This window comes from Streptomyces ferrugineus, assembly GCF_015160855.1.
Classification (GTDB): Bacteria; Actinomycetota; Actinomycetes; order Streptomycetales; family Streptomycetaceae; genus Streptomyces; species Streptomyces ferrugineus.
In genome coordinates, this window is record NZ_CP063373.1 from 3411808 (window position 1) to 3642493 (window position 230686).

General features: G+C 71.2%; 198 protein-coding genes, 3 rRNA genes, 6 pseudogenes and 1 riboswitch (2 of these 208 running past the window's edge). Of the genes and pseudogenes, 129 read left to right on the top strand and 78 right to left on the bottom strand.

All coding sequences use genetic code 11. The annotated features are described in order from the left end of the window. Positions 1-139, top strand: the final stretch of a protein-coding gene (locus tag IM697_RS15615) for an Rv3169 family protein (RefSeq protein WP_194049724.1). The gene continues 902 nt to the left of window position 1, outside the view; only the last 139 of its 1041 coding nucleotides appear in the window; the start codon falls outside the window, past its left edge; its stop codon occupies positions 137-139. A 10-nt stretch (positions 140-149) separates the two neighbouring features. Beyond that, the gene (locus IM697_RS15620) at positions 150-1262 is read left to right on the top strand and encodes a phosphotransferase family protein (RefSeq protein WP_194048287.1); all 1113 of its coding nucleotides are present in this window, start codon (positions 150-152) and stop codon (positions 1260-1262) included. Between the two features lie 12 nt (positions 1263-1274). On the opposite strand, the gene IM697_RS15625 is transcribed toward IM697_RS15620, so the two are convergent. Then, positions 1275-1712, bottom strand: a complete 438-nt coding sequence (locus IM697_RS15625) for a hypothetical protein (protein ID WP_194048288.1) — start codon at positions 1710-1712, stop codon at positions 1275-1277. A gap of 268 nt (positions 1713-1980) precedes the next feature. Here IM697_RS15625 and IM697_RS15630 point away from each other — a divergent pair, with 268 nt between their 5' ends. From IM697_RS15630 to fxsA, 4 genes are all read left to right on the top strand, one after another. Next, complete coding sequence (locus IM697_RS15630) at positions 1981-2421, top strand: Lrp/AsnC family transcriptional regulator (RefSeq protein WP_016434164.1); 441 nt, start codon at positions 1981-1983, stop codon at positions 2419-2421. A gap of 58 nt (positions 2422-2479) precedes the next feature. Further along, the gene (locus tag IM697_RS15635) at positions 2480-4093 is read left to right on the top strand and encodes an amidohydrolase (protein ID WP_194048289.1); all 1614 of its coding nucleotides are present in this window, start codon (positions 2480-2482) and stop codon (positions 4091-4093) included. A gap of 558 nt (positions 4094-4651) precedes the next feature. Then, on the top strand, positions 4652-5476 hold the full coding sequence (locus IM697_RS15640; protein WP_194048290.1) for a polyprenol monophosphomannose synthase: 825 nt from the start codon (positions 4652-4654) through the stop codon (positions 5474-5476). A 71-nt stretch (positions 5477-5547) separates the two neighbouring features. Beyond that, positions 5548-6111: an FxsA family membrane protein gene (gene fxsA, locus IM697_RS15645; RefSeq protein ID WP_194048291.1), complete on the top strand. Its 564-nt coding sequence runs from the start codon at positions 5548-5550 to the stop codon at positions 6109-6111. Positions 6112-6243: 132 nt separating this feature from the next. Here the strand turns inward: fxsA and IM697_RS15650 are convergent, their stop codons facing one another. From IM697_RS15650 to yczE, 4 genes are all read right to left on the bottom strand, one after another. Next, a complete protein-coding gene (locus IM697_RS15650) occupies positions 6244-6618 on the bottom strand; it encodes an RNA polymerase-binding protein RbpA (RefSeq protein WP_003977404.1) in 375 nt (124 codons plus the stop codon). Positions 6619-6896: 278 nt separating this feature from the next. Further along, entirely contained in the window at positions 6897-8255 is a 1359-nt protein-coding gene (locus tag IM697_RS15655) for an MFS transporter (protein WP_194048292.1), read from the bottom strand. A 57-nt stretch (positions 8256-8312) separates the two neighbouring features. After that, a complete protein-coding gene (locus IM697_RS15660) occupies positions 8313-9083 on the bottom strand; it encodes a glycerophosphodiester phosphodiesterase family protein (protein WP_194048293.1) in 771 nt (256 codons plus the stop codon). Then, entirely contained in the window at positions 9080-9796 is a 717-nt protein-coding gene (gene yczE / locus IM697_RS15665) for a membrane protein YczE (RefSeq protein WP_194048294.1), read from the bottom strand. The genes IM697_RS15660 and yczE overlap by 4 nt, the downstream gene beginning before the upstream one ends. 63 nt (positions 9797-9859) lie before the next feature. On the opposite strand from yczE, the gene IM697_RS15670 reads away from it, so the two are divergent. Continuing rightward, positions 9860-11359 (top strand): SCO1417 family PLP biosynthesis transcription factor, encoded by a 1500-nt coding sequence (locus tag IM697_RS15670; RefSeq protein ID WP_194048295.1) that lies wholly within the window; start codon positions 9860-9862, stop codon positions 11357-11359. 62 nt (positions 11360-11421) lie between these two features. Beyond that, positions 11422-11532 (top strand): annotated as a pseudogene (locus IM697_RS44620) (DNA-binding response regulator); the annotation flags it as partial. A 101-nt stretch (positions 11533-11633) separates the two neighbouring features. Here IM697_RS44620 and IM697_RS15675 read toward each other — a convergent pair. Both IM697_RS15675 and IM697_RS15680 read right to left on the bottom strand, forming a co-directional pair. Continuing rightward, the gene (locus tag IM697_RS15675) at positions 11634-13274 is read right to left on the bottom strand and encodes a hypothetical protein (protein WP_194048296.1); all 1641 of its coding nucleotides are present in this window, start codon (positions 13272-13274) and stop codon (positions 11634-11636) included. A 40-nt stretch (positions 13275-13314) separates the two neighbouring features. Continuing rightward, the gene (locus IM697_RS15680) at positions 13315-13509 is read right to left on the bottom strand and encodes a hypothetical protein (protein WP_004002760.1); all 195 of its coding nucleotides are present in this window, start codon (positions 13507-13509) and stop codon (positions 13315-13317) included. 316 nt (positions 13510-13825) lie between these two features. On the opposite strand from IM697_RS15680, the gene IM697_RS15685 reads away from it, so the two are divergent. The 5 genes from IM697_RS15685 to IM697_RS15705 all read left to right on the top strand — a co-directional run bounded on the left by IM697_RS15685 (position 13826) and on the right by IM697_RS15705 (position 19372). Next, positions 13826-14218 carry an ankyrin repeat domain-containing protein gene (locus tag IM697_RS15685; RefSeq protein WP_194048297.1) on the top strand — a complete coding sequence of 131 codons (393 nt, stop codon included), beginning with the start codon at positions 13826-13828 and terminating at the stop codon, positions 14216-14218. A 300-nt stretch (positions 14219-14518) separates the two neighbouring features. Continuing rightward, positions 14519-15937 carry a HEAT repeat domain-containing protein gene (locus IM697_RS15690; RefSeq protein ID WP_194048298.1) on the top strand — a complete coding sequence of 473 codons (1419 nt, stop codon included), beginning with the start codon at positions 14519-14521 and terminating at the stop codon, positions 15935-15937. A 185-nt stretch (positions 15938-16122) separates the two neighbouring features. After that, complete coding sequence (locus IM697_RS15695; RefSeq protein WP_194048299.1) at positions 16123-17253, top strand: glycosyltransferase family 4 protein; 1131 nt, start codon at positions 16123-16125, stop codon at positions 17251-17253. After that, the gene (locus tag IM697_RS15700) at positions 17250-18410 is read left to right on the top strand and encodes a glycosyltransferase (RefSeq protein ID WP_194048300.1); all 1161 of its coding nucleotides are present in this window, start codon (positions 17250-17252) and stop codon (positions 18408-18410) included. Before IM697_RS15695 ends, IM697_RS15700 begins: the two co-directional genes overlap by 4 nt. After that, positions 18407-19372, top strand: coding sequence for an SGNH/GDSL hydrolase family protein (locus IM697_RS15705; RefSeq protein ID WP_194048301.1), 966 nt, complete (start codon positions 18407-18409; stop codon positions 19370-19372). Before IM697_RS15700 ends, IM697_RS15705 begins: the two co-directional genes overlap by 4 nt. 12 nt (positions 19373-19384) lie before the next feature. Here the strand turns inward: IM697_RS15705 and IM697_RS15710 are convergent, their stop codons facing one another. The 5 genes from IM697_RS15710 to IM697_RS15730 are packed head-to-tail and all read right to left on the bottom strand — an operon-like array spanning position 19385 to position 23819. Then, positions 19385-20254: a 5-oxoprolinase subunit C family protein gene (locus IM697_RS15710; RefSeq protein ID WP_194048302.1), complete on the bottom strand. Its 870-nt coding sequence runs from the start codon at positions 20252-20254 to the stop codon at positions 19385-19387. Next, positions 20251-20868, bottom strand: a complete 618-nt coding sequence (locus tag IM697_RS15715; RefSeq protein WP_194048303.1) for a 5-oxoprolinase subunit B family protein — start codon at positions 20866-20868, stop codon at positions 20251-20253. Before IM697_RS15715 ends, IM697_RS15710 begins: the two co-directional genes overlap by 4 nt. Beyond that, on the bottom strand, positions 20865-21623 hold the full coding sequence (locus IM697_RS15720; protein WP_194048304.1) for a LamB/YcsF family protein: 759 nt from the start codon (positions 21621-21623) through the stop codon (positions 20865-20867). Before IM697_RS15720 ends, IM697_RS15715 begins: the two co-directional genes overlap by 4 nt. 28 nt (positions 21624-21651) lie before the next feature. Continuing rightward, positions 21652-22530 (bottom strand): putative hydro-lyase, encoded by an 879-nt coding sequence (locus IM697_RS15725; RefSeq protein ID WP_228044691.1) that lies wholly within the window; start codon positions 22528-22530, stop codon positions 21652-21654. Next, positions 22527-23819 carry an MFS transporter gene (locus IM697_RS15730; RefSeq protein WP_194048305.1) on the bottom strand — a complete coding sequence of 431 codons (1293 nt, stop codon included), beginning with the start codon at positions 23817-23819 and terminating at the stop codon, positions 22527-22529. The genes IM697_RS15725 and IM697_RS15730 overlap by 4 nt, the downstream gene beginning before the upstream one ends. 133 nt (positions 23820-23952) lie before the next feature. Here IM697_RS15730 and IM697_RS15735 point away from each other — a divergent pair, with 133 nt between their 5' ends. The 4 genes from IM697_RS15735 (at position 23953) to IM697_RS15750 (ending at position 31960) form a co-directional block, all read left to right on the top strand. Further along, a complete protein-coding gene (locus IM697_RS15735) occupies positions 23953-24645 on the top strand; it encodes a GntR family transcriptional regulator (RefSeq protein WP_194048306.1) in 693 nt (230 codons plus the stop codon). A gap of 82 nt (positions 24646-24727) precedes the next feature. Continuing rightward, on the top strand, positions 24728-26254 hold the full coding sequence (locus IM697_RS15740; RefSeq protein ID WP_194048307.1) for a hypothetical protein: 1527 nt from the start codon (positions 24728-24730) through the stop codon (positions 26252-26254). Between the two features lie 109 nt (positions 26255-26363). Beyond that, positions 26364-27245, top strand: coding sequence for a hypothetical protein (locus tag IM697_RS15745; protein WP_194048308.1), 882 nt, complete (start codon positions 26364-26366; stop codon positions 27243-27245). A 65-nt stretch (positions 27246-27310) separates the two neighbouring features. Further along, complete coding sequence (locus IM697_RS15750) at positions 27311-31960, top strand: hypothetical protein (RefSeq protein ID WP_194048309.1); 4650 nt, start codon at positions 27311-27313, stop codon at positions 31958-31960. A gap of 84 nt (positions 31961-32044) precedes the next feature. On the opposite strand, the gene IM697_RS15755 is transcribed toward IM697_RS15750, so the two are convergent. Further along, positions 32045-32695, bottom strand: a complete 651-nt coding sequence (locus IM697_RS15755; protein ID WP_194048310.1) for a hypothetical protein — start codon at positions 32693-32695, stop codon at positions 32045-32047. 422 nt (positions 32696-33117) lie between these two features. Here IM697_RS15755 and IM697_RS15760 point away from each other — a divergent pair, with 422 nt between their 5' ends. Genes IM697_RS15760 through IM697_RS15780 form a run of 5 tightly spaced genes read left to right on the top strand, consistent with a single transcriptional unit; the run spans position 33118 to position 41067 of the window. Further along, positions 33118-35967 carry a nitrate- and nitrite sensing domain-containing protein gene (locus tag IM697_RS15760; protein ID WP_194048311.1) on the top strand — a complete coding sequence of 950 codons (2850 nt, stop codon included), beginning with the start codon at positions 33118-33120 and terminating at the stop codon, positions 35965-35967. Then, positions 35964-36401 carry a roadblock/LC7 domain-containing protein gene (locus tag IM697_RS15765; protein ID WP_194048312.1) on the top strand — a complete coding sequence of 146 codons (438 nt, stop codon included), beginning with the start codon at positions 35964-35966 and terminating at the stop codon, positions 36399-36401. Before IM697_RS15760 ends, IM697_RS15765 begins: the two co-directional genes overlap by 4 nt. A 9-nt stretch (positions 36402-36410) precedes the next feature. Beyond that, complete coding sequence (locus IM697_RS15770; protein WP_194048313.1) at positions 36411-36806, top strand: DUF742 domain-containing protein; 396 nt, start codon at positions 36411-36413, stop codon at positions 36804-36806. 24 nt (positions 36807-36830) lie between these two features. Further along, on the top strand, positions 36831-40481 hold the full coding sequence (locus IM697_RS15775) for a hydantoinase B/oxoprolinase family protein (RefSeq protein WP_194048314.1): 3651 nt from the start codon (positions 36831-36833) through the stop codon (positions 40479-40481). Beyond that, positions 40462-41067: a GTP-binding protein gene (locus IM697_RS15780; RefSeq protein WP_194048315.1), complete on the top strand. Its 606-nt coding sequence runs from the start codon at positions 40462-40464 to the stop codon at positions 41065-41067. Before IM697_RS15775 ends, IM697_RS15780 begins: the two co-directional genes overlap by 20 nt. Before the next feature lie 121 nt (positions 41068-41188). Here the strand turns inward: IM697_RS15780 and glpK are convergent, their stop codons facing one another. The 5 genes from glpK to IM697_RS15805 all read right to left on the bottom strand — a co-directional run bounded on the left by glpK (position 41189) and on the right by IM697_RS15805 (position 47286). Continuing rightward, positions 41189-42700, bottom strand: a complete 1512-nt coding sequence (gene glpK, locus IM697_RS15785; protein ID WP_194048316.1) for a glycerol kinase GlpK — start codon at positions 42698-42700, stop codon at positions 41189-41191. A gap of 22 nt (positions 42701-42722) precedes the next feature. Further along, positions 42723-43448 (bottom strand): MIP/aquaporin family protein, encoded by a 726-nt coding sequence (locus tag IM697_RS15790; RefSeq protein WP_194048317.1) that lies wholly within the window; start codon positions 43446-43448, stop codon positions 42723-42725. 480 nt (positions 43449-43928) lie between these two features. Continuing rightward, positions 43929-45575 carry a GGDEF domain-containing protein gene (locus IM697_RS15795; RefSeq protein ID WP_194048318.1) on the bottom strand — a complete coding sequence of 549 codons (1647 nt, stop codon included), beginning with the start codon at positions 45573-45575 and terminating at the stop codon, positions 43929-43931. Positions 45576-45673: 98 nt separating this feature from the next. After that, positions 45674-46864: a lipid-transfer protein gene (locus tag IM697_RS15800; RefSeq protein WP_194048319.1), complete on the bottom strand. Its 1191-nt coding sequence runs from the start codon at positions 46862-46864 to the stop codon at positions 45674-45676. Next, positions 46861-47286, bottom strand: a complete 426-nt coding sequence (locus tag IM697_RS15805) for a Zn-ribbon domain-containing OB-fold protein (protein ID WP_194049726.1) — start codon at positions 47284-47286, stop codon at positions 46861-46863. The genes IM697_RS15800 and IM697_RS15805 overlap by 4 nt, the downstream gene beginning before the upstream one ends. A 176-nt stretch (positions 47287-47462) precedes the next feature. Here IM697_RS15805 and IM697_RS15810 point away from each other — a divergent pair, with 176 nt between their 5' ends. Beyond that, positions 47463-47999, top strand: a complete 537-nt coding sequence (locus tag IM697_RS15810; RefSeq protein WP_194048320.1) for an NUDIX domain-containing protein — start codon at positions 47463-47465, stop codon at positions 47997-47999. Between the two features lie 3 nt (positions 48000-48002). Here the strand turns inward: IM697_RS15810 and IM697_RS15815 are convergent, their stop codons facing one another. Then, positions 48003-50369 (bottom strand): glycoside hydrolase family 31 protein, encoded by a 2367-nt coding sequence (locus tag IM697_RS15815; RefSeq protein ID WP_194048321.1) that lies wholly within the window; start codon positions 50367-50369, stop codon positions 48003-48005. Positions 50370-50581: 212 nt separating this feature from the next. Between IM697_RS15815 and IM697_RS15820 the strand changes: the two genes are divergently transcribed. Both IM697_RS15820 and IM697_RS15825 read left to right on the top strand, forming a co-directional pair. Next, positions 50582-52549, top strand: coding sequence for an acetoacetate--CoA ligase (locus tag IM697_RS15820; protein ID WP_194048322.1), 1968 nt, complete (start codon positions 50582-50584; stop codon positions 52547-52549). Between the two features lie 136 nt (positions 52550-52685). Further along, on the top strand, positions 52686-53579 hold the full coding sequence (locus tag IM697_RS15825) for a hypothetical protein (protein ID WP_194048323.1): 894 nt from the start codon (positions 52686-52688) through the stop codon (positions 53577-53579). 69 nt (positions 53580-53648) lie between these two features. Here the strand turns inward: IM697_RS15825 and ptsP are convergent, their stop codons facing one another. Continuing rightward, positions 53649-55319, bottom strand: coding sequence for a phosphoenolpyruvate--protein phosphotransferase (gene ptsP, locus IM697_RS15830; protein WP_194048324.1), 1671 nt, complete (start codon positions 55317-55319; stop codon positions 53649-53651). A gap of 82 nt (positions 55320-55401) precedes the next feature. Continuing rightward, on the bottom strand, positions 55402-55851 hold the full coding sequence (locus tag IM697_RS15835) for a PTS sugar transporter subunit IIA (RefSeq protein WP_194048325.1): 450 nt from the start codon (positions 55849-55851) through the stop codon (positions 55402-55404). Between the two features lie 528 nt (positions 55852-56379). Here IM697_RS15835 and IM697_RS15840 point away from each other — a divergent pair. The 13 genes from IM697_RS15840 to IM697_RS15900 all read left to right on the top strand — a co-directional run bounded on the left by IM697_RS15840 (position 56380) and on the right by IM697_RS15900 (position 71761). After that, positions 56380-57906: ribosomal RNA gene (locus tag IM697_RS15840) — 16S ribosomal RNA — on the top strand. Positions 57907-58184: 278 nt separating this feature from the next. Then, positions 58185-61306: ribosomal RNA gene (locus tag IM697_RS15845) — 23S ribosomal RNA — on the top strand. A 72-nt stretch (positions 61307-61378) separates the two neighbouring features. Beyond that, positions 61379-61495 (top strand): 5S ribosomal RNA (gene rrf / locus IM697_RS15850). The 16S, 23S and 5S rRNA genes sit together here, the layout of an rRNA operon. 111 nt (positions 61496-61606) lie before the next feature. After that, a complete protein-coding gene (clsA, locus tag IM697_RS15855) occupies positions 61607-62215 on the top strand; it encodes a cardiolipin synthase ClsA (RefSeq protein WP_194048326.1) in 609 nt (202 codons plus the stop codon). Positions 62216-62329: 114 nt separating this feature from the next. Continuing rightward, positions 62330-64825 carry a mannose-1-phosphate guanyltransferase gene (locus tag IM697_RS15860; RefSeq protein ID WP_194048327.1) on the top strand — a complete coding sequence of 832 codons (2496 nt, stop codon included), beginning with the start codon at positions 62330-62332 and terminating at the stop codon, positions 64823-64825. A gap of 99 nt (positions 64826-64924) precedes the next feature. Further along, positions 64925-65839, top strand: coding sequence for a DUF881 domain-containing protein (locus IM697_RS15865; protein WP_194048328.1), 915 nt, complete (start codon positions 64925-64927; stop codon positions 65837-65839). Next, positions 65836-66168 (top strand): small basic family protein, encoded by a 333-nt coding sequence (locus tag IM697_RS15870; protein ID WP_003988855.1) that lies wholly within the window; start codon positions 65836-65838, stop codon positions 66166-66168. The genes IM697_RS15865 and IM697_RS15870 overlap by 4 nt, the downstream gene beginning before the upstream one ends. Positions 66169-66173: 5 nt before the next feature. Further along, entirely contained in the window at positions 66174-67025 is an 852-nt protein-coding gene (locus IM697_RS15875) for a DUF881 domain-containing protein (RefSeq protein WP_194048329.1), read from the top strand. Between the two features lie 61 nt (positions 67026-67086). Next, positions 67087-67992, top strand: a complete 906-nt coding sequence (locus IM697_RS15880; RefSeq protein ID WP_194048330.1) for an FHA domain-containing protein — start codon at positions 67087-67089, stop codon at positions 67990-67992. A gap of 41 nt (positions 67993-68033) precedes the next feature. Next, positions 68034-68771 carry a transcriptional regulator FtsR gene (gene ftsR, locus IM697_RS15885; RefSeq protein WP_194048331.1) on the top strand — a complete coding sequence of 246 codons (738 nt, stop codon included), beginning with the start codon at positions 68034-68036 and terminating at the stop codon, positions 68769-68771. An 85-nt stretch (positions 68772-68856) separates the two neighbouring features. After that, positions 68857-69330, top strand: a complete 474-nt coding sequence (locus tag IM697_RS15890) for a bifunctional nuclease family protein (protein ID WP_004002801.1) — start codon at positions 68857-68859, stop codon at positions 69328-69330. Between the two features lie 266 nt (positions 69331-69596). Further along, positions 69597-70256: a MerR family transcriptional regulator gene (locus IM697_RS15895; RefSeq protein WP_194048332.1), complete on the top strand. Its 660-nt coding sequence runs from the start codon at positions 69597-69599 to the stop codon at positions 70254-70256. A 59-nt stretch (positions 70257-70315) separates the two neighbouring features. Next, the gene (locus tag IM697_RS15900) at positions 70316-71761 is read left to right on the top strand and encodes a DNA polymerase IV (RefSeq protein WP_194048333.1); all 1446 of its coding nucleotides are present in this window, start codon (positions 70316-70318) and stop codon (positions 71759-71761) included. Between the two features lie 209 nt (positions 71762-71970). On the opposite strand, the gene IM697_RS15905 is transcribed toward IM697_RS15900, so the two are convergent. Next, positions 71971-72378: a PRC-barrel domain-containing protein gene (locus tag IM697_RS15905; protein ID WP_194048334.1), complete on the bottom strand. Its 408-nt coding sequence runs from the start codon at positions 72376-72378 to the stop codon at positions 71971-71973. Between the two features lie 114 nt (positions 72379-72492). Next, positions 72493-72588, top strand: a riboswitch (glycine riboswitch). 176 nt (positions 72589-72764) lie between these two features. Here IM697_RS15905 and gcvP point away from each other — a divergent pair. After that, positions 72765-75650, top strand: a complete 2886-nt coding sequence (gene gcvP / locus IM697_RS15910; protein WP_194048335.1) for an aminomethyl-transferring glycine dehydrogenase — start codon at positions 72765-72767, stop codon at positions 75648-75650. A gap of 89 nt (positions 75651-75739) precedes the next feature. On the opposite strand, the gene IM697_RS15915 is transcribed toward gcvP, so the two are convergent. The 3 genes from IM697_RS15915 to IM697_RS15925 all read right to left on the bottom strand — a co-directional run bounded on the left by IM697_RS15915 (position 75740) and on the right by IM697_RS15925 (position 76976). Further along, positions 75740-76159: a TOBE domain-containing protein gene (locus IM697_RS15915; RefSeq protein ID WP_194048336.1), complete on the bottom strand. Its 420-nt coding sequence runs from the start codon at positions 76157-76159 to the stop codon at positions 75740-75742. Positions 76160-76234: 75 nt separating this feature from the next. Further along, entirely contained in the window at positions 76235-76402 is a 168-nt protein-coding gene (locus IM697_RS15920) for a hypothetical protein (RefSeq protein ID WP_194048337.1), read from the bottom strand. A gap of 52 nt (positions 76403-76454) precedes the next feature. After that, positions 76455-76976 carry a hypothetical protein gene (locus IM697_RS15925; protein WP_194048338.1) on the bottom strand — a complete coding sequence of 174 codons (522 nt, stop codon included), beginning with the start codon at positions 76974-76976 and terminating at the stop codon, positions 76455-76457. Between the two features lie 346 nt (positions 76977-77322). On the opposite strand from IM697_RS15925, the gene IM697_RS15930 reads away from it, so the two are divergent. From IM697_RS15930 to IM697_RS15955, 6 genes are all read left to right on the top strand, one after another. Further along, entirely contained in the window at positions 77323-77718 is a 396-nt protein-coding gene (locus IM697_RS15930) for an SAV_915 family protein (RefSeq protein WP_194048339.1), read from the top strand. Next, positions 77715-79049: a diaminopimelate decarboxylase gene (gene lysA, locus IM697_RS15935; protein ID WP_194048340.1), complete on the top strand. Its 1335-nt coding sequence runs from the start codon at positions 77715-77717 to the stop codon at positions 79047-79049. The genes IM697_RS15930 and lysA overlap by 4 nt, the downstream gene beginning before the upstream one ends. Before the next feature lie 507 nt (positions 79050-79556). Further along, positions 79557-80852, top strand: coding sequence for an extracellular solute-binding protein (locus IM697_RS15940; protein ID WP_194049727.1), 1296 nt, complete (start codon positions 79557-79559; stop codon positions 80850-80852). Between the two features lie 6 nt (positions 80853-80858). Next, positions 80859-81863 (top strand): carbohydrate ABC transporter permease, encoded by a 1005-nt coding sequence (locus IM697_RS15945; RefSeq protein ID WP_194048341.1) that lies wholly within the window; start codon positions 80859-80861, stop codon positions 81861-81863. Positions 81864-81949: 86 nt separating this feature from the next. Then, positions 81950-82714: a carbohydrate ABC transporter permease gene (locus IM697_RS15950; protein WP_228044952.1), complete on the top strand. Its 765-nt coding sequence runs from the start codon at positions 81950-81952 to the stop codon at positions 82712-82714. A gap of 56 nt (positions 82715-82770) precedes the next feature. Then, the gene (locus tag IM697_RS15955) at positions 82771-83805 is read left to right on the top strand and encodes an endo-1,4-beta-xylanase (protein ID WP_194048342.1); all 1035 of its coding nucleotides are present in this window, start codon (positions 82771-82773) and stop codon (positions 83803-83805) included. Between the two features lie 199 nt (positions 83806-84004). Here IM697_RS15955 and IM697_RS15960 read toward each other — a convergent pair whose 3' ends face one another. After that, on the bottom strand, positions 84005-84211 hold the full coding sequence (locus tag IM697_RS15960) for a DUF5999 family protein (RefSeq protein ID WP_194048343.1): 207 nt from the start codon (positions 84209-84211) through the stop codon (positions 84005-84007). A gap of 496 nt (positions 84212-84707) precedes the next feature. Continuing rightward, positions 84708-85310 (bottom strand): hypothetical protein, encoded by a 603-nt coding sequence (locus tag IM697_RS15965; RefSeq protein WP_194048344.1) that lies wholly within the window; start codon positions 85308-85310, stop codon positions 84708-84710. Positions 85311-85862: 552 nt separating this feature from the next. On the opposite strand from IM697_RS15965, the gene IM697_RS15970 reads away from it, so the two are divergent. Further along, positions 85863-87380 carry a glutamate-cysteine ligase family protein gene (locus tag IM697_RS15970; RefSeq protein ID WP_194048345.1) on the top strand — a complete coding sequence of 506 codons (1518 nt, stop codon included), beginning with the start codon at positions 85863-85865 and terminating at the stop codon, positions 87378-87380. A 337-nt stretch (positions 87381-87717) separates the two neighbouring features. Here the strand turns inward: IM697_RS15970 and IM697_RS15975 are convergent, their stop codons facing one another. The 3 genes from IM697_RS15975 to IM697_RS15985 form a co-directional block, all read right to left on the bottom strand. Next, positions 87718-88911 carry an RNA polymerase sigma factor gene (locus IM697_RS15975; RefSeq protein WP_194048346.1) on the bottom strand — a complete coding sequence of 398 codons (1194 nt, stop codon included), beginning with the start codon at positions 88909-88911 and terminating at the stop codon, positions 87718-87720. Continuing rightward, entirely contained in the window at positions 88904-89326 is a 423-nt protein-coding gene (locus IM697_RS15980) for a YciI family protein (protein WP_194049729.1), read from the bottom strand. The genes IM697_RS15975 and IM697_RS15980 overlap by 8 nt, the downstream gene beginning before the upstream one ends. 121 nt (positions 89327-89447) lie before the next feature. After that, positions 89448-91220, bottom strand: coding sequence for a substrate-binding and VWA domain-containing protein (locus IM697_RS15985; RefSeq protein ID WP_194048347.1), 1773 nt, complete (start codon positions 91218-91220; stop codon positions 89448-89450). 194 nt (positions 91221-91414) lie between these two features. Between IM697_RS15985 and IM697_RS15990 the strand changes: the two genes are divergently transcribed. Then, entirely contained in the window at positions 91415-92215 is an 801-nt protein-coding gene (locus tag IM697_RS15990; RefSeq protein ID WP_194048348.1) for a CPBP family intramembrane glutamic endopeptidase, read from the top strand. A gap of 87 nt (positions 92216-92302) precedes the next feature. Here IM697_RS15990 and IM697_RS15995 read toward each other — a convergent pair whose 3' ends face one another. Continuing rightward, positions 92303-93112 (bottom strand): PhzF family phenazine biosynthesis protein, encoded by an 810-nt coding sequence (locus tag IM697_RS15995; protein WP_194048349.1) that lies wholly within the window; start codon positions 93110-93112, stop codon positions 92303-92305. Between the two features lie 175 nt (positions 93113-93287). Here IM697_RS15995 and IM697_RS16000 point away from each other — a divergent pair, with 175 nt between their 5' ends. The 3 genes and pseudogenes from IM697_RS16000 (at position 93288) to IM697_RS16010 (ending at position 96087) form a co-directional block, all read left to right on the top strand. Continuing rightward, positions 93288-94079, top strand: a complete 792-nt coding sequence (locus IM697_RS16000; protein ID WP_194048350.1) for a methyltransferase domain-containing protein — start codon at positions 93288-93290, stop codon at positions 94077-94079. Positions 94080-94658: 579 nt separating this feature from the next. Further along, positions 94659-94961 (top strand): annotated as a pseudogene (locus IM697_RS16005) (acyl-CoA dehydrogenase family protein); the annotation flags it as partial. A gap of 502 nt (positions 94962-95463) precedes the next feature. Next, positions 95464-96087: a PadR family transcriptional regulator gene (locus tag IM697_RS16010; RefSeq protein ID WP_194048351.1), complete on the top strand. Its 624-nt coding sequence runs from the start codon at positions 95464-95466 to the stop codon at positions 96085-96087. Positions 96088-96157: 70 nt separating this feature from the next. On the opposite strand, the gene IM697_RS16015 is transcribed toward IM697_RS16010, so the two are convergent. Both IM697_RS16015 and IM697_RS16020 read right to left on the bottom strand, forming a co-directional pair. Continuing rightward, a complete protein-coding gene (locus tag IM697_RS16015; RefSeq protein WP_194048352.1) occupies positions 96158-96589 on the bottom strand; it encodes a type II toxin-antitoxin system Rv0910 family toxin in 432 nt (143 codons plus the stop codon). 126 nt (positions 96590-96715) lie between these two features. Further along, positions 96716-96883 (bottom strand): hypothetical protein, encoded by a 168-nt coding sequence (locus IM697_RS16020; protein ID WP_194048353.1) that lies wholly within the window; start codon positions 96881-96883, stop codon positions 96716-96718. 239 nt (positions 96884-97122) lie between these two features. Between IM697_RS16020 and IM697_RS16025 the strand changes: the two genes are divergently transcribed. From IM697_RS16025 to IM697_RS16035, 3 genes are all read left to right on the top strand, one after another. After that, positions 97123-97683 (top strand): Clp protease N-terminal domain-containing protein, encoded by a 561-nt coding sequence (locus tag IM697_RS16025; protein ID WP_194048354.1) that lies wholly within the window; start codon positions 97123-97125, stop codon positions 97681-97683. Between the two features lie 143 nt (positions 97684-97826). After that, positions 97827-98831: an EamA family transporter gene (locus tag IM697_RS16030; RefSeq protein ID WP_194048355.1), complete on the top strand. Its 1005-nt coding sequence runs from the start codon at positions 97827-97829 to the stop codon at positions 98829-98831. A gap of 177 nt (positions 98832-99008) precedes the next feature. Further along, positions 99009-99965 (top strand): DMT family transporter, encoded by a 957-nt coding sequence (locus IM697_RS16035; RefSeq protein WP_194048356.1) that lies wholly within the window; start codon positions 99009-99011, stop codon positions 99963-99965. 52 nt (positions 99966-100017) lie between these two features. Here the strand turns inward: IM697_RS16035 and IM697_RS16040 are convergent, their stop codons facing one another. Both IM697_RS16040 and IM697_RS16045 read right to left on the bottom strand, forming a co-directional pair. Then, positions 100018-100650, bottom strand: coding sequence for an FMN-binding negative transcriptional regulator (locus IM697_RS16040; protein ID WP_194048357.1), 633 nt, complete (start codon positions 100648-100650; stop codon positions 100018-100020). Next, positions 100650-101333, bottom strand: a complete 684-nt coding sequence (locus tag IM697_RS16045; protein ID WP_194048358.1) for a pyridoxamine 5'-phosphate oxidase family protein — start codon at positions 101331-101333, stop codon at positions 100650-100652. The genes IM697_RS16040 and IM697_RS16045 overlap by 1 nt, the downstream gene beginning before the upstream one ends. A 35-nt stretch (positions 101334-101368) precedes the next feature. Here IM697_RS16045 and IM697_RS16050 point away from each other — a divergent pair, with 35 nt between their 5' ends. Continuing rightward, positions 101369-102700, top strand: a complete 1332-nt coding sequence (locus IM697_RS16050; RefSeq protein WP_194049730.1) for an aminotransferase class I/II-fold pyridoxal phosphate-dependent enzyme — start codon at positions 101369-101371, stop codon at positions 102698-102700. A gap of 6 nt (positions 102701-102706) precedes the next feature. Here the strand turns inward: IM697_RS16050 and IM697_RS16055 are convergent, their stop codons facing one another. Continuing rightward, positions 102707-103732, bottom strand: a complete 1026-nt coding sequence (locus IM697_RS16055; protein WP_194048359.1) for a DMT family transporter — start codon at positions 103730-103732, stop codon at positions 102707-102709. Positions 103733-103770: 38 nt separating this feature from the next. Between IM697_RS16055 and IM697_RS16060 the strand changes: the two genes are divergently transcribed. Continuing rightward, positions 103771-104673 (top strand): LysR family transcriptional regulator, encoded by a 903-nt coding sequence (locus tag IM697_RS16060; RefSeq protein WP_194048360.1) that lies wholly within the window; start codon positions 103771-103773, stop codon positions 104671-104673. A 30-nt stretch (positions 104674-104703) separates the two neighbouring features. On the opposite strand, the gene IM697_RS16065 is transcribed toward IM697_RS16060, so the two are convergent. Further along, on the bottom strand, positions 104704-105171 hold the full coding sequence (locus IM697_RS16065; protein ID WP_194048361.1) for a pyridoxamine 5'-phosphate oxidase family protein: 468 nt from the start codon (positions 105169-105171) through the stop codon (positions 104704-104706). Between the two features lie 182 nt (positions 105172-105353). Here IM697_RS16065 and IM697_RS16070 point away from each other — a divergent pair, with 182 nt between their 5' ends. Beyond that, complete coding sequence (locus IM697_RS16070) at positions 105354-106004, top strand: cysteine hydrolase family protein (protein WP_194048362.1); 651 nt, start codon at positions 105354-105356, stop codon at positions 106002-106004. On the opposite strand, the gene IM697_RS16075 is transcribed toward IM697_RS16070, so the two are convergent. Next, entirely contained in the window at positions 105991-106482 is a 492-nt protein-coding gene (locus tag IM697_RS16075; protein ID WP_194048363.1) for a Rieske (2Fe-2S) protein, read from the bottom strand. The two genes, IM697_RS16070 and IM697_RS16075, sit on opposite strands and share 14 nt — an antisense overlap. Before the next feature lie 220 nt (positions 106483-106702). Here IM697_RS16075 and IM697_RS16080 point away from each other — a divergent pair, with 220 nt between their 5' ends. The 7 genes from IM697_RS16080 to IM697_RS16110 all read left to right on the top strand — a co-directional run bounded on the left by IM697_RS16080 (position 106703) and on the right by IM697_RS16110 (position 113734). After that, positions 106703-107467, top strand: coding sequence for a HipA family kinase (locus IM697_RS16080; RefSeq protein ID WP_194048364.1), 765 nt, complete (start codon positions 106703-106705; stop codon positions 107465-107467). Further along, positions 107464-107916, top strand: coding sequence for a DUF3037 domain-containing protein (locus IM697_RS16085; protein ID WP_194048365.1), 453 nt, complete (start codon positions 107464-107466; stop codon positions 107914-107916). Before IM697_RS16080 ends, IM697_RS16085 begins: the two co-directional genes overlap by 4 nt. A gap of 113 nt (positions 107917-108029) precedes the next feature. Next, positions 108030-108791 (top strand): 3-oxoacyl-ACP reductase FabG, encoded by a 762-nt coding sequence (gene fabG, locus IM697_RS16090; RefSeq protein WP_194048366.1) that lies wholly within the window; start codon positions 108030-108032, stop codon positions 108789-108791. Between the two features lie 19 nt (positions 108792-108810). Further along, entirely contained in the window at positions 108811-109572 is a 762-nt protein-coding gene (locus tag IM697_RS16095; RefSeq protein WP_194048367.1) for an SDR family oxidoreductase, read from the top strand. Between the two features lie 203 nt (positions 109573-109775). Next, complete coding sequence (locus IM697_RS16100; protein WP_194048368.1) at positions 109776-111356, top strand: ABC transporter substrate-binding protein; 1581 nt, start codon at positions 109776-109778, stop codon at positions 111354-111356. Positions 111357-111475: 119 nt separating this feature from the next. After that, on the top strand, positions 111476-112159 hold the full coding sequence (locus IM697_RS16105) for a uracil-DNA glycosylase (protein ID WP_194048369.1): 684 nt from the start codon (positions 111476-111478) through the stop codon (positions 112157-112159). A 1119-nt stretch (positions 112160-113278) separates the two neighbouring features. Then, positions 113279-113734, top strand: a complete 456-nt coding sequence (locus IM697_RS16110) for a hypothetical protein (RefSeq protein WP_194048370.1) — start codon at positions 113279-113281, stop codon at positions 113732-113734. A 20-nt stretch (positions 113735-113754) separates the two neighbouring features. On the opposite strand, the gene IM697_RS16115 is transcribed toward IM697_RS16110, so the two are convergent. The 3 genes from IM697_RS16115 to IM697_RS16125 all read right to left on the bottom strand — a co-directional run bounded on the left by IM697_RS16115 (position 113755) and on the right by IM697_RS16125 (position 115540). Beyond that, a complete protein-coding gene (locus IM697_RS16115) occupies positions 113755-114240 on the bottom strand; it encodes a hypothetical protein (RefSeq protein WP_194048371.1) in 486 nt (161 codons plus the stop codon). A gap of 112 nt (positions 114241-114352) precedes the next feature. Then, complete coding sequence (locus IM697_RS16120) at positions 114353-114865, bottom strand: DinB family protein (RefSeq protein WP_194048372.1); 513 nt, start codon at positions 114863-114865, stop codon at positions 114353-114355. 84 nt (positions 114866-114949) lie between these two features. After that, entirely contained in the window at positions 114950-115540 is a 591-nt protein-coding gene (locus IM697_RS16125; protein WP_194048373.1) for a TetR/AcrR family transcriptional regulator, read from the bottom strand. Positions 115541-115626: 86 nt separating this feature from the next. Between IM697_RS16125 and IM697_RS16130 the strand changes: the two genes are divergently transcribed. Together IM697_RS16130 and IM697_RS16135 are read left to right on the top strand one after the other, a co-directional pair. Continuing rightward, positions 115627-116853: an FAD-dependent monooxygenase gene (locus IM697_RS16130; RefSeq protein ID WP_194048374.1), complete on the top strand. Its 1227-nt coding sequence runs from the start codon at positions 115627-115629 to the stop codon at positions 116851-116853. Continuing rightward, positions 116825-117730 carry a Gfo/Idh/MocA family protein gene (locus IM697_RS16135; RefSeq protein WP_194048375.1) on the top strand — a complete coding sequence of 302 codons (906 nt, stop codon included), beginning with the start codon at positions 116825-116827 and terminating at the stop codon, positions 117728-117730. Before IM697_RS16130 ends, IM697_RS16135 begins: the two co-directional genes overlap by 29 nt. Here the strand turns inward: IM697_RS16135 and lnt are convergent. The 4 genes from lnt to IM697_RS16155 all read right to left on the bottom strand — a co-directional run bounded on the left by lnt (position 117654) and on the right by IM697_RS16155 (position 121557). Then, entirely contained in the window at positions 117654-119237 is a 1584-nt protein-coding gene (gene lnt, locus IM697_RS16140) for an apolipoprotein N-acyltransferase (RefSeq protein ID WP_194048376.1), read from the bottom strand. The two genes, IM697_RS16135 and lnt, sit on opposite strands and share 77 nt — an antisense overlap. Positions 119238-119308: 71 nt before the next feature. Beyond that, positions 119309-119794 (bottom strand): nuclear transport factor 2 family protein, encoded by a 486-nt coding sequence (locus IM697_RS16145; protein ID WP_194048377.1) that lies wholly within the window; start codon positions 119792-119794, stop codon positions 119309-119311. 579 nt (positions 119795-120373) lie between these two features. After that, positions 120374-120553, bottom strand: a complete 180-nt coding sequence (locus IM697_RS16150; protein ID WP_078504336.1) for a hypothetical protein — start codon at positions 120551-120553, stop codon at positions 120374-120376. A gap of 128 nt (positions 120554-120681) precedes the next feature. Beyond that, on the bottom strand, positions 120682-121557 hold the full coding sequence (locus IM697_RS16155) for an undecaprenyl-diphosphate phosphatase (RefSeq protein ID WP_194048378.1): 876 nt from the start codon (positions 121555-121557) through the stop codon (positions 120682-120684). Positions 121558-121835: 278 nt separating this feature from the next. Between IM697_RS16155 and IM697_RS16160 the strand changes: the two genes are divergently transcribed. Continuing rightward, the gene (locus IM697_RS16160; protein WP_194048379.1) at positions 121836-122987 is read left to right on the top strand and encodes a Gfo/Idh/MocA family protein; all 1152 of its coding nucleotides are present in this window, start codon (positions 121836-121838) and stop codon (positions 122985-122987) included. Continuing rightward, on the top strand, positions 122984-123913 hold the full coding sequence (locus tag IM697_RS16165; protein ID WP_194048380.1) for a DUF6807 domain-containing protein: 930 nt from the start codon (positions 122984-122986) through the stop codon (positions 123911-123913). The genes IM697_RS16160 and IM697_RS16165 overlap by 4 nt, the downstream gene beginning before the upstream one ends. Before the next feature lie 38 nt (positions 123914-123951). Here IM697_RS16165 and IM697_RS16170 read toward each other — a convergent pair whose 3' ends face one another. Beyond that, positions 123952-124422: a winged helix-turn-helix transcriptional regulator gene (locus tag IM697_RS16170; protein ID WP_194048381.1), complete on the bottom strand. Its 471-nt coding sequence runs from the start codon at positions 124420-124422 to the stop codon at positions 123952-123954. A 154-nt stretch (positions 124423-124576) separates the two neighbouring features. Here IM697_RS16170 and IM697_RS16175 point away from each other — a divergent pair, with 154 nt between their 5' ends. Then, positions 124577-125752: a thiolase family protein gene (locus IM697_RS16175; RefSeq protein WP_194048382.1), complete on the top strand. Its 1176-nt coding sequence runs from the start codon at positions 124577-124579 to the stop codon at positions 125750-125752. A gap of 62 nt (positions 125753-125814) precedes the next feature. Here IM697_RS16175 and IM697_RS16180 read toward each other — a convergent pair whose 3' ends face one another. Next, entirely contained in the window at positions 125815-126591 is a 777-nt protein-coding gene (locus IM697_RS16180; RefSeq protein ID WP_194048383.1) for a TVP38/TMEM64 family protein, read from the bottom strand. A 49-nt stretch (positions 126592-126640) separates the two neighbouring features. On the opposite strand from IM697_RS16180, the gene IM697_RS16185 reads away from it, so the two are divergent. From IM697_RS16185 to IM697_RS16195, 3 genes are all read left to right on the top strand, one after another. After that, on the top strand, positions 126641-127363 hold the full coding sequence (locus IM697_RS16185) for a DNA alkylation repair protein (RefSeq protein ID WP_194048384.1): 723 nt from the start codon (positions 126641-126643) through the stop codon (positions 127361-127363). Between the two features lie 264 nt (positions 127364-127627). Further along, complete coding sequence (gene tuf, locus IM697_RS16190; protein ID WP_194048385.1) at positions 127628-128797, top strand: elongation factor Tu; 1170 nt, start codon at positions 127628-127630, stop codon at positions 128795-128797. A gap of 98 nt (positions 128798-128895) precedes the next feature. Next, positions 128896-129741, top strand: a complete 846-nt coding sequence (locus IM697_RS16195) for a spermidine synthase (RefSeq protein ID WP_194048386.1) — start codon at positions 128896-128898, stop codon at positions 129739-129741. Between the two features lie 68 nt (positions 129742-129809). Here the strand turns inward: IM697_RS16195 and IM697_RS16200 are convergent, their stop codons facing one another. Beyond that, positions 129810-131123 (bottom strand): MFS transporter, encoded by a 1314-nt coding sequence (locus IM697_RS16200; protein ID WP_194048387.1) that lies wholly within the window; start codon positions 131121-131123, stop codon positions 129810-129812. A gap of 156 nt (positions 131124-131279) precedes the next feature. Here IM697_RS16200 and IM697_RS16205 point away from each other — a divergent pair, with 156 nt between their 5' ends. Next, positions 131280-131717, top strand: a complete 438-nt coding sequence (locus IM697_RS16205) for a DUF4442 domain-containing protein (protein WP_194049731.1) — start codon at positions 131280-131282, stop codon at positions 131715-131717. Between the two features lie 83 nt (positions 131718-131800). On the opposite strand, the pseudogene IM697_RS16210 reads toward IM697_RS16205, so the two are convergent. After that, positions 131801-132541: pseudogene (locus tag IM697_RS16210) on the bottom strand (UTP--glucose-1-phosphate uridylyltransferase); the annotation flags it as partial. Positions 132542-132969: 428 nt separating this feature from the next. Here IM697_RS16210 and IM697_RS16215 point away from each other — a divergent pair. From IM697_RS16215 to IM697_RS16225, 3 genes are all read left to right on the top strand, one after another. After that, positions 132970-134832, top strand: a complete 1863-nt coding sequence (locus tag IM697_RS16215; RefSeq protein WP_228044694.1) for an RICIN domain-containing protein — start codon at positions 132970-132972, stop codon at positions 134830-134832. 52 nt (positions 134833-134884) lie between these two features. Then, complete coding sequence (locus tag IM697_RS16220) at positions 134885-136444, top strand: carboxylesterase/lipase family protein (RefSeq protein WP_228044696.1); 1560 nt, start codon at positions 134885-134887, stop codon at positions 136442-136444. A 72-nt stretch (positions 136445-136516) separates the two neighbouring features. Beyond that, on the top strand, positions 136517-137161 hold the full coding sequence (locus IM697_RS16225) for a DedA family protein (protein WP_194048389.1): 645 nt from the start codon (positions 136517-136519) through the stop codon (positions 137159-137161). Positions 137162-137182: 21 nt separating this feature from the next. On the opposite strand, the gene IM697_RS16230 is transcribed toward IM697_RS16225, so the two are convergent. Further along, the gene (locus IM697_RS16230) at positions 137183-137713 is read right to left on the bottom strand and encodes a gamma carbonic anhydrase family protein (protein ID WP_194048390.1); all 531 of its coding nucleotides are present in this window, start codon (positions 137711-137713) and stop codon (positions 137183-137185) included. A 109-nt stretch (positions 137714-137822) separates the two neighbouring features. Here IM697_RS16230 and IM697_RS16235 point away from each other — a divergent pair, with 109 nt between their 5' ends. Further along, positions 137823-138620 carry an acyltransferase gene (locus tag IM697_RS16235; protein WP_194048391.1) on the top strand — a complete coding sequence of 266 codons (798 nt, stop codon included), beginning with the start codon at positions 137823-137825 and terminating at the stop codon, positions 138618-138620. A 1-nt stretch (position 138621) separates the two neighbouring features. Here the strand turns inward: IM697_RS16235 and IM697_RS16240 are convergent, their stop codons facing one another. Beyond that, on the bottom strand, positions 138622-139482 hold the full coding sequence (locus IM697_RS16240) for a DMT family transporter (protein ID WP_194048392.1): 861 nt from the start codon (positions 139480-139482) through the stop codon (positions 138622-138624). Positions 139483-139599: 117 nt separating this feature from the next. Here IM697_RS16240 and IM697_RS16245 point away from each other — a divergent pair, with 117 nt between their 5' ends. Continuing rightward, positions 139600-140172 carry an XRE family transcriptional regulator gene (locus IM697_RS16245; protein ID WP_194048393.1) on the top strand — a complete coding sequence of 191 codons (573 nt, stop codon included), beginning with the start codon at positions 139600-139602 and terminating at the stop codon, positions 140170-140172. Between the two features lie 20 nt (positions 140173-140192). Further along, positions 140193-140750 carry a YbaK/EbsC family protein gene (locus tag IM697_RS16250; protein WP_194048394.1) on the top strand — a complete coding sequence of 186 codons (558 nt, stop codon included), beginning with the start codon at positions 140193-140195 and terminating at the stop codon, positions 140748-140750. 162 nt (positions 140751-140912) lie between these two features. On the opposite strand, the gene IM697_RS16255 is transcribed toward IM697_RS16250, so the two are convergent. Next, positions 140913-141953: a cation diffusion facilitator family transporter gene (locus IM697_RS16255; RefSeq protein ID WP_194048395.1), complete on the bottom strand. Its 1041-nt coding sequence runs from the start codon at positions 141951-141953 to the stop codon at positions 140913-140915. Positions 141954-142014: 61 nt separating this feature from the next. Here IM697_RS16255 and IM697_RS16260 point away from each other — a divergent pair, with 61 nt between their 5' ends. Further along, positions 142015-142374 (top strand): ArsR/SmtB family transcription factor, encoded by a 360-nt coding sequence (locus IM697_RS16260; protein ID WP_194048396.1) that lies wholly within the window; start codon positions 142015-142017, stop codon positions 142372-142374. A 15-nt stretch (positions 142375-142389) separates the two neighbouring features. Here IM697_RS16260 and IM697_RS16265 read toward each other — a convergent pair whose 3' ends face one another. Together IM697_RS16265 and IM697_RS16270 are read right to left on the bottom strand one after the other, a co-directional pair. Further along, positions 142390-143613 carry a 4-hydroxybenzoate 3-monooxygenase gene (locus tag IM697_RS16265; protein WP_194048397.1) on the bottom strand — a complete coding sequence of 408 codons (1224 nt, stop codon included), beginning with the start codon at positions 143611-143613 and terminating at the stop codon, positions 142390-142392. Between the two features lie 73 nt (positions 143614-143686). Continuing rightward, positions 143687-144094: a CoA-binding protein gene (locus IM697_RS16270; RefSeq protein WP_194048398.1), complete on the bottom strand. Its 408-nt coding sequence runs from the start codon at positions 144092-144094 to the stop codon at positions 143687-143689. A 269-nt stretch (positions 144095-144363) separates the two neighbouring features. On the opposite strand from IM697_RS16270, the gene IM697_RS16275 reads away from it, so the two are divergent. Further along, positions 144364-146664, top strand: coding sequence for an FdhF/YdeP family oxidoreductase (locus IM697_RS16275; protein ID WP_194048399.1), 2301 nt, complete (start codon positions 144364-144366; stop codon positions 146662-146664). A 43-nt stretch (positions 146665-146707) separates the two neighbouring features. Here the strand turns inward: IM697_RS16275 and IM697_RS16280 are convergent. Together IM697_RS16280 and IM697_RS16285 are read right to left on the bottom strand one after the other, a co-directional pair. Continuing rightward, positions 146708-147206: pseudogene (locus IM697_RS16280) on the bottom strand (chorismate-binding protein); the annotation flags it as partial. 201 nt (positions 147207-147407) lie between these two features. After that, the gene (locus IM697_RS16285; protein ID WP_194048400.1) at positions 147408-149141 is read right to left on the bottom strand and encodes a BCCT family transporter; all 1734 of its coding nucleotides are present in this window, start codon (positions 149139-149141) and stop codon (positions 147408-147410) included. A 408-nt stretch (positions 149142-149549) separates the two neighbouring features. Here IM697_RS16285 and IM697_RS16290 point away from each other — a divergent pair, with 408 nt between their 5' ends. The 5 genes from IM697_RS16290 to IM697_RS16310 all read left to right on the top strand — a co-directional run bounded on the left by IM697_RS16290 (position 149550) and on the right by IM697_RS16310 (position 154265). Beyond that, complete coding sequence (locus IM697_RS16290; RefSeq protein WP_194048401.1) at positions 149550-150635, top strand: S-(hydroxymethyl)mycothiol dehydrogenase; 1086 nt, start codon at positions 149550-149552, stop codon at positions 150633-150635. Further along, the gene (locus IM697_RS16295) at positions 150635-151264 is read left to right on the top strand and encodes an MBL fold metallo-hydrolase (RefSeq protein ID WP_194048402.1); all 630 of its coding nucleotides are present in this window, start codon (positions 150635-150637) and stop codon (positions 151262-151264) included. Before IM697_RS16290 ends, IM697_RS16295 begins: the two co-directional genes overlap by 1 nt. A 217-nt stretch (positions 151265-151481) precedes the next feature. Continuing rightward, complete coding sequence (locus IM697_RS16300; protein WP_194048403.1) at positions 151482-151844, top strand: bifunctional 3-phenylpropionate/cinnamic acid dioxygenase ferredoxin subunit; 363 nt, start codon at positions 151482-151484, stop codon at positions 151842-151844. Then, complete coding sequence (locus IM697_RS16305) at positions 151841-153004, top strand: NAD(P)/FAD-dependent oxidoreductase (protein WP_194048404.1); 1164 nt, start codon at positions 151841-151843, stop codon at positions 153002-153004. Before IM697_RS16300 ends, IM697_RS16305 begins: the two co-directional genes overlap by 4 nt. Before the next feature lie 130 nt (positions 153005-153134). Continuing rightward, a complete protein-coding gene (locus tag IM697_RS16310) occupies positions 153135-154265 on the top strand; it encodes an aromatic ring-hydroxylating oxygenase subunit alpha (protein ID WP_194048405.1) in 1131 nt (376 codons plus the stop codon). A 12-nt stretch (positions 154266-154277) separates the two neighbouring features. Here the strand turns inward: IM697_RS16310 and IM697_RS16315 are convergent, their stop codons facing one another. Beyond that, a complete protein-coding gene (locus IM697_RS16315; protein ID WP_194049734.1) occupies positions 154278-155024 on the bottom strand; it encodes an IclR family transcriptional regulator in 747 nt (248 codons plus the stop codon). Positions 155025-155225: 201 nt separating this feature from the next. Between IM697_RS16315 and betA the strand changes: the two genes are divergently transcribed. From betA to IM697_RS16355, 8 genes are all read left to right on the top strand, one after another. Beyond that, complete coding sequence (betA, locus tag IM697_RS16320; protein ID WP_194048406.1) at positions 155226-156899, top strand: choline dehydrogenase; 1674 nt, start codon at positions 155226-155228, stop codon at positions 156897-156899. Then, positions 156900-157736, top strand: coding sequence for a methylenetetrahydrofolate reductase (locus tag IM697_RS16325; protein ID WP_194048407.1), 837 nt, complete (start codon positions 156900-156902; stop codon positions 157734-157736). It abuts the gene before it with no gap. Between the two features lie 12 nt (positions 157737-157748). Beyond that, on the top strand, positions 157749-158588 hold the full coding sequence (locus tag IM697_RS16330; protein ID WP_194048408.1) for an alpha/beta fold hydrolase: 840 nt from the start codon (positions 157749-157751) through the stop codon (positions 158586-158588). Positions 158589-159023: 435 nt separating this feature from the next. Beyond that, the gene (locus IM697_RS16335) at positions 159024-160493 is read left to right on the top strand and encodes an aldehyde dehydrogenase family protein (protein WP_194048409.1); all 1470 of its coding nucleotides are present in this window, start codon (positions 159024-159026) and stop codon (positions 160491-160493) included. Between the two features lie 20 nt (positions 160494-160513). Then, entirely contained in the window at positions 160514-161599 is a 1086-nt protein-coding gene (locus tag IM697_RS16340) for a quaternary amine ABC transporter ATP-binding protein (RefSeq protein WP_194048410.1), read from the top strand. After that, entirely contained in the window at positions 161599-163602 is a 2004-nt protein-coding gene (locus IM697_RS16345) for an ABC transporter permease (RefSeq protein WP_194048411.1), read from the top strand. The genes IM697_RS16340 and IM697_RS16345 overlap by 1 nt, the downstream gene beginning before the upstream one ends. 13 nt (positions 163603-163615) lie before the next feature. Further along, complete coding sequence (locus IM697_RS16350) at positions 163616-164584, top strand: ABC transporter substrate-binding protein (protein ID WP_194048412.1); 969 nt, start codon at positions 163616-163618, stop codon at positions 164582-164584. 230 nt (positions 164585-164814) lie between these two features. Beyond that, positions 164815-165486: a GntR family transcriptional regulator gene (locus IM697_RS16355; protein ID WP_194048413.1), complete on the top strand. Its 672-nt coding sequence runs from the start codon at positions 164815-164817 to the stop codon at positions 165484-165486. 880 nt (positions 165487-166366) lie between these two features. Here IM697_RS16355 and IM697_RS16360 read toward each other — a convergent pair. From IM697_RS16360 to IM697_RS16375, 4 genes and pseudogenes are all read right to left on the bottom strand, one after another. Then, positions 166367-168538 (bottom strand): annotated as a pseudogene (locus tag IM697_RS16360) ((Fe-S)-binding protein); the annotation flags it as partial. Positions 168539-168720: 182 nt separating this feature from the next. Further along, positions 168721-169707, bottom strand: coding sequence for an electron transfer flavoprotein subunit alpha/FixB family protein (locus tag IM697_RS16365; protein ID WP_194048415.1), 987 nt, complete (start codon positions 169705-169707; stop codon positions 168721-168723). After that, positions 169704-170474 (bottom strand): electron transfer flavoprotein subunit beta/FixA family protein, encoded by a 771-nt coding sequence (locus IM697_RS16370; RefSeq protein ID WP_194048416.1) that lies wholly within the window; start codon positions 170472-170474, stop codon positions 169704-169706. The genes IM697_RS16365 and IM697_RS16370 overlap by 4 nt, the downstream gene beginning before the upstream one ends. A gap of 49 nt (positions 170475-170523) precedes the next feature. Then, positions 170524-173028, bottom strand: coding sequence for a GcvT family protein (locus IM697_RS16375; RefSeq protein WP_194048417.1), 2505 nt, complete (start codon positions 173026-173028; stop codon positions 170524-170526). Positions 173029-173241: 213 nt separating this feature from the next. Between IM697_RS16375 and IM697_RS16380 the strand changes: the two genes are divergently transcribed. Together IM697_RS16380 and IM697_RS16385 are read left to right on the top strand one after the other, a co-directional pair. Beyond that, entirely contained in the window at positions 173242-174102 is an 861-nt protein-coding gene (locus IM697_RS16380) for a bifunctional methylenetetrahydrofolate dehydrogenase/methenyltetrahydrofolate cyclohydrolase (protein WP_194048418.1), read from the top strand. Between the two features lie 250 nt (positions 174103-174352). Further along, the gene (locus IM697_RS16385; RefSeq protein ID WP_407699654.1) at positions 174353-174565 is read left to right on the top strand and encodes a dihydropteroate synthase; all 213 of its coding nucleotides are present in this window, start codon (positions 174353-174355) and stop codon (positions 174563-174565) included. Here IM697_RS16385 and IM697_RS16390 read toward each other — a convergent pair. Together IM697_RS16390 and purU are read right to left on the bottom strand one after the other, a co-directional pair. Next, positions 174537-175334, bottom strand: a complete 798-nt coding sequence (locus IM697_RS16390; RefSeq protein WP_194048419.1) for an IclR family transcriptional regulator — start codon at positions 175332-175334, stop codon at positions 174537-174539. The genes IM697_RS16385 and IM697_RS16390 overlap by 29 nt on opposite strands. A gap of 79 nt (positions 175335-175413) precedes the next feature. Continuing rightward, a complete protein-coding gene (gene purU / locus IM697_RS16395; protein WP_194048420.1) occupies positions 175414-176286 on the bottom strand; it encodes a formyltetrahydrofolate deformylase in 873 nt (290 codons plus the stop codon). A gap of 343 nt (positions 176287-176629) precedes the next feature. Between purU and IM697_RS16400 the strand changes: the two genes are divergently transcribed. From IM697_RS16400 to IM697_RS16485, 18 genes and pseudogenes are all read left to right on the top strand, one after another. Then, a complete protein-coding gene (locus IM697_RS16400; RefSeq protein WP_194048421.1) occupies positions 176630-177715 on the top strand; it encodes an S-(hydroxymethyl)mycothiol dehydrogenase in 1086 nt (361 codons plus the stop codon). Between the two features lie 21 nt (positions 177716-177736). Continuing rightward, positions 177737-178254, top strand: a pseudogene (locus IM697_RS16405) (MBL fold metallo-hydrolase); the annotation flags it as partial. Positions 178255-178315: 61 nt separating this feature from the next. Next, the gene (solA, locus tag IM697_RS16410; RefSeq protein WP_194048423.1) at positions 178316-179464 is read left to right on the top strand and encodes an N-methyl-L-tryptophan oxidase; all 1149 of its coding nucleotides are present in this window, start codon (positions 178316-178318) and stop codon (positions 179462-179464) included. A 30-nt stretch (positions 179465-179494) separates the two neighbouring features. Beyond that, positions 179495-180628, top strand: coding sequence for an aromatic ring-hydroxylating oxygenase subunit alpha (locus tag IM697_RS16415; protein ID WP_194048424.1), 1134 nt, complete (start codon positions 179495-179497; stop codon positions 180626-180628). Positions 180629-180756: 128 nt separating this feature from the next. Next, the gene (locus IM697_RS16420) at positions 180757-183483 is read left to right on the top strand and encodes a SpoIIE family protein phosphatase (protein ID WP_194048425.1); all 2727 of its coding nucleotides are present in this window, start codon (positions 180757-180759) and stop codon (positions 183481-183483) included. Between the two features lie 141 nt (positions 183484-183624). Beyond that, the gene (locus IM697_RS16425; RefSeq protein WP_194048426.1) at positions 183625-184806 is read left to right on the top strand and encodes an NAD(P)/FAD-dependent oxidoreductase; all 1182 of its coding nucleotides are present in this window, start codon (positions 183625-183627) and stop codon (positions 184804-184806) included. After that, the gene (gene gcvH / locus IM697_RS16430) at positions 184803-185240 is read left to right on the top strand and encodes a glycine cleavage system protein GcvH (protein ID WP_194048427.1); all 438 of its coding nucleotides are present in this window, start codon (positions 184803-184805) and stop codon (positions 185238-185240) included. Before IM697_RS16425 ends, gcvH begins: the two co-directional genes overlap by 4 nt. Next, positions 185237-186493 carry a serine hydroxymethyltransferase gene (gene glyA / locus IM697_RS16435; protein WP_194048428.1) on the top strand — a complete coding sequence of 419 codons (1257 nt, stop codon included), beginning with the start codon at positions 185237-185239 and terminating at the stop codon, positions 186491-186493. Before gcvH ends, glyA begins: the two co-directional genes overlap by 4 nt. A 68-nt stretch (positions 186494-186561) precedes the next feature. Next, the gene (locus IM697_RS16440; RefSeq protein WP_194048429.1) at positions 186562-187944 is read left to right on the top strand and encodes an L-serine ammonia-lyase; all 1383 of its coding nucleotides are present in this window, start codon (positions 186562-186564) and stop codon (positions 187942-187944) included. A gap of 19 nt (positions 187945-187963) precedes the next feature. Next, the gene (fdhD, locus tag IM697_RS16445) at positions 187964-188824 is read left to right on the top strand and encodes a formate dehydrogenase accessory sulfurtransferase FdhD (protein WP_194048430.1); all 861 of its coding nucleotides are present in this window, start codon (positions 187964-187966) and stop codon (positions 188822-188824) included. Next, positions 188821-190194: a D-inositol-3-phosphate glycosyltransferase gene (mshA, locus tag IM697_RS16450; protein WP_194048431.1), complete on the top strand. Its 1374-nt coding sequence runs from the start codon at positions 188821-188823 to the stop codon at positions 190192-190194. The genes fdhD and mshA overlap by 4 nt, the downstream gene beginning before the upstream one ends. A gap of 188 nt (positions 190195-190382) precedes the next feature. Next, the gene (locus IM697_RS16455; RefSeq protein ID WP_194048432.1) at positions 190383-191141 is read left to right on the top strand and encodes a hypothetical protein; all 759 of its coding nucleotides are present in this window, start codon (positions 190383-190385) and stop codon (positions 191139-191141) included. Then, entirely contained in the window at positions 191138-191680 is a 543-nt protein-coding gene (locus tag IM697_RS16460) for a SixA phosphatase family protein (RefSeq protein ID WP_194048433.1), read from the top strand. Before IM697_RS16455 ends, IM697_RS16460 begins: the two co-directional genes overlap by 4 nt. A gap of 43 nt (positions 191681-191723) precedes the next feature. Next, positions 191724-192350, top strand: coding sequence for a YigZ family protein (locus tag IM697_RS16465; RefSeq protein WP_194048434.1), 627 nt, complete (start codon positions 191724-191726; stop codon positions 192348-192350). Positions 192351-192401: 51 nt separating this feature from the next. Then, positions 192402-193556: an FUSC family protein gene (locus IM697_RS16470; RefSeq protein ID WP_407699630.1), complete on the top strand. Its 1155-nt coding sequence runs from the start codon at positions 192402-192404 to the stop codon at positions 193554-193556. A 20-nt stretch (positions 193557-193576) separates the two neighbouring features. Then, entirely contained in the window at positions 193577-194317 is a 741-nt protein-coding gene (locus IM697_RS16475; protein WP_194048436.1) for a VOC family protein, read from the top strand. Positions 194318-194455: 138 nt separating this feature from the next. Next, positions 194456-195619 (top strand): exonuclease SbcCD subunit D, encoded by a 1164-nt coding sequence (locus IM697_RS16480; protein ID WP_194048437.1) that lies wholly within the window; start codon positions 194456-194458, stop codon positions 195617-195619. Next, a complete protein-coding gene (locus tag IM697_RS16485) occupies positions 195616-198702 on the top strand; it encodes an AAA family ATPase (RefSeq protein ID WP_194048438.1) in 3087 nt (1028 codons plus the stop codon). Before IM697_RS16480 ends, IM697_RS16485 begins: the two co-directional genes overlap by 4 nt. Before the next feature lie 45 nt (positions 198703-198747). Here IM697_RS16485 and IM697_RS16490 read toward each other — a convergent pair whose 3' ends face one another. From IM697_RS16490 to IM697_RS16500, 3 genes are all read right to left on the bottom strand, one after another. After that, entirely contained in the window at positions 198748-199119 is a 372-nt protein-coding gene (locus IM697_RS16490) for a hypothetical protein (protein WP_194048439.1), read from the bottom strand. Between the two features lie 125 nt (positions 199120-199244). Then, on the bottom strand, positions 199245-200324 hold the full coding sequence (locus IM697_RS16495; protein ID WP_194048440.1) for an endonuclease/exonuclease/phosphatase family protein: 1080 nt from the start codon (positions 200322-200324) through the stop codon (positions 199245-199247). A 23-nt stretch (positions 200325-200347) separates the two neighbouring features. After that, complete coding sequence (locus IM697_RS16500) at positions 200348-200809, bottom strand: M15 family metallopeptidase domain-containing protein (RefSeq protein WP_194049736.1); 462 nt, start codon at positions 200807-200809, stop codon at positions 200348-200350. 87 nt (positions 200810-200896) lie between these two features. Here IM697_RS16500 and IM697_RS16505 point away from each other — a divergent pair, with 87 nt between their 5' ends. Both IM697_RS16505 and IM697_RS16510 read left to right on the top strand, forming a co-directional pair. Then, the gene (locus tag IM697_RS16505) at positions 200897-201616 is read left to right on the top strand and encodes a response regulator transcription factor (RefSeq protein ID WP_194048441.1); all 720 of its coding nucleotides are present in this window, start codon (positions 200897-200899) and stop codon (positions 201614-201616) included. Beyond that, entirely contained in the window at positions 201609-202718 is a 1110-nt protein-coding gene (locus IM697_RS16510; protein WP_194048442.1) for a sensor histidine kinase, read from the top strand. Before IM697_RS16505 ends, IM697_RS16510 begins: the two co-directional genes overlap by 8 nt. On the opposite strand, the gene IM697_RS16515 is transcribed toward IM697_RS16510, so the two are convergent. Beyond that, positions 202712-203158: an Lrp/AsnC family transcriptional regulator gene (locus IM697_RS16515; protein WP_194048443.1), complete on the bottom strand. Its 447-nt coding sequence runs from the start codon at positions 203156-203158 to the stop codon at positions 202712-202714. The two genes, IM697_RS16510 and IM697_RS16515, sit on opposite strands and share 7 nt — an antisense overlap. 94 nt (positions 203159-203252) lie before the next feature. Here IM697_RS16515 and IM697_RS16520 point away from each other — a divergent pair, with 94 nt between their 5' ends. The 3 genes from IM697_RS16520 to IM697_RS16530 all read left to right on the top strand — a co-directional run bounded on the left by IM697_RS16520 (position 203253) and on the right by IM697_RS16530 (position 205265). Beyond that, a complete protein-coding gene (locus IM697_RS16520) occupies positions 203253-203777 on the top strand; it encodes a rhodanese-like domain-containing protein (RefSeq protein WP_194048444.1) in 525 nt (174 codons plus the stop codon). A gap of 57 nt (positions 203778-203834) precedes the next feature. After that, positions 203835-204350 (top strand): immunity 21 family protein, encoded by a 516-nt coding sequence (locus tag IM697_RS16525; protein ID WP_194048445.1) that lies wholly within the window; start codon positions 203835-203837, stop codon positions 204348-204350. Positions 204351-204431: 81 nt separating this feature from the next. Further along, entirely contained in the window at positions 204432-205265 is an 834-nt protein-coding gene (locus IM697_RS16530) for an SDR family oxidoreductase (RefSeq protein ID WP_194048446.1), read from the top strand. On the opposite strand, the gene IM697_RS16535 is transcribed toward IM697_RS16530, so the two are convergent. Further along, the gene (locus tag IM697_RS16535; RefSeq protein WP_194048447.1) at positions 205266-206954 is read right to left on the bottom strand and encodes a DUF885 domain-containing protein; all 1689 of its coding nucleotides are present in this window, start codon (positions 206952-206954) and stop codon (positions 205266-205268) included. A 33-nt stretch (positions 206955-206987) separates the two neighbouring features. Next, positions 206988-207479: an Lrp/AsnC family transcriptional regulator gene (locus tag IM697_RS16540; protein ID WP_194048448.1), complete on the bottom strand. Its 492-nt coding sequence runs from the start codon at positions 207477-207479 to the stop codon at positions 206988-206990. A gap of 59 nt (positions 207480-207538) precedes the next feature. On the opposite strand from IM697_RS16540, the gene IM697_RS16545 reads away from it, so the two are divergent. Beyond that, the gene (locus IM697_RS16545; protein WP_194048449.1) at positions 207539-208768 is read left to right on the top strand and encodes a trans-sulfuration enzyme family protein; all 1230 of its coding nucleotides are present in this window, start codon (positions 207539-207541) and stop codon (positions 208766-208768) included. Positions 208769-208780: 12 nt separating this feature from the next. Here IM697_RS16545 and IM697_RS16550 read toward each other — a convergent pair whose 3' ends face one another. The 5 genes from IM697_RS16550 to pdxR all read right to left on the bottom strand — a co-directional run bounded on the left by IM697_RS16550 (position 208781) and on the right by pdxR (position 217703). Further along, positions 208781-210196, bottom strand: coding sequence for a GNAT family N-acetyltransferase (locus IM697_RS16550; protein WP_228044700.1), 1416 nt, complete (start codon positions 210194-210196; stop codon positions 208781-208783). Between the two features lie 143 nt (positions 210197-210339). Next, positions 210340-213000, bottom strand: coding sequence for a DUF7825 domain-containing protein (locus tag IM697_RS16555; protein WP_194048451.1), 2661 nt, complete (start codon positions 212998-213000; stop codon positions 210340-210342). Beyond that, positions 212997-214397 carry an SWIM zinc finger family protein gene (locus tag IM697_RS16560; RefSeq protein WP_194048452.1) on the bottom strand — a complete coding sequence of 467 codons (1401 nt, stop codon included), beginning with the start codon at positions 214395-214397 and terminating at the stop codon, positions 212997-212999. The genes IM697_RS16555 and IM697_RS16560 overlap by 4 nt, the downstream gene beginning before the upstream one ends. A gap of 152 nt (positions 214398-214549) precedes the next feature. Next, positions 214550-216124 (bottom strand): alkaline phosphatase D family protein, encoded by a 1575-nt coding sequence (locus IM697_RS16565; protein WP_194048453.1) that lies wholly within the window; start codon positions 216122-216124, stop codon positions 214550-214552. 130 nt (positions 216125-216254) lie between these two features. Next, entirely contained in the window at positions 216255-217703 is a 1449-nt protein-coding gene (pdxR, locus tag IM697_RS16570; RefSeq protein ID WP_194048454.1) for a MocR-like pyridoxine biosynthesis transcription factor PdxR, read from the bottom strand. A 47-nt stretch (positions 217704-217750) separates the two neighbouring features. Between pdxR and IM697_RS16575 the strand changes: the two genes are divergently transcribed. From IM697_RS16575 to IM697_RS16615, 9 genes are all read left to right on the top strand, one after another. Beyond that, on the top strand, positions 217751-218668 hold the full coding sequence (locus tag IM697_RS16575; protein ID WP_194048455.1) for a DMT family transporter: 918 nt from the start codon (positions 217751-217753) through the stop codon (positions 218666-218668). A 64-nt stretch (positions 218669-218732) separates the two neighbouring features. Further along, positions 218733-219227: a hypothetical protein gene (locus tag IM697_RS16580; RefSeq protein ID WP_194048456.1), complete on the top strand. Its 495-nt coding sequence runs from the start codon at positions 218733-218735 to the stop codon at positions 219225-219227. Further along, the gene (locus IM697_RS16585) at positions 219211-220173 is read left to right on the top strand and encodes a bifunctional lysylphosphatidylglycerol flippase/synthetase MprF (RefSeq protein ID WP_194048457.1); all 963 of its coding nucleotides are present in this window, start codon (positions 219211-219213) and stop codon (positions 220171-220173) included. The genes IM697_RS16580 and IM697_RS16585 overlap by 17 nt, the downstream gene beginning before the upstream one ends. A 108-nt stretch (positions 220174-220281) precedes the next feature. Beyond that, on the top strand, positions 220282-221415 hold the full coding sequence (locus IM697_RS16590; protein ID WP_194048458.1) for an acyl-CoA dehydrogenase family protein: 1134 nt from the start codon (positions 220282-220284) through the stop codon (positions 221413-221415). A gap of 56 nt (positions 221416-221471) precedes the next feature. Beyond that, the gene (locus tag IM697_RS16595; RefSeq protein ID WP_194048459.1) at positions 221472-222599 is read left to right on the top strand and encodes an SDR family oxidoreductase; all 1128 of its coding nucleotides are present in this window, start codon (positions 221472-221474) and stop codon (positions 222597-222599) included. Further along, entirely contained in the window at positions 222596-223906 is a 1311-nt protein-coding gene (locus IM697_RS16600) for an aspartate aminotransferase family protein (protein WP_407699631.1), read from the top strand. The genes IM697_RS16595 and IM697_RS16600 overlap by 4 nt, the downstream gene beginning before the upstream one ends. A gap of 62 nt (positions 223907-223968) precedes the next feature. After that, positions 223969-224433 (top strand): type II toxin-antitoxin system RatA family toxin, encoded by a 465-nt coding sequence (locus IM697_RS16605; protein WP_194048460.1) that lies wholly within the window; start codon positions 223969-223971, stop codon positions 224431-224433. Beyond that, positions 224405-224968: a flavin reductase family protein gene (locus IM697_RS16610; RefSeq protein ID WP_194048461.1), complete on the top strand. Its 564-nt coding sequence runs from the start codon at positions 224405-224407 to the stop codon at positions 224966-224968. The genes IM697_RS16605 and IM697_RS16610 overlap by 29 nt, the downstream gene beginning before the upstream one ends. Next, positions 224965-226287, top strand: coding sequence for an NAD(P)/FAD-dependent oxidoreductase (locus IM697_RS16615; RefSeq protein WP_194048462.1), 1323 nt, complete (start codon positions 224965-224967; stop codon positions 226285-226287). The genes IM697_RS16610 and IM697_RS16615 overlap by 4 nt, the downstream gene beginning before the upstream one ends. 154 nt (positions 226288-226441) lie before the next feature. On the opposite strand, the gene IM697_RS16620 is transcribed toward IM697_RS16615, so the two are convergent. Further along, positions 226442-226627 carry a hypothetical protein gene (locus tag IM697_RS16620; protein WP_194048463.1) on the bottom strand — a complete coding sequence of 62 codons (186 nt, stop codon included), beginning with the start codon at positions 226625-226627 and terminating at the stop codon, positions 226442-226444. Between the two features lie 106 nt (positions 226628-226733). Here IM697_RS16620 and IM697_RS16625 point away from each other — a divergent pair, with 106 nt between their 5' ends. Next, positions 226734-227978, top strand: a complete 1245-nt coding sequence (locus IM697_RS16625) for a wax ester/triacylglycerol synthase domain-containing protein (protein ID WP_194048464.1) — start codon at positions 226734-226736, stop codon at positions 227976-227978. A 70-nt stretch (positions 227979-228048) separates the two neighbouring features. On the opposite strand, the gene IM697_RS16630 is transcribed toward IM697_RS16625, so the two are convergent. The 3 genes from IM697_RS16630 to IM697_RS16640 all read right to left on the bottom strand — a co-directional run. Beyond that, positions 228049-228939 carry an SAM-dependent methyltransferase gene (locus IM697_RS16630; protein WP_194048465.1) on the bottom strand — a complete coding sequence of 297 codons (891 nt, stop codon included), beginning with the start codon at positions 228937-228939 and terminating at the stop codon, positions 228049-228051. A 44-nt stretch (positions 228940-228983) separates the two neighbouring features. Beyond that, positions 228984-230516 (bottom strand): ABC1 kinase family protein, encoded by a 1533-nt coding sequence (locus IM697_RS16635; RefSeq protein WP_194048466.1) that lies wholly within the window; start codon positions 230514-230516, stop codon positions 228984-228986. Positions 230517-230652: 136 nt separating this feature from the next. Next, positions 230653-230686, bottom strand: partial view of a hypothetical protein gene (locus IM697_RS16640; RefSeq protein ID WP_194048467.1) — the 3' portion only. 554 nt of this gene lie beyond the right edge of the window; the window shows 34 of its 588 coding nt (coding positions 555-588); the start codon falls outside the window, past its right edge — the gene reads right to left on this strand; the stop codon is at positions 230653-230655.

Here is a 230686-nt window from a genome sequence, read left to right on the forward strand (position 1 = left end):
CCTGGCCGCGTACGGCGTCACCGACCACGCGGCCCGCTTCCGCCTGGACGGGCGGACCGGCCACGGCATCTTCGAGCACGGCTCGTTCGGGCGGCACGACCCGAGCGGCTTCACGGACTTCAAGTCGGTCGCACCGTAGGGGGTTCGAGATGGCAGCGACGGCACCCCGCCCGCGCACCACCACCCGCGATCCGCAGGAGATCACCCGTCGCCTCACCGCCTGGCTCGGCAGCCGGCTGCCCGGCGCGAAGGCGGTCGACGTCACCGTCCCCGAGTCGAACGGCCTGTCCAGCGAGACCCTGCTCTTCACCGTCGAGCACCCCGAACCGCCCGTACGCGCCTGCGCGTTGCGGCTCGCGGCGGATCCGGCGGCGTACACCGTCTTCCCGGTGTACGACATGCCGCGCCAGTACCGGACGATGCGGCTGGTCGCCGAGCGGTCCGACGTCCCCGTGCCGAAGGTGCTGTGGCTGGAGGAGGACCCCGGCCCGCTGGGGGCGCCCTTCTTCGTCATGGAGCGCGTCGAGGGGCGGGTGCCGCCGGACGTCATGCCGTACACCTACGAGGGCAACTGGCTGCACGCGGCGAGCGACGAGGAGCGTGCGGCGCTGGAGGCGGCGACGGTCGGGGTACTGGCCCGGCTGCACGACCAAGTGCTTTTGCGGGACGCGGATTTCCTTGCGCTTCCGGGCGAGGGTGACGCACTGCGGCGGCATGTCTCGGCCCAACGCGCGTACTACGAATGGGTGGTTCACGGACTCGCCCGTTCACCCCTGATCGAGGACGCGTTCGCACGGCTCGAGGAGCTCTGGCCGCGCGATCCGGGCACACCCGTGCTCAACTGGGGCGACGCGCGCATAGGGAACATCGTCTACGACGGTTTCGCGCCCGCGGCCGTCCTGGACTGGGAGATGGCGGCGCTCGCCCCGCGCGAGGTCGACCTCGGCTGGACCGTCTATCTGCACCGCTTCTTCCACGACCTGACGGTCGCCTTCGGGCAGCGCGGGCTGCCCGACTTCCTGCGCCGGGACCGGGTCGAGGCCCGCTATGCGGACCTCACCGGACACACCCCGCGTGACATGGACTTCTACACGCTGTACGCCGCCCTGCGGCACGCCGTCGTCATGCTGCGGATCGCCTACCGCCAGGTCCACTTCGGCGAAGTCGCCGTTCCGGCGGATCCGGACACACTGATCCTGCACCACGGCAGCCTGCGAGCCATGGTGCAGGGCAGCTACTGGGATCGAGCCACGCGCGCGTGAGGTCGCGTGCGCTCAGGCGGCGTGGCGCCGCATCACCGGGACCCTGATGGGGCGCGAGCCCGGGCCGCCGACGTGCGAGAAGGGCTGGGTCCGCCAGTCCAGCCCCTGAGGGAGCGTCAACAGCAGGGCGGTGTCCTGCTCCTGGGGCTCCAGTGACTCGTCCGCGGAGCGGGCCTCGGCGGCGCTGCGGCCCGTGCCGGCACAGACCGTGAGGCCGAACGGATTCCACGGCGAGGCGCACAGCGCGTGCTCCGGCAGGACGACCTCGTCCGCCAGCAGGGCGATGGGTTGCGCGCAGTCCGGGCAGACCACCCGGTACATCTCGAAGGTGTCGTACGCGTCGAGTTCGTCGTCCTCCAGGGCGTCGGGTTCGACGCCCTCCGGAGCGGGCTCGACGACCGGCTGCTGCCGCTTGGGTGCGGTACGACCAGGGCGCTTAAGACTCTGCATGGGCTTCTCCCCCTCGGGCTGGGCCGTGAAGGCACTGCGGCCTCGACCACAGCAAGCACTTCCCGCCCGGTCTCGGCGTTAATCACGGGAACATCACGGAGGCTGTTCGAGGGCTGTGGCCTTCGTCACATGCCGCCCGCAGGTGCCCGTCGCGGCCGTTTTGTCCCTCAGGCGGCTCACAGCCGGCCCCGCCCCACATCACAAACCGGGCATGACCTGGGCCGCTCAGGTATCCGAGGAGATCAGCCGCACTGTAGGTTCTTGCGCCATGGAGGAGCTGGACCGACAGATCGTGCAGCTGCTCGTCAAGGACGGGCGGATGAGCTACACCGACCTGGGCAAGGCCACCGGCCTGTCCACGTCGGCCGTGCACCAGCGGGTGCGGCGGCTGGAGCAGCGTGGCGTCATCCGCGGCTATGCCGCGGTCGTGGACCCCGAGGCGGTGGGGCTGCCCATGACCGCGTTCATCTCGGTCAAACCATTCGACCCCAGCGCGCCGGACGACATCGCGGACCGGCTGGCGGGGGTGCCCGAGATCGAGGCGTGCCACAGCGTGGCGGGGGACGAGAACTACATCCTCAAGGTGCGGGTGGCGACCCCCCACGAGCTGGAGGAGCTGCTGGCCCGGCTGCGCTCGCTGGCGGGGGTCTCCACTCGGACGACGGTGGTGTTGTCGACCCCGTACGAGGCGCGGCCGCCCAGGGTCTGATCGCCGTTGGGCGGCCCCCGGTCCGGAGGTTCGCGGGGGAGGCGCGAGACTGTTCCCCATGAGTGAGCCCACCGCCCAGCCGAAGACCGTCCTGCTCCGCCGCGGAGAAGTCCACAGTCCGGCCGATCCCTTCGCCACCGCGATGGTCGTCGAGCGCGGGCAGGTCGCCTGGGTCGGGTCCGAAGGGGCCGCCGACGCCTTCGCCGACGGTGTGGACGAGGTCCTCGACCTGGAGGGGGCGCTGGTCACGCCCGCGTTCACCGATGCGCATGTGCACACCACCGCAACGGGGCTCGCGCTGACCGGTCTCGATCTGTCCGGTGCCTCCTCACTGGAGGCGGCTCTCGCTCTGGTGCGGGAGTTCGCGGCCGCGCGCCCGAACGACCGCGTTCTCCTCGGTCACGGCTGGGACGCCTCCCGCTGGCCCGGTGGTCGCGCGCCGGCGCGCGCCGAGCTGGACGAGGCCACCGGCGGCCGCCCCCTCTACCTCTCCCGGATCGACGTCCACTCGGCGGTCGTCACCACGGCGCTGCTCGACCTGACCCCCGGTGACCTCGGCGCGGCCGACGGGCCGCTCGTCGCCGATGCCCATCACGCCGTACGCGCCACCGCGCTGGCCTCCCTCACGCCCGCCCAGCGCGCCGAGGCCCAGCGTGCCGCGCTCGCGCACGCCGCGTCCCTCGGGATCGGCACCGTCCACGAGTGCGCCGGGCCGGACATCTCCTCCGAGGACGACTTCACGGGGCTGCTCCGGCTGGCCGCCGAGGAGGCCGGGCCGCGGGTCGTCGGGTACTGGGCCGAGCCCGCCGACGAGGGTGTCGCCAGGGCGCGGGAGCTGGGCGCGGCCGGCGCGGCAGGTGACCTCTTCGTCGACGGCGCCCTCGGCTCGCACACCGCCTGTCTGCACCAGCCGTACGCCGACGCCGCCCACACCGGCACCGCCTATCTGGACGCGGCCGCCGTCGCCGCCCATGTCGCCGCCTGCACCGAGGCCGGCCTCCAGGCGGGATTCCACGCCATCGGCGACGCCGCCGTGACCGCCGTCGTGGAGGGCGTGCGGGCCGCCGCCGAGAAGGTCGGCCCGGCCCGTGTCCGCGCCGCCCGGCACCGGGTCGAGCACGCCGAGATGCTCACGCCCGAGACCGTCGCGGCCTTCGCCGAGCTGGGCCTGACCGCCTCGGTGCAGCCCGCCTTCGACGCGCTGTGGGGCGGCGAGGACGGCATGTACGTCCAGCGCCTCGGGGCCGAACGCGCCCGCACCCTCAACCCGTTCGCGGCCCTGCTGCGCGCGGGCGTCCCGCTGGCCTTCGGCTCCGACAGCCCCGTCACGCCCCTCGATCCCTGGGGCACGGTCCGCGCGGCGGCGTTCCATCACACCCCCGAGCACCGGGTGTCGGTGCGCGCCGCGTTCACGGCGCACACGCGCGGCGGCTGGCGGGCCGTCGGACGCGACGACGCGGGCGTCCTGGTGCCGGGCGCACCCGCCGACTACGCCGTGTGGCGCACCGACGAACTGGTGGTCCAGGCCCCCGACGACCGGGTCGCCCGCTGGTCCACCGACCCGCGCTCCGGCACCCCGGGCCTGCCCGATCTGACCCCGGGCCGTGGCCTTCCGGTCTGCCTGCGCACGGTGGTGGGCGGACGAACGGTCTTCGTACGGCCGGGCGAGTGATCTCCCGGGGTGGCGCGAACTGGATCATCGTGCGCCGCGCCGGTGCACGACCTGCGTATCCTCCGCCCTGACCAGCGAAGGAGGTGAAAAACCGCAGGTCAAACGGCTGTTGACAGGCGGCGGCCCGAGGCCGGTAGGTTCGGCCGAGTCCACCACCGGACGCCCGACCGGACAACCGCGGAACTTCCGGGAACCCGTCGCAACGCCGCTGGGTCAGGGACGGTGTGCCGCACCGGGGCACCGCCACTGGGAGCCAGGCTCAGCGCTCGCGCGGCGACGACGGAACTTTCCGGCCGATCGGGGAGGTGTGACCCGGGTGGGGCCCGGGCGCTCAGTAGACAACGGCTTTCGGTCGATCCGCAGCCAGCGGGTCCCAGGTCGGCCCGAAGGGCGCCGGGCCCCCATCCGCAGCATCGGTTCAACGGCGCAACCCTCACGCGAAATCCCGCCCTCACCCCGCTCTTGTGCAATCGACAACGCCATACGAACGTGCTGTCGCGTCGGCGCAGGCCGCGACGACTATGGTGGACCTCTGCGTACGGATGTGAAGGGGCAGCAGTGAACGACGGCGACGGGACCCTCGGGGCACAGGACCCGGGGAGGCGGTTCGGGCCGCTCGGCACGGCGTTGGTGATCATTCCGACCTACAACGAGGCGGAGAACATCAAGGGCATCGTCGGCCGGGTCCGCAAGGCGGTGCCCGAGGCGCACGTGCTCGTGGCCGACGACAACAGCCCGGACGGCACCGGCAAGCTCGCCGACGAACTGGCCGCGGAGGACGACCACGTCCAGGTCCTGCACCGCAAGGGCAAGGAGGGCCTCGGCGCCGCCTACCTCGCGGGCTTCCGCTGGGGCATGGAGAAGGGCTACGGCGTCCTGATCGAGATGGACGCCGACGGCTCCCACCAGCCCGAGGAACTGCCCCGCCTGCTGACCGCCCTCAAGGGCGCCGACCTGGTCCTCGGCTCCCGCTGGGTGCCCGGCGGCCGGGTGGTGAACTGGCCCAGGTCCCGTGAGTTCATCTCCCGCGGCGGCAGCCTCTACTCCCGCCTCGCCCTGGACCTGCCGCTGCGCGACATCACCGGCGGCTACCGCGCCTTCCGCCGCGAGACCCTGGAGGGCCTCGGCCTCGACGACGTCGCCTCCCAGGGCTACTGCTTCCAGGTCGACCTCGCGCGCCGCGCGGTCAAGGCCGGGTTCCATGTCGTCGAGGTGCCGATCACCTTCGTCGAGCGTGAGCACGGTGACTCGAAGATGAGCCGCGACATCCTCGTCGAGGCGCTGTGGCGGGTCACGTCGTGGGGGGCGCAGGAGCGGGTGGGCAAGCTGATGGGGCGTGCCAAGCCGTCGTCACCGCAGCAGCAGCCGCGGTCACAGGCGTAGGCCGACGGCCGCACCACAAACGCGATCGCCCCCTTATCCCGCTCTGAGCCGGGGCCAGGCACACTGGACGCATGACGACTGGCGCTCCGACCCCCACCTACTCCGCCCGGCCCCGGCGCTCCCGGCTGCGCACCTTCCTGCCGCTGGGCATCGCCGCGTGGCTGGTGCTGGAGATCTGGCTGCTGACCGTGGTCGCGGACGCGGCGGGCGGGCTCCTGGTGTTCCTGCTGCTGGTCGCCGGTCTCGTGCTCGGCTCGGTGGTGATCAAGCGGGCGGGCCGGCGCGCGTTCCAGGCGCTGAACGAGGCGCTGCAGCGCGGTGGCACCCCGGAGAGCGGCGGTGGCAACGGCCTGATGATGCTGGGCGGACTGCTGATCATGCTGCCCGGCCTGGTCTCGGACGCGCTGGGACTGGTCCTGCTGATCCCGCCGGTGCAGAAGGGCCTGAGCCGCTATGCGGAGCGGACCTTCGACCGCAAGCTCCGGGAAGCGACCCCGGGTTCGCTCGGGGACGCCTTCCAGCAGGCCCGGATGCACCGCCCCGACGGCAAGGTCGTGCAGGGCGAGGTCATCAGGGACGAGCCGGGGGGCGCCCAGGACTCCCCGGAGGGGCCGAGGCCGCCGCTGACCGGCTGAGTCCGAGCCGTCCGAGCCGGGGCGCCGATCCGGACTTGAGCACACCAAACCGCGGGCGCCGTACGTCGAGATCACGTACGGCGCCCGCGGTTACGCGCGTTGCCTGGTGGTTCCGTCGAACCCCCGCAGGGGCTACGCGGACTTGCGGCTGTCCCGGGGGTGAACCGCGATGTTCATCGCCCCGGAACGGAGAACGGCCAGTCGCTCCTCGAGGACCTCTTCGAGTTCCTCGCGGGTACGCCGTTCCATCAGCATGTCCCAATGTGTACGCGCGGGCTTGGCCTTCTTCTCTTCAGGGCCGTCGCCGTCCACGAGGAGTGCCTGGGCCCCGCAGACCTTGCACTCCCACTCCGGCGGGATCTCCGCCTCGACCGAGAAGGGCATCTCGAATCGGTGCCCCTTCTCACATGCGTACTCCACGGCCTGGCGCGGGGCCAGGTCGATGCCGCGGTCCGTCTCGTAGCTGGTCACCACGAGGCGCGTGCCGCGAAGAGCTCGCTCACTCATGAATCGTGCCTCCCGGGCTTGTCGCCCACAGGACAGGTGTCGCTGTCGTCGTCATCCGGTCAACGTCCGGTCGGCGGTAAAGATTCCCGTTCCGAGTCACGTTCCGGGTCATGCGTCGCCGTCGTAGCCGCAGCCTTGCTGACCAATGTCGTACCCACCGGCGCCCGGTTTGTCACATCTGCTAGCAGATGTAACCCAGCGTTTCGGCATCTTTGACGCGCAGTAACGGTACGCCTGGCAGGCCAAACGCGTACACTACCGCCCTTTCACTCGGAACGCTAAATCGTGGTCGGCACCTGATTGCCCGCGTCGCTGATCGCCCGGTGCACCGGAACCCTCGCGAGCAGGGCGAATCCGATGACGAAGAAGGCCACGAGGGAGATGATCGCGTCTCGATAACTTCCGGTTAGCTGGTAGGTGAGCCCGAACAGCAGCGGGCCCAGCCAGCTCATACCGCGGTCGCTCATCTCGTACGCCGAGAAGTACTCGGCCTCCTTGCCCGGCGGGACGAGATGCGAGAACAGCGACCGGGACAGGGCCTGGCTGCCGCCCAGGACCAGTCCGATGCCGGCCGCCAGCACGAAGAACCACACCGGCGCCCCGGCCGGCAGGAAGTACCCCGCCGCCAGCGTCACCGTCCACGCGGCCAGCGAGCCGAGGATCGTCCGCTTCGCCCCGTAGATCCGGGCCAGCCGCCCCATCGCCAGTGCTCCCGCCACCGCCAGCACCTGGACCACCAGCACGGCGCCGATGAGCGTGGACTGCCCGAGGCCCAGTTCCTCGGAGCCGTAGATCGACGCCTGGGAGATCACCGTCTGGATGCCGTCGTTGTAGATCAGGTAGGCGAGCAGGAAGGCGAGCGTCAGCGGGTGGCGGCGCATGTCGCGGACCGTCGCCGCGAGCTGCCGGAATCCCATCGCGGTCCGTTCCCCCTCCGCCCGCCTGCTCGTGGAGCGGCGGTCGCGCAGCCGGAGGAGCGGGATGAGCGCGAAGCCGCCCCACCACAGGCCCGCCGAGGCGAGACAGATCCGCACGGCCATGCCCTCGGAGACGCCGAAGGAGTCGTGCGCCAGGTACAGGACCAGGTTCACGATCAGCATCAGCGAGCCCGACGCGTAGCCGAAGGCCCAGCCCCGGGAGGAGACCGTGTCGCGCTCCTCGGGCGGGGCGATCTGCGGGAGGTAGGAGTTGTAGAGCATCATCGCCACGGACTGGGCCGCGTTCGCGACGATCAGCAGGGCGCCGCCGAGCAGATAGCGGTCGCCGTCCAGGAAGAACATCGCCGTGGTCGCCGTGGCCCCCAGATACGCGGCGACCGCGAGCAGGGGCTTCTTGCGGCCGGTGCGGTCGGCGGCCGCGCCCACCAGCGGCATCACCAGCACCGCCACGATGACCGACAGGGACACCGAGTAGGCGAAGAACGAGCCCGCGCGCACCGGGATGCCCAGCGGGTGGACGAACCCGTCCGCGTCTGCCGCCTGCTTGGCCACCGACGTCAGATAGGGGCCCAGGAACACGGTGAGCACGCTCGTCGAGTAGACGGAGCACGCCCAGTCGTAGAAGTACCAGCCGCGCTGCTCGCGGCGGCGACCGGCGGCGTCGTCCGCCGCCTGTGTCCGCACGGTGTCGGTGCCCACCCCGCGCCCTCGCTTCCCCGTGGAGATCCCGCGCGAGGGCGGAGCGGGCGGGCCGGGTCAGACCCAGACGCCCCGGTCCTCCATGACCTTGCGCAATGTGTCGATGTGATCGGTCATGATGCCATCGACTCCCAGGTCCAGGAGCCGGTGCATCGCATCGGGATCGTTGATGGTCCACACGTGCACCTGGAGGCCGCGCGCGTGGGCGGCCCGCACGAAGCGGTGGTCCACCACCTGGATGCCGGACTGCGCCTCGGGCACCTGGGCGGCCACCGCCGAACGGCGCAGCGCGGCCGGCACCCCCCAGGAGCGCAGCCGCAGATTGAGCACGCCCCGGGTGCCGTACGACGTCGCCAGGCGCGGTCCGGCCAGCCGCTGGGCGCGCACGACGCGCGCCTCGGAGAAGGAACCGACGCAGACGCGGTCCCAGGCGGCCGTGCGCTCGATGAGGTCCAGGAAGGGGTGGAGCGCCGGCTCCGCCTTGAGGTCGACGTTCCAGCGCACGTCGGGGAAGGTCTCCAGGAGTTCCTCGAAGAGGGGCACCGGCTCCTCGCCCGCCACGCGCGCCTGCCGTACGTCGTCCCAGGGCAGGTCGGCGATCCGGCCCGCCCCGTCCGTCACCCGGTCCAGGGTCGCGTCGTGGAAGGCGACGAGCTTGCCGTCGCGCGTGGTGTGGACGTCGGTCTCGATGTACCGGTAGCCCAGGTCGACCGCGCGCCGGAACTGCAGCGCGGTGTTCTCCAGGCCGTCCGCCGCCCCGCCCCGATGGGCGAACGGGATCGGGCCGGGGTGGTCGAGATACGGGTGCCGTATGCGCGTGGTGCTCACGGACGCAGTATCGCTCCCCGGGGTTGCCCGGTGGCAACGACCGTGCTGCCGTCGGATGCCGGGGGAACGGCGAACACGCGCAGGAAGAACTGGGCGAGCGGGCCGATCGACACCGCGTACAGGACGGTGCCGACACCGACGGTGCCGCCCAGGGCGAAGCCGGTCACGACGACCGCGATCTCGACGGCCGTGCGCATCAGGCGGATCGAGCGGCCGGTGCGCCGGTGCAGGCCGGTCATCAGGCCGTCCCGGGGGCCCGGCCCGAAGCGGGCGGCGATGTACAGGCCGGTGGCCACGCCGTTGAGCACGATGCCGGCGAGGAGAAGGGGGATCCGTACGGCCAGGGAGTGCGCGTCGGGGACCAGGGCGAGGGTGCCGTCCATCGCGATGCCGACCACGAAGACGTTGGAGACGGTGCCGAGGCCGGGGCGCTGGCGCAGCGGGACCCACAGGAGCAGGACCGTCGCCCCGACGATGATCGAGACGACGCCGATCGTCAGGCCGGTGTGTTCGGCGAGGCCCTGGTGCAGCACGTTCCAGGGCTCCAGGCCGAGGCCCGCCTCGACGAGCAGCGCCGAGCTCGCGCCGTAGAGCGCGAGCCCGAGGTAGAGCTGTGACAGCCGCCGTGTGAGATGCCCGTGCGTGAGCCGCTGTGCGAGACGCCTCTGCGTGGACAAGACGTGCCCCCCTGTGGTGGTAGTGGACCGACGCATGACACCCTGTGGCTCGGGATGCACAGCCATCCATGGCCAATTCGGAGAAGGTGGACTGGATTCATGGCGCAGTGGACTTCGGCGGTGGGTGCCGCGCAGCTCGCCCGACTCCTCACCTCCCAGCAAGATCGCCCCGCCGGCCCCGGCAGCAAACGGCCGCCCGCGTACCGGGCGCTGGCCGACGGTGTCCGGCTGCTGGTCCTGGAGGGCCGCGTTCCGGTCGCCGCCCGGCTGCCCGCCGAGCGCGAGCTGGCCCTCGCGCTGTCCGTGAGCCGTACGACCGTGGCGGCGGCGTACGAGGCGCTGCGCAGCGAGGGGTTCCTGGAGTCGCGGCGCGGGGCCGGGAGCTGGACCGCGGTGCCGGCCGGGAACCCGCTGCCCGCGCGCGGCCTCGAACCGCTGCCGCCCGAGGCGCTCGGCTCGGTCATCGACCTGGGCACCGCGGCACTGCCCGCCCCGGAACCGTGGCTGACCCGTGCCGTGCGGGGCGCCCTGGAGGAACTGCCGCCGTACGCGCACACCCACGGCGACTATCCGGCCGGGCTGCCCGTGCTGCGCGCGATGATCGCCGACCGGTACTCGGCGCGCGGGATTCCGACCATGCCCGAGCAGATCATGGTGACGACCGGGGCGATGGGCGCCATGGACGCGATCTGCCATCTGTTCGCCGGGCGCGGCGAGCGGATCGCGGTCGAGTCACCGTCATACGCGAACATCCTCCAGCTCATGCGGGAGGCGGGGGCCCGGCTCGTGCCCGTCGCCATGGCCGACGGGCTGGCCGGCTGGGACATGGACCGCTGGCGGCAGGTGCTGCGGGAGGCCGCGCCGCGGATGGCCTATGTCGTCGCCGACTTCCACAACCCGACCGGGGCGCTGGCCGACGAGGACCAGCGGCGGCGGCTGGTGGACGCGGCCCGGTCGGCGGGGACCGTGCTGGTCGCGGACGAGACGATGAGCGAGCTGTGGCTGGATCCGGATCTTCGGATGCCGCGCACGGTGTGTGCCTTCGACCCCGCCGGGTCGACCGTGATCACCGTCGGGTCGGCCAGCAAGGCGTTCTGGGCGGGGATGCGGATCGGATGGGTGCGGGCGGCTCCGGATGTGATCCGCAGTCTTGTCGCCGCGCGCGCGTACGCCGACCTGGGGACGCCGGTGCTGGAGCAGCTCGCCGTGAACTGGCTGTTCGGCACCGGGGGTTGGGAGCAGGCCGTGGAGCTGCGGCGGGGCCAGGCCGCGGAGAACCGGGACGCGCTGGTGGCGGCCGTGCGGCGGGAGCTGCCCGAGTGGGAGTTCGAGGTGCCGCGGGGCGGGTTGACCCTGTGGGTGCGGACCGGGGGCCTGTCGGGGTCCCGGCTCGCGGAGGCGGGCGAACGGGTGGGGGTGCGGGTGCCGTCCGGGCCTCGGTTCGGGGTGGACGGGGCCTTCGAGGGCTATGTGCGGCTGCCGTTCACCGTGGGCGGCGCCGTGGCGGAGGAGGCCGCGGTGCGGTTGGCGGCGGCCGCGCGACTGGTGGAGAGCGGGGGCAGCGCGGCCGGGGAGTCGATGCGGCCGTTCGTGGCGTAAGGGGCGAGCGGCTCGGGTGCTTCGGCAGCCCGGTCCGTGTGGTCGTCGCCGACGATCAGCACATGGTCCGGCAGGGATCCTCCGTGCTGCTCGACACCGAGCCCGACATCGACGTGATCGGTCAGGCGGTCGACGGCCTGGACGCGGTCGCGAAGGTCGCCGAGCCGGCCCCCGTCCTCCAGGGGCGTGGGGGCGAACGGGGCTGGGGCCCCGCCGGGGGTGGGTCGATGCCGATCACCGGGGCCACGAACCCCAGCTCGCGCGGCATTGGGCGTCACGACGTCTCGGCCACCACAGCCTTCGCCGGCACCGGCACCGGCTCCGGCTCCTGTTCCGCTTTTTCCAGATCGGTCAGCGGCGCCGCCTCGACCGGCGTGGTCCGCTCCGGCAGCAGGTCCAGTACCGCCTGCCGGTGCGCGTCGCTCGTCGCGTCGTCGTAGGGGTCCGGGGTCGCCGGGACCTGGAGGCGGTGCACCGGGCCGACGCCGAGGCGGGCGTAGCCGCGGCCGGGCGGGACGTCGGCGACCGGGGTGGTGTGCGGGGGAGCGCCCAGGACCGACTCCAGTTGCCGGGCCGTCGCGGGGCCGAGCACGACCCGCGCGCGGGTGTGCTGCCGTACGGGGTCGGACAGAGCGTCCATGGCGTCCCACTGCTCGGCCACGACCACCGTGACGTTCGCCGCGCGGCCGTGTCGCAGGGGCACCTGGAGCAGGGACTGCGGGTCCTTGCGGTCGTCGGCGGCGGCGAGGTGGGTGAACACCGTGGGGCGGTCCAGCAGGACCCACAGCGGGCGCTTGGTGTCGTCCGGCGGGGGGTTGCCTGCCTGCCGGGCCCGGTTCACGGCGATCAGGCGCCGCTCCGTCTCGGTCGCGGCCCACTCCATGCTGGCGATCGCCCCGGCCAGCCCGCACTCGACGGCCAGGACGCCGTCCCGGCCGGTCAGACAGGCGTACTCACCGGTGCTGCCGCCCTCCACGATGACGACGTCGCCGTACTGGAGGGCCTGCAGCGCGATGGAGCGCAGCAGGGACGAGGTGCCGCTGCCCGGCTGGCCCATGACCAGCAGGTGCGGCTCGGTGGAGCGGATGCCGGTGCGCCAGACCACCGGCGGTACGTCGCGCTGTTCCTCGCCGTGGGTGAGGGGCAGCGTGCGCTGCGTCCGGCTGGGGTCGGTGAAGCCGAGGACGGTCTCGCCGGGGGCCGTGACGAAACGCTGGGCGGCGATGTCGGTGGGCAGCGGGGCGAGGACGGTGACCGTGAGCTCGTTGCCCTCCTCGTCCCAGTCGAAGTGGTACTCCCGGCCGCGGCCGGACTTGGTGGTCAGCAGATGCTCGATGCGCGCACGGGCCTGCGCCTCGCCGTCGGTGAAGTAGGCGGGGTAGCGGACGAGGAGGCTGCTGACGCGTCCGGTGCCGTCGAACTCGTACTCCGGGAACGCCTTCTGCCATGCGCCGCCGTGGGTGTAGAGCGGTGCCGGGTCGTCGGCCGCGCAGAAGTACGGCACCAGCGCCTCGTACAGCGATCTCAGCCGCTCGAGCTGCGACTCGTCGGGCCCCTCGGGCGCGGCCGGCTTGCGGTCCCGGCCCTGCCAGGCTGCCGCCGCCATCAGGGTGATGACGGCGAGCAGCGGCCCGTACGGCACCAGTGCCACGACGAGGATCACCGAGGCCACCATGAACAGCAGCGCTCCGCGCTTGTCCTTGGGGGTCCCGGCCCATCTGCGCCGCCCGGCCGCGGCCAGCCGGCGCAGACCACGGGTGATCGTGATCAGTGGATGCAGGACGTCGGAGGCGCTGTCGCCCGCCGTCCGGGCCAGCTCCCGGCTTCGGGCGAACTGAGCCCGGGCCAGATCCCGGCTCCGGGCGATCTGCGCGCTGCCTGTGCTCAGGATGCGGGGGAGGGGGCGGCGGGCCACTGCTGTCTCCTACAGGTGCGTACGGGCGGGTGGGGCGGCGTCAGAACTGGATGCCGCCCAGCAGGCTCGCGAGGCTCTCGCCGCCTGCCTTGATACTCGGGGCGATGGCCGTGCTGGCCAGATAGAAGCCGAACAGGGCCGAGATCAGGGCGTGCGACGCCTTCAGCCCGTCCTTGCGGAAGAAGATGAAGACGACGATGCCGAGCAGAACGACGCCTGAGATGGAGAGGATCATGTGAGTGCTCCTGGTTGGTGGGGACAGTCACCATGAGTACTTCCAGGCTCACAGGATGTATCCATACTATAAAAGGTGCAACTGGGTGAAATCCGGCAGATTTCCCCCGCGCGGCGGAGTGTCTTTGACCGGATGGGCTTGGGTGTCGCGTTCGACCGTGTCTGCGATGATCTTTGCCGCCGGCGCATCGGGTCATGTGCCGCGCTAGCCAGTACGCTGGCGAATCACTCGTACGGCCGAGCACCGCTCGCCGGTCGTACCCGTGCTCCCCGCAGTTCCCCGCAGTCCCCGTTCGTAGTGAGAGGCGGTCCGGCCGATGACTGAAGCCCCCGACCCCGAGGTCGTGGAGCTGGCGACCAAGATCTTCGATCTGGCCCGGCAGGGGCAGACCGAGGCGCTCGTGGCATACGTGGACGCCGGCGTTCCGGCCAACCTCACCAATGACCGCGGCGACTCCCTGGTGATGCTCGCCGCCTACCACGGCCACGCCGACGCGGTGCGCGCCCTGCTCGACCGGGGCGCCGCCGCGGACGATGTCAACGACCGAGGCCAGACGCCACTCGCCGGTGCGGTCTTCAAGGGCGAGACGGAAGTCATCAAGGCCCTGCTGGACGGCGGCGCCGACCCGGCCGCGGGCACCCCGTCGGCCGTCGACACGGCCCGCATGTTCGGCAAGGCGGACCTGCTCGAGCTGTTCGGCGCACACTGATCCGAATCACCTGACCAGCGAAAACGCAGAAAACGGGGGAGGCGGTACCGGGCCGCCGAAATTTCGGTCGCGGCAGACGGAAGTGCCGAGTCATCATGACGTCGTGATTCACGGACGCGATGGCTGGGCAGGTGTTGCCGCACCGCGCGGGCCGTGATGCGGTCCGCATGGGCCACTGACGAGAGGCAGAGGAAGATGGTCTACAGCAAGCAGGAAACGGCGGGCGCCCCGACGTGTTGTCACGCGGCCAGGTAAAGCAAGATCCCGGTTGCGTCGACGCTTGATGTGAGGCTGTTTCCCATGTTCGAACCGGTCATAGCGCCCAGCGGTACGCTGCTCGGCCTGCTTCAGCGGGGCCGCGGCGACGGCACACTGCACGCGCTCACCGCCCCGCGCGCCGAGGCGCTCGCGGCTTTGAACCACTGTGTGCTGCGGGATCCCCGCCACGACTGGCAGGTGGAGAACCGCTCCCTGTACTACGCCCGTCTCTACCTCGACCTGAACGGCGAGCTGGACGAGATCGAGGCGCACCTCTTCGACGTCGAGGACGCCCTCGACACCGAGGAGTCACGCACCGGCCTGGCCCTCGCCGTCCTCGGCCACCTCGCCTCCTACGGCCGGCGGGACGCGCTCGCGCTGCTGCGCCGGTACGCCGCCACCGGCTCCAACTGGGCCTGGGCCCTGGACGAACTCGCCCTCAGGGACGACGACACCGGGCTGCGCGCCCTCGCCGCGCCCGTCCTCGCCCGCTTCCCGGCCGATCCCGAGGGCGAGGCCGAGCTGGCCGCCGCCGTACGGGACGCTTTTGAGCCACGGCCCTGGCGGCTGTGGGCCGAGGATCCGCGCGAATCGATCGCCACGCGTGTGCGTGCCGCTCAGGAGGCCGGCTGCTTCGACCGCTGGCAGCGCCAGATGCGACCTACCGGGCCCCGTCCGGGGTGGAGCGTGCAGGCGGTCTTCGAATGGGCCCAGCAGGGCCTAGAGCGCGGCGTCGCGCTCCATGTGCCCGCCGCACGGTGCCTCATGGCCGTCGCGGGCCCCGAGGACCGGCCCGAAATCGTCGCCGCCGCCCAGGACGGCACCGACGGAGCCCGCTGTACGGCCCTGCGCTATCTCGCCGACAGCAACGACCCGGACGCCCTCGCCCTGATCGAGGCGGCCGTGATCACCGGCTCACCGCCGGTCGTGGAGGCCGCCGTCGACGCCTTCGAACGGATGCGCAGTGTCGCCGCCGTCGACCGCGCGCGTGGCTGGGCCCGACGGCCCGACCCGCTGGGCGCCGCCGCCGGACGCATGCTCGCCTGCCGGGGCGGAGCCGAGGACAAGGACCTCGTCCTCGCGGCCCTACGGGAGGCCGTACGCGGCGAAGGCCCCGACGCCCCGACCCTGTGGACCCTCGTGGACGGCACCGGACGGCTCGGCATCGCCTGCGCCGCCCCCGTGCTGCGGCACGTCTACCGCGAGACCGCCTCCTCCCATCTGCGCGGCCGCACCGCCCGTGCCCTCGCCGCCACCGATCCCTCCTTCCCGTCCGGATTCGCCGTCGAGTGCCTCTGGGACTGCGAGGAGACCACCCGCGAGATCGCCGCCCGGCACGCCGAGACCGGCGACACCCGCGTCGTCGAACGACTGCGCCGGCTCGCCGCCGACCCCGCCGAGGAGGCGGAGGTCCAGACGGCCGTACGCAGCCGGATCGGACCGGACGCGAGCACCGGCTGACATGTGTTCACCCGGTGAATCTCGGGGAGATCCGCCCGCCGGGTGAACACGGAATGACCGGCAGGTCAGGAGCACATGGCGGCGGCCTGACCTGCTCGGGTGCGCAGCGGAACGCTCATGGGACGTTTGTCGTTCGGAAAGATCCACTTTGACGCGGCCACGTCCAGCACGGCGACAACACCGGTATGCGTGTCGTCATCGTGACCGAATCCTTTCCCCCCGATGTGAACGGCGTGGCCCACTGCGCGCTCCAGACCGCCCGACACCTCGTCGACCGCGGTCACGCTCCCCTCGTCGTCGCACCGGCTCCCGCTCCCGGGAACAAGGCGGCCGCCGCTCTGGCGCCCTGCCCCGTCGTCCATGTCCCCTCCCTTCCGCTCCCCGGCTATCCCCAGGTCAGGGTCGCGCTCCCCAGCCGACGCCTCGCCGCCGCGCTGATCCAGCACCGGCCCGACGTCGTGCACCTGGCCAGCCCCTTCGTCCTCGGCGTACGCGGCATGGCCGCCGCCGCCCGGCTCGGCATCCCCGCCGTCGCCGTCTACCAGACGGACCTGGCCGGATATGCCCGCACCTACATGGGTGCCGGCGAGGCCGCGGCCTGGCGGCGCATCCGCTCCGTCCACTCCGCCGCCGACCTCACCCTCGTCCCGTCCAGCGCGTCCATGAACGACCTCGAGACCCACGGGGTGCCCCGGCTCAGGATGTGGGCGCGCGGCGTGGACACCGCCCGCTTCCGCCCCGAGCTCCGTGACGAGGCGCTGCGCCGCGAACTCGCCCCGAACGGCGAGGTCATCGTCGGCTACGTCGGGCGGCTCGCCCCGGAGAAGCACATCGAGCTGCTCGCCGGCGCCTGCGGCATCCCGGGCGTGAAGGTCGTGATCGTCGGCGATGGGCCGAGCCGGCCCGCACTCGGCGAGGCCCTGCCCGGCGCGGTCTTCCTGGGCCGACGCGGTGGGGACGACCTCGCCCGGATCTTCGCCTCGTTCGACGTGTTCGCCCACACCGGCCCCTTCGAGACCTTCTGCCAGACCGTGCAGGAGGCCATGGCCAGCGGCGTGCCCGTCGTCGCGCCCGCCGCGGGCGGCCCCCTCGACCTGGTCGACCACGGCCGCACCGGCGTGCTGGTGCCGCCGCGCGACGCGGACGCCGTACGCGACGCCGTGCGGTCCCTGGCCGCCGACCCGGCGCTGCGGGCCGCGTACGGGGCCGCCGGCCGTGCCACGGTCGAGGGCCGCACCTGGGCGGCCATCGGCGACCAGCTCATCGGGCACTACGGGGACGTGCTCGCCGCGCGCCGGGCGGTGGTGGCGGCATGACCGGCCTGCGCATCGTCCGCCTCGCCAACTTCGTCGCGCCCGCCTCCGGAGGGCTGCGCACCGCGCTGCGCGAGCTGGGCAAGGGCTTCAAGGTGGCGGGCCACGATCCCGTCCTGATCGTGCCCGGAGACAAGCACAGCGACTGCGAGACCGAGCAGGGCCGGGTGATCACCCTGCCCGGGCCGATGCTGCCCGGCACCGGCGGCTACCGCGTCCTCATCGACAAGCGCCGGGTCGCGGCGCTCCTGGAGGAGCTCGCCCCCGACCGCCTGGAGGTCTCCGACCGCACCACGCTGCGCTGGACCGGCAGGTGGGCCCGCCGCGCCCGGGTCCCCGCCGTGATGGTCTCCCACGAGACCGCCGACGGCGTGCTGCGCACCTGGGGCCTGTCGGAGAACCTCTCCCGGCGCGCCGCCGACGCCCTCAACGTCCGTACGGCCCACACGTACTCCAAGGTGGTGTGCACCACCGAGTTCGCCGAGCGGGAGTTCGTGCGGATCGGCGCCCGCAACGTCGTACGGGCCCCGCTGGGCGTCGACCTGATGAACCGGCGCCCCACCCTGCGCGACGCCGCGCTGCGCGCCACACACGCGCGTGCCGACGAGACGCTGCTGGTGATGTGCTCCCGGCTCTCCGTGGAGAAGCGGCCCGGCACCGCCCTGGACGCCCTGGAGTCCCTGCGCCGGCGCGGAGTGCGCGCCGTGCTCGTGGTCGCCGGGAACGGGCCGCTGCGCGCGGGTCTTGAGAAGCGGGCGCAGGAGCGCGACCTGCCGGTGACGTTCCTCGGGCATGTCGCCGACCGCAGCCTGCTCGGCGCGCTCCAAGCCTCCGCCGATGTCGCTCTGGCCCCCGGGCCCGCCGAGACCTTCGGGCTCGCCGCGCTGGAGGCCATGGCCTGCGGTACGCCCGTCGTCGCGAGCGCGTCCTCCGCGCTGCCGGAGGTGATCGGCTCCGCCGGGGCCACCGCCGCGGACAACGGGGACGCCTTCGCGGACGCCGTGGAGATGCTGCTCGACCGTCCGGAGCGCGAGCGCCGGGAGACCGCACGCGCGCGTGCCGAGTGCTTCGGGTGGGGCACCGCGGTGGACGCCTTCCTCACCGCGCACGACGCGGCCCTGCCGGCGCGTCCCTTCCTGCGTGCGGAGGGCGCGGCATGAGACCGCTGCGCTACGTCGCCCTCGGGGACTCCCTGTCCGAGGGGGTGGGCGATCCCGTGGGGAACGGGTGGCGCGGCTGGGCCGCGCTGCTCGCCGGCGGGCTGTCCGAGCCGGCCGCCGAGTTCACCAACCTGGCGGTCAGCGGGGCACAGACGCGGGACGTGCTGGAGACCCAGCTCCCCACGGCGCTGTCCCTGCGGCCGCATGTCGCGTCCGTCGTCGTGGGCGTCAACGACACGCTGCGCGGCACCTACGACATCGACAAGATCGCCGAACGCCTCGACAAGGTCTACGCGTCCTTCACCCGTCAGGGCACCGCCGTGCTCACGGCCTGTCTGCCCGACCCGGGCACGATGCTGGGGCTGCCGGGGCTTCTGGGCCGGCCGCTGGCCCGGCGGCAGCGGGCGGTCAACACGGTGGTCCACACGCTGTCCGAGCGGTACGGGGCCGTGCATCTGCACGCGGTCGACGACGACTGGATCGGCGACCGCGCGATGTGGAGCGCGGACCGGCTGCATCCCGGCGAGCGCGGTCACCGGCAGCTCGCGCTGCGCTTCCACGCGATGCTGGCGAAGCGAGGCATCGCGACAGGGACCGAGCCCTCGCCCGAGCCCGAGTTCCCGCCGCCCACCAGGTCGGCGAGCCTGCTGTGGCTGGCCACCGCGGGCACCGCCTGGGTGATCCGGCGGTGCAACGACCTGCTGCCCCAGCTGCTGCGTCTCGCCGTCACCGAGATGCGGCACCGCGCGCGGGGCACCTGCGGCCGGCTCGACCTGCGTGCGGCCCAGGCGGTGTCCACGGCACTGGCCTCGCTGACGGTGCCGGAGGCGAGGGCTCTTGCCGAACCTCGGCTGGTGGCCGAGCACCGGTCCGTGGCGGCCAAACTGGCGCTGCCCGACGGGTTGTCGCTGCCCGGGCCGCGCCCGGTCCCGGGGCACCAGCCCGAACCGGAGGCGGCGTAACGGACTTGGCCGTCAGCGGCGTCCCACGGCCACGAAGCGCACCGCGGTGCCCGGCACCGCCTGCGCGGCGGCCGGGAGGTCGGCCGCGCGGACGACGGCGATCACCGGGTAGCCGCCCGTCGTCGGGTGGTCGGCGAGGAAGACGACCGGCCGGCCGTCGGGCGGGACCTGGACCGCGCCCAGGACCACGCCCTCGCTGGGGAGTTCGCGGGGAAGGGCCCGTTCCAAGGCGGGGCCCTCGGTGCGCAGCCCAATGCGGTTGCTCGCGGGGGAGACGCGGTACGGGTGGGCGGTGAAGGCCCGCACGGACTGCGGCGTGAACCAGTCGTCGCGCGGGCCGAGCGTCACGCGCAGGACGAGTTCGGCGGGGGGCGCCGGCTGCGGGGCGACGTCCACGCGCGCGTGCGGCCGCGCCGGTGGGCCCAAGGGCAGCACCGCGCCGTCCGTGAGGGGCGGTGGGCCGAGGCCGGACAGCAGGTCCGTGGAGCGGCTGCCCAGGACCGGATCGACGGCGACGCCGCCGGAGACGCCCACATAGCTCCGTACGCCCGAGATGGCCGCGCCGACGTCCAGGAGCGCACCCGCGGGCACGTGCACCGGGGCGCCCCAGGCCACCGGGCGCCCGTCCACCGCGACTTGGCAGGGCGCGCCGCCGACCGCCACGGTGACCGCGGAACGGGGCCGCACCGTGCAGCCGCTGAGGGTGGTCTCCAGCACGGCCGCCTCGGGGGCGTTGCCGACCAGCCGGTTGACCAGGGCGGCCGCGGGCCCGTCCAGCGCCCCGGAGCGGGGGACGCCGAGATGGGCGTGCCCAAGGCGGCCGAGGTCCTGCACGGTGGTCAGCGCCCCGGCGCGTACGACGGACAGCGCGCGGTCGGTCATGGGCTCCCCACCGGAACGAAGCGCACGCGCGTGCCCGGCGACAACAGCGCGGCCGGCACACGCGTGTGGTCCCACAGCACGGCGTCCGTGGTGCCGATCAGCTGCCAGCCGCCCGGCGAGGAGCGCGGGTACACGCCGGTGTACGGGCCCGCCAGGGCCACCGCACCGGCGGGGACGGCGGTGCGCGGAGTGGCCCGGCGAGGGATGTCGTAGTGCGGCGGAAGGCCCGTGAGATAGCCGAACCCGGGCGCGAAGCCGCAGAAGGCGACGCTGAATTCGGTGTCCGCGTGGATGCGGGCCACCTCCTGTGCGGACACGCCCCAGTGCGCGGCGACGTCGGCCAGGTCCGGTCCGTCGTAGCGCACCGGGAGTTCGACGACCTCACGCGCGCGTGGGGGAGTGGGCGGCTCGTCGGAGGCGGTCAGCTCGGCGGCGAGGCGGGCCGGGTCCGGGAGGCCGTCGAGCAGGACGGTCCGGGCGGCGGGGACGATCTCGCGGACCGACAGCGAACCCTCGGCGCGGCGCCGCAGCAGCTCGGTGTGCAGCGCCTGGGCCTCCTCGCCCGAGGACACCTCGACGAGCAGCGCCTCGTCGCCGACGGGCAGCGCCCTCATACGAAGGCCTCCACCCGCACACCCGACTCCTCCAGCCGCGCCCGCACCCGGCGGGCCAGCTCGACCGCGCCGGGCGTGTCGCCGTGCAGGCACAGGGACCGCGCGCGTACCTCGACCCGGCTCCCGGAGTGGGAGGTGACCTCGCCGGTGCGGGCCAGGCCCACCGAGCGCTCCACGACGGCCTCCGGGTCGGTGACCACGGCGCCGTCCAGGCCGCGCGGCACGAGCGTGCCCTGCTCGGTGTACGCGCGGTCCGCGAACGCCTCCGTGACGGCCGGGAGCCCGGCCTTGGCGGCCAGGTCCAGCAGCCGCGAGCCGGGCAGGCCGAGCACGGGCAGCGCGGCGTCCGCCAGGAGCACGCCGTCGACGACCGCGCCGGCCTGCTCCTCGTCGTGCACGACGCGGTTGTAGAGCGCGCCGTGCGGCTTGACGTACGACACGCGCGTGCCCGCCGCTCGCGCGAAGACCTCCAGGGCGCCGATCTGGTACGCCACTTCGGCCGCCAGCTCGGCGGGCGGCACATCCATCGTGCGCCGCCCGAACCCCGCCAGGTCCCGGTAGGAGACCTGGGCGCCGATCCGCACCCCGCGCTCGGCCGCCTGCTCGCACACCCGCCGCATGGTGGCCGCGTCCCCGGCGTGGAAGCCGCAGGCCACGTTGGCGCTGGTGACGACCGACAGCAGCCGTTCGTCGTCGGTGAGCTGCCAGCGGCCGAAGCCCTCGCCGAGGTCGGCGTTGAGATCGATCGAGGTCATGGGTTACGTCGTTTCCTCAGTCAGGCTGTCAGGCGACGATGCGGTACTGCTCGTCGCGGGCGTCGGTCAGGAACATCTGGCCCGGCGCGTGGGTGATGGCGAACGGCGGGCGCGAGGCCATCACCGCGGCCTGCGGGGTAACTCCGCAGGCCCAGAACATGGGGATGTCGTCCGGCTCCCGGTCCACCGGATCGCCGAAGTCGGGCCGCCCGAGGTCGGCGATGCCGAGGGCCGACGGATCGCCGCAGTGCACGGGGCTGCCGTGCACCGCGGGCAGCAGTCCGGTCTCCCGCAGCGCCGACGCCACGTGCTGCGGCGGCACCGGGCGCATCGACACCACCATCGGGCCGTGCAGCCGCCCCGCCGGACGGCAGGGGCGACTCGTCACGTACATCGGGACGTTGCGGCCCTGCTCGACATGGCGGATCGGGACGCCCGCCCCGGCCAGCGCCCACTCGAAGGTGAAGCTGCAGCCGATCAGGAACGACACCAGATCGCCGCGCCAGTGCGCGCGCACGTCCGTCGGCTCGTCCACCAACTCGCCGTCCCGCCACACCCGGTAGCGCGGCAGATCGGTGCGCAGGTCGGCGCCCTCGGCGAGGACGGTCGTCCAGGAACCGGTGTCCGTGACGTCCAGGACCGGGCAGGGCTTGGGGTTGCGCTGGCAGAACAGCAGCATGTCGTACGCCCAGTCGGCGGGCACCGCGATCAGGTTGGCCTGGGTGTGGCCCGCCGCGACCCCGGCCGTGGGGCCCGTGAGGCCCTCGCGGAAGCGCGCGCGTGCGGTTCGCGGGCTCCACGCGTGCGCGTGCTCGTCGACCAGGGTGAGTGGGCGGTCTTCGGGCAGGGCAGGGATCGGGCGGTCTTCGGCCACGGCCGGGGGCGGACGCTCCTCCGTACGGTTCATGCCAGCTCCTTCCCGCGCGTCTCCGGCAGCCCGAGCAGGGCCAGCGCCGCTATGCCGTAGCCGATCGCGCCGAAGACCAGCGCGCCGCCCACGCCCCAGCTGTCGGCCAGGAAGCCGACCGTGGTGGGGAAGACGGCGCCCACCGCGCGGCCCGTGTTGTACGTGAAGCCCTGCCCCGTGCCGCGCACCGCCGTCGGGTACAGCTCGCTCAGGTACGAGCCGAAGCCGCTGAAGATCGCCGACATGCAGAACCCGAGCGGGAACCCGAGCACCAGCAGCAGGGTGTTGGAGCCGCTCGGGATGTTGGCGTACGCCAGGATGCAGATCGCCGACAACAGCGCGAACAGCCAGATGTTGCGCCGGCGGCCCAGCCGGTCGGTGAGGTAACCGCCGGTCAGATAGCCGATGAAGGCACCCGAGATCAGGAACGTCAGATAGCCGCCGGTGCCGACGACCGACAGGTCCCGCTCGGTCTTCAGATAGGTCGGCACCCAGGTCGCGAGGGTGTAGTAGCCGCCCTGGACACCGGTCGAGAGCAGCCCCGCGAAGATCGTCGTCCGCAGCAGGCCGGGCTTGAAGATCGCCGCGAACGAACCCTTCTCGGTGCTCCTCTCGCGTACGGCCACGGCCTCGGGCGCGTCGTGCACCCGGCGCCGCATCCAGATGACGAGCAGCGCGGGCAGCGCGCCGGTCCAGAACATCACGCGCCAGGCCAGGTCGTCGTCGGCGAGCGAGAAGACCACCGTGTACATGATCGCCGCCAGCGCCCAGCCGACGGCCCACGAGCTCTGGATCGCGCCGAGCGTGCGACCGCGGTGCTTGGCGCTCGCGTACTCGGCGACGAGGATCGCGCCGACCGCCCACTCGCCGCCGAATCCGAGGCCCTGAAGGGCGCGGAAGACCAGCAGCGTCTCGTAGTTGGGCGCGAAGCCGCAGGCGACGGTGAAGACCGCGTAGGTGATCACCGTGATCATCAGCGCCCTGACCCGGCCGATCCGGTCGGCCAGCACCCCGGCGAGGGCTCCGCCGACCGCGGAGACCACGAGCGTGACGGTGGTGAACAGGCCGGTCTGGCCGCTGTCCAGGCCGAAGTACGCGGCCAGCGCGACCATGCTCAGCGGCAGGGTGAAGTAGTCGTAGGAATCCAGGGCATAGCCGCCGAAAGCGCCCGCGAAGGCGCGACGGCCGCGCGGACCGAGAGCGCGCAGCCAGGCGAACGCGCCGTCGTCGGCGGCGCGTTCGTCGGTCGTGGGGTGGGCCAGGGACTGCGGCGGAGGGGTCGTGCTCATGGGCACCTCGCAGAGGGGGGACGGAGGGTGCTTGGAGAGTGAGCCGTGCCGGTGCGCAGTACCGTAGGGGATTGTTCAACGATCCCTCAATACCCATGTTGTTTCGTTCTTGTGTCTGCGATTGAATTCCGGCATGGAAGAGCACCTGACCTCACTGTCGGAGGACCGCGCGCTCTTGGGGCGCACGAGCACCGCGGAGCGGGTCTCGGACATCCTCAGGAGCCGTATCGCCGAAGGGTTCTTCCCTCCCGGCACCCGCCTGTCCGAGGACAGCATCGGCGGCGCCCTCGGCGTCTCCCGCAACACCCTGCGCGAGTCGTTCCGGCTGCTCACACACGAACGCCTGCTCGTGCACGAGCTGAACCGAGGGGTCTTCGTCCGGGTTCTGACCGTCGAGGACGTCGAGGACATCTACCGCACCCGCGGCCTGGTCGAGTGCGCCGTCGTGCGGGGTCTCGGCGAGCCCCCGCACCGCCTGGACGGGCTCTCCGAAGCCGTCGGGGAGGGGCAGCGGGCCGCGCGCGAAGGTGACTGGAAGGGCGTGGGTACCGCCAACATCCACTTTCACCGGGAACTGGTAGCCCTCGCGGGAAGCGCCCGCACCGACGAGCTGATGCGCAGCGTCTTCGCCGAGCTTCGGCTCGCCTTCCACGTCGTGGACGACCCGAAGCGACTGCACGAGCCGTACCTGGCGCGCAACCGGCAGATCCTCCAGGCCCTTCAGGCCGGCGACAAGGGCGAGGCCGAGAAGCTGCTCGCGGTCTACCTCGACGACTCACTGGACCGTGTCGTCGAGGTCTACCGGCGGCGGGTGAGCGCCCCGTAGCGGCGCGACCTGCGGTTCCGGCTGTCACGGCGGAGGGCGTTCGTTTGGGTCGATGTCAGACCCAGGACCTAGTCTGTGCACCGTGACTTCGCCTGCATCGACGGACCGTGTTCCGCCCCAGCTCAGCGCGGGGCCGCGCCCCGCTCCGGGCCCGGCCGCCGACGAGGGGCTGGCGCGGCGGCTGCGCGCGCTCGCCTGCACCGCACCGCTGCACGACCTCGACGCCCGCAAGGCCAACCTCGCGGGCGAGTACTCGGTGTACGGCATGGCCGAGGTGGCGCTCGCCGCCATCGACCTGGTCACACTCAACATGGACTTCGACACGGGCGCCGACCACGACCAGATCGTCGCCCGCCTCATCCCGCGCATCGCCGCCCAGGCCCCGCGGCGCCCCGTCGCGGAGCACGAGCGGGTGGCCCGCTGGGTCCTGGAGAACCTGATCAACGTCGGCAGCGTGGACCGCGGCTTCCGGGCGGTGTACGGCACCTTCGCGCCGGACGGCAGCTATGTCCGCCGTGACTACGACTTCAAGCTGATCGAGGAGGTGCCGGGACCGGGCGGCACGGTCTACCTCCGTACGACCGACGAAGCGGTCAACGTCCTCGTCGGTGCCCTCGACACCGATGTGACCAGCGCGCAGATCGCCGCCGAGGTCAAGCTCGAGGTGCTGATCAACCGAGGCCGCCTCGCCGACGCCCAGCTCGCCGCCGAGCAGGCCCGGTACCGCACCGTCCAGTACTCCGAGACGCTCCGCCGGGCCCTCGACGCGACCCGGCGCAACGTCCGGGCGGTCGACTGGCTGAACTCCGTACCCGACATGATCGCCGAGGCCCTCGACCACGTCGCCGACCGGTACCGCCACGAGAACGCGATCCTGACCAACATCCGCAAGGCCCGCGACGAGACCGAGGACCCGGAGCACAAGCGGCGCGCGGCCGAGCTGGTGGACATCGTCAAGGACTGCATCCGACGCCATACACAGCTGCAGTCGCGGCTGTTGGAGGCCGGACCGCTCTTCCGTGCCGAACAGGACCGGCAGGCCTTCGCGACGCCGATGACGACGTCCGGGATCGACCTGTACGGCCACCTCGTCGCCCCCGTCCTGCCGTTGCCCCTGGAGCAGTCGGTCCGGGTCACCGACGCCTACTTCGCGCGCGGGACGGGACTGCGGACGCCGGTGTCGGTGCGGGTCGGCGATCTCGTCGACATACTGCTGACGCCGCCCGTGGAGCGGGAGCACCTGGGCGCCGAGATGCCCGAGCCCGACCTCATCGCGACGCCGGACGACAGCCGGTTCAGCGAGGAGCAGCTCGCGGCGGCGATGGAGCTGCTGGACCTGCCCGCGGATGCGCCGCGGCGGCTGTCGGGGCTGCTGGCGCAGGCGCGCCGGCAGGATCCCGATCTGCCGTATCTCGTCGCGCTGCTGGCGGTGCACGCGGCCAGCCCGGCGGTCGGCACGGCCTATCGGCAAGGCGAGGAGAAGCTGCTGTTCGCCGTGGACGACGGCACCGAGCTGGACGATCCCCAGTTCGGCGGGGCCGACCTGATCGTGGGGACGGCTCTGCTGGACGCGGCGGGGATGGCCGCCGACAGAACGGAAGCCGCATGAGCCGCGCTGGGCTTCGCATGAGCCGAGCCGACCACCGCATGGACGACCTGCACCGCACCTTCACGCACCACCGCACCATCGAGCAACACCCCGACAAGGAGCCCAAACCGTGACCGAGCACGTCGAGTGGAGTGAGCCGGAGGCCGCCGCCCCGTCGGCGCCCGCCGCCGTCACCCCCGCCGACGCCGCCGACGCGGCGCGGCTCGTCGCCTTCGGGCTCCAGCCCAAGCTGCAGCCCGCACGCGACCAGGAGTACGCCGATCTGCTGCGCCGCTACCGAGAGGACCCGGGGTTCGCCCGGCTCGCGGACGCCGTGGCCACCGGGCTCGGCCTGATCGTGCTGGAGGTGTCCCCGCGCGCGGGGATGGCGGTGACCGCGGCCGAGGACTCGGTGTTCGCCGTACGCATGGGGGACTACGCGCGTCGTACCTCCGCCGACGGCAGCGACCGGTTCCTGCACGGGCTGGCGCACCTCGCCGTAGCCGCCATGGCGTTCCCGCGGCCCGAGGACCTCGCCGACGACGGCTACATCGGGCGCGTCACCGTCAACGGCGTCGACGCCTTCGTCCGGCAGGCCTGCCGCCGGCTGGAGGAGCGCGCCGAGGAGCAGGGGGAGAACACCGACCCCGCCACGGACGCGCCCGGCTTGGAGGCCGCCTGGCGGATCTGGGTGAGACGCAGCGCGACCGGCGCCACCAAGGACGCCCGCCGCCTCGCCGGCTCCACGACCGGAATCATCGGCAAGGCGGTCGCCTTCCTCACCGACTCCGGGTTCCTGCAGCGGACCGGCGACGACAACGGCGGCACCTACCGGACGACCGCCCGCTACCAGCTCCAGGTGCGCGACATGGCCGGCAGCGCCGCCATGGCCGAGCTGCTGGAGCTGGGCGTGGTCCCGGTGACCGACGGCACGGCGACGCTGCTGCCCGCCGAGAACACGGACGACCTGGAGCTGGTGGCCGACGCCGGGCTGCCGTTCCACTCCGCCTGAAGCCCACGAACTCCCCCGAGTTCCCCGAACTTCCCCGATCTGCCGAAGACTTACGAGAGTCCGCCATGTACGAGCTGTCCCGGGTCCGCCTCTACTCCATCGGACCGGCCGGAGCGCGCTACGCCGACACCGTGCTTGACCTGCGCGGTGTGGGCGAGACCGTGCCCGACCCCGCGCCCACGCAGGCGGAGTTCTTCGAGGAGGAGCCCCTCGGGCCGCCGCGCAGGCCGGCCCCCGCGGGCGTGCTCTTCCTGGAGAACGGCGGCGGCAAGTCGGTCCTGCTCAAGCTGATCTTCTCGGTGATGCTGCCGGGCCACCGCAACACCCTCGGCGGCGCCAGCTCCGGTGTGCTGCGCAAGTTCCTGCTCGCCGACGACTGCGGACACGTCGCGCTGGAGTGGCAGCACACGCTCACCGGCGAGTGCGTCGTGGTCGGCAAGGTCAGCGAGTGGCGCGGCCGCCAGGTCTCCAACGATCCGCGGAAGTTCGCCGAGGCCTGGTACTCCTTCCGCCCCGGACCCGGGCTGAGCCTGGACAACCTGCCCGTCGCCGAGTCCACCGCCGTACGGCCGCCCGTCGAGGGCCAGTCGGGCGCACAGGGCCGCCGTCGCACCATGAAGGGTTTCCGGGACGCCCTCACGGAGGCGGGCAAGGCGTATCCGCATCTGGAGGTGCACTGGGAGGAGATCCACGACCGCTGGATCGAGCACCTCGGCGACCTCGGCCTCGACCCCGAACTCTTCCGCTACCAGCGGGAGATGAACGCCGACGAGGGAGAGGCGGCCGGCCTCTTCGCGGTCAAGAAGGACGCCGACTTCACCGACCTGCTGCTGCGGGCCGTGACCGACACCCGCGACACCGACGGCCTCGCCGACCTGGTCAGCGGCTTCGGCAACAAGCTGGGCCGACGGGCCGAGCTGATCGCCGAGCGGGACTTCACCGCAGGGTCCGTCGACCTGCTCGGGCGGATCGTCGAGGCCGCCGAGACCCGCTCACGCGCGCGTGACATCCACGCCGGCGCCGAGCGGCGCACCCGGACCCTGGCCCGGCGGCTGTCCGCGCGGGGCGTCCGGGAGCGGGTGCGGGCCGCCGACCTCGCCCAGCGCGTCACCGCCGCCGCGTACGCCGTCACCCACGCCGAGGCGGCACGGGAGCGCAGCGCGCTGATCTCCGCCGAACTGGCCTACCGACACGCCTCGTTGGCGCTCGCGGCGGCCGAGAAGTCGGCAGCGGCCCAGAAGCGCGAACTGGCCGACGCACGCACCCTGCACTCCGCCTGGCAGGCCGCCGAGGCCGTCCTGCGGCACCGCGCCGCGGCCGACCGCGTCGCGCGCGTGGCCGCCGCCATCCAGGAGGCCGAGCGGGACGCTGCCCCCGCACTGGCCGCCCGGGCCAAGGCCGCCGTCGATCTCGTACGGGCCCTGCACGCCGCCGCCGAGAGCGCCGAGACCCTCGCCAACGAGGGGGAGGAGCGCTCCGCCGCGCTCCAGGAGGTCGGCGAGTCCGCATACCGGGACTCCACCGCCGCCGCCACCGACGCGCAGCGGGCCCGCAGTGAGGCCGGGCATCTGCGGCAGCGGCTGTCCGAGGTCGAGCAGGAGACCGCCGAGGCCGTACGCGCCGGATGGCTCGACGACAGCGCACCCGACGCCGACCCGGCCCGCGCCGCCCTCGCGGCCAGCGACGCCGAGAAGAGCGCCGTCGCCGCCTGGGACACCGCCCGCGAGGCCTCCCGCCGCGCCTCGGAGCATGCCCGCGAGGCGGCCTCGACCGAGTCCCGTGCGGAGCTGACGGCGGCCCGCGCGGCGGACGCGGCGACCGCGGCGGAGCGCGCCTACGACGCCGAGCGGCGGCTCGCCGAGGGGCTGGCGGCCGAGGAGCGGCTCGCCGAACTGCTCAGCCTGACCGGCGAGTCCGGCGTGCGGCGTGGGCCCGTGCCCGCGCCGCGCGTGGGTGACGACGACAGGGGGAGCGAGCCCGCGCGTGAGGGCGCCCTCACCCCGGAGGAGCTGGACCGGTTCGCCGACGAGCTGCGTGACCTGCTCGACGACGGCGTCTCCGCCGCCGAACGCCAGCTCTTCGAGTTGCGTACGGCCGCCGCCGACGACGCCCGGATCCTGGGTGCGCTCGGTGACGGCGGGCTGCTGCCGCCCGGCCCGGACGTGCTGGCCACCGTGGAGTTCCTCGGCGAGCAGGGCATCCCCGCGCTGCCGGGCTGGCGCTATCTCGCCCAGGCCGTCGACCCCGCCGACCACGCGCGCGTGCTGGCCGCCCGGCCCGAACTGGTCGACGGCGTGATCATCACCGACCCCGACACCCACGCGCGCGCCCGGGAAGTGCTGGGCGACGCGGCCCTGCTGCCCCGGTCCGCCGTCGCGGTGGGCACGGCCGCCGCCCTGCTCGCCCCGACCCCGGCCGCCGACGCGCCGGGCGGACCCTCTCCCGACGTGTTCCTCGTACCGCCGAACCCGGCCATGCACGACGAACACGCCGCCGACGAGGAGCGGCAGGCGCTGCGCGCGCGGGCGACCGAACGGGACGAGGAGATCCGCACCCTCGCCGCGCGGCTCGGCAAGGACCGCGAGCTGGCGGCGCGGCTCGCCTCATGGCGGACCGGCTGCCCGGCCGGACACCTGGTCGAGCTGGCGCAGGCCGCGCGGGAGACACGCGCGTTCGCGGAGGAGTCCGAGGCCGAGCTGGCCGAGGCGCGGACCGTGCGGGCCGAGGCCGACGAAGCCGCCGCCGAGGCCGCGCAGGTCCGCGACGAGCGGCAGGAGGCCGCCCAGAAGGCACGGCGCTCCGCCGACGCCCTGGCCGGGCTGGCCTTCCGGCTGCGCGAGCGGGCGGGCTGGCAGGTCAAGCTGCGCGAACTCGCCGACGAGGCCACCGAGTCCGAGGCCCGCGCCCAGTCCTGCCTGGAGCGTGCCCGCGCCGCCGACGAGGACCGCCGCGCCGCCCAGCGCGCCGCCGACGACGCACGCCGCACCGCGCGCGCCCTGCGCGCCGAACGCTCGGAGATCGCGGGCGCCCCCGACGACGTGCCGGACACCGACGCGGACGCCCCGAAGGCGTCCCTGCCGGCGCTGCGCGAGGCGTACCGGGCCGCCTCCCAGGTGTACGAGAAGGTCGGCGTCGGCGCCGACCTGCGGGCCGAGCAGGCCCGCGCGGAGAGCGACGAGAGCGCGGCCCGCGCGGAGCTGGACCGGCTCAGCAACAAGGTCCGCACCCGAGCCGAACAGCTTCTGCAGTCGCCCGACGGCTCCGACGGACCGTCCCGGCAGGCGGCCGCCGCCCGTGCGGAGGAGCTGGTCCAGCTCCTGGAGACCCGCATGTCCAGCGCCAGCGAGCAGCTCGGCCGGCTGCGCGGCGAGGCCGAGCGGCACGCACCCGAGGACGGCGAGGCGCACACCGAGCTGTCCGAGGAGCTCCAGCCGCGCGACGCCGACCACGCACAGGCGCTGCTGCGCACCGCGACCGCCGAACTCGCCTCCCGCACCGAGGCGTTGACGCAGGCCCGCGAGGCCCATGCGGAGCTCCTCGAAGCCCACCGCGCCGCCGACGACGCGGCCGGCGGCTTCGACGAGATCGCCGCGATGCTCCGCGATCTGCTGCGCGAGCACACCATTGACGAGGAGCAGGAGGAGCCGGAGCCGTACCCCGGCAGCACCGAGGAGGCCCGGCACTCCGCCGCCGAGGCCCGCCGGTCGCTGCGTGGCTGCGCCGCCGATCTGTCCGCCGCCGAGGCCGCCGTCCGTGAGGCGAGCGACGTACTCGTCCGGCACGCCAACTCCACCCGCTACGAGCAGGTCCGCACCCCCGCCCGCCAGCAGATCCGCGAACTGCCCGCCTCCGCACTGCCCGAGCACGCACAGAAGTGGGCGGACGCCTTCGCACCGCGACTTCGCGTCCTCACCGACGAGTTGGCCCAGCTGGAACGCAACCGCGACTCGATCGTGGACCGCCTCCGCGGGCTGGTGGAGTCGGCACTGGCCACCCTGCGGTCCGCCCAGCGCCTGTCCCGGCTGCCCGAGGGGCTCGGCGAGTGGTCCGGTCAGGAGTTCCTGCGCATCCGCTTCGAGGAGCCCGACCAGGCGACCTTGACCGAACGCCTCGGCGAGGTCATCGACGAGGCGACCAGGGCGGCCGTGAAGAAGAACTCCGACCTGCGGCGCGACGGAATGTCCTTGCTGCTGCGAGGAGTCGCGGCAGCGCTCCAACCCAAGGGTGTCGCCGTCGAGATCCTCAAGCCGGACGCCGTACTGCGTGCCGAGCGGGTGCCCGTCGGTCAGATGGGCGACGTGTTCTCCGGTGGCCAGCTGCTCACGGCGGCCATCGCGCTGTACTGCACGATGGCCGCGCTCAGATCGAACGACCGGGGCCGCGACAAGCACCGTCACGCGGGCACGCTGTTCCTCGACAACCCCATCGGCCGCGCCAACGCCACCTACCTGCTGGAGCTGCAGCGGGCCGTGTCCGACGCGCTCGGCGTCCAGCTCCTCTACACCACCGGCCTGTTCGACACGACGGCACTGGCGGAGTTCCCACTGGTCATCCGCCTGCGCAACGACGCCGACCTCAGGGCGGGCCTGAAGTACATCAGCGTGGAGGAGCACCTGCGCCCGGGACTGCCCCAGCAGCCTCAGGCGGGGGAGGCGGGGCACAGCGAGATCACGGCGACGCGCATGTTCAAGAAACCGGCGAGCAGCGCTCCCTGAGCGGGAGCCCGGTACGCCGGTGAGGACATGGCTGGTTGTGTGCGCTCACGCGCCTCGCAGCCGACCGGCCTCGGGAGTGACCCCTCAGGAGTGCGACAACTGCCCGGCCCCGCCCCGCCGACGTATTCGCTCCTGCGCGCGCTCAGCCTCCCGCACCTGCTGACGCGTCCGGCGCCGCTCGCGTCGCAGGGAGCGGGCCGTGCTGCTCGGTGCCGAGACCACGCCGTTGCGCTGGTTCCACACCTGGCGGGTCACCCAGACGTCGAGGGCGCCCCAGGTGGCCACCACGGTGCTGACCACGCTGCTGATCACCATTGGGAACGCCAGCCACGATCCCGCCAGAGTGCACAGGAACGCCACCATCGCCTGGATCAGCGTCACCGCGATGATCAGCACCGCCCGCACCGCCGACCTCCGCACCGGATCCGGCATCCGGCGCCGCCGCGCGGGCTCCTCCACCCACAGCGGCCGGTAGCCCGACCACTCCTGGGGCGCCGCCCGGTCGTCAACGGACCCGGCGCTGCTCTCGTCCATCGCCACCCTGTCCCCGCTGCCGGCCACCAGGCCATCCTCGTCCGCCGTCACCACGCGCGCGTCGTCCGCGATCTCGCGGTTCTCCGCCTCCCGGCGTGCGTCCGCCGGAATGTCGCGATCCAGCGCTTCGGGTGCGTGCTGCGCCCCCACAGGCGCCGTAACGCCGTCCTCGGGCGCCTTGCGCCGCTCCGCCGTGCCCATCACCGTGTCACTCCCCACCGCCAGCAGACCGCTCGCCCGTGTCTGAAGACTCGGCTCCCCAGTGGCTGCCCGGCTTGCGCTGTTTTACGCCGCCGAGGGACGGGATACGGCTCCTGTGGCCCATTCCGCCCCCATTTCCCGTACAGAAGGACGAACGACGCGTCCCGAAGATTCCCAGGAAAGATAAAAATCAGGCCAACTGGCCAGGGGGACCGTCCGGTTCCCGTCGCCGGGGCGTCGCGCGATCGCGGGAGCCAATCTCCCGCAATGCCCGGACAACTCCCCATGTCTCGCCGCCGGTGCGGAAGTTCAGGTTCCGGACGGCTCTTCGAGTTCCCTGCGCGTCGGTAGTAGGCTCGCGCCGATTGTTGACGCACAGGTGTGCCCCCTTGACCGATGGGGGGTTTGAGCTGGGGGAGGCCATGCGCTTTCGCGGGAAGTCGATCCGCCGGAAGATGGTGGCGCTGCTTCTCGTGCCGCTGGTGTCCCTGACCGCGATCTGGGGTTTCGCCACGGTACTCACGGGGCGAGGGGTGGCCCAGCTGTTCACGGTCTCGTCCCTGGTCGAGAAGATCGGCTACTCCACCGAGGACGCCGTCCGCGTTCTCCAGCAGGAGCGCCGCCAGGCGCTCGTCTATCTCGCCGATCCCCGGGCCTCGGACGCGCTGACCGCGCTGCGCGTCACCCGCAGTGCCACGGACGCCGCCGTCTCCGACATCCGTAAGCACGCCAAGGACCCCGACGTCCGCGACGGGATGGACGAGGGCGACGAGGAGCGCCTCACCGCCGTCCTGGACGCCTTCGACGGCATCAACTCCCTGCGCAGCAGCGTCGAGGACGGGACGGTGACCCGCTCCCAGGCGCTCTACCTCTACAACCGGCTCGTCGATCCCTGCTACGCCCTGCTGGGCTCCCTCGACGGCATCGACAGCGTCGCGATGGACAAACAGGCCCGCGCCCTGCTCAACGTCACCCGGGCCCGCGAACTCCTCTCCCGCGAGGACGCCCTGCTCAGCTCCGCCCTCGTGGTCGGAAAGCTCACCCGCGAGGAGATCCGCGAGGTCTCCGACCTCATCGCCCAGCGCACCCTGACGTACGACCTCAGCCTGACGGATCTGCCCTCGTCCGAGCGCGAGCGCTACGAGCGCTTCTGGAAGAACGCCTCCACCGCCCCGCTGCGCGTCGCCGAGCAGGCGGTCGTCTTCTCCCAGCCCGGCAGGACCAGCACCGTCGAGGCCAAGAGCTGGGACACCGCCGCCGGCAGCGTCCTCGAAGAGCTCAGCAAGCTCAACGACGAGGCGGGCACCCGCTACCAGGAGCGTGTCCAGCCGGTCGCGATGGGCGTCATCGTCAAGGCGGCCATCGCGGGCGTCCTCGGTCTGCTCGCCCTGCTGCTCTCGCTCTTCCTGTCCGTGCGCATCGGCCGCAGCCTCATCCGCGACCTGCGGCAACTGCGCCTGGAGGCCCACGAGGCGTCCGGCGTCCGGCTGCCCAGCGTGATGCGCCGCCTCTCCGCAGGCGAGCAGGTCGACGTGGAGACCGAGGTCCCGCGCCTGGAGTACGACAAGAACGAGATAGGCGAGGTCGGCCAGGCCCTCAACAGCCTGCAGCGCGCCGCCGTCGAGGCCGCCGTCAAGCAGGCCGAACTGCGCGCCGGCGTCTCCGAGGTCTTCGTCAACCTCGCTCGCCGCAGCCAGGTACTCCTCCACAAGCAGCTCACCCTTCTCGACACCATGGAACGCCGGACCGAGGACACCGACGAACTCGCCGACCTGTTCCGCCTGGACCACCTGACCACCCGTATGCGCCGGCACGCCGAAGGCCTGGTGATCCTCTCCGGCGCCGCCCCCTCCCGGCAGTGGCGCAAACCCGTCCAGCTCATGGACGTCGTCCGCGCCGCGGTCGCCGAGGTCGAGGACTACGAACGCATCGAGGTCCGCCGCCTGCCCCGCGTCGCCGTCACCGGACCGGCCGTCGCGGACGTCACCCACCTCGTGGCCGAACTCCTGGAGAACGCCACGGTGTTCTCCCCGCCGCACACCGCGGTCCAGGTGCTGGGCGAGCGGGTCGCCAACGGCTTCACTCTGGAGATCCACGACCGCGGCCTGGGCATGGCGGCCGAGGCCCTGCTGGACGCCAACCTGCGGCTCGCCGAGACGCCCGAGTTCGAGCTGTCCGACACCGACCGGCTCGGCCTGTTCGTGGTCAGCCGTCTCGCCCAGCGGCAGAACGTCCGGGTCTCGCTCCAGCCGTCGCCGTACGGAGGCACCACCGCCGTCGTCTTCATCCCCGACGCTCTGCTCACCGACGACGTGCCGGACACCAACGGCATCGGATTCCGACTCGACCGGCCCACGCCCTCGAAGGAGGCCGAGCTGGAGGAGGCTCGCCGGGCCGCGCTCTCCCAGGTACCGGCGCGCGTGCCCGGACTGCCCGCCTCGCTGCTGGACGGCCCGGTCGAGCTGGAGGCCCCCGTCGACCTCGACGCCCTCAGCGACTTCCCCGACGCCCTCGACCACGAGGACGGCGACCGCGGCGGCCTGTTCCGCCCGCGCCGCGCCCTCACCCAGACGGACGCCGAGACGACAAGCCCGCTCGGCGAACCGCATCCGGCCGCCGGCGCCCATGGCGCGCCGGACCAGGCCGACCGCGACGACGTGAACGCCCCGGTGCCACTGCCCCGCCGCAGCACACCCAAGCTCGTCAGCTCGCACGGACGCCCGGTCACCGAGCAGCGATCCCGGCGAGAGAAGGGGGACGCAAAGCCTCCGGCGGGCCCCGGCAGCCCGCAGCCGAACGGTCTCGCTCCGCTGCCGACCCGCCGCCGCGCGACCGGACCCCGTGGTGAGGCGGCCGACGTGCCGGACCGGCTCGGCGATCACTCCGAGCCCCCGTCCTCCCCGGAGCGCGACCGCGCCGAGCCCTCGGAGGCACCGGCTCTCCCCAGACGCACACGCCGCCCCGCGATCGCGTCGAGCGGCCCCGACGACTCCGTACCGAGCGCGCCCTCCACGCCACAGCAGTCCGGCGCCGGTGCCGGACCGCTGCCCCGGCGGGTACGGCAGGCCAACCTGGCTCCGCAGCTCAGGCAGGGCCCGCCACCACGGACCGAGGAGCAGCCGGAGGCCGCCGAGCGGGACGCGGACGAGGTACGCAGCCGAATGGCCTCACTCCAGCGCGGCTGGCAGCGCGGCCGCAGGGAGAACGCCGCGGGCGACAGCGCCCACAGCGGCACAGAACCACAGGGAACGAGTAAGGGGGACGGTCGATGACCGCACCAAAGGCGACCGGCCACACCGCGACCAACCAGTCCGGGGAGCTCAACTGGCTCCTCGACGACCTGGTGGACCGCGTCGCCAGCATCCGCAAGGCCGTCGTGCTCTCCAGTGACGGCCTGCCGACGGGTGTGTCCAAGGACCTGACCCGCGAGGACAGCGAGCACCTCGCCGCCGTCGCGTCCGGGTTCCACAGCCTCGCCAAGGGCGTGGGCCGCCACTTCGAGGCGGGCAACGTCCGCCAGACGGTCGTCGAGCTCGACGACGCCTTCCTCTTCGTGACGGCCGCCGGTGACGGCAGCTGCCTCGCGGTGCTCTCGGACGCCGATTCCGACGTCGGCCTGGTCGCCTACGAGATGACGCTCCTCGTCAAGCGGGTCGGCGTACATCTGGGCGCCGCTCCGCGCACCGATCTGCCCTCGGGCGGGTAGTGGGATGGCATGAGCGCTGACGGTCAGGGAAGAAGCCACTGGTTCGACGACGACGCCGGACCGGTCGTCCGCCCGTACGCCATGACGCGCGGCCGCACCACCAGTGCGGCCCAGCACCGCCTCGACCTGATCGCGGTGGTCGTCGCGGAACCGCACGCGGACGACCCGGACGCCGACTCGACGCTGTCCCCGGAGCACGTGGACATCGTCGGTCTGTGCCGTGACGCCCCGCAGTCCGTCGCCGAGCTCTCCGCTGAACTCGATCTGCCGATCGGAGTCGTACGGGTCCTCATCGGGGATCTGGTGGACGGAGAATTCGTCCATGTGAACCGGCCGGTACCGCCTGCCGAGCTGGTGGACGAGAGTATTCTGCGCGACGTGATCAACGGCCTGCGGGCGCTGTGAGCGGCGCGGAAGCGGGGTAGTGACGTGACAGGCTGGCAGTTCTGGGTCGACCGTGGCGGCACCTTCACGGACATCGTCGCGCGACGCCCGGACGGCCGCCTGCTCACGCACAAGCTCCTGTCGGAGAACCCCGCTCGCTACTCCGACGCGGCCGTCGCGGGTGTGCGTGAGCTGCTGGACGGTTCGCAGGACCCCATCGAGGCCGTCCGCATGGGCACCACCGTCGCCACGAACGCCCTGCTCGAGCGCAAGGGCGAGCGGACCCTGCTGGTCATCACCCGAGGCTTCCGCGACGCCCTGCGCATCGCCTACCAGAACCGACCCCACATCTTCGCCCGCCGCATCGAGCTGCCCGAGCTGCTGTACGAACGGGTCGTCGAGGTCGACGAACGCATCGCCGCCGACGGCACCGTCCTGCGCACTCCCGACCTGGACGCCCTCGCCGGCCCCCTCCAGGAGGCGCACGACCACGGGATCCGCGCCATCGCCGTGGTCTGCATGCACAGCCACCTCCACCCGGCCCACGAACAGGCCATCGGGGAGCTCGCCGCCCGCGTCGGCTTCCCGCAGATCTCGCTGTCCAGCGAGGTCAGCCCCCTGATGAAACTCGTCCCGCGCGGGGACACCGCCGTCGTCGACGCCTACCTCTCGCCTGTACTGCGCCGCTACGTCCAGCACGTCGCCGACCAGCTCGAAGGCGTACGGCTGATGTTCATGCAGTCCAACGGCGGCCTCGCCGAAGCCGGGCAGTTCCGCGGCAAGGACGCCATCCTCTCCGGACCCGCCGGTGGCATCGTCGGCATGGCACGCATGTCGCAGCTCGCCGGCTTCGACCGCGTCATCGGCTTCGACATGGGCGGCACCTCCACCGACGTCTCGCACTTCGCGGGTGAGTACGAACGCGTCTTCACCACACAGATCGCCGGGGTCCGGCTGCGCGCCCCCATGCTGGACATCCACACCGTCGCCGCGGGCGGCGGCTCGGTCCTCCACTTCGACGGGTCCCGCTACCGCGTGGGGCCGGACTCGGCCGGCGCGGATCCGGGACCTGCCTGCTACCGGGGCGGCGGGCCGCTCGCCGTGACGGACGCCAACGTGATGCTCGGCCGTATCCAGTCCGCCCACTTTCCCAAGGTGTTCGGCCCCGAGGGCGACCAGCCCCTCGATGACGCCCTCGTCCGTGAGCGCTTCACCGCCCTCGCGCGCGAGATCCGCGAGCAGACGGGCGACGACCGCACGCCCGAACAGGTCGCCGAGGGCTACCTTCAGATCGCGGTCGCCAACATCGCCAACGCCGTGAAGCGGATCTCCGTCCAGAAGGGCCACGACATCACCCGCTACGCCCTCACCACCTTCGGTGGTGCGGGTGGCCAGCACGCGTGCATGGTCGCCGACTCGCTCGGCATCCGTACCGTCCTCGTGCCGCCCATGGCCGGCGTCCTCTCCGCGCTCGGTATCGGCCTCGCCGACACCACGGCCATGCGCGAACAGTCCGCCGAGGCGCCTCTGGAGGCCGCCTCCATGCCCGACGTCCTCAAGACCGCGGACGACCTCGAATCCGCCGCCCGCGCCGAACTCCTCGACGAGGACGTCCCCGAGGAACGCATCAAGGTCACCCGACGCGCCCAACTCCGCTACGACGGCACCGACACCACCCTCACCGTCGAACTCACCGAGCCCGACGCGATGCGGCGCGCCTTCGAAGAACGTCATCGCGCCACGTACTCCTTCGCCCTCGACCGCCCGATCGTCGTCGAAGCCCTCTCCGTCGAAGCCACCGGCATCACCGAACCCCCCGATCTCTCCGCTCTCGCCCCTTACGAAACCACCCCTGAAGGCGGCCCGGCCGCCACCCGGACCGTTCGCCTCCACACCGGCGGCGCCTGGCGCGACGTACCCCTCCACCGCCGCGAGTCACTCCCTCCCGGCGAAACCGTCACCGGCCCGGCGATCATCACCGAGACCAGCGCGACGACCGTCGTCGACGACGGCTGGCAGGCCACGACGACCGACGACGGGCATCTGGTCATGGAACGTGCGGCGATTACGGAGAGTTCCGATCTCGACACGAAAGCCGACCCGGTCCTGCTCGAGGTCTTCAACAACCTCTTCATGTCCATCGCCGAACAGATGGGCGCCCGACTGGAATCCACGGCCCAGTCCGTCAACATCAAGGAACGCCTGGACTTCTCCTGCGCGCTCTTCGACCCGGACGGAAACCTGGTGGCCAACGCCCCCCACATCCCCGTCCACCTGGGCTCGATGGGCACGAGCGTCAAGGAGGTCATCCGGCGCCGCGGCCCCCGGATGCGCCCCGGCGACACCTACGCCGTCAACGACCCGTACCACGGCGGTACCCACCTGCCCGACGTCACCGTGATCACCCCCGTCTTCGACACGGGAAGGACGGCGAACACGGAGGGTGAGCCGGAGATCCTCTTCTACGTCGCCTCACGCGGCCACCACGCCGAGATCGGCGGCATCGCCCCCGGCTCCATGCCCGCGAACAGTCGCTCCATCGAGGAGGAGGGAATCCTCTTCGACAACTGGCTGCTCGCCGAGAGCGGCCGCTTCCGCGAGGAGGAGACCCTCCGCCTGCTCACCGAGGCGCCCTACCCCTCGCGCAACCCCAAGACCAACCTCGCCGACCTGCGCGCCCAGATCGCGGCCAATCAAAAGGGCGTCGACGAAGTCGCCCGCATGATCGAGAACTTCGGCCTCGACGTCGTCCAGGCATACATGAAGCACGTCCAGGACAACGCGGAGGAAGCGGTCCGCCGGGTCATCGACGCCCTGGACGACGGGGAGTACGCCTACGAGACCGACTCGGGCGCCGTCATCCGGGTACGCGTGCGCGTGGACCGCGCGAACCGCTGCGCCACCGTCGACTTCACCGGCACGTCCCCGCAGCTGGCCACCAACTTCAACGCCCCCTTCTCGGTCGTCAACGCGGCGGTCCTGTACGTCTTCCGCACCCTGGTCGCCGACGACATCCCGCTCAACGACGGCTGCCTGCGCCCCCTCGACATCGTCGTACCGCCCGGCTCGATGCTCGCTCCCGAACCTCCGGCCGCGGTCGTCGCGGGCAACGTGGAGACCTCCCAGGCGATCACCGGCGCCCTCTACGCCGCACTGGGCGTCCAGGCCGAGGGCTCCGGAACCATGAACAACGTCACCTTCGGCAACGAGCGCCACCAGTACTACGAGACAGTGGCCTCCGGATCCGGCGCGGGCGACGGCTTCCCCGGCGCACCCGTCGTCCAGACCCACATGACCAACTCGCGGCTCACCGACCCTGAAGTGCTGGAGTGGCGACTGCCCGTACAGCTCGACGAGTTCGCCGTACGGCAGGGCAGTGGTGGTGCCGGCCGGCGGCGCGGCGGGGACGGTGCCGTGCGCCGTATCCGGTTCCACGAACCCATGACCGTCTCCACCCTGTCCCAGCACCGCCGGGTCCCGCCGTACGGCATGGCGGGCGGCGAGCCGGGCGCGCTGGGAGCCAACCGGATCGAGCGCGCCGACGGCACGGTCACCGCACTCGGCGGCAGCGACTCGGCGGACGTCGGCCCCGGCGACGTACTCGTCATCGAAACCCCCGGCGGCGGAGGGTACGGCCCACCGTCGCCCGACCCCCATCAAGCAGGAGAAGAGATCGATGATCTTCGGGCGTTCTGAGCGCGGGAAGCCTCCGGTCGAGCCCGTCACGCTCAAGATCCTGGTGGCCGGCGGCTTCGGCGTGGGCAAGACCACGCTCGTCGGCGCGGTCAGCGAGATCAGGCCGCTGCGCACCGAGGAACTGCTCACCGAGGCCGGACGTCCGGTCGACGACACGAGCGGTGTCGAGGGCAAGCACACCACCACCGTCGCCATGGACTTCGGCCGCATCACCCTGCGCGAGGACCTGGTGCTGTACCTCTTCGGCACGCCCGGCCAGGAGCGGTTCTGGTTCATGTGGGACGAGCTCTCGGAGGGCGCGCTCGGCGCCGTCGTCCTCGCCGACACGCGCCGTCTCGAGGACTGCTTCGCGGCCGTCGACTACTTCGAGCGGCGCTCCATACCCTTCCTCGTCGGCGTCAACTGCTTCGAGGGAGCCGCCCGTTACCCGGCGGAGGACATCCGGCAGGCCCTCGACCTCGACGACGGCGTACCGCTGCTGCTGTGCGACGCCCGCGACCGGGAGTCCGTCAAGGAGATCCTCATCGGAGTCGTCCAGCACGCCATGGCCTACCAGGCGGACCACCGCCAGACCGTGACCACCTGAACCCCGGCGTACGAACACGGCCCGTACCCCCGCCGACCGGGGTACGGGCCGTGGCCCCTGGGGCACGCGCGCGTGGCTCGCGCGAGACGCACGCACGCGTGGACCGCGCTCGGGCTCTTGCTCAGCTCTCGCCGTCCTCCTGCCAGCCGAAGCTCTTCTCCACCGCCTTGCGCCAGTTGTGGTACTCGCGGTCACGCACCTCGGCGGACATGGAGGGTGTCCACTCGGCGTCCTTCGCCCAGTGCGCCTTGAGTTCGTCCAGGTCGTTCCACACCCCGGTGGCCAGCCCCGCCGCATAGGCGGCGCCCAGACAGGTCGTCTCGGAGACTTTGGGCCGGATCACCGGCACATCGAGCACGTCCGCCTGGTGCTGCATGAGCAGGTTGTTCTTCGTCATGCCGCCGTCGACCTTCAGGGTCGTGATGTGCACCCCGGAGTCCTGGAACATGGCGTCCACGACCTCGCGCGTCTGCCAGCTCGTCGCCTCCAGCACCGCACGGGCGAGGTGGGCCTTGGTGACGTACCGCGTCAGGCCGGTGATCACACCGCGCGCGTCGGAGCGCCAGTACGGTGCGAACAGGCCGGAGAAGGCGGGCACGATGTACGCGCCGCCGTTGTCCTCGACACTCGCCGCCAGTGGCTCGATCTCGTCGGCACTGCGGATGATGCCGAGCTGGTCGCGGAACCACTGGACCAGCGCGCCCGTTATGGCTATCGAGCCCTCCAGGCAGTACACCGCCGCCTCACTGCCGATCTTGTAGCCCATCGTCGTCAGCAGCCCGCTCTTCGACGGCACCGGCCTGTTGCCCGTGTTGAGCAGCAGGAAGCTGCCCGTGCCGTAGGTGTTCTTCGCCGTACCCACGTCGTAGCAGGCCTGTCCGAACACGGCCGCCTGCTGGTCGCCCAGCGCCGAGGCGACCGGCACCCCGGAGAGCTGGCCGACGGCGGTGCCGTACACCTCGGCGGAGGACCTGATCTCCGGCAGGACGGCCTCGGGGACGTTCATGGCCGAGAGGATCGAGGAGTCCCACTGGAGGGTCTCCAGGTTCATCAGCATGGTGCGGCCGGCGTTCGTCACATCGGTGACGTGCTGCCCGCCGTCCGTGCCGCCGGTGAGATTCCAGATCAGCCAGGAGTCGATGGTGCCGAACGCGATCTCGCCGCGCTCGGCGCGCGCCCTCAGACCGGGCACGTTGTCCAGCAGCCAGGCGGCCTTGGGACCGGAGAAGTAGCTGGCCAGCGGCAGTCCGGTCTGCTCGCGGAAACGGTCCTGCCCGTCCGAGCCGCCGAGTTGGTTGCACAGCGCCGCGGTACGCGTGTCCTGCCACACGATCGCGTTGTGCACCGGCTTGCCCGTCGCGCGGTCCCACAGGACCGTCGTCTCGCGCTGGTTGGTGATGCCGAGCGCGCTGAGCTGGTCGGCGCGCAGCCCGGCCTTCGCGATCGCCCCGGCCACCACCGCCTGCACCTTCGACCAGATCTCGGTGGCGTCGTGCTCCACCCAGCCCGGCTTGGGGAAGATCTGGCGGTGCTCACGCTGGTCGACGGCCACGATCGCGCCGTCCTGGTTGAAGATGATGCAGCGGCTGGAGGTGGTGCCCTGGTCGATAGCGGCGACGAACTTGTCCGTCATGACGTCCCCTTCGTCGGTTCCTTCAGAAGGCTGCGTTGAAGATGAGCCCGGACAGCGCCCCGCCGATCAGCGGTCCCACCACCGGAACCCACGCGTAACCCCAGTCCGACGTGCCCTTGTTGGGGATCGGAAGAAGGGTGTGCGCGATGCGCGGGCCCAGGTCACGGGCCGGGTTGATGGCGTAGCCCGTGGGGCCACCGAGCGACAGACCGATGCCGACCACCAGGAACGAGACGATCAGAATCGCGGTGCCCGACTCGCCGAGCCCCTTGGTGAGGCCGAAGGCCAGGATCGGCAGCACCAGGGCGACCGTCGCGATGATCTCGGTGATGAGGTTCGCCACGGGATTTCGGATCGTGGGGGTGGTGGAGAAGATGCCGAGGGTCGGCTGTGCCTTGTCCTCCTCGGCGTTGGCCTGGAACTGGGCGAGGTAGACCAGCCAGCACAGCACTGCCCCGAGGAACGCGCCGACCATCTGTCCGGCGATGTAGATCGGAACCTTGTCCCAGTCGCCGGTGTCGATGGCGATCCCAAGGGTCACGGCCGGGTTGATGTGCCCGCCGGACAGGGGCGCGGCGGTGTACGCCCCGGCCATGACGCCGAACCCCCAGCCGAACGTGATGACGATCCAGCCACCGTCTTTCGCCTTGGAGTAGTTCAGTAGGACGGCGGCGACCACACCGGCTCCGAAGAGGATCAGAATCGCCGTCCCGATGACCTCACCGAGGAAAATGTCTCCGTTGCTCATGGCTGCTCCTAGGCCCTGGCCGGGACGATCGGCCCCGGATCTCCGTGCGGGGTGCGCTTTCCCATGGCGACTTCAGCCGAAGGCAGGGAGAGTCCCGCGCCCCGCCCGGCGTCCGTGACGAGCGTGCCGTCGCAGCCGAATCGCCCGTGGGGGAAGGGGCCTTCGTGCAGGCGGAGCCACACGGCGCAGTGCGTGGATACGCCGAGAATGTGGCGATGTCGGCCGACACCGGGAAGTGTTCACCGGCGTCCAAGGGGCGTCAAGGTCGCTGACGTCAACGGTTGGGGGCGCGCCGACGGGTCACGGACCCACGCCGACCGTGCTCGTGGCACGCCAGTACTGGGCAGGGACGGACACCGAGGCCCTGCTGAGGCCGGCAGGCGGGCCAGTTCCTGCTGGACCCGGCAGGGGTCGAAGGCCATGGCTGTGCTGGGGCCTGCGGAGCTTTTCGGCCACCGCAGGCCTCGTGGGGAAAGCGTCTCACCCCCTGCCGGGCTCCGCCACCGCGCACTCGGCCGGAGCCGCGGCCACACCGCGCAGAATCTCGTGCCCGGGCAGCCCCGCGCGCCCCAGCACCCAGCTCGCCCCACTCAGTGACTTCGCGGCCTTCTTCAGTGGCGCCAGACAAGAGGCGGCCTGCCGATGGTCCGTCACGCTTCCGGGCTCGCACAGGACCGTGGCCAGGGACAGCGTGACGGGACGCCCGCCCGCCGACCAGACCGCGTCCAGCATGGAGGCAGCCAGCCGGCTGAGCCCCTCCGGATCCGCGAGCACCAGGAAGTCGTCCCCGCCGATGTGCCCCACGCACGTACCGTCGGACGCGGCGTGCTGCAGTGCCCGTCCCACCGACCGGATCAGCTCGTCGCCGGCCGCGAACCCGGCCCCGTCGTTGACCTGCTTGAAGTGGTCCACATCCAGCCAGCTCAGGGCGAACGTCCGCCCGTCCGCGATCCGCCGGTCCACCTCACCGGTGATCGCGTCCGATCCGGGCAGCCTGGTCAGCGGATTGAGCCCGGCGGCCTCCTCGACCCGGGTCTCGGCCAGCGCCCGCACCAGGTCGGCGAGCCGTACGACGCCCACACACCGGCGATACCGGTCGACCACGGCCACATCGTCCGACGTACGGTCCCGGCCGCCGTCCGCGACCACGTCCAGCACCTCCCACGCGGTGGCGTCGACGCCCACCGTGCGCGGCGCGTCGCCGAGCTTGGCAGCGGGCCGGTCGGCGTACAGGGCGTGGCCGTAGCGGCCCGACATCGACAGCAGGAAGCGGGAACGGTGCACCGACCGCACCGGGACGCCCTGCGCGTCCACCAGCAGCACCCCGGACACATCCGGCGACCCGGTCAGCAGCGACCGCACCTGCCCGGCCGACGCGGTGGCGGGCAGCAGGGCGGCCGGCCGGACGAACTCCCGCACCCAGGGCCCTGAACGGGGCGTCACCGCCGGTCCGGGCGAGCGCGGCGGAACGTATACCTCCGCCACCGGGAGGCGGGTCGGCGGAGCGAACAGCTCGCCCTGAGCCAACTGCGCACCCGCCGACCGGGCCGCCGCGCACTGGAGCTCCGTCTCCACGCCCTCGACGCACAGGAGCGCTCCCAACTGCTCGCACAGCGTCCGCATCGCCCCGATCGCCGCCGGCCGCGCCAGCAGGGAAGCGTCGAGTTTCACCAGCTCCGGTGCCATATCGGTGAGCAACCGCAGCGGCACGTCCCCGTCGCCGACACCGTCCGCGCTGATCCGGAAGCCCTGCTCCCGCAGCGCGCCGACCGCCTCCAGAAGCGCCGGCTGAGGCACGTGCGTATACGGCGGACCGATGTCGATCGTGACCTCCCACGGCAGCCGCCCCACCGCGCGCACGGCGTCGTGCAGCGGGGTGAGCCCGCCGAGGTCCGCGAGGGTGCCGGCGAACACGTTGACGTGCAAGGGAAGCAGCGTCTCCTTGCGAGCCGCCGCACGGAACGCCAACACGGCGAGCCCGCCGTCGAGTTCGGGATCGCGGCGCGCCTCGGCCAGGACGTCGCCGGTCTCCGGGCGGGCGAGTATCTCCAGCGCCGCGACTCCTCCAGTCGTCAGATTGACCACCGGCTGGAAGGCGAAGCGGAGAGTATCCGTCCAGGACTGCACAGAAGCATGATTGCGCCGCTGACGTGCGCCCGAGCCCAGTTCATGAGACGTTCACGCAGGATTCCGGCCCGCTCACACAGCGTAGACAACGGTTCGAGTCATCGCACCGCGACGACCGCCGACCCGTGCCCGAACAGCCCCTGGTTCGCGGCGATGCCCACACGCGCCCCGTCGACCTGTCGGTCACCCGCAGCGTCCCTCAACTGCCAAGTGAGTTCGCACACCTGGGCAATCGCCTGGGCCGGGACCGCCTCGCCGAAGGAGGCCAGACCGCCGCTCGCGTTCACGGGTATTCGTCCGCCCACCGCGGTCGCGCCCTCCCGCAGGAGCTTCACGGCCTCGCCCTCACCGCACAGCCCGAGATCCTCGTACCACTGCAACTCCAGCGCGGTGGACAGGTCGTAGACCTCCGCGAACGAGAGGTCCTCGGGCCCGATGCCGGCCTCCTCGTAGGCCGCATGCGCGATCGACTCCCGGAACGTGTGGGCGGCCGGCTGCACCGCCACGGCCGAGTCCGTCGCGATGTCCGGCAGATCCAGCACGGTGTTGGGGTAGCGCGGCGTCACGGTCGACACCGCCCGGATCCGCACCGGATTCGTGACCCCGTGCCGACGCGCGAACTCCAAGCCGGCCAGCACGAGCGCCGCCCCGCCGTCCGACGTCGCGCAGATGTCCAGCAGCCGCAGGGGATCGGCGACCACGGCGGAGGCGGCGACCTCCTCGGCGGTGACCGGCTTGCGGTAGCGCGCGTAGGGATTCAGTGCGCCCCACGCCGAGTTCTTCACCTTGACCTGCGCGTAGTCCTCGGGCGTCTCCCCGTGTACGGCCATCCGCCGGCGTGCGTACAGTCCGAAGTACGTCGGATTCGTCGCACCGAGGACGCGGAAGCGCAGCCAGTCCGGATCGTCCGGCCGATCGCCCCCCGCCGGCCGGAAGAAGCCCTTGGGAGCCGCATCGGCACCCACCACGAGCACCACGTCCGCGAGCCCTGAAAGTATCTGTGCCCGCGCGGTGTTGACGGCCTGCGCCCCTGACGCGCACGCCGCGTACACGCTCGCGACCCGGGCGCCCTGCCAGCCGAGCGCCTTCGCGAACGTCGCCCCGGCCACATACCCCGGGTAGCCGCCCCGCACCGTGTCCGCACCGACGATCGACCCGATGTCCCGCCACTCCAGTCCCGCGTCGGCGAGTGCCGCGCGGGCCGCCGCAGCTCCGTACTCGACGAAGCTGCGCCCCCACTTGCCCCACGGATGCATGCCGGCGCCGAGCACCGCCACGTCCTGCGTCATGCCGTCACCTCCGTCGGCCGCCACTGCCAGGTCGTCCAGGTCGTCCCCGCGTCCTCATGGAGCACGCCCGGAACGACCTCCACCTCCATGCCCACCGCCAGATCGGCGACGGTGACCCCGGGAGCCGCCTGCCCCAGCACCACCAGGCGCTCGGACGGCAGCTCCACAGCGATCAACGTGTACGGCTCCCACGGAAGTTCCGGGTCGCTCACATAGGGTGACGGAGGCCGGTATCGGCCGTCCGTGAAGGACCAGACGTGCCCGCGCCGTGAGAGGGGGACTTCCTCCAGGTCACCGCCAGGGCAGCCCGGGTTGCGGCAGTGGCTGTCCTCACGCGGAAAGAAGACCGATGTGCACGCTGAGCAACGGGTGCCGAGAAGCCGGAAGTCCTCCCCGTCACCGGCGAACCACCCGGCGACCACAGGTGTGCGCGTGCGCGGCATAGCCCCTCCCGGTCACTGGTCTGACGGAACGTCAGAAGTGTGCCATGGGCACCTCGAAAACGGCAGGGCGTCCCGGCACCTTCGAAAACCCTCACGGGGCACTGATGACCGGCCCGCGGAAGACGCTCCTCCGCTCATCGGATACAGTCCGCCGCGTGTCCGAAACTCATCACTCCGTTCCCAACTCCGCAGCGGACTCCCACTGTTCGACCTGCGGCGCGCCCTACGGAGAGGGCGTATCCGGCTGGCCGCGCACCTGCCCGGTCTGCGGCGCCGTCGCCTACCGCAATCCGCTGCCGGTGGCGATCGCACTCCAGCCCGTGTACGACACGAAGGGCACCGCCCTGGTCGTCATCACCCGAACCATCGCCCCCGCGCGCGGAGGCATCGCCCTGCCCGGCGGCTACATCGACCACCGCGAGGACTGGCGGCAGGCCGTCGTCCGCGAACTCAAGGAAGAGGCCGGCATCGACGCGGCCGGCCGCGACGTGCGCCTCGTCGACGCGATGAGCTCACCCGATGGGCACCTGCTGCTGTTCGGCCTCCTCCCGGAACGGCCCGCGGACCGTCTGCCGACGTCCGCCGCCACGGACGAGACCGAGGGCTGGCACCTCCTGCGCAGGCCGGAGGAGCTGGCCTTCCCGCTGCACACGGTGGCCGTACGGGCGTTCTTCGAGGGCCGCTACATCTGAAACTCAGCCGGCGTCGAGCCCGCGTACACGCACCGGCCGGGGCGACGGGACCATGCCGTCCTCCTGCTCCAGCTCGACGACCACCTTGCGTCCCTTCCAGCGAGTGACATAGCGCTCGAACTCCGGCTCGTCCCAGTCGGCACCCGTGTCCGGCACGACCAGCCCGCCCCCGGTACGTTCCCGGGCGGGCGCCCACACCTCCAGTTCCAGCCCGCCGTCGTCCCCACGCACGGGGACGACGGCACCCGCGCGCGCGAGCACGGGAATCCGCGACATGGGCGCATCGACGAGAACCTGCCCCGGCCCTTCGTACGCTCGCCCCGTCGCCGTGTCGTACCAACGCCCACGCGGCAACTGCACCGCACGCCGCTCCAGGCCCGGATCCAGCACCGGCGCCACCAGCAGACAGTCACCCAGCACAAACGCATCCTCGCAGTCGCGCAGCGCACGGTCCTCGGGCGTCCACCACCACAGCGGACGTACATACGGCGTCCCCGTGCGCCGGGCCAGATGCGCCAGCGTCACGAAGTACGGCAGCAGCCTCCTGCGCTCGACGAGCGCCACGCGCGCGTGCTCCAGTACATCGGGACCGAACTCCCACGGCTCCCGGCGTCCGGCCCGCAGACTCGCGTGCGTACGGAACAGTGGGAGATACGCGGCCAACTGGAACCACCGCAGATACAGCTCCGGCGACGGACTCCCGTCGAAGCCACCCACGTCCGGACCCGAGTAGGGCACCCCGCACAGCCCGAGCCCCATGACCAGCGACAGCGACGCCCGCAGCCCGGGCCAGCCCGTGGCCACGTCCCCGGACCAGGTCCCGCCGTAACGCTGCATACCGGCCCATCCGGAGCGCGAGAAGACGAAGGGCCGCTCCTCGGGTGCCAGTTCGCGCAGACCCTCGTAGCCGGCCCGGGCCATGCACAGGCCGTAGACGTTGTGCGCTTCCCTGTGGTCGCCGCCCCGCCCCTCCAGGCAGTGCCCGGCCGAACGCGGCAGCGTCGACTCCCCGAACGCGGTGAACGAGGTCGGCTCGTTCATGTCATGCCAGAAGCCCGAGAAACCCTGCGTCAGCCGCTCCTCGTACAGACCGCCCCACCACTGCCGCACGCGCGCGTGCGTGAAGTCGGGGAACACCGCCTCCCCGGGCCAGACCACGCCCCGCACGAGCTCCCCCGAGGCGTCCCGCACGAACGCGTCCTCGGCCGTCCCGCTGTCGTACACGGCATTGCCCGGCGCGGCCTTGACCGCCGGGTCGACGATCGACACCAGGCGGATCCCGTCCCGCCGCAAGTCCTCGGCGAGCTGTGGCAGTTTCGGGAAGCCGTCATGGTCGACCGTGAACACCTGGTGCTCGTCGTAGTGGTCGATGTCCAGATGCACCGCGTCCAGCGGCAGGTCCCGGTCCTGGTAGCCCGAAACGATCCGCCGCACCTCCTGCTCGCTGCCGAACCCCCACCGCGCGTGATGGTGGCCCAGCGCCCACGCCGGCGGCAGCGCGGCCGCACCCGTCAGGGAGGCCCAGACGAGCAGCACGCGCGCGGGAGCGCCCACCATCACCCAGCAGCGCAGTGGACCACCGTCCATCCGCAGCTCACTGGTCCCCGCCCGATCATGGCCGGAACCGGCTCCCTCCTCGCCCTCCCGCAGCGTCACGGTGCCGTCCCACGAGGTGTCGTGGAACACCAGATGCGTGGCCGCGTCGGCCACCACCAGCTGCACCGGCATGGTGATGTACAGAGGGTCGTCACCGGGACCGAACGGACGCCCGGGGTCGGTGTTCCACAGCCGGTACGTCCCGTCCTTGAGCCGAGGGCCCGACGCCCGCCCCCCGAGCCCGAAGAACCGCGCGTCCGCGGCCACCTCCGACCGCTGCATCCACCGGGCCGGCCCACCCTCGACGGGCTCCCACCAGCGCGGCGGAAGATCGCGGCGCAGTGTCACACCACCGGGCGTCTGCACCTCCACGGCACCGTGCCGCGAGATGACGACCGTCACCCGCTCGGCCACGACCCGCCAGCCACCGTCCTTGTCGGGCTCCAGCACCGCCCGGGGATCCGGCTCCGGACAGCGGCCCGCGAGTGCGTACGACGGCTCGGGATCGGCCCCGTCCCAGCCCCAGAAGACGGCCCCGTTCACCGTGACGCAGATACGCAGCTCGGACCGGCTGAACCGGATGACACCACCACCAGGACCCGGCCGCACCTCCTGCACGGGCCCGGGCACCCGGGCACGCTCGGCACCCCGGGGAGGCAGCCCGGCGGCGTCCGTACGCCTCCTGCGCCACGCCGCTCGTACGGTACGCAACCCCTGTGCCGCCCCCACCGAACCGACCGCCTTCATCGAACGCACCAGGTCACGACCGTCCATGCTGCTCAGCCTGCCATTGTCCGCCCCACACGGGTGTGCCGTTCAACTGCCGTTCACCCGTGCTGGGACCACATCTTCACGACACGGACTATGTGCGGCGGACCCTGGTGCAGAAGTCGATCACATGGCATCGTCCGTGTCATCCGCGTCACGCGCACACCCCAGCCGTGCGCGGAAGACGCACACGACGCGCACAGTCCGGGAGCCGCCCCATGTCGATCGTGAACCCTCAGCCGCTCTGGCAGCCAGATCCGCAGCACATCGCCCGCGCACAGGTCACCAGGTTCCAGGCCTGGGCCGCCGAAAACCACGGCGCCCCCGCGAACGGCGGCTACGCGGCCCTGCACCGCTGGTCGGTCGACGAACTCGACACCTTCTGGAAAGCCCTCACGGAGTGGTTCGACGTACGCTTCTCCACCCCCTACGCGCGCGTGCTGGGCGACCGCTCCATGCCCGGCGCCCAATGGTTCCCCGGCGCGACCCTCAACTACGCCGAGCACGCCCTGCGCGCCGCCGAAACCCGCGCCGCCGAACCCGCGCTCCTCCACGTCGACGAAACCCACGAACCCCGCCCCGTCACCTGGTCCGAGCTACGCCGCCAGGTCGGCTCCCTCGCCGCCGAGCTGCGCGCCCTCGGCGTCCGCCCCGGCGACCGCGTCAGCGGCTACCTCCCGAACATCCCGCAGGCCGTCGTCGCCCTCCTCGCCACGGCCGCCGTCGGCGGCGTGTGGACATCCTGCGCCCCCGACTTCGGCGCCCGCAGCGTCCTCGACCGCTTCCAGCAGGTCGAACCGGTCGTGCTGTTCACCGTCGACGGCTACCGCTACGGCGGCAAGGAGCACGACCGCCGCGACGTCGTCACCGAACTCCGCCGCGAACTGCCGACCCTGCGCGCCGTCGTCCACATCCCGGTCCTCGGCAGCGAAGCCCCCGAAGGCGCCCTGGAGTGGTCGACCCTCACGGCCGCCGACGTGGCGCCCGTCTTCGAGCAGGTGCCCTTCGACCACCCCCTCTGGGTGCTCTACTCCTCCGGCACGACCGGCCTGCCCAAGGCCATCGTCCAGTCCCAGGGCGGCATCCTCGTCGAGCACCTCAAACAACTCGGCCTGCACTGCGACCTGGGCCCCGAGGACCGCTTCTTCTGGTACACCTCGACCGGCTGGATGATGTGGAACTTCCTCGTCTCCGGCCTCCTCACCGGCACCACGATCGTCCTCTACGACGGCAGCCCCGGCTACCCCGACACCGGCGCCCAGTGGCGCGTCGCCGAACGCACGGAAGCCACCCTCTACGGCACCTCAGCGGCGTACGTCATGGCCTGCCGCAAGGCCGACGTGCACCCCGCGCGCGACTTCGACCTCACCAAGGTGCAGTGCGTCGCCACCACCGGATCACCCCTGCCGCCCGACGGATTCCGCTGGCTGCACGACGAGGTCCGCGACGACCTCTGGATCGCCTCCGTCAGCGGCGGCACCGACGTCTGCTCCTGCTTCGCCGGAGCCGTGCCCACCCTGCCGGTCTTCGTCGGCGAGCTCCAGGCCCCCGGCCTCGGCACCGACCTCCAGTCCTGGGACCCCAGCGGCAAGCCCGTCATCGACGAGGTGGGCGAACTCGTGGTCACCAACCCCATGCCGTCCATGCCGATCTACTTCTGGAACGACCCCGACGGCAGCCGATACCACGACAGCTACTTCGACACCTACCCCGGCGTATGGCGCCACGGTGACTGGATCACGGTCACCTCACGCGGCTCCGTAGTGATCCACGGCCGCTCCGACTCGACACTCAACCGCCAGGGCGTCCGCATGGGATCGGCCGACATCTACGAGGCGGTGGAGCGCCTCCCCGAGATCAAGGAATCCCTCGTCATCGGCATCGAGCAGCCCGACGGCGGCTACTGGATGCCCCTGTTCGTGCACCTGGTTCCCGGAGCGACCCTGGACGAGGCCCTGCTGGGCCGCATCAAGCAGACCATCCGCGAACAGCTCTCCCCACGTCACGTCCCCGACGAGATCATCGAGGTCCCCGGCGTCCCGCACACCCTCACCGGCAAGCGCATCGAGGTCCCGGTCAAGCGCCTGCTCCAGGGCACCCCACTGGAGAAGGCGGTCAACCCCGGCTCCATCGACAACCTCGACCTCCTCCACTTCTACGAGGAACTCGCCCGCAAGCGCGACTGAAACCACACCGGCCTCGGACCCACCGAGCCACGGCGAAGTCCGAGGCCGGCCGCTGCGGGAAGCCACCTCCGCCCCCGTTGTCAGTGCCGCCGATTACTGTGAGTGAGCATTGATCGACAGCACACAAGGGGGAAACATGGCGCACACCGACCACCAGACGATGCGACGCGTCCTGCGCCGCGAAATCGCCGGCACGATCGGCCTGCTGACCGACGAGCACGACTTCCGTGCCATGCGGCGCTACCGCAGTTTCACCTTCGACGACCACAAGATCTATCTGGAACAGGTGGAGGCTCTCCTGAGGACCCGGGCCTCCCAGGGCAGTTGTACGACGATCGCCCTCTTCGACCCGCAGGAGTACGCGGAGTTCTGCGCCGAAACAGGCATCGACCCCGACGCCCCGGCGAGCCGCACTCGTTTCACGGCCGAACTCGCGACCACCGGACCCACCGTCCCCTACGAGGGCCAGCCACTGGCGGACGTCGTCCCCGCCCTCGTCGACGAGGCCGTCCGACAAGCCACCTGGGAGTACGCCTCCACCCTCCTCGCCCGCCTCGGCACCTGCGCCACCTGCGGCGAGGACATCGGCCGCGCCGCCTTCACCCGCGCCTCGAGCCTCCTGATGCGCATCCTCGACACGGCCCGGCCGGGCAGCCGACACCTCGTCTGCAGCGTCACCGGGACCCCGGAAACCCTCGTCTCCGTCCTGCACGCCGACGACGACGCCGAGGGCGCCACACACCTGGACGAGGCCGAAGCCCTGGAGTTCGCCACGGTCCTCGCCCTCGGCCTCGCCACCCGGAGCCCCGGCGGACTCGTGATGCGAACCAGCGCACCCGGCACACCTGACCAGATCTACGGATGGCGCCTGCGCGGAGACGACCTGGAGCCCCTCACCGCGGGCGAGGTCTTCGACGCCTACTGCACCGACATCGACTCCGGAGACCTCATCCCCCCGGAATCAGGCGTCGACTACTGCGTCCCACCGGACCTCGGCGGTGACGAAACGCCACACGAACACCAGCACTGAACACAAGCGGGGCGCTCCACCCGCGGGTGGAGCGCCCCACACGACCGCCATACGGCTGTCCAGCCCCGACTACTCGCCGGAGAGCACCGCCTGAGCGGCGTTACGCGCCTCCTCGGCGCTGTCCGCGGCCCGTGCGGCCGAGGCGGCGCGCTCACACTGCGCCAGCGTGTACTTCGCGAGCGTCGCCCGGACATAAGGAATCGAAGCCGAGCCCATGGAGAGGGAGGTGACACCCAGACCGGCCAGCACACAGGCCAGCAGCGGATCGGACGCGGCCTCACCGCAGACACCACAGCTCTTGCCCTCGGCCTTCGCCGCCTCCGCGGACAGCGCCACCAGGTCGAGCAGCGCGGGCTGCCACGGGTCCTGCAGACGGGACACAGCACCCACCTGACGGTCCGCGGCGAAGGTGTACTGCGCCAGGTCGTTGGTTCCCAAGGACAGGAACTCGACCTCCTGAAGGATCGAGCGCGCCCGCAGCGCGGCGGACGGGATCTCGACCATCGCACCGAACTTCGCCTGCAACCCGGCCTCACGGCACGCGTCCGCGAAGGCCTTGGCATCGGTACGGTCCGCGACCATCGGGGCCATCACCTCGAGGTAGACCGGCAGCCCCTCCGCGGCCTTGGCGAGCGCCGTCAGCTGGGTCCGCAGGACCGCGGGGTGGTCCAGCAGCGTCCGCAGACCACGCACACCCAGTGCCGGGTTCGGCTCATCGGACGGGGTCAGGAAGTCCAGCGGCTTGTCCGCACCCGCGTCCAGGACACGTACGACGACACGACCCTCGGGGAAGGCCTCGAGCACCTGCCGATAGGCCTCGACCTGCTTCTCCTCCGAGGGCGCCTTCTTGCTGTCGTCGAGGAAGAGGAACTCGGTGCGGAACAGACCGACACCCTCGGCGCCCGCCTCGACGGCGGCAGGGACGTCCGACGGTCCACCGACGTTGGCCAGCAGCGGCACCTTGTGGCCGTCGGCGGTGGCACCCGGCCCCGTCGACGCCGCGAGCGCGGCCTTCCGCTCGGCGGCGGCAGCCTCGAGCTGGGCCTTCTTCTCCTCGCTGGGGTTCACGAAGATGTCGCCGGTGCTGCCGTCGACCGCGATGAGCGTGCCCTCGGCCAGCTCACCGGCACCCGGCAGCGCGACCACGGCCGGCACTCCGAGCGCCCGCGCCAGAATCGCGCTGTGGCTGGTCGGCCCGCCCTCCTCGGTGACGAAGCCGAGCACGAGAGCCGGGTCCAGCAGCGCCGTGTCGGCCGGTGCCAGATCGCGAGCCACCAGGACATAGGGCTCGTCACTGTCCGGAACGCCTGGCATCGGAACCCCGAGCAACCGCGCGACGATACGATTCCGCACGTCGTCGAGGTCGGCCACGCGACCGGCAAGGTACTCACCGGCACCGGCCAGCAGCTCGCGGTACGCGGCGAAGGCGTCGTACACCGCCCGCTCGGCCGTGCTGCCCACGGCGATACGCCGGTCCACGTCCGCCATCAGCTCGGGGTCCTGGGCCATCATGGCCTGCGCCTCGAGCACCGCCTGGGCCTCGCCTCCCGCCAGATTGCCGCGCGCCATCAGATCGGCTGCCACAGCTTCCACGGCCTTGCGGGCGCGCCCCTGTTCACGCTCCGCGTCCTCGGCCGGAATCTGCTTGGCAGGCGGCTCGAGGACCGCCGTTCCCATGTGCCGAACCTCGCCGATCGCCACACCGTGGCTCACACCGACGCCTCGCAGCGTTGTCTCCATCTCACCCGTCTCCGATAGTGCGGCGGGTCCCGCCGCCGCGGTGGTTGTCGTCCCTACGTGCCGTCGGACGACGGCACCGAAGTCACTTCCAGGCGAAGAGGCTGTCGCCGGCCTTCACATCGCCGTTGTCACGCAGATCGGAGAGGGCCTCGGCCGTCGCCTCAAGAGCGACGATCGGGCACACCGGGGACTTGCCGGCCGCCTCGACGGCTGCCGGGTCCCACCGCACGATGCCCTGGCCGCGAGTCACGGTGTCGCCCTTGTTCACGAGCAGCTCGAAGCCCTCGCCGTTGAGCTGCACGGTGTCGATACCGAGGTGAGTCAACACCCCATGGCCCTGCTCGTCTACAACGACGAAGGCGTGCGGATGAAGAGACACGATGACCCCGTCCACGGGCGACACGGCCTCGGAGGGCTCACGCACGGGGTCGATCGCGGTGCCCGGGCCGACCATGGCCCCGGAGAAGACAGGATCCGGCACGGATGCCAGTCCGACGGCGCGTCCTGCCAGCGGGGACGTCACGGTGGTCATGGGAAGCCTCCCAGGGGTGGAGATCGTTATGGGCCGTCGCTGACTGCTCCGACGGCACACTGTTCAGCAGGGTATGTCACGTGAAGTGCCGGTTCCGCGCGGGCACTCCAGAGTGGTCTAGACCATATCGTAAACCGATTTGCACGCGCTCTGCGGCCGCGTGTACAGTCGTACTCCTGATTGGGACTGAGTGACGCAGCTAGGCGTCCTTGCCCAGCAGCACCCAACTTGTCAGATCCTATCTCGGGGTCGCCTTCTGCATGCCCGCAGGACGGTGGTCAGAGAGCCGGAAAAACACTGATAGAGTTTGGACCGCCGAAGGGAAGCCCGGAGGAAAGCCCGAGAGGGTGAGTACAAAGGAAGCGTCCGTTCCTTGAGAACTCAACAGCGTGCCAAAAGTCAACGCCAGATATGTTGATACCCCGACGCCGGGATTGTTCCCGGTGGCGAGGTTCCTTTGAAACACACAGCGAGGACGCTGTGAACGGCCGGATCATTCCTCCGGCTGTTCCGCTCCCGTGAAAGGCATTCACGGAGAGTTTGATCCTGGCTCAGGACGAACGCTGGCGGCGTGCTTAACACATGCAAGTCGAACGATGAACCGGTTTCGGCCGGGGATTAGTGGCGAACGGGTGAGTAACACGTGGGCAATCTGCCCTGCACTCTGGGACAAGCCCTGGAAACGGGGTCTAATACCGGATATGAGCCTCCATCGCATGGTGGGGGCTGTAAAGCTCCGGCGGTGCAGGATGAGCCCGCGGCCTATCAGCTTGTTGGTGAGGTAACGGCTCACCAAGGCGACGACGGGTAGCCGGCCTGAGAGGGCGACCGGCCACACTGGGACTGAGACACGGCCCAGACTCCTACGGGAGGCAGCAGTGGGGAATATTGCACAATGGGCGAAAGCCTGATGCAGCGACGCCGCGTGAGGGATGACGGCCTTCGGGTTGTAAACCTCTTTCAGCAGGGAAGAAGCGCAAGTGACGGTACCTGCAGAAGAAGCGCCGGCTAACTACGTGCCAGCAGCCGCGGTAATACGTAGGGCGCAAGCGTTGTCCGGAATTATTGGGCGTAAAGAGCTCGTAGGCGGCTTGTCGCGTCGGTTGTGAAAGCCCGGGGCTTAACCCCGGGTCTGCAGTCGATACGGGCAGGCTAGAGTTCGGTAGGGGAGATCGGAATTCCTGGTGTAGCGGTGAAATGCGCAGATATCAGGAGGAACACCGGTGGCGAAGGCGGATCTCTGGGCCGATACTGACGCTGAGGAGCGAAAGCGTGGGGAGCGAACAGGATTAGATACCCTGGTAGTCCACGCCGTAAACGGTGGGCACTAGGTGTGGGCAACATTCCACGTTGTCCGTGCCGCAGCTAACGCATTAAGTGCCCCGCCTGGGGAGTACGGCCGCAAGGCTAAAACTCAAAGGAATTGACGGGGGCCCGCACAAGCGGCGGAGCATGTGGCTTAATTCGACGCAACGCGAAGAACCTTACCAAGGCTTGACATACACCGGAAACGGCCGGAGACGGTCGCCCCCTTGTGGTCGGTGTACAGGTGGTGCATGGCTGTCGTCAGCTCGTGTCGTGAGATGTTGGGTTAAGTCCCGCAACGAGCGCAACCCTTGTCCCGTGTTGCCAGCAGGCCCTTGTGGTGCTGGGGACTCACGGGAGACCGCCGGGGTCAACTCGGAGGAAGGTGGGGACGACGTCAAGTCATCATGCCCCTTATGTCTTGGGCTGCACACGTGCTACAATGGCCGGTACAATGAGCTGCGATACCGCGAGGTGGAGCGAATCTCAAAAAGCCGGTCTCAGTTCGGATTGGGGTCTGCAACTCGACCCCATGAAGTCGGAGTCGCTAGTAATCGCAGATCAGCATTGCTGCGGTGAATACGTTCCCGGGCCTTGTACACACCGCCCGTCACGTCACGAAAGTCGGTAACACCCGAAGCCGGTGGCCCAACCCCTCGTGGGAGGGAGCTGTCGAAGGTGGGACTGGCGATTGGGACGAAGTCGTAACAAGGTAGCCGTACCGGAAGGTGCGGCTGGATCACCTCCTTTCTAAGGAGCACTTCTCAACCGGGCTTGCCTGGTTCAGAGGCCAGTACATCAGCGAACGTCTGATGCTGGTTGCTCATGGGTGGAACGTTGACTACTCGGCACACTTGACTGGCTTCTCTTCCTAGTACTGCTTCGGCGTGGAACGGATGAAGAAGGAGCAGGGGTGTCGGGCACGCTGTTGGGTGTCTGAGGGAATGAACCCTCGGGAGCCGGAGTCCGGGTAGTTGACGGGCGGCTGGTTGTTGTTTGAGAACTGCACAGTGGACGCGAGCATCTGTGGCCAAGTTTTTAAGGGCGCACGGTGGATGCCTTGGCACCAGGAACCGATGAAGGACGTGGGAGGCCGCGATAGGCCCCGGGGAGTCGTCAACCAGGCTTTGATCCGGGGGTGTCCGAATGGGGAAACCCGGCAGTCGTCATGGGCTGTCACCCGCTGCTGAACTCATAGGCAGTGTGGAGGGAACGCGGGGAAGTGAAACATCTCAGTACCCGCAGGAAGAGAAAACAACCGTGATTCCGGGAGTAGTGGCGAGCGAAACCGGATGAGGCCAAACCGTATGCGTGTGAGACCCGGCAGGGGTTGCGTATACGGGGTTGTGGGAGTGTGCTTGACCGGTCTGCCGGCCGGTCGGAGAGTCAGAAACCGTTGATGTAGGCGAAGGACATGCGAAAGGTCCGGCGTAGAGGGTAAGACCCCCGTAGTCGAAACATCAGCGGCTCTCTTGCGTATTTCCCAAGTAGCACGGGGCCCGAGAAATCCCGTGTGAATCTGGCGGGACCACCCGCTAAGCCTAAATATTCCCTGGTGACCGATAGCGGATAGTACCGTGAGGGAATGGTGAAAAGTACCCCGGGAGGGGAGTGAAATAGTACCTGAAACCGTGTGCCTACAAGCCGTGGGAGCGTCGGATGCAGCTTGCTGCATCTCGTGACTGCGTGCCTTTTGAAGAATGAGCCTGCGAGTTTGCGGTGTGTTGCGAGGTTAACCCGTGTGGGGAAGCCGTAGCGAAAGCGAGTCCGAACAGGGCGTTTCAGTAGCGCGCTCAAGACCCGAAGCGGAGTGATCTAGCCATGGGCAGGTTGAAGCGGAGGTAAGACTTCGTGGAGGACCGAACCCACCAGGGTTGAAAACCTGGGGGATGACCTGTGGTTAGGGGTGAAAGGCCAATCAAACTCCGTGATAGCTGGTTCTCCCCGAAATGCATTTAGGTGCAGCGTCGTGTGTTTCTTGCCGGAGGTAGAGCACTGGATAGGCGATGGGCCCTACCGGGTTACTGACCTTAGCCAAACTCCGAATGCCGGTAAGTGAGAGCGCGGCAGTGAGACTGTGGGGGATAAGCTCCATGGTCGAGAGGGAAACAGCCCAGAGCATCGACTAAGGCCCCTAAGCGTACGCTAAGTGGGAAAGGATGTGGAGTCGCAGAGACAACCAGGAGGTTGGCTTAGAAGCAGCCACCCTTGAAAGAGTGCGTAATAGCTCACTGGTCAAGTGATTCCGCGCCGACAATGTAGCGGGGCTCAAGCGTACCGCCGAAGTCGTGTCATTGCGATATCAACCCCCAACGGGGATCGTGATGGGTAGGGGAGCGTCGTCTGCCGGGTGAAGCAGCCGCGTAAGCGAGTTGTGGACGGTTGACGAGTGAGAATGCAGGCATGAGTAGCGATTCACACGTGAGAAACGTGTGCGCCGATTGACTAAGGGTTCCTGGGTCAAGCTGATCTGCCCAGGGTAAGTCGGGACCTAAGGCGAGGCCGACAGGCGTAGTCGATGGATAACCGGTTGATATTCCGGTACCCGCTGTGAAGCGTCAAACATCGAATCCAGTGATGCTAAGCCCGTGAAGCCGCCGGCTGAGTCTTCGGACGAGGCCGGAGTGGTGGAGCCGGTGACCCGAGCTGGTAGTAGGTGAGTGATGGGGTGACGCAGGAAGGTAGTCCATCCCGGGCGGTGGTTGTCCCGGGGTAAGGGTGTAGGACGTCAGGTAGGTAAATCCGCCTGGCACGTAGTCTGAGACCTGATGCCGAGCCGATTGTGGTGAAGTGGATGATCCTATGCTGTCGAGAAAAGCCTCTAGCGAGTTTCATGGCGGCCCGTACCCTAAACCGACTCAGGTGGTCAGGTAGAGAATACCGAGGCGTTCGGGTGAACTATGGTTAAGGAACTCGGCAAAATGCCCCCGTAACTTCGGGAGAAGGGGGGCCACGCCTGGTGATCACTCTTGCAGTGTGAGCTGGGGGTGGCCGCAGAGACCAGCGAGAAGCGACTGTTTACTAAAAACACAGGTCCGTGCGAAGCCGTAAGGCGATGTATACGGACTGACGCCTGCCCGGTGCTGGAACGTTAAGGGGACCGGTTAGCTTGGATTCGTCCAGGCGAAGCTGAGAACTTAAGCGCCAGTAAACGGCGGTGGTAACTATAACCATCCTAAGGTAGCGAAATTCCTTGTCGGGTAAGTTCCGACCTGCACGAATGGCGTAACGACTTCTCGACTGTCTCAACCATAGGCCCGGTGAAATTGCACTACGAGTAAAGATGCTCGTTTCGCGCAGCAGGACGGAAAGACCCCGGGACCTTTACTACAGTTTGATATTGGTGTTCGGTTCGGCTTGTGTAGGATAGCTGGGAGACTTTGAAATGCGGACGCCAGTTCGTGTGGAGTCGTCGTTGAAATACCAGTCTGGTCGTGCTGGATGTCTAACCTGGGTCCGTGATCCGGATCAGGGACAGTGTCTGATGGGTAGTTTAACTGGGGCGGTTGCCTCCTAAAGGGTAACGGAGGCGCCCAAAGGTTCCCTCAGCCTGGTTGGCAATCAGGTGTTGAGTGTAAGTGCACAAGGGAGCTTGACTGTGAGACCGACGGGTCGAGCAGGGACGAAAGTCGGGACTAGTGATCCGGCGGTGGCTTGTGGAAGCGCCGTCGCTCAACGGATAAAAGGTACCCCGGGGATAACAGGCTGATCTTCCCCAAGAGTCCATATCGACGGGATGGTTTGGCACCTCGATGTCGGCTCGTCGCATCCTGGGGCTGGAGTCGGTCCCAAGGGTTGGGCTGTTCGCCCATTAAAGCGGTACGCGAGCTGGGTTTAGAACGTCGTGAGACAGTTCGGTCCCTATCCGCTGTGCGCGTAGGAGTCTTGAGAAGGGCTGTCCCTAGTACGAGAGGACCGGGACGGACGAACCTCTGGTGTGCCAGTTGTTCTGCCAAGGGCATGGCTGGTTGGCTACGTTCGGGAGGGATAACCGCTGAAAGCATCTAAGCGGGAAGCCTGCTTCGAGATGAGGACTCCCACCTCTATAAGAGGGTAAGGCTCCCAGTAGACGACTGGGTTGATAGGCCGGATCTGGAAGCACCGTGAGGTGTGGAGGTGACCGGTACTAATAGGCCGAGGGCTTGTCCATAGAGGCTCGCGTCCACTGTGTTGGTTCTGAGACAACGACCGTGTCATCGTCCGGTCGACAGTTTCATAGTGTTTCGGTGGTTATAGCGTGAGGGAAACGCCCGGTTACATTCCGAACCCGGAAGCTAAGCCTTACAGCGCCGATGGTACTGCAGGGGGGACCCTGTGGGAGAGTAGGACGCCGCCGAACTCCTTTTAGAGCTCTGGCTCTTGGGCATATGCAGCCCAAGAGCCAGAGCTTTTTTGCGTTGAGGTAGGGTCAGGGAGCATCGTAGGTACGTTTCCCACAGGAGGCCCCCGGGTGGAGGTCCAGGAGACCCGTGTCCAGACGGACCGGGTCCTCACCATCCCCAACATCCTCAGCATGGCGCGGCTGCTTGGCGTGCCGCTGTTCCTGTGGCTGATCCTCAGGCCCGAGTTCGGCGGGCCGAAGAGCGATGGCTGGGCCCTTCTGGTGTTGGCTCTGAGCGGCATCAGTGACTACCTGGACGGCAAGCTCGCGCGGCGCTGGAACCAGATCAGCAGCCTCGGCCGGCTTCTCGATCCGGCGGCCGACCGGCTCTACATTCTCTCGACATTGGTCGGTCTCACCTGGCGCGAGATTCTGCCGATCTGGTTGACCGCTGTACTTTTGGCGCGAGAGCTGCTTCTGCTGGTGATGGTGGGCATCCTCAGGCGTCATGGCTATCCGCCGCCGCAGGTGAACTTCCTTGGGAAGGCGGCCACGTTCAACCTGATGTATGCCTTCCCGTTGCTGTTGCTCAGTGACGGAAGTGGATGGATCGCGTCACTCGCTGCTATTTTCGGATGGGCGTTCGCCGGATGGGGTACGACGCTGTACTGGTGGGCAGGAGTCCTCTACGTGGTACAAGTCCGCCGTCTGGTCCGAGCGGACGCCATGGCCGAGTGAACCCGCGGATTGAACGGGCGTAACGGCTCGATGGCCCGCGGCGGAAAAGTGCGGGACAATCTGGACGGGTGAAGTCGGCTAGACCGTCGTCTCTTCGAGGAGGACGCTTCCGACATGAAGGCCGTCGTGATGGCCGGAGGCGAAGGCACACGCCTTCGTCCCATGACCTCAAGCATGCCCAAGCCGCTCCTGCCGGTGGCCAACCGGCCGATCATGGAGCACGTTCTGCGGCTGCTCAAAAGGCATGGTCTGAATGAGACCGTCGTGACCGTGCAGTTCTTGGCTTCGCTGGTCAAGAACTACTTCGGTGACGGTGAAGAGCTCGGAATGGAGCTCAGCTATGCCAATGAGGAGAAGCCACTCGGTACCGCCGGAAGCGTCAAGAACGCCGAAGAGGCGTTGAAGGACGATGCCTTCCTCGTCATCTCCGGCGATGCCCTGACCGACTTCGACCTCACCGAGCTGATCAACTTCCACAAGGAAAAGGGTGCGCTCGTCACCGTCTGTCTGACGCGGGTGCCCAATCCGCTGGAATTCGGCATCACGATTGTCGATGAGGAGGGCAAGGTCGAGCGCTTCCTCGAGAAACCGACCTGGGGGCAGGTCTTCTCGGACACCGTGAACACCGGAATCTATGTCATGGAGCCCGAGGTCTTCGACTACGTCGAGCCCGATGTTCCCGTGGACTGGTCCGGCGATGTCTTCCCTCAGCTGATGAAGGAGGGCAAGCCGATCTACGGGTATGTCGCGGAGGGGTATTGGGAGGACGTCGGTACCCACGAGAGCTACGTGAAGGCGCAGGCCGACGTCCTGGAGGGCAAGGTCGACGTCGAGATCGACGGCTTCGAGCTCTCCCCGGGTGTATGGGTGGCGGAAGGTGCTGAGGTGCATCCCGACGCCGTCCTCCGTGGGCCGCTGTACATCGGGGACTACGCCAAGGTCGAGGCCGGGACAGAAATCCGGGAGCACACGGTCGTCGGCTCCAACGTCGTCGTGAAGAGCGGAGCCTTTCTGCACAAGGCTGTCGTCCACGACAACGTGTACGTCGGGCAGCACAGCAATCTGCGCGGGTGCGTCGTCGGAAAGAACACCGACATCATGCGTGCCGCTCGGATCGAGGACGGCGCGGTCATCGGTGACGAGTGTCTGATCGGTGAGGAATCGATCGTTCAGGGGAACGTGCGGGTCTATCCGTTCAAGACCATCGAGGCCGGCGCCTTCGTCAACACCTCGGTGATCTGGGAGTCGAGGGGCCAGGCGCATCTCTTCGGTGCCCGCGGGGTCTCCGGGATCCTGAACGTGGAGATCACGCCCGAACTCGCCGTGCGCCTGGCCGGCGCCTATGCGACGACCCTGAAGAAGGGCTCCACCGTCACCACGGCCCGCGACCACTCCCGTGGTGCCCGGGCGCTGAAGCGGGCGGTCATCTCCGCGCTCCAGGCCAGCGCCATCGACGTACGCGATCTGGAGAACGTACCGCTGCCCGTGGCGCGGCAGCAGACCGCGCGAGGCAGCGCCGGCGGGATCATGATCCGGACGACGCCCGGGGTGCCGGATTCCGTCGACATCATGTTCTTCGACGGGCAGGGAGCCGACCTGTCGCAGGCCAGTCAGCGGAAGCTGGACCGGGTCTTCGCCAGGCAGGAGTACCGGCGTGCGTTCCCGGGAGAGATCGGGGACCTGCATTTTCCGGCGAGTGTCTTCGACTCGTACACCGGGTCGTTGCTGCGGAACGTCGATACGACCGGGATCTCGGAATCGGGGCTCAAGGTCGTGGTCGATGCGTCGAACGGCAGTGCCGGACTCGTCCTGCCCAGTCTGCTCGGGAAGCTCGGAGTCGATTCGCTGACCATTAACCCCGGTCTCGACGAGTCCAGGCCCACGGAGTCGGCGGATACGCGGCGGTCGGGGCTGGTGCGGCTGGGAGAGATCGTGGCGTCCGCGCGGGCTGCCTTCGGGGTGCGGTTCGACCCGGTCGGTGAGCGGCTGTCGCTGGTCGACGAGAAGGGGCGGATCGTCGAGGACGACCGGGCCCTGCTGGTCATGCTCGACCTGGTGGCCGCTGAGCGCCGTAGCGGCCGGGTGGCGCTGCCGGTGACCACCACGAGGATCGCCGAGCAGGTGGCGGCGTATCACGGGACACAGGTGGAGTGGACGACGACGTCGCCCGACGACCTGACCAGGGTGGGTCGCGACGACACGACGATCTTCGGTGGTGACGGCAGGGGCGGGTTCATCGTCCCGGAGTTCAGCAGCGTCTTCGACGGTACGGCGGCCTTCGTACGGCTGATCGGGCTGGTGGCGCGGACGCAGCTCACGCTGAGCCAGATCGACGCGCGGATCCCGCGGGCGCATGTCATCAAGCGGGATCTTGCGACTCCCTGGGCGGTCAAGGGGCTGGTGATGCGCCGGGTCGTGGAGGAGGCCGGGGATCGCTTTGTCGACACGACTGATGGTGTGCGGGTCGTGGAGACCGACGGGCGCTGGGTGATGGTGCTGCCGGACCCGGCGGAAGCGGTCACTCACCTGTGGGCCGAGGGACCGGACGACGCGTCCGCGCAGGCCCTGCTCGACGAGTGGTCGGCGGTCGTGGACAGCGCAGGCCGGTAGGGCGCAGAGCACGCGCGCGTGCCGGGCAGGGTGTCCTCAAGGGGGCCTGTCCGGCACGTGGGTGGGGCCATTCGGAGGTAGTGGTCGCGGCGTGCGACGATGTGCGGCATGCCGCAGCAGCCCCCCGTTCGGAGCACACCTACGCCCCCTGCGCGCCCGGACGCGTCCATGTCGCTGCTCACGAACGTCATGGATCACAGCCTCGACGACGGGTACGCCGAGGCTGCGGCGCGCAAGAGGGCGGCCGGGGACGGGGGCCTGCCCAAGACGCTCAGGGCGAAGCTGGGGCTCGCCGTCGGCCTGGTGCTCGCCGCACTCGTGGTGACCGTGGGAGCGGCGCAGGCGCGCGTCGCGGCGCCCGTCGTAGCCAAGGAGCGCGAGGAACTGATCGACCGGATCGACCGTGAGACAACCGCGGCGGACAAGCTGGAGGACACCGTCGACGAGCTGCGCGGCGAGGTGAGCGCACGGCAGCGCGAGGCCCTGAAGACGGCGGGTGGCAGCGACGGGACCGAGCTCGTGGGCATCCTGGCGGGCGCCGTGGAGGTGCACGGGCCCGGTGTGAAGCTGGTCGTGAACGACGCCAAGGAAGCGGGCACGGACGGCGACGGCGACCCACGCGGGACGTCCGGGTTCTCCGACACCGGGCGGGTGCGTGACCGCGATATGCAGCGTGTCGTGAACGGCCTGTGGGAGTCGGGTGCCGAGGCGATCTCGATCAATGGACAGCGGCTGACCGCCCTGTCGGCGATCAGGGCCGCCGGTGACGCGATACTGGTCGACAACAAGCCGCTGGTTCCGCCGTACACGGTGCTCGCGGTGGGGGACGGGGAGCGGCTGAGCCGCAGGTTCCAGGACAGCGCCGACGGGCTGTACCTGGACGCCCTGCAGGAGAGCTTCGGGATCAGGACCAACATCTCCGTCCAGGACGACCTCCGGCTGCCCGCCGCACCGAGCGTGACCGTACGTACAGCACAGCCGAACACCGAGAACAGCGAGAAGGGCACATCGTGATCGCCGTACTGGGCCTCGTCGTGGGAGTCGTGGCCGGACTGTTGGTCCGGCCTGAGGTTCCGGCGGTCGTCGAGCCTTACCTGCCGATCGCCGTCGTGGCGGCTCTCGACGCCGTCTTCGGAGGGCTGCGGGCCATGCTCGACGGGATCTTCGACGACAAGGTCTTCGTCGTGTCGTTCCTGTCCAACGTGGTCGTGGCCGCGCTGATCGTGTTCCTGGGCGACAAGTTGGGTGTGGGGGCGCAGCTGTCCACGGGTGTCGTCGTCGTCCTCGGCATCCGGATCTTCTCCAACGCCGCGGCGATTCGCCGGCACGTGTTCCGGGCGTGAGGCCGATGAGCGACCACGACGAGACACCGGAGAACAGGTTCCGCAAGGAGCTGCCCGACGAGGTGCCGGCGGGTGCGGCCGAGGCCGAGAGGGACCCCGGGAGCGCGGTGCCGGCCGACGAGCAGCAGGACGGGCTGACCGGTCGGCAGCGGCTCGCGAAGGGGCTGTGGCCGCCTCGTGTGACCCGGGCCCAACTGATCGTCGCCCTGCTGCTGTTCGGCCTCGGGTTCGGTCTGGCCGTCCAGGTCGCGTCGAACAGCGACAGCGACACCGCTCTGCGCGGCGCACGTCAGGAAGATCTCGTTCGCATCCTCGATGAACTCGACGACCGTACTCAGCGTCTTGAGGACGAGAAGCAGGGTCTCGAGAAGCAGCGGGACGAACTGGAGAACAGTTCGAACCAGGCCGAGGAGGCCCGCAAGCAGACCATCGAGAAGGAGAGGCAACTCGGCATTCTGGCGGGCACGGTGGCCGCGCAGGGGCCCGGCATCACGATGACCATCGACGACACGAAGGGTACGGTCGAGGCGAACATGTTGCTCGACGCGATCCAGGAGCTGCGCGCCGCGGGCGCGGAGGGGATCCAGGTGAACGGCGTGCGCGTGGTCGCCGGCACGTACCTCACCGATTCCGGCAACAGCGTGAGCGTCGACGGGAACAAGATCAACGCGCCCTATCGTTTCAAGGTCATCGGCAAGCCGCAGGATCTCGAGCCGGCGCTCAACATCCCTGGAGGCGTGGTGCAGACCCTCGAGAAGGAGCAGGCCACCGTGACGATCGAGAGGTCGGACAAGATCGTCGTGGATGCCTTGCGAGCGGCGAAGCGGCCTGACTACGCTCGGTCGTCCTCCCAGTGAACCGGGGGTGCATGGGGGCCGTCCGGGGAGGGCATGAGGTTGCGGGGGGTCGGCGCACCGAATGGGTGGTGCGTGGTGGAAACTGTCTGGTGGAGACGGACGTTGTAAGGATGTCCGAGTCGGCCAGAGAGTGCAGTCAGGGTTCGTCCTGCCCCACGGGCGGGTCTGTTTCGGTCAAGGGGAATCGCCCGTGAAGTTGTTTGCGAAGTTGTTCGGCAAGAGCGCGCGAGAGGACAACGCCAACGCGACCGCTCGTCACCGCGCGCAGGGGGACGAGGATGCGCAGCGCCCGCTGTTCAGGGACCAGGTATCTGGGCCGGGCGGTGACATTTCCGGAGGTCAGGGCGCGCCGTCGGTTGACCCTGACCAGTCCGGCGGCATAGGTTTCGGGCAACCGTCAACCTCAAGTACGGGTGGAGGGTTTTCCCCGATGTCGGCCCTGGTGTGTACGAGGTGCGGTAACCGCAACGCGGAGAACAGCCGGTTCTGTTCCAACTGCGGCGCCCCGCTGCGGAGCGGTGCGGCGGCCGAGCGTCCGTCCGAGACCACCTCCACGATCTCCATCTCCGGTCTCGAGGCCTACGACGCCGAGGCCACCGGCCAGACGCCGATCCCGGCGCTGTCGCCCGAGGCCCAGGCAGCCGTCGACGCGCTGCCGCTGGGCTCCGCGCTGCTGGTGGTGCGCCGCGGGCCGAACTCGGGCAGCCGCTTCCTCCTGGACGGCGATCTGACCACGGCCGGTCGCCACCCGCAGAGCGACATCTTCCTGGACGACGTGACGGTCTCGCGTCGGCACGTGGAGTTCCGTCGCGCTCAGGACGGCTCGTTCACGGTGGCCGATGTCGGCAGTCTGAACGGCACATACGTCAACCGCGAGCGGATCGACCAGGTCGCTCTGAACAACGGCGACGAGGTGCAGATCGGCAAGTACCGGCTGGTCTTCTACGCGAGCCAGCGGGGCTACTGACCCTCCCCCGGAGCCCGTCCGGGGAGACCCAGGGAAGGTCCATGCTGAAAACACCGAGCGGCGGTGCCGGTCATGGCACCGCCGCCACGGACAGTCGGCTGATGAGCATCGGCACGGTGCTGAACGTGCTGCGCGCGGAGTTCCCTGACATCACCATCTCCAAGATCCGCTTCCTGGAGTCGGAGGGCCTGGTCGAGCCACAGCGAACCCCCTCGGGGTATCGCAAGTTCAGCGCACAGGACGTCGAGCGGCTCGGTCACGTCCTGCGGATGCAGCGGGACCACTATCTGCCGCTCAAGGTGATCCGGGAGCACCTGGACGCCATGGAGCGCGGAGAGGCGGCACCCCTGCCCACCCTGTGCCGCCAGCGGGACGGAGAAACGGTCCTGGAGCCCGTCGAGGGCCCCACGGCGGCCCGGGTAGGACGGGCCGAACTGCTGGCCGCCGCCGAGATCGGTGAGCGGGAGCTCGCGGAGTGGGAGTCGTACGGCCTGATCACCGCGCTGCCGGACGGGGCGTACGACGCGGAGGCGGTCACCGTGGCCTCGCTCGTGGTCGAGCTGGGGCGGTTCGGGATCGAGCCGAGGCATCTTCGGGCGATGAAGGCCGCGGCCGACCGTGAGGCCGGGCTCGTGGACCAGGTCGTGGCACCGCTGAGGCGGCATCGCAACCCGCAGACCAGGGCTCATGCCGAGGCGCGCGCCAAGGAGCTGGCGGGGCTCACCGTGAAGCTGCACGCCGCGCTCGTGCAGACCGCACTCGGGGTACGGCTGCCCTGAGCGGGGCATGCACAGGGAGGCCGGATCGGCCACCCGTTCTCTGCCCGACTACCCAAACGTCCCGAGCACGGCCTAGGGTTGCTGTGTGAACGAGCTCGATGTCGTAGGTGTCCGGGTCGAAATGCCCTCCAACCAACCGATCGTGCTCCTGCGCGAAGTGGGAGGCGACCGTTACCTCCCCATCTGGATCGGGCCGGGGGAGGCGACGGCGATCGCCTTTGCCCAGCAGGGCATGGCCCCCGCGCGACCGCTGACCCACGACCTGTTCAAGGACGTGTTGGAGGCCGTCGGTCAGGAGCTCACCGAAGTGCGCATCACCGACCTGCGTGAGGGCGTCTTCTACGCGGAGCTGGTGTTCGCCAGCGGCGTCGAGGTGAGCGCCCGCCCGTCCGATGCCATAGCCCTGGCCCTGCGCACCGGAACGCCGATCTACGGCAGCGACGGGGTGCTCGACGACGCCGGCATCGCGATTCCGGACGAGCAGGAGGACGAGGTGGAGAAGTTCCGCGAGTTCCTCGACCAGATCTCGCCCGAGGACTTCGGCACCAGCAGCCAGTGATAGGGCGTGGGCGGTACCCGGCGGACTTGCGGTGCGTGGGGGTGCGGTCCACAGTCGGTTACGGCGCAAAATGCCGGTATTCGCCGGCGGCGAGCGAGAGCGTCCTCAGGCCTGCTTCGAGCGCATTCGGCTAGCCTTTCCCCGCGGTGGGGTACGGGAAACCACTCCTAGGGTGATTATCACTCGGCGTGCCGAGTGTGGCGATCGTTGACGCACCCCGGGTGACTGCCTACCGTCGAGAAGGCAGGTCAAGGACGGAGGTCGGCGTGAGAAGCAGCGGCGACGGTACGGTGGGGGGTGTCCCCGAGCGCAGCCTCGGGGCGAGCGGTCCGTACCCGCTTCAAAGCGCTCTTCAGAGCAGCGCGGCCGATCACGCTCCGCAGCGACCGACGGCCGTGCCCAGCAGCGGCGGAGGGGCGGCGTCCATGGCGACCGAGCAGATCGGCTATCGCGGTCCGACGGCGTGTGCGGCCGCCGGCATCACCTATCGGCAGCTCGACTACTGGGCCCGCACCGGCCTCGTCGAGCCGAGCGTGCGGCCCGCGTACGGGTCGGGGACACAGCGGCTGTACAGCTTCCGGGACGTCGTCGTCCTGAAGATCGTCAAGCGGTTCCTGGACACCGGGGTGTCGCTGCAGAACATCCGTACCGCCGTACAGCACCTGCGGGAGCGGGGTTTTCGTGACCTCGAGCGCATGACATTGATGAGCGACGGAGCGACGGTGTACGAGTGCACGTCGCCGGACGAGGTACACGCGCTGCTACAGGGTGGGCAGGGGATCTTCGGGATCGCCGTGGGTGTGGTGTGGCGGGATGTCGAGAGCGCTTTGTCGCAGCTGCACGGGGAGCGGATCGACACGGGGGAGACGCTCATCGGGCACAACCCGGCGGACGAGCTGGCCCGGCGGCGTAACCGGGCGGTCTGAGGCCCTGAGCAGTCGGTCGTAGCAGGGCATTGTCAGTGGCGTGAGGCAGCATCGGAGATGTGAGAAACGCGCCCACGATCCTGCATCTCGACATGGATGCCTTCTACGCCTCGGTGGAGCAGGCATCCAAGCCGAGCCTGCGCGGGAAAGCCGTGATCGTGGGCGGGCTCGGGCCGCGTGGAGTCGTCGCCACGGCGTCCTATGAGGCTCGGGTATTCGGGGTGCATTCGGCGATGCCCATGGCGCAGGCGCGTCGGCTGGCTCCCAATGCCGCGTATCTCGTGCCGCGCTTCGGGATCTACCGTGAGATCAGCGAACAGGTCATGGGGCTGCTGCGGGAGCTGTCGCCGCTGGTGGAGCCGCTGAGCCTGGACGAGGCGTTCGTGGATCTGGAGGCCGGGGAGGCGGCCTGGGACGAGGCGTCGGCGCGGCTGGTGGGGGCGAGGTTGCGTGCGGACATACGGGCGGTCACCGGCCTGGCGGGGTCGGTGGGGCTTGCCGCGTCCAAGATGCTCGCGAAGATCGCCTCGGAGCAGGCCAAGCCCGATGGCATGGTGGTGATCGAGCCGGGGACCGAGCGGGCGTTGCTCGGGCCGATGTCGGCGCGGACCCTGCCGGGGGTGGGGCCGGCGACCGGAGACCATCTGCGGCGGGCCGGGATCCATACGGTCGAGGAGATCGCCGAGGCCGGGGAGGACGAGCTCGTGCGGCTGCTGGGCAAGGCGCATGGGCATGCCCTGTACGCCATGGCGCTGGCGCACGACGAGCGACCTGTGGTGGCCGAGCGGGAGACCAAGTCGGTGTCCGTCGAGGACACGTACGACGTGGACATCCACGATCGGGTTCGGGTGGGGATGGAGGTGCAGCGGCTGGCGGATCGTTGTGTGCGGCGGCTGCGGGAGGCCAGCTTGTCGGGGCGGACCATTGTGCTGAAGGTGCGGCGGTACGACTTTTCGACGCTGACCCGGTCCGAGACGTTGCGTGGACCCACCGATGATCCCGGTGTGGTGCGGGAGGCGGCCGCGCGGCTGTTGGAATCCGTGGACACGACGGGTGGCGTGCGGTTGTTGGGGGTCGGGGTGAGTGGGCTGGCCGACTACACGCAGGAGGATCTGTTCGCGCAGGCTGCGGGGGAGCGGGAGGGACGGGACGACTTGGAGGAGCGGGGGGAACAGACGGTGGGGGGCGGTGACGTCGAGCCGGTGGTTGCTGTGCGGGGGGTTGAGGGGGCTGGTGAGCGGCGGTGGCTTGCGGGGCACGATGTGCGGCATGTCGAGTACGGGCACGGGTGGGTGCAGGGGAGCGGGCTGGGGCGGGTGACCGTGCGGTTCGAGACGCCTGGGTCGGAGCCGGGGCGGGTGCGGACGTTTCGGGTTGATGATCCGGGGTTGGAGCGGGCGGAGCCGTTGCCGTTGGTGGCTGCGAGAGGGGGAGCGGATGGGGGTGGAGGTGGCGAGGTGCCTGGTGGGGCGATTGGGGCCGATGGGGCTTTGGGGGCGGGGTAGGGCTGGGAGCGGCTGAGGGGCTGAGTGTGGCTCGACCGGCGTGTGGAGTGCCGTGGGGGTTGGGCCGCTCGTCCGCGCCGACGGAGGGGCCGCTGCGCCCACCCGTGCCGCCCCAGCGGCACGACTGCCCGCGGCTGTGTCGGTTCGAGTGGCCGAGGTGCTGAAGCCGTGGGTCGAGCTGTCGGCGGCTACCTGCGCGGAACGGGGTTCTATGGGCGGGTATGTGGTGTTCTCGGGTCGTTGTCGTCCGGGGAATCCGTGGAGGCCAGGGTGCCGAAGTCCCGGTCAGGCGGCGGGGGTGGGGACGCTACGTCCAGGCCGTAGTGGTGGTAGAGCTGTAGTTCCTGTTCGGGGGAGAGGTGGCGGCCTACGCCGAAGTCGGGGGCATCCTTGATCAGGGTGCGGTCGAAGGGGACGTGGAGGGTGCCCTCCACCAGTTCGCTGGGCTCCAGGGGGACGAAGGCGTCCCGGGAGAACAGGCCGGTGCGTATCGCCGCCCATTCCGGCACTCCGGTCGCGTCGTCGAGGTAGACCTCGTCGATGGTGCCGATCTTGGTGCCGTTGCGGTCGAAGGCCTTGCGGCCGATCAGGTTGCGCGGATCGATGTCGGTCTGCACGGGCCCTCCACTTGGTCGCAAGTCATCCGTAAGCACTACGAAAAGGCAGATTGGTGAGAGCGGCCACTCGAAGGCCCGTGCGTCGGCCTCGCTGGTAGTCTTTCAAGCGGCTGCTGACCCCGTGCGGGAGAGTCCTCCGGACACCATCGGAGGCGCCGAAGGAGCAAATCCTCCCCGGAATCTCTCAGGCCCACGTACCGCACGGACGAGGTCACTCTGGAAAGCAGGGCGGGTGTCGACGGCTTCCGCTCTCACCGACGGTGAAAGCCGGAGGCCCTCGGGCGATCCGGTGAAGCTCTCAGGTTGAGATGACAGAGGGGGAGGCCGTCCGGGTACCCGCGCCGTGGTGCCCCTCGAAGGTCGCGTCAGACCAGGAGGCCTCCGCAATGACCGCCCACCGCATTCCGCTCTCCGAGCTCGAACAGGGGATTCCCTTCGAGCAGCGTCACATCGGCCCCGATCATGAGGCTCGGGCCAAGATGCTCGCCCAGGTCGGGTACGGCTCCCTCGACGAGCTCACGGCCGCCGCGGTACCTGATGTGATCAAGAACGCCGACTCTCTCGATCTGCCGGGAGCGCGTACCGAGGCCGAGGTGCTCGCCGAGCTGCGATCTCTCGCCGACCGCAACCAGGTGCTGGACTCGATGATCGGGCTCGGGTACTACGGGACCTTCACGCCGCCGGTCATCCTGCGGAATGTCATGGAGAACCCTGCCTGGTACACCGCATACACGCCGTATCAGCCCGAGATCTCGCAGGGGCGGCTCGAGGCGCTGCTCAACTTCCAGACCATGGTCGCCGACCTCACCGGGCTGCCGACCTCCGGTGCCTCGCTGCTCGACGAGGGGACCGCCGCGGCCGAGGCCATGGCGCTGTCCCGGCGGATGGGCAGGAACAAGAAGGGGCTGTTCCTGGTCGACGCGGATGTGCTGCCGCAGACCGTCGCCGTGATCGAGACCCGTGCCGAACCTGCGGGCGTCGAGGTCGTCGTCGCCGACCTCAGCGGCGGTATCCCGGCCGAGATCGCCTCTCGTGAGATCAACGGCGTGCTCCTTCAGTACCCGGGAGCCTCCGGTGTCGTACGGGACATCAAGGCCGTCATCGACCAGGCCCATGAGCTCGGCGCCCTCGTCACCGTCGCCGCCGATCTGCTCGCGCTCACGCTGCTGAAGTCGCCCGGAGAGCTCGGGGCGGACATCGCGGTCGGTACGACGCAGCGGTTCGGTGTGCCGATGGGCTTCGGCGGGCCGCACGCCGGCTACATGGCCGTACAGGAGAAGTTCGCGCGCAGCCTGCCCGGGCGGCTCGTGGGCGTGTCCGTGGACGCCGACGGGAACAAGGCGTACCGGCTGGCTCTGCAGACGCGTGAGCAGCACATCCGGCGGGAGAAGGCGACCAGCAACATCTGCACCGCTCAGGTGCTGCTCGCCGTGATGGCCGGCATGTACGCCGTGTACCACGGGCCCGAGGGGCTCAGGAGCATCGCCCGGCGGACCCACCGCTACGCCTCGATCCTCGCCGCGGGGCTCACCGCGGGCGGTGTCGAGGTCGTGCACGGCTCCTACTTCGACACGCTCACCGTGCGCGTGCCCTCGAAGGCCGCCGAGGTCGTCGCCGCCGCCCGGCAGAACGGCGTCAACCTGCGCCTCGTCGACGCCGACCACGTGTCCGTCGCCTGCGACGAGACCACCGCGCGGGCCCAGCTCGGGGCCGTATGGACGGCGTTCGGCGTTGAGGGGGACATTGAGGCGCTGGACGCGGCGACCGAGGACGCCGTTCCGGGCGCGCTGCTGCGCACCGACGACTACCTCACCCACCCCGTCTTCCACCAGCACCGCTCCGAGACCGCGATGCTGCGCTACCTGCGCAGGCTCGCCGACCGCGACTACGCGCTCGACCGCGGCATGATCCCGCTGGGCTCCTGCACCATGAAGCTCAACGCGACCACCGAGATGGAGCCGGTCACCTGGCCGGAGTTCGGGCAGCTGCACCCCTTCGCGCCCGCCGAGCAGGCGCAGGGCTATCTGACGCTCATCCGTGAGCTGGAGGAACGTCTCGCCGAGGTCACCGGCTACGACAAGGTGTCCCTCCAGCCCAACGCCGGCTCGCAGGGTGAGCTGGCCGGGCTGCTCGCCGTGCGCGGGTACCACCGAGCCGGCGGCGACGAGCAGCGGACCGTGTGTCTGATCCCGTCCTCCGCGCACGGTACGAACGCCGCCAGCGCCGTCATGGCCGGCATGAAGGTCGTCGTCGTGAAGACCGCCGAGGACGGCGAGATCGACGTCGAGGACCTGCGGGCCAAGATCGAGCAGTACCGGGACGAGCTCGCGGTGCTGATGATCACGTACCCGTCGACGCACGGCGTGTTCGAGGAGCACGTCGCCGACATCTGCGCGCAGGTGCACGACGCCGGCGGGCAGGTGTACGTCGACGGCGCCAACCTCAACGCGCTGGTGGGCCTGGCCAAGCCGGGGCACTTCGGCGGTGACGTCTCGCACCTGAACCTGCACAAGACCTTCTGCATCCCGCACGGTGGCGGAGGCCCGGGCGTCGGTCCGGTGGCGGTGCGTGAGCACCTCGCGCCCTATCTGCCCAACCATCCGCTGCAGCCCGCCGCCGGGCCCGAGACGGGCGTCGGCCCGATCTCGGCCGCGCCCTGGGGCTCCGCCGGGATCCTGCCGATCTCGTGGGCGTACGTCCGGCTCATGGGCGGCGAGGGGCTGAAGCGGGCCACACAGGTGGCCGTGCTGTCCGCCAACTACATCGCCAAGCGCCTCGAACCGCACTACCCCGTGCTGTACAACGGCCCGGGCGGGCTCGTCGCGCACGAGTGCATCATCGATCTGCGGCCGCTGACCAAGGCCACCGGAGTTAGCGTCGACGACGTCGCCAAGCGGCTGATCGACTACGGCTTCCACGCGCCGACGATGTCGTTCCCGGTGGCCGGGACGCTGATGATCGAGCCGACCGAGTCCGAGGACCTGAGCGAACTCGACCGGTTCTGCGAGGCGATGATCGCCATCCGCGCGGAGATCGAGAAGGTCGGGTCGGGCCAGTGGCCCGCCGAGGACAACCCGCTGCGGAACGCTCCGCACACGGCGGGCGCGCTGGGCGGTGAGTGGGAGCACGCGTACGGCCGTGAGGAGGCCGTCTTCCCGGCCGGGATGTCGGCCGCCGAGAAGTACTGGCCGCCGGTGCGCCGCATCGACCAGGCCTTCGGCGACCGGAACCTGGTGTGCTCCTGCCCGCCCCTGGACGCCTACGAGGACTGAGCGTCACAGGAGTCGCAGCAGGGGGTCGCGGCAGACGAAGCGAAGGGCTGTGTCCGGCCGGGAGTGGTCGGGCGCAGCCCTTTGTCGCGTCATGCCGTCGTCAGGGCCACCTCGGTCGCCTCGATGAGTGCCACGACCGGGACGCCGGGGGACAGGGCGAGGTCGGTGGTGGCGTCCCTGGTGACGGCCGCGGTGAGGGCGCCGCCCTCGACCTCGATGTTCACCGACGCCATCGCGCCGCCGGTGGCGATGCCGGTGACCGTGCCCGGGAGCCGGTTGTGGAGGGGCAGGTCCTTGGCCGGGGCGGTGGCGAGGGCGATGTGGGTCGCGGTCACGAGGGCGTTCACGGCGGTGCCTTCGGCCAGGCCGAGCTCCTCGACGGCCGACGGGGCGACCGCGGCGGTGAGGTCCTGGCCACCGGTGAGATGGACGTCGACCATGGCCATGGCCTCGCCCGGAGTGATGGCCGTGATCGTGCCGGGGAGCTGGTTGCGGATGCTCAGGCTCATGGGGACGCCTCGTGTGGTGCAGCTTGCCGTGGTATGCGGCTTTTGCCTCCCATTTTGCCTCCCACCGTAATCGCGCTACGGCCTCATCGGGGTGGGTGCGGGCGGGAACTTGAGGCCGGGGTTGGCCGTGAACTGGACGAGGGGGTGACCGCCGCCCTGTCCGCCCGCACCGTGGGCGAGCTGGCCGAGCTGACGCTGGACCTGCCGGCTCCGACGGGCGCTGGCCGGCGGGATCCGGGACATCGAACACGCCAGGGTCAGAACACGCCGGTGGGCCCTCCCCGGCGCACCCCGTTCAGACGATCCCGGACGACCTGAGCACCGCCCGCGCCTCCGCGTCGTCGATCTGCAGCCGCAGTCGCTCCAGTACGTCGATGCCCTCGCGCAGCGTCCCGCTCGCACGTGAGCGGCGTACTCCGGTGTCCAGCTCGTGCCACAGCAGAGGGTTCTCGACGAGGATCCGCGGATCCAGTTCCAGGCGGCGGCCGTCCGCATCGCACAGGGTCAGGTGTGTCGCCAGGTCGCCGTACTGTCGCACGGTCACCAGCTGGTCGGTGCGCACCGCCTGACGCCGTACCAGGCCGCGCACGGCGAGCCAGCCCGGGCCGGCGGTCACGCGCTGGGGGAGCAGGATCGTGAAGAGTACGGCGGTCATGACCAGCCACAACATGGCGCGCGGCGGTGTCAGGGTGTGCCCGTCCCAGTCGACCACCAGGGTCATGCCGCAGAAGAGCAGCGCGCAGCCCGCGGCGAACCGGGCGCCGTCACGCCAATGGCGGTCGCCGGTCGGGCACGGGCGCGGTCTGCTTCCGTCCACAGTGCAGACCGTAGGGGGACCAGGCGTCCGAGCGGATGCGGCTGACGCTGCTCTGACGCCTTACGGCTCATCGTTGACGCGATCCCGATGGCCGCGGCCGGTTCAGCCGGTGTGCAGAGGGCCGCCAGGACCGGTCGCGGGAACCTGCGGAGGGCGGGCAAGCCCCCGGCGTCAGCAACCCGTCAGCGTCCGGCCGATCGCCGTCAGTATCGCGTCATGAGGCGTCCGTAACCCCGGGACACCGGGCATAGCGTCAGTGGCACGCCCCGGCTCGCCTCCCCGCGTCCGGGGCCGTCAAGCCCTCGACGGACCGAATCCGGTCCAGCTCGGATCTCCCGGAGGCCCCATGACGGACATCCTGTACGACGAAGACCCGGAGCCCTCTGATCGGTTCCCGGCCGGCCCTCTGTACGTTCCGGTCCGGCCGGGACCGGCCGCCTGCGCGGCCCGCCTCTTCCGTACGCCCATCGGCGACCGTACGGCCGTGGGGTTCACCTCGCGGCGGAAACTGACCGCGACCCTCGGCCCCGACCAGTCCTGGATCCGGCTCGCCGAGCCCGCCCTGCGCTCCCTGACGGCACCGCTCGGTGTCACCACCGTCACGGTGGATCCCCGGTTCTGCGCACCGCCCACGCCGTCCGACGCGACGCACGCAGAGCAGCCCGTCGGTCCCCGTCTTCCTGACGGCGCTTGGGACTTTCGTGCTCTGCGTGTGGATGGGCCGAGGGGGGTCGTGCGATGACCGCAGTTCACGAACCGGCCGTGACCCCGGCGGCCGACGCGCTTTCGGTGTGGCCCGCCTCGGCCGTCGAACCCCGCGACGGCGAACTCGCCGTCGGCGGCGTGGCGCTCGCCGAGGTCGCCGACCGCTTCGGCACCCCTGTCTACGTCATCGACGAGGGCGAGGTCCGCGAGCGCTGCCGTACCTACAGGCATGTCTTCCCCGAGGCCGAAGTCCTGTACGCGGCCAAGGCGTTCCTGTGCCGGGCCATGGTCCACTGGGTGGACGAGGAGGGCCTGGGCCTGGACGTCTGCTCGGCCGGTGAGATGGAGCTCGCCGTCACCACCGGCTTCCCGCCGGAGAAGATCGTGCTGCACGGCAACGCCAAGTCCCCGCGCGATCTGGACACCGCGCTGCGCCTCGGGATCGGCCGTATCGTCATCGACAGTCCGTCGGAGATCGCCCGGCTGGCGGCGGCGGTCGGGTCCGACGGTCGTCAGAAGGTGATGGTCCGCGTGGTGCCCGGCATCAGCGCCGGCGGGCACGAGAAGATCCGCACCGGCAGTGAGAGCCAGAAGTTCGGCCTGTCCATCAGGGACGGGTACGCACAGCACGCCATCGCCCGGATCCTGGACCAGGCGCAGCTCGAACTCACCGGCCTGCACTGCCACTTGGGCTCGCAGATCACCAGCGTCAAGCCGTACCTCGCCGCCGTACGCCGTATGGTCGGCCTGATGGCCCGGCTGTACGAGCAGCACGGCCTGGTGCTGCCCGAACTCGATCTGGGTGGCGGCCACGGCATCGCCTACCGCCCCGGCGAGCCCGCCCTGGACCTCATCACGCTGGCCCGCAAGGTGCGTGCCGAACTCGGTGAGGCGTGTGCGGCGGCCGGGCTCACCGTGCCCCGTCTCATCATCGAGCCGGGGCGCGCCATCGCGGGTCCGGCCGGGATCGCTCTCTACCGCGTCCTCGCGGTCAAGCGGACCGGCGCGCACACCTTCGTCGCGGTGGACGGCGGCATGAGCGACAACCCCCGGCCCGCCCTGTACGGGGTGCGTTACGCGCCCCGCCTCGTGGGCCGGCACAGCGCCGCCGCGACGGGTCCGGTGTCCGTGGTGGGCCGGCACTGCGAGGCGGGCGACATCCTCGCCGCCGATGTCGAACTTCCCGACGACATCCGCCCCGGGGACCTGCTCGCCATCCCGGCCGCCGGCGCCTACCACCTGTCCATGGCCTCCGGTTACAACATGGTCGGCCGCCCGCCGGTGGTCGCCGTGGACGACGGCCATGCGCGGCTCCTGGTCCGCCGCGAGTCGCTGGAGGACATCCGCAGCAGGGACGTGGGCCTGTAAACCGAGGCCCGCCCCCGAATGGCAGTGGCGCGTCCCGTGCCCTTGTCGCGCCCCATGCCTGCCCTTACAGGTTTCGTTCCGTAATGTTCGTCGGTCAGATCGAATGTTTCGGCCGCGGAGGACGGCTGAAGCATATGCGGGCCTACGACCCCCGTCATCGGCGGCTTCAATCCCGCCCCGGCGCCGCATCTCCACCGCGTCGGCGGCTGGTGGTGCCTGATGCTCGCCGACGGCGGGTCGTCGGCCGGGTCGTGGGCGTGTGGGTCACCGAGCGCAGCGCCGGCGTTCGACTGGTTCGTGTGCGTCCCCCAGGGGGTCGCGCCAAGCCGTGACGGCCGTCGGCGGGTTGACCCGTCAGATTCACCGCGTACAAGGGGTTGCCACCGTTTGGGAGCTGTCTCTAGGGTGCGGCAGCAACGCAGCTTTCTGGATCCATTACGAAACTTTCGATCCAGGCGATCCGGTGGACGGCCATGGACGAGCCGTCCCGTACCCAAGGAGCGCATGATGGGCGACCCGGGACTGTCCCGCAGAGGCTTCCTGGCGGCCTCCGCCGCGGCCGGTGTGGGCGTGACGGCACTGAGCGGTTGCGGCGGCGACTCGGACGGAGGGTCGTCGGACGGCACGACCACCATCGAGTGGTGGAACATCTCCACCACCGAGCCGACGAAGAGCGTGTGGGCGGCGCTGGCCAAGAAGTTCGAGGCCCAGAACCCCAAGGTGAAGCTGAAGATCGTTCAGCTGGAGAACGACGCCTACAAATCGAAGATGACGGCGCTGATCGCCTCCGGGAAGCTCCCCGACATCTTCCACACCTGGGGCGGTGGCGTCCTCAAGCAGCAGGTCGACGCCGGGCTGGTCGAGGATCTCACGGACCGTACGAAGGACTTCGCCGACGGCCTGCTGCCGGTCGCGAAGGAGCCGTACCTCCTCGACGAGAAGGTGTACGGCATCCCGTTCGACATAGGCATGGTCGGTTTCTGGTACAACAAGGCGCTCTTCAAGGACGCCGGCATCACCGAGCCGCCCACCACCTGGAGCGGCTTCCTCGACGCCGTACGGAAGTTGAAGGCCAAGGGCATCACCCCGCTGGCCCTGGCCGGCAAGGAGACGTGGACCGGCATGTACTACTGGGCCTACCTCGCGATGCGCACCGCCGGCGCCGCCGCCGTGCAGAAGGCGTACGACGACAAGGACTTCACCGGCGACCCCTTCGTGCAGGCCGGTCAGCACCTCCAGGAACTCGTCGACCTCCAGCCGTTCCAGAAGGGCTTCCTCGGCGCCGCCTACTCCAGCCCCACCGGCCAGGGCGCGACCGTCGGCAACGGCAAGGCGGCGATGGAACTCATGGGCCAGTGGGCGCCGGTCGTCCAGGCCGACGTCGGCAAGGGCCTCGGCGACGACCTCGGCTTCTTCCCGTTCCCTGCGGTCGACGGCGGCAAGGGCACGATCACCGAGGTGTTCGGCGGGGGCGGCGGACACGCCCTGCGCAGCGGGGCTCCCCAGGAGGCCGTCGACTTCCTGAAGTTCTTCGCCTCCGAGGCCACGGATCTGGAGCTGGTCAAGAAGACCGGGGCCCTGCCTGTGGTCCCGGCCGCCGAGAGCGCCATCACCGACCCCAACATCAAGGCCGTACAGGCACAGTTGAAGGGCGCCACCGGCTTCCAGCTCTATCTCGACCAGGCCTACGCGCCCGCCGTCGGCCAGGAGGTCAACGACAGCGTCGGCGCGCTCATCGCCGGGTCCAAGTCACCGCAGCAGGTCACCGAGTCGATCACGAAGACCGCGAAGGAAGAGCAGTAGCCGGCGATGACCTCCACGTTCCTGCCGTCCGCCGACAAGCGGCCCGGCCCCGGTGTCGACCGTCCGCCCCCGACCGCGGACGCGGCTCGGGGGCGGGCCCGGCGGCGCGTGCTGCACTGGCTCAGCGCGGTCGGGTTCCAGGTGCCCGCCCTGGTGCTGTTCCTCGTCCTGGTGCTGCTGCCGATGCTGTTCGCCGTGTACGCGGCCTTCTTCCGCTGGGGCGGCTTCGGCATGCCGTCCGACTACATCGGCGGCGACAACTTCACCCGGCTCTTCCAGGACCCGGTCTTCCTGGGAGACCTGTGGCGCTGCCTGCTCCTGGTGGTGCTGTCGCTCGCCATCCAGCTGCCGTTCGCGCTCGCCATGGCCGTGCTGCTCAACCAGAAGCTGCGCGGCCGGGCCTTCTACCGGATGCTGTTCTTCGGGCCGTACGTCCTGTCCGAGGCCATCACCGGCGTCCTGTTCGGCATGATCTTCGCCCCCGGCGACGGCCTCGCCGACCAGATCCTGGGCGGCATCGGCCTCGACGGCCTCGGCGGTGAGTGGTTCGCCGACCAGTCCACCGTCATGGCCACCCTGTTCCTGGTCATGACGTGGAAGTACTTCGGCTTCCACATGATGCTCTACCTGGCCGGACTCCAGTCCGTCCCCGCCGAGTTGACCGAGGCCGCGCTCATCGACGGCGCGAACGCCTGGCAGCGCTTCCGAAGCGTCACCCTGCCGCTGCTCGCGCCCACCCTCAGGATCAGCGTGTTCCTGTCCGTGATCGGGTCGATCCAGCTCTTCGACCTGGTCTGGGTGACCACGGCGGGCGGACCCGACCATCACTCGGAGACCATGGCCGTGACCATGTTCCAGTACGGCTTCAAGCGCTACCAGGTCGGCTACGCCAGCGCGATCAGCGTGGTCATGTTCGGCATCAGCCTCGTCTTCGCCCTCGCCTACCAGCGGTTCGTGCTCCGCCGCGACCTCGAAGGAGCCACCACCACGATGCGGGGAGGCGCCAAGTGACGGCCAGGTCGGGCAGGAAGGCCGGCGGGAAGACCGGCAGGAAGAGCCTGCCCCTGCATGTGATCCTCGTGGTGGTCGGCGCGGTGATGGTCGTGCCGCTGCTCTACGCCACGCTGTCCGGCTTCAAGTCCACCGACGAGCTCTCCCGCAACCCGGTCGGCCTGCCGGAGTCGTGGGTGACCGGCAACTACACGGGGATCCTCGGCTCGGGGGACTTCTGGCGGCTGATCGGCAACAGCACCCTGATCGCGGTGGGGACCACCGTCCTGGTCGTGGCCGTCTCCGCGCTCTCGGCGTTCTCCTTCGCGCGCTTCGCCTTCCGCGGCCGCGAGACGCTGTTCACCCTCTTCACCCTGGGCCTGATGTTCCCCTTCGCGGTGGCGGCCCTGCCCCTGTTCCTGCTGCTGCGTTCCCTGGGCCTGCTGGACAACCCGCTCGGCGTGATCCTCCCGCAGGCCGCCTTCGGGCTGCCGATGACCATCATCATCCTGCGCGGCTTCTTCCGGCAGATCCCCGGCGAGTTGGAGGAGGCGGCCACGCTCGACGGGTGCAGCTCCTTCGGGTTCTTCTGGCGGGTGCTGCTGCCCATGGCCCGGCCCGCGCTGGGCACCGTCTCGGTCCTCGCCGTCGTCACCAGCTGGAACAACTTCTTCCTGCCGCTGCTGGTGTTCACCGACTCCACCTGGTGGACCATCCCCATCGGCGTCCAGCAGTTCCAGGGCCAGTACTCCGCGGAGTACGCCCGCGTCTTCGCGTACCTGGTGCTGGCCATGGTCCCCGCCCTCGCCTTCTACTCGGTCGCCGAGCGCCAGCTCGTCGGCGGCCTCACCGCCGGCGCGACCAAGGGATGACGCGCGCGCAGGCGGACGTACGGCTCACCCACCACCACCTCGTGAGGAGTCGCACCATGCGCAAGAACCGTCTCAGACTCGTCGGCGCCCTCGCGGCCGCCCTGGTCGCGGTCGCCGGCACGCCCGCCCAGGCGGGTCACCAGCAGCCCACCCTCGCCGACCTCGCGCAGCGCCACGGCCGCTACTTCGGCAGCGCGACCGACAACCCCGAACTCGTCGACGAGCCGTACAAGGCGATCCTCGGCAGCGAGTTCGACCAGATCACCCCGGGCAACGGCATGAAGTGGTACGCCACCGAACCCGAGCAGGGCGTCTTCGACTTCTCCCAGGGCGACGAGATCGTGAACCTCGCCCGCGCGGGCCACCAGAAGGTGCGCGGCCACACCCTCGTCTGGCACAGCCAGCTGCCGGGCTGGCTCACCGACCGCGAGTGGACGGCGACCGAGCTGAGGGCCGTGCTGAAGAAGCACATCCAGACCGAGGTACGGCACTACCGGGGCAAGATCTACGCCTGGGACGTCGTCAACGAGGCGTTCAACGAGGACGGCACCTACCGCGAGACGATCTTCTACAAGACGCTCGGCCCCGGCTATATCGCCGATGCCCTGCGCTGGGCCCACCAGGCCGACCCGAAGGCACGGCTCTACCTCAACGACTACAACGTCGAGGCGGTCGGACCGAAGAGCGACGCCTACTACAAGCTGGCCAAGCAGCTCAGGGCCCGGGGCGTCCCGCTGCACGGCTTCGGCCTGCAGACCCATCTGGCGCTCCAGTACGGCTATCCGACCACGCTGGAGGACAACCTGCGCCGGTTCGCGCGGCTCGGCCTGGACACGGCGCTCACCGAGGTCGACGTACGGATGGAGCTGCCCGCGACCGAGGAGAAGCTGGCCCAGCAGGCCGAGTGGTACCGGGACATGACCGAGGCGTGCCTGGCGGTGCGCCGGTGTGTGGGGATCACGCTCTGGGACTACACGGACAAGTACTCGTGGATCCCGGCGTTCTTCCCGGGCGAGGGAGCCGCCCTGCCGTGGGACGAGGAACTGCGGCCGAAGCCCGCGTACTTCGCGCTGCGGCAGGCGCTGAGGTAGGCCGCGGCCGCCGTGCGTCACGGGCGTCGGTACGAGGGTCGCCCGTGACGCACGGTGAACTACGGTGCGTGAGCGGCCCCGGACACACGTCGGGGCCGGCTCGCAGTCAGGGTCTGCGACCGGCCCCTGGGAGTACGCCGGGCGTCCGTCGTGCCGCCCGGTGGCGCAGGGCCTGACCGGCGTGGTCCGCCGGCGGGCGCTACGCGGCCGTCATCACCTTGCCGGTGCCCAGCGGACGGTGCGGGGCGATGATCTGGCCGTCGGGCAGGAGCTCACCGGTGTCCTCGAAGAGCAGAACGCCGTTGCACAGCAGACTCCATCCCTGCTCCGGGTGGTGCGCCACGAGACGGGCGGACTCCCGGTCGGCGGAGTGGGCTGAGGGACACGGTGGCTGGTGCTGGCACATGGATGGGATCTTTCGCTCTGTCGTGATCTCTGAGATGGCTGTGGTGTCTGTTTCGCGGCGTGAAGCTTCGTTCATGGCCGCCCCCCGTTGTGATAAGTCGGTCGGAACCCAGTGTTGCCCCACGGGCGTCAATCCGCAGGGATTTCGCAGCACAGCTTTCTTACAGGTTGATGACGCTTCACCCGCGCGGATGGTTCATCCCAACTCCACTGTCACTTCGGGTGGTTCGCAGTGGTCGGATAGGGCTAGTCCGTGCGGGCCCCGGGGGCTTGGAGGCTCGTTCGAGCGTATTGTCGCTCGTGCGAGCGAAGCCTTTCTCGCGCTTTCGTCTTTTCGCGCTCAGGCGAGTGCTTTCTCGCTCGTACGAGTGCTTTACGGCTCGTGTGTACGTGTTTCCTGTTGTCCGATACGAGCCTAATCCCATCGCCGGACAGTGGCGTACCCCGCCACCCGGAAAGGGGCGGCGGGGTACGTGGGCGCTCGCGCGGGGGCGCTGTCAGGCGGGGGAGCCGAGCAGCGGGGGCAGGGGCGGCGCCGGGGCCGGGGTCGCCCGGTGGGTGAGCACCGGGAGCAGCTCGGCGACCCGGTGCGGCACATGGGCCGCGATGCCGGGCGGGGCCGGGGCCAGCGGCACCAGGATGTCGGCGGTGTCGGGGTGCCCGGTGGCGCTGTCCGCGGTGCAGTCGCCGTGCAGCCAGAGGGCGAGCATGTACAGGCCGGGGAACGACAGCAGGCGCGGCTGGTAGGGCTGGGTGATCGTCTCGGCCTGCTGCAGTGCGCGTTCGGTCGAGGTGATGTACGGCCCCTCGAAGAAGTGCGAGAAGGCCCAGCCGTCGGGGGTCAGACGGGTCTCGGCCGCGGCCACCGCGCGGTCGCCGCACCGGATCAGGAAGCGCCAGCCGGCCAGCCGGGTCGCGGACATGCCCGCCGGGGTGATCTCGTCCAGGACGTGGACGGGCAGCGGGAGTTCGGGTGTGGCGGGCCCCTGGGCGGCGCGCAGCGAGGGTGTTCGGGCTGCGCGGACCGCGGTCGGCGAGCCGAGCGCGGTGAGGACGGAGCGAAGTGCGGGCGCGGGAGCCGGGGGGACATGCAGGGGCATGGTGGGTCGCCTCTCATTCGACAGGCAATGGCGCGAGGGCGGGGCGGACGGCGCTGTCAGCTCACGGAGGTCAGAGAGGCCGGGGGCCGGGGTCTGGGTGCCAAGGGGGATGGGTGAGGCCTGCCGTACGTCACCTGGACGGCAGGTCCGGGACCGCGGGCGCCAACCCTCTGCCTTGATTGCGGAGTTTATACGACGAGTGTTCAGACGGTGTTTCGTCTAACCGCTTTCGGTGCACCCGGCAAGGAGTCAATCGGTCGCCGATATGCGGGAATCATCCCGATTCCCGGGTGGTGCTGCGGCGATGACCTCGGGAAATGCCGTCGGTGCGGTCGGCCAATTCTCGTCGGCATTTTTCACGAGTTCGTGAGCCGTCCGAAACTGCACAGTGCGGCATGCCCGCTGAATGTGCCACCGGTCACATTCGACAGGGTAGCGGGCGCGGGGGCCGCGTGGGACGTTATCGATCGCTTCGGCTGGGCATCATCCAACCTGACCCGGGAGACCGGGCGGCCGGATCCTCGGCCCGCCCATCCGAGGAGGGACGCTTCGATGGGGGAGAAGGTCGTGGCAGGTCGGTTCGATCTGTCCGATCGGCAGCACTACCGCGAGAAGCTGCGGCAGTGCCTGACGGGCCTGGAGCGGCTGCTGGCGGAGAAGCGGTTCGATCGCCCCAAGAACCTCATGGGGCTGGAGATCGAATTGAACATCACCGGCTCCGACGGTATGCCGAGAATGTTGAACGCGCAGGTACTGGAGCGCATCGCGAGCCGCGATTTCCAAACAGAACTCGCCATGTTCAATCTGGAAGTCAACATAGCCCCACATCGATTGCAGGGGCGGGTATTCGACCGGCTGGCCGAGGAACTCCGCACGTCCCTGGCATATGCCGACCGAAAAGCGGGCGAGGTCGACGCGGGAATCGTGATGATCGGCATTCTGCCGACACTCGACCGGGACGACCTGGTCTCCTCCAACCTCTCCGACGTCGATCGCTACGTCCTCCTCAACGACCAGATCGTGGCCGCCCGCGGCGAGGACTTCACCCTCGACATCGACGGTGTGGAGCGGCTGAGCTGCACCTCGAAGTCCATAGCCCCCGAGGCCGCCTGCACCTCCGTGCAACTGCACCTCCAGGTCACCCCCGGCCGCTTCGCCGACGTCTGGAACGCCGCGCAGGCGGTCGCCGCCGCGCAGGTCGCCGTCGGCGCCAACTCGCCCTTCCTGTTCGGCCGTGAGCTGTGGCGCGAGTCCCGCCCGCCGCTGTTCCAGCAGTCCACCGACACCCGCCCGCCCGAGCTCCAGGCCCAGGGCGTGCGGCCGCGCACCTGGTTCGGGGAGAAGTGGGTCACCTCGGCGCACGACCTCTTCGAGGAGAACCTGCGCTACTTCCCGGCCCTGCTGCCGATCTGCGACGACGAGGACCCGCTCGACGTCCTCGACTCCGGCGGTGTACCGACACTCGCCGAACTCGTCCTGCACAACGGCACCGTGTACCGCTGGAACCGCCCGGTCTACGGCATCGCCGACGGCGTCCCGCACCTGCGCGTGGAGAACCGCGTGCTGCCCGCCGGGCCCACCATCACGGACGTCATCGCCAACGCGGCCTTCTACTACGGCGTCGTCCGCGCCCTCGCCGAGGAGACGCGGCCGGTGTGGACTCGGCTGCCCTTCGAGGCGGCGGCCGCCAACTTCGACGCGGCGTGCCGGCACGGCATCGACGCCCGGCTGCGCTGGCCGAAGCGCGGGCGCTACGGCGGCACCACCGAGGTCGACGCCGTGAGCCTCGTACGCGACGAACTGCTGCCGCTCGCCGAGGTCGGCCTGGACGCGTGGGGCGTGGAACCGGCCGACCGGGACCTCTACCTGGGCGTCATCGAGGAGCGGTGCCGCAGGCGCATGAACGGCGCGTCCTGGCAGGCGGCCACCTTCCACCGGGCACTGGAGTCGGGCCTGCCCCGAGAGGCGGCCCTGGCGGCGACGACACGGCGATACCGCGAGCTGATGCATCGGGGGGAGCCGGTGCACATGTGGCCGGTGGGGTTGCTGGAGCCGGTGCCGTTGGGGTGAGGGGCGGATCCTGCCGGGGTGAACCGCCCCGCGAGTGCCGCCCGTCAGGTTTGCCGGCTCCATGGTGAGGCTGCTTGGGGTGCAGCTGTGGTGTCGGTGTGGTGAGCGGTGGGGGCGTGTGGCCGTTCTTCGGGTGGGCCGTCAGAGGGGGCGTGGCCGTTCTTCGGGTAGTCGTGCGGGTGCTGGTTGTCGGCTGCGCCGGGTTGTGTTGAGTCGGGCCGCTCGGCGGGTGGGGGAGTCGTGCTTGGTGGGGGGCGTCTGTGAGGCTGCTTGGGGTGCAGCTGTGGTGTCGGTGTGGTGAGCGGTGGGGGCGTGTGGCCGTTCTTCGGGTGGGCCGTCAGAGGGGGCGTGGCCGTTCTTCGGGTAGTCGTGCGGGTGCTGGTTGTCGGCTGCGTAGGGTCGTGTTGAGTCGGGCCGCCTGGCGGGTCAGGTAGTCGCGCTCGGCCAGGTTGGAGGCCCTCTGGGCCGCCTCGGCGTACAGGCGGGCCGCTGTCGTGAGGTCGCCGTCGCGTTCGTGGAGGTAGGCCGCCGCCGCGGTGTGGCGGGGCAGGGAGTCGGGCAGTTCCGCGAGTGCCGTCAGGCCGGCGCGCGGGCCGTCGGCCTCGCCGATCGCGACCGCGCGGTTGAGCCGGACGACCGGGCTGTCGGTGAGGGCGGCGAGTTCGTCGTACCACTCGACGATCTGCACCCAGTCGGTCTCCTCGGCGGTGGGCGCGTCGGCGTGCAGGGCGGCGATGGCGGCCTGGGCCTGGAACTCGCCCAGGCGGTCGCGGGCGAGGGCCGACTGGAGGATCTCGATGCCCTCGGCGATCGACTTGGTGTCCCAGCGGCCGCGGTCCTGCTCGGCGAGGGGGACCAGACTGCCGTCCGGGGCCGTGCGGGAGGCGCGTCGGGCGTGATGGAGCAGCATCAGGGCGAGCAGGCCCGACACCTCGGGGTGGTCGATCGTGGCCGCGAGCTGCCGGGTGAGCCGGATGGCCTCGGCGGCGAGGTCGACGTCGCCGGAGTAGCCCTCGTTGAAGACCAGGTACAGCACGCGCAGGACCGTCGCGACATCGCCCGGCCGGTCGAAACGGACGCCGGAGACCGTGCGCTTGGCCCGGCTGATGCGCTGCGCCATGGTCGCCTCGGGCACCAGGTAGGCCTGGGCGATCTGCCGGGTGGTGAGACCGCCGACGGCACGCAGTGTGAGCGCGACCGCGGACGACGGGCTCAGTGAGGGGTGGGCGCACAGGAAGTAGAGCTGGAGCGTGTCGTCGACCGAGGGCGTGGGTCCCGGGGCCGGCTCCTCGTCGACGCGGTCCTCACGCCGGCGGCGGGCCGTGTCCGCCCGCGTCGCGTCGAGGAACTTGCGCCAGGCGACGGTGATCAGCCAGCCCTTGGGGTCGTGCGGCTGCTCGTCCGGCCAGACGCGGACCGCCTCGACCAGCGCGTCCTGCACCGCGTCCTCGGCCGCCGCGAAGTCGGCTCCGCGGCGGACGAGGACGGTGAGCACGCTCGGTGTGAGGCCTCTGAGCAAGGCCTCATTCATGGGCGATGCACTCCTCGCCGGTGGGATGCGCGGTCAGGAACGGGCGCAGCTCCAGCCACTCGTGGATCGGCTTCCCGCCAGCTCCCGGGGCGGCCGACAGCTCACCGGCCAGCTCGACGGCACGCTCATGGCTGTCGACGTCGATCACCATCCAGCCGGCGATGAGGTCCTTGGTCTCGGCGAACGGCCCGTCGGTGACCGGCGGGCGCCCCTCACCGTCGTACCGCACCCACGATCCCTCGGGAGCGAGCGCCTGACCGTCCACGAACTCGCCGGTCTTCTCCAGCCGGGCCGCGAAGTCGTTCATGTACTGCACATGCGCGGAGATCTCCTCCGGCGTCCACTGGTCCATCGGCACGTCGTTCACGGCCGCCGGGGCGCCGCGGTAGTGCTTCAGCAGCAGGTACTTGGCCATCGTGGTCTCCTCGACGCTGGTGCGACCCATTGTGGTCGCGTTCACCACGGGGACGGAGCCGGACACGGGATCTCGACATCGCCGCGGGGAATTGCCCAGAGATTTTTTCCGCTGAGCCGGCTCAGCCCTGCCCGTCCCGTGACGCCGCCTCCACGATCGCCTTGAGGATCACCGACTGGATCTGCGACGGGTCGCTCACCTCATGGCCCGAGCCGCCCGTGGCCTCGGCGATACGGTTCGCCTCCTCGCGGTCGGCGTCCGGACCGACGGCGATCATGATGAGGGGCACCGGGCGTTCGGGGTTGGTGAGGCGCTCCAGCTGGGCGACGAGGTCGGCGCGCGAGACGCTGCCCGGGTCCTCGTTCCGGCCGTCGGTGAGGATGACCAGCGCGTTGAACTTGCCCTCGGCGTACGAGCCGGTCGCCGCCCTGTACGCGGCGAGCGTCGTGTCGTACAGCCCCGTCGCACCGTTCGGCACCGGCGCCAGGTCGCCGAACGCCGCCGACAGCCGGTCGCGCTGGGTGCCCGTGCCCTTGCGGTCGCCGAGCCGCTCGGTCGGCACCAGGACGCGGTAGTCCTTGGCGCCGTCCAGCTTGGTGGAGAAGTCCCACAGGCCGATCTCGTCCTCGGCCGTGAACGTGGCGAGGGCCCGCTGCAGCGCCGCCTTGGTGACGTCCATCCGGGACCGCCCGCTGCCCGGCACCGGCTCGGACATGGAGGCGGAGGCGTCCACCACTGTGGTGATGCGCGCGCTCTGCACGGTGATCGTCCACACCCCGAGGGTCTCCTGGAGCGCGACCGCGGAGGCCGGCCGGGCCGCGGGCTCCGCATACGGCTGCGGACCGCTGCCGCCGGCCCCCGCGACCAGCGCGTCCGGCACCTCGTCGTCGGACGTGCGGAAGCCGTGCCGCTCCAGCAGCCGCCGCTGCGGGGGATCGTCGAGGTAGCTCATGAACCGGATCGCGGCCCGGCTCTGGTCGGTGGTCAGCCCCGTCTGTTCGAGCAGGGCGTACGGGTAGTCGAGCCGGGGCGAGCCGTCCTTCGGATAGAAGAAGTCCAGGCTCCTGTCGCCGTCCGCCGCGGTGTTGTACGCGTACGCCGCCTGCTCGCTGACCACCAGCGCCTGGTTGCGCCTCGGATTGCCCTGCTCGGTGCCCGAGGAGTCGCGCGGCAGGGTGTCCAGTACCTGGCCGTCGCTGTCCGAGATGCGCTGCGACAGGGCCTTCATCATCGCCGCGGCCTGAGTGTCCCCGCCCTCGACCCCGGCGGCGGCCGTGCTCAGCCGGGTCAGGGCGAGCAGGCCGGTGGCGCTCCGCGCGGGATCGGCCGCGCCGAGCCGGAGCGAGTTGTCGCGCAGCGCGGCACCGGCCAGCTCCAGCCAGCCGTACGTCTTCTCCGGCCAGCCCAGCGACTTCGCGACCGTGGGCTCCATCGCCACTCCGACCGGGGTGGAGGCGACATGGCCCACCGTGGAGACGTCGGCCGTGCCGCCGGTCGCCGTGAGCCGCTGCAGCCACACCTCCGAGTCCGGCACCCACACCTCGGCACCGGGGTCCTTGCCCGCCAGCAGCGTGTCCGTGACCTTGTACGGCTCGCGCGCGCTCACCGTGACGGCGACGCACCGCCCGTCGGAGGTGAGGTCCGCCTCCCGGGCGCGCTTCGCCGCGGACTCGAGGGCGGGGGCCAGATCGGGCGAGGCGGCCAGGGTCAGCCGTACCGGGTCGTCCTGGCAGGAGGAGCCGAACGACAGCAGTCCTCCTCTGACCGCGGCGGCCGTACCGCCCGCGACGGCCAGAACGAGGACCGTGGCGATCGCGACCGTACGGCGTCGTGCCCGTCGACGGGGGTCGCTGGCGCCCGCCCCATACTGATCGGGCAAGCTGTGACGTCCCATGTCGGTCGTGCCCCTCCCTGTCGCCCTGCTGAACCACGCGCCGGAATCCGGCCGTATGGCAGGCAGAGGGGCGGTACGCCCCGTACGGCGCCCGTCCCCCCAACGGCTTGTCGCGCACGGTCTTCGTAACTGCTTTCGAGACCCTAGCGGGGCGACGATGAGGATGAGGCGGGATTACTCAACTGGAGGCAGGTGTGCAGGGCGAGGCAGGCCCCGTGGCCGAATCTTTTCCGCATGAGCGGCCCTCGCGACGGATCTTCCGTGATGAGACGCTGCTCGTTCTGGGGCTTTCGCTCGGTGCGAGCGGTGTGTCCGCCCTCATCAGTTTTGTCGGTTCCGTCACCAAACCGGGCGGCCTCAAGGACCAGGCCGCCACCCTCAACGCCTCGGCCGCACCGGGCCGCCCCTGGCTGGATCTCGCCTGGCAGCTCTTCGGAATCACCACCGCGCTGGTGCCCGTCGCGCTGGTCGCGCACTTCCTGCTGCGCGAGGGCGAGAGCCTGCGCACCCTCGGCTTCGACCGCACCCGCCCCTGGCCCGACCTCGGCCGCGGCGCGCTGATCGCGGCGGTGATCGGCAGCACCGGAATCGCCTTCTACCTGGCCGCTCGCGGACTCGGCTTCAACCTCACCGTGGTCCCCGAGGCGCTGCCCGCGGTGTGGTGGAAGTACCCGGTACTGATCCTGTCCGCGCTCCAGAACGCGATCCTCGAAGAGGTCATCGTCGTCGGATATCTGCTGCGCCGACTGGGCCAGTTGGGCTGGACGCCCGGCACCGCGCTGGTGGCCAGTTCCGTACTGCGCGGCTCGTACCACCTCTACCAGGGCATCGGGGGCTTCCTCGGCAACATGGCGATGGGCGTGGTCTTCGTGTACCTGTACCGGCGGTGGGGCCGGGTGGGGCCACTGGTTGTGGCGCATTCCCTGCTGGACATAGGGGCGTTCGTCGGTTATGCGCTGCTCGCCGGCAAGGTGGACTGGCTGCCGACGGCGTGAGCGACGCCGAAGGGGCGGCGGGGGCGGCGGGGGGTGTACGACGGTCTCGTACACCCTGTCGTCGTTGTCTCGGACGCTTTAGGCGCTCTAGGCGATCAACTCCCCCTCGATGACGGTCACGGCACGCCCGCTCAGCAGCGTGCGGTCGTCGCGGAGCTCCGTGCGGACGCGGCCGGAGCGGCGGGAGGCCTGAAGGCCGGTGAGCTCGGCCCGGCCCAGGCGCTCGGACCAGAAGGGGGCGAGGGCCGTGTGGGCGCTGCCGGTGACCGGGTCCTCGTCGATGCCGACGTTCGGGAAGAAGCAGCGGGAGAGGAAGTCGTAGCCGCCGGCGGGGTCCTCGGCGCGGGCGGTGGCGATGATGCCGCGCCGCGAGTACGCGCCGAGGGCCTTCAGGTCCGGGGCCAGGCCGTGGACCGTCTTCTCGTCGGCGAGTTCGACGAGCAGGTCACCGACGTTCGGCCCGGTGTCGAAGGCACCGAGCGGCTCGGCCCCCAGCGCCTCCGCGACGCCGTCCGGGACCTCGACTGGCGTCAGGGGGGCGGTGGGGAAGTCGAGCGTGATCGAGCCGTCCTCGCGGGGCGTGGCGACGAGGACTCCACTGCGGGTGGCGAACCGCACGGTCCCGTCGTGCGCACCGGTGCTGTGCAGCACATGGGCCGTGGCGAGCGTGGCGTGCCCGCACATCGCCACCTCGGCGACCGGCGTGAACCACCGCAGCGCCCAGTCGGCCTCCCCACCCTCGGGCAACCGGTGCGCGAACGCCGTCTCGGCGTGATTGACCTCCATGGCCACGTTCTGGAGCCAGCCGTCCTCCGGGAACCCGTCCAGCAGCAGGACCCCGGCCGGGTTGCCGGTGAAGGGACGGTCGGCGAAGGCGTCAACGATTCGAATCCGCATGTCGCTGACGGTAGGGGGTGCGGGGAGGGGGCGGCCAAGGCCAATTCGGGGGTGCTGGACCGATTTCGCACGGCAGGATTGCCCCGCGCCCCGAGGGCTGCGCCCCATGCCCCGCGCCCTGGCGTGTGGCCCGATCCGCGCCCCCTCCCTATGCTCGATTCCAGGAGAGACCGACGTGACCGACTACTCGTTGACCCTCAGCGATCAGGAGATCGAGCGCTACCGGCTCATGGCCCAGGCCGCCGAGCACAGGGAGCGTGAGCTGTGGGGTGTCGCCGGGGCGGTCCCCGGTGCGCGGATCGCCGACGTGGGATGCGGGCCCGGTGCGGTCTCGGTGCGGCTGGCGGCCCTCGTCGCTCCGGACGGTGCCGTCTGGGCCGTCGACCGTGACGACGACGCCCTGGCCGTCGCGGCGGCCCTCGCCGAACGCTCCGCAGTGCCGGTGCACACCAGCGTCGGGTCCGCCGACGCCACCGGGTTGCCCGAGGGCACCTTCGACCTCGTGATGCTCCGGCACGTCCTGGCCCACAACGGCGGCCACGAGCAGGCGATCGTCGACCATCTGGCCACGCTGGCCAGGCCCGGCGGCACGGTCTACCTCGTCGACATCGACGCGAGCAGCTTCCGTCTGCGGGGCGCGCCCGGCGAGTTCGACGAGATGGACGAGCGGTACCGCGCGATGCACCGACGGCGCGGCAACGACCTCTCCGTCGGCACCCGGCTGGACGAACTGCTCACCGCGGCCGGACTGGAGGTCGTCGCCTTCGAGGGGCACACCGACGTCCTGACGCCGCCGCCCGGGATGCGCGGTCCCGCCTGGGCCGCCCGCGACGCCCTGGTCGCCGAGGGCCTGGCCACACCGGACGACATCGCCCGCTGGGACGAGGCCTTCGAACGGGCCGAGCCGACCCGGAGCGGGCTCCGCTTCTTCGCCGCGTCCTTCGTCGCCGTCGGCCGGCGTGCCTGACGCCCGGCGGGGTGGGCCTCGCGGTGGGTGGCGACGCGCAGTGCGGCGTGGTCGTCGGTGGGCGTGCCCTCGGCGAGGAGGTGCTCGCCCACGAACGCCGGGTGGTGCAGCCGGTAGGACAGTGAGCGCACCTGCCGACCCGGCGCGGCGCGGCGCACCAGCTCCAGCATCAGCAGGGCCAGCAGCGGGCCGTGCACGACGAGGCCGGGGTAGCCCTCCACGTCACGGCAGTACGGGGTGTCGTAGTGGACGCGGTGGGCGTCGGTGGTGAGCGCGCTGAACCGGAACAGCAGGGTCTCGGTCGGCCGGAGGCGCAGCCGCCACGGCTCTTGCGGCTTCGGTACGGCCGAGTCGTCGAACTCGGCCGGGTGCCGGCTGGTGGCGGCGTCGCCCGACCGGTAGACGATGTCCTGCTCCTCGACCAGGCGGACGCGGCCGCGCTGCCGGAGCTCCTGGCGCTCGGTGACGAACAGCCGCTCACCGCTGCGGCCCCGCTCGGGGGTGACGGCGGCCAGGCTGCTGACGCGCTCGGTCGGCTCGCCGAGACGCAGACGCGCGGCGATCTCGCAGCGTCCGCCGGCGAACATGGCGACGTCCCTCACCGCCGCACGGCAACTCACCCTCTACGCGGCCCGCGAGGCCGACGCCGGACGCCGGGTGGACATGGAGGCCGGCATGGCCAAGCTCTCCGCCTCGGAGACGGCGATGCAGATCGCCCTCAACGCCGTCCGGATCCACGGCGGTCACGGCTACTCGACCGAGTCCGACGTCGAACGCTACTTCCGTGACGCCCCGTTGATGGTCGTCGGCGAGGGCACCAACGAGATCCAGCGGAACGTCATCGCGAGCCGGCTGGTCGAGCGAGGGGGACTCGACGCCTGAGGCGGGCCCGAGCCACCTGTCACGCCCGCTCGCCGGGGCGCAGGGCGACGGCCCGACGCAGCGCCTCCCGGCCTGCCGGGACAGCGCCTCCCGGCAGGCCGGGATCGCGGGGTGCCGGCTGCCGCCGCGGCGTACGACCGTGAAGACGCGGCCGCTACCTGGTGTTCCTGGGCGCACGGGCACTGTGGCAGCACCGCCACGAGGGGGCCGCCGAGCCGGGGACGAACGCCCCCTCCGCCGTCGGAAGCCCGTGGCGGACCGGCCTGATCAGCAACGTCCTCAACCTGTCCCGGGCCGACACGTCCTCGAACGCCCCCGGATCCACCGTGCCCTCGGCTCGGGCGGCGGACCACGGGAGTCGGGCTGATCGGCCTGGGCCTGGTCGTGGCGACCACTGCCCTGCGCCCGGGCCCGCCATCTCGCCCCGCCCCTTGCTAAGCGAACTGTTCCGATATATCGTTGAGCCATCGCGACAGATCAACGATGGAATGGAGTGATTGGGATGCGTTCCCATGGATTCGAGCGTGGGCACGGTGGACACGGTCAGCACGGGCGAGGTGGCTTCGAGGAGCGGCTTCGCGGTGCCTTCGGGCCGTTCGGTCCGGGTGGTGGCGGCCCCGGCTTCGGTGGGCCCGGGTTCGGGCCCGGCCCCTGGGGGCCCAGGGGTCGAGGCGGGCCTCGGGGGAGGGCGCGGCGGGGTGATGTGCGGGCGTCGATCCTCGCCCTGCTGAAGGACCGCCCCATGCACGGCTACGAGATGATCCAGGAGATCGCCGAGCGCAGCGGCGGGGCGTGGAAGCCCAGCCCCGGCTCGGTGTACCCCACCCTCCAGCTGCTGGAGGACGAGGGCCTGATCGCCAGCGAGACCGAGGGCGGCAAGAAGCTGTTCTCGCTCACCGAGCCGGGCCGCGAGGCGGCCGAGGCCGGTCCCGAGGCGCCCTGGGAGGAAGCCTCCCGTGGCGTCGACTGGGAGGCCCTCGGTGAGATCCGCCAGGCCGGCTTCGGGCTGATGGAGGCCTTCGGGCAGGTCTGGAAGACGGGCAGCAAGGACCAGCGCGACAAGGCGCTGGCCGTCATCAACGACGCCCGCAAGAAGCTGTACCTGATCCTCGCCGACGAGGACTGACCCGCCGTAGGTGAAGGCGCCCCGCGGAACACACCGCGGGGCGCCTTCGCCATGCCGTCGGCGGGGGCGTTCAGGTCACCAGGCCCGCCAGCTTGCGCAGCGACTCGTTCAGCGCCGCCGTCGCCGAGTCCTTGAGCTTGCCCGCCATCAGCGACACCGCCGCGCCCGTGAACTCGCCGTCGATGCGCACCGCCGTGGCGCCGTCCCCCTCCGGGGTGAGCGTGTAGCGGGTGGCCACGGTCACCGCCATCGGGCCCTTGCCGCGAATCGCCAGCACCCGCGCCGGGTCCAGTTCCTCGATGGTCCACTCGACCTCGGCCGGGAACCCCATCAGCTTCATGTTCTCCTGGAAGGTCCCGCCCACCTCGAGCGCCGTGGGGCCGCCGCCCGGGAAGCTGGTGTGGGTCGCGTTCCACTGGCCGTACGCCGACCAGTCCGTCAGCTGTGCCCAGATCTTCTCGGCCGGCGCCTCGATGCGTGCCTCCGCGCTGACTTCGGCCATGCGACCACCCCTTCGTCTCGGGCTACGGTGTCGCGGAACGTAGCCGTGGGGGCCGGAACATTCAATACTGATGAACCGTCAGGAAATGTGGAGGTGCGTGCTCGTCGCGGCGAGCGGTCCCGTGGCTCAGCCCACGAGCCGGATCACCGCCGCGTCGAACAGATCCCACGCCCTCGGGAGCGCGCCCTCCTCATGGCAGTGCCACGCCTCCCAGAACAGGTCGGCGAGCAGGGCGTCCTCCGGGGCGTACACCCGGTAGACGTACTGTCTGCCGTCGACCGCGGGCAACGCCACCAGCCAGCACCTGCTCTCCGTGTCCCCGCGGGACCTCTCCATGCCCCTGTGGACGTACGACGCGGCGCGACGGTTGCGAACGGAGCGCACCGCAAGACGGCGCGCGCCCCTCGGGGTCGTTCGGCCTGATCTCATCCGTAAGGAGGAGATTCCGGCCCGCGGAGTCCACTTCGTGTGGGACGCCGAAATGCTTCCCCTCGGGGATGACTCGGCTCGATGAGGCTGATGGGGTAAGGGATGTGCAACCCCGTATCCCCCGGCAGTCGGCCCAGGAACAGGACTGCCGGCGCCCGGACGCCCCGTCGGACGCCGCCACGCTCAGCGACGAGCTGGCTGCGGTGGTCTCCGGTGCCCGCCGTCGGGCGACCAGGGACGGGGACCGGCAGATCGACACGGCCCATCTGCTGCACTCACTGCTGGAGCACGACCCGGACGTCTACGCCGTCTTCGGCGAGGGACCCCAGATCGCCCGCCTGCTCGGCTACCTCGTCCAGCGCACCATCGGCTACGGCCTGCGCTGGCAGGGCACCGTCGAGGACTCCGGCGCCGTACCCGTGGTGATGCACGGGGAGGGCTTCTCCCCGCTGGCCGCGAGCGCCATGGAGCACGCCTGCCGACGCGCCGCCGAGCGGGGTGATACGCAGGCCCGCGGCGTCGACCTGCTCGCGTCGATCGTGGTCGACCCGCAGGCGCGCGCCGTCGAGGTGCTCGCCCGCGCCGGGATCGACGCGGACACCGTGCGCACCCGCGTCGACGAACACCGCGACGAGTACGTCTCCGGCGGCGAAACCGCCCGCTAGGCCCCCTTCCGCTCTTGCCCCCTTCCGCTCTCCCCCCGCCGGTCAGGAATCCGAACCTGAGGTGAGCCGTCCTGCCGTGCGGCCGTCCACACCGCGAGACAGGTGTCAAAGGGGGTGACGCTCATGACATCGCCTGTCATCATGTGCCGGTGCGTAAGTCTGAGAGCGGTCACGTCGGCCGCGGCAAGGGTGTCGGGCTGGGTCTGGCGATCGGGTCGGCGGTCGCCTTCGGCGGTTCCGGTGTCGCGGCCAAGCCGCTGATCGAGGCGGGACTCGACCCGCTCCATGTGGTGTGGCTGCGGGTGGCCGGCGCCGCCCTCGTGATGCTGCCGCTCGCCGTGCGTCACCGTGCCCTGCTGCGCAGCCGTCCCGCGCTGCTCGCCGGGTTCGGCCTGCTCGGCGTGGCCGGGGTGCAGGCGTTCTACTTCGCCTCGCTGTCCCGCATACCCGTCGGCGTCGCGCTGCTCGTCGAGTACCTGGCGCCCGCACTCGTCCTCGGCTGGGTGCGGTTCGTGCAGCGGCGGCCGGTCACGCGCGCCGCGGCCGTCGGCGTGGTCCTCGCGGTCGGTGGCCTCGCCTGCGTCGTCGAGGTCTGGGCGGGGCTGAGCTTCGACGCCCTCGGACTCCTCCTCGCGCTCGGCGCCGCCTGCTGCCAGGTCGGCTACTTCGTCCTGTCCGACCAAGGCCGCGACTCCGCCGGCCAGGCACCCGACCCGCTCGGCGTCATCGCCTACGGCCTGCTGGTCGGAGCCGCCGTCCTGACCGTCGTGGCCCGCCCCTGGACCATGGACTGGCCGGTCCTCGCGGACACCGCCCACATGAACGGCACGCCGGTCGCGGCCGCCCTGCTGCTGGCCTGGATCGTGCTGATCGCCACGGTGGTCGCGTACGTCACCGGCGTGGTCTCGGTACGACGGCTCTCACCGCAGGTCGCGGGCGTCGTGGCCTGCCTGGAGGCGGTCATCGCGACCGTCCTCGCCTGGTTCCTGCTCGGCGAGCACCTCTCCGCGCCGCAGATCATCGGCGGGGTGGTCGTCCTGGGTGGGGCGTTCATCGCGCAGTCGTCCGCACCCGCCACTACCTCGGCCGAACCGGTGGCGAGCGGTGGCCCGGAGCGTGAGTTGTCCGCCCGCGGAAACGTGGCTTAAGCTCCGCAATCATGCCTTCGACACTCGTTCTTCCGCCTCCGGCCGCCTGAGGCGGGCCCTCCGGAACATCGGCCCGGCAGTGCGCCGGGCCGGACGGTGCTGCCCGCAGACGAAGTCCACGGACCCCGCTGAGCCGGGCTCCTCCCAGAACTTCTGCATGTCTGCGGAGAACAACTCGTGTCGAACACCTCTGTCTCCGGCCTGCCCCTCGGGCGAGGCCTCATCTACCTGATCGTCGCCGGTGCCGCCTGGGGCACCGCGGGCGCGGCCGCCTCTCTGGTCTACCGGACCAGCGACATGGGGCCGATCGCCCTGTCCTTCTGGCGCTGCGCGGCCGGCTTCGTGCTGCTGCTCGGCGTCCACCTCCTGCGTCCGCGGCCCCGGCGCACGATCTCCGAACCGCTCGCCCGCAAGGCGGTGCGGGCCGGCGCCACGGGTATCACGCTCGCCGTGTTCCAGACCGCCTACTTCGCCGCCGTGGAGGTCACCGGACTGGCCGTGGGCACCGTGGTCACCCTCGGCGCCGGTCCCGTGTTCATCGCGCTCGGCGCCCGGCTGACGCTGGGGGAGCGGCTCGGGCGCGGAGGCGTCGCGGCGGTGGCCGGTGCGCTCACCGGCCTCGTGGTGCTCACGCTCGGCGGCGGGGGCGCGACCGTACGGCCGTGGGGCGTGCTGCTCGCGCTCGTGTCCGCAGCCGGGTACTGCCTGATGACGCTGCTGGCCCGCAAGTGGGGCCGCGACGGCGGGACCGACGCCGCCGGCACGTCCGTGTGGGCCTTCGCGGTCACCAGCCTGTGCCTGCTGCCGTTCGCCCTGGCCGAGGGGCTCCTGCCGCACGCCGCCGATCCGCTCCGGCTCGGCTGGCTGGTGGCGTACATCGCGACCGTCCCCACGGCTCTCGCGTACGCCCTCTACTTCGCGGGTGCGGCCGTCGTACGGGCGGCCACGGTGTCCGTGATCATGCTGCTCGAGCCGGTCAGCGCGGCGGTGCTCGCCATCGTGCTGCTCGGTGAACACCTGACGGCTCCGACGCTCGCCGGCATCCTGCTGATGCTCGGCTCGGTCGCGGGCCTGGCGGTGGCCGAGACGCGCGGGGCGCGGCGGGAGCGGGAGGGCGAACCGCTGCCGGTGTGACGGCAGAGGGGTCCCACACCGCACGGTGCGGGACCCCTCAGCCCTCCTCGGCTCAGGCCGGGCGCCGCCGCAGCATGTGCTCGCGCGCGGCCGCGTCCCGCGCACCGGCCCGCCCCGCCAGCCGCCCCGCGATCCGGTCCTGGACCTCCGCCGTGCGCCGCCCGCCGAACTTGAACTTCGCGCGCACACCGGTCACTTCCAGCCGCAGCCCGCGAATACCCGACAGCAGCCTGCCGTACGGCACCTGCCCGACCGCCACCTCTGCCGAGCCGCCCTCCGGCTGGAAGTGGCCGACCTGGCGGCCCAGCAGCTCGGCCTTCTCGGCCGGGTCGTCCACGACGGTGGCCCGGCACCGGAGCTGGACAGCCGCGTAGAAGCTGGTCGGTGTGCCGTGCTCGGGCGGCTGTTCCGGCCCCGCCTGCCAGGGCCCGGGCACGAACACGTAGTCGTCGACCACGCTCAGCACGACCTCGGGGTTCGCCAGCAGCGCCGGCCACATCGGATGGGAGCGGGCCAGATGCGTGACCGCCTCACCGCGCGCGGTGTCGTACGCGAAGTGCAGCGGCTGGATGTGCGGCGGCTCGCCGTCCCCGCCGTTGACCGCGAGCTGCCCGAAGTCGTGGTCGTCCAGCCACCGCTGCCACTCGGCGTCGTCGCGGGGCGCGTCCCAGGGATGGATCAGCATCACAGGTCCGAGAGGTAGCCGGGGAGTTCGGTGCCGGGGGCGAGGCCGGGGTCGCCGACCGGCGTCGCGTAGCCCTTGCGCAGCGGGACGAGGCCGGCCCAGTGGGGGAGGGCGAGGTCCTCGGGCTCGTCGTTGACACCGCCGGTGCGCAGCTTGGCGGAGACCTCGGCGAGGTCGATGCGGATCACCGCGGTGGCGGCCAGCTCCTTCTTGTTGGCGGGCCGCGAGTCCCGGGAGCGGCCCGCCACCACATGGTCGACGAGCGCGTCCAGGGCGGTCCGCTTCTCCTCCGGGTCCGTCACGTCGTACGCGATGCCGTGCACCACCACCGACCGGTAGTTGATCGAGTGGTGGAAGGCCGAACGGGCCAGGACCAGCGCGTCGACATGGGTGACGGTCAGGCACACCGGCAGCCCCGGGTCGGCCTCGCCGGTCATCCGCAGCGGGCGCGAGCCCGTCGAGCCATGGACGTAGAGCGTCTCCCCGACCCGCCCGAACAGCGTGGGCAGTACGACCGGTGTGCCGTCGCGGACGAAGCCGAGGTGGCAGACGTAGGCCTCGTCGAGGATCGCGTGCACCAGTTCCCTGTCGTACGACGCACGGTCCGCGGAGCGGGTGGGGACGGTGCGGTCGGTCGGCGGGTAGGCGTCGGACGGAGCCGTCGATTGCGTGGTCCCCTGCATTGCGCTCCTTATTGCACTAGTGCATAATCATGTTTGTGCTAGGAGAATATCGGATCGAAGGGCGAGGCGCAGCCGAGATCGCGGCGAGCGTCGAGCGCGCGGTGGGCTCGGGCGAGCTGGCGCCGGGCCAACTGCTTCCTCCCATGCGGGAGTTGGCGACGGACCTCGGGGTGAATCCCAACACGGTCGCCGCCGCCTATCGCATCCTGCGCGAGCGCGGAGTGATCGAGACCGCGGGCCGCAGAGGGAGCCGGGTGCGGTCGAGGCCCGCCACGACCGGGCGCGAGTACGTCCGGGTGGACGTGCCCGAGGGCGTCCGCGACGTGGCGAGCGGCAACCCCGACCCGGCGCTGCTGCCGTCCCTGGCGAAGGCCTTCGCGGCCACGGCCGAACTGGCCGACCGGCAACCGGTGCTGTACGGGGACGATCCCGTGGACCCGGAGCTGGCGCGCATCGCACGGGCCCGGCTGGACGCCGACGGCGTACCGCAGGGGCCGCTGGCCGTCGCCTCCGGCTCGCTGGACGCCATCGAGCGCGTCCTGGTCGCCCACCTCAAGCCCGGGGACACGGTTGCCGTCGAGGATCCCGGCTGGGGCAGCCTGCTCGATCTGATCCCGGCACTCGGACTGCGCATGGCCCCCGTCGGGGTCGACGACGAGGGCCCGCTGCCCGACGACGTACGACGAGCCCTCGACTCCGGGGCGCGCGCCCTGATCGTGACCGACCGCGCGCAGAACCCCACCGGAGCCGTCGTGAGCGCCACACGCGCGCGTGCCCTGCGCTCCGCGCTGCGCCGGCACCCGGAGATCCTGCTGATCGAGGACGACCACGGGCACGGCATCGTCGACCTGCCCGTGCACCCGCTGGCCGGCACCACCCACCACTGGGCCTTCGTCCGCTCGGTCGCCAAGGCGTACGGCCCCGACCTGCGCCTCGCCGTGCTCACCGGTGACGAGACCACGGTGGACCGGGTGCGCGGACGGCAGCGGCTGGGCCCCGGCTGGGTGAGCCGGCTGGTGCAGCGGGCGGTGGTGCGGCTGTGGAGCGACGGCGCCGTGGATCCGGCGACGGTGGCGGCGGCGTACGGCAGACGCCGCGCGCTGCTGCGGGAGGCGCTGGCCGAGCGGGGGGTGAGGGCGCACGGGGCCAGCGGCCTCAACGTCTGGATCCCGGTCCCCGACGAGACGGGCGCCGTGTCCCGCCTGCTGCATGCCGGCTGGGCGGTGGCACCCGGGGCTCGCTTCCGCACGGCCGCTCCGCCCGGCATCAGGATCACCGTCTCGACGCTCAGGGAGGAGGAGGTCGCTCCCTTGGCGGACGCGGTGGCGACGGCGGTGGGTCCGGCACCGACGAGGCGTTACGTATGACCGGAGTTACGTATGACCAACGGGGCGACGGCCGACCTCTTGGGTGCTCTTTCGTCGCACCTGGGTAAGCGCGGCCCCCGCCAACACGATCACCGCCCCCACCGGCGTCGACCAGGCAAGGGACTCGCCGAGCACGGCGACCCCCGCTGCCGTCGCGATGACCGGAATGAAATAGGTGACCATCTGAGCCGTGGTCGGCCCGACCTCCGCGACCAGCCCGTACTGAAGCAGCACCGCGACCCCGGTCCCCAGCGCCCCCAACGCCACGATCGCCAGCAACGGCACAACCGGCACCCGCGTCGGCAGCGAGGTGAACAAGGGTGTGACAACGGCCAGTTGGACAGTCGCCAGCAACAACTGCGCACCGGTCAGCGACAGATGAGACTCACTCGCCCCCGCCAATGTCCGCCGCACGTATATCCAGCCGATCGGATAGCTCAAGGAGGCGAGTAGCGCCATGGCCGTCCCCGTGGCATCCAGGCCATGAAAGCCCTGCCACGCCCCCAGCACCGTCAGGACCCCGAGGAACCCGATCCCCAGCCCGGCCACCCGAACCCGCGTCGGCCGGTCCTCCGACAGCGCCACCATGGACAGGGCCATGCCCCACAGCGGTGAGGTCGCGTTGCAGATGCCCGCCAGCGTGGACGGAATGGTCAGCTCCGAGTACGCGAACAGCGAGAACGGCAGCGCGTTCAGCAGGAACCCGGCGACGGCGAGATGCCGCCACGTCCGCACCCCGCGCGGCAGCCGCTCCCGTTTCACCGCCATCGCGGCCGCCAGGATCGCCGTACCGAACACCAGCCGCCCCAGCGTGACCTGGAACGGCGCGTAGCCGTCGGTGCCCACCTTGATGAGCAGGAAGCTGAAACCCCAGATCAGGGAGAGGGCGGCGAAGCGCAGCCGCCAGTCGAGGCGGCCACGGGGACGAGGGCGGACGGCGGACGCGGCGGCGGCCGAGGCCGCGTCGCGAGAGGCGGTGGCGGTGGCGGTGGTCATGGCAGCAACGATGCCGCCCCCGATCTCGTAGCACAATCGAGTTTTTGCGCTCGATATCTCGTAGCATTGCTTACATGTTGAATCTGGAGCGCCTCCGTACCCTCGACGCCCTCGCCCGGCACGGCTCGGTCAGCGGTGCCGCCGAGGGGCTGCACATCACGACGTCGGCCGTGTCGCAGCAGATGTCCAAGCTGGAGCGGGAGGTCGGCCAGCGGCTCCTCGCCAAGAACGGCCGGGGCGTGCGGCTCACCGACGCCGGGCGGCTGCTCGCCGAGCACGCCGCGCGCATCCTGTCGCAGGTCGAGCTGGCCCAGGCCGATCTGGAGGCGCAGCGCGGGCAGGTGGTCGGCGAGCTGCGGCTGGTCGCGTTCCCCACCGCCCTGCGCGGACTGTTCCCCGCCGCGCTCACCGAGTTGCGGGCCGACCATCCGGCGCTGCGGCTGCGCACACGCGAGCTGGAGCCCGAAAACGGGGTCGCCGCGGTGATCAGGGGCGACGCGGACCTGGCCGTCGTCCTCGACTGGTACAACAAGCCCCTGCCGATGCCGGAGGGGCTCGCCAAGGCCCCGATCCTCGACGACCGAGTCGAGATCGCCATGCCCGAGGGGCACCCGCTCGCCGACCGGCGTGAGGTCGACCTGGAGGACTTCGCGGGCGACGAATGGGTCGCCTGGCCCGAGGGCGAGTTCTGTCACGAGTGGCTGCTCTACACGCTGCGCTCCAAGGGCATCGAGCCCCGGATCGCCCACCGCGCCGAGGAGCACCACACCCAACTCGCGCTGGTCTCCGCCGGGTTGGGCGTGTGTGTCGCGCCCCGGCTGGGCCGTGACCCGATGCCGCTGGGCGTGCGGGCCGTGCCGGTGCGCAACCGGGTCCACCGGTACATCTACGCGGTGTGGCGCGCGGACGCCGACCGCCGCCCGTCGATCCGGGCGGCGGTCGAGGCCCTCCAGGCGGCGGCCGAGAAGGTCGGCTGAGGGTCGCCCGCGACGACCGAGGGCGTCAGGTCACACCGACCCCAGCTTGCGGAAGTCCCAGGACACGATCTTCTCCGGCGTCAGCCGTATCCACGCGTGCCGGCCGTCGTGCGGCATCTCGTCGAGGCCGAAGTTCTTGCGGGCGAACAGCGTCTCGGGGACGTCGAGTTCGGCGCGCAGCTCGCCCACGCGCGGGATCTCGCCCACGAACTCGACGGTGCCGGACAGCTCGACGCCGCGCAGCTGCTCGTACTCCTCGCCCGTGTCGATCACGATCGCGATCCGCGGATCGCGCCGCAGCTCGGTCCACCGCTTGCTGCGGACCACCGAGTACAGCCACAGCGAGTTGCCGTCCCAGGCGAACCACAGGGCGCTGACGTGCGGGAAGCCGTCGGCGGACACCGTGGCGACCCGGCAGGTGCGCTGGCTGGTGAGGAACTCGTCCAGCTCACCGGGCGTCATCATGATCTTCCGGCCCCGGCGCTGAGTGACGGTCATACGGCCCCCTCTTCTCTCACGTCGTGTCAGAGGAGAGATCCTCTGACATCACGTCAGAAAAGGATGAGTCGTCTCACGTCCACACGCAATGGTGGCTCCGTCCTCACGCGATGGTGGTTCCGTCCTCACGCGATGGTGGCTACGCTCGCCCGCCCACACCGCCGTAGGGCACAGGGGGACCCATGCCGCCGTACGCCGAATTGAGCGCCCTTCTCGACCCCGCCACCACCGTCCTGCTCACCGTCGAGTGCCAGCAGGGCGTCGTCGGCCCGGACAGCGCGCTGCCCGAACTCGCCAAGGAGACGCGGGACTCGGGCGCCCTCGCCAACGTGGCCCGGCTGGTGGCCGCGGCCCACGAGAGCGGCGTCCAGGTGATGCACGCGATAGCCGAGCGCCGGCCCGACGGCCACGGCGCGAGCCGCAACGCCCGCCTCTTCCGGGCCGCCGAACGGCTCCCCGTCCAACAGCTCCGCGGTACCGAGGCGGTACGCGTGGCGGCGCCGATCGAGGTCGCCGAGGAGGACCTGGTGGTACGGCGGCTGCACGGGCTGTCGCCGATCCAGGGCACCGATGTCGACGCCCTGCTGCGCAACCTGGGCTGCCGCACCCTCGTGATCACCGGTGTGTCGGCCAACGTGGCCGTCCCCAACGCCGTGTTCGACGCCGTCAACCGCGGCTACACGGCCGTCGTGCCCACGGACGCCATCGCGGGGGTGCCTTCCGACTACACCCCCGCGATGATCCGCAACACCCTCGCATTGGTCGCCACGGTCGCGACCACGGACGAGGTGCTGGGCTGTCTGGGGCGTCCGCGCGGGGTCAGGCCAGCGTGATCGAGTCGCCCGACACGCTGATCTGCTTGGCCTCCAGCGGCTGGGTCGCGGGCCCCTTCTTCACGCTGCCGTCGAGGACGGAGAACTGGCTGCCGTGACAGGCGCAGGAGATGGTGTCCCCCGCGAGGTCCTTCATCGGGCACTTCTGGTGCGTGCAGATCGTCGAGAAGGCCTTGAAGTCGCCGGCCGCCGGCTGCGAGACGACCACCTTCTCGTCGGTGAAGACCTTGCCGCCGCCCTCCGGGATGTCGGCGGTCTTCGCGAGGGCCGCACCTCCGGCGCCCGCGTCGGCGGACGAACCGCCCCCCGCCTCGGTGGTCGCGCCGCCGGCGGCGGCGCCCTGCTCGGTGGACGAGCCGGACGCCTCGTCGTCCGATCCGCACGCGGTCAGCGCAGCGGTGAGCCCCGCGGCGCCGACCACCGCCACGACGGTACGGCGGCTGGGTCCCGACGCCGACTGAACTGATTCGCTGGTCATGCTGACGTTCCTTCCCGTCATTCGTGATCTGCCGAAAGGTACGGTCCTTGCGGACCGCCTGTTCAGACGATGTCGAAATCCTGACCCGGTCCGGCGGAGAGGTGGGTAAAGCGGAGCTGTCGGTTCCCTGTCCGGTGCTGTCGATTCACTGTCGGCCGCGCCGCACCGCCACTCGCCCGGGTCGCCGTCGACCCTCGCCGCGCGCCAGTAGCCTGGGGCGATGCTCAAGGAAGTCATCGCGACCCGCTACATCACCCCCCTGCGTGAGGGCGGCTCGCTGCCGGGGCTCGTCGAGGCCGACGACCTCGGGACCTACGTCCTGAAGTTCACCGGCGCCGGACAGGGCCGCAAGACACTCGTCGCCGAGGTCGTCTGCGGCGAGCTCGCCCGCAGGCTGGGCCTCAGGGTGCCCCGGCTGGTGACGGTGGAAGTCGACCCCGTACTGGGGCTCGGCGAACCCGAACAGCAGGTGCAGGAGCTGCTCCGGTCCAGCGGCGGCACCAACCTCGGCATGGACTTCCTCTCCGGCGCCCTCGGCTTCGACCCTCTCGCCTTCGAGGTGACCCGCGAGGAAGCCGGCCGCGTCGTCTGGTTCGACGCGCTGGTGAACAACGTCGACCGGTCCTGGCGCAACCCCAACCTGCTGATGTGGCAGGGCGAGTTGTGGCTCATCGACCACGGCGCGACCATGATCTGGCACCACAACTGGCCCGGAGCGCAGACCTCGGCGGAGCGCCCGTACGACGCCTCCGACCACGCCCTCGCCTCCTTCGCGCCCGATGTGCGGGGCGCCGCCGCCGAGTTGGCGCCGCTGGTCACCGAGGAACTGCTCGCCGAGGTGACCGCCGCGATCCCGGACGCCTGGCTGGTCGGCGAGCCCGGCTTCGAGGCCCCGGACGACCTCCGGCGGGCGTATGCGAGGCCCCTGCTGGCACGGGCGGCCGTCGTCCATGAGCGCATCACCGGCATCGAGGAGGGCAAGTGAGCGAGCGCCACATTCACATGGCCGGACACGTGGTCGAACGCCACATCATCCGGGGCGGCGAGGCGAACGAGCGGGACGTCTTCGAGTACGCCCTGTTGCGCGTCGTACCCCGAGTCGAACGCGGCGAGTGCATCAACGCGGGCGTGCTCGTGTACTGCCGGGTCCGGGCCTACGTCGGTGCCCGCACCCACCTCGACGAGGCGCGGCTGCTCGCCCTCGACCCGCGGGCCGACGTCGCCGGCGTCCGGGCCGCCCTCGGGGCGGTCGAGCGGATCTGCGGTGGCGGCGGGGGGACGGCGGGGCAGGCCGCCGGTGACGACGCCGGGCGGCGCTTTCGCTGGCTGATCGCGCCACGCTCCACGGTCGTGCAGCCGGGGCCCGTGCACACCGGGCTCACCTCCGATCCGGTGGCCGAGACGGAGCGGCTGCTCGACCTGTTGGTGAAGTGAGGATCAGGTAATGGATCACATGGGCGCGGTGGCCGTTGACACCGCGTGCCAGGGCTTCTAGCGTCACGTCCATCGAAGGTACTAAGCGGTCGCTCACCCGAGGAGAGTCACTGATGTCCACCACTGAGCAGCGGGTCGCCGTAGTCACCGGCGCAGCGCGCGGCATCGGCGCCGCCACCGCCGTACGACTGGCCGCCGAGGGCCGCGCGGTCGCCGTGATCGACCTCGACGAGGCCGCCTGCAAGGACACCGTGGAGAAGATCACCGCGGCCGGCGGCAAGGCGATCGCGGTCGGCTGCGACGTCTCCGACGAGGCGCAGGTCGAGGCGGCCGTCGCGCGCATCGCCGAGGAGCTCGGCGCCCCGACGATCCTGGTCAACAACGCGGGCGTGCTGCGCGACAACCTGCTGTTCAAGATGAGCGTCGCCGACTGGGACACCGTCATGAACGTCCACCTGCGCGGCGCCTTCCTGATGTCCAAGGCATGCCAGAAGCACATGGTGGACGCGGGCTTCGGCCGGATCGTCAACCTCTCCTCGTCCTCCGCGCTCGGCAACCGCGGCCAGGTCAACTACTCCGCCGCCAAGGCCGGCCTCCAGGGCTTCACCAAGACCCTCGCCAAGGAACTCGGCAAGTTCGGCGTCACCGCCAACGCCGTCGCCCCCGGCTTCATCGCCACCGAGATGACCAAGGCCACCGCCGACCGCGTCGGCATGGGCTTCGAGGACTTCAAGGCCGCGGCCGCCACCCAGATCCCGGTGGCCCGCGTCGGCGAGCCCGACGACATCGCCAACGCCATCGCCTTCTTCACCGGCGAGGCGGCCGGCTTCGTCTCCGGCCAGGTGCTGTACGTCGCCGGCGGACCGCTCGACTAGGGACCTGGGAGACACGGACATGACTGAACTGCCTGCACTCTCCGGCAAGGTCGCCCTGGTCACGGGCGCCAGCCGCGGCATCGGATACGGCGTCGCCGAGGCGCTCGTCGCGCGCGGCGACCGCGTCGTCATCACCGGCCGGGGCGAGGACGCCCTCAAGGAGGCCGTCGAACGGCTCGGTGCCGACCGCGCCGTCTACGTGGCCGGCAAGGCGCACGACGAAGCCCACCAGGCCGTCGCCGTCGAGCGCGCCATGGACGCTTTCGGCCGGGTCGACTACCTGGTCAACAACGCCGGTACCAACCCGGTGTTCGGGCCGCTCGCCGATCTCGACCTGGGCGTCGCCCGCAAGGTCTTCGAGACCAACGTGATCTCGGCCCTGGGCTTCGCGCAGAAGACCTGGCACGCCTGGCAGAAGGACAACGGCGGCGCGATCGTCAACATCGCCTCCGTCGCGGGCATCGCGCCCTCGCCGTTCATCGCCGCCTACGGCGTCAGCAAGGCCGCGATGATCAACCTCACCCAGCAGATGGCGCACGAGTTCGCGCCCAAGGTGCGGGTCAACGCGATCGCCCCGGCCGTGGTGAAGACCAAGTTCGCGCAGGCCCTGTACGAGGGCCGGGAGGCGGAGGCCGCCGCCTCCTACCCGCTGGGCCGGCTCGGCGTGCCCTCCGACATCGGCGGCGCCGCCGCGTTCCTCACCTCCGAGCAGTCGGACTGGATCACCGGCCAGACCCTCGTCGTCGACGGCGGCATCTTCCTCAACGCCGGCGTGGGCTGACACCCGGGACACGACACCGACACCGACACGGGCGCCGCCGGACATCGGCGGCGCCCGTGTCGACGTATCGGAAGATCACTAAACCTCTGACAACGTAGTCACCGGAAGAACGAACAAGTGCTCCGTGAGACAGGAGGTCCAACGGCCGGAACACTGCGGTATCGTCTGCCGACCCTTGGTATGGCAGATCGAGGAGCGTGCGCGTGTTCAACCGGATCCGACGCCTGCGGCAGGTGGCGGCCATCGCGTCCATATCGTCCCTGGTGGCAGGGTGCGGTGTCCTCTCGTCCGATTCGACGGAGGAGGAGGGCCCGATCGTCGTGGGGACGACCGCGGCCCCGAGCACCCTGGATCCCGCCGCGTCCTGGGACAGCTCCTGGGAACTGTTCCGCAACATTTACCAGACCCTGCTGAGCTACCCGCCCGGCTCGACCACCCCCGAGCCCGACGCCGCCGAGAACTGCCGGTTCACCGACAACTCGAACATGAAGTACCAGTGCGAGCTGCGCGAGGGCCTGACCTTCTCCGACGGGCACACCCTCGACGCCAAGGCCGTCAAGCACTCGGTCGACCGCATCCGGAAGATCAACGTCAAGACCGGCCCCGCCGGTCTGCTGGGCAGCCTCGAACGGGTCCAGGTGCTGAACGACCGCGAGGTGGTCTTCCACCTCAACAAGGCCGACGCGACCTTCCCGTTCGTCCTCGCCACTCCCGCCATGTCGATCGTCGACCCCGAGGAGTACCCCGAGGACAAGCTCCGCGAGGGGGGCTCCATCGTCGGGTCCGGTCCGTACACCCTGTCTTCGTACGACGACGGCAACCAGGCCGAGCTCGTCAAGAACGACAGCTACAAGGGCATCGCGGAGCGCAAGCACAGTGCGGTGACCATCCGCTACTACCAGGACTCGCCCACCATGGTCGCCGCGCTGCGCGACAAGAAGCTCGACGTCGCCTTCCGCGGGCTCGCCGCCGACGACATCGTCGACATCCAGGCCGACGACGATGACGACCTCCAGATGATCGAGGGCTCCGGCACCGAGATCAACTACCTGGTGTTCAACCCCAAGGACCCCATGGCCGGCAAGTCCGCCGTCCGCAAGGCCATCGCCCAGGTCGTCGACCGCCCGGCGATCGCCCACAAGGTCTACAAGGACACCGTCGAGCCGTTGTACTCCATGGTCCCCAAGGGCCTGACCGGGCACACCACCGGCTTCTTCGACGACTACGGCGAGCCCAGCACGTCCAAGGCCCGCAAGATCCTCGCCGAGGCCGACATCTCGACCCCCGTCCCGCTCACCCTCTGGTACACCAGCGACCGCTACGGCTCCGCCACCAAGGCGGAGTTCGAGGAGCTGAAGAAGCAGCTCGACGCGTCCGGCCTGTTCGAGATCACCCTCAAGTCCCGCCCCTGGAAGACGTACGTCGAGGGTTACCAGAACGGCGAGTACGCGGTCTTCGGGCGCGGCTGGTTCCCCGACTTCCCCGACGCGGACAACTTCATCGCGCCGTTCGTCGGCGAGCAGAACGCGCTCGGCACGCCCTATCTGGCGCCCAGGATCACCGACGACCTGCTGCCCAACTCCCGTGCCCAGAGCGACCGGGCCAACGTCGTGAAGGACTTCGAGGACGCCCAGCGCATCCTGGTCGACGACGCGCGGCTGCTGCCGCTGTGGCAGGGCCGGCAGTACGTGGCCGCGAGCTCGGAGGTCTCCGGGGCCGAGCGGGCGCTGGACCCGTCGACGATCATGATGGTGGGGGAGCTGTCCCGCAAGACCAGCTGGTAGTCGACGGGATGTGCGGTGGGCGGGGCGATTGTCAGTGGCCGCCTGTAGGTTCGGAGAACTGGAAGTGACCGCTGCGCGGTCGCCCCTCACTGTTCGCCGCACATCGTAAGGAAGTTGACGTGACCGACATCGCCATGCTGCCCGAGTCCTGGCGCGGGGTTCTGGGCGACGAACTGCAGCAGCCCTACTTCAAGGAGCTGACCGAGTTCGTCGAGGAGGAGCGGGCGAAGGGTCCCGTCTACCCGCCGCGCGAGGAGGTCTTCGCGGCGCTGGACGCGACACCGTACGAGAAGGTGAAGGTCCTCATCCTCGGCCAGGACCCGTATCACGGCGAGGGCCAGGGACACGGCCTGTGCTTCTCGGTCCGCCCCGGGGTGAAGACGCCGCCCTCGCTGCGCAACATCTACAAGGAGATGCAGCAGGAGCTCGGCCACCCCGTCCCCGACAACGGCTATCTGATGCCGTGGGCCGAGCAGGGCGTCCTGCTGCTCAACGCGGTGCTGACGGTCCGCGCCGGCGAGGCGAACTCGCACAAGGGCAAGGGCTGGGAGAAGTTCACCGACGCCGTCATCAAGGCCGTGGCCGGCCGGCCCGACCCCGCGGTGTTCGTGCTGTGGGGCAACTACGCCCAGAAGAAGCTCCCGCTCATCGACGAGACGCGGCATGTGGTGGTGAAGGGGGCGCACCCCTCGCCGCTGTCCGCGAAGAAGTTCTTCGGCTCCCACCCGTTCACACAGATCAACGAGGCGGTGGCCCGGCAGGGGCACGAGCCGATCGACTGGCGGATTCCTGACCTGGGCTGATCTTGGTTGGCGGCCACGGTCTCGGCGGCGGGGGGCGGGGGATGTCGGCCGACGGCCGGTTCTTCGCCGGGGGCGAGGCGGGCAGCCGTTGGCCGGATTCGCTGCCGGCGCGCTGATGCCATCCGGGGATGGATCCCTTGCCGGGGGGGCGCCCGTCGACCGGATCCTTCGCTGGGCCGGTGTCTCATGGGGCCGGTCGCGCGCGGGGTGCTTGCTTCGCTGGGCTGGTTCCTCGCGGGCCGGTTCCGCGCGGAGGGGGCTTCCTGCGCTGGACGGTTCCTTGTCAGGTTGGTTCGGGGGCGGAGCCGCGCCTCGTCGGGCGGGCCATGCGGCGGGGTCGTTCTTCGTAGGGGCGGTTTCCGGTCGGGCCGGTTCCGGTGCTGGGTCGGCTCCTCGTCCGGCGGCCTCGCGCGGGGTCGGTTGGGGTCGGTTGGGGGGCGAGCCGCCTTCGCCGGGTGGGCCTCGTGTGGGGTCGGTTATTGGCTGGGGTGGCCTTTGGTCGGGTCGGTTGTGTGCTGGGGCGGCGTCTCGCAGGTTGGTTCTGTGCTGGGTCGCCTCCTCGCTGGGTGGGCTCGTGCGGGGTTGGTTGGGGAAGGCGGGGCCGCCTTCGCCGGTGGGGCTCGTGTGGGGTCGGTTATTGGCGGGAGTGGCCTCCCGGCGGGGCGTACCGCGGCGGTCGGTTTCGCGGTGGGCCGGTGTCTCGCAGGGTCGGTTCCGGTGCTGGGTCGGCTCTTCGCCCGGCGGCCTCGCGCGGGGTGGGTGCTTCGCTGGGGCGGCTTCTCGGTGGGTCGGCTCGCGGGTGGGGCGGTCCCTCGCGGGGTCGGTTTGATGGTGGGCGGTCCCTCGCGGGGTCGGTTTGATGGTGGGCGGTCCCTCGCGGGGTCGGTTTGATGGTGGGGCGGCCCCTCGCGGGGTCGGTTCCATGGTGGGGCGGCCCCTCGCCGGGTAGCCCCTCGCCCGGCCGACCCGCGGTGTGCATGCCCTCCACCGGTTGGCTCTCGCCCGGGGTGGTTCTTCGCTCTGACCAGGCCGGTGTCGTACGGAGCCGCCTGACCGGGATTGTCGGTGGGGGCCGTTAGCGTCGGGAGGAACCCAGCCGACGAGGGCCCGGAGGACGCGGTGGCGGAGCGACAGGAGCAGACGGCGCCGGACGCCGTGCTGACGCGGATCGGGCAGGTGGTGATGCTCCATCACGCCGGGGACCGTGAGGAGGCCCGGCGCCGCCTGCTGGACCTGTGGACGGAGCTCGGCGAGGGCGGCGACCCACTGCACCGGTGCACGCTGGCCCACTACCTGGCCGACACACAGGACGACCCCACGGACGAACTGGCCTGGGATCTGCGGGCGTTGACGGAGGCGGAGGGGGCCAGAAGCGCGGTCGCGGTACGGGCGCTGTACCCCTCGCTGCATCTCAACCTGGCCGCCGACTATGTGAAGCTCGACCGCGAGGAGGCCGCGCGCGTGCACCTGCGGCGGGCGCGAGGGGCGGCGGGGGTGCTGGGGGACGACAGTTACGGGGATGGGGTGCGCGCGGAGATCCGGCGGTTGGAGGGGTGGTTGGGGGAGGGGGTGTAAGGGGAGGCAGCGGGTCGCCCTCACTGTCCGTACGTCTGCTCGCAGATCCTCGACTCGGGGCTGTCCGGCCTCCAGCCGCCGTACTTCCTGCCCAGCGCGCAGATGTCCCCGTTCCCCTGGACCTCCTTGGGCAGCGACGCCGACACGTCGGGGGCCGGGGCGGCGGGCTGTCGTGGAACGTGGGGCGCGGAGTGCTGCGGGCGACGGGGCTCGTGCGGTTCGGGGCGGGAGCGCGCCGGCGGGGATGTGGGGTGTGCCGGTGCCGTGGCGGGCGCGGAGGGGGCGGCCGAGGGCGTGGGGTCCGGGCCGTCGATCAGGGCCAGGGCCTCGCGGGCCGGTGCCTGGACGACCTCGGGTTGCGTGGGGCCGCTCGGCCGGGGAGCCGGTGGCTGGGAGGGTGCCGTCGGTGTGCCGGAGGCCGGCGGGCGCTGGACCGTCGTACAGCCGGCAAGGGCCGAGACGGCCACGGTGACCAGGAGCGTTGCGGTGGTCGTCGTTCGATGCACCCGCGCAACTCTGCTGGTTCGGGCGGCCGTTGGGGCGGGAGACGAGCAGAGGTTGATCCACACGGGTGATCTCCGTCCCCGTACGGGCGGCGCCGGCCCGTCCCGGCTGACGTCAGTCGCCGGTGGCGCCGTCGATGCGCTCGCGGATCAGGTCCGCGTGGCCGTTGTGACGGGCGTACTCCTCGATCATGTGCGTGTAGATCCAGCGCAGGTTGAACTGCTTGCCGGTGCGCCTGCTGCGGCCCTTGGAGAGGTCGTCGAGGCCGAAGCGGGCCGCCTGGTGCCGGGCGGCCTCGATCTCCTCCTGCCAGGTGGAGTGGATCTCCCGCCAGGTGTCCGTCTCGGTGACGCGGAAGTCGCGGTCCGGGTCCTCCTCGGTGAAGAAGAGCGGCTCGGCGTCCTCGTCCGCGAGGACCGTGCGGAACCAGGACCGCTCCACGTCGGCCATGTGCCGCACGAGCCCCATCAGACTCAGCGTGGACGGCTCGACGGCGGCCGTCCGGAGCTGGGCGTCGGTCAGCCCTTCGCACTTCCACGCCAGGGTCTTGCGGTGATAGTCCAGCCAGCCCTCCAGCATGCTGCGTTCGTCGGCGGTGGTCGCGGGCTCCTCGCGTGCGGTCGTCATGCCCGTATCGTTGCTCAACTCATGCCGATTCACCATGAGTTTTCATCCCTGCCGCGCCCGCCGGACTCACCGGACTCACCGGACTCACCGGCCGAACATCCCGCCGAGCAACTCGCGCAGCCCCGCCCGCACCTGCTCCAGGCTCGGCACCTGCGCGCTGAAGGACCCCGCCACGCAGCTGAACATCAGCCCGTCCGCCCAGGCGACCAGGGACAGCGCGTGCCGTTCCGGGGCCGTCGAGCCCAGCGCGGTCACCAGGGCGGTGAGCTGGTCGCGGAAGCGGGCGCCCGTCGCGTCGAAGTAGGCGCGCAGCTCGGGGCGGCGCGTGGCCTCCAGGGCGAGTTCGTAGCGGGCGAGGGTGAGGTCGCGGTTGTGGGTCAGGGCGCGGTGCGTCGCCAGCGCAAGGCCGTCGACCAGTGAGTCCAGGCCGCCCCGCGGGTCAGGCATCTCCTCCAGCGCCAGCACCCGCGCCTCGCGTTCGGCGAGCCGGCGGACCGCCAGTTCCAGCAGGGCCTGCCGGGTGCGCGCCAGGTTGGAGGTGGAGCCCTGCGGCAGCCCGGCCGCCTCGTCGACCGCCCGGTGCGTGAGCCCCCGCATACCGCGCTCGGTGAGCAGGGCGAGGGCGGTGTCGGCGACGAGATCGGCGCGTGCGGCGCCCGCGGAGCGTACGGACATGGAGATCAATCTATCCCTCGCACTACGCCTGTAGTACAGTCGGGCAGGCATGGGTACTACACCTGTAGTCAATTCGGGAGGAAGTCATGGCACGGTCGAGACGGGCCCTCGTCATCGGCGGCGGCATCGGAGGCCTGACCGCGGCGGCCGCACTGCACCAGGGCGGCTGGGACGTCACCGTGCTGGAGCGGGCCCCATCCCTGGAGCCGGTCGGCGCGGGCATCTCGCTCGCCCCCAACTCCCTGCGCGCGCTGGACGTCATCGGGCTGGGAGACGAGATCCGCGACCTCGCGGCCTGGCAGGGCGACGGAGGACTGCGCACCCCGTCCGGGCGCTGGCTCTCCCGCACGGACGCCGCCGTCGTGGCCGAACGCTTCGGCGGCCCTCTCGTCCTCCTGCACCGGGCCACCCTCGTCGACAGCCTCGCCGCACGCCTGCCGGCCCGGGCCGTGCGCACCGGGGCCGCCGCGACCCTCGCCGACCCGGGCGACGCCGACCGGCCCGCGCGCGTGAGCACCCCGGACGGCGACCTGGAGGCCGACCTCGTGGTGGCCGCCGACGGCATCCGGTCAGCCGTACGCCGGGCCCTGTTCCCGCGGCACCCCGGGACCGTCTACTCGGGGTTCACGACGTGGCGGGTCGTCATCCCGGTGCCCGGCGCGCAGTTCGCCTCGCACGAGACCTGGGGCCGGGGCCGCATCTGGGGCTCGCACCCGCTGAAGGACGGCCGCGTCTACGCCTACGCCGCGGCGCTCACGCCCGCCGAGGGACGCGCCCCCGACGACGAGAAGGCCGAACTGCTGCGCCGCTACGGTGACTGGCACGACCCGATCCCCGCGATCCTCGCCGCCGCCCGCCCGGAGGACGTGCTGCGCCACGACGTCCACCGCGTCGCCGAGCCGCTGCCCGCCTTCCACCGCGGCCGGGTCGCACTGGTCGGGGACGCCGCGCACGCCATGGAGCCGATGCTGGGGCAGGGCGGCAACCAGGCCATCGAGGACGCCGTCGTGCTCGCCGCGTACTGCGACGACCTCGGCTCGTACAGCGCGGCCCGCCTCCCGCGTACGACCGCCATCGCCCGGCAGGCCGCGCGGGTCGCCCGCCTCAACCTGATGACGAACCGCGCCGGGATCGCCGTACGGAACACGGCGCTGGCCGCGCTGTCCAAGGCGGCGCCGCTGCTGTTCCTGCGGGGATTCGAGGACATCGCCGACTGGCGGCCGCCGCAGGCGCCGTATGCTGCCGGGAAGACCCCGGCAGGCAACCGTAAGAGGAGAACACCCCGTGAAGGTCGGCTGCATCGGACTCGGTGACATCGCGCAGAAGGCCTACCTGCCGGTGCTCGGCGTGCAGCCCGGGGTCGAACTGCATCTGCAGACCCGTACGCCCGCCACGCTCGCCCGGGTCGCCGACAGCCTCCACCTCCCGGCCGGGCAGCGGCACGCGGACCTCGACTCGCTCCTCGCCCAGGACCTCGACGCCGCCTTCGTGCACGCGCCGACCGTCGCGCATCCCGAGATCGTGACCCGGCTCCTCGAGGCGGGCGTGCCGACGTATGTCGACAAGCCGCTCGCCTACCGGCTCGCCGACTCCGAGCGGCTGGTGACGCTCGCCGAGCGGCGGAACGTGAGCCTCGCCGTCGGCTTCAACCGGCGCTACGCCCCCGGCTATGTGCAGTGCGCCGACCATCCGCGCGAGCTGATCCTGATGCAGAAGAACCGGATCGGGCTGCCGGAGGAGCCGCGCGCGATGATCCTCGACGACTTCATCCACGTCGTCGACACGCTGCGCTTCCTGGTGCCCGGCCCCATCGACGACGTCACCGTGCGCGCCAGGGTCGAGGGCGGGCTGCTGCACCATGTCGTGCTCCAGCTCGCCGGGGACGGATTCACCGCGCTCGGCGTGATGAACCGGCTCAGCGGCTCGGCCGAGGAGATCCTGGAGGTCTCCGGGCAGGACACCAAGCGTCAGGTTCTCAACCTCGCCGAGGTCGTCGACCACAAGGGCCAGCCGACCGTGCGGCGGCGCGGGGACTGGGTGCCGGTGGCCCGGCAGCGCGGCGTCGAGCAGGTCGCGCTGGCCTTCCTCGACGCCGTACGCGCCGGAAAGGTGCTCAGCGCCCGCGACGCACTGGCGACCCATGAGTTGTGCGAACGGGTGGTACGCGCGGTTCAGGAGCGGGCCGCCTGAGCCGGGACCGCAGCGTCCGTACGCCCTCGCCCGCGCACCAGGCGGCCATGATCAGCAGCGCCGCCAGGAACGGCCAGTCACCGAAGCGGACGTACGGAGTGGTGCCGGCGGACAGCGGCACCTCGTAGACCGCGCTGGTGCGCTCGCTCGTCGCCAGCCAGGAGCCGATGCGCTGGCCGCCCGGCCCGTACACGGCGGAGACACCGGTCAGCGTCGCGTGCACCATCGGCCGCCCGGTCTCGGCGGCGCGCAGCGCGGCGAGCGAGGCATGCTGCTCCGGGGCCCAGCTCTGCTGGAACGTCGATGTCGCCGACTGGGCGATCAGCACCTCGGCGCCGTCGTCCACGAGGTTGCGGCTCATGTCGGGGAACGCGGACTCGAAGCAGACCATCGGGCCGATGCGCAGCCCGTGCCCGGCGTCCATCACGACCTGCTGTGTGCCGCGCCTGCGGTCCTCGGCGGCCGCCTTGCCCACGGAGGTGGCCCAGCCCAGCATCGAGCGCAGCGGTATGTACTCCCCGAAGGGGACCAGCCGCATCTTGTCGTAGCGGGCGCCGGTCGGGCCGTCCGGGCCGACGAGGATCGAGCTCTTGTAGATGCCGGGCTTGTCGGAGCGCCGCGCGTCCACGTTGACCAGGATGTTCGTCCCCGTCTCGCGCGAGAGTGCCGCGAGCCGCCGGGCGAAGTCGGGCCGGTCGCCGAGGTCGAAGCCGACGCTGCTCTCGCCCCAGACGATCAGGTCGGCGCCCTGGCCGGCCAGCTCGCGGGTGAGTTGCACCTCCCGGTCGAAGCGCCGGTCGGCCTTGCCCGTGCCCTCGATGACGCCGGGCTGCACCACGGCGATCCGGACCCGGTTCTCGACGTCGGGGCGCGGGGACCACACCCAGGCGGCCGAGGTGGCCACGGCCGTGGCGGTCAGCCCGGCCAGCGCCGGCACCCGGGAGGAGCGCACCGTCACCAGCACGGCGACCGCGACATTGACGGCGACTGTCAGGAAGCTGATCAGCCACACCCCGCCCACCGAGGCCAGCCGCAGCGCGGGCTCCACCTGCCACTGACTGGAGCCCAGCACGCCCCACGGCCCGCCCAGCCCCTGCCAGGAGCGGACCAGCTCGACCAGCAGCCAGCCGGACGGCAGCACGAGGAGCGCCGCCGCAACCCGGCCCGGGGACGGGCCGGGCGAGGCCAGGAAGCGGCGCACCAGCCAGCCCCAGGGGGCCCACAGGGCGCCGAGGAGGGCGGCGATGACGAACGTGAAGACATGCAGGTTCGGCAGCAGCCAGTGGTGCATCGCCAGCATGAAGCCGAACCCGCCCCACCAGCCGTCGTACAGCGCCCGCTTGGCGGTCGGCGCGGTGCGGATCAGCGCGATCCACGGGACCAGGGCGACGTACGCGAACCACCACAGCGACGGCTCGGGAAAGGCGAGCACGGGCAGCGCACCGGCGAGCATGGCGGCGGCAGAGCGCCGCCATGGCGAGGTGAGCCAGTGGCCGATCCTCTTCATGCGGCGCCTCCCTGCCCCGTGGTCCTTCCAGTGTGCTCGCAGGCACTGACAGCGGGACAGTGGGCGTCCACTCAGTCGATCACGGCGGGCGCGGTCCGCTCGGGCAGCCGGCGCCATTTCTCCTGGACGATCACCTCGCGCAGCCGCCAGCCGTCGTACGTCCGCAGCAGCCCGAAGGCGTACCGGCCGCCGCACACGAAGTCGGGCGCCGAGGAGCCCTCGCCGTCCCCGGCGAACCGCATCGGATTGACGTAGTCGGCCTGCACCTTCGCCGTGTCACCGGTGTCCTGCTCCAGCACCCCGAAGCGCACCCGCCGGTTGACGATGAGATGCTGCCGCATCGAGAACACCCGCAGACTCTCCGCGAGCCACGCGGCGACGCTTGCGGCGTCCCCCTCGATCCCACCGGCCGATCGGTAGTCCGCGCGCCCGTCGGCGGTGAACAGACTCCGGTAGACCGCCCAGTCGCCGTCGTCCACGGCCACCGCATAGTCGGTGATCACCCCGTCGACCGCCATCCGGTCCCTCAGGGTGGCGAGTTCCACACGCTGCGTCATCGGCTCAGTGTTGAGCATGAGGCGTACGGAGCCAAGAGGGCGTACGGCGGTATTCGGCGGAGGGGTGGGGCCGGTCGAGCGGATCCGCGCACCGGTGAGGTGCGGCGCGAGCGGCGACGACGTCTTCATCATGACAGCCATGACGGCTCGGAGACCGTTTGCGTGGGGCCGAAGGTACAGCTCAGCAGCCTTGCCCGGCCTCATCGCCGCGGAGGCCGCCGGTCTGCGGGAGAGGGGCACAACAGATCCTCGCGGGCATCTTCCGGCCGTGGTGGACCTGCACCGAAGGCTCACCATCGGGTCGGCCGTCCACCGGGAGCGACGCAGCTACCGCATCCTCAAGCCGATCCGCCCGCTCTTCCTTCACCGAAGGTGTGGCGCTTGCGCGTCGTCTGGCCGACGCGGCGGGCGTGGGGAGGGCCGCAAAGCGCTGGGGCGAGCCTTGACCGACCGTTCCCTGTTCCTGGGCGCCGCCCAGCAGTACGGCGAGGTCCATGACGACTATTGCGAGGTCGTCGACTTGCTCGGCTGATGAGTCACCGGTGCGGGATCAACCGGGGCGTCAGGCCCAGGATCCCTTCAAGCGGCCTCGATGACCTCACCGCGGATGGCGGCCGCCCACTCGACGACCAACAGCTCGTACTCCGCGCGCTCCTGAGCGGACAGCGAGCCGCCCGCGCGCAGCCACAGGGCACGGATCTCCTCGTTCACCTCGGCAGCAGACCGCACGGAACCAGGGCCTAAGGAATGGGGGGACATGCGGACAAGCCTAGGGGCAAGGACTGACAGCGCGCTACCGGACGGCTACGCACAACGTATGTGATTGGTCACGGATTTCGGCGGGGGCGTTTGGGAGGGCGCCCCTGCTGACTCGTGGGTCAGATGTGTCAGCCCGACGACTCCGCAGCGTGCGGGCTCAGAACGCCCGTCGTCACCAGGGCGATGATGACTATGCCGAGCGCGATGCGGTACCAGACGAACGGCATGAAGCTCTTGGTCGAGATGAACTTCATGAACCAGGCGATGACCGCGTAGCCGACCGCGAAGGCGATCACCGTGGCGAAGATGGTCGGGCCCCAGGAGACGTGGTCGCTCTCCATCGCGTCCTTGAGCTCGAAGAGACCGGAGGCGAGCACGGCGGGGATCGCGAGGAGGAAGGAGTAGCGGGCCGCGGCCTCGCGCTGGTACCCCATGAAGAGGCCGCCGCTGATGGTCGCGCCGGAGCGGGAGACGCCGGGGATGAGCGCCGCGGACTGGCACAGGCCGAAGATCAGGCCGTCCTTGACGTTCAGGCTCTCCAGTGACTTGCGCTGCTTGGCGGCGCGGTGCCGTCCGCCCGTCTCGTCGCGGGCCGCCAGCCGGTCGGCGACGCCGATGACGATGCCGACGACGATCAGCATCGTCGCGGTGATGCGCAGATCGCGGAACGGGCCCTCGATCTGGTCCTTGAGCGTCAGGCCGAGCACACCGATCGGGATCGAGCCGACGATCACCAGCCAGCCCATCTGCGCGTCGTGGTCCCGCCGCAGCTCCTTGTTCGTCAAGGACCGCAACCACGCCGAGATGATCCGCCCGATGTCCTTGCGGAAGTAGATCAGCACCGCGGTCTCCGTGCCGATCTGGGTGATCGCGGTGAAGGCCGCACCAGGGTCCTCCCAGCCCGAGAACGCCGCGGTCAGCCGCAGATGCGCGCTGGAGGACACGGGGAGGAACTCGGTCAGCCCCTGGACGAGTCCGAGGATGAGTGATTCAAACCAAGACATGAAGTTACGGAGTCCAAGTGCTGATCGAGACAAGGGATGACGGTGGACACCGCGTCGGCGGCGCAGTGATCGCGGGTGTCGAGGGGCAGCGTAGCGCCCCGCGATGACAGCCCCGGCACAGGGGGCTGGGCAGTCGCTCGCCCCACTCTCGCCATACCGGTGTTGACCTGCGGTGGGGCCGCCGCTTACGTTGCTGCGGGCCGAAAGCGCTTGCTGTCGTCGGCGCGCTCGTCACCCGCTGCTCGTTGTCCGCGTCCCGGAGGAGTCCGATCCCGTCCATGGCTGCATCCGAGACCGCCCCGCTCACCGGCCGCCGCCTCCGGGTCGCCGTGATCGGCACCGGCGCCATCGCGCGCGACTCCCATCTGCCCGCGCTCGCCAGGCTCGCCGAAGAGGGCGAGACGGAGCTCGTCGCGGCCGTGGACATCGACGCGGCGTCGGTCGAGTCCTTCCGTGCCGAGGCCGGCGGGGCGCTTCGCGGCTACACCGACCTCGACCGGATGCTCGGCGAACAGCGGCCCGACCTGGTCGTCATCTGCACGCCGCCCACCCTGCACCGCGACCAGACCGTCGCGGCGCTGCGGGCCGGCGCCTGGGTGTGGTGCGAGAAGCCCCCGGTGCCCAGCCTCGCCGAATTCGACGCCATCGAGGCCGAGGAGGGCCGAAGCGGCGGCCCGTACGCCTCGATCGTCTTCCAGCACCGGTTCGGCTCGGGGACGCGGCACGTACGGCGGCTGCTCGCCGAGCGGTCCATGGGGCGACCGCTGGTCGCGCACTGCCAGACCACCTGGTACCGCGACACCGCCTACTACGCCGTGCCCTGGCGCGGCCGCTGGCGGACCGAGGGCGGCGGGCCCGCGATGGGGCACGGCATCCATCAGATGGATCTGCTGCTCGATCTGCTCGGGCCGTGGAGCGAGGTGCGCGCCATGGCCGGCCGGCTGGTGCACGACGTCGAGACCGAGGACGTCTCCACCGCGCTCGTGCGCTTCGCGAACGGTGCGATGGCGACCGTCGTGAACAGCGTGCTGAGCCCCGACGAGGTCAGCCGCATCCGCATCGACTGCGAACGCGCCACCGTCGAACTCACCCACCTGTACGGGCACCGCAACGACAGCTGGCGCATCGCCCCGGCCCGCGACGTGCCGGACGCCGAGGCCGCCGCCTGGCAGGACTTCGGCGCGGACGTGCCCAGTTCGCATCTGGCGCAGCTGCGGGAGCTGGTCGCGAGCATGCGCGCGGGGGAGCGCCCGCGCAGCAGCGGCGCCGACGGGCGGACGAGCCTGGAGCTGATCGCCGCCCTGTACAAGTCGGCGTTCACGGACGCGACGGTGCGGGCGGGCGAGATCGGCCCCGGTGATCCGTTCTACTCGGCGATGCACGGGGACGCGCCCGGCTGGGCACCCGCCGACGAGGAGGCCGCCGCGTGACCGGGCCGCGCATCGTCCACGCATGCGGCGACCGCGTCACCGTGACCGACCCGGTCACCGGCGTCGACCTGCTCGCCTACGTCTACCGGCCGGAGGCCGCCTGGGAGGCCCCGAAGCCGTACCTCCACCCGCTGCGCACGCTCGCCGGCGACATCGTCACCGACTACCGGCCCAACGACCACCGCTGGCACAAGGGCCTGTCGCTGACCGCCTCGCATCTGTCGGGGGCGAACCTGTGGGGCGGCAACTCCTACGTCCACGGGCAGGGGTACCTCGAACTCCCCGAGCGCGTCGGGTCGATGGCGCACGTCTCCTTCGACGAGGTCTCCTCGGACGAGGGCCGGGTCGTCATCGCCGAGCGGCTGACCTGGCATCCCCACGACGGCGAGCTGTGGGCCGACGAGCTGCGCCGCATCGAGGTGCACGACGTCGAGCCGGAGTCCGGCTCATGGGCCCTGACCTGGACGAGCGCCGTGACGAACCGGCGCGAGAAGCCGCTGCGGTTCGGCAGCCCCACCACCGCCGGGCGTGACATGGCCGGATACACGGGCCTGTTCTGGCGCGGCCCGCGCGCCTTCCAGGGCGGCCGGATCGTCGCCCCGGACGCCGAGGGCCCCGGCCTGATGGGCGAACAGGCGCCCTGGCTCGCCTACTCCGGCGAACACGACGGCACCGACGGCCACGCCACCCTCGTCTTCGCGCACGCCCCCGAGAACGACCACGCCGGCGACCGCGGCGCCCACCCCGCCCACTGGTTCGTACGCAACGAGCCGTTCGCGGGAGTGGCCCCGTCCTGGGCGTTTCACGACGAGCTGGAGCTGGCGCCCGGTGACACGCTCACCCGCCGCTACCGGGTCGTCGTGGCCGACGGGGCGTGGGAGCGGGAAGAGATCGCCAAGTACCTGCGGACGCATCCCTGGTGCTGAGAACGTGCTGAGTACGGCCGCCCGACCCGGCGGCCGCGTCACGCCGCCGTCGGCCCCGCCACCGACCAGCCGGGCACCTGGGGGTGGGCCGTGAGGTCCTCGTGGCGCACCGGGTCGCCGCAGGCGCGGCAGATGACGACCGGGACGAGTTCGTTGCCGCAGATGTGCTCGATCACCATGGGGCGGTCGTCGTCCCCGCGCAGATGGCGGTCGCCCCAGGCCATGAGGGTCATCAGGACCGGCTCCAGCTCGAGTCCCGCCCGGGTCGGCCGGTACTCGAACCGCTGCGGGCGCTCGCTGTAGGCGCGTTTGGTCAGGATGCCCGCGTCGACGAGGCGGCGCAGCCGGGTGGCCAGGATGTCGCGCGGGGCGCCGATGTTGCGCACGAGCTGGTCGAAGCGGCCGTTGCCCAGGCACACCTCGCGCAGGACCAGCAGGGAGTACTTCTCGCCGACGAGCGCCAGGGCGTCGGCGATGGAGCAGGGGCGCGGATCTTTGGTGGCGGCCATGCCGCTCAGTCTAGGGGGTGGGTTCGACTTTCCAACCGATGGCCAACCCTATGGGTTTGATTTTCCAACCTTCCGAGTTATGGTGAGTTTGGATTTCCTACTCACTGGTAACCGCCCTCACGGGCAATCGCCGGCCGCCAAGGAGGCCCGCACCATGCGTGACGCAGTCATCGTCGAAGCCGTACGCACCCCCATAGGCAAGGGCAAGCCGAACGGCTCCCTGGCGCACGTCCACCCCGTCCAGCTCCTCGCCCACACCCTGCGCACCCTCGTCGAGCGCTCGGGCGTCGACCCGGCGCTGATCGACGACGTCATCGGTGGCACCGTCGACCAGGTCGGCGAGCAGGCCATGAACACCACCCGCTACGCCGCCCTGTCCGCGGGCTTCCCGGAGACGGTCCCGGCGACCACCGTGGACCGCCAGTGCGGCTCCTCCCAGCAGGCCGTGCACTTCGCCGCCCAGGGCGTGCTCTCCGGCGCGTACGACCTGGTCGTCGCCTGCGGCGTCGAGTCGATGAGCCGGGTGCCGATGTGGTCGAACGTGCCGCCCGGCAAGGACCCCTTCGGCCCCGGCATCGCCGAGCGCTACCCGGAGGGGCTCGTCCCGCAGGGCATCAGCGCCGAGCTGATCGCCGCCAAGTGGTCGATCACCCGCGAGCAGATGGACGCCTTCGCCGTCTCCTCGCACCGGAAGGCGGCCGCCGCCTGGGATCAGGGCCTCTTCGACGCCGAGGTCGCGCCCCTGGAGGGCGTCTCGCGCGACGAGTGCGTACGGCCGGGCAGCACCCCCGAGATCCTCGCCGGCCTCAAGCCCGCGTACTACGACCCGGCGTTCGCCGAGCGCTTCCCGCAGATCGAGTGGAATGTCACCGCCGGCAACGCCAGCCCGATCAACGACGGCGCCTCCGCCGTCCTCATCACGTCCGGTGAGACCGCCGACCGCCTCGGCCTGCGCCCCCTCGCCCGGCTGCACAGCTTCGCCGTCACCGGATCCGACCCGCTCCTCATGCTGACCGGGGTCGTCCCCGCGACCGAGAAGGTGCTGCGCCGGGCGAACCTGTCCCTCGGCGACATCGACCTGTTCGAGGTCAACGAGGCGTTCTCCAGTGTCGTCCTGGCCTGGCAGCAGGAGACCGGCGCCGACCTCGACAAGGTCAACGTGCACGGCGGCGCGATCGCGATCGGCCATCCGCTCGGCGCCAGCGGCACCCGCCTGACGACGACCCTGGTCCACGCCATGCGCGAACGCGGCGCACGCTACGCGCTGCAGACGATGTGCGAGGCGGGCGGACTGGCCAACGCGATGATCATCGAGTCGGTCCGACAGTGAGCGACGAGCCGGACCGGCAGTGAGCGACGAGCCGGACCGGCAGCCGGCCTGACCCGGCCCGCTCAGCGACGGCGCAGGTGGTGGCGCTTGCGCCAGGCCACCACCGCACCCGCCAGGGCGGGCAGCGCGATCGCGGCCACCGCGATCAGGAACACCGGGGACGTCGGCGTCGAGGCCCGGGCACCGGCGACGACATACGCGGCGATGTTCGGGATCGACCCGAGCGCGGTGGCGAGCAGAAAGGGGACGTAGCCCATGCGGGAGACGGCGGCGGCGTAGTTCGCGGCCCAGAACGGCACACCGGGGAACAGCCGCACCCCCAGCATCGAACGGAAGCCATGTCTGCTGAACTGGTGGTCCGCCGCCGTGAGTAGCCGCCCGCGCAGCAGCGGACGCAGCGCTTCCTGGCCGAGTATCCGGCCGAGCGTGAAGGCGAAGCCGGCCCCGATCACGGTGCCCGCTATGGCCGCGGCGAAGCCGAGCTGCGATCCGAAGAGCGCGCCCGCCGCCAGGTTCAGCAGCGGTCGCGGCACGAACGCCACCGTGACCAGCCCGTACGCCACGGCGAACAACACCACCGCGGCCGGGCCGGAGACCTGGGGCGGCCAGCCGTCCGCCAGGAGCTTGTGCGGCTCGAAGAGCAGCACCGAGGACCCGGCCGCCGCGAGCAGCACCACCAGCAGGGACAGCCGCGACCACGGCGAGAGCAGCACTCTCGAGCAGCGCACGGCGAGGCCTGCGGCCACGGGTGCCGGCGTCGGGGCGGGGACGGTGAGTTCCGTGGCGGCCTGGGACGAGGCCGTGGCGGTGCCCCCAGAGCGGGTGGTGGCATCGAGCATTCGGCGACAGTAACCGACGAAGATGTGTGATCGCCGTATGGTTCGTCTCATGGGCGTCACAGCTGCGGGAACACTGGAAGTGCCGGGCAGTGCCCTCGCCGACACGGTGCTGGAGCGGCTCGTCGCCACCTACGGCGCCGCGGCCGACCCCGACCGTGCCGCGCCCATGCGGGCGTACATGAAGGACGTGGCCCCCTTCCTGGGCCTCACCACCCCGGCCCGCCGCGTCCTGTCCCGCACCGTCATCGAGGGCCTGCCCCGCCCCGACGAGGCCGACTGCACCGCCGTCGCGCTGCGCTGCTGGCTGCTGCCCGAGCGCGAGTACCACTACTTCGCCGTCGACTACCTGCGCCGCCATGTCGCGCGTTGCTCCTCCGGCTTCCTGCCCGTGGCCCGGCACTTGATCACCACCGTCTCCTGGTGGGACACCGTCGACGCGCTCGCCGCGCACGTCGTCGGCGGGCTCGTCGCGGCCGACCCGAAGCTCACGGCGGACATGGACGCCTGGATCGTCGACGACGACCTGTGGGTCGCCCGCACCGCCCTGCTCCATCAGCTGCGCTACAAGGAACGCACCGACACCGGGCGCCTCTTCACCTACTGCCTGCGCCAGTCCGGGCACCCCGACTTCTTCGTCCGCAAGGCCATCGGCTGGTGCCTGCGCGAGTACGCCAAGACCGACCCGGAGGCCGTACGGGACTTCCTGGCCCGGGAGCAGGGGCGGTTCGCGCCGCTGTCGGTGCGGGAGGCGCTGAAGAACATCGGCGCCTGAAATCCCGTACCGCGAAAACCATTCGACGCCGGGCAGCGCGTCGGCAATGATCGACGTCATGTTCCGGCACGCCTTCGTCCTCGCAGCATCCGCGGTCGCGGATGCTCCGAAGGCTGCCGTTCCGATCTTCCTGGCCGCAGCCGACGGCGCCCGAAGCTGACCCTCTCCGGACATTCCGGCGGACCCCGCAGGGGGAGGGTCGGCGAGTCCTTGGGGTCCCCATCTCCTTCGTGGAGACTTCTGCAGAGACTTCGAGGTACAGCCATGTCCAAGACGGCATACGTGCGCACCAAACCGCATCTGAACATCGGCACCATGGGCCATGTCGACCACGGCAAGACCACCCTGACCGCCGCCATCACCAAGGTCCTCGCCGAGCGCGGGTCCGGTGCGTTCGTGCCCTTCGACCGCATCGACCGGGCGCCGGAGGAGGCCGCGCGCGGTATCACCATCAACATCGCGCACGTCGAGTACGAGACCGACACCCGCCACTACGCGCACGTCGACATGCCGGGCCACGCCGACTACGTCAAGAACATGGTCACCGGCGCCGCGCAGCTCGACGGGGCGATCCTCGTCGTCTCCGCGCTCGACGGGATCATGCCGCAGACCGCCGAACACGTGCTGCTCGCCCGGCAGGTGGGCGTCGACCACATCGTCGTCGCCCTCAACAAGGCCGACGCGGGCGACGCGGAGCTGATCGACCTCGTCGAGCTGGAGGTCCGCGACCTGCTCACCGAGCACGGCTACGGCGGCGACGCCGCGCCCGTCGTACGGGTCTCGGGGCTCAAGGCGCTGGAGGGCGACCCCCAGTGGACGGCGTCCATCGAGGCGCTGCTCGACGCGGTGGACACCTACGTTCCGATGCCGGAGCGCTATGTGGACGCGCCGTTCCTGCTGCCCGTGGAGAACGTGCTCACCATCACCGGCCGGGGGACCGTGGTGACCGGGGCCGTCGAGCGGGGCACCGTGCGGATGGGCGACCGGGTCGAAGTGCTCGGCGCCGGGCTGGAGACCGTGGTCACCGGCCTGGAGACCTTCGGCAAGCCGATGGACGAGGCGCAGGCCGGGGACAACGTGGCGTTGCTGCTGCGCGGCGTTCCGCGGGACGCCGTCCGGCGGGGCCATGTCGTGGCGGCGCCGGGGAGCGTGGAGCCGCGGCGGCGGTTCACGGCGCAGGTCTATGTGCTGTCGGCGCGCGAGGGGGGTCGTACGACGGCGGTCGCCAGCGGGTACCGGCCGCAGTTCTACATCCGTACGGCGGATGTGGTGGGCGACATCGACCTCGGCGAGGTGGGGGTCGCGCGGCCCGGGGAGACGGTCACGATGACGGTTGAGCTGGGGCGTGAGGTTCCGCTGGAGCCGGGGCTCGGGTTCGCCATCCGTGAGGGTGGCAGGACCGTCGGGGCGGGGACCGTGACTGCCGTCGAGTGAGGGTTGTTGCGGTTCGTGGGGGACTGCGGGGCCATCGTGGCTGGTCGCGTAGTTCCCCGCGCCCCTATAGGGGCGCTTCCCCCGGGCACAATGAGGAGGTGAACGACGCCATACCCGTCACCCGGCCTGTCGACTACGGCACCGCCAAACTGATGCCCGACGTCGACCGGAAGCGGGCCTGGCTGCTCACCGTCGACGGAGCGCCCCAGTCGTACGTCGACCTTGACGAGCCGACCCATCTGGAGTTCGAGTACGCCCGCCGCCTCGGCCATGTCCTCGACACCGTCGCCGAGCCGGGGCTGCCGCTGGACGTCCTGCACCTCGGGGGCGGGGCACTCACCCTGCCCCGGTACCTGGCGGCGACCCGGCCCGGCTCGCGGCAGGACGTCGTCGAGGCCGATCGCGGGCTGATGGAGCTGGTCGTCGAACACCTGCCGCTTCCGGACGGGACGGGCGTCCGGCTGCACGCCGGGGACGCGCGCACCTGGCTGGAAGCGGCCCCGGACGCCTCGGCGGACGTGCTCGTGGCCGACGTCTTCGGCGGATCACGGGTACCGGCACACCTGACGTCGGTCGCGTACGTCCGTCAGGCCGAGCGGGTGCTGCGCAGGAGCGGTGTCTACCTGGCCAACCTGGCGGACGCCGCGCCCTTCGCCTTCCTGCGCTCCCAACTCGCCACCTGCGCCACGGTGTTCGAGGAGCTGGCCCTGATCGCCGAACCGGGAGTGCTGCGCGGGCGCCGCTTCGGCAACGCGGTACTCGTCGCCGCGCACCACCCCGTCGACACGACCACCCTGACCCGACTCACCGCTTCCGACGCCTTCCCGGCCCGGGTCGAACACGGGGCGGCCCTGCGGGAGTTCATCGACGGGGCACGACCGGTGCGGGACGAGGACGCGGTACCGTCACCCGAGCCTCCCGGCGGGGCTTTCGGTGTCGGCTGAGGTGGGGTTCGCCTGTGGTCGTGTTCGGCGTGGCCTGGTTTGCGGTGCGGGACGAGGGCGCGGCGCCGTCAGCCGAGCCCGCCGACGGGGCTTTCGGTGTCGGCTGAGGCGGGGCGTTCGCCTGTGGTCACGTGCTTGGTGCTGCGGCGCAGGTTCCGTACGTCCGGTACGCACAGGACCGCCGCCGTGACCACCACGATCAGCGCGGCACAGCCCCACAGCGCCGACGTGCGTCCGAACGCCGACTCCGCCGGGCCGGCGAGAGCCGTGGCCAGCGGGACCAGGGCGACCGAGCCGAACCAGTCGTACGCGGCGACCCGGGACAGTTTGTCCTCGGGTATCTCCTGATGGAGCGCGGTCATCCAGGAGACCCCGAACACCTCCAGCATCACGCCGGTCAGGAACATCACCGCGCAGAGCGCACCGACCGGCACCGGTACGGCGAGCGCGGCGGAAGGGAGGGCGAGCGGGAAGACGCACAGGGTGCCGGCCAGGAGCAGGCGGCGTGGCTTCCAGCGGGTCATCAGCAGGGCGCCCGCGACGGTGCCCGCACCGAAGAAGCCCAGCGCCAGGCCCCACGGGCCCGCCCCGCCCAGGTGGTCCCGGGCGACGAGCGGGCCGTAGACCGCGTCCGCCGCCGCCACGACCGCGTTGGCGATGGAGAACTGCACGACGATGCCCCACAGCCACGGCCGCCCGGCGAACTCCCGCCAGCCCTCCCGCAGATCGGCGAGCATCCCGCCGCCCGGCGTACGCCTCGGAACGCGGCTCACATCGAGGAACGCCCGCATCGCGCCGGCGACCGCGAAGGCCGCCGCGTCCGCCGCCAGCACCCAGCCCGGTCCGATCGCGGCCACCATGGCGCCGCCCAGCGCGGCACCGCCCACCGCCGCGCCCTGCATCGCCATCCGGAACACGGCGAACGCCCGGCTCGCCTGCTCCCCCTGGACCGACGACAGCAGCATGCCCTCGGCCGCCGGGCTGAAGAACGCCTGGCCGGTGCCGCCGAGGGCGGTGAGCAGCATCATCTGCCACAGCTCGGCCTCCCCGGAGAGGACCAGCACGGCGAAGGCAGCCTGTGAGAGGCAGTTGAGGGCATTGGCCGCGACCATCACGCGGTGCCGGGGGAGGCGGTCCGCGACGGCGCCGCCGATCAGCAGGAACAGCACCAGCGGCAGGGTGCGGGAGGCGGCCACCAGACCCACGTCACCGCCGTCCCCGCCCGCCTCCAGCACCGCGAACGCCGCGGCGATCAGCGCACCGTTGCTGCCGAGGTTCGTGACGAACGCGGCGGCGGTCAGCAGGCTGTAGTTGCGGCCCGCCCAGGCGGGGCGGTGCGGACGGCGGTGCGGACGGCGGCGGAGATCGGCGGGGGACTTCACCGGCCGACTATCGCCGCCCGGCGTCCGGTTTGCCAAGCGAATTGCAGGTCACGTGCCGGATGCGGCATTTCGGCCCATGGTGATACGACGCTCGTCACATCTGTCTGTTCGTTGTTTCTACTCGTGGGTAACATGACGGCCATGAGCGCAGACCAGATGTCCATCGGCGAGATGCTCGCCGCCACCGTGCCCATGGCCCGGACCCTGAACCTCCAGTTCCTGGAGACCACACCGGACAAGGCCGTGGTGGCTCTGCCGGACCAGAGCGACTACCACAACCACGTGGGCGGGCCGCACGCCGGCGCGATGTTCACGCTCGGCGAGTCCGCCAGCGGCGCGATCGTGCTGGCGGCGTTCGGTGACCAGCTCTCGCGTGCCGTGCCGCTCGCGGTCAGCGCCGAGATCGCCTACAAGAAGCTCGCCATGGGCGCCGTCACCGCCACCGCGACGCTGGGCCGCCCGGCCGCCGAGGTCGTCGCCCAACTCGACGCGGGGGAGCGCCCCGAGTTCCCGGTGACGATCGAGATCCAGCGCGGGGACGGGGCCGTCACCGGTCAGATGACCGTCGTCTGGACGCTGCGGCCCAACAACTGAGCCGATCGCACGACCCACGGCAGCAGTCGGGGCCCCGCATGGGGCGGGGGCCCTGATCGCATTCCGGCGGGAGGAGGGGCGGCTCAGGCCGCGAGTCGGTCGCGCCGCGCCCCGTCGTACTCCAGCCCCGTCGCGAACTCCTTCAGCCAGGCCGCGAACTCCGGCCCCAGGTCGGGCCGGTCGCACGCCAGCCGTACCACCGTGCGCAGGCAGTCCGCCTTGTCGCCGGTGTCGTAGCGCAGCCCGTCGAAGACCACGCCGTGGACCGTGCCGCCCGTCGCCGGCTCCTGGAGCGCGTCGGTGAGCTGGATCTCGCCACCGCGGCCGGGCGGGGTGCGCTCCAGGACGCCGAAGACGGCCGGGGCGAGGACATAGCGGCCGATGACCGCGTAGTGGCTCGGCGCGTCCTCCCGCGACGGCTTCTCCACCAGGCCCGTGACCCGGACCACGCCGTCCTCGCCGGACGGTTCGACGGTCGCGCAGCCGTAGCGGTGGATCTGCTCCTGCGGGACCTCCATGAGGGCGATCACGCTGCCCTCGTGCCGGTCGCGGACCTCCAGCATCCGGCTGAGCAGGGTCTCGCACGGGTCGATGAGGTCGTCGCCCAGGAGCACGGCGAAGGGCTGGTCGCCCACGCGGTGGCGGGCGCACCGCACCGCGTGACCGAGGCCGAGGGGGTCGCCCTGGCGGATGTGGTGGATGTCGGCCGGCCGGGCCGGGTCGCGCACCGCGTCCAGCCGTACGGTTTCGCCCTTGGCGGCGAGTGCCTGCTCCAGCTCGAAGGCGTGGTCGAAGTGGTCCTCGATGGCCCGCTTGTGGCGGCCGGGACGACCACCTTGCGGACGGTGCGGACGGTGCGGGGGTCGTGTGGGGGACGATCATGCGGGCCATGCTGATACATGGGGATGGGAGCACGCCGAGAGAAGCCTCGCAGTCACCTGTGCGGCCGCGCGACATGCGGAATTGAAGATTCCGTGGACCAATGTTCTTTGGCCGTACACAACTTGACGGCGTGTTCGTCGACACCTTCGAATGCGGGTACGGATACCGCTGGTAACTTTTCTGAAATTCCCGCTTTTTGAATCTCGGTCACTCGAACTTCTTGTTTCCTGTGCGTCGCTTGTGCGAAAGTGAGCGGCCCCGATAGCCGGTCCATGACTGACGCGGCCTAGGTATGCACCAATCAGGCGCCTGCTTTTCCGACGGACGCGCATTTCCCATGGCGTCCAGCGGCTGGGAAGGAAATGGTTCAGTGCAATCCCCCCACCCCCCTCGACCGCCGTACCCGCCTCGGCCCGGGGCGAGCCCGGGAGAGTCCGACCGTGATCTCGTCGCAAGCCTGGACGAGGCCGCCGCGGACTCCCGTGCCGTCGCCCTGCTGATGGCCCGGCACTGGCGTGCCACCTACGACTACGCGGCCATCTGCCTGGTCGCCACGGAGAGTTCGGCCTCCATGGTGGCCGCCGCGGCGTTCCACCGCGTGCTCCGCCGGCCGGCCGACGGCGCGCTGCGTCCCCAACTCCTCGTCGCCGTAAGGGACATGGTGAAGGAGTGGGCGGCGGACGACCGTATTTCCGTCCTCCTGCCGGAACTCGGCAAACCCACCGGCGGTCGTGGACTGCGTGCCGCACGGCCCGCGACGCCCGAAAGGCGGCAAATCGCCGAGCGCGCATTCCAGGCCCTGTCGGGAGCCTCGCAATGCCTCCTGTGGCACACCGAGGTCGACGCGGAACCGATAACCGTACCCGCCGGTCTGCTGGGGGTGGACACGGCCACGGCGACGGCCGCGCTGGAGGAAGTGCGCGAGCAATTCCGCAGGGGTTGTGTCCGCGCCCACGGCGAACTCGCGCCCACCCGGGAATGCCGCTTCTACAACCGCCTCCTCGACGTCCCCATTCGCCGCGGCGGCGCCCTGCTGCCCGATGTCCAGCAGCATCTGATGGAGTGCCGCTACTGCCGGCACGCCGCCGAGCAGCTCAGCCATTTCGAGGGCGGCCTGGAGGTGCTGCTCGCGGAGACCGTGCTCGGCTGGGGCGCGCGGCGCTACCTCGACTCCAGACCCGGGCGGGGCGGCTCGGGAGCGTCGGCGTCCGACCGCCGCCGACGGGGCGGACGGCATCGCCCGGGGCGACCGGCCCCGGCGCGCGGACGCACGAAGGCCCTCGCCGTGGGCGTCGGACTGACCGCCCTGGCCCTGCTCGTGACGGTGCTCACCGCGAAGGGCTGGACCGAGGAGAACGGTGCCCCCGAGACCACCTGGGGCGTGCCCAGCAGCCAGACCGTCCACCCCGGCGCCGTGTCCTCGCCCGAGTCCGGCGGATCACCCTCGGCCGCCTCGGCCGAGGGCCCCGTCGAGGTCGCCCAGGGCAGGCTCCGCAACCTCGACGACGGTCGGTGCCTGGACCTGCGCGACGGCAAGGTCCGCACCGGTGCCCCGGCCGAGCTGGCGGAGTGCTCCGCCGCGGCCTCCCAGCAGTGGTCGTACCGCGACAACGGCGTGCTGCGCAGTGCCGCCGACCCCGCCCTCTGCCTCGACTCCGACCCGGACGAGGGCACGGTCGTCCTGGCGAACTGCCTCGCCCACGCCGGCGAGGTGCGCTACGACCTCACCGTCCACGGGGAACTGCTGCTGCGCCGGGCCGAGCGGCTGGCGGTCGCGGGCGGCGAGGGCGTGAGCGTGGTCGTCGCCGAACGGGACGGGACCGAGGCGCAGCGCTGGATGCTCGACGGCGGCCTAGCGGACGAGGGCGGGCAGGAAGAAGCGCAGACACCGGAGAGCGACCTCCGGAAGGACGACGACGAGAGTCGGGCCGAGGAGAAGGAGAAGGAGAAGGAAAAGGGGAAGGGGAGGGAGGACGGCATCGCGCCCGTGGAGCCGGATCGCGGGTCCCCGCACGACCCCGTCCCCGAGCCGACCGCCGCCGAGCAGCCCCCGCAGAGCGATCAGGACGGGCCTGAGGAGCACCCTCAGCCGCGGTACGGGACGCGGTACGTCCAGGCGGACTCCGGCGAGACAGCCGCCCCGGCCACTCCGGTCGACACCGTGACTTCGGTTCTTGACGGCATTCGGCCGTTTCTCGTTCAGATCATTGACACGAGTCACTCGGGTTCATAGTTTTCCCGCCGCGCCAGTGCTGTCCCATGCCCGCACAACGAGAGGTGGACCGGTGTTACGTCGTATGTCCGTCGCGCTGATGGCTTTAGCGGCCGCGCTCATCACTCCCTCACCCGCGCAGGCCGCCGACTCTCCCGTCGTGCGCACCGACGCCGGCTGGGTACGGGGTGAAACCACCGCCGAGGGCCGCCAGTTCCTCGGCATCCCCTACGCGCAGCCGCCCGTCGGCGCACTGCGCTGGAAGGAGCCGCGGCCCGTGCGGCCCTGGCACGGTGTGCGTGACGCGGGTGACTTCGGCAACAAGTGTGTGCAGAACGCGAGTTGGGACCCCGGCTACGAGCGGCCCAGCCACACCGAGGACTGTCTCGACCTCAATGTGTACGCCCCCGAGGGCGCTGCCCGCCGCGCGGTCATGGTCTGGTTCCACGGCGGCGGACTCACCCAAGGGGCCGGCCAGGACGTCGTCGCCGACACCTTCGCGCGGCAGACCGGCACCGTCGTCGTGACCGTCAACTACCGCCTGGGCGCGATGGGCTTTCTCGCCACGTCCGGCCTCGACGGCGAGGTCCGTGACGGGGTCTCCGGTAACTTCGGCATGCTCGACCAGCAGGCCGCGCTGCGCTGGGTGCGGTCCAACATCGGCCGCTTCGGCGGCGACCCCGGCCGGGTGACCATCGCGGGCGAGTCGGCGGGTGGCCGCTCGGTCTGCACTCAGCTCGCCTCGCCGACGGCCAGGGGCCTGTTCCGCGCGGGGATCATCCAGAGCGGGGCGTACGAGGACTGCGGTGGCCGTACCCACGAGACCGCCCTGGCCCAGGGTGCCGCCTTCGCCGAGAAGCTCGGCTGCGCCGACCTGGCCTGTCTGCGCGCCAAGCCGGCCGCCGAGATCCTGGCCGCGCAGAACGGGTTCGACTGGGCACCGGTGGTCGGCGGCGCCTTCCTGCCGAGGCAGCCGAAGGAGGCGTTCGCACAGGGGGCCGCGGCCGGTGTGCCGGTCATGAACGGGGCCAACCAGGACGAGGGCCGGCTGTTCGCCTTCGCCCGCTTCGACGGGAGCGGCGCCCCGCTCACCGCCGACCAGTACCCGACGGTGATGCGGGAGGACTACGGCGAAGAGGCGCTCAGGCGCTACCCCCTGTCGTCGTACCCGTCACCGACCATCGCCTACGCCACCGCCCTGGGCGACCAGCTGTTCGCCTGCCCGGCGCTCCGCCTCGACGCCGCGCTCGCCGGACGCGGCGAGGTCTACGCGTACGAGTTCGCCGACCGCACCTCCCCGCCCTTCGCCTCGCTGCGCAACCTCGGCACCGACTTCGACTTCGGCGCGACCCATGTCAACGAGGTGCAGTACCTCTTCAAGCACTTCGGTCTGCGGACCCCGCTGAACGCCGAGCAGCGGACGCTGTCCCGGCAGCTGGTCCAGTACTGGGGCTCGTTCATCCGGGACGGCGTACCCCGGGCGGCGGGGCAGCCCGCGATGCCCGCCGGTCCCGCCGGCACCGTGCTCGCCCTGCGCACCGCGTCCGCCGGCGGGAATGTGCTGAGCGCCACCGTGCACGGTGAGCACCTGTGCAACCTGTGGGACGACGAGAGCGTCACACAGACCGGGTAGGCTTCCCCGGCGCACGCCCCCCACTGGGCGTGCGCCGGGAACACAGGGTCCAGGACACGAGAGGAAGCGGCGTTGCACGTCCAGGAATGGCTCGAAACGGTGCCCCCGCTGGCCATCTATCTGCTGGTCGGCCTGGTCATCGGACTGGAGAGCCTGGGCATTCCGCTGCCCGGCGAGATCATCCTGGTCTCCTCGGCGCTGCTCGCCTCACAGCACGGTGAGATCGACCCGTTCGTCCTCGGCGCCTGTGCCACCGCGGGCGCGATCATCGGCGACTCCATCGGCTACGCCATCGGCCGCAAGGGGGGTCGCCCCTTGCTGGCCTGGCTGGGCGGCAAGTTCCCCAAGCACTTCAGCGAGGCCCATATCGCGACCGCCGAGCGGTCCTTCCAGAAGTGGGGCATGTGGGCCGTCTTCTTCGGCCGCTTCGTCGCCCTCCTGCGCATCTTCGCCGGCCCGCTCGCGGGCGTGCTGAGGATGCCGTACTGGAAGTTCCTGACCGCGAACGTCTTCGGCGGCATCCTCTGGGCGGGCGGCACGACGGCGGTCATCTACTACGTCGGCGTGGTCGCCGAGTCCTGGCTGAAGCGCTTCTCGTGGCTCGGCCTGGTGGCGGCGGTCCTGATCGGTCTGACGTCGATGCTGATCATCAAGCGCAAGGCGAAGAAGGCCCAGACGGCACACCGGGAGCCGGAACCTGTGGGAGCCGGGGAGTAAGACGCCGTTGAGGGATGACCTCTAGTCCCCGTGCTCTTCCCGATGTGCCTTGGCCAACTCCGCGTACATCGTTCCGTTGAGCGTCACACCCTGACGCTCTTCGTCACTCAGCTCCCGCCTGACCTTCGCGGGAACACCCGCCACCAGCGACCCAGGCGGCACCTGCATCCCCTGCGGCACCAACGCCTGCGCGGCGACCAAGGACCCCGCCCCGATCACCGCACCGTTCAGCACGGTCGCCCCCATGCCGATCAAGCAGTCGTCCTCCACCGTCGCACCGTGCACGACGGCGTTGTGACCGACCGACACCCGTTCCCCGATACTCACGGGGAACCCGGGGTCGGCGTGCAACGTGCAGTTGTCCTGGATGTTGGACCGGGCCCCGACGGAGATCCGCTCCACGTCACCCCGCACCACCGCGCCGTACCAGACGCTCGCGCCCGCCTCCAGCGTCACGTCCCCGATCACCACGGACGTGGGGGCCACGAAAGCCTCTCCGTCGATCTTCGGCTCTCTGCCGCCGATGCCTTTGATCAGTGCCTGACGCGTCATCACCGTCTCCCGTCGTCCGCGGTACACCGGAACGTTACGCCACGCGGTAGGGCGAAGATCACAGGCCCCGCACCTCATGAGGGCCCCGTACGGTCAGTACGGTGAAGCGGTGTCCAAGCGCAAGAACACGTTCTCGTCCTGGCGCCGCGGCCTCACGCAGCGCGCGGTGCACGCCGCCTGGGCCTGGGCGCAGCGCACGGGTTCGGTGACGGCCGAGCACCCCGGCCGCTTCCGCTTCGGCTCGATCGGCGAAGCCACCCGCCTCGCCTTCCCGTTGGGCACCGTCTTCGGCGAACCCTGGATCCACCTCGGCTCGCACTGCATCGTCGGCGAGCAGGTGACGCTGACGGCCGGCCTGATGCCCGACCTCGACCTCGGTCCGGAGCCGATCCTGCGGATCGGCGACGGCGTCGTGCTGGGCCGCGGCAGCCATGTCATCGCCGACACGACGGTCACCATCGGCAGTGACTGCTACTTCGGGCCGTATGTCTACGTCACCTCCACCAACCACTCCTACGACGATCCCCACGAGCCCATCGGCAAGCAGTGGCCGCGGATGGAGCCGGTCGAGATCGGCCCGGGGTGCTGGATCGGCACCGGCGCCGTGATCCTGCCCGGGGCGCGGATCGGGCGGAACGTCGTGGTCGCGGCCGGTGCCGTGGTCCGGGGCGCGGTGCCCGACCATGCCGTGGTGGCGGGGGCGCCCGCCCGGGTCGTACGGCGCTGGACGCGCGACGAGGGCTGGCAGCCGCCGCTGCGGACCCCGGCGCCGGTGCCGATACCCGACGGGGTCACCCCCGAGCAGCTCCAGGCGCTGGCCGAGTTGGACGAGGAGACGGCGGCGAAACTGGCGGAACTGGACGAGCGGGCTGCGGCCCGGCTCGCCGAGGTGGACGCCGAGTCCTGAGTCAGCCGGCTGCCAGCAGCACCGTGCCCACCAGCGCCAGGCCCGCGCCGGCCGCCTGCACCGCCAGCAGCCGCTCCCGTAGGAAGCCTCGCGCGGCCAGGGCCGTCACCACCGGGTACAGCGAGGCGAGCACGGCGGCCACCGTCACCGGGCCGTGCTGGGCGGCCACCACATAGGTGCCGTTCGCCGCCACGTCCGCGAGGCCGACGAAGCCGAGCGCGGGCAGTGAACGCCAGGGGAACGCGCCGCCGTCGGGGAGGGCGGCGACGCCGCGCCGCGCGGAGGCGTATAGCGCGACACCGCCCGCCACCACGTTGACCACCCGCTGGACGAAGAGCGCGAGGAACAGGCCGGTGACCGTGGTCGACGCCTCCGCGATCAGGGCGAACACGGTGCCGAAGCCGAACGCCGCGATCAGCGTGAGCACGATGGCCTGCCGCTGCACGGGAGCGCCCCGAAGCTGCGGTCCGCCCGCGAGCACCACGCCGAGCACGGCGACCGCGATCCCCGCGACCTGCACCAGCCCCGGACGCTCGCCGAGGAAGAGGCCCACGCCGACCGGGACGGCCACGCCCGCGGTGCCGAGCGGCGAGACCACGCCCATCGGGCCGAGTGCGAGCGCCTTGTAGAAGCAGATCAGGGCGATCGGGCCCACCACTCCGGCGGCGGCCGCGAACCACAGCCGGTCGCCGGCCTCGCTCCAGGCGCCGGTGGCCACCACGATCACACCGAGCACGGCCGCCGCGATCGCCTGCGAGACGACGACCACGGTCAGCGCCGGGGTGCGCCGGGTCAGCAGTCCGCCGCCGAAGTCGGCCAGTCCCCACAGCAGGCTGGTGGCCAGGGCGAAGAGTGCTGTCACGGAGGCCTCGCAGTACAGTTCGGTGCACGATCGGGTGCACCTCACCGTAGTGCAGCGTACTGGACCCTGTCATCCAGAATATTGGACTCCGGAATTTCGAATGGAATTGGACGGAATGTGTCGGACCTCGACCTGCTGACCCAGTCCCTCGCGCGCAATGTCAAGCACTGGCGCGCGGTGCGCGGCTTCACGCTGGACGTGCTCGCCGCCCGGGCCGGTGTCAGCCGCGGCATGCTCATCCAGATCGAGCAGGCACGCACCAATCCCAGCCTCGGTACCGTCGTCAAGATCGGCGATGCGCTCGGGATCAGCATCACCACCCTCCTCGACTACGAGCGCGGCCCCAAGGTCCAGATCGTGCCGGCCGAGCGGGCCGTACGGCTGTGGAGCACCGACGCCGGAAGCTACAACCGGCTGCTCGCGGGCGCCGAGGCCCCCGGGCCGCTGGAGATCTGGGACTGGTGCCTGATGCCGGGCGAGAACAGCGCCTCGGAACCCCATCCCGCGGGCACCGTCGAGCTGATCCATGTCACGGCCGGTGACCTGACACTGACCGTCGACGGCGTGGACCATCAGGTGCCGACCGGAGCGAGCGCCTCCTTCGAGGCCGGCAGCCCGCACACATACGCCAATCAGGGCACCGTGCCGATGGAGATGATCATGGCTGTCTCGGTGCCGCCCGTGCAGTGAGCGGCTGTTACGGTGCGGGCATGGACGCACCCATCGGACGCTTCGACCACGCCACCGCCGCCCCCGACTGCCTCGACGAACTCATCGGCCCGGTCGCCGACGCCGTACGCCACTGGCAGGGCAGCGTCCCCGCCGACCAGATCGTCCACGTCGAGACCGATCCGCGGTGGGCCGACACCGCGGTCTTCGTCGAGCACTACGGGCAGGAGTTGCTCGAACAGTCCGCGAACTGCGTCGTCGTCGCCGGCAAGCGCGGCGGCGAGACGACGCTGGCCGCGTGCGTCGTGCTCTCCACCACCCGGGTCGACGTCAACGGCGTGGTGCGCCGCCAACTCGGGGCCCGCAAGGCGTCGTTCGCCTCGATGGACACCGCGACCGGCGAGACCGGCATGGAGTACGGCGGCATCACCCCGATCGGACTGCCCGACGGCTGGCCGGTGCTGGTGGACTCGGCCGTCGTCGACCTGCCCTACGTCCTGGTCGGCAGCGGACGCCGACGCGGCAAGCTGCTGGTGCCGGGGAAGGCGTTCGCCGAGCTGCCCGGGGCGGTCGTACTCGAAGGGCTCGGCGTCGCCTGAGCCGGTGTCACGCCGTCGTGTGGTGGGCGAGGGCGAGGGCGAGGTGCGGGTCGGTTTCGTCCGGTGTCGGTGCTGGGTCGGGGTGGACGAGTGCTGTGGTGGGTCGTGGGGTGGTGTGCGGCAGGGCGTGTTTTGAAGGGCTTGGTGTCGTCTGGGCTGGGGTCACGCTGTCGTGTGGTGGGCGAGGGCGAGGTGCGGGTCGGCTTCGCCCGGCGTTGGTGCCGGGTCGGCGTGGACCAGTGCTGCGGTGAGCCGCGGGATGGCGTGCAGCAGGGCGTGTTCGGCGTCCACGGCGATGGCGTGCGCCTGCCGTACCGTCGCCTCGCCGTCCACCACGACCGCCACCTCGGCGCGCAGCCGGTGCCCGATCCAGCGCAGCCGCAGTTCACCCACCTCGCGCACGCCCGTGACCTCCCGAAGCGCCCGCTCGGCCCGGTCCACCAGGGCCGGGTCCACGGCGTCCATGACCCGCCGGAACACCTCGCGCGCCGCGTCCCGCAGCACCAGCGCGATGGCGGCCGTGATCGCCAACCCCACGATCGGGTCCGCGAGTTGCCACCCGAGCGCCGCGCCACCGGCGCTCAACAGGACGGCCAGTGAGGTGAATCCGTCGGTGCGGGCATGCAGTCCGTCCGCGACCAACGCCGCCGACCCGATGGCACGACCCACCCGTATCCGATACCGGGCCACCCACTCGTTGCCCGCGAACCCGACGAGCGCCGCGACCGCCACGGCCGGGATCCGCTCCACGGGCCGCGGGTCGAGGAGACGGTCGACGGCCGTCCACGCCGCGAAGGCCGCGGACGCGGCGATCGTCAGCACGATGGCGATGCCCGCGAGGTCCTCGGCCCGGCCGTAGCCGTAGGTGAAGCGGCGTGTGGCCGCGCGCCGGCCCAGTACGAAGGCGATCCCGAGCGGTACGGCGGTCAGCGCGTCCGCCGTGTTGTGCACCGTGTCGCCGAGCAGCGCCACCGATCCGGAGGCGACCACCACGACCGCCTGGGCGAGGGCCGTCGCACCGAGGACCGCCAGCGAGACCCACAGGGCGCGCATGCCGCGGGCCGAGGACTCCAGGGCGGAGTCGAGCTTGTCGGTCGATTCGTGGGAGTGGGGTTTGAGGAGGTGGGTGAGGCGGTGGCGATGACGGTGATGGTGCCCATGCCCATGCCCATGGCCATGGCCGTGCTCGTGCCGGTCGCTCACGGCGGTCCCCTTCCGGTGCGCGGTAGTGGACGCGGGCCGCCCACGACGCCATTATGTGCGTATGAGCGCACGCATGCACCTATCACCTGCGCACGATGCGCACCCGCGTACCCCGGGCGAGGAGCAGTTCGCGCTCGCCGCCGAACTCCTCGCCCTGCTCGGCGACCGCACCCGCCTCGCGCTGCTGCACGTCCTGACGGCCGGCGAGGCCGATGTCACGACGCTCACCGAGGCGTGCGGGGCGGCGCGTCCGGCCGTCAGCCAGCATCTGGCCCGGCTGCGGCTCGCGGGGCTGGTGAACACGCGCAAGGAGGGCCGCCGGGTGGTCTACTCCCTGCGCGACGGCCATCTGCGCCGGCTCGTCGACGAGGCGCTGAACGTGGCGGACCACCGGCTCAGCGACCGGCCGCCGCACGACTGACGTACTCGGGCTCGGTCAGTGCCCGGCGTTCCTGCCCAGGTACTGCTCCGCGAACGCCATCGCGGCCGTGGGGGAGTCGAAGAGGCGGCGCAGACGGGCGAGGGTGGTGCCCGCGCGGTACGGGTCGCCCGACGACGTGCCGTGGTAGACCTCGGAGAGCCAGTGGGAGAACTCCTGGCAGTCCCACACCCGGTTCAGACAGGCCGCCGAGTAGCCGTCCAGTGCGGTGCCGTCGCCCTTGGAGAGGTGCGCCACGAGGCCGTCGCCGAGCAGGAAGGCGTCGTGCAGGGCGAGGTTCATGCCCTTGGCGGCGATGGGGGCGGTCAGGTGGGCGGCGTCGCCGGCCAGGAAGAGGCGGCCGAACACCATGGGCTCGACGACGTAGTTGTGCATGTCGAGGACGCGCTTCTCGATCAGCCGCCCCTCCGTCAGCGGCGGCACGCCGTCGGCCTGGAGGCGCTGCTGCAGCTCCGTCCAGACCCTGTCCTGCGACCAGTTCTCCGGGTCGTCGCCGGGTGGGCACTCGAGGTAGTAGCGGGTGACCTCGGCGCTGCGCGGCATGTGCCCGGCGAATCCGCGCGGATGCATGCCGAACAGGACGCAGTCGGAGGACGGCGGCGCCTCCGCGAGCAGCGCCAGCCAGCCGATGCCGTAGTCGCTGCGGGAGACGCGGGCCCGGTCGGCGGGCAGCGCGTCGCGCGTCACGCCGCGCGCCCCGTCGCAGCCCGCGACGAAGTCGCAGTGCACGACCTGGCGTTGCCCGGTCTCCGGGCAGGTGTACGACACCGAGGGGTGGTCGGTGTCGACATCGTGCAGCTCCACGTCCCGCACCCCGAAGCGGATGGCCCCGCCGCGCACATCGGCGTACTCGCGCACCAGGTCCGTCACCAGCAACTGCTGTGGGTAGACCCAGTGATGAACGCCCGTCAGCTTGGCGTACTCGAACCGGTAGCGCTCCCCGGCGAACCGGAACTCGCACTCGGTGTGCCGCTGGGCCCGCGCCAGCAGGTTGTCCGCGAGACCCCGCCGCTGGAGTCCGCGCACGGCCCCCTCCTCGAGCACCCCGGCCCGCGGCCGCCGCTCGATGAACTCGCGGGTCTCGACCTCCAGGACCAGGCAGTCCACGGAGGCCGCCCGCAGGATGTTGCCGATGGTGAGACCGGCCGGTCCGGCGCCCACGACGACGACCGGAAAGCGCTGCGCGGGGCTGGAGTTGAGGTGGGGGGAGGTGGAAGTCACCCGAGCATTATGCGGGCGCCGATGTGGGGAGGGGAGGGTTCCGGGCGACGCCGGATGGTCCGGGCGCCACCCCCTAGCCCAGGCGGGGGATCTCGATCGCCGGGCAGCGGTCCATGACCATCTCCAGGCCCGCCGCGCGGGTGCGGTCGTACGCCGCCTCGTCGATCACGTCCAGCTGGAACCACACCGCCTTGGCCCCCTTGGCGACCGCCTCGTCGGCGACCGGTCCCGCGAGGTCGCTGTTCACGAACACGTCGACCACGTCCACGTCGAAGGGGATGTCCGCCAGGGAGGCATAGCCGGGCTCGCCGTGGACCGTCTCCGCCTTCGGGTGCACGGGCACGATGCGCTTGCCGAAGCGCTGCAGGACGCCGGCGACCCCGTACGCCGCGCGTCGCTGGTTCGTCGACAGGCCCACGATGGCCCAGGTGTCGCCGAGCTCGGTCAGGATCCTGCGGACTGTCGCCGGGTCGCCGTACACGCTCGGCCTCCTTGGGGTCGGTGCGAGGGCTGGTGTCCTGGGCAACAGCGGGCCGGGTGCGGTGATTCCCCGGGGCGGTCCTCAATCCGTGATCATGCCGTCCACGAGATCGGCGCACGCGGGCCGTTCCCTTGACAGAAGGTCGGCAGCCGGGCTTTCTTAGACTCGTTGCTGGTTGCGTATCACGATACTTATTGTGTAGTTCGCAACGGGCTCGCGACGAGCAACGAGTGGGTCCGTCTTCCCTACACCGCGGAGTAGCGCTACCGATGACTCGTAAGCCACCTGCTGAGGACCCCGGCGACGCCCGTCTGCGGGTCGGCCCGCCGAAGGAGTACGCCGCCGGCGTCCCCGCGGTCACCTCCTCGCTGCGGCACGCCGGCGAGCAGATGGGGGTCCGGCGCAGCCTGCTCACTCTGCTCCGGGTGAACCAGAAGGAGGGCTTCGACTGCCCGGGCTGCGCCTGGCCCGAGCCGGACCACCGGCACAGGGCGGAGTTCTGCGAGAACGGGGCCAAGGCCGTGGCTGAGGAGGCCACCGTACGCCGGGTCACCCCGGACTTCTTCGCCGAGCACACCCTGGAGGATCTGCTCCCGCGCAGCGACTACTGGCTCGGGCAGCAGGGACGTCTCACCCACCCCATGTACCGTCCGGCCGGCGCCGACCGCTACCGGCCGATCTCCTGGGACGACGCCTTCGCCCTGATCGCCCGCGAACTCGCCGCGCTCGACCACCCCGACCAGGCCGCCTTCTACACCTCCGGGCGGGCGAGCAACGAGGCGGCGTTCCTCTATCAGCTCTTCGTCCGCGGCTTCGGCACCAACAACCTGCCGGACTGCTCCAACATGTGCCACGAGTCCAGTGGCTCGGCCCTGGTCGAGACGATCGGCATCGGCAAGGGAAGCGTCAGCCTGGAGGACCTCCACGAGGCCGACCTGATCCTGGTCGTCGGCCAGAACCCCGGCACCAACCACCCCCGCATGCTCTCCGCGCTGGAGGAGGCCAAGCGGCGGGGCGCCCGCGTCATCGCGGTCAACCCCCTGCCCGAGGCCGGCCTGCTCCGGTTCAAGAACCCCCAGAAGCCCTCCGGCGTCATCGGCGGCGGCACCCAGCTCGCCGACCGGTTCCTGCAGATCAGGCTGGGAGGCGATCAGGCGCTGTTCCAGGCCTTCAACCGGCTGCTGCTGGAGGCGGAGGACGACGATCCCGGCATCGTCCTCGACACCTCCTTCATCACCGCGCACACACACGGCTTCGAGGAGTTCGCCGAGCAGGCCCGCAAGACCTCCTGGGCGGACGTCCTGGAGGCCACCGGGCTGTCCGAGACCGAGATCAGGGACGCGTTCCGGGATGTCCTCGCCGCCGAGAAGACCGTCGTCTGCTGGGCGATGGGCCTCACCCAGCACCGCCACTCCGTCCCGACCATCCGCGACGTCGTCAACTTCCTCCTCCTGCGCGGCAACATCGGCCGCCCCGGCGCGGGGCTGTGCCCGGTGCGCGGCCACTCCAACGTGCAGGGCGACCGGACCATGGGCATCTACGAGAAGCCCAGCGAGGACTTCCTCGACGCGCTCGGCGCCGAATTCGGCTTCGCACCGCCCCGCCATCACGGTCACGACGCGGTCGAGACCATCCGTGCCATGCGCGACGGCGACGTGAAGGTCTTCGTGGGACTGGGCGGCAACTTCGTCGCCGCCGCCCCCGACACCGAGGTGACGGAACAGGCGCTGCGCAACTGCCGGCTCACCGTACAGATCTCCACCAAGCTCAACCGTTCCCACGTGGTCACCGGGGAAGAGGCGCTCATCCTGCCCTGCCTGGGCCGCACCGAGGCCGACCTGAGGCCCTCGGGGCCCCAGTCGGTGACGGTGGAGGACTCCATGGGCATGGTGCACCTGTCGCGAGGACGGCTCGCGCCCGCCTCCGGACACCTCCTCAGCGAGGTGGCGATCATCTGCGGGATGGCGCGGGCCGCGCTCGGCGCCCGCGAGCCCCGTGTGCCCTGGGACGACTTCGCGGCCGACTACGACCGTGTCCGCGACCGCATCGCCCGTGTGATCCCCGGCTTCGAGGGCTTCAACGACCGGGTGCGCCGACCCGGCGGCTTCGCCCTGCCCCACCCGCCCCGCGACGAGCGCCGCTTCACCACCGCCACCGGCCGGGCCAACTTCACCGCGAACCCGGTGGAGTTCCCGCGCGTACCGGAAGGCCGCCTGCTGCTGCAGACCCTGCGCTCGCACGACCAGTACAACACCACCATCTACGGACTGGACGACCGCTATCGCGGCATCCACCAGGGACGCCGCGTGCTGTTCGTGCACCGGGACGACCTCGCCGCGCGCGGCCTGGCCGACGGCGACCTCGTCGACATCGTCAGTGAGTACGAGGACGGGGTGGAGCGCAGGGCGCCGCGCTTTCGCACGGTCGCCTTCCCGACGCCCCGTGGCTGCTGTGCGGCGTACTTCCCGGAGACCAACGTCCTGGTGCCGCTGGACTCGACAGCGGAGACCAGCAACACCCCCACGTCCAAGTCCATCGTGGTCCGGCTGGAACCCTGCGCCGGGGTGTGAACCGAGGGAGGTCGGGGTGGCAGGCGCCTTCACGCTGGCCACCCCGACCTGTTCTGTCACCACCGTCGACGGCGAGCAGCCGGGACGCCTTCAGTTCGGTCTCGTCCCACTCGCGCTCGGGTCCGAGCCCCAGGCCCCACGTGATGCCCGCGCCGACTTCGGGGCGTCCGTGACGGCGCCGGGCGGGAACGTCCCCGTCAGCAGCTCCGGCCGGCCCGTGCCCGCGGCGAGCTCGCCGCGCACGGTGGAGACCAGGTGTACCAGGCCGGGTGCCGGTCGACGGCGCACAGCGCGGGGACGGTCACCGAGCCGGTGGCGCAGACACGGCCCAGATCGCTGCGGACCAGGTCCACGATCGTCACGTTCCCGGCCCGGTCCTTCTCCAACAGGTCCGCGGCCGTCCGCTCGGTGCCCTTGATCGGCCCGGACTTCACGATCAGGCCGGCGCGGCGCGGGAACAGCGCGGGTGAGGGGGTGGCCACTTCCACGCCATGGGCCGGCAGCGGGACCGTACCCGCGTACGGGGCCGGGTTGCGCCGGGCCGGAAAGTCGGGACGGCCTCGTGGCGTACGTCCCCGAAGCGGGCGAGGGCGGGCAGGCGGTGCGCCCGCGCACACCATGACGGGCCGTGCGCCGGGTGGAGCGGGAACCAAGCACGCGCTTCCCCCTTCGGAACGTAGGGCGCAAAAGGCGTGAGCCTCCTGGAACGGTGCTCCAGGAGGCTCACTGCGTCGGACATCCGCCTATGTGGTGCGCGCGTCCACCACGCTGTCCTTGCTGTCCTTGGACCCGTGCGACGAGGTCCCGTTCCCGTTCTCCAGGCCCTCCTCGAACGCCGAGACAGCCTGGTCGATGAGCCGTTCCTCCTGCTTCTTCCGCTGGGCGGCCAGGTAGGCGTGGTGTTCCCGGCGGAAGGACTTGGCCGTGGCCAGGCACATCCCGATCATCACGAAGGTGAAGGGCAGTGCCGTGATGATCGCCACCGTCTGCAGCGTGGACAGCGACGAGGTTCCCGTACCGCTGGCGATCAGCAGCGCGACGGCCACGGCGCCCTCGGCGGCGCACCAGAACACACGGCTCCAGGTCGGCGGGTCGGGGTGGCCGCCGGAGGCCAGCACGTCGACCACATAGCTGCCGGAGTCGGAGGAGGTGACGAAGAACAGCACGATCAGCAGGATCGTCATGCCGGCGACGAACGCGCCGCCCGGCAGGCCGTCGAGCAGTTGGAAGAGCGCGCTGTCCGTGCCGACCGCGCCGTCCTCGCCCACCAGTCCACCCTCACCGACCGTTTCGCGGTGGAGCGCCGAGCCGCCGAGGATCGCGAACCAGAGGAAGGTCAGCAGGGTCGGTACCAGCAGCACGCCCGTGACGAACTCACGGACGGTCCGGCCGCGGGAGATACGGGCGATGAAGACGCCGACGAACGGCGCCCAGGAGATCCACCAGCCCCAGTAGAAGACCGTCCAGCCGCTGACCCATGCGGTGCCGTCCGCGCCCTGGGAGGCGCCGGTGTCGAAGCTCAGCGCGAGGAGGTTCTGCAGATACGCGCCGATGTCCTCGACGAAGCCGTTGAGGATGAACAGCGTCGGGCCCGCGACGAGGACGAACACCATCAGCGCGGCGGCCAGACCCATATTGATGTTCGACAGCCACTTGATGCCCTTGCCCACGCCTGTGACCACGGAGACGGTGGCAAGCGCGGTGATGATGACGATGAGCACGACCCGAAGTGGCGTGCCGGGCTCGTCCACCCAGCCCTGGAAGCCCATGCCCGCGGAGATCTGCAGGACGCCGAAGCCGAGCGAGGTGGCCACACCGAAGACGGTGCCGACGATGGCGATGGTGTCGATGGCGTCGCCCCAGGCGCCCTTGATCTTGTCGCCGAAGAGCGGTTCCAGAGCCCAGCGGATCGAGATGGGACGGCTCTTGCGGTGTACGGCGTAGGCGACGGCGAGGCCGACCACGACGTAGATGGCCCAGGGGTGGATTCCCCAGTGCAGGAACGTCTGGACCATGGCCATCTCGCTCCGCTCGGCCACGGCGTCACCGACGCCCGGCCTCGGGGAGGTGAAGTGGTTCAGTGGCTCGGCGACACCCCAGAAGACGAGCCCGATGCCCATACCGGCGGCGAACAGCATCGCCAGCCAGGAGGCCATGCTGAACTCGGGCCGTTCGTTGTCCTTGCCGAGCTTGATGTCTCCGAAGCGGCCGATTCCGACCCAGAGGGTGAAGATCACAAAGAGTGAGACAAGGGCTGTGTAATACCAACCGACGCCGCTGATGATCTCCGTCTGCACCTTGCTGATGACGTCCTGGGCAGACTTCTTGAATACTGTTGCATAGAGCACGAAGGCGACGATGATGATCGCGGATGGCCAGAAGACACGCGGTGCGATCGATGCTGCGGGGGAGCGGATCCCCGATTTCTCTTGATCCGAGGTGTCGCCAGGCGATTTCGCCGTCTGGGGAGCAGCCATGCTCTCATTCCTTCTGTCGTCGGGCTCTGGCATGGTCGGTGGGACTGCCGTGCACTGCGGGACAGGAGTGGCAGTCTGTTGCGCATTGAGAAATTGTTCGCTGTTGGCGCAACAGCGAACACGCCTCGTGTCTTGCCGTCAAGCCCCTTCGGCCAGTCGCCGGGCTCTCGACCAGCATCGGAATCGAGCTGTGACCCGTGAGGCGGCCGGTGCCGCGCAACCGGCCGCTGTGCGGCGTTGCTCTCGAGTAGAGAAGGGGCCTTCTGCCCGTGATCACCTCGCGCATCGAGCGGGTGTCGCATGCCTTGACCGCTGGTCGGCGCTCCAGGATGCTGTGTTGCGGAACATGAGATGTGTGCCGTAATGAGCAACATCTGATTCAGAGTTCGTATCAGTCGAGGAGTGGCCATGACGCACCAGGTCCGTGCCGTCGTCGCGCGGGGCAAGGGCGCCCCCGTCAGCCTGGAAACGATCATCGTGCCCGACCCGGGCCCGGGTGAGGCGCTGGTGAAGATCGAGGCCTGCGGGGTCTGCCACACCGATCTGCACTATCGCGAGGGCGGCATCAACGACGACTTCCCGTTCCTGCTGGGCCATGAGGCCGCGGGCATCGTGGAATCGGTGGGGGAGGGGGTCACCGACGTCGCGCCCGGCGACTTCGTGATCCTCAATTGGCGTGCGGTGTGCGGCCAGTGCCGTGCCTGCCGGCGCGGAGAGTCCTGGTACTGCTTCAACACCCACAACGCCAAGCAGAAGATGACCTTGCTGGACGGCACCGAGTTGTCGCCGGCCCTGGGCATCGGCGCCTTCGCGGAGAAGACGCTGGTCGCGGCCGGGCAGTGCACGAAGGTCGACCCGAGCGCGTCGGCCGCCGCCGCCGGTCTGCTGGGGTGCGGTGTGATGGCTGGTATCGGCGCCGCCATCAACACCGGCAACGTCGGACGGGGTGACTCGGTCGCCGTCATCGGCTGTGGCGGGGTCGGGGCCGCGGCGATCGCCGGGGCCGACCTGGCGGGCGCGGCCAAGGTCATCGCGGTCGACATCGACGACCGCAAGCTGGAGACGGCCCGGAAGCTCGGCGCCACCCACACCGTCAACTCCAAGAACGCCGACGCCGTCGAGGCGATCCGCGAGCTGACCGGCGGCTTCGGAGCCGATGTGGTCATCGAGGCGGTCGGCCGCCCGGAGACGTACCGGCAGGCGTTCTACGCCCGCGACCTGGCCGGCACGGTCGTCCTGGTCGGCGTCCCCACCCCGGAGATGAAGCTGGAACTGCCACTGCTGGACGTCTTCGGCCGCGGTGGCTCCCTGAAGTCCTCCTGGTACGGCGACTGCCTGCCGTCGCGCGACTTCCCGATGCTCATCGACCTCTATCTCCAGGGCCGGCTCGACCTGGACGCCTTCGTCACCGAGACCATCGCGCTGGACGAGGTCGAGAAGGCCTTCGAGCGGATGCACCACGGCGACGTCCTGCGCTCGGTGGTGGTCCTCTGATGGCCGCCCGCATCGAACACCTCGTCACCTCGGGCACGTTCTCGCTGGACGGCGGCACCTGGGACGTCGACAACAACGTGTGGATCGTCGGCGACGACACCGAGGCGATCGTCATCGACGCCGCCCACGACGCCGAGGCGATCGCCCGGGCCGTCGGCGGGCGCACCCTCAGGGCCATCGTGTGCACGCACGCGCACAACGACCACATCGACGCCGCGCCGGAGCTCGCGGCGCGCACGGGTGCCCCGATCCTCCTCCACCCGGACGACCTGCCGCTGTGGAAGCAGACCCACCCGGACAAGGCGCCGGACGCCGAGCTGACCGACGGCCAGGGCATCACGGTGGCCGGCGTCGAGCTGACGGTGCTGCACACGCCCGGCCACGCCCCCGGCGCGGTCTGTCTGTACGCGCCGGCCCTGACGGCCCTCTTCAGTGGCGACACGCTGTTCGCCGGCGGGCCGGGGGCGACGGGAAGGTCGTACAGCCACTTCCCGACCATCGTCGAGTCGATCAGGGACCGGCTGCTGACGCTGCCGGGAGACACCGTCGTGCACACCGGACACGGGGGGACGACCACCGTCGGCACCGAGGCCCCGCACCTCCAGGAGTGGATCGACCGCGGTTTCTGACGCCCGCGGACGACCCTCACCCGCCCGCCCTCGGCTCGCGATCATCGCGAGCCGATGTGGCGGGCTGTTGTTGTTCTATATGAAGAAAGTTTTGCATGGTGCAACCCCAAGGAATGGCTCACAGCACCCTCTGAACGCCTTGACACGGGGTTCGGAGCGACCTCAAACTGGCGTTGCGCTAACCGCAATCCGTTTCGTTATACGCACCGAGGTGGTCATGATGATTCCCGCGTGTCCCCTGGCGGATCTGCCGCGAGGAGAGGCCTTCCGTCTCGAGACCGACCCGGCGGTCACGGTGTTCCACACCGAGGACGGCGAGCTCTTCGCCATCGACGACACGTGCACCCACCAGGACGCTTCACTCGCCGACGGCTGGGTGGAGGACTGCTGGGTGGAATGCCCGCTGCACGCCTCGAAGTTCAACCTCAAGACCGGTGAGGTCGACGCCCCGCCGGCCAAGCTTCCCGTCCGGACCCACGAGGTCGTCGTGGAGGACGGCATGGTCTACGTCAAGCTGTCCACGGCCGCCCCCAACCTGCCGCACTGCGCCGTGCGCAAGCTCGCCGGGACCACCGCGTGAGGACGGTGGCCGTGGTGGGCGCCTCGCTGGCCGGGCTGTCGGCCGCGCGTTCCCTGCGCAAGCAGGGCTACGACGGACGGCTGGTCGTCATCGGGGACGAACTCCACCGCCCGTACGACCGGCCCCCGCTGTCCAAGGAGTTCCTGGCCGGCACCGTCGGCGAAGCCGACCTCGCGTTGGAGATGGACGACGAGGACCTCCAGGCGGAGTGGCTGCTCGGCGTCCGCGCCACCGGACTCGACCGCACCGACCGCGCCGTCCGGCTCGCCGACGGCCGGGAGGTCCGCGCCGACGGCGTCGTCATCGCGACCGGCGCCGCCGCGCGCACCCTGCCCGGCTCCGAGGGCCTGGCGGGAGTGCATGTCGTGCGCACCCTGGACGACGCCCGCGCGCTACGGGACGAACTGGCCCGCGGCGGACGGCTGGTGGTGATCGGCGGCGGATTCATCGGCGCCGAAGTCGCCTCCACCGCCTACGCCCTCGGGCTCGGTGTGACGGTGGTCGAGGCGGCCGCGACGCCACTCGCCGGACCGCTCGGCGAGACCATGGGCGGCGTGGTCTCCGCCCTCCACGCGGACCACGGCGTACGGCTGCTGTGCGGCGTGGGCGTCAAGGGACTGAGCGGGGAGACCCGGGTGGACGCCGTCCTGCTGGAGGACGGCCGCAGCATCCCCGCCGACATCGTGGTGGTCGGCGTAGGCGCACGCCCTTGCGTCGAGTGGCTGGAGGGATCCGGCGTCGAACTCGACAACGGCGTCAAGTGCGGTGCGGACGGCCGCACCAGCCTGGCCGGCGTGGTCGCGGTCGGTGACTGCGCCAACTGGTACGACCCTCGTACGGGTGCCCATCGCCGCGTCGAGCACTGGACCGGTGCGCGCGAGCGGCCCGACGCCGCGATCGCCACGCTGCTGGCGGGCGGTGCCGTCGAACCGGGCGTGCCCCGGCCGCCGTACTTCTGGTCGGACCAGTACGGCGTGAAGATCCAGTTCGTCGGCCATGCGGCCGGCGCCGACAGTGTGACGATCGAGGAAGGCTCCGCGGACGACCGCGATGTCCTCGCCGTCTACCGGCGTGCCGGTGAGCCCGTTGCCGCGCTCGGGATGAACCAGCCGCGGCTGTTCACCCGCTGGCGCAAGCAGCTCGCCCGCCCCACATCTTGACACCGCCTTTGAGGCGCCCCATGCTGCGGTTTCATATGGCGCGCAGCGTTGCTCCATACACAACGCTGTCCGGAGTCGTTCTTCCCGGCGCGTGAATGACATCACCACGACGTTCTCCGAGGAGTGCAACGTGACCTCGACCAGCCTGCCGGACAGCCTGATCGCCACTCTCCCCGGCTCCTTCTACACCGATCCCGGGATCTTCGCCCAGGAGCAGGAGCACATATTCGAGTCCATGTGGTTCTGCGTCGCGCGCTCGTCGGACCTGGACAAGCCCGGCGCCTTCCGGACCGTCGATGTCGGCCGCGAGAGCATCCTCGTCACGCGGGCCCGCGACAAATCGATCCGCGCCTACTTCAACATCTGCCGGCACCGCGGCGCCAGGCTCTGCATGGAGGAGACCGGCGAGGTCAAGCGGGGCTTCCAGTGCCCGTACCACGCCTGGACCTACGGCCTGGACGGCAAGCTCGTCGCGGCGCCCAACCTCACCAAGATGCCCGACATCGGCCGCACCGAGTACGGCCTGGTGAGCGTGGCCACCCGTGAATGGCTCGGCTATGTCTGGGTGTGCCTCGCGGAGAACCCTCCTCCCTTCGAGGAGGCGGTCATCGGCGACGTCGTCGCGCGGCTGGGCGACGCCGAGTCGATCGAGCGCTACGACATCGAGAACCTCTCGGTCGGCAGGCGGATCGTCTACGACGTGAAGGCGAACTGGAAGCTCATCATCGAGAACTTCATGGAGTGCTACCACTGCGCCACCATCCACCCCGAGCTCACCGAGGTGCTGCCGGAGTTCGCGGACGGCTTCGCCGCCCAGTACTACGTCGGCCACGGCGCCGAGTTCGGCGAGGAGGTGCGGGGCTTCACCGTCGACGGCTCCGAGGGCCTGGACCGCATTCCGGGTGTCGCCGAGGACCAGGACCGCCGCTACTACGCCATCACCGTGCGGCCGCAGGTCTTCATCAACCTCGTGCCCGACCACGTCATCTTCCACCGCATGTTCCCGATGGCCGAGGACCGCACGATCGTGGAGTGCGACTGGCTGTACCTGCCGCATGTCGTGGAGAGCGGCAAGGACGTCAGCCGGTCCGTGGAGCTCTTCCACCGGGTCAACCAGCAGGACTTCGACGCCTGCGAGCGCACCCAGCCGGCGATGAACTCCCGGATGTACGCCAAGGGCGGTGTCCTGGTGCCCAGCGAGCACCACATCGGCGCCTTCCACGACTGGGTGCACGAGCGCCTGGGCACCCACCAGCAGTAGGCGAGGGGGCGGTCAGCCCAGGTACCCCATCCGGTGGCTGATCTCCTCCGCGCCCTTGACCAGCACCGGAGCGAGTTCGTGCAGGCGCTCCTCGGTGAGCCGGTACGAGGGCCCCGAGGCGCTCACCGCCGCGACGATCTGGCCGTCTCGATTGCGAATGGGAGCCGCGATGGCGTGAAGACCGAGTTCCAGTTCCTCCATGGCCCAGGCGTAGCCACTCTCTCGGATCTCCGCGAGGTTCTTCTCGAGCTTCGTCTTCGCGGTGATGGTGTGCGAGGTCACCTTCTTCAACCCGGACTGGGTCAACAGAGCGGCACGGTCCTTGGCGGGCAGATGGGCCAGCAGGACCTTGCCGCTCGAGGTGGCGTGCAACGGGGTCAGTTGGCCGACCCAGTTCTGGGCGGTGATGGCCCCCGGGCCGCGCACCTGGTAGAGGTTGACCGCGTAGTGCTCCTGCAGTACGGCGATGTTGACGGTCTCGCCGATCTCCACGGCGAGGTCCTCGCAGACCGGGCGGCCCTGCTGGGTGATGTCGATGCGCCCCGTGACCGCGCCGGCCAGGCGTACGATGCCGAAGCCCAGGCGGTACTTGCCGCGTTCGCCGGCCTGCTCTACCAGTCCGCGCGCCTCCAGGGCGCCGAGCAGGCGGAACGCGGTGGACTTGTGAACATCAATCTCGCCCGCCACCTCGCTGACGCCTGCCTCACCGCGGTGGGCCAAGATCTCCAGAACGCTGATGGCTCGGTCCACCGACTGCACGCCGCCGGGGTGTGAATTTGAGGTTTCGGATTCAAGGTTGTAGTTGCTCACAACGCAACTATACCCACAGTAAACAACGCTACTGCAAGTAACGATAACGAAATGAAGTCCTTGAAAGTTGCGCTTTTCGCAACCTGGTGCGTATGGCGCTACCGCGGCTAACATGCCCGCACATCTAAGGCGCGAGTGAGACGAGGCAGCATGGCTCCCCTCCACTACGACTTCGTCATCGTCGGCGGCGGATCGGCCGGCAGCGCACTGGCGAACAGGCTCTCCGCCGACCCGGCCAACCGGGTGCTGGTGCTGGAGGCGGGCCGTTCGGACTATCCGTGGGACGTCTTCATCCACATGCCCGCGGCGCTGACCTACCCCATCGGCAGCCGGTTCTACGACTGGAAGTACGAGTCCGAGCCCGAGCCCCACATGGGCGGACGGCGCGTCTACCACGCGCGCGGCAAGGTGCTGGGCGGCTCCAGCAGCATCAACGGCATGATCTTCCAGCGCGGCAACCCCATGGACTACGAGCGCTGGGCCGCCGACGCCGGCATGGAGAGTTGGGACTACGCCCACTGCCTGCCGTACTTCCGGCGCATGGAGAACTGTCTGGCGGCCGACCCGGACGACGAGTTCCGCGGTCATGACGGCCCTCTCGTCCTGGAGCGCGGTCCGGCGACCAACCCCCTCTTCGGTGCCTTCCTCAAGGCCACCCAGGAGGCGGGCTATGCGCCCACCGACGATGTCAACGGCTACCGGCAGGAAGGTTTCGCCAAGTTCGACCGGAATGTCCATCGCGGACGTCGGCTGTCGGCCTCGAAGGCGTACCTCAAGCCCGCGATGAAGCGGCCGAACCTCACCGTCACCACCCGCGCCCTGGTAACCCGCGTCCTCTTCGAGGGCAAGCGCGCCGTCGGTGTGGAGTTCCAGCGCGGCCGGGGCGCGCTCCAGCAGGTCCGCGCCAAGGAGGTCATCCTCTGCGGCGGCGCCATCAACTCCCCGCAGCTGCTCCAGCTCTCCGGCGTCGGCAACGCCGGGGAACTGCGCGCCCTGGGCATCGACGTCGTCCACGACCTGCCGGGCGTCGGCGAGAACATGCAGGACCATCTGGAGGTGTACGTCCAGTACGCCTGCAAGCAGCCCGTCTCCATGCAGCCGTACATGGCGAAGTGGCGCGCCCCCTTCATCGGCCTGCAGTGGCTCTTCCGCAAGGGCCCGGCGGCGACCAACCACTTCGAGGCCGGCGGGTTCGCCCGCAGCAACGAGGACGTGGACTACCCCAACCTGATGTTCCACTTCCTGCCCGTCGCGGTCCGCTACGACGGTTCCTCACCCGCCGGCGGACACGGCTACCAGGTGCACGTCGGGCCCATGTACTCCGACGCCATCGGCTCGGTGAAGATCAAGAGCAGGGACCCGCGCGAGCACCCGGCGCTGCGCTTCAACTACCTGTCCACCGAGCAGGACCGTCGCGAGTGGGTCGAGGCGATCCGGGTGGCCCGCAAGCTCCTCGAACAGCCCGCGCTCGCCCCCTACAACGGCGGGGAGGTCTCGCCCGGGCCGAAGGTGGAGTCGGACGAGGAGATCCTGGCCTGGGTCGCGAAGGAGGGCGAGACCGCCCTGCACCCGTCCTGCACCTGCAAGATGGGCACCGACGAGATGGCCGTCGTCGACCCCGCCAGCATGCGGGTGCACGGACTGGACGGCCTGCGCGTGGTGGACGCGTCGGTGATGCCCTACGTCACCAACGGCAACATCTACGCCCCGGTGATGATGATCGCCGAGAAGGCCGCCGACCTGATCCTCGGCAAGGAGCCGCTCGCGCCGTCGAAGGCCGTGTACTACCGCCACCGTGACGTCCACAAGCAGGCGGAGCGGTAATTGGCCGGCACAGGACTCAGGGCACTGCTGGAGAACGTCCGCTACGAGGTGCTGCCCGCGAAGGCGACCGAGGACAAGGTCCTGGCCCATGTGCCGCGCGACGTCGTCGTCACCGTGACGGCGTCGCCGGTCAAGGGCCTGGAGCCGACCCTCGACCTCACCGCCCGGCTGGCGGCGCACGGCTACCGGGTCGTCCCGCATGTGCCGGCCCGGCTGCTGCGGGACGACCTGCATCTGAAGGAGGTCTCGGACCGGCTCCTCGAGGCGGGCGTGAACGACGTCTTCGTCCCGGCCGGCGACGCCGACCCGCCGGCCGGGGTCTACGACGGGGCGCTGCCGGTGCTGCGCAGGCTCACCGAGCTGGGCGGCCCCTTCGCCCGCGTCGGCGTCACCGGCTATCCCGAGAGCCACCCCCTCATCCACGACGACATCACCATCCAGGCGATGTGGGACAAGCGCGAGCACGCCACGTACATCGTGAGCAACCTGTGCTTCGACCCGCGGGTGCTGGGGGAGTGGATCGCCCGTGTACGGCGCCGGGACGTCACGCTGCCCGTGTACGTGGGTGTCGCCGGGCCCGTGCAGCGGGCGAAGCTGCTGGCGATGGCGACGAAGATCGGGGTGGGGGAGTCGACGCGGTTCCTGACCAAGCACGCCTCGTGGTTCGTGCGTTTCGCGGCCCCCGGTGGGTATGCCCCCGAGCGGCTGCTGACCCGCACCCAGGAGGCGCTCACCGCACCCTCGGCGGGCGTGGCCGGTCTGCATCTGTTCACGTTCAACCAGATCGCCGAGACGGAGCGGTGGCGCCGCGCGCTACTGGACCGGATGGGCGGCTGAACCGGGAGAAGGATGACAACCGACACCGACTGGAAGCTGACCCGAACCTTCACCAGCACATCGGGGGACGTCCGCTGGGACCGGCTGGGGGAGCCCGGCAGGCCGCCGGTCGTCCTTCTGCACGGCACACCCTTCTCGTCGTACGTCTGGCGTGCCGTGGCCCGCTCGCTCATGCGTGACCACGAGGTGTTCGTCTGGGACATGCCCGGCTACGGGACCTCGGAGAAGGCGGAGGGACAGGATGTGTCCCTGGCCGCCCAGGGCCGCGTCTTCACCGAGCTCCTGGACCACTGGGGCCTCGCGGAACCGCTCGTGGTCGCCCACGACTTCGGCGGCGCCGTCGCCCTGCGGGGGCACCTGCTGCACGGCGCCCCGTACCGGGCCCTCGCTCTGGTGGATCCGGTCGCGCTGGCACCGTGGGGTTCGCCGTTCTTCCGGCTCGTCGGCGAGCACGCCGACGTCTTCGAGCGGTTGCCGACCGCGCTCCACGCCGCCCTGGTGCGTGAGTACGTCACCTCCGCCAGCGGCCCCGGCCTGCGTCCCGCGGTCCTCGAACGGCTCGTCGAGCCCTGGCTGGACGGCTCCGGCCAAGCTGCCTTCTACCGGCAGATCGCCCAGGCCGACCAGCGCTACACCGACGAGATCCAGGGCCGTTACGGCGACATCGGCATCCCCACGCTCGTCTGCTGGGGCGAGGACGACACCTGGATTCCGGTGGCCAAGGGGCGCGAGCTCGCCGGTCTCGTCCCCGGCGCGCGCTTCGAACCCATCGCCGGCGCGGGCCACCTCGTCCAGGAGGACGCCCCCGCGGAACTCACGGCCGCGCTCATCGCCTTCCTTCAGCAGTTGTGACCGGGAAGACCACCGGGCGGTTGCCGTCCACCATCACGCGGCTCTCGCTGTCCTGATCGATGATCCGCCCCTCGTCCAGGTCGGGCGTGACGTGGTGCGCCGTCGCGCCGGACGATCGCCGGGGATCTCGATGTTGAGCGCCGGTGGGCCGGCCCGGCGCTGTCGGGACACGAAAGGGTGACGATGTACTCACGGCCGGATTGCGATCTTGGGGACATGGATGGCCTCCGTTGGTGCGTATTGCACAACCCCGTGAGCGATGCGCAACATCGTACGCGTGCTATAGGGTCCTGGGTCAAGGGACAAGGGCTTAATGACCCCTTGTGGAAATCGTCGTCCTCTGGCCCTTGACGTATGTCTGCACATTGGTCATGGTGTTCCACCACCAGCAAGCGAATGCACGATGCGCAACAGATCGGCTGAAGGGCTTGGCGCGTGGCAGACCTGTATGTGGACGGCGTATGGCGGGACCCGGTGGCCCGAGGTCGCCGGGAGATCCGTTGTCCCGCTGACGGCACGCTCTCCGCGACCGTTTCGGAAGGGACGCGTCCCGACGCGGAGGCCGCGATCGCGGCGGCCCGGCGTGCCTTCGACGAGGGCTCGTGGCCGCGCACGCCCGAGCGTGAGCGCGGCGCGCTGCTGCTGCGCACCGCCGACATCATGGAGCGCGACGCCAAGGTGTTCGCCCGCGCCGAGTCCCTGGACACCGGCAAGCGGCTGGTGGAGAGCGAGTACGACATCGCCGACGTCGTCTCCTGTTTCCGCTATTACGGCGGGCTCGGCGGTACCGACGCCGGCCGGGTGATCGACACCGGACGCGACGACGCCGTAAGCCGCGTCGGGTACGAGCCGGTTGGTGTGTGCGGGTTGATCACCCCCTGGAACTATCCACTTCTGCAAGCGAGTTGGAAGGTCGCCCCGGCGCTGCTCGCCGGCAACACGATCGTCCTCAAGCCCAGCGAGCTCACTCCCTCCACCTCGGTCCTGCTGATGAAGGCGCTGGAGGAGGCGGGGGTCCCGGCCGGCGCCGCCAACCTCGTCCTGGGCACCGGGCCCGAGGTGGGCGCACCGCTGTCCGAGGACCCGGCCGTCGACATGGTCTCCTTCACCGGGGGCCTGGAGACCGGCAAGCGGATCATGGCCACCGCCGCCGCGACCGTGAAGAAGGTCGCGCTGGAGCTCGGCGGCAAGAACCCCAACGTCGTGTTCGCCGACGCGGACTTCGAGACGGCCGTCGACTTCGCCCTGACGGCCGTCTTCCTGCATTCGGGACAGGTCTGCTCGGCCGGCGCCCGGCTGATCGTCGAGGACCGTCTGCACGACCGTTTCGTCGACGAGGTCGTCCGCCGGGCCCGGCGGATCCGCCTCGGCGGCCCCTTCGACCCCGACGCCGAGACCGGAGCGCTGATCTCCGCACAGCACCTGGCGAAGGTCGAGGCGTATGTCGCGGCCGGCCTCGCCGAAGGCGCCGTACTGCGCTGCGGCGGCGCACGCCCCGACGACCCGGCGCTGGGAGAGGGCCACTACTACCTGCCCACCGTGCTCGACGAGTGCCGGCAGGACATGCGCGTGGTGCACGAGGAGTCCTTCGGGCCCGTGCTCACCGTGGAGCGCTTCACCGACGAGGACGACGCCGTACGCATCGCCAACGACACCGAGTACGGACTCGCCTCAGCCGTGTGGACGCAGGACGGCGGCAAGGCCCAGCGGGTCGCCCGGCGGCTGCGCCACGGCACGGTGTGGATCAACGACTACCACCCCTATGTGCCGCAAGCGGAATGGGGTGGCTTCGGGCACTCGGGCGTGGGCCGGGAGCTGGGACCGACCGGCCTGAACGAGTACCGAGAGCCCAAGCACATCTGGCAGAACATCCAACCCCGGCCGCAGCACTGGTTCCGCGGCTGAACGCCGAAAGAAGGTCGAACGTGACCACACAGACCGAGGTGTCGCAGCGGCGCGGCACGCCCCAGGACTCGGGCTCCACCCCGGTCATATCCGTACGCAGGCTGTGGAAGGTGTTCGGGCCGAAGGCCGAGCAGGTGCCGGAATCCGAGGAGCTGTGCGGCCTCACCCGCCGTGAGCTCATGGACCGCACCGGGTGCACCGCCGCCGTACGCGACGTCGACTTCGATGTCTCACCCGGCGAGGTCTTCGTCGTCATGGGCCTGTCCGGCTCCGGCAAGTCCACGCTGGTGCGCTGTCTGACCCGGCTGATCGAACCCACCGCCGGCGAGATCGTCTTCGAGGGCGAGGACATCCGCCAGGCCGACGACAAGCGGCTGCGCGATCTGCGGCGCCGTAAGTTCTCCATGGTCTTCCAGCACTTCGGTCTGCTGCCCCACCGCCGCGTCGTCGACAACGTGGCGTTCGGGCTGGAGATCCGCGGCATGGGAAGGTCCGAGCGCGTCAAGCGGGCCCAGGAGGTCGTCGAACTGGTCGGCCTCGCGGGCTACGAGAACTCCTACCCCGACCAGCTCTCCGGCGGTATGCAGCAGCGCGTCGGCCTCGCCCGTGCGCTGGCCGGCGACCCGGACGTGCTCTTCTTCGACGAGCCGTTCTCGGCACTCGACCCGCTGATCCGCCGTGACATGCAGAACGAGGTCATCCGGCTGCACCACGAGGTCGGCAAGACCATGGTGTTCATCACCCACGACCTCTCCGAGGCCCTCAAGCTGGGCGACCGCATCCTGATCATGCGCGACGGCAAGATGGTCCAGTGCGGCACCGGCGACGAACTGGTGGGCGCCCCGGCCGACGACTACGTGCGTGAGTTCGTGAAGGACGTGCCGCGCGGCGACGTGCTCACCCTGCGCTGGATCATGCGCGCACCGGAGGACGGCGACGAACTGGACGGCCCCGAGCTGGGACCGGACGTCGTGGTGAAGGAGGCCACCCGGGCGGTGCTCGCGGCCGACAAGCCGGTCAAGGTCGTCGAGGGCGGCAAGCTGCTCGGCATCGTCGGCGACGAGGAGATCCTCGCGGTGGTCGCCGGGCAGGAAGGCGACGCCTGATGACCGTCGCGATGGAGAAACCGGAGAAGACCGGGACCGTCGAGGAGAAGGCCGCTCCCGTCGAGCCCGTCCGCAGGATCAGCCGGTCCATGGTGATCGGCGCGATCCTCGTCGTCTGGCTGGTCCTCTTCGCCGTCCTGCGCGGCAAGCAGACCCTCGCCCTGGCCGCCGCCGACCTGACCGATCTGCACCGCTGGTTCAACGACGTCAACGACTCGATCGGCGCGAACCGCAACTCCAACCCGCTCTTCCTCTACTTCTTCAACGAGATCCGCCTGGTCATCGACAACCTGGTGACCTTCGTCCAGGAGCTGATCTCACAGCCGTCCGCCGACCGGCCCGTCCCGCAGATCGGCTGGCTCGGTGTCGTCGGCATCGCCGGCTATGTCTCCTGGGCCGTGGGCAACTGGCGGGTGGCGCTCCTCGCGGTGGCCGGCTTCACCTTCCTGGGGCTGCAGGGCCTGTGGCAGGAGAGCATGGACACGCTGGCGCTCACCGTGTCCGCCGTCTTCGTGGCGCTGCTGTTCGCGATCCCGCTGGGCGTGTGGGCGGGGCTGTCCGACCGGTTCAACCGGATCGTGACGCCGTTCCTGGACTTCATGCAGACGATGCCGACCTTCGTCTACCTGGCCCCGCTGACCCTGTTCTTCCTCATCGGCCCGGCCTCCGCCACCATCGCCACGATGATCTACGCGGCGCCCCCCGCGATCCGCATCACCGCGCACGCCATCCGCTCCGTACCGAAGACCACGGTCGAGGCGGCCGACTCGCTGGGGGCCACTCGGCGGCAGAGCCTGACGAAGGTGCTGCTGCCGATGTCCAAGCGGACCGTGGTGATGGGCGTCAACCAGACCATCATGGCCGCCCTCGCCATGGTGACCATCGCCGCCCTGATCGACGCGCCCGGACTCGGCAAGACCGTCGTCCAGGCACTCCAGTCGCTCGACGTCGGCACCGCCTTCAACGCGGGCCTGGCCATCGTCGTCATGGCCATCGTGCTGGACCGCGTCACCACCGCGGCGAGCGGACGCGAGGAGGCGGCCCGGCGTTCGAAGAACCGTTTCCTGACCTGGCGACGCCCGCTCCTCGGCGCGGGCGCGGCGGTCACCGCGGTCCTGATCTACCTCTCGCACACCTATATATGGGCGGCGGAGTTCCCCGGCGAGGGCGGCGCCGGCAGTTCCATCGCCCGGGCCGCCGACACCGCGACCACCTGGGCGCAGGACAACCTGTCCGGTCTCACCAACGCCTTCCGCGACGCCCTCACCAACGGTCTGCTCAACCCCTTCCAGACGCTGCTCACCGACTCCCCGTGGTGGCTCGTCGGCGCGGCCCTGATCGCGCTCGGCGTCGTCCTCGGCGGCTGGCGCGCGGGCGTCACCACGGTGGTGTGCGTGGGCCTGCTGGTCGGCACCGGGGTGTGGTCGGACGCCATGACGACGCTGGCGTCGACCGCCGTCGCCACGGTGCTGGTGATGCTGCTCGGCATCGTCTTCGGCGTGTGGATGGGACGCAGCGTGCTGGCGGACCGGCTGCTGCGGCCCACCCTGGACGCGGCCCAGGTCATGCCGCCGTTCGTCTATCTCGTACCGTTCCTCGCGCTGTTCGGCGCGACCCGCTTCACGGCGATCGTCGCCGCCGTCGTCTACGCGGCCCCCGTCGCCATGAAGATCATCGCGGACGGGGTACGGAACGTGCCCGCCACCACCGTCGAGGCGGCCACCTCCGCCGGGTGCAACACCTGGCAGATCATCACCAAGGTCCAACTGCCGATGGCACGCGGCGCCCTGACCCTCGCCACCAACCAGGGCCTGATCTACGTGCTGTCGATGGTTGTGGTGGGCGGCCTGGTGGGAGCGGGCGCCCTCGGCTACGACGTCGTGGCCGGCTTCTCACAGGGTCAGCTGTACGGGAAGGGGCTCGCCGCGGGGCTGGCCATCGTCCTTCTCGGAGTCATGTTCGACCGGATCACTCAGGCTGCGGCTCGCCGCACCAGCGCATAAGGAGCACGACACCATGGCAAGACACTGGCGAGCCGGCGCGGCCGGCCTGGCCGTCCTCGGCCTCACCCTCACCGCCTGCGGCGGGGCGAAGGTCGGTGACAGCTCCTCGGATTCCGGCGGGTCGGGCAGCTCCGGCAAGTGCGGCACCTTCAACATCGCGGTCAACCCGTGGGTGGGATACGAGGCCAACGCGGCGGTCATCGCGTATGTCGCGGAGAACGACCTCGGCTGCAAGGTCACCAAGAAGGACCTCAAGGAAGAGATCGCCTGGCAGGGCTTCGGGACGGGCGAGGTCGACGCCGTCGTGGAGAACTGGGGTCACGACGACCTGAAGAAGAAGTACATCACCGACCAGAAGACCGCCGTGGACGCGGGTCCGACCGGCAACGAAGGCCTCATCGGCTGGTACGTGCCGCCGTGGCTGGCCAAGGCGCACCCCGACATCCTCGACTGGAACAACCTCAACAAGTACGCGGCCGAGTTCAAGACGTCCGAGTCCGGCGGCAAGGGCCAGCTCCTCGACGGTGACCCGTCGTTCGTCACCAACGACGAGGCCCTGGTGAAGAACCTGAAGCTGGACTACAAGGTCGTGTACGCGGGCAGTGAGACCGCCCTCATCCAGGCCTTCCGCAAGGCGGAGAAGGACAAGGAATGGGTGATCGGCTACTTCTACGAGCCGCAGTGGTTCATGTCCGAGGTGCCGCTGAAGAAGGTCAAGCTGCCCGAGTACAAGGAGGGCTGTGACGCCGACGCGGAGAAGGTGAACTGCGACTACCCCGTGTACAAGCTGGACAAGATAGTCAGCGCGAAGTTCGCCAAGTCGGGCAGCCCGGCCTATGACCTGGTGAAGAACTTCACCTGGAGCAACGACGACCAGAACGTCGTGGCCAAGTACATCGCGGTGGACAAGATGACCCCCGAGGCGGCGGCCAAGAAGTGGGTGGAGGCCAACCGCGACAAGGTGGAGGCCTGGATCAAGTAGGGACGCTCGGCCGCACCCCCTGCGAAATGCCCGGCAGACTGCTCCGGCAGTCTGCCGGGCCCCTTGTGTGTCGGGCTGCTTTCCGATGTCATGGCCGCGGCCGGGGCAGTCCATGAGGCGCAGGACGCGGATCAGTACTTCGACCGCCGACGAGCTGATATATTTGCGGTATGTCAGAGTCGACGGTGCTGATGCAGCCAGTCCCGCGCGAAGGAAGAGGCGGCCGAAAGATGACCAGCCCCGAGGTCTCCCCCGTGACCGACGCGGCGCCGATGTCATTGGCCGACCAGGCCTACGAGCGCCTCCGGGATCGATTGGTCATGCTCGACATCCGGCCCGGCGAGCCGATCAACGACAACCAGCTCGCCGCGGAGATCGGCGTTGGCCGCACACCCGTTCGCGAGGCGCTCAAGCGGCTGGAGACCGACCATCTCGTGGTGTCCTACCCCCGCCGGGGCACATTCGCCACCGCCATCGACGTGACCGAGCTCGGCGCGATCTCCGACATCCGCGAGCAGCTCATGCCGTTCGCGGCTCGACGAGCCGCCGTGCACGCCGGTGGCGCCATGCGCGACGCGCTGCGAGCCAAGGCCGACGAGGTCAGGAGCCTTGAGAGCCCTCGCGGTGACCGCACCGCGATGATGCGGACGGACATGGCGCTGCACCGCCTCATCTACAAGGCGGCCGACAACCCGCACCTCGAGGACGTGCTGATCCGCTACGACAACCTCGCCACCCGCATCTGGTGCCTGGTCATCGATCGGCTTCCTGACCTCGCGCACCACATCGTCGAGCACGCGGACCTGCTCGACGCCGTCGCTGACGGCGACACCGACCGCGCCGAGCGCCTCACCCGCGAGCACATCGCCGGCTTCGCCCGCGAGATCCGCGGCGTGCTCTGACCGTCCGCACGCTCGCGTCACCCGGCAGAGCAATGCCCCCATGCCAGGAATCCGGCATGGGGGCACGCGTGCTTTCGGCGGTCCGGAGCGGTCAGAGGTCGAAGAGGCCCTTCGGCTTCTCCGGGGCTTCCTGCTGCTCTGGTGCGGTCTCGGCCTCCGGCTCGGGCCGGGCCACCGGCTCCTCCTCGACATCGAAGAGGGAGCCTGACGGAGTGCGCTTCGCGGCGGCTTCGGCTGCCGGCTCCGGTGCCTCGTCGGCCGGTATGTCGAAGAGGGAGGTGCCCTTGGTGATGGGTGCGGGGGGTGTCTCGGCGGCGGGTGCGTCGAAGAGTGAGCTGCTGGGGGGCGTGGTTTCGGTGGGTGTTTCGTCGAAGAGTGAGGTGGTCCCTGTGGTTGTTGGTGCGGGGGGTGTCTCGGGGGCGGGTGGGTCGAAGAGTGAGCTGCTGGGGGGTGTGGTTTCGGTGGGTGTTTCGTCGAAGAGTGAGGTGGTCCCTGTGGTTGTTGGTGCGGGGGGTGTCTCGGGGGCGGGTGGGTCGAAGAGTGAGCTGCTGGGGGGTGTGGTTTCGGTGGGTGTTTCGTCGAAGAGTGAGGTGGTCCCTGTGGTTGTTGGTGCGGGGGGAGTTTCGGGGGCGGGTGCGTCGAACAGAGAGCCGCCGGTGGTCGGCTTCGCGGGCGCCTCCGCGGGTGGCTCGTCGAACAGTGAGGCGCTGGTGGCGGCCGGGGCGGTCGGTTCGGCGGCGGGTTGATCGAACAGTGAGCCGTCGGGGACCGGCTTCGCGGGTGCTTCGTCGAACAGCGACGTCCCGATGGCGCCGGAGGCGCCGGAGGCGGCGGCAGGGGTGGCCGCGGCGGCTGCAGTGGCCGAGGCGTTGGGCGCACCGGCGGGTGCCTTCTCGGGCTCGGTCGCGGTCTCACCCGCCTTGACCGAGGCGAGCAGCATCTGTGCGACGTCGAGGACCTCGACCTCCTCGCGGGCCTCGGACTTGGCCTGGAGCGCCGTGACTCCGTCGGAGAGCATCACCCGGCAGAACGGGCAGCCGACCACGATCTGGTCGGCGCCGGTGCCGACGGCCTCCGTGCTGCGGTTCATGTTGATCCGCTCTCCGAGGCTCTCCTCCATCCACATCCGGGCGCCGCCGGCCCCACAGCAGAAGGACCGCTCCGAGTTGCGCTCCATCTCGACGTACGAAGCGCCCGGCAGCGCCGACAGCAGCTCGCGCGGCGGGCTGTAGACCTGGTTGTGCCGGCCGAGGTAGCACGGGTCGTGATAAGTGATCGACCGCGTGCTCGTGCCGGGCTCGGGGGCGACCGGCTTCAGCCGGCCCTCGCGCACCAGCCGGTTGAGCAACTGCGTGTGGTGGACGACCTCGAGCTCGATACCGAATTCCTTGTATTCGTTCTTCAGCGTGTTGAAGCAGTGGGCGCAGGTCGCGACCACCTTCTTGACCTTGAACTCCTTGAAGGTCTCGACGTTCTCCTGGGCCAGGGCCTGGTAGACGAACTCGTTGCCGGCGCGGCGGGCCGAGTCACCGGTGCAGGTCTCGTTGTTGCCGAGTACGCCGAAGGAAACGCCGGCCATGTGGAGCAGCTCGGCGACCGCGCGGGTCGTCTTCTTGGCCCGGTCCTCGTAGGCGCCGGCGCAGCCGACCCAGAACAGCCAGTCGACCGACTCCAGCGACTCCAGGTCCTTGCCGACCTCCCTGACCTCGAACGGCAGGCCCTTGGCCCAGTCCATGCGCGCGCTCGCCGCCATGTTCCAGGGGTTGCCCCTGGTCTCGAGGCCCTTGAAGACCTGGTTGAGCTCGGCGGGGAAGTTCGACTCGATCAGTACCTGGTAGCGGCGCATGTCGACGATGTGGTCGACATGCTCGATGTCGACCGGGCACTGCTCGACGCAGGCGCCGCACGTCGTGCACGACCAGAGCACGTCCGCGTCGACGACGAAGTCGGCGCCCTCGGGGTTGTAGGACTCCCCGCCCGCGTCGCCCTTGCCGATCAGCGCCCGGTCGGTGTGCCCGGCCAGGCCGGCGGCCTTGAGGTAGGTGTGCTCGCGCAGGCCCTTCATCAGCAGCTTCGGCGAGAGCGGCTTCTGGGTGTTCCAGGCCGGGCACTGCGACTGGCAGCGACCGCACTCGGTGCAGGTGGTGAAGTCGAGGAGGCCCTTCCAGGAGAAGTTCTCGATCGAGCCGACGCCGAGCGCGGCGTCCTCGTCGAGGTCGTCGAGGTCCTCCAGGGTGATCGCCTTGCCGTCGACGGCGAGCGGCTTGAGCGCGCCCAGCGCCGTACGGCCCGAGGACTCACGCTTGAACCAGATGTTGAACCAGGCGGTGAACCGGTGCCAGGCGATGCCCATGGTCAGGTTGCGGCCGATGACGATCAGCCAGACCATCGCCAGCGCGATCTTGAAGAACGCGATGAAGTAGACGAGGTTCTCGTTGGCGCCCTGGCCGGCCGGGTAGAGCGCCTCACCGAGCCAGGACGAGAGCGGGAAGTGCGCGCGGGTCGCGTGCTCGTCGTCGGCGAGGCGGTACTCCGCGCCCCGGATGAACAGGATCGCGGCGCCCTCCAGCAAGGCCAGGTACTCGACGAAGTAGGCCTGCCAGAACGTCGAACCGAAGAACCGGCTCTTCCGGCCCTCGCTGCGCGGGTGGTGCTTCTGCCGATAGACGATCAGCCAGATGATGCCGACCGTGCTCAGCGCGCCGATGAACTCGCTGAACCACTCGAAGGGATACCAGTGGCCCACGATCGGCCACGCCCACTCGGGGTCGAAGAGCTGCACGTAGGCGCCCACCACAGCGGTGCTCAGGAAGAGGAACGCCGCGAACACGAACCAGTGCATGATGCCGACCCAGGTCCACTGGAGCATCCGGGTGTGCAGCACGGTCTCCTTGAGCATGGTGACCGTACGAGCGACCGGATCGCCGGTGCGGCTCGGGCTCGCGGGCTGGCCCATCCGGATCACCCGGAGCATGCTCCGGACAGCGGGGACCAGGACGAACAGGGCGGCCAGCGTGAGCGCCAGCGACGCCACCAGGGCGAAGATCTGCATCAGGGGTTCCTCGGGGATGGTCTTCTGGCCGAGTTACTTCGTTAGCGGATTGGGTGAAGTCCGGTGGGGCTGCCCCGCGCCCCGTAAGGGGCGCGGGGCTGTATCGATATGCGGCTCCGCCGCGCGGGCGCGACCAGCCACGACGTACCCGCAGCTGACATACCGGCCTTCCAGCGGAGCGCTCAGCTCACCCCACGTGACTTGAGCTCCTCGATGACCGCGGGAAGCACCTCGTGCATGTCGCCCACCACGGCGTAGTTCGCCTTGGTCATCATCGGAGCCTCGGGATCGGTGTTGATCGCGAGGATCGTCTTCGACGACGCGCAGCCGGCCCAGTGCTGGATGGCGCCGGAGATTCCGCACGGGATGTACAGGTCCGGGCTGATCCGGGAGCCGGTCTGGCCGACCTGCTCGTGGTGGGGCCGCCAGCCCAGCGAGGTGACCACCCGGGACACACCGACCGCGCCGCCGAGCAGTTCGGCGAGTTCGGTGACCGCGCCGAAGCCGTCCGCACCACCGGCCCCGCGCCCGGCGCCCACGACGACCTTGGCGGACTTCAGCGAGTCGGAGTGGTCGACCTCCTTGGTGCCGGTCGACACGACCCGCGCCACGAGGTCGGACTCGGCGACCTCGGGGGTCACCTCCACCCAGGCGGCGGGCGACGCGCCCTCGACCGGCGACACGGACCACGAGTGGCCGGCGACGGAGAAGATCGCGGGCCGTTGGTCGAGCTTCATCTCCTCCAGGGCCGCCCCGCCGACCACCTGCCGGGTCACCACGAACGGCGCCAGGCCGTGGAACGCGGTCGCATTGGCGGCCATGGGCACGTCGAGCCGGGCGGCCAGATGCGCCAGCACCTCGTTGCCCCGGGGCGAACCCGCGGCGGTGACCACGACGGAGCCGGTCGACTCACGGATCGCCTGCAGTGCCGCCGCCCAGGCGGCCCCGGAGTACGACGTGAACGCCTCGCCCACCGCGTGCCGGACCTCGGCGGCACCGTGGGTGCCCAGCTCCGCCGCCAGCGCGTCGCGGTTCTCGACCGCTCCGACCACCACCGCGCGGATGGCGATACCGCCGCCCTCGGCCGCCAGCGACCGGGCGAAGGCGAGCGTCTCCAGCGAGATCTCGCTCGCGGCGCCGTTCTCGGTCTCGATCAGCACCAGAATCATCGGGTCACCCCCAGCTTCGCGAACAGGTCGGCGACCGCGCCGGCCGCCTCCGGGCCCTCGCCCAGCACCTCGACCGTCGACGGCGCGGGCGGGGGCAGCAGCAGCCGCACCCGGCTGGCTCCGGCGGGCTCGGCCGACAGCGCCCGGGTCTCGATCTGGACCTTCTTGGCCGCCATCCGGCCCTTCAGCGTCGGATAGCGCGGCTCCACCCCGCCCTCGAGCAGGGTGGCGACCGCGGGCAGCGGCAGCGAGTAGGTCTCCTCGCCCTCGGGGCCGTCGCCCCGCGCGGTCAGGTGGCCGTCGGCCACCTCGACCGTCGACACGCCGTTGACCACCGGCCGGCCGAGCGCGTGGGCCAGCCGGATGCCGACCTGGAAGTCGCCGCTGTCGGCGGCGTCGTTGCCGAGCAGGATCAGGTCGTACGTCGTGCCCGCGGCCTCCTTCTCACGCACGACGTGGGCGATCTCCCGGGCCACGTCGGCCGGTCCCAGCCGGGCCGGCTCCGCCTCCACGAGCACGGCGGCGTGGCAGCCGAGCGCCAGCGTGTCCCGCAGTTGCTCGGTGGCCTCGGAGGGGCCGACGGTCAGCAGCGTGACCGTACCGCCGGTCGCCTCGGCGGTCTGGACCGCCAGCTCGACCGCACAGCTCTCGTGGTTGCTCACGGTGAAGCCGACGTACCTCCCGTCGACGCCCTGCTGGTCGTCGGTGAGCAGGACCTCACCGGAGGAGTCGGGGACCCGCTTGATGCAGACCAATACGTTCGTCATCGTTCACCTCTCGTGGTCTCGACAGGGCCGACCACTGTCAGCGCCGCCATCAGCGGATCCGCTCGTTGTCCGGGTCGAAGGGGGGCGTGGCGTCGTTGGTGAGCACGGTCACGGGGTAGAGCTCCTCCATGTAGGAGACCGCGAGCTCGTTGCCGACGCGTGCTTCCTCGGGCGGCAGGTACGCCATCAGCAGGTGCTTGCCCAGCGAGGGGGCCGAGCCCGCGGCGGTGACGTAGGGGTGGTGCCCGTGCCCGTCGACGAGCGCCTCGCCGGAGCGGGTGAGGATCGGCTCGCCGCCGAGCATGTACCGCTTCACTCCGGACGCCGACGTGTGGTCGTCGACGGCCAGCGTGCACAGCACCGCTGCGGGCTCACCGGCGCGCTGCTCGAGGTAGGCCTCCTTGCCGATGAAGTCGGCGCCCTTCACCTTCGGCCGCTGCATGCCCGCCTCGACGATGGTGCGCTCGGCGTCCAGCTCGTGGCCGAAGGCCCGGTAGCCCTTCTCGATCCGCGCGGTGGTCACGTAGACGCCGATGCCGACCGGGCGGGCGCCGTACTGCGCGCCCGTCGCGAGCAGCTTGTCCCACACCGCGGCGGCCTGGTCGAAGGAGACGTACAGCTCCCAGCCGAGCTCGCCGACGTAGGAGATCCGGGAGGCAAGGACGGGGATGCCGTCGAGGTCGATCTCGCGGCAGTTGAGGAACTTGAAGCCCTCGTGGGACACGTCCGCGTCGGTGAGCTGCGACAGGATGTCGCGGGCCCGCGGGCCCCACAGCCCGATCGTGGAGATGCTGTCGGTGAGGTCCTCGATGGAAGCGTCGTCGCCGAGCTGGTCGGCGAACCACTTCTTGTCCGCCATGCCGTGCGCGCCACCGGTGACGACCCGGAAGTGGTTCTCACCCAGGCGCATGACGGTGAGGTCGGAGACGAACCCGCCCTTGCGGTCGAGCACCGGGGTGTAGATCACCTTGCCGACCGGCACGTCGCACTGCGCGACGCAGGTGCGCTGTACGGCGTCCAGCGCGCCGGGACCGGTGATGTCGAACATCGCGAAGGCGGTCAGGTCGATGACGCCGGCGGCCTCGCGCATGCGCAGGTGCTCGGCGTTGATGATCGGGCTCCACCAGCGCGCGTCCCACTCGTGCTCGCGCGGCATCACGCGGTCGCCGTACACCTCGAGGAGGTCGGCGTTGGACTCGTACCACTGCGGCCGCTCCCAGCCGACCGCCTCGAAGAAGGCGGCACCGAGCTTCTTCTCCGACTCGTGCATGGGGGAGAGCCGCTGCCCGCGGTCGGACTCGTACTGCTCGGCGGGGTGGATGATCCCGTAGGTCTTGATGAACGACTCGGTGGTGCGCAGCCGGGTGTGCTCGCGGCGCTTCTGATGGGGGTAGAAACGGGCGATGTCGCTGTGCGAGATGTCGATCTCGCTGTGGCCCTGGACCATCCACTCCGCGACCGCGCGGCCGACGCCCGGGCCCTCCTTGATCCACACCGCGGCCGCCGTCCACAGCCCCTTGACGTCGCTCTCACCGAGGATCGGGTTGCCGTCGCAGGTCAGCGACAGCAGGCCGTTGATCGCGTACCGCATCTCCGCGCCCTCGGCACCCAGCAGCTCGGGCATCAGCTCGTAGGCCTGCTCCAGCTGCGGGTCGAAGTCCTCGGAGGTGAACGGCATCTCGGTGGGGCTGAGCTTGGACTGCTCGATGCTCGGGATGTCCTCCGGCTCGTGCAGGATCGCCCGGTGGGCGTAGGACCCCACCTCCATGTCCGCGCCGTGCTGGCGCTCGTAGCAGAAGGTGTCCATGTCGCGGACGATCGGGAAGTTGATCTCGCCGGGCAGCCCGGACAGCTGCGGGCAGGGGCCGACGGAGATCATCTGGTGGACGGCGGGGGTCAGCGGGATGCTGACGCCGGCCATGTCGCCGATCTTCGGGCTCCACACGCCACAGGCGATCACGACGTACTCGGCCTCGATGTCGCCCTTGTTCGTGCGCACCCGGCGGATCCGCCCGTCCTCGACGTCCAGGCCGACCACCTCGACGTTGGGCACGCTGGTCAGCGCGCCGCTCGCGATGGCGCCGTCGCGCATGATCGTGCCGGCGCGCAGGGAGTCGACGACACCGACGCTCGGCGTCCAGAAGGCGCCGATGAACTGGTCTTCCTCGATGAACGGCACCTTCTCCTTGACGAAGGCGGGAGAGACCAGCTCCGACTCGATGCCCCAGGCCTTGGCGCTGGACATCCGGCGGCGCAGCTCCTCCATGCGCTCCTCCGTACGCGCGATCTCGAAGCCGCCGGACTCGGTGAAGACGCCCAGCTCCTTGTACTGCCGCACCGAGTCCAGCGTCAGGTCGGTGATCTCGCGGGAGTGGTCCACGGGGAAGATGAAGTTGGAGGCGTGACCGGTCGAGCCACCGGGGTTGGGCAGCGGGCCCTTGTCGATCTGCACGATGTCGCGCCAGCCCAGCCGGGCCAGGTGATGGACCAGGCTGTTGCCGACGATGCCGGACCCGATCACGACGCATTTCGCCTGCGGCGGAACCTCTGCCATGGCGGCCTCCTTGAGGGTGACACGCAACTGATATACTAGTTGCGAGCACGTTATATGGCAGTGGGGTAGCGGTCAAGGGGGCGCACTTCACTCAAGCCGCTCTCCTGCGGCGGCCAAGGGTGTCGCCGGTCCTTGACAGACCTGATCCATCAAGTTTCACTGACTCGTATATCAGTTAGATGTCAGTGGCCTGAAGCGAAAAGGAGCACGCCGGTGAACGCACAGCTGCTCGACGGCAAGGCGACCGCCGCCGAGATCCGCCGGGACCTCGCGGAGCGCGTGGCCAAGTTGAGCGCCACCCTGGGCCGCCCGCCGGGCCTGGGCACCGTCCTGGTCGGCGACGACCCCGGCAGCCGCGCCTACGTGGCGGGTAAGCACCGCGACTGTGCCCAGGTCGGCATCGCGTCCATCCGCCGGGACCTGCCCGCCGACGCCTCCCAGCAGCAGGTCGAGGAGACGATCGACGAGCTCAACGCCGACCCGGCCTGCACCGGCTACATCGTCCAGCTCCCACTGCCGCGCCATCTGGACGCGGGCGCCGTACTGGAACGCATGGACCCGGCCAAGGACGCCGACGGCCTGCACCCCGTCAACCTCGGCCGGCTCACCCTCGGCGTCGAGGCCCCGCTGCCGTGCACCCCGCGCGGCATCGTCGAACTCCTCCGCCGCCACGAGGTGCCCCTCGCCGGAGCGCGGGTCTGCGTGATCGGCCGGGGCGTCACCGTCGGTCGCCCCATAGGGCTGCTGCTCACCCGCCGCTCCGAGAACTCCACCGTGACCCTGTGCCACACCGGCACCAAGGGTCTGGCCTGGCACGTACGCGAGGCGGACATCGTCATCGCGGCCGCCGGATCGCCCGGGCTGGTCACCAAGGACATGCTGCGCCCCGGCGCGGCGGTCCTGGACGTCGGCATCACCCGTACCGACCAGGGCCTGGTCGGCGACATCCATCCGGACGCCGCCGAGGTCGCCGGATGGCTCGCGCCCATGCCCGGCGGAGTGGGCCCCATGACCCGGGCGATGCTGCTCGCCAACGTCGTCGAGGCCGCGGAGCGGACCGTCGGCGCCGTGTGACCACTCCCGTCCCCAAGTACCCGCGGCGTTCCCGTCTTTCAGCAGTCCTCTCGGAAGACGGAGACGTCCGCTGAGCCTGCTGCGGCGTCGGCGTACGCCCGAACCGGGGGAGTGGGCCGAGCGGGCAAGGGCGGCCGGCAGTGCAGTCCTGCCGTACGGGGAGCCCACGGGACAGCGGCAGTTCGCCGCCGACCCGCAGGCGAACGCCCGCTACGACGACGTCGTCACCGACGTACTTGACGAGCTGCGTCTGAGGATCGAGGCCGCGCTGGAGGTGGGCATCCCGCCCGGCTGCCTGATCATCGACCCCGGGCTCGGCTTCGCCAAGGCGCCCGAGCACAACTGGGAGCTGGTGGGCCACCTGCCGGCGGACCGGACGACGGGACAACCGTGTCCGGCGCGGCAGCGTGATGCGGCGACGCCGAGCGCCCGGCTCAGCCCAGATAGCCCATCCGGCGGCTGACCTCCTCCGCGCCCCTGATCAGCACGGGTGCGACCTCGTGGATGCGCTCCTCGGTGAAACGGTACGTGGGGCCGGAGGCGCTGAGGGCGGCGATGACGTCGCCGTCGCGGGAGCGGATCGGGGTCGCCATGGCGTGCAGCCCGATCTCGAGTTCCTCCAGTGCCACCGCGTACCCGCGCTTCCGCGCCTCGGCGAGGTTCTTCTCCAGCTTCGTCCTGGCGGTCAGGGTGTGCGGCGTCAGCTTCTGCGTCCCCGACGTCGCGAGCACGTCGGCGCGCTCCTTCTCCGACAGGTGGGCCAGCAGGATCTTGCCGCTCGACGTGGCGTGCACCGGCGTGAGCTGCCCGACCCAGTTGTGCGTGCCGACCGCGCCCGGGCCGCGTACCTGGTAGAGGTTGACCGCGTAGTGCTCCTGCAGGACCGCGATGTTGACGGTCTCGCCGATCTCCTCGCTGAGCCGCTCGCACACCGGCCGGCCCTGCTGGGTGATGTCGAGACGGCCGGTGACCGCGCCGGCCAGGCGCACGATGCCGAAACCGAGCCGGTACTTGCCCCGCTCGGCCGTCTGCTCGACCAGACCGCGTGACTCCAGCGCCCCGAGCAGACGGAACGCGGTCGACTTGTGGACGTCGAGCTCCCCGGCCACCTCGCTGACACCCGCCTCGCCGCGCTGGGCCAGGATCTCCAGGACGCTGACGGCACGGTCGACGGACTGCACCCCGCCCGGCGCGGGGGCTGCTGTTTCGCCATCTGCGATGTGGTTGCTCATGGCGCAACTGTACGTCGATCGTCGGTGTGCGGCGAGGGGGCGCGGTGACCGGAGTTCGCACAATAAGGTCGGCCGTTCGTCAGCGGAAGACCACTGTGCAGTTCCCGTTCACGAGTACACGGCTCTGGCTGTGCCACTCCACGGCGCGGGCGAGTACCTGGGCCTCGACATCGCGGCCGATGGTGACCAGTTCGTCAGGGTCGCGCGAGTGGTCCACGCGCACGACGTCCTGCTCGATGATCGGGCCTTCGTCGAGGTCGGGCGTGACGTAGTGCGCCGTGGCCCCGACGAGCTTCACGCCGCGCCGGTGTGCCTGGACGTACGGCCGGGCGCCCTTGAAGCTCGGCAGGAAGGAGTGGTGGATGTTGATGGCCCGGCCGTCGAGCTGCTTGCACAGGTCGTCGGAGAGGATCTGCATGTAGCGGGCCAGTACCACCAGGTCGATGTCCAGCTCATCCACGAGCTCCAGCAGCCGTGCCTCGGCCTCCGCCTTGGTCTCCTTGGTCACCGGGATGTGGTGGAAGGGGATGCCGTAGCTCTGTGCCAGTGCCTCGAATTCGCGGTGGTTGGAGACGATCGCCGGGATCTCGATGTTGAGCGCGCCCGTGGACTTGCGGAAGAGCAGGTCGTTCAGGCAGTGGCCGAACTTCGACACCATGATCAGCGTGCGGGTCGGGGTCGAGGCGTCGTGCAGTTGCCAGGTGATCCCGTACGTCTGGCTGACCGGGCCGAAACCGGTGCGCAGGTCCTGCAGCGAGACGCCGGGATCCGAGACGTCGAAGTGCACCCGCATGAAGAAGCGGTCCTGCAGCCGGTCGTCGAACTGCCGGCTCTCCAGGATGTTGCCGGAGTGGTCCACGAGAAAGCGGGTCACGGCGTGGACGAGGCCGGCCTGGTCGGGGCACGAGAGGGTGAGGACGAACTCGCTGCCGGGCTGCGGTCGAGGAGACATGCCATCCTCCGGTCGTCTGGTGCGTATCGCGAAACATGGTGAGTGATACGCAACATGCTCCACCGTGGACGTCCGGGTGGTCAAGAGGTGACGCGCAGGGGCCGGGCATGCCTTTCGGCGGGCTGGGAAGTTCGCTCGGTCAACCCCTTGACAGTGGATGTCGGCAGGGGGACAGTTTGGGCGGCCGTTGCTTATGGTGAAGCGTATTGCACAATACGCAACTAGGCATACGCAACAGGCGCGACTCGGCCTCGGCCCTCACCCGGGCCCCGGTGAAGGCCAGAACATCAGGCCGAAGATCCCGAAGATCGCATTCGGCCGTTCCTCTGCGAGGAGATCGACCGTGACACACGAGGTGCGGGCCGCAGTCGCCCGGAAGAAGGGCGTACCGGTCTCGGTGGAGACCATCCTGGTGCCGGACCCCGGCCCGGGTGAGGTGCTGGTGCGGGTGCAGTCCTGCGGCGTCTGCCACACCGACCTGCACTACCGGGAGGGCGGGATCAACGACGAGTTCCCCTTTCTGCTCGGCCACGAGGCCGCGGGTGTCGTCGAGGCGGTCGGCACGGGTGTCACCGATGTCGCGCCCGACGACTTCGTCGTCCTCAACTGGCGTGCGGTGTGCGGCACTTGCCGGTCCTGCGGCAAGGGGAAGCCGTGGTACTGCTTCGCCACCCACAACGCGACGCAGCCGATGACCCTGGCCGACGGCACCCCGCTGTCCCCGGCCCTCGGCATCGGCGCCTTCGCCGAGAAGACCCTGGTCGCCGCCGGCCAGTGCACCAAGGTCGCCCCGGCCGCCTCGCCCGCCGCGGCCGGTCTGCTCGGCTGCGGGGTGATGGCCGGGTTCGGTGCCGCGGTCAACACCGGCGGCGTGGGCCGCGGCGACTCGATCGCGGTGATCGGCTGCGGCGGCGTGGGCATGGCGGCGATCGCAGGCGCCAAGGTGGCCGGAGCCTCGCGCATCATCGCCGTGGACGTCGACGAGCGGAAGCTGAAGTGGGCCGAGCAGTTCGGCGCCACCGACACCGTCGACTCCTCCCGGACCGACGCCGTCGAGGCGATCCGTGAACTCACCGGCGGCTTCGGCGCAGACGTCGTCGTGGACGCGGTGGGCCGGCCCGAGACCTTCAAGCAGGCCTTCTACGCCCGCGACCTGGCCGGCACCGCCGTCCTGGTCGGCGTCCCCACCCCGGAGCTGACGTTCGACCTGCCCCTGCTGGACGTCTTCGGCCGAGGCGGCGCCGTGAAGTCCTCCTGGTACGGCGACTGCCTGCCCTCCCGGGACTTCCCCGCCCTGATCGACCTCTACCTCCAGGGCCGCTTCGACCTCGGCGGCTTCGTCACCGAGACGATCTCCCTGGGCGACGTGGAGGCCGCGTTCGCCAAGATGCACCACGGCGACGTACTGCGCTCGGTGGTGCTCCTGTGACCACGCGCCCCCGTCGTCGACGCGATCGCCGCCGCCGTCGGCAACCGGCGCCTGTCGCTGTCGTCCGCACCCACTCCCACAACGACCACGTCAACGCCGCCCCGGCCCTCGCCGCCCGATACTGCGCGCCGATCCTGCCGCACCCGGCCGACGCCGTGCCGTGGAAGACGGCGCACGGCCTGAGGGTGCCCGGCTTCTGGGAGCTGAACGACGGCGAGGACCTGATCGTGGCCGGCATCGAACCGTGGGTGCCGCACACGCCCGGGCACTCTCCCGGCTCCGTCTGCCTGTACGTGTCCGAGCTGGGCGCCCCGTTCTCCGGCGACACCCCCTTCCAGGGCGGTCCCGGAGCCACCGGCCGGTCCTTCTCGGACTTCGACACCGTCATCGCCTCCATCCGCGACCGGCTGCTCACCCTCCCGGCCGACACCACCGTTCACGCCGGCCGCGGCCCCACCACCTCGATCGGGGCCGAGGCGCTCCACCTCGACGAGTGGATCGCCCGAGGTCACGACTGCCTGTCGCGCAGCCGCCGCTGAACGGGCCCCGAGCACCGGCAGCACCACACCCTCATCGGCAAGACTCCCAGGAGACGGACACATGGCCACTTCGTACGACGTGATCGTCATCGGCCTGGGCGGGATGGGCAGCGCAGCCGCCTACCACCTCGCCGCCCGCGGTCAGCGCGTGCTCGGCATCGAGCGCTTCGGCCCCGCCCACAACCTGGGCTCCAGCCACGGCGGTTCCCGTATCTACCGGCAGGCCTACTTCGAGGACCCGGCCTACGTACCGCTGCTGCTGCGCGCCCGCGAACTGTGGGAGAAGCTGGCCGCCGACTCCGGCCGCGAGGTCTTCACCGAGACCGGCGGCCTCATGATCGGCCGTGAGGGCAGCGAGGCCTTCACCGGCACCCTGCGCAGCGCCCACGAATGGGGACTGGACCACGAGGTCCTGGGCGCCGCCGACATCCGGCGCCGCTTCCCCACCTTCAACCCGGCGGCCGAGGACGTCGCCTTCTACGAGCGCGGGGCCGGCATCGCCCGGCCCGAGGCGACCGTCACGGCGCACCTGGACCTGGCCCGGGTCCACGGCGCCGACCTGCACTTCGCGGAACTCGTCCTCGGCTGGGAGGCCGACGGACCGGGCGGCAGGGCCTGGGTGGTGACCGACCGCGGCGCCTACACCGCCGACCGGCTGGTCATCGCCCCCGGAGCGTGGGCACCCAAGCTCCTGTCCGGCCTGGGCGTGTCCGTGACGGTGGAGCGCCAGGTCATGTACTGGTTCCAACCCGAGGGCGGAATCCGCCCGTTCAGCGCCGAACGGCACCCGGTCTACATCTGGGAGGACCCGGACGGCACCCAGATCTACGGCTTCCCCTCGATCGACGGCCCCGACGGCGGCGCCAAGGTCGCCTTCTTCCGCAAGGGCGTGGCCGGCGACCCCGACCACCTCGACCGCCGGATCCACCCGGACGAGATCGCGGCCATGGCCGAGTACCTGCGCCCGCGCATCCCGACCCTGCCCGGCCGCTTCCTCAAGGGCGCGGCCTGCATGTACGCCAACACCCCGGACGAGAACTTCGTGCTCGCCCGGCACCCCGAGCATCCACAGGTGACGGTGGCCTGCGGATTCTCCGGCCACGGGTTCAAGTTCGTCCCCGTCATCGGCGAGATCCTCGCCGACCTGGCAACCGTCGGCACCACCGACCACCCCATCGCCCTGTTCGACCCCCGCCGCGTGCGCGTCTGACATTTTCCGATACATCCCGAAGGTGACGAGATGACCCTCACGAATCTGCCGCCCAGCCTGATCCCCACGCTGTCCGGCGAGTACTACACGGACCCCGAGGTCTTCGCCCAGGAGCAGGAGCGGGTCTTCGAGGCCATGTGGTTCTGCGTGGCCCGCGCCGCCGACCTGGACAGGCCCGGCGCGTTCCGCACCTGTCAGGTGGGCCGCGAGAGCGTGCTGGTCTCCCGCTCGCGGGACGGCTCGATCAAGGCGTTCCTCAACATCTGCCGGCACCGTGGCGCCAGGCTCTGCACCGAGGAGTCCGGCGAGGTCAAGCGGGCCTTCCAATGCCCGTACCACGCCTGGACCTATGGCCTGGACGGCAAGCTGGTCGCCGCGCCCAACCTGACCTCGATGCCGGACATCGACCGGATCGAGTACGGCCTGATCAACGTCCATGTGCGGGAGTGGCTCGGCTATGTGTGGGTGTGCCTCGCCGACGAGCCGCCGTCCTTCGAGGCGGACGTGCAGGGCGATGTCGTCGAGCGGCTCGGCGACCTGGAGTCGATCGGGCGCTACGGGATCGACGACCTGAAGCTGGGCCGCCGTATCACCTACGACGTGAAGGCGAACTGGAAGCTCATCATCGAGAACTTCATGGAGTGCTACCACTGCGCCACCATCCACCCCGAACTCACCGAGGTGCTGCCGGAGTTCGCGGACGGCTACGCCGCCCAGTACTACGTCGGCCACGGCGCCGAGTTCGGCGAGGACGTCCAGGGCTTCACCGTCGACGGCTCCGAGGGCCTGGACCGCATTCCGGGTGTCGCCGAGGACCAGGACCGCCGCTACTACGCCATCACCGCGCGGCCGCAGGTCTTCATCAACCTCGTGCCCGACCACGTCGTCTTCCACCGGATGTACCCGATGGCACCCGACCGCACGGTCGTCGAGTGCGACTGGCTGTACCTGCCGCACGTCGTCGAGAGCGGCACGGACGTCAGCCGGTCCGTGGAGCTCTTCCACCGGGTCAACCAGCAGGACTTCGACGCCTGCGAGCGCACCCAGCCGGCGATGAGCTCGAAGGCGTACGCCAAGGGCGGTGTCCTGGTGCCCAGCGAGCACCACATCGGCGAGTTCCACACCTGGCTGCAGAACAAGCTCGAGGTCGGTCCCACGCACTGACCCCACCCCCAGAACGCCCGCCCGCCTGCTGTTGCGGCCCCTCCGGCAGGCGGGCGGGCCACTGGGCCGTGATGTGGAGATCCGACAGGACAGGGGGCCAACTCACAGTGACGGCCAATACTTGAGGCATGGACAGGTCCAGATCACGGCGCCCCTCGATCCGTAGGCCCTCCGCGCTGAGTGTGCACAGCGTCGCGGGCCAGGTCTTCATCCTCCAGGTGGCCGTCGTCGTGCTGCTCGTGATCGCCGCGGTGACGGCCCTCGTGCTGCAGGCCCGGAGCGCGAGCCTGCAGGAGGCCAAGGAGCGCTCGCTCGTCGGCGCCGAGACCTTCGCGCACGCCCCGGGGACGCTGGCCGCCATGAAGTCCCGCGATCCCAGCGCCCTGCTCCAGCCGCAGGCGGAAGCGGCACGGAAGGACTCCGGAGTCGCCTACATCATCGCGTTCGACACGAACGGCATCCGCTGGACCCACCCCGACCCGAACCTCATCGGCAAGCATGTCGTCGGCTCCTACGCCGAGGCGCTCGCGGGCCGTGTGCACCAGGAGACCTATGACACGCCCGGTGTCGGCCGTGCCGTGGACGCGATGGTTCCCGTCTTCGACACCGACGGCGAGGTCGTCGGACTGGTCTCCGTCGGCATCACGCTCGAGAGCATCAACGAGCGGGTGACCGAGCAGTTGCCGCTGCTGATCGGCTCCGCCGTCGGCGGGCTCGTGCTGGTCACGGGCGGATCGGCGCTGGTGAGCCGGCGGCTGCGGCGGCAGACCCACGGTTTGGATCCGGCCGAGATGACACGGATGTACGAACACCACGACGCGGTCCTGCACTCGGTGCGGGAGGGCGTGGTCGTCGTCAGCGGCGAGGGGCGGCTGCTGCTGGCCAACGACGAGGCGCGCCGGCTGCTGGACCTGCCCGAGGACGGGGAAGGCCGACCGGTCACCGGACTCGGGCTGGCCCCGCGTGCCGCCGCGCTGCTCACCTCGGGCCGGGTCGCCACCGACGAGGTGATCCTGGCCGGGGAGCGGCTGCTGGCGGTCAACCTGCGGCCGACCGCCCCGACCGGGAGCGTGGCGACGCTGCGGGACACCACGGAGCTGCGCGCCCTGGCGGGACGGGCCGAGGTGGCGCGCGAACGCCTGGAACTGCTCTACGACGCCGGGGTGAGCATCGGCACCACGCTGGACGTGGTGCGCACCGCCGAGGAGCTGGCCGAGGTCGCGGTTCCCCGGTTCGCCGACTTCGCCACCGTCGAACTGCTGGACGCGGTCCGGCAGGGCGCGGAGCCGAACGGCGACGTGAGCCCGAGCATGGACCGCATCGCCGTACGCGGGATCCGGGACGACCACCCGCTGACCCCGGCGGGGGAGCGGATCACCTTCGTGCCGACCATGCCGCAGGCGCAGGGTCTGCAAAGCGGTCACGCCGTGCTGGTGTCCGAGCTGAGCGGCGCGCCGGGCTGGCGGGCGCAGGATCCCGAACGGGCGCGACGCGTCGTGGACTTCGGTATCCACTCCCTGATCACCGTGCCGCTCCAGGCCCGCGGCACGGCCCTGGGCATGGTGGACTTCTGGCGCTCGGACAAGAAGGCGTTCACCCGGGACGATCTGGCCTTCGCCGAGGAACTGGCCGCGCGGGCGGCGGTCGCCATCGACAACGCCCGCCGCTACACCCGCGAGCACACCATGGCGGTCACCCTGCAGCGCAGCCTGCTGCCGCACGCCCTGCCCGAGCAGTCGGCGCTGGAGGTGGCCCACCGCTACCTGCCGGCCCAGGCCGGGGTCGGCGGGGACTGGTTCGACGTCATTCCGCTGCCCGGCGCCCGCGTCGCCCTCGTCGTCGGCGACGTCGTCGGCCACGGCCTGCACGCCGCCGCGACCATGGGCCGCCTGCGCACCGCGGTGCACAACTACTGTGGCCTCGATCTCTCCCCGGACGAGCTCCTGAGCCACCTGGACGAGCTGGTCGCGCGCATCGACGAGAGCGAGAGCGCCGACTCGGAGAGTGAGCCCGTCACCGGGGCCACCTGTCTGTTCGCGATCTACGACCCGGTCTCCGGCCACTGCACCGTCACCCGGGCCGGCCACCCCGGGCCCGCCGTGGTCCACCCCGACGGCTCCGTGACCTTCCCCGACGTCCCGGTCTCACCCCCGCTCGGCCTGGGTGTCGGCCTGCCGGTCGAGACGGCCGAAATTCCGCTGTCCGACGGCTCCCGACTCGCCCTGTACACCGACGGGCTCGTCGAGGACCGCGACCGGGACATCGACGTCGGCCTCGAACTCCTCCGGGGCGCCCTGGCGCACCCCGACCAGACCCCGGAACAGGCCTGCCAGGCCGTCCTCGACGCCCTGCTGCCCGACCGCCCCCGTGACGACATCGCCCTCCTGGTGGCCCGCACCAGGCGGCTCGACCCGGACCGGGTCGCCGACTGGGACGTACCCTCCGACCCCGCGGCCCTGGGCCCCCTGCGCGCCGCCTGCGCCCGCCGCCTGGAGGCCTGGGGCCTGGACGAGATCTCCTTCACCACCGAGCTGATCCTCAGCGAACTCGTCACCAACGCCATCCGCTACGGCGGCGATCCCATCCGTCTTCGTCTGCTGTACGACCGCGACAGCCTGATCTGCGAGGTCTCCGACGGCAGCAGCACCTCCCCGCATCTGCGCCGCGCGGCCACCACCGACGAGGGCGGCCGAGGGCTGTTCCTCGTTGCCCAGCTGGCCCGGCGCTGGGGTACCCGGTACACCGATCGCGGCAAGGTCATCTGGAGCGAACAGTCCTCGGACGCCGCCGAATCCGGGCTCGACGAAGCCATCGGCGACCTGCTGCTGGACCAGTGGGACGAGCCGACACTGTAGGTTGCGAATCGCGCAACCTGTAGCATCATCAGAAATTCATGTGCGCCGCCTCCCTTGACAACGCCCGCACTGCGCGGAAAGCATGTTGCGTATAGCGATTGTTGTTGTGTTATGCGAGACAACTCCCCGTCTGGAGCCGGCATGAGGAGCATCACCGTCGTCGGAGCGTCGCTGGCAGGCCTGAGCACGGTCCGCGCGCTGCGTGCGGAGGGCTACGACGGCGAGATCGTCGTCGTGGGGGAGGAGCGCCACACCCCCTACGACCGCCCCCCGCTGTCCAAGGACTTCCTCAAGGGCGACATCGACGCCGACGCGCTCGCGCTGGGCGACGCGGACGAGTACGAGGTCCTGGACACGCAGTGGCTGCTCGGCGAGCGCGCGGTGCGGCTCGACCCCGTCGCCCGCACCGTCACCCTGGCCTCGGGACGGCATGTGCGCACCGACGGCGTCGTCGTCGCGACCGGCGCCACCCCCCGCACCCTCCCCGGCACGGACGGCCTGGCCGGTGTCCACACCCTGCGCACCTTGGACGACGCCCAGGCCCTGCGCACCGAACTGCTGGACGGCCTGCCCCGGGTCGTCGTCATCGGCGCCGGATTCATCGGTGCCGAGGTGGCGTCCACCGCCCACCGGCTCGGCCTGCACGTCACCGTCGTCGAGGCGCTCGACGTACCCCTGGAGCGCCAGCTCGGGCGCGAGATGGGGCTGGTGTGCTCCTCGCTCCACAGCGATCACGGGGTTCGGCTGCTGTGCGGAACCGGCGTGGCGGAACTCGTCGGCGAGGGCCGGGTCACGGGCGTACGGCTGGCGGACGGACGCCTGCTGCCCGCCGACATCGTCGTGGTCGGGGTGGGCGTCCGGCCCAACACCGACTGGCTCGCCGGCTCCGGGGTGCGGGTGGACGACGGCGTGGTCTGCGACACCGGCTGCGCGACCGGTGTCCCGCGTGTGGTCGCCGTCGGTGACATCGCCCGCTGCCCCAACCCGTTCACCGGACGGCACGCCCGCATCGAGCACTGGAGCAACGCCGCCGAACAGGCGAAGACCGCCGCCCGCACCCTGCTGAGCGGTGTGTCGTCCCCCGCCCCGCTCACCGCGCCGTACTTCTGGTCCGACCAGTACCAGGTGCGCATCCAGGTCGCCGGACACGTGGCCCCCGGCGCCGAGCCCGAGGTCGTCGAGGGAGACATCGACAGCCGCACCTTCACCGCCGTCTACCGGCGCGAGGGCACCCCCGTCGCCGTCCTCTCCCTCAACCAGCCGAAGTTCTTCAACCGGCTCCGCCGCACCCTCGTCCCCGCCGCCGCGGCCGTCGTGTCATGAGCTCCGCGCCCCGACTCCCCGGGGAATCCGCGCCGGAGACCGCCGAGAGCATTCCTCGGCACCTCCGCTACACCTGGGACCACGAGTGGCTGGTCGTGGACGAGGGCAACGCCACCGTCGGTATCACCGCGTTCGCGGCGAAGGCCCTGGGTGACGTCGTCCACCTGCGCCTGCCCGAGGTCGGCAGTTGGGTCGAGGCGGGGGAGAGCTGTGGCCGGATCGAGTCACTGACCGCCGTCAGCGGCCTGTACGCCCCCGCCTCGGGCCGGGTCCTGGAGGTCAACCCCGCACTGACCGACGACCCCCGTGTCGTCAACGCCGCCCCCTACACCGGCGGCTGGCTGTTCCGGCTGCGGGTGGAGAACATCGCCGGCGCGCTGACCGCCGATGCCTACGCCGCCCACTGCGCCCACACCGAAGGAGACCGCCGATGACCCTCTTCGACCAGCCCCTGCACGAGCTCGACCCCGAGGTGGCCGCCGCGGTCGACGCCGAGCTGGAGCGTCAGCAGTCGACCCTGGAGATGATCGCCTCCGAGAACTTCGCGCCGGTCGCGGTGTTGGAGGCGCAGGGTTCGGTCCTGACGAACAAGTACGCCGAGGGCTACCCCGGCCGCCGTTACTACGGTGGCTGCGAGCACGTCGACGTCGCCGAGCGGATCGCCATCGACCGGGCCAAGGAGCTGTTCGGCGCGGAGTACGCGAATGTGCAACCGCACTCCGGCGCCTCCGCCAACCAGGCCGCCCTGTTCGCCCTCGCCCAGCCCGGCGACACCGTCCTCGGCCTGGACCTGGCGCACGGCGGCCACCTCACCCACGGGATGCGGCTGAACTTCTCCGGCAAGCAGTTCAAGGTCGTCCCGTACCACGTGGACGACTCCGGTCTCGTGGACATGGCCGAGGTGGAGCGTCTGGCCAAGGAGCACCGGCCGAAGGTGATCATCGCCGGGTGGTCGGCGTACCCGCGGCAGCTCGACTTCGCCGCGTTCCGGCGGATCGCCGACGAGGTCGGGGCGTATCTGTGGGTGGACATGGCGCACTTCGCGGGGCTGGTCGCGGCGGGGCTGCACCCGAACCCGGTCGAGTACGCGGACGTCGTCACCTCCACCACCCACAAGACCCTGGGCGGGCCGCGCGGCGGCATCATCCTCGCGAAGAAGGACTTCGCGAAGAAGCTGAACTCCTCGGTCTTCCCCGGTTTCCAGGGCGGCCCGCTGGAGCATGTCATCGCGGCCAAGGCGGTGTCCTTCAAGGTCGCGGCGTCGCAGGAGTTCAAGGAGCGCCAGCGCCGTACGGTCGAGGGCGCCAGGATCCTCGCCGAGCGGCTGACGGCGGCCGATGCCCGTGCGGCCGGGGTGAACGTGCTGTCCGGCGGCACGGACGTGCATCTGATCCTGGTCGACCTGCGCGCCTCCGAGCTGGACGGACAGCAGGCCGAGGACCGGCTGCACGAGGTCGGCATCACGGTCAACCGCAACGCCGTCCCCAACGACCCGCGTCCGCCGATGGTGACGTCGGGCCTGCGCATCGGCACCCCGGCCCTGGCCACCCGCGGCTTCACGGCCGAGGACTTCGCCGAGGTCGCGGACGTCATCGCCGAGACGCTGAAGCCGTCCTACGACGCGGACGCGCTCAAGGCCCGGGTCAAGGCACTGGCCGACAAGCACCCGCTGTACCCCGGTCTGTAACCGACACCCTCCCGCAGGGGCGTGCCCGCGACCGTTCGGCACGCCCCTCCAATCCCACGGAGTATGGCGTGGCAATCAGCGTCTTCGACCTGTTCTCCATCGGCATCGGCCCGTCCAGCTCGCACACCGTCGGCCCGATGCGCGCCGCCGTGATGTTCGTCGCCCGGCTGAAGCAGGACGGCGTGCTCGCCCAGACCGCCGCCGTCCGGGCGGAGTTGTTCGGCTCCCTCGGCGCGACCGGCCATGGCCACGGCACCCCCAAGGCGGTACTGCTCGGCCTGGAGGGCAATGAGCCGCACACGGTCGACGTCGCCCAGGCCGACCTGGACGTCGAGCGGATCCGCGGTACCGGGCGCATCCGCCTCCTCGGCGCCGAGATCGGCCCCGCCCACGAGATCGACTTCGACGTCTCGACCCAACTGGTCCTGCACCGCAGGCGGTCGCTGCCGTACCACGCCAACGGCATGACCCTCTTCGCGTACGACGCCGACGGGGTGCCGCTGCTGGAGAAGACGTACTACTCGGTGGGCGGCGGATTCGTGGTCGACGAGGACGCGGTCGGCGCGGACCGCATCAAACCCGACGACACGGTCCTGAAGCACCCCTTCCGCACCGGCGACGAACTGCTGCGCCTGACGCAGGAGACCGGCCTGTCGATCTCCGCGCTGATGCTGGAGAACGAGAAGGCCTGGCGCACCGAGGAGGAGATCCGCGCGGGCCTGCTGGAGATCTGGCGGGTCATGGCGGCCTGTGTCGCACGAGGGCTGGGCAGCGAGGGCATCCTGCCCGGCGGTCTGAAGGTCCGTCGCCGGGCCGCCGCGGCGGCCCGTGCCCTGCGCAGCGAGGGCGACCCGGCGGGCCGGGCCATGGAGTGGGTGACCCTCTACGCCATGGCCGTGAACGAGGAGAACGCGGCGGGCGGCCGGGTCGTCACCGCCCCCACGAACGGCGCGGCCGGCATCATCCCCGCCGTCCTGCACTACTTCCTGGACTTCGTGCCGGGCGCCGACGAGGACGGCATCGTCCGCTTCCTCCTCGCCGCCGGCGCCATCGGCATGCTCTTCAAGGAGAACGCGTCCATCTCCGGCGCCGAGGTCGGCTGCCAGGGCGAGGTCGGCTCGGCCTGCTCGATGGCCGCCGGAGGCCTCGCCGAGGTCCTCGGCGGCAGCCCCGAACAGGTCGAGAACGCGGCCGAGATCGGCATGGAACACAACCTCGGCCTGACCTGCGACCCGGTCGGCGGCCTCGTCCAGATCCCCTGCATCGAACGCAACGGCATGGCCGCGGTGAAGGCGGTCACGGCCGCCCGGATGGCGATGCGCGGCGACGGCCGGCACCACGTCTCCCTCGACAAGGTCATCAAGACCATGAAGGAGACCGGCGCCGACATGAAGGTCAAGTACAAGGAGACCGCCCGCGGCGGTCTCGCCGTCAACGTCATCGAGTGCTGAGCAGGGGAAGCGACACGGCATGGGACGAGTCACCGAGCGTCGGCGCGTGCTGCGGATCCGGGACGGTGCGGTGAGCACCCGCCCGGACACGCTGGTCGCGGAGGAGCCACTGGAGATCCGGCTCGGCGGCAGGCCGCTGGCGATCACCATGCGCACCCCGGGGGACGACTTCGCGCTCGCCGCCGGATTCCTGGTGAGCGAGGGCGTCGTGAGCCGGGCGGAGGACGTGGCCAACATCGTCTACTGCGCGGGCGCGACGGCGGACGGCTCGAACACGTACAACGTCGTCGACGTGCAACTCGCCCCCGGCGTACCGCTGCCCGACATCACGCTCGAACGGAACGTGTACACCACGTCGTCGTGCGGCCTGTGCGGAAAGGCGAGCCTGGACGCCGTACGGACCACCACACGGTGGCCGATCGCCGACACGCCCCCGGTCCGGGTGACTGCGGACCTGCTGGCCGCCCTGCCCGACCGACTCCGGGCCGCACAGCGGGTGTTCGACCGCACCGGCGGTCTGCATGCCGCCGCGCTGTTCTCACCCGAGGGCGAGCTGCTGGACCTGCGCGAGGACGTCGGCCGGCACAACGCCGTCGACAAACTGATCGGCCGCGCGCTGCGGAACGGCCGACTACCGCTGTCCCGGACCATCCTGCTCGTGTCCGGGCGGGCATCCTTCGAGCTGGCGCAGAAGGCGGTCATGGCGGGCCTCCCGCTGCTGGCGGCGGTCTCGGCGCCGTCCTCCCTCGCCGTGGACCTGGCGGCGGAGACGGGGCTCACGCTCGTCGGCTTTCTGCGCGGCGGCTCCATGAACGTGTACGCGGGCGAGCAGCGCATCGACGTGCGGACCGGCGCCATGGCCGGAGGGCCGGCGAGGTGAGCCGGTACCCGGCCCGGCTGGAGGAGGGCCACGGCGGCACACTCCTCGACCCGCCCCGGCCACGACCACCCGACGCCCGCCGTCGCCCCCGCCGCGTCGCGATGCTCAGCGTGCACACCTCACCACTGCACCAGCCCGGTACCGGCGACGCGGGCGGCATGAACGTCTACATCGTCGAGCTCGCCAAGCGCCTCGCCGCCCTCGACATCGAGGTCGAGATCTTCACCCGGGCCACCTCCGCCGCACTCCCGCCCAGCGTCGAACTCGCGCCCGGCGTTCTGGTGCGGCACGTGGCCGCCGGACCGTACGAAGGACTGGCCAAGGAGGATCTCCCGGCCCAGCTGTGCGCCTTCACGCACGGCGTGACACGGGCCTGGGCCGGCCAACGCCCCGGCCACTACGACCTGGTCCACTCACACTACTGGCTCTCCGGCCACGTCGGCCGGCTCACCGCCGAGCGCTGGGGCGTCCCGCTCGTCCACGCCATGCACACCATGGCCAAGGTCAAGAACGCCAACCTGGCCGACGGCGACACCCCCGAGCCCGCCGCCCGGGTGCTCGGCGAGACCCAAGTCGTAGGGGCCGCCGACCGGTTGATAGCCAACACGGAGAAGGAAGCGGACGAACTGCTGCGCCACTACCGCGCCGACACCGACCGGGTCGCCGTCGTCCACCCCGGTGTCGACCTGGAGCGCTTCCGCCCCGACGCCCGGGGCGTCGCGGCCGGACGGGCCGCCGCACGGTCCCGCCTCGGCCTTCCGCAGGACGCGCTGATCCCCCTGTTCGTGGGCCGCATACAGCCGTTGAAGGCGCCGGACGTCCTGCTGCGCGCGGTGGCCCTGCTGCTGCGGGAGCGGCCTTGGCTGCGTGAGCGGATCGTGGTGCCGGTCGTGGGCGGGCCCAGCGGCAGCGGTCTGGCCAGGCCGGAGGGACTGCAGAAGCTGGCCGCCCGCCTCGGCATCTCGGACGTCGTGCGGTTCCGGCCGCCGGTCGGACAGGACCGGCTCGCCGACTGGTACCGGGCGGCGTCCGTGCTGGTCATGCCGTCGCACAGCGAGTCCTTCGGCCTGGTGGCCGTCGAGGCGCAGGCCTGTGGCACACCGGTGATCGCCGCCGAGGTCGGTGGTCTGCCGGTGGCCGTACGGGACGGGGTCAGCGGCGTCCTCGTACCCGGGCACGATCCGGCGGACTACGCGCGGGCGCTGTACGCCTTCGCCGCCGACCCGGCCCGCACCGCCCGGATGAGCGAGGCCGCGGTCCGGCACGCCCGGTCCTTCGGCTGGGCCACGGCCGCCGAGGCGATGGCGGACGTGTACACGGAGGCCCTGCTCCACCGGAGCCGCGGTGCTCGCGAGGGACAACCGCACTAGGGGCCTGTTCCGAACTCCTGTCCGGGCGGGCCGGGGCGCAGTACCGTGCGGGCAGTCCGCACGGCAGGGGGTGGCGATGCCCGGGTACGACAGACGCGTCACGTGCGTGAGTGGGCCGTACAACCATGGGTGACCAGCACACTCCCGGCGGCCGCGACCGACGCCACGATGACCGGAATACGGGCCGGATGGCTGCGCACGGCGGCTCGTCCGCCTACGCTCGCTCCGTGCTGCGCATCATCGACGCCCGAACCGGCGAACCCGTCGACGCCGCGCCCGCCCGCCGGGGCCTGACCCGCATCGAGGCGCATACCGAGGGCTTCGACGTCACCGCCCTGCGGCTCCTGCTGACCGCCGACCTCCTCGTGCGCGCCCTGGAACTCGGCGGGACACCGGTCTGGGCGCTGCTCGACGAGGAACGACAGCAGGCGGAGCTGCGGGCCGGCGCCGCGGCGCTGGGGATCCGGCCCTTCGAAGACGGCCGGGACGCCGCGTCGGGACTGGGCGAGGCACAGGTCCTCCACGTCGTACGCGAGGAAGGCGGGCGACCCGACGGGGTGCGGGTCGCCGTAGCGCCCGTGCACTCCGAGGCACCGCCCGAGGAGGCCGACCCCGCCGCGCTGCGCCTCGCGCTGCTCTCCCGGCGCAGAAGCGTGCCCGTACCACTCGACGCGGCCGTGCTCGCCGAAGCCCACGACACCCTCGTCCGCTGGCGCCGGGCCGTCGCCGCCTGGGCGCGGCAGCCGTCGCGGCCCATCCCCGACGAGGTGCGGGCGGAGCTGCGCACCGCCTGGGAGGACGACCTCGACGTGCCCGGGGTGCTCGGCGTGCTGCGCTGGGTGGAGACCGCGCCGGACCTGCCGGACGGCGCCCGCTTCGAGACCTACGCCTACGCCGACCGCCTGCTCGGCCTCGACCTCACCCACGACCTGGGAGCCCCGACGTGACCGCGCGCTTCGGCGCGGGCCCGCTGCGCCGCCTGGTCGTCCTGCGGCACGCCAAGTCGGCGTGGCCCGACGGCGTCGCCGACCACGAACGCCCGCTCGCCCCGCGCGGCCGACGGGACGCCCCGGTCGCCGGCCGGCTGATCGCCGACGCCGACTGCCTGCCGGACCTCGCCGTGTGCTCCACCGCCGTACGCACCCGCCAGACCTGGGAACTGGCCTCCGCCCAGTGGGGCACACCGCCTCCGGTACGGCACGATCCGCGCGTGTACGCGGCGGACGTGCCCGGCCTGCTGGAGGTCGTGCACGAGACGTCACCCGAGGTCGGCACGCTCCTCCTGATCGGGCACAACCCCGGCCTGGAGGAACTCGTCCTCGAACTCGCCGGGGACGGCCTCGACGACGCGCTGGACGAGGTCCGCACGAAGTTCCCCACCTCGGCGATCGCCGTACTGGCCTGGCACGGCACCACCTGGCCGGCCCTCGCGCCCGGCACGGCGCTGCTCACGGGGGTGATGGTGGCCCGGGGTAAGAAGAAGTGAGCGGGCGGCGGGCACGCGCGGCCGGTCCGCATAGGCTGGCCCGATGCAGGACGAGTACCGCACCGTCGCCCACGCGGGCGTGCACGAGACCGAGGTCAACCGCTCGCGCTTCATCTGCGCGCTCGCCCCGGCGGCCACCGAGCAGGAGGCCCAGGACTTCCTCGCCGCCGTCCGCAAGGAGCACGCGGACGCCACCCACAACTGCTGGGCCTACGTCATCGGCGCCGACGCCGGGATCCAGAAGGCGAGCGACGACGGCGAACCGGGCGGCACGGCCGGCGTCCCCATGCTCCAGATGCTGCTGCGCCGCGACATGCGGTACGTCGTCGCCGTCGTCACCCGCTACTACGGCGGCGTCAAGCTCGGCGCGGGCGGGCTGATCCGGGCCTACGGCGGCGCCGTGGGCGAGGCGCTGGACACGCTCGGCACCATTACCCGGCGCCGCTTCCGGCTGGCCACGGTCACCGTCGACCACCAGCGCGCGGGCAAGGTGCAGAACGACCTGCGGTCGACCGGGCGCGAGGTACGGGACGTGCGGTACGCCGAGGCGGTCACGATCGAGATCGGGTTGCCGGACGCCGACGTGGCGGCGTTCCGGGCATGGCTCGCGGACGTGACGGCGGGGACGGCCGGGTTCGAACTCGGCGGAGAGGCGTACGGGGACGCCTGACCCCGTCGGGCCGGGCGCATTCATCCGGGCGTATGTGGCACCTGGCATCTCATGCAGGGGATGCGTGAAACGGCGCTGCGCGCCCGACGCCGTGTCGGCACAGCCGGCGAACCGGTCCGGCGGGCATGGGCACGGCCGGGCCCCGAGCGGGACGTGGCGGCGCAGGCCGTCAAGGCGGCTCTGGCGGCGTGTGTGGCGTGGGCGGTGGCCGGCTGGTGGCTGCGGACGCCGTCGGCGTTCGTCGCACCCTGGGTGGCGGTCGTGCTCGTGGAGTCGACGGTGTTCCGGTCGATCGCGCACGGACTGCAGCAGTTGGCGGCCATCGCCACGGGGACGGCGGTGGCCACCGCCGTCGCCCTGACCCTCGATTCCCCGATGGCGGCGATGTTCCTGGTACTGCCGGTGGCGGTGCTGCTGGGCAACTGGCGGCGGCTCGGCAGCCAGGGCGTCCACGCGGCGACGGGCGCCCTGTTCGTCCTCACCACCGCTCCGGTCACGATCGCCGGGTCGGCGATCCGCATCGCGGAGGCCGTGTTCGGTGCGCTGGTGGGCATCGCGGTCAACGCCCTGATCCGGCCTCCGGTGTATCTGCGCGGCACCCGCGCAGCCATCGAGGACGCGGCCCGCGAGGCACAGCAGATCCTGGACGCGGTGGCCGACCGCCTGACCGCCGACACCTGGGACGCCCGGACCGCCGAGGACCTGCACGAACGTGCCCTGCGGCTGTTCCTCCTCGTGGAGCAGGCCCGCTCCGCGGCCGGCTGGAGCCGGGAGAGCCTGCGCGTCAATCCCCGGCGCCGTCGCCACGCCCTCTCCCCTCCGGGCCAGGACTACGACGCCGCGGTCACCGTGCTCGACTACGTGGCCGTCCACACCACGGGCGTCACCCGCGCGGTACTGGAGGCCAGCGACGGCCACCGGCCGGAACCACGACCGGCCCCGGCGGTCACCGAGCCGTACGCGCAGTTCCTGCGCAACAGCGCCCGCGCGATCCGCCTGTACCCCCACAGCCGGTTCGCCCCGGGCGGCCACGACGACCACGCGGACCGGGAACTGCGCGAGGTCGTCGACGACATGGTCCACACACTGAACACCCTGCGACGCAAACTGCCCGGCGGACTGCCCGACGACCCCGACGCACTGGCCGCCCACGGCACCCTGCTCACCCACGCGCGGCGTCTGGCGGAGCAGTTGGTCAGGCGTTGAGGGCTGCGTAGGATCGCCGGATGGCGCTGCGACCCGTGATGGTGAACATCAAGGCTCTCGACCACTCGGCGGTCGGCCGGTTCTGGGCGGAGGCGCTCGGCTGGAGTGCCTACAGCCCCGGCGTGACCACCTACGTCGGACCGGGCGGCGGCCTCGTCTGGCCGGACCCGGTCGCCCTCGGCATCGACGTCGTTCCCGTCCCGGAACCCGGGACGACGACGAAGAACCGGGTGCACCTCGATCTCGCCACCACCTCCGCGGCCCATCAGTCGGAGTTGGTCGAACGCCTGAAGGCTCTCGGCGCGACGCCCGCCGACGTGGGACAGGGCACGGTGCCGTGGACGGTCCTCGCCGACCCCGAGGGCAACGAGTTCTGCGTGCTGGAGCCTCGGGAGATCTACCGGGACACCGGGCCGATCGCCGCGGTGGTGGTCGACTGCGCGGATCCGCGGGCCATGGGCCGGTTCTGGGACGAGGCCCTGGACTGGACCCTGCACGAGGTGACCGACGATCGCGCGGTGCTGCGCTCCGCCAAGGAGGTCGGCCCGTACCTCGAGTTCCTCCGCACGCCCGACGCGAAGACCGCGCCGGACCGCGTCCACCTCGACCTGCTGCCGTACCCCGGTGACGACAAGGCGGCGGAGGCGGCCCGGCTGCGCGCCCTCGGCGCCACCGACCTCGACCTCGGCCAGGGCGACGTCCCGTGGACGTGCCTGGCCGACCCGGAGGGCCACGAGTTCTGCGTCCTCGCGCCGTCCTGACGCCCGGCTCGCGGCACCGGAGCAGGGGACGACATGCGTTAGCGTGGCGGGTGTTGACGGCGAGCCCTGTGCTGGTTCGTGCTGGTCTTGGCGACGCAGTAGGGGTGTGGGGACAAACGTGCAGGGCAGAGCGATTTCATGAGATTTCTGCACACTTCCGACTGGCATCTCGGCCGGGCGTTCCACCGGGTGAACATGCTCGGGGCCCAGGCCGAGTTCATCGGCCACCTCGTCACGACCGTGCGCGAGCGCGGCGCGGACGCGGTGGTCGTGTCGGGGGACGTGTACGACCGGGCGGTGCCGCCGCTCGCCGCGGTCGAACTGTTCGACGACGCCCTGCACCGGCTCGCCGACCTCGGGGTGCCGACGGTGATGATCTCCGGCAACCATGACTCCGCGCGCCGGCTCGGCGTCGGCGCGGGCCTGATCGGCCGTGCGGGCGTCCATCTGCGGACCGAGCCTTCGGCGTGCGGCACACCGGTCGTGCTCCAGGACGACTTCGGCGACGTGGCCTTCTACGGTCTGCCCTATCTCGAACCCGCCCTGGTGAAGGACGAGTTCGGGGTCGACAAGCCCGGGCACGAGGCCGTGCTGGCCGCGGCCATGGAGCGGGTGCGCGCCGACCTCGCCACGCGGCCGCCCGGCACGCGGTCCGTCGTCCTCGCGCACGCCTTCGTCACCGGCGGCGAGGCCAGCGACAGCGAGCGCGACATCACCGTCGGCGGGGTGGCCGCGGTGCCCGCCGGGGTCTTCGACGGCGTCGACTACGCGGCGCTGGGCCATCTGCACGGCTGCCAGACCATCACCGAGCGCGTCCGCTACTCGGGCTCGCCCCTGGCGTACTCCTTCTCGGAGGCCGACCACCGCAAGAGCATGTGGCTCGTCGACCTGGACGCCGACGGCGCGGTCACGGCCGAACGGGTCGACTGCCCGGCGCCGCGCGCGCTGGCCCGGATCCGCGGGACGCTGGAGGAACTGCTCGCCGACCCCGGGCTCACCCGGCACGAGGAGGCGTGGCTCGAGGCGACGCTCACCGACGCCGTGCGCCCCGCGGACCCCATGGCGCGCCTCGCCGAGCGCTTCCCGCACACCCTCAGCCTCGTCTTCGACCCCGAGCGCGCGCCGGACGACCCCGATGTGTCCTATGCGCAGCGGCTCGCGGGCCGCGGCGACCAGCAGATCGCGGAGGACTTCGTGGCGCATGTGCGCGGGGCCGGGCCCGACGAGCACGAGCGGGGCGTGCTGCGGGACGCGTTCGACGCGGTGCGGGCGGACGAGGCCGTGCGGGAGGTGGCGCGGTGAGGCTGCATCGCCTCGACGTGACGGCGTTCGGGCCGTTCGGCGGCACCCAGAGCGTCGACTTCGACGCGCTGTCCCTGGCCGGCCTGTTCCTGCTGCACGGACCGACCGGCGCCGGCAAGACGTCCGTCCTGGACGCCGTGTGCTACGCCCTCTACGGCTCCGTACCGGGCGCCCGGCAGAGCGGCCAGGGCATGGCCCTGCGCAGCGACCACGCCGCGACCGGCACCCGCACCGAGGTCCGCCTCGAACTGACCGTCGCCGGACGCCGGTTGGAGGTCACCCGGCAGCCGCCCTGGGAGCGCCCGAAGAAGCGCGGCTCGGGAACGACGCTCGACAAGGCCCAGAGCTGGCTGCGGGAATACGACGCGCAGGCCCGGACCTGGAAGGACCTCAGCCGCTCGCACCAGGAGATCGGCGAGGAGATCACCCAGCTCCTCGGCATGAGCCGCGAGCAGTTCTGCCAGGTCGTGCTGCTGCCCCAGGGCGACTTCGCCCGCTTCCTGCGCGCCGACGCCGAGGCCCGCGGCAAGCTGCTCGGCCGCCTGTTCGACACCCACCGCTTCGCCGAGGTCGAAAAGCGCCTCGCCGAGCGGCGCCGGGCGGCCGAGTCCCAGGTGCGCGACGGCGACGCCGCCCTGCTGGCCGACGCGCACCGCATGCAGCAGGCGGCGGGGGACGCCATGCCACTGCCCGAGCTCGCACCGGGCGAGCCGGGCCTGGCCGACGCCATCCTGGGCGCCGCGGCCATCGCCCGCAGCACCGCCCGCGAGCAGCTGACGATCGCCCACTGCCGCCTCCTGGCCGCCGAGTCCGCCCAGGCCGGCGCCGAGCGGGCGCTGACCGACGTACGCGAACTGGCCCGGCTGCAACAGAGGTTCGCCGAGGCGCGGGAGCGGGCTCGCATGCTGGAGGAGCGGGCCGGCGCCCATCGGGACGCGCAGGCACGCATGGAGCGGGGGCGCAAGGCCGAGGCCGTGGCACCGGCCCTGGAGCTGCGGGAGGCCGCCGAGGCCGAGCACCGGCGTGCGGCCCTGGCGGAGGACCGTGCGCGTGCGCTGCTGCGGGGCGCCTTTGGCGGGGGAGAGGCGCAGGGCCACGGGGCCGGTGACATTCTCGGCATTGAGCCGACCGAGTCCGAGCCGCGGCCGCATGGCGCGCTCACCGAATCCGGTGCCGCCGGGCTCGCCGCCGCCGCGCGTCGCGTCGCCGAGGAACTGGGCGGGCTGGAGTCGGCCCGTCGCGGGGAGCGACGGCTGGCCGAACTCGTCGCGGAGCGCGAGGAGTTGGACCGCCAGGAGCGTGCGGACGACGACGTCCGACTGGAGGCGCGGGCCTGGCTGGCCGGATGGGAGGAGACCCGGGCGGGGCTCCAGGCCCGTATCGAGTCCGCGCAGGACGCCGCGAACCGTGCCGAACAGCTCGCCGTGCAGCGTGAGCCGGCCCGGCAGCGGCTGGCCGCCGCACGGATGCGCGACCAGCTCGCCGGCGACACCGACGCGGCCGCCCAACAGGCCTCCGAGGCCCAGGACCGGGCGCTGAAGGCCAAGGCGCACTGGCTGGACATCAAGGAACAGCGCCTGAACGGCATCGCCGCCGAACTCGCCGCGCAGCTCAAGGACGACGAACCCTGCGCCGTCTGCGGCGCCGTCGACCACCCCGCACCCGCCCGCAAGGACGTCGGCCACGTCGACCGGGCGGCGGAGGAACGGGCACTGGCCGCCTACCAGCAGGCGGAGGAACGGCACGCCGAGGCCGAACAGCGTCTGGGCGTCGTAAGGGAAGCCCTCGCCGCGGCCACCGCCGAGGCCGGCGACATGCCGACAAGTCGACTCACGGAGACAGTCGAGGAGTTGGAGCGGCGGTACGCGCAGGCCCGCGGGGACGCCACCGCGCTGCACTCCGCCCACGAGGAACTGCGGCGGGCCGAGGCGGAACACGAGCGGCGCACCGCCGCGCATCAGCAGGCGGAGGTGCGGGCCGCCGCCCGGGTCGGGCACCGCGAGCGGCTGGACCGCGAGAAGACCGCCCTGGAAACCGAGTTGGAGCAGGCCCGGGGCACCGCCGACAGCGTGGCCGCGCGGGCCGCGCAGCTGGAGCGCCGGGTCGCGCTGCTCACCGACGCCGCCGACACGGCGCGCGCCGCCGAGGACACCGCCCAGCGGCTCAAGGACGCCGACGCCCGCCTCGCCGACGCCGCCTTCCGCGCCGGCTTCGACACCCCGCAGGCCGCGGCGGCCGCGCTCCTCGACGACGCCGCCCACCGCGATCTACAACGGCGCCTGGACGCCTGGCAGTCGGAGGAGGCCGCCGTACGCGCCGTCCTCGCCGAGGCCGACACCGCGGCCGCCGCCGAGCAGCCGCCCGCCGACCTCGGCGTCGCGGAGCGCACCGCCTCCACCGCGGCCCAGCGGACCCGCGACGCCGCCTCTGCGCGCGACGCCGCCGCCCGCCGCTGCGCCGAACTCGACCGCCTGTCCGCGCGCGTGGGCACCGCGGTGCGCCAACTCGCCCCGCTGCGCACCGAGTACGACCGCGTCGCCCGCCTGGCCGGCCTCGCCGCGGGCACCTCGGCGGACAACGAACGCAAGATGCGCCTGGAGTCATACGTCCTGGCGGCCCGCCTGGAACAGGTCGCCGCCGCCGCGACCGTACGACTGCAACGCATGTCCTCCGGCCGCTATACCCTCGTTCACTCCGACGACCGCACCGGCCGCGGCCGCAGCGGCCTCGGGCTGCACGTCGTCGACGCCTGGACCGGCCGCGAACGGGACACGGCCACACTGTCGGGCGGTGAGACCTTCTTCGCCTCCCTTGCCCTCGCCCTCGGCCTCGCCGACGTCGTCACCGACGAAGCCGGCGGCGTCCGCCTCGACACCCTCTTCATCGACGAGGGCTTCGGCAGCCTCGACGACCAGACCCTCGACGAGGTCCTCGACGTCCTCGACTCCCTGCGTGAACGCGACCGCAGCGTCGGGATCGTCAGCCATGTCGCCGACCTGCGACGGCGGATCCACGCGCAGTTGGAGGTGGTGAAGGGCAGGTCGGGGTCGGTGCTGCGGCAGCGGGACGGGGGAGGCTCGTGAACGTCTCCGCCTCCCGCTGATTTCGCGATCCTGAGTTGTGCGCGGTCACGACAGCAGTATCCGCGTCCCTATCACGGCCAGGATCGTGCAGGCGAGAGTGAACAAGGCCTGTATGACGGTGGTGACCGGCATCCTCAGACGGGCGTGCACGACCGCGCTGGTCGCCGCCACGGTCGGCATGCCCCAGATGACGAGCCACACCGGGACGGGGACGTCGCGGGAGTGCGCGGCCGCGGAGGGGTGCGGCGCCTGTGTGCCCATGCCGACCATGAAGAGCACCATCGCGGCGACGACGACGATGACCGCGTCCGCGATCAGGAACAGCAGGGCGACCACGATGTCGGTCAGCCGGGAAGGGCGTTCGCGGACCTGCGGAGGCGCCGGGGCGTTCTGGTCGTCCTGGGGCGGTGAGGCCATGAGCTGACTGCACCACAGAATGGTCTGTTCGGCATCGTGCGGGACCGGATGGGGATCCGACCGTGACGATCGGTCCCCCGAGCACCGGGGCCGTGGTCATGGGGTGCTGGCTGAAGCTCGCACAATCACCAACTGATCCCGGCCGCCACCGGCAGGTGATCGCTGCCCGTGGCCGGCAGCACCCACGAGCTCTTCGGCTCCACACCCCTGACCAGGATCTGGTCGATCCGCGCCACCGGGAACCGCGCCGGCCAGGTGAAGCCGAAGCCGTCCCCGGCCACCTCCTGGGCCGAGCGCAGCTGGGAGGTGATGTCGGCGAACGCGCGGTCGTCCATGGTGCCGTTCAGGTCGCCGAGCAGCACCACCCGCTTGTTCTGCTCGGCGGCGACGGCCTCCGCGAGCGGCTCCGCGCCGCGGTCGCGGCTGTCGGTCCAGAAGCCTTGCCTGGGGAAGACGCGCACGGATCCCAGGTGGGCCACATACACCGCAAGCGGGCCCTGGTCCGTGGCCACCGTGGCGCGCAGGGCCCGGGCATAGGCCAGCTTGACGTCGGCCGGCTTGGTGTCCGCCAGCGGTCCGTAGTCCGTGTCGATGTCGACCGGCCGGGTGTCCGACAGCGGCAGCTTGCTCCACAGCCCGACCGTGCCGAGCACCGTGTGGTACGGATACGCCTGCGCCAGCTCCTTCTCGTACGTGCCCCGGGCCTGCGAGGCCAGCTCCACCAGAGCCAGCACGTCCGCACCGGACGCGGCGAGGTCGCGGGCGGTGCCGACCGGGTCGGGGTTCTCGGCGCCGACGTTGTGGGTGGCGACGGTGAGGTCGCTGCCGGGGTGGGACTTGTCGCCGAGCAGCCCGCCGAAGAGGCTCAGCCACACCACGACCGGTAGCAGCAGCGCGGCCACCGCGGAGGCGGAGCGGCGCCACAGCGCCCCGGCCAGCAGCACCGGGATGAACACGCCGAACCACGGCAGGAAGGTCTCGACGAGACTGCCGAGGCCCCCGCGGTTCGTGATCTGCCCGTGCAGCAGCAGGAGCAGGCCGAGCAGCAACGCCAGCGCCGCGAGCACCAGGCCGCGCTTCCAGGGCCCCGGCCGGGAGCAGATCAGGATCGCCCGGCGGATGCCCGCGCGCCAGGGAGCGGCGCCGGTGTCTCGGCGGCCGGCACCCTCCTGGCCGGTCTGCTTCGCCGTGTCGACCTGCACCATCGTCTGTCCTCGCGCACGGTCGGTCACTGTTGCGTCCTCGGGTCCTGGGTGGGGTCGGCATACATACGCGGGCAGCCGTGATCGATCGCTTCGGGGCGTAGCTCGTACAGCCATGCCGTCGCATCGGAGTGCCCGAGGTCGACCGCGTCGCCCGAGACGTGAGGGGACGTCTGCGCGGTGGCCACCCATCGGGCGGCCTCGTCCTCGGACCCGTACTGGGAGACCGCCTCGCGGAGGAGCAAAGCCGGATCGAGGTTGGCCACGGCCGGAGTCTCGTCATCGAAGACCGTCACGCCGTCGGGGACGACACCGCCGGACTCTCCGGGCGGCGCCTCGCGGGGCTCTCGGTGAAGGGAATTCAAGGGTGACGCGGTCGATAAGGGCAGGGAGGACGAGGATTTCAGGAGCTGATAGGCGAGGACTGAGGTGATCGATGCCGTGACGACGACCAGGCCGACGGCAAGGAGCCGGTGTATTCGACGCATGCCGCCAGTCAAGGCAGCGTGGTGTTGCCGTCGCGTATGCGGTTTTCGATACGTCGACGATATGCGCCGACTCGTAGCATCGAGGGCATGCGTGTGTTGATTGTCGAGGACGAGCCCTATATGGCGGAGGCCATCCGCGACGGCCTGCGTCTGGAGGCGATCGCAGCCGATATCGCAGGTGACGGCGACACCGCTCTGGAACTGCTCGGCATCAACACCTACGACATCGCCGTCCTCGACCGCGACATCCCCGGTCCGTCCGGTGACGAGGTCGCCAAACGCATCGTCGCCTCCGGCAGCGGCTTGCCGATCCTCATGCTCACCGCGGCCGACCGTCTCGACGACAAGGCCTCGGGGTTCGGACTGGGCGCCGACGACTACCTCACGAAACCCTTCGAACTCCAGGAACTCGCGCTCCGGCTCAGAGCACTCGACCGCAGACGCGCCCACAGCAGGCCTCCCGTGCGAGAGATCGCAGGACTGCGGCTCGACCCGTTCCGCAGAGAGGTCTACCGGGACGGCCGCTACGTGGCGCTGACCAGGAAGCAGTTCGCCGTACTCGAAGTCCTCGTCGCCGCCGAAGGCGGTGTCGTCAGCGCCGAAGAGCTGCTGGAGCGGGCGTGGGACGCGAACGCCGACCCGTTCACCAACGCCGTGCGCATCACCGTCTCGGCCCTGCGCAAGCGGCTCGGCGAACCCTGGATCATCGCCACCGTGCCCGGTGTCGGGTACCGCATCGACACGCAGCCAGAGGCCGGAGACGAGGCCGGAGACAAGGGCGGAGACGAGGGCGGAGACCGTGGATAGGGCGCCTGGGCCGAGCGTCCGCCTCAAGCTCACCCTCAGCTATGCCGGATTCCTCATGCTCGCCGGTGCCCTGCTGCTCGTCGCCGTGGGAGCGTTCCTCCTGCGACAGGGGTGGTGGCAGACCAATGCGGCGGGGGCGGTGAAAGCAACTCCCGGCACCCTCTTCCTGCGCGGCTTCGCCCCGACGGCGGCCGCGGTACTGGTGTTCCTGCTGGTGTTCGGCCTGTTGGGAGGATGGATCCTCGCCGGCCGTATGCTCGCCCCCCTGACCCGGATCACGGACGCCACCCGCACGGCCACGGACGGATCGCTCTCCCACCGCATCCGCCTTCCGGGCCGCAAGGACGAGTTCCGGGAACTCGCCGACGCCTTCGACACGATGCTCACACGGCTTGAAGCGCACGTCGCCGAGCAGCGCAGATTCGCGGCCAACGCCTCGCACGAGCTGCGCACCCCGCTGGCGGTCTCGAAGACGCTTCTCGACGTGGCCCGCACCGATCCGAACCAGGACACCGGCGAACTCATCCAGCGCCTGTACGCCGTCAACACCCGGGCGATCGACCTCACCGAAGCGCTGCTCCTGATCAGCCGCGCCGACCAGCGATCCTTCCCCCGAGAACACGTCGACCTGTCCCTCATGGCGGAAGAAGCCACCGAGACACTCCTGCCCCTCGCGGAGAAGCACGGCGTCACCATCGAGACCAGCGGCGACTTCGCTCCCACGATCGGATCGCAGACGCTCCTGCTTCAGCTCACCACGAACCTCGTGCACAACGCGATCGTCCACAACCTGCCCGAACAGGGCACCGTGTGGGTCCGCACCGGCGTCCGGCCCAGGACCGTGGTGCTCACCGTCGAGAACACCGGTGAGAAGCTCAGCACGCGGCTGGCGTCGACCCTCACCGAACCGTTCCAGCGCGGCACCGAACGCATCCACACCGACCACGCGGGCGTCGGCCTCGGGCTGGCCATCGTCAAGACCATCACCCAGGCACACGACGGAACGCTCACCCTCACCCCGCGCCCCGCCGGCGGGATCCGCATCACCGTGGAACTGCCCAAGGGCGGGTCGGGGTCGCCGCTGCCGCAGCGACGTCACTGACCCAGCGGGCGCCTCGGCAGCGGTGACGAGTAGACCACGCTCGTCGTCACCGAGCCCAGTGTGCCGATCTTGCCGGAGACCTCCTCCAGGTGCCGCATCGAGCGGGCCGTGACCTTGATCACGAAGCAGTCGTCGCCCGTGACGTGGTGGGCCTCCAGGATCTCCGGTGTGGCAGCGACCAGGTCATGGAAGGGCTTGTAGTTGCCGTTGGGGTAGCGCAGGCGGACGAACGCCAGGATCGGGAGTCCGAGTCGCTCGGGGTCCACCACGGCGGCGTACCCCTGGATGACGCCGGCCTCCTCCAGCCGCCGCACCCGCTCCGTGACCGCGCTCGCGGACATGGACACGGCACGTGCCAGCTCGGCGAAGCTGGCGCGGCCCTCGCGCTGGAGGACGTCGAGAATGCGCCAGTCGGTGGCGTCCGGGGAAAACGTGGTCATGGGCGAGGGATAGCAGGGGAATCCCCGGCGGATCAAGGGGAGAGCCGGGGAACGTCCCTTCAGGGAGTGGAGCGGCGACCGTAATTTTGTGGGCATGACACATGCCGCCGCCTCCGCCACCGCCTCCGCCGCGGTCACCGCCCATCCCGCCCATCCCGCCCATCCCGTCCTGCGCGTCGCGCCCGCCCCGCCCGCCGAGGCCGCCGCCCACTTCCGGGCGAGCCTCGCCTTTCACGCCGACGTGTCCGACGTCGCCGCCGCGCTCGCGGCCGGGGGCGATCCGGGGTTCGTCGTCGTGGACTCCCGTTCCACCGAGTCCTGGGACCGGGGCCACATCCCGGGCGCGATCCACCTGCCCACCGCCCTCGTCCCCGAACAGGCCGGGCAACTCCTCGACCGGTCCGTGCCCGTGGTGACGTACTGCTGGGGCCCCGGCTGCAACGGCGCGACCCGCGCCGCCCTCGCCCTCGCCGAACTCGGCTACCAGGTCAAGGAGATGCTCGGCGGCTTCGAGTACTGGGCGCGCGAGGGCTTCGAGTACGAGACCTGGGAGGGGCGCGAGCGGCGCCCCGCCGATCCGCTGACCGCGCCGGTCGACGCGGAGAACTGCGGCTGCTGAGGCCCGGGTTGAACACGGGGCGCTGGTGTGGCCGCCGTGCGTGTAGGTTCTGCTGCCATGGTGAGATACGCGGAGCCGGGCGCGGTGGAGTGGATCGAGTCGGGCGGCGGCCCCCTGATAGCCGTACCGGAGACGGTGCTGCCGTTCTGGGCGGGCGCCGACGGTGACGAGACGGCCTCGGACTACGACCGCGCCTGCGAGGTCGACGGATTCGTCGGACTGCTGCCCGTGGGCGACAGCGCGGCGCTGGTCTTCGGTGACGAGCCCGCCTCGACCTCCTATCTGCCCGACCACGGCACCTTCGTACGGTGGTGCGCGGCCGATTCCGAGGCGGAACTGCTGGCCCGGGTCCCGGCCGCGCTCGCCACCGCGGACTGGGGGCACGAGGTGCGCTGGACGGTGCCGGGCACGGTCGTGCTGTTCGACTCGGCCTGGCCCGGACCGGAGACGGAGCGGACCGAGCATCTGCGGGTGGCCCTGGAGCCGGGGCCGTACGCGGTCCGCGCCGCCCAGGCGCAGCCCGGCCCCGAGACCTGGCTGGGGCTCGTCCAGCTCCGTCGGCTGCCGCACTGACTCGGGGGGCCGCACGGTCGCGGCCCGTCCCCTCGGATAACCAGGTGCGTCGGGCCCGGACGTTCCGCATCATGGTCTGCCATGCCTCGGTTCCAGCACCCCGCCCCCGACGCCCTGCGCCGCGACCCGCTGCCCCTGCGCGGCCGGACCGCCCTGGTCACCGGGGCGAGCAGACGCGCCGGCATCGGTCATGCCGTGGCCCGGCGGCTCGCGGCGTACGGGGCGAGTGTCTATCTGCACCACCATGTGCCGCACGACGCCGCCATGCCCTGGGGCGCCGACCGGCCCGAGGAGGTCGCCGCCTCCGTGCGGGAGGCGCTCGGCGACCCCGCTGCCCAGGTCCTCGCGGGCCCCGGCGACCTCTCCGACCCTGCCGCGCCCGCCGAGCTGGTCGCCACGGCCGCCTCGGCACTCGGCGGACGGCTCGACATCCTGATCGCCAACCATGCGGTCAGCGGCTCCGACGGCACCCTCGACGAGATCGACGCCGCGATGCTCGACACGCACTGGGCCGTCGACACCCGTGCGGTGCTGCTGCTCGTCCAGGCCCATGCCCGGCTGAGGCCGGCCGGGCCCGGCGGACGCGTCGTGATGATGACCTCCGGCCAGGACATCGCCGGCGGCATGCCCGGCGAGATCGCCTACGCCCTCCAGAAGGGCGCTCTCGCCTCGATCACCCGCTCCCTGTCGACGACGCTCATCGAACAGGGCATCACGGTGAACACCGTCAACCCCGGCCCCGTGGACACGGACTACCTGACCGGCGAGGCGTACGAGGCCGTGGCGGCCCGCTTCCCCGCCGGCCGGTGGGGCATGCCCGACGACCCCGCCCGCCTCATCGCCTGGCTGGCGACGGACGAGGCGGGCTGGATCACCGGTGAGGTCATCAACTCCGAGGGCGGGTTCCGGCGTTGATCACAGCGCGGCCAGCTCGTCCACCAGGTCGTCCAGGCCCAGGGAACCCTGGGACAGGGCCGCCATGTGCCACGCCTTGAGGTCGAAGGCGTCGCCGTGCCGCTCGCGCGCCTTCTCGCGGCCCTGCAGCCACGCCCGCTCGCCGAGCTTGTAGCCGATCGCCTGGCCCGGAATCGTCAGATACCGGGTCAGCTCGCTCTCCACGAAGTCCGCCGGACGGCTGCTGTGCGAGCCGAAGAACTCCTGGGCCAGCTCCGGAGTCCAGCGCTCGCCCGGGTGGAAGGGGGAGTCGGCCGGGATCTCCAGCTCCAGGTGCATGCCGATGTCCACGATGACCCGGGCCGCCCGCATCATCTGCGCGTCGAGATAGCCGAGCCGGTGCTCCGGGTCGGTCAGGAAGCCCAGCTCGTCCATGAGCCGCTCCGCGTACAGCGCCCAGCCCTCGGCGTTGGCGCTGACCCCGCCGATGGTGGCCTGGTAGCGGGAGAGGTTCCCGGCGACGTACGTCCACTGCGCGAGCTGGAGGTGATGGCCCGGCACGCCTTCGTGGTACCAGGTCGAGACCAGGTCGTAGACCGGGAACCGGGTCTGCCCCATCGTGGGCAGCCAGGTGCGGCCCGGCCGCGAGAAGTCCTCCGAGGGTGCCGTGTAGTACGGCGCCGCCGCACCGCCGGGCGGGGCGATGCACGACTCCACCTTCCGCACCGGCTCGGCGAGTTCGAAGTGGGTGCCGTCCAGCTTCTCGATCGCCTCGTCCATCAGGCCCTGGAGCCAGTCGCGGACCTCGTCGACGCCCTCGATGTGACGGCCGTGCTCGTCGAGGTGCGCCAGCGCCACCCACGGGGTCGCGGCGCCCGGCAGGATCCTCTCGGCCTCCTTCTTCATCTCCCCGAGGAGTCGGTGGTACTCGGCCCAGCCGTACGCGTACGCCTCGTCCAGGTCGAGGTCGATGCCGTTGAAGTACCGGGCCCAGCGGGCGTAGCGCTCACGGCCCACCGTGTTCGGCGCGCCCTCCACCGCCGGGGCGTACACGTCGCGCATCCAGTCCCGCAGCTCCACCACGGCGGCCGTCGCCGCACGGGCGGCCTCGTCCAGCTCCGCGCGCAGCGCCTCGGGACCGGCCGAGGCGAAGTCCTCGAACCAGCCGCGCCCCTCGCCCGTGTCGGCCCACTCGGTGAGCTGCTCGACGAAGGTGGCGGTCGGGCGCGGCGCCGCGTACAGCTTGCGCTCCAGGCCGAGCGCGAGGGACTCGCGGTAGCCCGCGTACGCGGCCGGCACCCCGCGCAGCCGCTCGGCGATCGCCGCCCAGTCCTCGTCGGTCTGGTTCGGGGTGACCGTGAAGACCTCGCGCACCGAGTGGGCGGGCGTCGCCATGTTGCCGACCGAGCGCAGGCCCTCGTCGGCGTCGTGCACGGCGAGTTCCGCGGTCAGCCGCTCGCGCAGCAGGCGCCCGCACCGGCGCTCGATGTCGCTGTCCGCGCCGGGTCGGCGCTCGGCCTCGTCGAGCCGTGCGAGCGTGGCCCGCTGGAGCCGCGCGAGCGCCTCCTGGCCCGCGGGTGAGAGATCGGGGAGCTTGCTCGCGCTCTCCTGCACGCCGAGGTACGTACCGGTGATCGGGTCGAGGGCGATGAGCTCGTCGACATAGGCGTCGGCGACCTCACGGGGAAGCGGGCTCTTGGTCTCAGACATGCGGTCCATCCTCGTACGAGGGGACACCGTCCGTCACTCGGATTGAGCTGAGGGCGAAGGCGGCAGCAGCGGCCCGCACTCCCACTGCTGGAAGATCAACCGGGTTTCCACCCGGGCGACCTCGCGGCGGGCGGTGAACTCGTCCAGGACCAGCCGTTGCAGATCGGCCATGTCGGCCACCGCGACGTGGACGAGATAGTCGTCGGGACCGGTGAGGTGGAAGACGGTCAACGCCTCCGACAGGGCCCGGATCCGTTCCACGAAGGGCCCCACCAGCTCCCTTCGGTGCGGCCTGACCTGTACCAACAGCAGCGCCTGCAGACCCCGCCCGAGCTTCGCCGGATCGAGCTGGAGCCGGTGGCCGAGGATCACCCCCGAGCGGCGCAGCCGGGTCACCCGGTCGAGGCAGGTCGAGGGCGCGACCCCGACCTGCGCGGCGAGGTCCCGGTAGGTGGTCCGGGCGTCGTTCTGCAGAAGTCCCAACAGCTGGAGATCCACCGTGTCCAGTACGACAGAATCGGCCATGTGCCGAACGTAGCACGGAGTATCCCCACTGGAGCCCGGTCGGTGTTCACTCTTCGGCCATGGACACGCCCCTGGAGACGGACGCGTACGACGCCGTACGCCACACAGCACCCAGAGCACTCGCCACCGAGGCCGTGCACGCCGGCCGCGACGACCTCGCCCGGCAGGGTCTGCACGCCCCGCCGATCGACCTGTCGACGACCTACCCGTCCTACGACAGCCGGGGCGAGGCCGCCCGCATCGACGCCTTCGCCACCACCGGCGCCGAGCCGGACGGCCCGCCCGTCTACGGCCGCCTGGGCAACCCGACCGTCGCCCGCTTCGAGACCGCCCTCGCCCGCCTGGAGGGCACCGAGGCCGCGGTCGCCTTCGCCAGCGGCATGGCCGCGCTGAGCGCGGTCCTGCTCGTACGGGCCTCGATGGGCCTGCGCCACGTCGTCGCCGTACGTCCGCTGTACGGCTGCAGCGACCATCTGCTCACCGCCGGACTGCTGGGCTCGGAGGTGACCTGGACCGACCCGGCCGGGATCGCGGAGGCGCTGCGTGCGGACACCGGCCTGGTGATGGTGGAGTCCCCGGCGAACCCGACCCTCGCCGAACTCGATCTGCGCGCCGTGGCCCACGCCTGCGGCTCGGTGCCGCTGCTCGCGGACAACACCTTCGCCACGCCCGTCCTGCAGCGCCCCGCCGAGCAGGGGGCACGGCTGGTGCTGCACAGCGCCACCAAGTACCTCGGCGGGCACGGGGACGTGATGGCGGGCGTGGTGGCCTGCGACGAGGAGTTCGCCGGGCGGCTGCGGCAGGTGCGGTTCGCCACGGGCGGGGTGCTGCATCCGCTGGCCGGCTATCTGCTGCTGCGGGGCCTTTCGACCCTCCCCGTCCGGGTGCGGGCCGCCTCGGCGAACGCCGCCGAACTCGCCCGCCGCCTCGCCGCCGACCCGCGTGTGACCCGGGTCCACTATCCGCGCATCGGCGGCGCCATGATCGCCTTCGAGGTCGAGGGCGACCCGCACGAGGTCATCGCCGGCGTCCGCCTGATCACCCCCGCCGTTAGCCTCGGCAGCGTCGACACCCTCATCCAGCACCCGGCGTCCATCAGCCACCGCATCGTGGACGCGGACGACAGACGGGGCGCGGGGGTCAGCGACCGGCTGCTGCGGCTGTCGGTGGGCTTGGAGGACGTAGAGGACCTGTGGGCCGATCTCGACCGGGCGCTGCAGCGCCCCGGCAGGGGCGCGGGGAACTGCGCGACCAGCCACAGCGCACCCGCAGCCGCCAGTCGGCCATAGCCCCTACGGCGCTCAGGCCATCCCCAATTCACCCGCGCCAGACAGCCGTTCAGCAACCGGCTCCTCCAGCGACGACGTATCCAGACGAGCCGTGATGACCAGGGTCCCCTCCTCGATCTGATAGTCGAGGGGGAGCCCCAGCCCCCGCATCGCGGCCACCATCCCGGTGTTCGACGCCTGCGTCACCGCGTACACACTCTCGCAGCCGGCGTCCACCGCCATCCCCACCAGCCTGCGGAGCAGCTCCGCGCCGATGCCGTGCCGCTGCCAGGTGTCCTCGACCAGCAGCGCGACCTCGGTCTCGTCACCGTCCCACAGCAGATGGCCGAGCCCGACGATGCGCCCCGACGCGGTCCGCACGGCGAGGGTGCGGCCGAAGCGCGGGCTGAGCAGGTGGTTCAGATAGCGGTCCGCGTCACCGATCGGCCCGTGGTACCGCATCGCGAGCGTCCGCGCCGAGCACCGCTCGTGCATCTCCTTCGCGGCCTGGAGGTCACCGGTGTCCGCCCGGCGCACGGTGATGTCGTTGCCCTGGGGCAGCGTCAGCACGTCCTGGCCGCGCGGCACGCGCGGGCCGAGCCGGGCGTCCAGCTCCACCAGCGCCCTGGCCCGCGCGAACTCGGTCGGCGTGAACGGCAGATACGGCCGCTCCACAGTGATCACGCCACCTTCCGGCGCCCGCAGCCGCATCACGGTGTCCTCGAGGGCCCCTTCCACCGGCACCGGCCCCCGGCCGCCCACCGCGGGCAGCGAGCGGATGGTGCACCGGCCCAGCAACTGCCGCAGCGCCAGCGGCAGTTCCGCCGCGTCCAGGGCGGTGCGGGTGGCCAGGCCCAGCACCCGGGTCGGCGCGTCCACCAGGTCGTGGGCGTCGGCGCGCTCGATCCAGGTGCCGTCACCGCCGGCCTGCGCGACGGCATGGGCGATCTCGGTCGCCGCCAGCCCGCCCGGCGCCCGCAGCAGGAACTCGTCCACCGTGCCCTCGGCCAGCGGATGCGTCTGCAGGCTCAGGATGTCGACCCGCAGTCCGGCCAGCGCCGTGCACAGCGCGGCCAGCGACCCCGGCTCGTCCTGCACCGTCGTCCGCATCCGCCACAGCGCACCTTCCCCGGGCACCGTCGCGGGCGTCTCCGTCACCCGCGTGCGGTCCGAGGGCCCGGCCTGCTCCTCGGGGCGCGGCCGGGCACCGGTATCGCCCGTCGGAGGTGCGTGACCGTGGCGGCGTGACCTCCATGCGTGGAATCCCGTCATCGCCACCAGCAAGGCCGCCGCGGTCAGCAGCAGTGCCGGTCCCTGGGGTCCGTACCCGATCAGGTCCGCCACCGGGTCGGCCACGGCCACCGCCGTCAGGAGCGCGGCGAGTTCGACGACGTTGCGCCGCCAGTGGTGTACCGGACGTCCGTGCTTCGCACGCGTCACATCAGACATGTCTCGACTCATGCATCCACTGTGAAGGAACGGTGTTGCGTGATCACGAACGCATTGTGACCGCGGAGTAAAGAACCCTTATGCCTGGTTTGTAACTTCTTCAACTGTGTGCGACCGGACGACCGGGACGGCGCCGTGTCCCCTCAGGCGGCCACCCCCTCGGCCAGCGCGCTGTGCAGTCGCCGGGCCTGCGCCACGAGCCGTGACGAGCCACGGCGCTCCGCCGTCCCCGCCAGGTGCGGCAGCTCCTCGTGTGCCCCCGTGCGTTCGGCGCACTCCGCGGCGACGGCCAGGAGATCCGCGAGCCCCCGAGCGGGAGCGGCCCTCTCCCCGGTCGCGAGGTCCGCGAGCAGGATGGGCAGGGCGTGCCGGAGCACTCCCCAGACGGTGCCGTGTGCCCCCGTGGCCGCCGCCGTCCGCACCGAATCCACCAGCCGCGACGGCTTCACGGCACCACGTCGCACCAACTGCCCCAGATCCGCGCCCAGTCGGCCCGCGTCCAACTGCCCGCGCGCCGCCAGCACCAGCAGGGCGTCCACTGCGGCGAGCCGATCCTCCGGGTGCCGCGCGCCCAGTCCGTACGCCACGCACAGGTGCACCGCCTCCCCCGCCTCGCCACCCGATTCGGCGAGCTGGGGCAGGATCGCCGCGTCGCCCCGGCTGTCGTCGACGGCGGTCGCCGAAACCTCGCGCAGCATCCTGACCGCCACCAGTTCGCGCTGCTCGGGCAGGACCGCGAGCCAGTGCGGACGTATGCCGTCGCTCCAGTGGTAGCAGCGCCAGCGATCCCGGAAGACGCTCACGGACTGCCCCAACGGGCGGAAGCCGGGCGGGAAGTCACCCTGCAGCTCGGCCATCTCCCCGGACTCGACGAGTATGCGGTTCCCCGATGTCCGCCGCCGGTACTCCGGCACGGCGGGACCGTCGGCGGCCAGCCACTGGGCGAGACGCGTCCCCTCCACCGTGCCCAGCGCCGCCGCGCGCCCCGCGGCCGCCTCGGCCACCGCACGCTCACCGCGCCGCACCCGCAGCAGCGCCTGCGCGAAGTCGGCCGCCGCCACCCGTGCCTGGAGGCGCCGGTACGTGCCGAGCCGTGCCACCAGCTCGTCCGGCTCCAGCAGCCCCGTGCCCCAGGTGGGCGTGGACAGCAGGAACGGCAGCGGCTCGGTGCGGATGCGGTACGCCACCTCCCATATGCGGGCCTCGAAGGCCCGGGTGAGCGGGCTGTGACCGCAGTCGCCGGTGACGGTGCCGCGTTGCAGGGCGTTGTGGAGCGTGCTGGTGAGCACCTTCCCGCGCAGTGTCGCCAGCAGCAGCTCCAGACCGTGCGCCGGGCTGATCAGACCGTGGTGTCTGGTGAAGTAGTCGTCCGTGCTGTACCCGTACTGCGGATTCGCGTCGTCCCACCAGCGCTGCGCGACGACGGGCCCAAGCGCCTCCAGCAGCGCCTCCCGGTCCAGGCATGCGTGCCGGACGAGTCCGTCCAGAGCCCGCTCGAACGCCGCCACGTCACCACCGGACGCGAGCAGAGCCCCGACCTCTTCGGCCAGTTCCGTCGCCGACTCGGGCGCGGGCGCCACACGCACCGGCTCGGGCGCGGGCGGCAGGACCTCCTCGTAAGGCTCCGGATCCGACGCGGCGGGGGACACCCCCAGACTCTGGGCCGCCCGCCTGCGAAGCGCCGGGATCAACTGGTCGGCGGCCGCGACGAGTTCCTCCAGCACCTCGGCGGCGGTGACCTTGCGGACATGCCGCTCCACCAGCTTCAGCGCCCGCTCCTGCACCTCCGAGTCCTCGTGCCCGAAGGCCTGCGCGGCGGCCGGCAGCAGCTCCTCGGCGGTGGACGGGTCGCGGGCGATCACCTTGCCCAGCAGGACCAGCTGGGCGCGCACGAGCTTCTTCTCGGCGCGGAACAGGACCGCGCCGGACATCTCGACGAGCTGATGCGAGGTCAGTTCGCCGTCCAGGGCCAGCGACGCCAGCACCGACTGCGCGTGCGCGGCCACGACGGAGGCGGCGTCGGCGGCCAGCGCCAGCCAGTCGGCCGTGTGCGCCCGCTCCTCGTCGTGGGTGAGGCCGAGCGCCCGGAGCATGCGCAGGAACACCCGGTGGTCGGCCGTCGGACCGCCCCGCAGCAGCCGGGCCAGACAGGCACCGACCGTCGCCTCGCGATCCAGGGCGCCCTCGGCCGTGAGCCGGGCGAACGCCTCGGTCCAGCTGTCGGGACCCTCGGTGGCGGTCCACGCCAGCCGGCTGCCGATGTCGTTCGTCTCGAAGAGCGCGGCGGCGAGCTGCGTGAGGTGCGGGTCCTTGCGCAGCCGGGCCATGACCGTGTCGCCGCGCTGCCAGACGTGACCGATGTGGTCCACCCAGCCATGGACGTAGGCCTCCGTCGTCGGCACCTCACAGCCGGAGAGCCGCACCAGGCCCGCCATCAGCTCATACGGCACCTGCGCGGTCGGCGGCCGCCGCGCGATCCGGTGCGCCACATCGCCGAGCCAGGCCGGGGCCCGGTCACCCAGGACGTCGATCAGCACGCCCGGAGACGCCGGCCACCAGCGCATGTCGGCGGCGGCGAGCCAGCTCGCCACCCCGGCCGCACCGGTCTGGCACGCGGCCCCCGCCGCATGCAGGGCCGGATAGGCCTGGCGGGCCTCGGCGGTCCACTGATCCGCCCTCAGCTCCTTGCGCAGCGCCTTCAACTCCGGGAAGGACGACCGCCGTTCGATATCCGTCATCCCGTCCAGCAGACTCACCACCTCGGCCGTCCGCCCCGCCCGCACCGCGTCCATCAGTGAACTCATCGCGCATCCCCCTCGACCACTGCCATGTCCCCTCCCGCGGCGGCGACACCGCGCCGCACCATCCGCACCGCCAGCGCGTGCTTGCACGGCCCGCGCCCGCCCCGGTACTTCGCCCACCACAGACAGCTGCAGCTCAGCACCCCCGACTCGTCGCGCACCCGGTGCACATGCCCGTCCTCGGCCGTCACCGTGCCGACCGCGCCGTCCAGCGCGACCGCGCCCGCCGCCACCAGGGCCCGGGCCGAGCGCAGCCGAGGGTTGTGGCGCTCGGCGCGCTCGGCGTCGTACGGCAGCTCACGGTGGAAGTAGGCCGCCTCCGCCGTGTCGTAGCCGACCCGCCCCGACGTGCCCAGGCGGACCAGGGCCGCGCGTACGCGCTCGGACGTGAGCCCCGAGGCCGCGGCCAGGTCGGCGACGTCGACACGGGGTTCCCACGCGAGGAGCACCGCGATCAGCTCCGCGTCCTCGGCGGCCTCGTCGGTCGCGAGCGCGTCGAGGACGCCGCCCTCACCGGAGAAGCCGCGCGAGGCGTCGGGCGACAGGGTCAGCGTCAGCCGCATGCCCGGCAGGACCGCCTCCCACGCGCTCGCCGTGCCGGCCGCACCGCCGGTGACCGCGGGACCGTACACCCGCAGGGCCGTGGCATGACGCAGCACCCGCTGCAGCGCGACCAGCCGCTCCGGGCCCGGCAGACACACCGCGCCGGGCACCGCGCGCGTGGTCGGCCGCAGCCCGCTCCCCGACGGCACCACCCACCGCGGGCCGCCCCGGGTCCCGGCGCGCGGCAGCGCCCGCAGGAACCGCACCGCCTCGGCGGCCGGCAGCTCGGCCCGCAGATCGAACCCGGCCGCTGTCACCTGCGCCTCCGCGAAGCCCCGCAGCCAGCGGTCCGGAAGCGGCACCTTCTTCTCCACGACCGGACCGTCCAGCGTGGTCACGGCCAACTCCTCGGGACCCACCCGCATATGGAGCGGATCGTCCGAGCCGATCCTGGACAGCGCCTCGCGCAGCGGGTTGTTGACGTCGACGTTCGTCGTGCCGTGCCCCACCTCGCCGCCGTCCAGGCCCGCCTCCATTACGTCCAGCCGGGCGTACACCCCGCAGCAGCCGGAGAACGACTCGAAGCGCAGCCGGTCGCCGTTGCCCGTCACCACCGGATCCAGCGAGGCGCGCAGCTGCCGCTGGTAGTACCGGGCGGCCGCCACGTCGGCCACCGCGAGCAGTGCCGCCGAGGCTACCTGAGGAGACGTCAGAAAGCCCGCGAAGAACCGCGGATGGTCCCGCACTCCCGAGGGCGTCGCACCCCTCGAAGTCTCCAGCCCCAGCCGCTGTCCGCCCGCTGCGGACTCCAGCACGGAGGGTCGCCGATAGGCCACGGCCTGCAAAGATCGCGTCATGGAAAAACCGTAGAGGCGGCCACTGACAATCGGCCTTGACCTGCGAAAACGCCTCGACAGCGGGCCAGTTGGCCGGGTACCGGCTCCGACGCGACAGTGCCGCGCACCCGGGGATGACTCGGGTGCGCGGCACTGCCCTGAGCGTACGGGACCTACTGGCCGACCCGTCCCGGCTGGAGCACCTGGGTGAACAGGACCGTGCCGTCCTGCTCGCGCAGCCGTACCGTCAGCTCCCCGCTGTGGCCGTCGATGTCGACCTCGCCGAAGAACTGGTAGCCGCCGGCGGGGGAGACGTTCGCGGTGGTCGGCGCCTTCACGAACACCCGCTCCGGGCCGAAGGTGTGGTCGAGCGTGTTGGCCGGGAAGGCACCCGCGTTGAGCGGACCGGAGACGAACTCCCAGAACGGCTCGAAGTCGGTGAAGGCCGCCCGCGACGGCTGGTAGTGCTGGGCGGAGGTGTAGTGGACGTCGGCGGTCAGCCACACCGTGCCGGTGATCCGGCGGTGCTTGACGAACCGCAGCAGCTCGGCGATCTGGAGCTCACGGCCGAGCGGGGCGCCCGGGTCGCCCTGGGCGACGGCCTCGATGTTCGGCTTGCCGTCCCCGGTGTCCGGCACGACCAGTCCCAGCGGCATGTCCGAGGCGATCACCTTCCACACCGCCCGGGACCGGGACAGCTCACGCTTGAGCCAGTTCAGCTGCTCGGCGCCGAGGATGCCCTGCGCGTCGGTGGTCTGGTCGTCCGCCGAGTTGGCGTTGCGGTAGGTGCGCATGTCCAGCACGAACACGTCCAGCAGCGGACCGTGGTTGACCACGCGGTAGACCCGGCCGTCGGGGCGGCGCAGGGTCGAGATGGGGAAGTACTCCGAGAAGGCCTGCCGGGCGCGCGCGGCCAGGACGTCGACGCTCTTCTCCGTGTAGCGGGAGTCGCCGAGGATCTCGCCGGGGTACCAGTTGTTGGTCACCTCGTGGTCGTCCCACTGGATGATGGACGGGACCTGGGCGTTGAACCGCTTGAGGTTGTCGTCGAGCAGGTTGTAGCGGAAGTTGCCGCGGAACTCCGTCAGCGTCTCGGCGACCTTGGACTTCTCCTCGGTGGTGATGTTCCGCCAGGTGCTGCCGTCGGGCAGGGCGACGGAGGCCGCGATCGGGCCGTCGGCGTAGACGTTGTCGCCGCTGCACAGGAAGAAGTCCGGGTCCAGCGCGGCCATGGCGTTGTAGATCGTGTAGCCGCCGAAGTCCGGGTTGATGCCCCAGCCCTGCCCGGCGAGGTCGCCCGACCACACGAACCGCACCCCGTCGCGCCGCCGCGCGGACGCCGTACGGAACGTGCCGGTGACCGGCTCGCCGGTGCGGCGCGGGTCGTCCGGGTCGGCGAGCCGCACCCGGTAGTGGATCTGCTCGCCGGAGGGCAGGCCGCGCAGCCGGGTCGTGCCGGTGAAGTCCGTGTCCGCGCCGAGCAGCGGGCCGTGCCATCTGCGCGGGTTGCGGAACGACTCGGTCGCGGAGGTCTCCACGATCATCCGGGCCGGACGGTCCGAGCGCACCCACACCAGCCCGGAGTCGCAGGTCACGTCCCCCGTCTGCACGCCCCAGCCCGCCTTGGGGCGCCCCGACAGGGCGAACGCCGGGGCCGAGCCGAGCGCCGTGGGCAGGGTCAGGGCCGCCGACGCGGCGAGCGAGCCGCGCAGAACGCTGCGGCGGCCCGGGAACGGACGATGTGACATGGAGGCCTCCAGGGGCGGGATCCGGCCAGTGTGCAGTGCCACAACTACTGGTGCGCCGCAGCGCACACGGAAACCACAAGTGAACAACTGACCGCGTCCGCGAGGGAACCGGCGCGTCACAGTGACCCGGTCAGCCCGCGCCCGGTGCCGCCGCACGGGCCATCAACCGCACGCCGTCCCGGATCCGGGACGGCGACAGATGGGCGTACCCCAGCACCAGCCGCACGCCGGGCCGCTCGTCGTCCCCGGTACGCGCGTGTGCGTAGTGCGTCAGCGGGCGCACCGCCACACCGGCCGCGCCCACGCGCGCGAGGAACCGCTCCTGCGGCCCGTACCGCTCCGGCAGCGCGGCGATGACGTGCAGCCCCGCCGCGATCCCGGTGACCTCCGCGCCCGGAAAGTGCTCCTCCAGAGCGGCGACGAGGGTGTCGCGCCGCTCCCGGTACGCGCGCTGGCAGCGACGCAGCTGGCGGTCGTAGTCGCCGCGCTCCACGAACCGGGCGAACAGCGCCTGATCCAGGGTGGGATGACCGAGATCCATGGTCCGCTTGCGCTCCACCACGTCCTCCGCCAGGGCCTCCGGCACCAGCAGCCAGCCGAGCCGCAGTCCCGGGGCGAGGGACTTGCTGACCGACCCCGCATAGGCGACGCGCTCCGGGTCGAGCCCCTGGAGCGCGCCCACGGGAGCGCGGTCGTAGCGGAAGTCGCCGTCGTAGTCGTCCTCCAGGACGAACCCGTCGACGGACCGCGCCCAGTCGAGCAGCTCGCCGCGGCGCCGGGCGGAGTAGGCGATGCCGGTCGGGAACTGGTGTGCTGGCGTCGTGACGACGGACCGTACGCCCGACTCCCGCAGCGGGCCGACGGCGAGCCCCTCGTCGTCCATGGGCAGCGGCACGGTGGCGACACCGGCGGCGGCGTAGAGGGCGTCGTGCCCCGGGCTCCCGGGGTCCTCGACACCCACTTCGCGCAGCCCGCGCGCGTGCAGCACGAAGCCCAGCACCGTCGTCGCCTGCGACACCCCGGAGACGACCACGATGCGCTCGGGATCCGCGACCACCCCCCGGCGGCGCGCGAGCAGCTCCGCCAGCGCCGTGCGCAGCCGGGGCAGCCCGCGCGGATCGGGATAGCCCAGCTCGTGGTGCGGCAGCTCGGACAGCACCCCGCGCTGAGCGGCCGCCCACGCGGCCCGCGGGAACAGCGACATGTCCGGCGTGCCGGCGACGAAGTCGGCCCGGGCGCCGGTGGAGCGCGGCGCGAGGTCACGCGCGCGTGGCCGGGCGGCCCGTACGGCATCGCCCACCCAGGTCCCGGCACCCCGGCCGCTGCGCAGATAGCCCTCCGCCGTGAGCTGCTCGTACGCCTCGGTGACCAGCCCGCGCGACACCCCGAGGTCGGCCGCCAGATCCCGGCTCGACGGCAGCCGCGTCCCCGACACCAGCCGCCCCGACCGCACCGCCTCCCGCAACGCCGCCTGCAGCGCACGCCCACGCGCGCGTGCGGGCGCCGACGCGGCGGGGAGCAGCAGCTCCCAGGCGGGTGAGCCGACCCGAGGGTCCGGATTGGTCCGCGATGACGTCATGAAAGTGGACCTTAATGCGGACCGCCGCGCTGCCTAGCGTCGCTGCCATGAACGCCACCACCGCGCGCGGGGCCCTCCTCGCCGCGCTCGCCTGTGTCCTCGTCGGAGGCTCCTTCACCGCCAACAGCCTGCTCGGCGACTACCCGTACGCGGGCGGCCAGTTCCTCCGCTACGGGCTGGCCTGCCTGCTGCTCCTGCCCATCGTCGGGCCGGACGCCCGGGCCCGCCTCCGTGCCCTCGCGCCCCGCCAGTGGGCCCGCCTCGCGCTGCTCGCGACCGTCGGCATGGTCGGCTTCAACCTGGCCGTCATCGCCGCAGAACGCACCGCCGAACCGGCCGTCCCCGGCGTCTTCGTCGGCTGCGCGCCCGTGGTCGTGGCCGTCCTCGTCCCCCTCCTGGAGCGGCGTCGCCCCCGGCGCACCGTCCTGGGCGGGGCGTGGCTCGTCGTGCTCGGCGCCTGCGCGGTCCAGGGCTGGGGGCGCACCGACGGCACCGGCATCGCCTTCTCGGTGTGCGCCCTGGCCGGCGAGGTCGGCTTCGCGGTGCTCGCCGTGCCCGTGCTGCGGCCGCTCGGCCCGCGGCTGCTGTCCGCCACCGTGTGCGGCATCGCGGCCGTCGAGTCCGCGGCGGCCGGGGCGCTGCTCGACGGCGGCGCATGGCTGCGCCGGCCGGACGCCACCGAGACCGCGGCCCTGCTGTGGCAGGCGGTGATCGTGACCGTCATCGGGTTCGTGTGCTGGTACATCGGCATGCAGCGGCTCGGCGCCGAGCGCGCCACGCTGTTCTCCGGGCTCATCCCCGTCGCCGCCGCCTGCACCGCGCCGCTCGTCGGCACCGGCTCCTACGGCATCCCCCAGGCCGTCGGCAGCGCCCTGGTCGGCGCGGGCGTCGTCCTGGGCTGCCGAACACGCCAATCGCCCCCGCGTTACGAGGGGTTGCGGCAACTCGCGCGTAAACAGGTATGAAAGCCCGCAGGGAAGGAGCCGGCCGAAGCCGCCTCCCGCATCGCACGCGCATTCCTGGAGCCTCGTGGACGCCAAGAACCGATTCGAGACGAGGACCACCTTCGCATTCGCCCGAATGGAATGGCTGGCCCTTCTGGTCGTTTCGCTCGTGCTCGCCTTTCAGCACCTCTCCGAGATCCGCTGGGCCGTCTTCGTGGCGCTCTTCGCGGTGATCGACGTCATCGGCTACATCCCCGGCGCCATCGCCCACCGGCGCAGCCCGGGCAGGCGCATCGCACGCGGCTACTACGTGGCCTACAACGTGATGCACAGCCTGGTCACGGCAGGTGTCCTGGCCGGGGCGTGGGCCCTGTTCGCCGGGCCGGAATGGGCCCTGCTCGCCCTGCCCATCCACCTCCTGGGAGACCGGGCCCTCTTCGGAAACTCGTTCAAACCCTTCGGTGTCGCGTTCGAACCGGAAACTCATCCCGCCTATCGCACGTTCGAGCGGCAATACCGGGCCGCCGGCGCCGAAGTGTCGCGAGACCGGGAGGAGACCGCCCATGCCGTCGGTGCTTGACACACTCACCGAACACAGCGACAACCCCAGCTCCTTTCTCGCCCTGAACAGCGGAAACGAGTACTTCCGCGACGAGCGGTGGAACGGCGTGTGCGCCTATCGCCGATCCGGACGCCATGTCCTGCAATTCGGCGGCCCGTTCACCGCGCCCGAACACCGGGAACGGCTCCTCGACTCCTTCGTCGCCCACGCCGGACGACGCCTGGTCGCCGTGCAACTGCAGCGTGAGGACGCCGAGTTGTACGCGGGCCACGGCTTCACGGTCAACCAGATCGGGGCGTCGTACGCGGTCGACCTGGCCCGGTTCACGCTGCGCGGCTCACGGTTCGTACGGCTGCGGAACAAGATCTCGCGGGCCCGCCGCGCGGGCCTCGAGGTCGCCGAGGTCCAGCCCGGCGACGACTGCGCCGAACTGGACCGGGTGGACGAGCCGTGGCTGCGCGACAAGGGCCGCCACGTCAAGGAACTGCAATTCCTCGTCGGCCAGCGCACCGGTCCGCTGCAACACCACCGTCGGCTCTTCGTCGGCCGCATCGAGGGCGAAGCCGTCGGCTACATCAACTACTCACCCGTCTACGGCAGCCGCCCCGGCTGGCTGCACGACCTCAGCCGGCGCCGGCCCGACGCGCCGCCCGGCGTGATGGAGGCGCTCAACGCCACCGTCATGGAACACCTCGTCGCCGACGGCGCCGGCTGGCTGCACTTCGGCTTCACCCCGTTCACCGGACTCGACGAGGAACACGAAGTACCCGGCCACAGCCGGATGTTCGCCCGGTTCGCCCGGCTGCTCGCCGAGCGCGGCAAGGCGATCTACCCGGCCGTCTCCCAGCTCGAGTACAAGGAGAAGTGGGCCCCGCACGTGGTCCTCCCGGAGTACATCGCCTTCCTGGGCAAGCCGCGCATCCCCGCCGTATGGCGACTGCTGCGCGCCACCAACGCCGTCTGACGCCATCCGGCACACCCGCGCGCTGCCGTACGACCACCCCACGAGGTCGCCGGCCTGCGCCGCCGTACGCACGAAGACCACCCCCCACCCCCGGAGGACCGCACCGGCATGAGATTCCTCGAGCGTGAACGCACCACCCTGGCCAAGCTCCTGCCCGACCTGGACCCCGCCCTGCGCGAGACGCCGCTGATGGATCTGGAGCGGCCGGACAGCCCCGGGATCCGGTTCTTCCGGGACAGCGGCGGGCCGGGGCTGCTCGTTCCGGAGGCCCATCAGGGCCGCGGAGCCACCGCGTTGGACGCGCTGCGCGTGCAGCGGGCCATCGGCAGCCGCTCTCCGTCGCTGGCCGTGGCGACCACCATGCACCACTTCTCGATGGCCACGCTCGTCGGCCTGGGCGACCAGGGCGAGGGAATGGAGTGGCTGCTCATCGAGGGCGTGGCGGCGAGCAACCGCATCATCGCCTCCGGCTTCGCCGAAGGGCGCCGCGGCGCCGGCATCCTGGAGCCGACCATGACCGCCGAGGTCACCGAGGACGGCGTACGCATCAGCGGCGTCAAGCGCCCGTGCAGCCTGGCCCGCTCCATGGACGTGCTCACCGCCAGCGTCCTCGTGCCCCGCGAGGACGGCCACGGCGACGAACTGGCCGTCGCGCTGGTCCCCGCCGAGAGCGAGGGCGTCAGCGTCAGCGGCTTCTGGTCCAGCACCTTCCTGGCCGGGGCGGAGAGCGAGCAGGTCACGCTCACCGACGTCGTCGTACCGCCGGAACTGCTGCTGCGCACCGCGGCCACCGCCCAAGGGGGCATAGACGAACTCCAGACGGCCGGACTGATCTGGTTCCAGCTGCTGATGACGGGCAGCTACCTCGGCGCCGCCTCCGCCCTCGTCGAACGGGTCCTGCTCAACGACCGGATCCCCGAGCACGAGCGGGTACGGCTCTTCGTCGAGACCGAGGCCGCCGCGGCCGCCGCCGAAGGCCTCGCCCGCCGTGTCGACGACGGCGACCTCGGCGAGTCCGCGCTCGCCCAGGCGCTGTACGTCCGCTACGGCGTCCAGGACGCCGTGGCCCGGGTCGTCCCGCGCGCCGTCGAACTGCTCGGCGGGCTCAGCTTCATGACGTCCGACGAGGTCGGCCACCTCGCGGCCTGCGCCAACGGACTGTCCCTGCACCCGCCGTCCCGGGCCAGGATGACCGGCCCCTTCGCCGACTACCTGGCCGACCGTCCGCTCGCCATCGCGTGACCGGCGCAGCCACCCACCGCCCTGTGCCGGCCGAGACCAGTTGGGGGAGCACACCCATGCCGCCACACCTCCCGCGTCCCACCGCCCTGCCCACGCCGAAGAACACCCCGCACGACCGTCCGACCCTGCTGCTCACCGGAGGGACCGGCGTCCTCGGACGGGCCCTGATCGACGAACTGTGCGCCGACTTCGACCTGCTCTGCCTGCGCCGCAACCGCCCCCTGGACGACCCCCGGGTGCGTGAGCTGCAGGGCGACCTCCTCGCCCCCCGCCTCGGCCTGACCCCGCGCGCCTGGCACGAACTCGCCCTCGAGGTGGACGTCGTGCTGCACTCCGCCGCCGAGACCAACTGGCGGATGGCGCCCGCCGACATCCTGCGCACGAACACCCTCGGCACCGAGACCACTCTCGACCTGGCGGCCCGCGCGGACGCCCCGCTGTACCTGGTGAGCACCGCTTTCGTGGCCAGCGTGCCCAGCGAGGAGGACGCGCGCCGCTTCCCGGGCGCCGCCGCCTATCTCGCCTCCAAGACCAGAGCCGAACAACTGGTCCGCGAGTCCGACCTGCCCGGCGCGATCGTGCGCCCGTCCGTCGTGATGGGCGACTCCACGTCCGGCCGGATCGCCGGCGTGCAGGGGCTGACCAAGACCATCGGCTCGATGGTCCTGGGACAGGTGCCGGTGCTGCCGGGCGCCCCCGACGCCCGCGTCGACATGGTCCCGCAGGACTACGTCAGCCGGGCCATCGGCGACCTCGTGCGCGGCGGGGTGAGCAGTGGCGAGTTCTGGCTCACCGCGGGCAAGGAGGCGCTGCGGTTCCGCGAGCTCGCCGACACCTGTGCGGAGTTCGCCGTCCGCTGCGGCCTGCCCACACCGCACCGGCCCCGGCTCATCCCCGTCGAGGCGGTGCACCGGCTGCTGCTGCCCATGCTGGAGGGCACCGCACTGCCCGAGTCCACCCGCCGCAGGTTCCAGCACTACGCCGAACTGCTGCTGGTCTTCCAACGCGAGCTGCCCTTCGACACCTCCCTCGGGCAACCGCACTGCGGCGCCCGCCTCAGCCACGCCGACATCCGCGCCGCGCTCGTACGCAACCTGGAGAGCTGGGCCGACGACCGCCCCGCCCTCCTCACCCGCCACCGCGCCGCGCACGCCAGGACGGCCCGGACGGAGGTGGCCTCGTGACGATCTCCCCGGACACCGCGGACGTCCCCGTACCGGTACCGGCCGCCGCCGCACCCGCCCACGAGACCACCACCCCCACCGACACCCTCGACCTCTACCTGCGCCACATCGGCTCCGGCCGGGCCGTCATGGGCCGGGTGCTCGGCGGCATGGCCGAGGTGCGCTCCGAAGGGCCCTGGATCCACACCGACGACGGCCGCAGGCTCCTCGACTTCGGCGGGTACGGCGTCTTCATCCTCGGCCACCGGCACCCGGCGGTCGTCGCGGCGGTGCACCGGCAGATCGACCTCCACCCGCTGGCCAGCCGGGTCTTCCTGGAACCGGTCGCCGCGCGCGCCGCGCAGGCGCTGGCCGCCCACACCCCGCCCGGACTGGACTTCGTCCACTTCGTCAACTCCGGCGCCGAGGCCACGGAAGCCGCCCTCAAACTGGCCCGCGCACACGGCCGCAACGCGATCGTCACGACCCGCAAGGGCTTCCACGGAAAGACGCTCGGCGCCCTCAGCGTCACCGCCAACACCACCTACCAGGCGCCCTTCCAGCCCCTGCTGCCCGACACCACCCAGGTCGCCTACGGTGACGCCGCCGACCTCAAGCAGGCGCTGGCCGCCCGCCGCGACCGGGCCTGCGTCATCGTCGAACCGGTGCAGGGCGAGGGCGGCGTACACATCCCGGAACCCGGCTACCTCACCGAGGTCACCGCGCTGTGCCGGGAGTTCGGCGCGCTGCTCGTCGTGGACGAGATCCAGACCGGGCTGGGCCGGCTGGGCACCTGGTGGGGCGTGGACGCGGAGGGCGTCCGTCCGGACATGCTGCTGGTCGGCAAGGGCCTCAGCGGTGGCGTCGTACCGGTCGCCGCGATGGTCGCCACGGCGGAGGCGTACGCCCCCTTCAGCCGGGACCCCTATCTGCACACCTCCACCTTCGGCGCCTCCCCGATCGCCTGCGCCGCCGCCCTCGCCGCCGTGCGGACCATGGAGCGCGAGGACACCGTGGCCCGGGCGGCCGGGCTCGGCGCGCGCATCCTCGCCGGGGTGCGGGAGACCTGCGCGCCGTACCGGGAGATCCTCGTCCAGGACGTGCGCGGGCGCGGGCTGCTGGTCGGGATCGAGTTCACCGAGGAGCGCGCGGTCGGCGAACTCCTGCTGGAGCTCATCGCCCGCGGCGTCCTCGTCAACCACTCCCTCAACTCGACCCGCGTGCTGCGCCTGACCCCGCCCGCCGTGGTCGAGGACACCGCGCTCGATCTGTTCTTCAGCACACTCGCCGAGGCTCTGCACGTAACGGCCGCGCATATGGCCGGTTGACCTCATTGACCGGTTGCCCCCCACAGCACCGGACGGAATCCCGGAAAGGAACCGATCGACCCATGCGTCATGTGGTCCTGCACGCGATCGCCGACGGCCTGGAACCGGCCGCCGTCTACCACCGCATCACCGACTTCCGCCGCTACCCCGAACTCACCGACACCGTACGCGAGGTGAGCGTGGACACGCTGCCCGACGGTTCGGTGGTGTCGGACTGGACCGTGTCGTTCCGGGGCGGGCTGATGCGGTGGCGGGAACGCGACACGTTCGCGCCGGACACGCTCACCCTCACCTTCGAGCAGCTCGGCGGCGACTTCCAGACCTTCGAGGGGAGCTGGCGCTGCGAACCGCGCGACGACGGCACGCTCATCGTCTTCACCGCCTCCTTCGACCTCGGCATCCCGACCCTCGCCGAGATCCTCGACCCCGTCGCCGAGTCCACGCTGCGGACCAACATCGCCCGGATCGTGGCGGGGCTGGTGGGCGCGGAGGTGACCGATGAGTGCGCCGCGCCCGCTCACGGCTGACCCCGCCCCGTACGACGACCCCCTCCACGACGAGCCCGGCCCCGGCGCCGCCCGCTGTCTCGGCCTCTACGCCAAACTGGCCGCCGGTGTGAGCGTCGTGACGGCGAGGGGCGAGGACGGACCGCTCGGCATGACCGTCTCCGCCGTGACCTCGCTGTCGGCCCGGCCACCGCTGCTCCTGGCCTGTCTGCGCGACGGCTCCCGCACCCTCGCCGCCGTCCGCGCCCGGGGCGCCTTCGCGATCCACCTGCTGCGCGAGGAGCAGCACGACCTGGCCGGCCGGTTCGCGAGCCCGACGACCCCCGCCGCCCAGCGGTTCGCCGGCACCGACACCCGGCAGGTCCTCGGCGTCCCGGTGATCGCGGGGGCGCTGGCCTGGTCGGTGTGCCTGGTGGCGGACATACGGGGCTACGGCGACCATCACCTCGTCGTCGGGCAGGTCGCCGCCGTCCACGTGGGCGGCGGGCGCCCGCTGCTGTGGCACGAACGCCGGTTCCGCTCGCTGCGCGAACTCGTGCCGGAGGGCGGCGGATGACGCCGTCGGCGGACGGAATCCCGGCCTGGAGCCTGCCCGAACTGCCCGCACAGCCCCCGCTGCACGGCACGGTCACGGCGGACGTGGCGGTGGTCGGGGCCGGTCTCGCCGGCCTCGCCTGCGCCTACCGCCTGGCCGAGCGCGCCCCCGGCCGCGACATCGTGGTGATCGACGCCGAGGGCCCGGCCGCCGGAGCCAGCGGCCGGGGCACCGGTCTGCTGGGCCCGCGGGCCGGTCCCGCGATCGACCGGGCCGTACGCCGCCATGGGCCCTGGGCCGCACGCCGGATGCATCTGGCGAGCGTACGGGCGGTGACGGCGGTCCTCGACCTGTGCCGGCGGCTCGACGTGCCGTGCGGGCTGCGGCCCGGTGCGCAGATCATGGCGACGCGCGCACCGGCCGGCCTGGCGTCGCTCGAGCGACAGTCCCTCGCCTATCGCGCGCTCGGCCTGGACGTGCCGGAGCTGTCCGGCGCCCAGGTACGCGCGCGCGTGGGCGTGCCGTACACCGCCGGGCTGCTGCACCGCACCGCCGCCACCCTCGACCCGGCCGCCCTGACCGGAGCCCTGGCCCGCGCCTGCGCCGCCAGGGGCGTGCGGTTCCACGGGCACAGTCCACTGCTGGCGATCCGCGCGGGGGAGCGGGCCGGCTCCGAGCTGCTCTTCCCGCACGGCCGGCTGCGGGCCGGGCAGGCGGTGCTGGCCGTCAACTCCGCCGCGCGGTCACTGGGGCTGCCGGTCGGCACGGTCCTGCCGCTGGAGGTGTACGGCCTCGCCACCGCGCCCGTGAGCGACGAGGCGTACGAGGCGCTGGGCGGGCACGAGGGGTACGCGCTGGTCGACGTCCTGCCGATGGGCCCGTACTTCCGGCCGCTTCCCGACGGCGGACTGGTCGCCGGCGGCGGCACGGTCACCCTCCCGACCGGGCTCGGGGCCCCACGGCTGCGCGCCGCGCGGGAGCGGGCCTGGGCGTGGCTGGCCCGCTGGGTACGGTCCCTGCATCCGGAGCTCGCCCATGTGCCGGTCACCCACCGCTGGTCCGGCCGCATCGGCATGACCGGCGACGGACTGCCGGTGGTCGGCCCGGTCCGCGGCCTGCCCCGCGTCTGGTACATCGGCGGCTGCTGCGGGCACGGCCTGGCGCTGTCGGTCGCCCACGGCACCCACGTCGCCGCGACCCTCCTGGACGACCCCGAACCCGGCGGGCCCCTGCCCTGGCACCGCCCGACCGCCCCACGCATGCCCGTACACGGCCCCGCCCGGCCCTTGCTGCGGACCTATCTGGACGCGCTGGGCCGGGCGACGCGGGGGGCCTGTTGACGACCCGTCCACCGCCATGGCCTGCCCCCGACCGGCTCCAGCGCCACAGCGCCCACCGGTCTCCCGCCTGCGCGGCTCACCGCCCGGCCCCACCGGATCGGTCTCGGCACCCGGTCCACCAGCCCACCGCACCCACCCGGCCCACCAGCCCGCCCTACCAGCCCGTCCGATCGGTGCGGTGCGCTGTGTGGGCGTCGTTGCCGGTCGGATCGGCGTGGTGCGCTGTGTGGGCGTCGTTGCCGGTCGGATCGGCGTGGTGCGCTGCCTGGACCTCGCTGCCGGTCCGATCGGCGTGGTCCGCTGCTTGGACCTCACTGCCCGTCCGATCGGCGCGGTCCACCGTCCGATCCCACCATCCGTCCCACCGACACGGCCCACCCCCGTCCCACCGACACGGCCCACCCCCCGGACCCCACCGGCCGCCCCACCAACACGGAGGTTGCCCCATGACCCGACGCCCCCTCGGTACCGACGGCTGTCTGCCGCCGGTGCTTCGGATGGGTATGGCGGATCTCGCCTACCGCCTGGCCACGCACGGCAGACCGTTGCCGGTCGTCTTCGTGTTCGCCTTCGGCGGTCGGGCGCCGAGCCTGGACGCGGTACGCGCGCGTGTGGCCGAACGAGCCCACCGGATCCCGGCGTTGCGCTACCGCATCGCGCCGGACCGCCCCGGCTTCCGGCGCGTCGACCGGATCGCCGTGGAGCAGCATGTGCACGAGGTGTGGCTGCCCGAGGACGCCGACGACGCGGAGGCCGGACGGCTGATGCTGACCCTGCCCGTGAACCCCGACAGTCGGCCGCGGTGGGACGTGTGGCTGGTGCACGGACCCACCGGCGGCTACAGCCTCTGCTACCGCTCCGACCACACCGTCCAGGACGGCGTCGGCGCCGCCCACACCGCTCGGGCCCTCCTCGCCGACCACCCCGAGGGCGGTCCCGCCGCGTACCGCGCCGCCCGGCCGACCGCCCGAGGCCTCGTCGGCGCGCTCGGCGACGCCGTGGGCGGCTTCCGCGCGCCCACCCCCAAGCCGGCCATCGACGGCGCGAGCAGTGGCCGCATCACGCTGTGCCGGACGCTCACCCCCCTGGCCAGGCTGCGGGCCATCGGCCGTGTGCACGGCGGCACGGTCAACGACGTCTATCTCACCGCCCTGTCCCACGCCGTCCACACCTGGCACATGAAGGCGACCGGAACGCCGCATCCGCCGCTGCCGGTCGCCGTACCCATGTCGGTGCGCGGGCCGGGCGAGGAGTGCGCCCCCGGCAACCGCATGGTCACCGCCCGGCTCCTGCTGCCCTGCGACGAGCCGTCACCGCGCGTCGCCTTCGCCCGGGTCGTCGCGGCCACGAGCCACCTGCGCGCGAGCCGGCGCCGGGACGCCGTCCGCCTGCTGCTGTCGGCCACGCCACGGGCCCTCGGCGCCCGCCTGGGCACGCGGATGGTCAACGGCGACGTCGTCGCCGGACCGGCGAGCAGCGTGAACTTCGGTGCCGCCCTGGTCCATCAGGGCGCCGCCTCCCGAAGCGCCGCCGTGTTCTCCGGCCTGGCGGCCGGGATCCGCTTCCTGACGACGCTGACGAGCCAGCACGACGCCGCCTGCCTCACGGTCGTGCACGACGAGACGCTGGCCAGCGCCGACGAACTCCCCGACCTGTGGCTGGCGGCACTGCTGGAACTGGAGCGCGCGTAACCCGCCGTATCGAGGGACGAAGAGGAGCCCCGGCCGCCGATGAGGCCCGGGGCTCCTGCGTCGTGCCGCACTACTTCTTCAGCGTGCCGGTCGTCAGGAACACGCACTTCGCCGCGGCCTCGGTGAGCAGCGGCAGATACGGGGAGAGCCGCTGGACGACGTACGGCAGTGTGAAGAGGTCGGCGACGCGGGCCTCCCAGCCGTGCTCCGTCCACCAGGACTCGGGGTCGGCGAGCTGCCAGTGCCAGGCGATGCCGGTGGCGGACAGGGCCTGTAGGAAGGGCGCCACGAACGCCGAGGACGCGGACTCGCTGTTCACGCACTCGGCGCCGAACATGCTGCCGGGCGCGGAGAGTTCCGCCATCGTGCCGACGATCGACTCCACCGTCCCGGGCTCGAGGTGGTACAGCAGCGTCTCGCCCAGCCACGCCGTGGGCCGGCGCGGATCGAAGCCCGCCGCGAGCAGGTCCTCGGCCCAGGACCCGGCCGGATGGGCGGCCACCGTGCTGCGCCGCCCGCAGGTGGGCGGGTTCCAGTCCAGCACAAGGTCCTTGAAGTCCAGTACGTCGGGGGCGTCGACCTCGAAGACGTGCACCCCGGTCGGCCAGCGCAGCCGGAAGGCCCGGGTGTCGAGGCCGGCCCCGAGCAGCACCACCTGGCGGCAGCCCGACCGGGACGCGGTCAGCAGGTGCTCGTCGAAGAAGCGGGTGCGCACCACGGCCCAGTCGGGCAGCAGCCGCTGCAGCGGGCCGTCGCCGGGCGGCCCGTCGCCGAACCGGGCCGCGTGCAGGAAGTCCGCCGCCCAGGGATCGAGCACATACGGCGCGTCCCGGCCGCACTCGGCGGCGTGCGCGGCGGCCGTCCAGAGCGCGACACGCGAGAGGCCGTACGGCGGTGCGGCCTCGTCGGGCAGCGTGCCGCCCGGCGCGGACGGGGTCTGGGAGCGGGTGGTCTCGGGCATGGCGAACCTCCGTATGGGCATGGCGAATGGGGCGGGGCGGCCGGTCAGCGGGAGCGGCGGCGGGCGAGCAGGTAGGCCATCGCGCCCAGGGCGAGAAGGCCGCCGGACGGGCGGGTGGGGCGTTGGCCGCCCATCGCGGCGGTGGTGCGCGGCTCGTGGACCTGCAACGCGAACTGGCGGTTGGCGATGTCGCCGAGCACCCCGCGCAGCTGCTCGGGGCTGGTGACGGCGGCGAGCAGCAGCTCCATGGAGTTGCGGGCGAACTGGTGGCGCCCGAGGAACTCGCGGCCCAGCGCGAAGAGGATCTTCGGCACCTCGCCCTGGAACACCTCCGGCAGCGTGATCTCGGGGGCGAGGCAGCGCACCGAGCCGTCGAGGTTGGCGAAGGACTTGCCGAGCAGCGAGACCGCCGGCGGTGAGCCGATGCCCCGCTTGGTCGCCTTCGCGAGGACGGTGGTCAGGGAGACCCCGAAGTTCAGGTCCTCCAGGGACAGATGGGAGACCTTGGGCACGAACGCCGCCATGTCGGCGGCGAACGCGGGCATGTTGGACCAGGACGTCACCCGGCCCATCTCGGCCCAGTGGTGCGCGAGCCCGGCGCCGTCGTTCTGCGCCAGCGTCATGAACAGCGGCAGGAGTTGGAGACTGGTACGGCGGTCCAGACGGCCGACCATGCCCCAGTCGATCAGCGTCGCGGGTCCGCCGGGCGCCGCGAAGACGTTGCCCGCGTGCGGGTCGGCGTGGAAGACGCGGTGCACGAAGTACCCGTGGTACATGAAGCGCAGCAGGTCCCGGCCGATCTCGATGCGCTCGTCGTCCGTGAAGTGGCCGCGGTCGATGTGCCGTACCGACGCCCCCGGGGCCAGCGACTGCACCAGGACCCGGGGGCTCGCGTGCAGCACCCTGGGCACCTCCAGCGTGCGGAAGGGACGGACGTACTGCCGGGCCTCGTCCATGTTGCGGGCCTCGCCGGTGAAGTCCAGCTCCGGCTCCATCGCGTCGAAGACGGAGCCGAGCATCGCCTCGATGTCGATGACCTCGTTGAAGCGGGGCGCGACACGGGCCACGATCCGGGACGCGCGGCGCATCAGGGCCATGTCGGCGAACACGCCCTCGCGGATGCCGGGCCGCTGGATCTTGACCACGGCCGGCCGGCCGCCGGGCAGCGTCACCCGGTACACCTGGGCGAGCGAGGCGGCGCCGAGCGGGGCGACGGTGTCGATGTCGTCGAACCGCAGCTTCCAGTCGGGGCCGAGGTCCTGGGCCAGCACCGACTCGAAGACCGGGAACGGCTGGACGTCGACCTCGTCGTGCAGGTTCTGCAGCTCGTCCCGGATCGACTGCGGCACCATGTCGGGCCGGGTCGACAGAATCTGACCGAGCTTCACATAGAAGGGGCCGAGGCTCTCCAGCGCGTGCCGCACGGCCTTGGCCCGCCGTTCCTCGGCACCGGCGCCGTCCTCCTGGTCCCCTCTCGTACGTCTGCGCAGCCGCGTGGACTGTCCGACCTCGTCGACGACGAGGCTTCCGAGCACCTTGACCACCAGCCGCAGCCGATCCCCGACGACGGACGCCATCGTGAGTGATCTCCTCAGGTAGAGCGGGTCGAGCGGGTCGCGAGGACCGGGTCGGTGACCGGCGGGCGGTCGCCCGTGCCGGCCGGTCACCGTAACCGTGTTCCGGTCGGCCCGAGTGCGTCGGGCCCACCGCCCGTCAGGCCGAGGTGGCCTTGCCGGCCTGGGCCTGC

Excerpts from the sequence above, each read along its gene's own strand:
- purU (WP_194048420.1), bottom strand. The coding sequence starts at position 176,286 with ATGTCTCCTCGACCGCAGCCCGGCAGCGAGTTCGTCCTCACCCTCTCG.
- IM697_RS15930 (WP_194048339.1), top strand. The coding sequence starts at position 77,323 with ATGACGGACATCCTGTACGACGAAGACCCGGAGCCCTCTGATCGGTTC.
- IM697_RS15680 (WP_004002760.1), bottom strand. The coding sequence starts at position 13,509 with ATGATCCTCTCCATCTCAGGCGTCGTTCTGCTCGGCATCGTCGTCTTC.
- IM697_RS15635 (WP_194048289.1), top strand. The coding sequence starts at position 2,480 with ATGAGTGAGCCCACCGCCCAGCCGAAGACCGTCCTGCTCCGCCGCGGA.
- IM697_RS16170 (WP_194048381.1), bottom strand. The coding sequence starts at position 124,422 with ATGGCCGCCACCAAAGATCCGCGCCCCTGCTCCATCGCCGACGCCCTG.
- IM697_RS16250 (WP_194048394.1), top strand. The coding sequence starts at position 140,193 with ATGGACGCACCCATCGGACGCTTCGACCACGCCACCGCCGCCCCCGAC.
- tuf (WP_194048385.1), top strand. The coding sequence starts at position 127,628 with ATGTCCAAGACGGCATACGTGCGCACCAAACCGCATCTGAACATCGGC.
- IM697_RS15670 (WP_194048295.1), top strand. The coding sequence starts at position 9,860 with ATGGCGCAGTGGACTTCGGCGGTGGGTGCCGCGCAGCTCGCCCGACTC.
- yczE (WP_194048294.1), bottom strand. The coding sequence starts at position 9,796 with ATGCGTCGGTCCACTACCACCACAGGGGGGCACGTCTTGTCCACGCAG.
- IM697_RS16635 (WP_194048466.1), bottom strand. The coding sequence starts at position 230,516 with ATGGCGTCCGTCGTCGGGGATCGGCTGCGGCTGGTGGTCAAGGTGCTC.
- IM697_RS16345 (WP_194048411.1), top strand. The coding sequence starts at position 161,599 with ATGACCGTCGCGATGGAGAAACCGGAGAAGACCGGGACCGTCGAGGAG.
- IM697_RS15620 (WP_194048287.1), top strand. The coding sequence starts at position 150 with ATGGCAGCGACGGCACCCCGCCCGCGCACCACCACCCGCGATCCGCAG.
- IM697_RS16550 (WP_228044700.1), bottom strand. The coding sequence starts at position 210,196 with ATGTCTGATGTGACGCGTGCGAAGCACGGACGTCCGGTACACCACTGG.
- IM697_RS16150 (WP_078504336.1), bottom strand. The coding sequence starts at position 120,553 with ATGTCCCCCCATTCCTTAGGCCCTGGTTCCGTGCGGTCTGCTGCCGAG.
- IM697_RS15865 (WP_194048328.1), top strand. The coding sequence starts at position 64,925 with ATGTGCGGCATGCCGCAGCAGCCCCCCGTTCGGAGCACACCTACGCCC.
- betA (WP_194048406.1), top strand. The coding sequence starts at position 155,226 with ATGGCTCCCCTCCACTACGACTTCGTCATCGTCGGCGGCGGATCGGCC.
- IM697_RS16160 (WP_194048379.1), top strand. The coding sequence starts at position 121,836 with ATGGCTGCATCCGAGACCGCCCCGCTCACCGGCCGCCGCCTCCGGGTC.
- fxsA (WP_194048291.1), top strand. The coding sequence starts at position 5,548 with ATGACGACTGGCGCTCCGACCCCCACCTACTCCGCCCGGCCCCGGCGC.
- IM697_RS15825 (WP_194048323.1), top strand. The coding sequence starts at position 52,686 with ATGGCGCACACCGACCACCAGACGATGCGACGCGTCCTGCGCCGCGAA.
- IM697_RS16010 (WP_194048351.1), top strand. The coding sequence starts at position 95,464 with ATGCGTTCCCATGGATTCGAGCGTGGGCACGGTGGACACGGTCAGCAC.
- IM697_RS16530 (WP_194048446.1), top strand. The coding sequence starts at position 204,432 with ATGCCTCGGTTCCAGCACCCCGCCCCCGACGCCCTGCGCCGCGACCCG.
- IM697_RS16080 (WP_194048364.1), top strand. The coding sequence starts at position 106,703 with ATGCTCAAGGAAGTCATCGCGACCCGCTACATCACCCCCCTGCGTGAG.
- IM697_RS16125 (WP_194048373.1), bottom strand. The coding sequence starts at position 115,540 with ATGTCCGTACGCTCCGCGGGCGCCGCACGCGCCGATCTCGTCGCCGAC.
- IM697_RS16520 (WP_194048444.1), top strand. The coding sequence starts at position 203,253 with ATGACACATGCCGCCGCCTCCGCCACCGCCTCCGCCGCGGTCACCGCC.
- IM697_RS16365 (WP_194048415.1), bottom strand. The coding sequence starts at position 169,707 with ATGATTCTGGTGCTGATCGAGACCGAGAACGGCGCCGCGAGCGAGATC.
- IM697_RS16065 (WP_194048361.1), bottom strand. The coding sequence starts at position 105,171 with ATGACCGTCACTCAGCGCCGGGGCCGGAAGATCATGATGACGCCCGGT.
- IM697_RS16455 (WP_194048432.1), top strand. The coding sequence starts at position 190,383 with ATGGCTGCGCACGGCGGCTCGTCCGCCTACGCTCGCTCCGTGCTGCGC.
- IM697_RS16475 (WP_194048436.1), top strand. The coding sequence starts at position 193,577 with ATGGCGCTGCGACCCGTGATGGTGAACATCAAGGCTCTCGACCACTCG.
- IM697_RS15955 (WP_194048342.1), top strand. The coding sequence starts at position 82,771 with ATGCGCAAGAACCGTCTCAGACTCGTCGGCGCCCTCGCGGCCGCCCTG.
- IM697_RS15820 (WP_194048322.1), top strand. The coding sequence starts at position 50,582 with ATGTCGATCGTGAACCCTCAGCCGCTCTGGCAGCCAGATCCGCAGCAC.
- IM697_RS15940 (WP_194049727.1), top strand. The coding sequence starts at position 79,557 with ATGGGCGACCCGGGACTGTCCCGCAGAGGCTTCCTGGCGGCCTCCGCC.
- IM697_RS15700 (WP_194048300.1), top strand. The coding sequence starts at position 17,250 with ATGACCGGCCTGCGCATCGTCCGCCTCGCCAACTTCGTCGCGCCCGCC.
- IM697_RS15920 (WP_194048337.1), bottom strand. The coding sequence starts at position 76,402 with ATGTCCCGGATCCCGCCGGCCAGCGCCCGTCGGAGCCGGCAGGTCCAG.
- IM697_RS15750 (WP_194048309.1), top strand. The coding sequence starts at position 27,311 with ATGTACGAGCTGTCCCGGGTCCGCCTCTACTCCATCGGACCGGCCGGA.
- IM697_RS15800 (WP_194048319.1), bottom strand. The coding sequence starts at position 46,864 with ATGACGCAGGACGTGGCGGTGCTCGGCGCCGGCATGCATCCGTGGGGC.
- IM697_RS15970 (WP_194048345.1), top strand. The coding sequence starts at position 85,863 with ATGGGGGAGAAGGTCGTGGCAGGTCGGTTCGATCTGTCCGATCGGCAG.
- IM697_RS15790 (WP_194048317.1), bottom strand. The coding sequence starts at position 43,448 with ATGAGCAACGGAGACATTTTCCTCGGTGAGGTCATCGGGACGGCGATT.
- IM697_RS15950 (WP_228044952.1), top strand. The coding sequence starts at position 81,950 with ATGGTCGTGCCGCTGCTCTACGCCACGCTGTCCGGCTTCAAGTCCACC.
- IM697_RS16230 (WP_194048390.1), bottom strand. The coding sequence starts at position 137,713 with ATGACGCGTCAGGCACTGATCAAAGGCATCGGCGGCAGAGAGCCGAAG.
- lysA (WP_194048340.1), top strand. The coding sequence starts at position 77,715 with ATGACCGCAGTTCACGAACCGGCCGTGACCCCGGCGGCCGACGCGCTT.
- IM697_RS15715 (WP_194048303.1), bottom strand. The coding sequence starts at position 20,868 with ATGAGGGCGCTGCCCGTCGGCGACGAGGCGCTGCTCGTCGAGGTGTCC.
- IM697_RS16075 (WP_194048363.1), bottom strand. The coding sequence starts at position 106,482 with ATGACCAGCGAATCAGTTCAGTCGGCGTCGGGACCCAGCCGCCGTACC.
- IM697_RS16415 (WP_194048424.1), top strand. The coding sequence starts at position 179,495 with ATGACCCTCACGAATCTGCCGCCCAGCCTGATCCCCACGCTGTCCGGC.
- IM697_RS16295 (WP_194048402.1), top strand. The coding sequence starts at position 150,635 with ATGGCCGCCCGCATCGAACACCTCGTCACCTCGGGCACGTTCTCGCTG.
- glpK (WP_194048316.1), bottom strand. The coding sequence starts at position 42,700 with ATGACGGACAAGTTCGTCGCCGCTATCGACCAGGGCACCACCTCCAGC.
- IM697_RS15835 (WP_194048325.1), bottom strand. The coding sequence starts at position 55,851 with ATGACCACCGTGACGTCCCCGCTGGCAGGACGCGCCGTCGGACTGGCA.
- IM697_RS16595 (WP_194048459.1), top strand. The coding sequence starts at position 221,472 with ATGCCGCCACACCTCCCGCGTCCCACCGCCCTGCCCACGCCGAAGAAC.
- IM697_RS16285 (WP_194048400.1), bottom strand. The coding sequence starts at position 149,141 with ATGGCTGCTCCCCAGACGGCGAAATCGCCTGGCGACACCTCGGATCAA.
- IM697_RS16425 (WP_194048426.1), top strand. The coding sequence starts at position 183,625 with ATGAGGAGCATCACCGTCGTCGGAGCGTCGCTGGCAGGCCTGAGCACG.
- IM697_RS16330 (WP_194048408.1), top strand. The coding sequence starts at position 157,749 with ATGACAACCGACACCGACTGGAAGCTGACCCGAACCTTCACCAGCACA.
- IM697_RS15720 (WP_194048304.1), bottom strand. The coding sequence starts at position 21,623 with ATGACCTCGATCGATCTCAACGCCGACCTCGGCGAGGGCTTCGGCCGC.
- IM697_RS15710 (WP_194048302.1), bottom strand. The coding sequence starts at position 20,254 with ATGACCGACCGCGCGCTGTCCGTCGTACGCGCCGGGGCGCTGACCACC.
- IM697_RS16465 (WP_194048434.1), top strand. The coding sequence starts at position 191,724 with ATGCAGGACGAGTACCGCACCGTCGCCCACGCGGGCGTGCACGAGACC.
- IM697_RS15880 (WP_194048330.1), top strand. The coding sequence starts at position 67,087 with ATGGGTGGTGCGTGGTGGAAACTGTCTGGTGGAGACGGACGTTGTAAG.
- IM697_RS16535 (WP_194048447.1), bottom strand. The coding sequence starts at position 206,954 with ATGTCTGAGACCAAGAGCCCGCTTCCCCGTGAGGTCGCCGACGCCTAT.
- IM697_RS16205 (WP_194049731.1), top strand. The coding sequence starts at position 131,280 with ATGTCCATCGGCGAGATGCTCGCCGCCACCGTGCCCATGGCCCGGACC.
- IM697_RS16390 (WP_194048419.1), bottom strand. The coding sequence starts at position 175,334 with ATGAGCAACCACATCGCAGATGGCGAAACAGCAGCCCCCGCGCCGGGC.
- IM697_RS16540 (WP_194048448.1), bottom strand. The coding sequence starts at position 207,479 with ATGGCCGATTCTGTCGTACTGGACACGGTGGATCTCCAGCTGTTGGGA.
- IM697_RS15625 (WP_194048288.1), bottom strand. The coding sequence starts at position 1,712 with ATGCAGAGTCTTAAGCGCCCTGGTCGTACCGCACCCAAGCGGCAGCAG.
- IM697_RS15875 (WP_194048329.1), top strand. The coding sequence starts at position 66,174 with ATGAGCGACCACGACGAGACACCGGAGAACAGGTTCCGCAAGGAGCTG.
- IM697_RS15770 (WP_194048313.1), top strand. The coding sequence starts at position 36,411 with ATGAGCGCTGACGGTCAGGGAAGAAGCCACTGGTTCGACGACGACGCC.
- ptsP (WP_194048324.1), bottom strand. The coding sequence starts at position 55,319 with ATGGAGACAACGCTGCGAGGCGTCGGTGTGAGCCACGGTGTGGCGATC.
- IM697_RS16575 (WP_194048455.1), top strand. The coding sequence starts at position 217,751 with ATGAACGCCACCACCGCGCGCGGGGCCCTCCTCGCCGCGCTCGCCTGT.
- IM697_RS15915 (WP_194048336.1), bottom strand. The coding sequence starts at position 76,159 with ATGAGCCTGAGCATCCGCAACCAGCTCCCCGGCACGATCACGGCCATC.
- IM697_RS15945 (WP_194048341.1), top strand. The coding sequence starts at position 80,859 with ATGACCTCCACGTTCCTGCCGTCCGCCGACAAGCGGCCCGGCCCCGGT.
- IM697_RS15815 (WP_194048321.1), bottom strand. The coding sequence starts at position 50,369 with ATGGACGGTCGTGACCTGGTGCGTTCGATGAAGGCGGTCGGTTCGGTG.
- IM697_RS16145 (WP_194048377.1), bottom strand. The coding sequence starts at position 119,794 with ATGACGCAGCGTGTGGAACTCGCCACCCTGAGGGACCGGATGGCGGTC.
- IM697_RS16045 (WP_194048358.1), bottom strand. The coding sequence starts at position 101,333 with ATGCAGGGGACCACGCAATCGACGGCTCCGTCCGACGCCTACCCGCCG.
- IM697_RS16615 (WP_194048462.1), top strand. The coding sequence starts at position 224,965 with ATGACGCCGTCGGCGGACGGAATCCCGGCCTGGAGCCTGCCCGAACTG.
- IM697_RS15630 (WP_016434164.1), top strand. The coding sequence starts at position 1,981 with ATGGAGGAGCTGGACCGACAGATCGTGCAGCTGCTCGTCAAGGACGGG.
- IM697_RS16545 (WP_194048449.1), top strand. The coding sequence starts at position 207,539 with ATGGACACGCCCCTGGAGACGGACGCGTACGACGCCGTACGCCACACA.
- IM697_RS16480 (WP_194048437.1), top strand. The coding sequence starts at position 194,456 with ATGAGATTTCTGCACACTTCCGACTGGCATCTCGGCCGGGCGTTCCAC.
- IM697_RS16565 (WP_194048453.1), bottom strand. The coding sequence starts at position 216,124 with ATGTCACATCGTCCGTTCCCGGGCCGCCGCAGCGTTCTGCGCGGCTCG.
- IM697_RS15980 (WP_194049729.1), bottom strand. The coding sequence starts at position 89,326 with ATGGCCAAGTACCTGCTGCTGAAGCACTACCGCGGCGCCCCGGCGGCC.
- IM697_RS15650 (WP_003977404.1), bottom strand. The coding sequence starts at position 6,618 with ATGAGTGAGCGAGCTCTTCGCGGCACGCGCCTCGTGGTGACCAGCTAC.
- IM697_RS15860 (WP_194048327.1), top strand. The coding sequence starts at position 62,330 with ATGAAGGCCGTCGTGATGGCCGGAGGCGAAGGCACACGCCTTCGTCCC.
- IM697_RS15765 (WP_194048312.1), top strand. The coding sequence starts at position 35,964 with ATGACCGCACCAAAGGCGACCGGCCACACCGCGACCAACCAGTCCGGG.
- IM697_RS16095 (WP_194048367.1), top strand. The coding sequence starts at position 108,811 with ATGACTGAACTGCCTGCACTCTCCGGCAAGGTCGCCCTGGTCACGGGC.
- IM697_RS16185 (WP_194048384.1), top strand. The coding sequence starts at position 126,641 with ATGGGCGTCACAGCTGCGGGAACACTGGAAGTGCCGGGCAGTGCCCTC.
- IM697_RS16585 (WP_194048457.1), top strand. The coding sequence starts at position 219,211 with ATGCCGTCGGTGCTTGACACACTCACCGAACACAGCGACAACCCCAGC.
- ftsR (WP_194048331.1), top strand. The coding sequence starts at position 68,034 with ATGCTGAAAACACCGAGCGGCGGTGCCGGTCATGGCACCGCCGCCACG.
- IM697_RS15725 (WP_228044691.1), bottom strand. The coding sequence starts at position 22,530 with ATGAACCGTACGGAGGAGCGTCCGCCCCCGGCCGTGGCCGAAGACCGC.
- IM697_RS16515 (WP_194048443.1), bottom strand. The coding sequence starts at position 203,158 with ATGACCACGTTTTCCCCGGACGCCACCGACTGGCGCATTCTCGACGTC.
- IM697_RS16155 (WP_194048378.1), bottom strand. The coding sequence starts at position 121,557 with ATGTCTTGGTTTGAATCACTCATCCTCGGACTCGTCCAGGGGCTGACC.
- IM697_RS15985 (WP_194048347.1), bottom strand. The coding sequence starts at position 91,220 with ATGGGACGTCACAGCTTGCCCGATCAGTATGGGGCGGGCGCCAGCGAC.
- solA (WP_194048423.1), top strand. The coding sequence starts at position 178,316 with ATGGCCACTTCGTACGACGTGATCGTCATCGGCCTGGGCGGGATGGGC.
- IM697_RS16275 (WP_194048399.1), top strand. The coding sequence starts at position 144,364 with ATGACTCGTAAGCCACCTGCTGAGGACCCCGGCGACGCCCGTCTGCGG.
- fdhD (WP_194048430.1), top strand. The coding sequence starts at position 187,964 with ATGGGACGAGTCACCGAGCGTCGGCGCGTGCTGCGGATCCGGGACGGT.
- lnt (WP_194048376.1), bottom strand. The coding sequence starts at position 119,237 with ATGAAGAGGATCGGCCACTGGCTCACCTCGCCATGGCGGCGCTCTGCC.
- IM697_RS16060 (WP_194048360.1), top strand. The coding sequence starts at position 103,771 with ATGTTGAATCTGGAGCGCCTCCGTACCCTCGACGCCCTCGCCCGGCAC.
- IM697_RS16040 (WP_194048357.1), bottom strand. The coding sequence starts at position 100,650 with ATGCTGATCCATCCCTGGGACGCGCCCCGCGACGACGCCGAGTGGCAG.
- IM697_RS16180 (WP_194048383.1), bottom strand. The coding sequence starts at position 126,591 with ATGCTCGATGCCACCACCCGCTCTGGGGGCACCGCCACGGCCTCGTCC.
- IM697_RS16630 (WP_194048465.1), bottom strand. The coding sequence starts at position 228,939 with ATGCCCGAGACCACCCGCTCCCAGACCCCGTCCGCGCCGGGCGGCACG.
- IM697_RS15690 (WP_194048298.1), top strand. The coding sequence starts at position 14,519 with ATGTTCGAACCGGTCATAGCGCCCAGCGGTACGCTGCTCGGCCTGCTT.
- IM697_RS16525 (WP_194048445.1), top strand. The coding sequence starts at position 203,835 with ATGGTGAGATACGCGGAGCCGGGCGCGGTGGAGTGGATCGAGTCGGGC.
- IM697_RS16175 (WP_194048382.1), top strand. The coding sequence starts at position 124,577 with ATGCGTGACGCAGTCATCGTCGAAGCCGTACGCACCCCCATAGGCAAG.
- IM697_RS15685 (WP_194048297.1), top strand. The coding sequence starts at position 13,826 with ATGACTGAAGCCCCCGACCCCGAGGTCGTGGAGCTGGCGACCAAGATC.
- IM697_RS15965 (WP_194048344.1), bottom strand. The coding sequence starts at position 85,310 with ATGCCCCTGCATGTCCCCCCGGCTCCCGCGCCCGCACTTCGCTCCGTC.
- IM697_RS16555 (WP_194048451.1), bottom strand. The coding sequence starts at position 213,000 with ATGAGTTCACTGATGGACGCGGTGCGGGCGGGGCGGACGGCCGAGGTG.
- IM697_RS15995 (WP_194048349.1), bottom strand. The coding sequence starts at position 93,112 with ATGCGGATTCGAATCGTTGACGCCTTCGCCGACCGTCCCTTCACCGGC.
- IM697_RS16130 (WP_194048374.1), top strand. The coding sequence starts at position 115,627 with ATGGCACGGTCGAGACGGGCCCTCGTCATCGGCGGCGGCATCGGAGGC.
- IM697_RS16290 (WP_194048401.1), top strand. The coding sequence starts at position 149,550 with ATGACGCACCAGGTCCGTGCCGTCGTCGCGCGGGGCAAGGGCGCCCCC.
- IM697_RS16505 (WP_194048441.1), top strand. The coding sequence starts at position 200,897 with ATGCGTGTGTTGATTGTCGAGGACGAGCCCTATATGGCGGAGGCCATC.
- IM697_RS16625 (WP_194048464.1), top strand. The coding sequence starts at position 226,734 with ATGACCCGACGCCCCCTCGGTACCGACGGCTGTCTGCCGCCGGTGCTT.
- IM697_RS15960 (WP_194048343.1), bottom strand. The coding sequence starts at position 84,211 with ATGTGCCAGCACCAGCCACCGTGTCCCTCAGCCCACTCCGCCGACCGG.
- gcvH (WP_194048427.1), top strand. The coding sequence starts at position 184,803 with ATGAGCTCCGCGCCCCGACTCCCCGGGGAATCCGCGCCGGAGACCGCC.
- IM697_RS16420 (WP_194048425.1), top strand. The coding sequence starts at position 180,757 with ATGGACAGGTCCAGATCACGGCGCCCCTCGATCCGTAGGCCCTCCGCG.
- IM697_RS15760 (WP_194048311.1), top strand. The coding sequence starts at position 33,118 with ATGCGCTTTCGCGGGAAGTCGATCCGCCGGAAGATGGTGGCGCTGCTT.
- IM697_RS15695 (WP_194048299.1), top strand. The coding sequence starts at position 16,123 with ATGCGTGTCGTCATCGTGACCGAATCCTTTCCCCCCGATGTGAACGGC.
- IM697_RS16560 (WP_194048452.1), bottom strand. The coding sequence starts at position 214,397 with ATGACGCGATCTTTGCAGGCCGTGGCCTATCGGCGACCCTCCGTGCTG.
- IM697_RS16605 (WP_194048460.1), top strand. The coding sequence starts at position 223,969 with ATGCGTCATGTGGTCCTGCACGCGATCGCCGACGGCCTGGAACCGGCC.
- IM697_RS16120 (WP_194048372.1), bottom strand. The coding sequence starts at position 114,865 with ATGACGACCGCACGCGAGGAGCCCGCGACCACCGCCGACGAACGCAGC.
- fabG (WP_194048366.1), top strand. The coding sequence starts at position 108,030 with ATGTCCACCACTGAGCAGCGGGTCGCCGTAGTCACCGGCGCAGCGCGC.
- IM697_RS16490 (WP_194048439.1), bottom strand. The coding sequence starts at position 199,119 with ATGGCCTCACCGCCCCAGGACGACCAGAACGCCCCGGCGCCTCCGCAG.
- IM697_RS16495 (WP_194048440.1), bottom strand. The coding sequence starts at position 200,324 with ATGGTGCAGGTCGACACGGCGAAGCAGACCGGCCAGGAGGGTGCCGGC.
- IM697_RS15780 (WP_194048315.1), top strand. The coding sequence starts at position 40,462 with ATGATCTTCGGGCGTTCTGAGCGCGGGAAGCCTCCGGTCGAGCCCGTC.
- IM697_RS16610 (WP_194048461.1), top strand. The coding sequence starts at position 224,405 with ATGAGTGCGCCGCGCCCGCTCACGGCTGACCCCGCCCCGTACGACGAC.
- IM697_RS16590 (WP_194048458.1), top strand. The coding sequence starts at position 220,282 with ATGAGATTCCTCGAGCGTGAACGCACCACCCTGGCCAAGCTCCTGCCC.
- IM697_RS16470 (WP_407699630.1), top strand. The coding sequence starts at position 192,402 with ATGCAGGGGATGCGTGAAACGGCGCTGCGCGCCCGACGCCGTGTCGGC.
- IM697_RS15755 (WP_194048310.1), bottom strand. The coding sequence starts at position 32,695 with ATGGGCACGGCGGAGCGGCGCAAGGCGCCCGAGGACGGCGTTACGGCG.
- IM697_RS16370 (WP_194048416.1), bottom strand. The coding sequence starts at position 170,474 with ATGACGAACGTATTGGTCTGCATCAAGCGGGTCCCCGACTCCTCCGGT.
- pdxR (WP_194048454.1), bottom strand. The coding sequence starts at position 217,703 with ATGACGTCATCGCGGACCAATCCGGACCCTCGGGTCGGCTCACCCGCC.
- IM697_RS16375 (WP_194048417.1), bottom strand. The coding sequence starts at position 173,028 with ATGGCAGAGGTTCCGCCGCAGGCGAAATGCGTCGTGATCGGGTCCGGC.
- glyA (WP_194048428.1), top strand. The coding sequence starts at position 185,237 with ATGACCCTCTTCGACCAGCCCCTGCACGAGCTCGACCCCGAGGTGGCC.
- IM697_RS16015 (WP_194048352.1), bottom strand. The coding sequence starts at position 96,589 with ATGGCCGAAGTCAGCGCGGAGGCACGCATCGAGGCGCCGGCCGAGAAG.
- IM697_RS16500 (WP_194049736.1), bottom strand. The coding sequence starts at position 200,809 with ATGCGTCGAATACACCGGCTCCTTGCCGTCGGCCTGGTCGTCGTCACG.
- IM697_RS16350 (WP_194048412.1), top strand. The coding sequence starts at position 163,616 with ATGGCAAGACACTGGCGAGCCGGCGCGGCCGGCCTGGCCGTCCTCGGC.
- IM697_RS16260 (WP_194048396.1), top strand. The coding sequence starts at position 142,015 with ATGAGCGCACGCATGCACCTATCACCTGCGCACGATGCGCACCCGCGT.
- IM697_RS16300 (WP_194048403.1), top strand. The coding sequence starts at position 151,482 with ATGATGATTCCCGCGTGTCCCCTGGCGGATCTGCCGCGAGGAGAGGCC.
- IM697_RS16070 (WP_194048362.1), top strand. The coding sequence starts at position 105,354 with ATGCCGCCGTACGCCGAATTGAGCGCCCTTCTCGACCCCGCCACCACC.
- IM697_RS15705 (WP_194048301.1), top strand. The coding sequence starts at position 18,407 with ATGAGACCGCTGCGCTACGTCGCCCTCGGGGACTCCCTGTCCGAGGGG.
- IM697_RS15730 (WP_194048305.1), bottom strand. The coding sequence starts at position 23,819 with ATGAGCACGACCCCTCCGCCGCAGTCCCTGGCCCACCCCACGACCGAC.
- gcvP (WP_194048335.1), top strand. The coding sequence starts at position 72,765 with ATGACCGCCCACCGCATTCCGCTCTCCGAGCTCGAACAGGGGATTCCC.
- IM697_RS16355 (WP_194048413.1), top strand. The coding sequence starts at position 164,815 with ATGACCAGCCCCGAGGTCTCCCCCGTGACCGACGCGGCGCCGATGTCA.
- IM697_RS15735 (WP_194048306.1), top strand. The coding sequence starts at position 23,953 with ATGGAAGAGCACCTGACCTCACTGTCGGAGGACCGCGCGCTCTTGGGG.
- IM697_RS15975 (WP_194048346.1), bottom strand. The coding sequence starts at position 88,911 with ATGAATGAGGCCTTGCTCAGAGGCCTCACACCGAGCGTGCTCACCGTC.